The organism is Xanthomonas sp. CFBP 8445 (assembly GCF_025666235.1).
Lineage (GTDB): Bacteria > Pseudomonadota > Gammaproteobacteria > Xanthomonadales > Xanthomonadaceae > Xanthomonas_A > Xanthomonas_A indica.
The window spans coordinates 3,512,269-3,737,557 of sequence record NZ_CP102594.1 but is presented as its reverse complement, the minus strand read 5'-3'; the positions used below and the strand labels follow the sequence as shown (position 1 = coordinate 3,737,557).

199 protein-coding genes, 11 tRNA genes, 1 other RNA gene, 3 pseudogenes and 1 riboswitch are annotated in these 225,289 nt (G+C 69.6%); of the genes and pseudogenes, 124 read left to right on the top strand and 90 right to left on the bottom strand.

Annotated features, from left to right (window positions below):
- Window positions 1–174 precede the first annotated feature (174 nt).
- From NUG21_RS15985 to prpE, 9 genes are all read left to right on the top strand, one after another.
- A complete protein-coding gene (locus NUG21_RS15985) occupies window positions 175–669 on the top strand; it encodes a peptidylprolyl isomerase (protein ID WP_184502556.1) in 495 nt (164 codons plus the stop codon).
- 90 nt (window positions 670–759) lie between these two features.
- The gene (locus NUG21_RS15980) at window positions 760–1,137 is read left to right on the top strand and encodes a glutaredoxin family protein (protein ID WP_184502555.1); all 378 of its coding nucleotides are present in this window, start codon (window positions 760–762) and stop codon (window positions 1,135–1,137) included.
- Between the two features lie 36 nt (window positions 1,138–1,173).
- Window positions 1,174–2,160 carry a malate dehydrogenase gene (locus tag NUG21_RS15975; RefSeq protein WP_263391391.1) on the top strand — a complete coding sequence of 329 codons (987 nt, stop codon included), beginning with the start codon at window positions 1,174–1,176 and terminating at the stop codon, window positions 2,158–2,160.
- Between the two features lie 72 nt (window positions 2,161–2,232).
- On the top strand, window positions 2,233–3,111 hold the full coding sequence (locus NUG21_RS15970; protein ID WP_263391390.1) for a LysR family transcriptional regulator: 879 nt from the start codon (window positions 2,233–2,235) through the stop codon (window positions 3,109–3,111).
- A 79-nt stretch (window positions 3,112–3,190) separates the two neighbouring features.
- Window positions 3,191–3,811: a glutathione transferase GstA gene (gene gstA, locus NUG21_RS15965; RefSeq protein WP_263391389.1), complete on the top strand. Its 621-nt coding sequence runs from the start codon at window positions 3,191–3,193 to the stop codon at window positions 3,809–3,811.
- Between the two features lie 99 nt (window positions 3,812–3,910).
- Entirely contained in the window at window positions 3,911–6,418 is a 2,508-nt protein-coding gene (locus tag NUG21_RS15960; RefSeq protein ID WP_263391388.1) for a S9 family peptidase, read from the top strand.
- Between the two features lie 23 nt (window positions 6,419–6,441).
- Window positions 6,442–6,750, top strand: a complete 309-nt coding sequence (locus NUG21_RS15955) for a hypothetical protein (RefSeq protein WP_263391387.1) — start codon at window positions 6,442–6,444, stop codon at window positions 6,748–6,750.
- Window positions 6,751–6,820: 70 nt separating this feature from the next.
- Window positions 6,821–7,648 (top strand): hypothetical protein, encoded by an 828-nt coding sequence (locus NUG21_RS15950; protein WP_184502550.1) that lies wholly within the window; start codon window positions 6,821–6,823, stop codon window positions 7,646–7,648.
- A 135-nt stretch (window positions 7,649–7,783) separates the two neighbouring features.
- Entirely contained in the window at window positions 7,784–9,655 is a 1,872-nt protein-coding gene (prpE, locus tag NUG21_RS15945; RefSeq protein ID WP_263391386.1) for a propionate--CoA ligase, read from the top strand.
- A 49-nt stretch (window positions 9,656–9,704) separates the two neighbouring features.
- Here the strand turns inward: prpE and NUG21_RS15940 are convergent, their stop codons facing one another.
- The 6 genes from NUG21_RS15940 to NUG21_RS15915 all read right to left on the bottom strand — a co-directional run bounded on the left by NUG21_RS15940 (window position 9,705) and on the right by NUG21_RS15915 (window position 17,559).
- Window positions 9,705–10,313 carry a glutathione S-transferase N-terminal domain-containing protein gene (locus NUG21_RS15940; protein WP_019797715.1) on the bottom strand — a complete coding sequence of 203 codons (609 nt, stop codon included), beginning with the start codon at window positions 10,311–10,313 and terminating at the stop codon, window positions 9,705–9,707.
- A gap of 125 nt (window positions 10,314–10,438) precedes the next feature.
- Window positions 10,439–10,900, bottom strand: coding sequence for a cell wall hydrolase (locus NUG21_RS15935; protein ID WP_019797714.1), 462 nt, complete (start codon window positions 10,898–10,900; stop codon window positions 10,439–10,441).
- A gap of 295 nt (window positions 10,901–11,195) precedes the next feature.
- Window positions 11,196–12,686 carry a hypothetical protein gene (locus NUG21_RS15930; protein ID WP_263391385.1) on the bottom strand — a complete coding sequence of 497 codons (1,491 nt, stop codon included), beginning with the start codon at window positions 12,684–12,686 and terminating at the stop codon, window positions 11,196–11,198.
- Between the two features lie 90 nt (window positions 12,687–12,776).
- Window positions 12,777–13,931, bottom strand: a complete 1,155-nt coding sequence (locus NUG21_RS15925) for a glycerophosphodiester phosphodiesterase family protein (protein ID WP_263391384.1) — start codon at window positions 13,929–13,931, stop codon at window positions 12,777–12,779.
- Window positions 13,932–14,140: 209 nt separating this feature from the next.
- Window positions 14,141–15,037 (bottom strand): glycerophosphodiester phosphodiesterase family protein, encoded by an 897-nt coding sequence (locus NUG21_RS15920; RefSeq protein ID WP_263391383.1) that lies wholly within the window; start codon window positions 15,035–15,037, stop codon window positions 14,141–14,143.
- Between the two features lie 23 nt (window positions 15,038–15,060).
- A complete protein-coding gene (locus NUG21_RS15915) occupies window positions 15,061–17,559 on the bottom strand; it encodes a TonB-dependent receptor (protein ID WP_263391382.1) in 2,499 nt (832 codons plus the stop codon).
- Window positions 17,560–17,668: 109 nt separating this feature from the next.
- On the opposite strand from NUG21_RS15915, the gene NUG21_RS15910 reads away from it, so the two are divergent.
- Complete coding sequence (locus tag NUG21_RS15910; RefSeq protein WP_263391381.1) at window positions 17,669–18,790, top strand: ROK family protein; 1,122 nt, start codon at window positions 17,669–17,671, stop codon at window positions 18,788–18,790.
- Window positions 18,791–18,900: 110 nt separating this feature from the next.
- Here the strand turns inward: NUG21_RS15910 and NUG21_RS15905 are convergent, their stop codons facing one another.
- The 6 genes from NUG21_RS15905 to NUG21_RS15880 all read right to left on the bottom strand — a co-directional run bounded on the left by NUG21_RS15905 (window position 18,901) and on the right by NUG21_RS15880 (window position 27,605).
- Window positions 18,901–20,232 carry an MFS transporter gene (locus NUG21_RS15905; RefSeq protein ID WP_263391380.1) on the bottom strand — a complete coding sequence of 444 codons (1,332 nt, stop codon included), beginning with the start codon at window positions 20,230–20,232 and terminating at the stop codon, window positions 18,901–18,903.
- A gap of 85 nt (window positions 20,233–20,317) precedes the next feature.
- Window positions 20,318–22,366 (bottom strand): NADPH-dependent 2,4-dienoyl-CoA reductase, encoded by a 2,049-nt coding sequence (locus NUG21_RS15900; protein WP_263391379.1) that lies wholly within the window; start codon window positions 22,364–22,366, stop codon window positions 20,318–20,320.
- Window positions 22,367–22,938: 572 nt separating this feature from the next.
- Window positions 22,939–23,961 carry a zinc-binding alcohol dehydrogenase family protein gene (locus tag NUG21_RS15895; protein WP_263391378.1) on the bottom strand — a complete coding sequence of 341 codons (1,023 nt, stop codon included), beginning with the start codon at window positions 23,959–23,961 and terminating at the stop codon, window positions 22,939–22,941.
- A gap of 42 nt (window positions 23,962–24,003) precedes the next feature.
- Window positions 24,004–25,038, bottom strand: a complete 1,035-nt coding sequence (locus NUG21_RS15890) for an aldo/keto reductase (protein ID WP_184502540.1) — start codon at window positions 25,036–25,038, stop codon at window positions 24,004–24,006.
- Between the two features lie 33 nt (window positions 25,039–25,071).
- Entirely contained in the window at window positions 25,072–26,361 is a 1,290-nt protein-coding gene (locus NUG21_RS15885; protein ID WP_263391377.1) for an SGNH/GDSL hydrolase family protein, read from the bottom strand.
- A complete protein-coding gene (locus tag NUG21_RS15880; protein ID WP_263391376.1) occupies window positions 26,358–27,605 on the bottom strand; it encodes an MFS transporter in 1,248 nt (415 codons plus the stop codon). Before NUG21_RS15880 ends, NUG21_RS15885 begins: the two co-directional genes overlap by 4 nt.
- A 99-nt stretch (window positions 27,606–27,704) precedes the next feature.
- Between NUG21_RS15880 and NUG21_RS15875 the strand changes: the two genes are divergently transcribed.
- The 4 genes from NUG21_RS15875 (at window position 27,705) to NUG21_RS15860 (ending at window position 31,683) form a co-directional block, all read left to right on the top strand.
- Entirely contained in the window at window positions 27,705–28,616 is a 912-nt protein-coding gene (locus NUG21_RS15875; protein ID WP_263391375.1) for a LysR family transcriptional regulator, read from the top strand.
- 277 nt (window positions 28,617–28,893) lie between these two features.
- Window positions 28,894–29,991, top strand: coding sequence for an OmpA family protein (locus tag NUG21_RS15870; RefSeq protein ID WP_184502536.1), 1,098 nt, complete (start codon window positions 28,894–28,896; stop codon window positions 29,989–29,991).
- A 315-nt stretch (window positions 29,992–30,306) separates the two neighbouring features.
- Window positions 30,307–30,801, top strand: a complete 495-nt coding sequence (locus NUG21_RS15865) for a hypothetical protein (protein ID WP_152236546.1) — start codon at window positions 30,307–30,309, stop codon at window positions 30,799–30,801.
- A 99-nt stretch (window positions 30,802–30,900) separates the two neighbouring features.
- A complete protein-coding gene (locus NUG21_RS15860) occupies window positions 30,901–31,683 on the top strand; it encodes a pseudouridine synthase (protein ID WP_263391374.1) in 783 nt (260 codons plus the stop codon).
- On the opposite strand, the gene NUG21_RS15855 is transcribed toward NUG21_RS15860, so the two are convergent.
- Both NUG21_RS15855 and kbl read right to left on the bottom strand, forming a co-directional pair.
- Window positions 31,634–32,026, bottom strand: a complete 393-nt coding sequence (locus NUG21_RS15855; RefSeq protein WP_184502534.1) for an HNH endonuclease — start codon at window positions 32,024–32,026, stop codon at window positions 31,634–31,636. The genes NUG21_RS15860 and NUG21_RS15855 overlap by 50 nt on opposite strands.
- A 1-nt stretch (window position 32,027) precedes the next feature.
- Window positions 32,028–33,230 (bottom strand): glycine C-acetyltransferase, encoded by a 1,203-nt coding sequence (kbl, locus tag NUG21_RS15850; RefSeq protein ID WP_263391373.1) that lies wholly within the window; start codon window positions 33,228–33,230, stop codon window positions 32,028–32,030.
- A gap of 193 nt (window positions 33,231–33,423) precedes the next feature.
- Between kbl and NUG21_RS15845 the strand changes: the two genes are divergently transcribed.
- The 5 genes from NUG21_RS15845 to NUG21_RS15825 all read left to right on the top strand — a co-directional run bounded on the left by NUG21_RS15845 (window position 33,424) and on the right by NUG21_RS15825 (window position 38,531).
- The gene (locus NUG21_RS15845; protein WP_263391372.1) at window positions 33,424–34,446 is read left to right on the top strand and encodes a sulfate ABC transporter substrate-binding protein; all 1,023 of its coding nucleotides are present in this window, start codon (window positions 33,424–33,426) and stop codon (window positions 34,444–34,446) included.
- 4 nt (window positions 34,447–34,450) lie between these two features.
- Window positions 34,451–35,551 (top strand): ABC transporter permease subunit, encoded by a 1,101-nt coding sequence (locus NUG21_RS15840; RefSeq protein WP_263391371.1) that lies wholly within the window; start codon window positions 34,451–34,453, stop codon window positions 35,549–35,551.
- Entirely contained in the window at window positions 35,551–36,504 is a 954-nt protein-coding gene (gene cysW, locus NUG21_RS15835) for a sulfate ABC transporter permease subunit CysW (protein ID WP_263391370.1), read from the top strand. Before NUG21_RS15840 ends, cysW begins: the two co-directional genes overlap by 1 nt.
- 7 nt (window positions 36,505–36,511) lie before the next feature.
- Window positions 36,512–37,552, top strand: a complete 1,041-nt coding sequence (locus tag NUG21_RS15830; RefSeq protein ID WP_263391369.1) for a sulfate/molybdate ABC transporter ATP-binding protein — start codon at window positions 36,512–36,514, stop codon at window positions 37,550–37,552.
- A 280-nt stretch (window positions 37,553–37,832) separates the two neighbouring features.
- Window positions 37,833–38,531 carry a TorF family putative porin gene (locus NUG21_RS15825; protein ID WP_019796739.1) on the top strand — a complete coding sequence of 233 codons (699 nt, stop codon included), beginning with the start codon at window positions 37,833–37,835 and terminating at the stop codon, window positions 38,529–38,531.
- Window positions 38,532–38,616: 85 nt separating this feature from the next.
- Here NUG21_RS15825 and tdh read toward each other — a convergent pair whose 3' ends face one another.
- Window positions 38,617–39,648, bottom strand: a complete 1,032-nt coding sequence (tdh, locus tag NUG21_RS15820) for an L-threonine 3-dehydrogenase (RefSeq protein ID WP_184502529.1) — start codon at window positions 39,646–39,648, stop codon at window positions 38,617–38,619.
- Window positions 39,649–39,816: 168 nt separating this feature from the next.
- Between tdh and NUG21_RS15815 the strand changes: the two genes are divergently transcribed.
- The 9 genes from NUG21_RS15815 (at window position 39,817) to NUG21_RS15775 (ending at window position 51,027) form a co-directional block, all read left to right on the top strand.
- Window positions 39,817–41,976 carry a S46 family peptidase gene (locus NUG21_RS15815; RefSeq protein WP_263391368.1) on the top strand — a complete coding sequence of 720 codons (2,160 nt, stop codon included), beginning with the start codon at window positions 39,817–39,819 and terminating at the stop codon, window positions 41,974–41,976.
- A 167-nt stretch (window positions 41,977–42,143) separates the two neighbouring features.
- On the top strand, window positions 42,144–42,788 hold the full coding sequence (locus tag NUG21_RS15810; RefSeq protein ID WP_184502527.1) for a histidine phosphatase family protein: 645 nt from the start codon (window positions 42,144–42,146) through the stop codon (window positions 42,786–42,788).
- Window positions 42,789–43,279: 491 nt separating this feature from the next.
- A complete protein-coding gene (gene folC / locus NUG21_RS15805) occupies window positions 43,280–44,539 on the top strand; it encodes a bifunctional tetrahydrofolate synthase/dihydrofolate synthase (RefSeq protein WP_263391367.1) in 1,260 nt (419 codons plus the stop codon).
- Between the two features lie 68 nt (window positions 44,540–44,607).
- Window positions 44,608–45,693: an SPOR domain-containing protein gene (locus NUG21_RS15800; protein WP_263391366.1), complete on the top strand. Its 1,086-nt coding sequence runs from the start codon at window positions 44,608–44,610 to the stop codon at window positions 45,691–45,693.
- 95 nt (window positions 45,694–45,788) lie between these two features.
- A complete protein-coding gene (locus tag NUG21_RS15795) occupies window positions 45,789–46,550 on the top strand; it encodes a CvpA family protein (RefSeq protein ID WP_019798442.1) in 762 nt (253 codons plus the stop codon).
- 28 nt (window positions 46,551–46,578) lie between these two features.
- Window positions 46,579–48,045, top strand: coding sequence for an amidophosphoribosyltransferase (gene purF, locus NUG21_RS15790; RefSeq protein ID WP_263391365.1), 1,467 nt, complete (start codon window positions 46,579–46,581; stop codon window positions 48,043–48,045).
- Between the two features lie 69 nt (window positions 48,046–48,114).
- Complete coding sequence (locus tag NUG21_RS15785; RefSeq protein WP_263391364.1) at window positions 48,115–48,921, top strand: ferritin-like domain-containing protein; 807 nt, start codon at window positions 48,115–48,117, stop codon at window positions 48,919–48,921.
- Between the two features lie 234 nt (window positions 48,922–49,155).
- Window positions 49,156–50,400, top strand: a complete 1,245-nt coding sequence (locus tag NUG21_RS15780; RefSeq protein ID WP_263391363.1) for a zinc-dependent metalloprotease — start codon at window positions 49,156–49,158, stop codon at window positions 50,398–50,400.
- 141 nt (window positions 50,401–50,541) lie between these two features.
- The gene (locus tag NUG21_RS15775) at window positions 50,542–51,027 is read left to right on the top strand and encodes a hypothetical protein (RefSeq protein WP_263391362.1); all 486 of its coding nucleotides are present in this window, start codon (window positions 50,542–50,544) and stop codon (window positions 51,025–51,027) included.
- 307 nt (window positions 51,028–51,334) lie between these two features.
- Here the strand turns inward: NUG21_RS15775 and lpxH are convergent, their stop codons facing one another.
- The 8 genes from lpxH to NUG21_RS15735 form a co-directional block, all read right to left on the bottom strand.
- Window positions 51,335–52,072, bottom strand: coding sequence for a UDP-2,3-diacylglucosamine diphosphatase (gene lpxH / locus NUG21_RS15770; protein ID WP_263391361.1), 738 nt, complete (start codon window positions 52,070–52,072; stop codon window positions 51,335–51,337).
- Between the two features lie 268 nt (window positions 52,073–52,340).
- The gene (locus NUG21_RS15765) at window positions 52,341–52,865 is read right to left on the bottom strand and encodes a phosphatase PAP2 family protein (protein WP_263391360.1); all 525 of its coding nucleotides are present in this window, start codon (window positions 52,863–52,865) and stop codon (window positions 52,341–52,343) included.
- Window positions 52,849–53,982, bottom strand: coding sequence for a glycosyltransferase family 4 protein (locus NUG21_RS15760; RefSeq protein WP_263391359.1), 1,134 nt, complete (start codon window positions 53,980–53,982; stop codon window positions 52,849–52,851). Before NUG21_RS15760 ends, NUG21_RS15765 begins: the two co-directional genes overlap by 17 nt.
- Window positions 53,983–54,389: 407 nt before the next feature.
- Window positions 54,390–55,916, bottom strand: coding sequence for an exopolyphosphatase (gene ppx, locus NUG21_RS15755; RefSeq protein ID WP_263391358.1), 1,527 nt, complete (start codon window positions 55,914–55,916; stop codon window positions 54,390–54,392).
- Window positions 55,917–55,971: 55 nt separating this feature from the next.
- Window positions 55,972–58,068 (bottom strand): polyphosphate kinase 1, encoded by a 2,097-nt coding sequence (gene ppk1 / locus NUG21_RS15750; RefSeq protein ID WP_242081642.1) that lies wholly within the window; start codon window positions 58,066–58,068, stop codon window positions 55,972–55,974.
- 11 nt (window positions 58,069–58,079) lie between these two features.
- A complete protein-coding gene (phoR, locus tag NUG21_RS15745; protein WP_242081641.1) occupies window positions 58,080–59,405 on the bottom strand; it encodes a phosphate regulon sensor histidine kinase PhoR in 1,326 nt (441 codons plus the stop codon).
- A gap of 64 nt (window positions 59,406–59,469) precedes the next feature.
- Window positions 59,470–60,159, bottom strand: coding sequence for a phosphate regulon transcriptional regulator PhoB (phoB, locus tag NUG21_RS15740; RefSeq protein ID WP_160959358.1), 690 nt, complete (start codon window positions 60,157–60,159; stop codon window positions 59,470–59,472).
- 83 nt (window positions 60,160–60,242) lie between these two features.
- A complete protein-coding gene (locus tag NUG21_RS15735; protein WP_242160364.1) occupies window positions 60,243–61,886 on the bottom strand; it encodes a M48 family metalloprotease in 1,644 nt (547 codons plus the stop codon).
- A 149-nt stretch (window positions 61,887–62,035) separates the two neighbouring features.
- Here NUG21_RS15735 and grxC point away from each other — a divergent pair, with 149 nt between their 5' ends.
- The 3 genes from grxC (at window position 62,036) to NUG21_RS15720 (ending at window position 63,928) form a co-directional block, all read left to right on the top strand.
- Window positions 62,036–62,347, top strand: coding sequence for a glutaredoxin 3 (gene grxC, locus NUG21_RS15730; protein ID WP_019797147.1), 312 nt, complete (start codon window positions 62,036–62,038; stop codon window positions 62,345–62,347).
- Window positions 62,344–62,757, top strand: coding sequence for a carboxymuconolactone decarboxylase family protein (locus tag NUG21_RS15725; RefSeq protein WP_184502513.1), 414 nt, complete (start codon window positions 62,344–62,346; stop codon window positions 62,755–62,757). The genes grxC and NUG21_RS15725 overlap by 4 nt, the downstream gene beginning before the upstream one ends.
- 163 nt (window positions 62,758–62,920) lie before the next feature.
- The gene (locus tag NUG21_RS15720; RefSeq protein WP_019797148.1) at window positions 62,921–63,928 is read left to right on the top strand and encodes an isocitrate dehydrogenase; all 1,008 of its coding nucleotides are present in this window, start codon (window positions 62,921–62,923) and stop codon (window positions 63,926–63,928) included.
- 141 nt (window positions 63,929–64,069) lie between these two features.
- Here the strand turns inward: NUG21_RS15720 and NUG21_RS15715 are convergent, their stop codons facing one another.
- The gene (locus tag NUG21_RS15715; protein WP_019797149.1) at window positions 64,070–64,870 is read right to left on the bottom strand and encodes a Bax inhibitor-1/YccA family protein; all 801 of its coding nucleotides are present in this window, start codon (window positions 64,868–64,870) and stop codon (window positions 64,070–64,072) included.
- 154 nt (window positions 64,871–65,024) lie between these two features.
- Between NUG21_RS15715 and NUG21_RS15710 the strand changes: the two genes are divergently transcribed.
- The 4 genes from NUG21_RS15710 (at window position 65,025) to NUG21_RS15695 (ending at window position 65,487) form a co-directional block, all read left to right on the top strand.
- Window positions 65,025–65,101 (top strand) — tRNA-Pro (locus NUG21_RS15710).
- Between the two features lie 44 nt (window positions 65,102–65,145).
- Window positions 65,146–65,222 (top strand) — tRNA-Arg (locus tag NUG21_RS15705).
- Window positions 65,223–65,258: 36 nt separating this feature from the next.
- Window positions 65,259–65,335, top strand: a tRNA-His gene (locus tag NUG21_RS15700).
- Window positions 65,336–65,411: 76 nt separating this feature from the next.
- Window positions 65,412–65,487: transfer RNA gene (locus NUG21_RS15695), tRNA-Lys, on the top strand.
- 84 nt (window positions 65,488–65,571) lie between these two features.
- Here NUG21_RS15695 and NUG21_RS15690 read toward each other — a convergent pair.
- Together NUG21_RS15690 and NUG21_RS15685 are read right to left on the bottom strand one after the other, a co-directional pair.
- A pseudogene (locus NUG21_RS15690) lies at window positions 65,572–65,862 on the bottom strand (integrase); the annotation flags it as partial.
- A gap of 159 nt (window positions 65,863–66,021) precedes the next feature.
- Window positions 66,022–66,195 carry a hypothetical protein gene (locus tag NUG21_RS15685; RefSeq protein ID WP_263391357.1) on the bottom strand — a complete coding sequence of 58 codons (174 nt, stop codon included), beginning with the start codon at window positions 66,193–66,195 and terminating at the stop codon, window positions 66,022–66,024.
- Window positions 66,196–68,039: 1,844 nt separating this feature from the next.
- Here NUG21_RS15685 and NUG21_RS15680 point away from each other — a divergent pair.
- Window positions 68,040–68,162, top strand: a complete 123-nt coding sequence (locus NUG21_RS15680; protein ID WP_263391356.1) for a hypothetical protein — start codon at window positions 68,040–68,042, stop codon at window positions 68,160–68,162.
- A 46-nt stretch (window positions 68,163–68,208) separates the two neighbouring features.
- Here the strand turns inward: NUG21_RS15680 and NUG21_RS15675 are convergent, their stop codons facing one another.
- Window positions 68,209–68,964 (bottom strand): hypothetical protein, encoded by a 756-nt coding sequence (locus NUG21_RS15675; RefSeq protein ID WP_263391355.1) that lies wholly within the window; start codon window positions 68,962–68,964, stop codon window positions 68,209–68,211.
- Window positions 68,965–69,443: 479 nt separating this feature from the next.
- Here NUG21_RS15675 and NUG21_RS15670 point away from each other — a divergent pair.
- The 10 genes from NUG21_RS15670 to NUG21_RS15625 all read left to right on the top strand — a co-directional run bounded on the left by NUG21_RS15670 (window position 69,444) and on the right by NUG21_RS15625 (window position 78,903).
- Window positions 69,444–69,528 (top strand) — tRNA-Leu (locus NUG21_RS15670).
- Window positions 69,529–69,718: 190 nt separating this feature from the next.
- Window positions 69,719–71,014, top strand: coding sequence for a trigger factor (tig, locus tag NUG21_RS15665; protein WP_263391354.1), 1,296 nt, complete (start codon window positions 69,719–69,721; stop codon window positions 71,012–71,014).
- Between the two features lie 141 nt (window positions 71,015–71,155).
- Entirely contained in the window at window positions 71,156–71,782 is a 627-nt protein-coding gene (gene clpP, locus NUG21_RS15660) for an ATP-dependent Clp endopeptidase proteolytic subunit ClpP (protein WP_017907831.1), read from the top strand.
- Between the two features lie 128 nt (window positions 71,783–71,910).
- Window positions 71,911–73,197 carry an ATP-dependent Clp protease ATP-binding subunit ClpX gene (clpX, locus tag NUG21_RS15655; protein ID WP_184502510.1) on the top strand — a complete coding sequence of 429 codons (1,287 nt, stop codon included), beginning with the start codon at window positions 71,911–71,913 and terminating at the stop codon, window positions 73,195–73,197.
- 177 nt (window positions 73,198–73,374) lie between these two features.
- Window positions 73,375–75,843 carry an endopeptidase La gene (gene lon / locus NUG21_RS15650; RefSeq protein ID WP_263391353.1) on the top strand — a complete coding sequence of 823 codons (2,469 nt, stop codon included), beginning with the start codon at window positions 73,375–73,377 and terminating at the stop codon, window positions 75,841–75,843.
- A 228-nt stretch (window positions 75,844–76,071) separates the two neighbouring features.
- Entirely contained in the window at window positions 76,072–76,344 is a 273-nt protein-coding gene (locus NUG21_RS15645) for an HU family DNA-binding protein (RefSeq protein ID WP_010341124.1), read from the top strand.
- Between the two features lie 11 nt (window positions 76,345–76,355).
- Window positions 76,356–76,430, top strand: a tRNA-Val gene (locus NUG21_RS15640).
- A 27-nt stretch (window positions 76,431–76,457) separates the two neighbouring features.
- Window positions 76,458–76,534: transfer RNA gene (locus tag NUG21_RS15635), tRNA-Asp, on the top strand.
- 117 nt (window positions 76,535–76,651) lie between these two features.
- Window positions 76,652–76,728: transfer RNA gene (locus NUG21_RS15630), tRNA-Asp, on the top strand.
- A gap of 186 nt (window positions 76,729–76,914) precedes the next feature.
- Complete coding sequence (locus NUG21_RS15625) at window positions 76,915–78,903, top strand: peptidylprolyl isomerase (RefSeq protein ID WP_263391352.1); 1,989 nt, start codon at window positions 76,915–76,917, stop codon at window positions 78,901–78,903.
- A gap of 436 nt (window positions 78,904–79,339) precedes the next feature.
- On the opposite strand, the gene NUG21_RS15620 is transcribed toward NUG21_RS15625, so the two are convergent.
- Both NUG21_RS15620 and gloB read right to left on the bottom strand, forming a co-directional pair.
- Window positions 79,340–80,551 (bottom strand): lytic transglycosylase domain-containing protein, encoded by a 1,212-nt coding sequence (locus NUG21_RS15620; RefSeq protein ID WP_263391351.1) that lies wholly within the window; start codon window positions 80,549–80,551, stop codon window positions 79,340–79,342.
- The gene (gene gloB, locus NUG21_RS15615) at window positions 80,548–81,315 is read right to left on the bottom strand and encodes a hydroxyacylglutathione hydrolase (protein WP_184502506.1); all 768 of its coding nucleotides are present in this window, start codon (window positions 81,313–81,315) and stop codon (window positions 80,548–80,550) included. The genes NUG21_RS15620 and gloB overlap by 4 nt, the downstream gene beginning before the upstream one ends.
- Before the next feature lie 12 nt (window positions 81,316–81,327).
- Here gloB and NUG21_RS15610 point away from each other — a divergent pair, with 12 nt between their 5' ends.
- The 3 genes from NUG21_RS15610 to dnaQ are packed head-to-tail and all read left to right on the top strand — an operon-like array spanning window position 81,328 to window position 83,226.
- The gene (locus NUG21_RS15610) at window positions 81,328–81,987 is read left to right on the top strand and encodes a class I SAM-dependent methyltransferase (RefSeq protein WP_263391350.1); all 660 of its coding nucleotides are present in this window, start codon (window positions 81,328–81,330) and stop codon (window positions 81,985–81,987) included.
- Window positions 81,988–82,000: 13 nt separating this feature from the next.
- Window positions 82,001–82,459, top strand: a complete 459-nt coding sequence (gene rnhA / locus NUG21_RS15605; RefSeq protein WP_017907823.1) for a ribonuclease HI — start codon at window positions 82,001–82,003, stop codon at window positions 82,457–82,459.
- A 29-nt stretch (window positions 82,460–82,488) separates the two neighbouring features.
- Complete coding sequence (gene dnaQ / locus NUG21_RS15600) at window positions 82,489–83,226, top strand: DNA polymerase III subunit epsilon (RefSeq protein ID WP_184502504.1); 738 nt, start codon at window positions 82,489–82,491, stop codon at window positions 83,224–83,226.
- A 196-nt stretch (window positions 83,227–83,422) separates the two neighbouring features.
- On the opposite strand, the gene NUG21_RS15595 is transcribed toward dnaQ, so the two are convergent.
- Window positions 83,423–84,127: a PP2C family protein-serine/threonine phosphatase gene (locus tag NUG21_RS15595; RefSeq protein ID WP_048490132.1), complete on the bottom strand. Its 705-nt coding sequence runs from the start codon at window positions 84,125–84,127 to the stop codon at window positions 83,423–83,425.
- A gap of 208 nt (window positions 84,128–84,335) precedes the next feature.
- Between NUG21_RS15595 and NUG21_RS15590 the strand changes: the two genes are divergently transcribed.
- Window positions 84,336–84,426, top strand: a tRNA-Ser gene (locus NUG21_RS15590).
- Between the two features lie 284 nt (window positions 84,427–84,710).
- A complete protein-coding gene (locus NUG21_RS15585; RefSeq protein WP_019798098.1) occupies window positions 84,711–85,115 on the top strand; it encodes a DUF6165 family protein in 405 nt (134 codons plus the stop codon).
- Between the two features lie 46 nt (window positions 85,116–85,161).
- On the opposite strand, the gene NUG21_RS15580 is transcribed toward NUG21_RS15585, so the two are convergent.
- Complete coding sequence (locus NUG21_RS15580; protein WP_019798099.1) at window positions 85,162–85,416, bottom strand: DUF2798 domain-containing protein; 255 nt, start codon at window positions 85,414–85,416, stop codon at window positions 85,162–85,164.
- Between the two features lie 198 nt (window positions 85,417–85,614).
- Window positions 85,615–86,664 (bottom strand): glycosyltransferase family 9 protein, encoded by a 1,050-nt coding sequence (locus NUG21_RS15575; protein ID WP_263391349.1) that lies wholly within the window; start codon window positions 86,662–86,664, stop codon window positions 85,615–85,617.
- 20 nt (window positions 86,665–86,684) lie between these two features.
- On the opposite strand from NUG21_RS15575, the gene NUG21_RS15570 reads away from it, so the two are divergent.
- From NUG21_RS15570 to NUG21_RS15540, 7 genes are read left to right on the top strand one after another with little or no spacing between them, the layout of a single operon-like run.
- Window positions 86,685–87,434 (top strand): 3-deoxy-D-manno-octulosonic acid kinase, encoded by a 750-nt coding sequence (locus NUG21_RS15570; RefSeq protein ID WP_263391348.1) that lies wholly within the window; start codon window positions 86,685–86,687, stop codon window positions 87,432–87,434.
- Window positions 87,434–88,192, top strand: coding sequence for an MBL fold metallo-hydrolase (locus NUG21_RS15565; RefSeq protein WP_263391347.1), 759 nt, complete (start codon window positions 87,434–87,436; stop codon window positions 88,190–88,192). The genes NUG21_RS15570 and NUG21_RS15565 overlap by 1 nt, the downstream gene beginning before the upstream one ends.
- Window positions 88,189–89,223 (top strand): GTP 3',8-cyclase MoaA, encoded by a 1,035-nt coding sequence (moaA, locus tag NUG21_RS15560; RefSeq protein ID WP_263391346.1) that lies wholly within the window; start codon window positions 88,189–88,191, stop codon window positions 89,221–89,223. The genes NUG21_RS15565 and moaA overlap by 4 nt, the downstream gene beginning before the upstream one ends.
- 3 nt (window positions 89,224–89,226) lie before the next feature.
- Window positions 89,227–89,601: a nuclear transport factor 2 family protein gene (locus NUG21_RS15555; protein ID WP_263391345.1), complete on the top strand. Its 375-nt coding sequence runs from the start codon at window positions 89,227–89,229 to the stop codon at window positions 89,599–89,601.
- 31 nt (window positions 89,602–89,632) lie between these two features.
- Window positions 89,633–90,151, top strand: a complete 519-nt coding sequence (gene moaC, locus NUG21_RS15550) for a cyclic pyranopterin monophosphate synthase MoaC (protein WP_242082382.1) — start codon at window positions 89,633–89,635, stop codon at window positions 90,149–90,151.
- Window positions 90,148–90,393 (top strand): MoaD/ThiS family protein, encoded by a 246-nt coding sequence (locus NUG21_RS15545; RefSeq protein ID WP_263391344.1) that lies wholly within the window; start codon window positions 90,148–90,150, stop codon window positions 90,391–90,393. Before moaC ends, NUG21_RS15545 begins: the two co-directional genes overlap by 4 nt.
- A gap of 3 nt (window positions 90,394–90,396) precedes the next feature.
- Complete coding sequence (locus NUG21_RS15540; protein ID WP_263391343.1) at window positions 90,397–90,843, top strand: molybdenum cofactor biosynthesis protein MoaE; 447 nt, start codon at window positions 90,397–90,399, stop codon at window positions 90,841–90,843.
- Between the two features lie 504 nt (window positions 90,844–91,347).
- On the opposite strand, the gene ffs is transcribed toward NUG21_RS15540, so the two are convergent.
- Both ffs and NUG21_RS15530 read right to left on the bottom strand, forming a co-directional pair.
- Window positions 91,348–91,444, bottom strand: an RNA gene (ffs, locus tag NUG21_RS15535) — signal recognition particle sRNA small type.
- Between the two features lie 259 nt (window positions 91,445–91,703).
- Window positions 91,704–91,796, bottom strand: a tRNA-Ser gene (locus NUG21_RS15530).
- Window positions 91,797–92,032: 236 nt separating this feature from the next.
- Here NUG21_RS15530 and dnaX point away from each other — a divergent pair.
- The 4 genes from dnaX (at window position 92,033) to NUG21_RS15510 (ending at window position 95,466) form a co-directional block, all read left to right on the top strand.
- A complete protein-coding gene (gene dnaX, locus NUG21_RS15525; RefSeq protein ID WP_263391342.1) occupies window positions 92,033–93,889 on the top strand; it encodes a DNA polymerase III subunit gamma/tau in 1,857 nt (618 codons plus the stop codon).
- Window positions 93,890–93,895: 6 nt separating this feature from the next.
- Window positions 93,896–94,216, top strand: coding sequence for a YbaB/EbfC family nucleoid-associated protein (locus NUG21_RS15520; RefSeq protein ID WP_017909282.1), 321 nt, complete (start codon window positions 93,896–93,898; stop codon window positions 94,214–94,216).
- Between the two features lie 213 nt (window positions 94,217–94,429).
- Window positions 94,430–95,044, top strand: a complete 615-nt coding sequence (recR, locus tag NUG21_RS15515) for a recombination mediator RecR (protein WP_242161372.1) — start codon at window positions 94,430–94,432, stop codon at window positions 95,042–95,044.
- 74 nt (window positions 95,045–95,118) lie between these two features.
- A complete protein-coding gene (locus NUG21_RS15510) occupies window positions 95,119–95,466 on the top strand; it encodes a histidine triad nucleotide-binding protein (protein ID WP_010342491.1) in 348 nt (115 codons plus the stop codon).
- 83 nt (window positions 95,467–95,549) lie between these two features.
- Here NUG21_RS15510 and NUG21_RS15505 read toward each other — a convergent pair whose 3' ends face one another.
- From NUG21_RS15505 to NUG21_RS15490, 4 genes are read right to left on the bottom strand one after another with little or no spacing between them, the layout of a single operon-like run.
- The gene (locus NUG21_RS15505; protein ID WP_184502493.1) at window positions 95,550–96,068 is read right to left on the bottom strand and encodes a Slp family lipoprotein; all 519 of its coding nucleotides are present in this window, start codon (window positions 96,066–96,068) and stop codon (window positions 95,550–95,552) included.
- A complete protein-coding gene (locus NUG21_RS15500) occupies window positions 96,065–98,014 on the bottom strand; it encodes a transglutaminase TgpA family protein (RefSeq protein WP_263391341.1) in 1,950 nt (649 codons plus the stop codon). The genes NUG21_RS15505 and NUG21_RS15500 overlap by 4 nt, the downstream gene beginning before the upstream one ends.
- On the bottom strand, window positions 98,007–98,963 hold the full coding sequence (locus NUG21_RS15495; protein WP_263391340.1) for a DUF58 domain-containing protein: 957 nt from the start codon (window positions 98,961–98,963) through the stop codon (window positions 98,007–98,009). The genes NUG21_RS15500 and NUG21_RS15495 overlap by 8 nt, the downstream gene beginning before the upstream one ends.
- Before the next feature lie 5 nt (window positions 98,964–98,968).
- Window positions 98,969–99,922, bottom strand: a complete 954-nt coding sequence (locus NUG21_RS15490; RefSeq protein ID WP_242082348.1) for an AAA family ATPase — start codon at window positions 99,920–99,922, stop codon at window positions 98,969–98,971.
- A 36-nt stretch (window positions 99,923–99,958) separates the two neighbouring features.
- Here NUG21_RS15490 and NUG21_RS15485 point away from each other — a divergent pair, with 36 nt between their 5' ends.
- The 3 genes from NUG21_RS15485 to NUG21_RS15475 all read left to right on the top strand — a co-directional run bounded on the left by NUG21_RS15485 (window position 99,959) and on the right by NUG21_RS15475 (window position 104,845).
- Complete coding sequence (locus NUG21_RS15485) at window positions 99,959–101,803, top strand: ArnT family glycosyltransferase (RefSeq protein WP_263391339.1); 1,845 nt, start codon at window positions 99,959–99,961, stop codon at window positions 101,801–101,803.
- A gap of 211 nt (window positions 101,804–102,014) precedes the next feature.
- Complete coding sequence (locus NUG21_RS15480; protein WP_263391338.1) at window positions 102,015–103,001, top strand: glycosyltransferase family 2 protein; 987 nt, start codon at window positions 102,015–102,017, stop codon at window positions 102,999–103,001.
- Window positions 102,998–104,845 (top strand): glycosyltransferase 87 family protein, encoded by a 1,848-nt coding sequence (locus tag NUG21_RS15475; RefSeq protein WP_263391337.1) that lies wholly within the window; start codon window positions 102,998–103,000, stop codon window positions 104,843–104,845. The genes NUG21_RS15480 and NUG21_RS15475 overlap by 4 nt, the downstream gene beginning before the upstream one ends.
- Window position 104,846: 1 nt before the next feature.
- On the opposite strand, the gene NUG21_RS15470 is transcribed toward NUG21_RS15475, so the two are convergent.
- Entirely contained in the window at window positions 104,847–105,419 is a 573-nt protein-coding gene (locus NUG21_RS15470) for a Maf family nucleotide pyrophosphatase (protein WP_263391336.1), read from the bottom strand.
- A 131-nt stretch (window positions 105,420–105,550) separates the two neighbouring features.
- On the opposite strand from NUG21_RS15470, the gene NUG21_RS15465 reads away from it, so the two are divergent.
- The 14 genes from NUG21_RS15465 (at window position 105,551) to NUG21_RS15400 (ending at window position 117,048) form a co-directional block, all read left to right on the top strand.
- On the top strand, window positions 105,551–106,060 hold the full coding sequence (locus tag NUG21_RS15465) for a YceD family protein (protein ID WP_263391335.1): 510 nt from the start codon (window positions 105,551–105,553) through the stop codon (window positions 106,058–106,060).
- 101 nt (window positions 106,061–106,161) lie between these two features.
- Window positions 106,162–106,356, top strand: coding sequence for a 50S ribosomal protein L32 (rpmF, locus tag NUG21_RS15460; RefSeq protein ID WP_010342479.1), 195 nt, complete (start codon window positions 106,162–106,164; stop codon window positions 106,354–106,356).
- Between the two features lie 97 nt (window positions 106,357–106,453).
- The gene (locus tag NUG21_RS15455) at window positions 106,454–107,437 is read left to right on the top strand and encodes a beta-ketoacyl-ACP synthase III (RefSeq protein ID WP_263391334.1); all 984 of its coding nucleotides are present in this window, start codon (window positions 106,454–106,456) and stop codon (window positions 107,435–107,437) included.
- Between the two features lie 88 nt (window positions 107,438–107,525).
- The gene (locus NUG21_RS15450; protein ID WP_263391333.1) at window positions 107,526–108,314 is read left to right on the top strand and encodes a BUD32 family EKC/KEOPS complex subunit; all 789 of its coding nucleotides are present in this window, start codon (window positions 107,526–107,528) and stop codon (window positions 108,312–108,314) included.
- Between the two features lie 345 nt (window positions 108,315–108,659).
- Entirely contained in the window at window positions 108,660–109,604 is a 945-nt protein-coding gene (gene fabD / locus NUG21_RS15445) for an ACP S-malonyltransferase (protein ID WP_043092930.1), read from the top strand.
- Window positions 109,605–109,695: 91 nt separating this feature from the next.
- Window positions 109,696–110,439, top strand: coding sequence for a 3-oxoacyl-ACP reductase FabG (gene fabG / locus NUG21_RS15440; RefSeq protein WP_160946378.1), 744 nt, complete (start codon window positions 109,696–109,698; stop codon window positions 110,437–110,439).
- 201 nt (window positions 110,440–110,640) lie between these two features.
- Entirely contained in the window at window positions 110,641–110,880 is a 240-nt protein-coding gene (acpP, locus tag NUG21_RS15435) for an acyl carrier protein (protein ID WP_010342475.1), read from the top strand.
- A gap of 129 nt (window positions 110,881–111,009) precedes the next feature.
- Window positions 111,010–112,245 (top strand): beta-ketoacyl-ACP synthase II, encoded by a 1,236-nt coding sequence (fabF, locus tag NUG21_RS15430; protein WP_160946377.1) that lies wholly within the window; start codon window positions 111,010–111,012, stop codon window positions 112,243–112,245.
- A 178-nt stretch (window positions 112,246–112,423) separates the two neighbouring features.
- Window positions 112,424–113,773, top strand: a complete 1,350-nt coding sequence (locus NUG21_RS15425; protein WP_263391332.1) for an aminodeoxychorismate synthase component I — start codon at window positions 112,424–112,426, stop codon at window positions 113,771–113,773.
- Window positions 113,774–113,841: 68 nt separating this feature from the next.
- The gene (mltG, locus tag NUG21_RS15420; RefSeq protein ID WP_263391331.1) at window positions 113,842–114,909 is read left to right on the top strand and encodes an endolytic transglycosylase MltG; all 1,068 of its coding nucleotides are present in this window, start codon (window positions 113,842–113,844) and stop codon (window positions 114,907–114,909) included.
- The gene (gene tmk, locus NUG21_RS15415) at window positions 114,906–115,577 is read left to right on the top strand and encodes a dTMP kinase (RefSeq protein ID WP_263391330.1); all 672 of its coding nucleotides are present in this window, start codon (window positions 114,906–114,908) and stop codon (window positions 115,575–115,577) included. The genes mltG and tmk overlap by 4 nt, the downstream gene beginning before the upstream one ends.
- Window positions 115,574–116,536: a DNA polymerase III subunit delta' gene (locus NUG21_RS15410; protein ID WP_160946373.1), complete on the top strand. Its 963-nt coding sequence runs from the start codon at window positions 115,574–115,576 to the stop codon at window positions 116,534–116,536. Before tmk ends, NUG21_RS15410 begins: the two co-directional genes overlap by 4 nt.
- Entirely contained in the window at window positions 116,533–116,886 is a 354-nt protein-coding gene (locus NUG21_RS15405) for a PilZ domain-containing protein (protein ID WP_010342469.1), read from the top strand. Before NUG21_RS15410 ends, NUG21_RS15405 begins: the two co-directional genes overlap by 4 nt.
- Before the next feature lie 87 nt (window positions 116,887–116,973).
- Window positions 116,974–117,048: transfer RNA gene (locus NUG21_RS15400), tRNA-Val, on the top strand.
- Between the two features lie 102 nt (window positions 117,049–117,150).
- Here the strand turns inward: NUG21_RS15400 and NUG21_RS15395 are convergent.
- Together NUG21_RS15395 and NUG21_RS15390 are read right to left on the bottom strand one after the other, a co-directional pair.
- The gene (locus tag NUG21_RS15395) at window positions 117,151–117,408 is read right to left on the bottom strand and encodes a Txe/YoeB family addiction module toxin (protein ID WP_263391329.1); all 258 of its coding nucleotides are present in this window, start codon (window positions 117,406–117,408) and stop codon (window positions 117,151–117,153) included.
- Complete coding sequence (locus tag NUG21_RS15390; protein WP_017907919.1) at window positions 117,405–117,656, bottom strand: type II toxin-antitoxin system Phd/YefM family antitoxin; 252 nt, start codon at window positions 117,654–117,656, stop codon at window positions 117,405–117,407. The genes NUG21_RS15395 and NUG21_RS15390 overlap by 4 nt, the downstream gene beginning before the upstream one ends.
- A gap of 156 nt (window positions 117,657–117,812) precedes the next feature.
- On the opposite strand from NUG21_RS15390, the gene NUG21_RS15385 reads away from it, so the two are divergent.
- Window positions 117,813–118,571 carry a DNA-formamidopyrimidine glycosylase family protein gene (locus NUG21_RS15385; protein WP_263391328.1) on the top strand — a complete coding sequence of 253 codons (759 nt, stop codon included), beginning with the start codon at window positions 117,813–117,815 and terminating at the stop codon, window positions 118,569–118,571.
- 87 nt (window positions 118,572–118,658) lie between these two features.
- Here the strand turns inward: NUG21_RS15385 and NUG21_RS15380 are convergent, their stop codons facing one another.
- A complete protein-coding gene (locus tag NUG21_RS15380) occupies window positions 118,659–119,384 on the bottom strand; it encodes an ArsR/SmtB family transcription factor (protein ID WP_263391327.1) in 726 nt (241 codons plus the stop codon).
- A 121-nt stretch (window positions 119,385–119,505) separates the two neighbouring features.
- Between NUG21_RS15380 and NUG21_RS15375 the strand changes: the two genes are divergently transcribed.
- The gene (locus NUG21_RS15375; protein WP_263391326.1) at window positions 119,506–119,955 is read left to right on the top strand and encodes a nuclear transport factor 2 family protein; all 450 of its coding nucleotides are present in this window, start codon (window positions 119,506–119,508) and stop codon (window positions 119,953–119,955) included.
- An 87-nt stretch (window positions 119,956–120,042) separates the two neighbouring features.
- Here NUG21_RS15375 and NUG21_RS15370 read toward each other — a convergent pair whose 3' ends face one another.
- The 5 genes from NUG21_RS15370 to NUG21_RS15350 all read right to left on the bottom strand — a co-directional run bounded on the left by NUG21_RS15370 (window position 120,043) and on the right by NUG21_RS15350 (window position 127,230).
- On the bottom strand, window positions 120,043–123,255 hold the full coding sequence (locus NUG21_RS15370) for an error-prone DNA polymerase (RefSeq protein WP_263391325.1): 3,213 nt from the start codon (window positions 123,253–123,255) through the stop codon (window positions 120,043–120,045).
- On the bottom strand, window positions 123,252–124,676 hold the full coding sequence (locus NUG21_RS15365) for a Y-family DNA polymerase (RefSeq protein WP_263391324.1): 1,425 nt from the start codon (window positions 124,674–124,676) through the stop codon (window positions 123,252–123,254). Before NUG21_RS15365 ends, NUG21_RS15370 begins: the two co-directional genes overlap by 4 nt.
- Window positions 124,677–124,686: 10 nt before the next feature.
- Window positions 124,687–125,307, bottom strand: coding sequence for a translesion DNA synthesis-associated protein ImuA (gene imuA, locus NUG21_RS15360; RefSeq protein ID WP_160946368.1), 621 nt, complete (start codon window positions 125,305–125,307; stop codon window positions 124,687–124,689).
- Window positions 125,307–125,915 (bottom strand): transcriptional repressor LexA, encoded by a 609-nt coding sequence (gene lexA, locus NUG21_RS15355; RefSeq protein ID WP_263391323.1) that lies wholly within the window; start codon window positions 125,913–125,915, stop codon window positions 125,307–125,309. The genes imuA and lexA overlap by 1 nt, the downstream gene beginning before the upstream one ends.
- Before the next feature lie 73 nt (window positions 125,916–125,988).
- On the bottom strand, window positions 125,989–127,230 hold the full coding sequence (locus tag NUG21_RS15350; protein WP_263391322.1) for a citrate synthase family protein: 1,242 nt from the start codon (window positions 127,228–127,230) through the stop codon (window positions 125,989–125,991).
- Window positions 127,231–127,348: 118 nt separating this feature from the next.
- On the opposite strand from NUG21_RS15350, the gene prpB reads away from it, so the two are divergent.
- The 16 genes and pseudogenes from prpB to pbpC all read left to right on the top strand — a co-directional run bounded on the left by prpB (window position 127,349) and on the right by pbpC (window position 154,728).
- Window positions 127,349–128,236: a methylisocitrate lyase gene (prpB, locus tag NUG21_RS15345; protein ID WP_019796619.1), complete on the top strand. Its 888-nt coding sequence runs from the start codon at window positions 127,349–127,351 to the stop codon at window positions 128,234–128,236.
- Between the two features lie 31 nt (window positions 128,237–128,267).
- Window positions 128,268–128,876 (top strand): DUF1003 domain-containing protein, encoded by a 609-nt coding sequence (locus tag NUG21_RS15340; protein ID WP_263391321.1) that lies wholly within the window; start codon window positions 128,268–128,270, stop codon window positions 128,874–128,876.
- 40 nt (window positions 128,877–128,916) lie between these two features.
- A complete protein-coding gene (gene prpC, locus NUG21_RS15335) occupies window positions 128,917–130,080 on the top strand; it encodes a bifunctional 2-methylcitrate synthase/citrate synthase (protein ID WP_019800603.1) in 1,164 nt (387 codons plus the stop codon).
- Between the two features lie 237 nt (window positions 130,081–130,317).
- Entirely contained in the window at window positions 130,318–132,933 is a 2,616-nt protein-coding gene (gene acnD, locus NUG21_RS15330) for a Fe/S-dependent 2-methylisocitrate dehydratase AcnD (RefSeq protein ID WP_263391320.1), read from the top strand.
- A 66-nt stretch (window positions 132,934–132,999) separates the two neighbouring features.
- Window positions 133,000–133,467, top strand: coding sequence for an SRPBCC family protein (locus tag NUG21_RS15325; protein WP_345780430.1), 468 nt, complete (start codon window positions 133,000–133,002; stop codon window positions 133,465–133,467).
- A gap of 39 nt (window positions 133,468–133,506) precedes the next feature.
- Entirely contained in the window at window positions 133,507–134,700 is a 1,194-nt protein-coding gene (gene prpF, locus NUG21_RS15320) for a 2-methylaconitate cis-trans isomerase PrpF (protein WP_263391319.1), read from the top strand.
- Window positions 134,701–135,730: 1,030 nt separating this feature from the next.
- On the top strand, window positions 135,731–137,950 hold the full coding sequence (locus tag NUG21_RS15315; protein ID WP_242082264.1) for a TonB-dependent receptor: 2,220 nt from the start codon (window positions 135,731–135,733) through the stop codon (window positions 137,948–137,950).
- A 69-nt stretch (window positions 137,951–138,019) separates the two neighbouring features.
- Complete coding sequence (locus NUG21_RS15310) at window positions 138,020–139,018, top strand: nucleoside hydrolase (protein WP_242082263.1); 999 nt, start codon at window positions 138,020–138,022, stop codon at window positions 139,016–139,018.
- Between the two features lie 633 nt (window positions 139,019–139,651).
- Complete coding sequence (locus NUG21_RS15305) at window positions 139,652–144,541, top strand: alpha-2-macroglobulin family protein (protein ID WP_263393100.1); 4,890 nt, start codon at window positions 139,652–139,654, stop codon at window positions 144,539–144,541.
- Window positions 144,542–144,939: 398 nt separating this feature from the next.
- Window positions 144,940–146,100: an MFS transporter gene (locus NUG21_RS15300; RefSeq protein WP_263391318.1), complete on the top strand. Its 1,161-nt coding sequence runs from the start codon at window positions 144,940–144,942 to the stop codon at window positions 146,098–146,100.
- A gap of 28 nt (window positions 146,101–146,128) precedes the next feature.
- Window positions 146,129–146,788 (top strand): HAD family hydrolase, encoded by a 660-nt coding sequence (locus tag NUG21_RS15295; protein WP_263391317.1) that lies wholly within the window; start codon window positions 146,129–146,131, stop codon window positions 146,786–146,788.
- Window positions 146,785–147,597, top strand: coding sequence for a DeoR/GlpR family DNA-binding transcription regulator (locus NUG21_RS15290; RefSeq protein WP_263391316.1), 813 nt, complete (start codon window positions 146,785–146,787; stop codon window positions 147,595–147,597). Before NUG21_RS15295 ends, NUG21_RS15290 begins: the two co-directional genes overlap by 4 nt.
- Before the next feature lie 186 nt (window positions 147,598–147,783).
- On the top strand, window positions 147,784–150,696 hold the full coding sequence (locus tag NUG21_RS15285) for a TonB-dependent receptor (RefSeq protein WP_263391315.1): 2,913 nt from the start codon (window positions 147,784–147,786) through the stop codon (window positions 150,694–150,696).
- Window positions 150,697–150,715: 19 nt separating this feature from the next.
- Entirely contained in the window at window positions 150,716–151,657 is a 942-nt protein-coding gene (locus NUG21_RS15280) for a glycerophosphodiester phosphodiesterase family protein (protein WP_263391314.1), read from the top strand.
- Between the two features lie 188 nt (window positions 151,658–151,845).
- Window positions 151,846–152,028: pseudogene (locus NUG21_RS15275) on the top strand (ATP-binding protein); the annotation flags it as partial.
- A 306-nt stretch (window positions 152,029–152,334) separates the two neighbouring features.
- Window positions 152,335–154,728 carry a penicillin-binding protein 1C gene (gene pbpC / locus NUG21_RS15270; protein WP_263391313.1) on the top strand — a complete coding sequence of 798 codons (2,394 nt, stop codon included), beginning with the start codon at window positions 152,335–152,337 and terminating at the stop codon, window positions 154,726–154,728.
- A 561-nt stretch (window positions 154,729–155,289) separates the two neighbouring features.
- Here the strand turns inward: pbpC and NUG21_RS15265 are convergent.
- Complete coding sequence (locus NUG21_RS15265) at window positions 155,290–155,874, bottom strand: ferritin-like domain-containing protein (protein WP_160946353.1); 585 nt, start codon at window positions 155,872–155,874, stop codon at window positions 155,290–155,292.
- A gap of 33 nt (window positions 155,875–155,907) precedes the next feature.
- Window positions 155,908–156,390 (bottom strand): peroxiredoxin, encoded by a 483-nt coding sequence (locus tag NUG21_RS15260; protein ID WP_160946352.1) that lies wholly within the window; start codon window positions 156,388–156,390, stop codon window positions 155,908–155,910.
- A 169-nt stretch (window positions 156,391–156,559) separates the two neighbouring features.
- Between NUG21_RS15260 and NUG21_RS15255 the strand changes: the two genes are divergently transcribed.
- Window positions 156,560–157,027 carry an Hsp20/alpha crystallin family protein gene (locus NUG21_RS15255; RefSeq protein ID WP_160946351.1) on the top strand — a complete coding sequence of 156 codons (468 nt, stop codon included), beginning with the start codon at window positions 156,560–156,562 and terminating at the stop codon, window positions 157,025–157,027.
- Between the two features lie 136 nt (window positions 157,028–157,163).
- Complete coding sequence (locus NUG21_RS15250) at window positions 157,164–158,051, top strand: DnaJ C-terminal domain-containing protein (protein WP_160946350.1); 888 nt, start codon at window positions 157,164–157,166, stop codon at window positions 158,049–158,051.
- 231 nt (window positions 158,052–158,282) lie between these two features.
- On the opposite strand, the gene pilH is transcribed toward NUG21_RS15250, so the two are convergent.
- Window positions 158,283–158,660, bottom strand: coding sequence for a twitching motility response regulator PilH (gene pilH / locus NUG21_RS15245; protein WP_010340114.1), 378 nt, complete (start codon window positions 158,658–158,660; stop codon window positions 158,283–158,285).
- Window positions 158,661–158,742: 82 nt separating this feature from the next.
- The gene (locus NUG21_RS15240; protein ID WP_263391312.1) at window positions 158,743–159,747 is read right to left on the bottom strand and encodes an acrylyl-CoA reductase family protein; all 1,005 of its coding nucleotides are present in this window, start codon (window positions 159,745–159,747) and stop codon (window positions 158,743–158,745) included.
- A gap of 142 nt (window positions 159,748–159,889) precedes the next feature.
- Between NUG21_RS15240 and hflK the strand changes: the two genes are divergently transcribed.
- The 7 genes from hflK to NUG21_RS15205 all read left to right on the top strand — a co-directional run bounded on the left by hflK (window position 159,890) and on the right by NUG21_RS15205 (window position 168,294).
- The gene (hflK, locus tag NUG21_RS15235; protein ID WP_263391311.1) at window positions 159,890–161,044 is read left to right on the top strand and encodes an FtsH protease activity modulator HflK; all 1,155 of its coding nucleotides are present in this window, start codon (window positions 159,890–159,892) and stop codon (window positions 161,042–161,044) included.
- Window positions 161,041–161,907, top strand: coding sequence for a protease modulator HflC (locus tag NUG21_RS15230; RefSeq protein WP_160946347.1), 867 nt, complete (start codon window positions 161,041–161,043; stop codon window positions 161,905–161,907). The genes hflK and NUG21_RS15230 overlap by 4 nt, the downstream gene beginning before the upstream one ends.
- A 171-nt stretch (window positions 161,908–162,078) precedes the next feature.
- A complete protein-coding gene (locus NUG21_RS15225) occupies window positions 162,079–162,264 on the top strand; it encodes a DUF2065 domain-containing protein (protein ID WP_242156410.1) in 186 nt (61 codons plus the stop codon).
- A 257-nt stretch (window positions 162,265–162,521) separates the two neighbouring features.
- A complete protein-coding gene (locus tag NUG21_RS15220) occupies window positions 162,522–163,814 on the top strand; it encodes an adenylosuccinate synthase (protein ID WP_010340110.1) in 1,293 nt (430 codons plus the stop codon).
- Between the two features lie 307 nt (window positions 163,815–164,121).
- Window positions 164,122–165,357: a DUF1444 domain-containing protein gene (locus NUG21_RS15215; protein ID WP_263391310.1), complete on the top strand. Its 1,236-nt coding sequence runs from the start codon at window positions 164,122–164,124 to the stop codon at window positions 165,355–165,357.
- 299 nt (window positions 165,358–165,656) lie between these two features.
- Window positions 165,657–167,885, top strand: coding sequence for a tetratricopeptide repeat-containing diguanylate cyclase (locus NUG21_RS15210; protein WP_263391309.1), 2,229 nt, complete (start codon window positions 165,657–165,659; stop codon window positions 167,883–167,885).
- 199 nt (window positions 167,886–168,084) lie between these two features.
- Window positions 168,085–168,294: a hypothetical protein gene (locus tag NUG21_RS15205; RefSeq protein ID WP_263391308.1), complete on the top strand. Its 210-nt coding sequence runs from the start codon at window positions 168,085–168,087 to the stop codon at window positions 168,292–168,294.
- A 145-nt stretch (window positions 168,295–168,439) separates the two neighbouring features.
- On the opposite strand, the gene NUG21_RS15200 is transcribed toward NUG21_RS15205, so the two are convergent.
- The 4 genes from NUG21_RS15200 to NUG21_RS15185 all read right to left on the bottom strand — a co-directional run bounded on the left by NUG21_RS15200 (window position 168,440) and on the right by NUG21_RS15185 (window position 170,617).
- Window positions 168,440–169,432: an XVIPCD domain-containing protein gene (locus NUG21_RS15200; RefSeq protein WP_263391307.1), complete on the bottom strand. Its 993-nt coding sequence runs from the start codon at window positions 169,430–169,432 to the stop codon at window positions 168,440–168,442.
- A gap of 68 nt (window positions 169,433–169,500) precedes the next feature.
- Complete coding sequence (locus NUG21_RS15195; RefSeq protein ID WP_263391306.1) at window positions 169,501–169,923, bottom strand: hypothetical protein; 423 nt, start codon at window positions 169,921–169,923, stop codon at window positions 169,501–169,503.
- Window positions 169,924–170,001: 78 nt separating this feature from the next.
- Entirely contained in the window at window positions 170,002–170,262 is a 261-nt protein-coding gene (locus tag NUG21_RS15190; RefSeq protein ID WP_242156421.1) for a hypothetical protein, read from the bottom strand.
- Window positions 170,263–170,404: 142 nt separating this feature from the next.
- Window positions 170,405–170,617, bottom strand: coding sequence for a GNAT family N-acetyltransferase (locus tag NUG21_RS15185; protein WP_263391305.1), 213 nt, complete (start codon window positions 170,615–170,617; stop codon window positions 170,405–170,407).
- A 470-nt stretch (window positions 170,618–171,087) separates the two neighbouring features.
- On the opposite strand from NUG21_RS15185, the gene NUG21_RS15180 reads away from it, so the two are divergent.
- The gene (locus NUG21_RS15180; RefSeq protein WP_263391304.1) at window positions 171,088–171,729 is read left to right on the top strand and encodes an HD domain-containing protein; all 642 of its coding nucleotides are present in this window, start codon (window positions 171,088–171,090) and stop codon (window positions 171,727–171,729) included.
- A 131-nt stretch (window positions 171,730–171,860) separates the two neighbouring features.
- The gene (locus NUG21_RS15175; protein WP_263391303.1) at window positions 171,861–174,377 is read left to right on the top strand and encodes an excinuclease ABC subunit UvrA; all 2,517 of its coding nucleotides are present in this window, start codon (window positions 171,861–171,863) and stop codon (window positions 174,375–174,377) included.
- A gap of 134 nt (window positions 174,378–174,511) precedes the next feature.
- Here NUG21_RS15175 and NUG21_RS15170 read toward each other — a convergent pair whose 3' ends face one another.
- Window positions 174,512–175,390, bottom strand: coding sequence for an SDR family oxidoreductase (locus NUG21_RS15170; protein ID WP_263393099.1), 879 nt, complete (start codon window positions 175,388–175,390; stop codon window positions 174,512–174,514).
- Window positions 175,391–175,945: 555 nt separating this feature from the next.
- Here NUG21_RS15170 and NUG21_RS15165 point away from each other — a divergent pair.
- The 3 genes and pseudogenes from NUG21_RS15165 to NUG21_RS15155 all read left to right on the top strand — a co-directional run.
- Window positions 175,946–177,316, top strand: coding sequence for a DUF763 domain-containing protein (locus NUG21_RS15165; RefSeq protein ID WP_263391302.1), 1,371 nt, complete (start codon window positions 175,946–175,948; stop codon window positions 177,314–177,316).
- A gap of 339 nt (window positions 177,317–177,655) precedes the next feature.
- Window positions 177,656–178,228 (top strand): phosphatase PAP2 family protein, encoded by a 573-nt coding sequence (locus NUG21_RS15160; RefSeq protein WP_263391301.1) that lies wholly within the window; start codon window positions 177,656–177,658, stop codon window positions 178,226–178,228.
- Between the two features lie 124 nt (window positions 178,229–178,352).
- Window positions 178,353–178,868, top strand: a pseudogene (locus NUG21_RS15155) (DUF6496 domain-containing protein); the annotation flags it as partial.
- 336 nt (window positions 178,869–179,204) lie between these two features.
- Here the strand turns inward: NUG21_RS15155 and NUG21_RS15150 are convergent.
- On the bottom strand, window positions 179,205–179,555 hold the full coding sequence (locus tag NUG21_RS15150) for a nucleotide pyrophosphohydrolase (protein WP_263391300.1): 351 nt from the start codon (window positions 179,553–179,555) through the stop codon (window positions 179,205–179,207).
- Between the two features lie 178 nt (window positions 179,556–179,733).
- On the opposite strand from NUG21_RS15150, the gene NUG21_RS15145 reads away from it, so the two are divergent.
- Entirely contained in the window at window positions 179,734–180,897 is a 1,164-nt protein-coding gene (locus tag NUG21_RS15145) for a zinc-dependent alcohol dehydrogenase (RefSeq protein WP_019796056.1), read from the top strand.
- A gap of 608 nt (window positions 180,898–181,505) precedes the next feature.
- Here NUG21_RS15145 and NUG21_RS15140 read toward each other — a convergent pair.
- Window positions 181,506–183,620 (bottom strand): catalase, encoded by a 2,115-nt coding sequence (locus NUG21_RS15140; RefSeq protein WP_263391299.1) that lies wholly within the window; start codon window positions 183,618–183,620, stop codon window positions 181,506–181,508.
- A gap of 230 nt (window positions 183,621–183,850) precedes the next feature.
- A complete protein-coding gene (gcvP, locus tag NUG21_RS15135) occupies window positions 183,851–186,712 on the bottom strand; it encodes an aminomethyl-transferring glycine dehydrogenase (RefSeq protein ID WP_242082242.1) in 2,862 nt (953 codons plus the stop codon).
- Between the two features lie 102 nt (window positions 186,713–186,814).
- Window positions 186,815–186,919: riboswitch (glycine riboswitch) on the bottom strand.
- Between the two features lie 289 nt (window positions 186,920–187,208).
- Between gcvP and NUG21_RS15130 the strand changes: the two genes are divergently transcribed.
- Genes NUG21_RS15130 through NUG21_RS15120 form a run of 3 tightly spaced genes read left to right on the top strand, consistent with a single transcriptional unit; the run spans window position 187,209 to window position 189,458 of the window.
- The gene (locus NUG21_RS15130; protein WP_263391298.1) at window positions 187,209–188,459 is read left to right on the top strand and encodes a multidrug effflux MFS transporter; all 1,251 of its coding nucleotides are present in this window, start codon (window positions 187,209–187,211) and stop codon (window positions 188,457–188,459) included.
- Window positions 188,460–188,509: 50 nt separating this feature from the next.
- Window positions 188,510–188,923 carry a hypothetical protein gene (locus NUG21_RS15125; RefSeq protein ID WP_242082240.1) on the top strand — a complete coding sequence of 138 codons (414 nt, stop codon included), beginning with the start codon at window positions 188,510–188,512 and terminating at the stop codon, window positions 188,921–188,923.
- A 4-nt stretch (window positions 188,924–188,927) separates the two neighbouring features.
- A complete protein-coding gene (locus NUG21_RS15120) occupies window positions 188,928–189,458 on the top strand; it encodes a GNAT family N-acetyltransferase (protein WP_242156448.1) in 531 nt (176 codons plus the stop codon).
- Between the two features lie 24 nt (window positions 189,459–189,482).
- On the opposite strand, the gene NUG21_RS15115 is transcribed toward NUG21_RS15120, so the two are convergent.
- The 3 genes from NUG21_RS15115 to NUG21_RS15105 all read right to left on the bottom strand — a co-directional run bounded on the left by NUG21_RS15115 (window position 189,483) and on the right by NUG21_RS15105 (window position 194,077).
- Window positions 189,483–191,513: a M2 family metallopeptidase gene (locus NUG21_RS15115; protein ID WP_263391297.1), complete on the bottom strand. Its 2,031-nt coding sequence runs from the start codon at window positions 191,511–191,513 to the stop codon at window positions 189,483–189,485.
- A gap of 126 nt (window positions 191,514–191,639) precedes the next feature.
- Entirely contained in the window at window positions 191,640–193,301 is a 1,662-nt protein-coding gene (locus tag NUG21_RS15110; protein WP_263391296.1) for a phosphoethanolamine transferase, read from the bottom strand.
- A complete protein-coding gene (locus NUG21_RS15105) occupies window positions 193,298–194,077 on the bottom strand; it encodes a phosphatase PAP2 family protein (RefSeq protein ID WP_263391295.1) in 780 nt (259 codons plus the stop codon). Before NUG21_RS15105 ends, NUG21_RS15110 begins: the two co-directional genes overlap by 4 nt.
- A 349-nt stretch (window positions 194,078–194,426) precedes the next feature.
- Here NUG21_RS15105 and NUG21_RS15100 point away from each other — a divergent pair, with 349 nt between their 5' ends.
- Together NUG21_RS15100 and NUG21_RS15095 are read left to right on the top strand one after the other, a co-directional pair.
- On the top strand, window positions 194,427–195,128 hold the full coding sequence (locus tag NUG21_RS15100) for a response regulator transcription factor (RefSeq protein ID WP_010340248.1): 702 nt from the start codon (window positions 194,427–194,429) through the stop codon (window positions 195,126–195,128).
- Entirely contained in the window at window positions 195,118–196,431 is a 1,314-nt protein-coding gene (locus tag NUG21_RS15095; protein WP_263391294.1) for a sensor histidine kinase, read from the top strand. The genes NUG21_RS15100 and NUG21_RS15095 overlap by 11 nt, the downstream gene beginning before the upstream one ends.
- A 9-nt stretch (window positions 196,432–196,440) precedes the next feature.
- Here the strand turns inward: NUG21_RS15095 and NUG21_RS15090 are convergent, their stop codons facing one another.
- The 5 genes from NUG21_RS15090 to NUG21_RS15070 all read right to left on the bottom strand — a co-directional run bounded on the left by NUG21_RS15090 (window position 196,441) and on the right by NUG21_RS15070 (window position 199,527).
- Window positions 196,441–196,938, bottom strand: a complete 498-nt coding sequence (locus tag NUG21_RS15090; protein ID WP_017910132.1) for a hypothetical protein — start codon at window positions 196,936–196,938, stop codon at window positions 196,441–196,443.
- A gap of 125 nt (window positions 196,939–197,063) precedes the next feature.
- Entirely contained in the window at window positions 197,064–197,321 is a 258-nt protein-coding gene (gene minE, locus NUG21_RS15085) for a cell division topological specificity factor MinE (RefSeq protein ID WP_017910131.1), read from the bottom strand.
- Between the two features lie 2 nt (window positions 197,322–197,323).
- Window positions 197,324–198,133 (bottom strand): septum site-determining protein MinD, encoded by an 810-nt coding sequence (minD, locus tag NUG21_RS15080; protein ID WP_242082234.1) that lies wholly within the window; start codon window positions 198,131–198,133, stop codon window positions 197,324–197,326.
- A 36-nt stretch (window positions 198,134–198,169) separates the two neighbouring features.
- The gene (gene minC / locus NUG21_RS15075) at window positions 198,170–198,931 is read right to left on the bottom strand and encodes a septum site-determining protein MinC (protein ID WP_263391293.1); all 762 of its coding nucleotides are present in this window, start codon (window positions 198,929–198,931) and stop codon (window positions 198,170–198,172) included.
- Between the two features lie 2 nt (window positions 198,932–198,933).
- A complete protein-coding gene (locus NUG21_RS15070) occupies window positions 198,934–199,527 on the bottom strand; it encodes a GNAT family N-acetyltransferase (RefSeq protein ID WP_160947620.1) in 594 nt (197 codons plus the stop codon).
- A 140-nt stretch (window positions 199,528–199,667) separates the two neighbouring features.
- Between NUG21_RS15070 and NUG21_RS15065 the strand changes: the two genes are divergently transcribed.
- From NUG21_RS15065 to NUG21_RS15050, 4 genes are all read left to right on the top strand, one after another.
- Entirely contained in the window at window positions 199,668–200,858 is a 1,191-nt protein-coding gene (locus NUG21_RS15065; protein ID WP_160947621.1) for a sensor histidine kinase, read from the top strand.
- The gene (locus NUG21_RS15060; RefSeq protein ID WP_010341202.1) at window positions 200,858–201,499 is read left to right on the top strand and encodes a response regulator; all 642 of its coding nucleotides are present in this window, start codon (window positions 200,858–200,860) and stop codon (window positions 201,497–201,499) included. Before NUG21_RS15065 ends, NUG21_RS15060 begins: the two co-directional genes overlap by 1 nt.
- A gap of 455 nt (window positions 201,500–201,954) precedes the next feature.
- Window positions 201,955–203,121: a polyketide cyclase gene (locus NUG21_RS15055; protein WP_019797156.1), complete on the top strand. Its 1,167-nt coding sequence runs from the start codon at window positions 201,955–201,957 to the stop codon at window positions 203,119–203,121.
- Window positions 203,122–203,223: 102 nt separating this feature from the next.
- Window positions 203,224–203,595, top strand: coding sequence for a DUF423 domain-containing protein (locus NUG21_RS15050; protein WP_242082231.1), 372 nt, complete (start codon window positions 203,224–203,226; stop codon window positions 203,593–203,595).
- A gap of 190 nt (window positions 203,596–203,785) precedes the next feature.
- On the opposite strand, the gene NUG21_RS15045 is transcribed toward NUG21_RS15050, so the two are convergent.
- The 11 genes from NUG21_RS15045 to NUG21_RS14995 form a co-directional block, all read right to left on the bottom strand.
- Complete coding sequence (locus tag NUG21_RS15045) at window positions 203,786–204,382, bottom strand: hypothetical protein (RefSeq protein ID WP_263391292.1); 597 nt, start codon at window positions 204,380–204,382, stop codon at window positions 203,786–203,788.
- A complete protein-coding gene (locus NUG21_RS15040; RefSeq protein ID WP_263391291.1) occupies window positions 204,379–205,188 on the bottom strand; it encodes a M15 family metallopeptidase in 810 nt (269 codons plus the stop codon). Before NUG21_RS15040 ends, NUG21_RS15045 begins: the two co-directional genes overlap by 4 nt.
- A gap of 82 nt (window positions 205,189–205,270) precedes the next feature.
- Entirely contained in the window at window positions 205,271–206,089 is an 819-nt protein-coding gene (locus tag NUG21_RS15035) for an APH(3') family aminoglycoside O-phosphotransferase (protein ID WP_263391290.1), read from the bottom strand.
- A 244-nt stretch (window positions 206,090–206,333) separates the two neighbouring features.
- Window positions 206,334–206,927, bottom strand: a complete 594-nt coding sequence (locus NUG21_RS15030; protein ID WP_263391289.1) for a hypothetical protein — start codon at window positions 206,925–206,927, stop codon at window positions 206,334–206,336.
- On the bottom strand, window positions 206,924–207,208 hold the full coding sequence (locus NUG21_RS15025; RefSeq protein ID WP_263391288.1) for a hypothetical protein: 285 nt from the start codon (window positions 207,206–207,208) through the stop codon (window positions 206,924–206,926). Before NUG21_RS15025 ends, NUG21_RS15030 begins: the two co-directional genes overlap by 4 nt.
- A 1-nt stretch (window position 207,209) precedes the next feature.
- A complete protein-coding gene (locus NUG21_RS15020; RefSeq protein ID WP_019798882.1) occupies window positions 207,210–207,386 on the bottom strand; it encodes a DUF4177 domain-containing protein in 177 nt (58 codons plus the stop codon).
- The gene (locus NUG21_RS15015) at window positions 207,383–207,562 is read right to left on the bottom strand and encodes a type II toxin-antitoxin system antitoxin (protein ID WP_148828821.1); all 180 of its coding nucleotides are present in this window, start codon (window positions 207,560–207,562) and stop codon (window positions 207,383–207,385) included. Before NUG21_RS15015 ends, NUG21_RS15020 begins: the two co-directional genes overlap by 4 nt.
- On the bottom strand, window positions 207,559–207,846 hold the full coding sequence (locus NUG21_RS15010) for a hypothetical protein (protein WP_263393098.1): 288 nt from the start codon (window positions 207,844–207,846) through the stop codon (window positions 207,559–207,561). Before NUG21_RS15010 ends, NUG21_RS15015 begins: the two co-directional genes overlap by 4 nt.
- 13 nt (window positions 207,847–207,859) lie before the next feature.
- Window positions 207,860–208,732, bottom strand: a complete 873-nt coding sequence (locus NUG21_RS15005) for an SPFH domain-containing protein (RefSeq protein ID WP_263391287.1) — start codon at window positions 208,730–208,732, stop codon at window positions 207,860–207,862.
- A gap of 337 nt (window positions 208,733–209,069) precedes the next feature.
- Complete coding sequence (locus tag NUG21_RS15000) at window positions 209,070–209,696, bottom strand: DapH/DapD/GlmU-related protein (RefSeq protein WP_160947629.1); 627 nt, start codon at window positions 209,694–209,696, stop codon at window positions 209,070–209,072.
- A complete protein-coding gene (locus NUG21_RS14995) occupies window positions 209,686–210,837 on the bottom strand; it encodes an aromatic ring-hydroxylating oxygenase subunit alpha (protein WP_019796728.1) in 1,152 nt (383 codons plus the stop codon). The genes NUG21_RS15000 and NUG21_RS14995 overlap by 11 nt, the downstream gene beginning before the upstream one ends.
- Window positions 210,838–211,030: 193 nt before the next feature.
- Here NUG21_RS14995 and purT point away from each other — a divergent pair, with 193 nt between their 5' ends.
- Window positions 211,031–212,218, top strand: coding sequence for a formate-dependent phosphoribosylglycinamide formyltransferase (purT, locus tag NUG21_RS14990; protein WP_263391286.1), 1,188 nt, complete (start codon window positions 211,031–211,033; stop codon window positions 212,216–212,218).
- Window positions 212,219–212,297: 79 nt separating this feature from the next.
- Here purT and NUG21_RS14985 read toward each other — a convergent pair whose 3' ends face one another.
- From NUG21_RS14985 to NUG21_RS14955, 7 genes are all read right to left on the bottom strand, one after another.
- Window positions 212,298–212,933 (bottom strand): hypothetical protein, encoded by a 636-nt coding sequence (locus NUG21_RS14985; protein ID WP_263391285.1) that lies wholly within the window; start codon window positions 212,931–212,933, stop codon window positions 212,298–212,300.
- Window positions 212,930–213,571 carry a hypothetical protein gene (locus NUG21_RS14980; protein ID WP_242082222.1) on the bottom strand — a complete coding sequence of 214 codons (642 nt, stop codon included), beginning with the start codon at window positions 213,569–213,571 and terminating at the stop codon, window positions 212,930–212,932. Before NUG21_RS14980 ends, NUG21_RS14985 begins: the two co-directional genes overlap by 4 nt.
- Before the next feature lie 7 nt (window positions 213,572–213,578).
- Window positions 213,579–214,334 carry a PhnD/SsuA/transferrin family substrate-binding protein gene (locus NUG21_RS14975; protein WP_263391284.1) on the bottom strand — a complete coding sequence of 252 codons (756 nt, stop codon included), beginning with the start codon at window positions 214,332–214,334 and terminating at the stop codon, window positions 213,579–213,581.
- Complete coding sequence (locus NUG21_RS14970; RefSeq protein ID WP_160947634.1) at window positions 214,331–214,831, bottom strand: PAS domain-containing protein; 501 nt, start codon at window positions 214,829–214,831, stop codon at window positions 214,331–214,333. The genes NUG21_RS14975 and NUG21_RS14970 overlap by 4 nt, the downstream gene beginning before the upstream one ends.
- Window positions 214,832–214,840: 9 nt before the next feature.
- Window positions 214,841–215,224: a roadblock/LC7 domain-containing protein gene (locus NUG21_RS14965; protein WP_202405153.1), complete on the bottom strand. Its 384-nt coding sequence runs from the start codon at window positions 215,222–215,224 to the stop codon at window positions 214,841–214,843.
- Window positions 215,225–215,515: 291 nt separating this feature from the next.
- The gene (locus tag NUG21_RS14960; protein ID WP_160947635.1) at window positions 215,516–216,748 is read right to left on the bottom strand and encodes an endonuclease/exonuclease/phosphatase family protein; all 1,233 of its coding nucleotides are present in this window, start codon (window positions 216,746–216,748) and stop codon (window positions 215,516–215,518) included.
- A gap of 91 nt (window positions 216,749–216,839) precedes the next feature.
- On the bottom strand, window positions 216,840–217,601 hold the full coding sequence (locus tag NUG21_RS14955) for an arginyltransferase (protein WP_160947636.1): 762 nt from the start codon (window positions 217,599–217,601) through the stop codon (window positions 216,840–216,842).
- Window positions 217,602–217,800: 199 nt separating this feature from the next.
- Between NUG21_RS14955 and NUG21_RS14950 the strand changes: the two genes are divergently transcribed.
- Window positions 217,801–218,406, top strand: coding sequence for an EF-hand domain-containing protein (locus NUG21_RS14950; protein ID WP_160947637.1), 606 nt, complete (start codon window positions 217,801–217,803; stop codon window positions 218,404–218,406).
- 240 nt (window positions 218,407–218,646) lie between these two features.
- Here the strand turns inward: NUG21_RS14950 and NUG21_RS14945 are convergent, their stop codons facing one another.
- The 3 genes from NUG21_RS14945 to NUG21_RS14935 all read right to left on the bottom strand — a co-directional run bounded on the left by NUG21_RS14945 (window position 218,647) and on the right by NUG21_RS14935 (window position 221,032).
- Window positions 218,647–219,168 carry a putative signal transducing protein gene (locus tag NUG21_RS14945; protein ID WP_184502488.1) on the bottom strand — a complete coding sequence of 174 codons (522 nt, stop codon included), beginning with the start codon at window positions 219,166–219,168 and terminating at the stop codon, window positions 218,647–218,649.
- A 10-nt stretch (window positions 219,169–219,178) separates the two neighbouring features.
- On the bottom strand, window positions 219,179–220,087 hold the full coding sequence (tesB, locus tag NUG21_RS14940; RefSeq protein ID WP_010341175.1) for an acyl-CoA thioesterase II: 909 nt from the start codon (window positions 220,085–220,087) through the stop codon (window positions 219,179–219,181).
- 165 nt (window positions 220,088–220,252) lie between these two features.
- On the bottom strand, window positions 220,253–221,032 hold the full coding sequence (locus tag NUG21_RS14935) for an enoyl-CoA hydratase/isomerase family protein (protein WP_160947639.1): 780 nt from the start codon (window positions 221,030–221,032) through the stop codon (window positions 220,253–220,255).
- 34 nt (window positions 221,033–221,066) lie between these two features.
- Between NUG21_RS14935 and NUG21_RS14930 the strand changes: the two genes are divergently transcribed.
- Complete coding sequence (locus NUG21_RS14930) at window positions 221,067–221,513, top strand: copper chaperone PCu(A)C (RefSeq protein ID WP_263393097.1); 447 nt, start codon at window positions 221,067–221,069, stop codon at window positions 221,511–221,513.
- 252 nt (window positions 221,514–221,765) lie between these two features.
- Here NUG21_RS14930 and NUG21_RS14925 read toward each other — a convergent pair whose 3' ends face one another.
- Together NUG21_RS14925 and uvrA are read right to left on the bottom strand one after the other, a co-directional pair.
- A complete protein-coding gene (locus NUG21_RS14925; protein WP_019796968.1) occupies window positions 221,766–222,173 on the bottom strand; it encodes an acyl-CoA thioesterase in 408 nt (135 codons plus the stop codon).
- Window positions 222,173–225,172 (bottom strand): excinuclease ABC subunit UvrA, encoded by a 3,000-nt coding sequence (gene uvrA / locus NUG21_RS14920; RefSeq protein WP_263391283.1) that lies wholly within the window; start codon window positions 225,170–225,172, stop codon window positions 222,173–222,175. Before uvrA ends, NUG21_RS14925 begins: the two co-directional genes overlap by 1 nt.
- Between the last annotated feature and the right edge of the window lie 117 nt (window positions 225,173–225,289).

The following is a 225,289-nucleotide window of genomic DNA, read 5'->3' as shown; positions in this document are numbered from 1 at the left end:
AAGGGAGGAAAGGAAGCCACCTAGTATACCCGGATCCCGTGGCGCCTGCCGGCGCCCGGCGGCGGTGGGCCGGGCGGGCCCGTTCAGGCGCCGGCGGCGGGCACGGGCGAAGCCTGAACGAGGCGCCGTGTATCCTATGCGCCCCTCATGACGCCCCCGTTTCCAAGGAATCCCATGTCCCTGATCGCCCATTTCGACACCGCCCGCGGCCCGATCAAGATCGAGCTGTATCCCGACAAGGCCCCGCTGACCGTGGCCAACTTCGTGAACCTGGCCAAGCGCGGCTTCTACGACGGGCTGAACTTCCACCGCGTGATCGCCGACTTCATGATCCAGGGCGGTTGCCCGGAAGGCTCCGGCCGCGGCGGCCCGGGCTACCGCTTCGAGGACGAGACCAACAACGGCGTGCGCCACGACCGCGGCGTGCTGTCCATGGCCAATGCCGGCCCCAGCACCAACGGCAGCCAGTTCTTCATCACCCACGTCGCCACCCCGTGGCTGGACGGCAAGCACACCGTGTTCGGCAAGGTGCTCGAGGGCCTGGACGTGGTCGACAGCGTCGCCCAGGGCGACGTGATCAACAAGATCACCATCGAAGGCGACGCCGAGGCGGTGCTGGCGGCCAAGGCCGACCGCGTCGCCGAGTGGAACCGCACGCTCGACGCCTGATCCGGCGCTGTCCGCGCGACCGGTCGCAGGGCCGGGCGCGCGGACCCTGCGTGCTACCATTTCCCGGTTGATTGCCGCACCCGACCGCCGATGACGATGCGCCCCCTTGTGTTGTGCCTGCTGCTGCTCGTGATCGGCGGCGGCGTGCACGCGTGGTGGCGCGGTGCGGCCTCGGCGCCGTCGGCCGCGCTGGCCGCCGGCGACCCGCGGCGGCTGACCGGCGACGACGGCATCGTCATGCTCGCCGCCGACTGGTGCGGCTACTGCCGCAGGCAACAGGCCGATTTCGCCCGCGCCCAGGTCCGCTACACGGTCCTGGACGTGGAGCAGGAGGCCGGCCGCCAGGCCGCCGCCGCGCTGGGCCTGGAAGGCGTGCCGATCACCGTGATCGGCCAGCACGTGGTCGAAGGCTACGACACCGCCGCCCTGGACCTGCACCTGCAGCCGCTGGGCTATCGCGTCTACTGATCCACCCCACCCACTTTCTTAGCAGAGGAATCCCCCATGAAAGCACCCGTTCGTGTTGCCGTGACCGGCGCCGCCGGCCAGATCGGTTATGCCCTGCTGTTCCGCATCGCCTCCGGCGAAATGCTGGGCAAGGACCAGCCGGTGATCCTGCAGTTGCTGGAACTGCCGATGGAGAAGGCCCAGGCCGCGCTGAAGGGCGTGATGATGGAGCTGGAAGACTGCGCGTTCCCGCTGCTGGCCGGCATGGTCGGCACCGACGATGCCGAAGTGGCGTTCAAGGACGCCGACGTCGCCCTGCTGGTCGGCGCGCGTCCGCGCGGCCCGGGCATGGAGCGCAAGGACCTGCTGCTGGAGAACGCCAAGATCTTCACCGCGCAGGGCGCGGCGCTGAACAAGGTGGCCAAGCGCGACGTCAAGGTGCTGGTGGTCGGCAACCCGGCCAACACCAATGCCTACATCGCCATGAAGTCGGCGCCGGACCTGAACCCGAAGAACTTCACCGCCATGCTGCGTCTGGACCACAACCGCGCGCTGAGCCAGCTCTCGCTCAAGCTCGGCAAGCCGGTCGGCGGCATCGAGAAGCTGGTGGTGTGGGGCAACCACAGCCCGACCATGTACCCGGACTACCGCTTCGCCACCGCCGATGGCGCGTCCATCGCCGACGCGATCAACGACCAGGAATGGAATGCCGGCACCTTCATCCCGACCGTGGGCAAGCGCGGCGCGGCGATCATCGAAGCGCGCGGCCTGTCCTCGGCCGCCTCGGCCGCCAACGCCGCCATCGACCACGTGCGCGACTGGGTGCTGGGCAGCAACGGCAAGTGGGTGACGATGGGCGTGCCGTCCGACGGTTCCTACGGCATCCCGGAAGGCGTGATCTTCGGTTTCCCGGTCACCACCGAGAACGGCAAGTACACCATCGTCAAGGATCTACCGATCGACGACTTCAGCCAGAAGTACGTCGACAAGACCCTGGCCGAACTGGAAGAAGAGCGCAGCGGCGTGGCGCACCTGCTGGGCTGATCGCCAGCGCGATCGCGTCGTCACGGAACGCCGGGCCCCGCCCGGCGTTTCGCGTTGTGGGAAGTGCGCAACATGATGAATCTGATCCACTGGCGGTTGTACGTCGCCGTCGTCGAATGCGGCAGCATCAGCGCCGGTGCTGCGCGCTGCGGCATCACCCAGTCCGGCGCCAGCCAGGCCATCGCGCAGATGGAGCACGTGCTGGGCGCGGCGCTGCTGCTGCGCGAGCGTGGACGGATCCGGCCGACCCCGTTCGGCGTGCGTGCGCTGGCGCATGCGCGGACGATGCTGGCCGAACTGGGGCAGATCCAGACCCTGGCCAGGGCGCAGCATGCACCGGGTGCGGCCTCGCTGCGGGTCGCCGGGTTCGCCTCGTCGCGGCCGTGGCTGGCGCCGCGCCTGCGCGCGTTCGAGCGGACGCATCCGGACACGCGCGTGGTCTGGCTGGAAGGCAGCGACGAGGAGGTCGAAGCCTGGCTGGTGGCAGGCACGATCGACCTGGGCGTGGTGCTGGACCCGGCGCCGGAGCGCGATGCCATCGTGTTCGGCATGGACGAGTGGCTGGCGGCGCTGCCGCCGGCGCTGGCGCGCCCGCAGGCGCGCGATATCGCCCTGGCGGAGCTGCTGGCGCTGCCGTTCGTGCTGGCCACCGGCGGCTGCTGGCTGCATGCGCAGCGCTTGGCCGAACGCGCCGGACTGGTGATCGCCGACCTGCGCCTGCAGGTGCGCGACTGGTCCAGCGCCTGGACCCTGGTGCGCGACGGCGCGGGCGCCAGCCTGCTGCCGGCGTCGGTGTTGCCGGTCGAGCGCGACGGCGTGCAGGTGTTGCCGTTGCAGCCGCGGCTGCAGCGTCGCTTCGCGCTGGTCGCCGCGGCGCACCCGGCACCGGCTGCGCTGCAATTGCGCGGGTTCTTGGACGAGGCCATCAGCGCAGCTACTGACCCGCCCTGACATTCTTGTTTCTCCGCAAGCGGCCATGCCGCGCACACTGCGCGCGCCGACTGTCCGGTGCTCCTGCGAGACCGTTTCAATGCATCTCTATGCCGCTCCTGGCGCTTGTTCCCTGGCGCCGCACATCGTGCTGCGCGAACTGCAGTTGCCGTTCCGGCTGGTGCACGTGGACAACCGCAGCAAGCGCACCGCCGAGGGCGAGGACTTCCGCGCGATCAATCCCAAGGGCTATGTCGCCGCGCTGCAACTGGACGATGGCCAGGTGCTGACCGAGGGGCCGGCGATCCTGCTGTATCTGGCCGACCGCTGTCCGCAGGCGGCGCTGGCGCCGCCCGCAACCGCAGACGCCTTGCCGCGCTATCGCCTGTACGAGTGGCTGGCCTTCATCAACAGCGAACTGCACGCCGGCAGCGTGCCGCTGTTCGATGCGGGACTGGCGCCGGAGCGGCGCGCCGCGGTCGCCGCCCGCCTGCTGCAGCGCTATGCCCATGTCGAGAGCGCGCTGCATGCGCGGCCATATCTGCTCGGCGACCGCTTCAGCGTGGTTGATGCCTACCTGTTCACCGTGCTCGGCTGGCTGCCGCGGTTCGGCCTGTCGCTGGCCGCGTATCCGGCCTTGGCTGCCTACGCCGCGCGTATCGCCCAGCGTCCCAGCGTGGTGGCGGCGCTGGCCGCCGAGCAGGCGCTGGCCCCTGCCTGAGCGCGCCGCGCGGGCGTGGTCGGGCATGACCTTCGGCGCTCGGCCGCTGCGCGGCGGCCGTGCTACGTTGCCCGCGCCATTCGCAAGGGGACTTCGATCATGCTCATGCCGTTCCGCTGGATCGGCGCGTTGGCGCTCGCCAGTGCGTTGCCCGTCGCCGCCGATGCCGCCGACAGCGGTTACCGGCAACCGCCCGAGCCACTGCTGGGCGTGATGCGCGCGCCGCTCAATCCGTCGCCACGGCTGGACCCGACCGGGCGCACCCTGCTGCTGGTCGAGCGCCAGGCCTACCCGCCGATCGCGCGCGTCGCCGAGCCGTACCTGAAACTGGCCGGGGTGCGCGTGGAGCCGCGCACCCACGCCCGCCACGACATGTCCAACGGCTACGGCATCCGCGCCTGCCTGGATGGCTTCAGCCTGGTCGACGTGGCCAGCGGCAAGCAGACCGCGGTGACCCTGCCGGCCGGCGCCTGCCCGGCGCAGCCGGTGTGGTCGCCGGACGGGCGCCGCTTCGCCTTCAACAACACCGCGGCCGACCGCGTCGAGCTGTGGCTCGGCGACGTCGCCACCGGTACGGTGCGCCGCATCGACGGTGTGCAGCTCAACCCGGTGCTGGGCGGCGAGATCCAGTGGCTGGGCGGCAGCGACACGCTGCTGGTGCGCGCGGTGCCGCAGGACCTGGGCCCGGCACCGGTGAAGGCGGCGGTGCCGCCGGGGCCGGAGGTCAAGGAAGCGATCCGCGGCAAGGGCGAGAGCAGCACCTACGAGGCCCGCGACACTCTGTCCAGCCCCGAGGACGAGGCGCAGTTCGCCTACTACGCCACGTCGCAACTGGTCACCGTGGATGCTGCCAGCGGCAAGCTGCGCACGGTCGGCAAGCCGGCGGTGTACTCGGTGGTCGACGGCGCGCCGGACGGCCGCCACGTGCGCGTGGAGCGCCTGCAGCGCCCGTACTCCTATGTCACCACCTATGGCCGCTTCGCCCACGACGTGGCGGTGCTGGACCTGGCCGACGGCAGCGAGCGGGTGCTGGCGAACCTGCCGGTGGCCGACCGCGTGCCGGTGCACGGCGTGCCGACCGGGCCGCGTGCCTACGGCTGGCGCGCCAACCAGCCGGCCACCCTGGTCTGGGCCGAGGCCCTGGACGGTGGCGACTGGAAGACGAATGTTCCTGCCCGCGACAAGCTGCTGACCCTGTCGGCGCCGTTCACCGGCAAGCCGCGCGAACTGGCCAAGGTGACCCAGCGCTACGCCGGCCTGAGCTGGTTCGCGCAGGGGGGCCAGGTGCTGCTGGACGAGGACGACGAGAACCGCCACTGGCGTCGCACCACGCTGCTCGACGCGGACCGTCCCGGCAGCGCCGGGCGGGTGCTGTTCGACCTGTCCACCGACGACCTCTACGCCGATCCCGGCATGCCCGAGCTGCGGCGCCTGGCCAACGGCGAGTACGTGCTGCGCGAGGACAACGGCGCGCTGTTCCTGAGCGGGAAGGGCGCGACCCCGGCCGGCGACCGGCCGTTCCTGGACCGCTACGACCTGGCGAGCGGCAAGACCCAGCGCCTGTTCCGCAGCGGCACCGACGTCGACGAAGCCTTTGCCGGGTTCGCCGGCGACGACACCACCCGTCTGCTGACCTGGCGGCAGTCGCCGAGCGACCCGCCCAACGTGTACCTGCGCACGCTGGGCCAGCCGCAACCGGCCGCGGCAGCCGGCGAGGCGGTGGTCGCCTCCACCCTGGCGCCGGTGACCCGCTTCCCCGACCCGACCCCGGTGGTGCGGCAGATCAAGAAGCGCCTGGTGACCTACAAGCGCAAGGACGGGGTGGAACTGTCCTTCACCCTGTACACGCCGCCCGGCTACAAGGAAGGCACGCGGGTGCCGGCGATCCTCTACGCCTATCCGCTGGACTACGCCGATGCCTCCAAGGCCGGTCAGGTCAGCGGCGCCAACGACCGCGACTTCACCCGCCTGCATTCCTACCAACTGCTGCTGCTGGCCGGCTACGCGATCATCGACGATGCCGCGTTCCCGATCGTCGGCGACCCCAAGACGGCTTACGACACGTACCTGCAGCAGTTGGTGGACAACGCCCAGGCGGCGGTGGACAAGGCGGTGGAGTTGGGTGTGGTCGACCGCGACCGCATCGGCGTCACCGGCCACAGCCATGGCGCGCTGATGGCGGCCAACCTGCTGGCGCACACCGACCTGTTCCGCGCCGGCGTGGCCACCAGCGGCAGCTACAACAAGACCCTGACCCCGTTCGGTTTCCAGAACGAGCGGCGCTCGTTCTGGGCGGCGCCGGAGGTGTACGCGCAGGCCTCGGCCTTCTTCCACGCCGACAAGATCAACGAGCCGCTGCTGCTGGTGCACGGCATGGACGACGCCAATCCCGGCACCGAGACCACCCAGGCCCCGCGCATGTTCCAGGCGATCCGCGGCCTCGGTGGCACTGCGCGGCTGGTGCTGCTGCCGTTCGAGCCGCACTGGTACACCGCGCGCGAGTCCAACGAGGACGTGGTGGCGGAAATGCTGGAGTGGTTCGATCGCTACGTGAAGCAGGCGCCGCCGCGTGCGGCGTCGGCGACCGCGACGGCACAGAAGCACTAGCGCGATGACCCCGGGGGCGCACGATGAAATTGCTTATTCTTTGCGCGCCAGTGCTGCTGGCGCTCACCGCATGCGGTGCAGTCGACACGGTGAAGAATGCGTACGCGCATTCGCAGGAAGTGGCGGCCGACCTGGAGAAATCGGTCGGCAGCAAGCCGATGGTCGGCTTCAACTGGGCCAACGGCGCGCTGGTCCAGGTCACGGTCAATTTCCAGGGCGTGCCGCACAAGCCGCTGGCGCAGATCGTGCAACTCAGCAAGGATTCGGTGGCCACGCGCTTCGAGCAGGCGCCGGGGAATGTGGTGGTGATGTTTACGGTGCCGGGGAAGTAGCTAGTAATTGATGCCCATGGTCACGAAAGCACTGTGCGCATCTCAGTCAACCGTCTAGGAAGACGTATCCATGGATCCTCTGTCCTTCAGTTTGCCGACCGTCATTTGGTCGGGAATTGTCGCTGCATTTATTTCACTGAGTGGCGTGGTCCTTTCCAATCGTGCCAGCATGAGTAGGCTTAAGGAGCAGTTGCGGCATGATGCAAAAGAGAAGCATCAGGATCGTCTCGCAAGTCTGAGGCGAGATGTGTACTTGCCGCTTATTGCCGAGACAAATAGAGCGAATGGGTATCTTGGAACTCTCTCTGCTCAAGATCCAACTGAGGGCAGTTTTGGAGAGCCTCTGCAAGGTGTGATCGCAATGTTGGCGAAAGTCCAGCTTGTTGGCTCTCAAGAAGCTACCGCAGCCGCGGCCGAGTTGACCGCGTTGTATGGTGAGGTACTTCTAAGGCTTATCGGCCTTGCAAAGCCAATGCATGAGGCAAAGATCGACATTAGGATTTCGGATGAACTGTACCAACAGAGCGCTGCTCAGGTGCAGCGAGTGCTTTCTGAGATCGCAGCGGAAAACGAATCAGGAGCGCCAAATCAGGTTCGGCTCGCTTCTCTGTTTAGCTCCTTGAGCAACTATCGTGAGCAGTCTTCAATTCATTCAGACGCGCGCAATGCTGCTTGGGATGTCTACAACTCTAACCAGCAAGGCTTCGCAAGAGCCGTTCTTGAGGAAATAAAAAGGCTTGGCCCGGCCCAGATCAGCCTAATGTGCGCAATTCGAGGTGAATCAGGTTTGGATGCGGATGCTTCTGAACTGAAGAAGCGTCTAGAGGAAAATAGCAAGAGGGGAAGTCGGGCAATTGATGAGCTGCTAAGCAAGCTCGATTCATCCGTTGATGGCTAAGCAATTGCGTAGATCGGCATGATCGTGTCGGTGCCTCGCACTAAGGTTTCCTCCCCTTCGACCAAGGTCTGAACGACGCCCTCCCTGCCAAAGGTCTATGCTCGGAGCCGGTGCACCGGCCTTGGGAGGGGCGGCATGGACTACGCAACGCTGTACCGACGTTCGATCGAGCGGCCCGAGGAATTCTGGGCCGAGCAGGCCCAGGCGATCCACTGGGAGCGCCCGCCGCAGGCGATCCTGGAATACGACACGCCGCCGTTCCGGCGCTGGTTCGTCGGCGGGCTGACCAACCTGTGCCACAACGCGGTCGACCGGCATCTACCGGCGCGCGCCGCGCAGTTAGCGCTGGTGGCGGTGTCCAGCGAAACCGGGCAGACCCAGGAAATCACCTATGCGCAGCTGCACCGCGAGGTCAACGCCTTCGCCGCGGTGCTGCAGCGGCTGGACGTGCAGCGCGGCGACCGCGTGGTCATCTACATGCCGAACATGGCCGAGGCGGTGTACGCGATGCTGGCCTGCGCGCGCATCGGCGCGGTGCACTCGGTGGTGTTCGGCGGCTTCGCCGCGCACAACCTGGCGCTGCGCATCGACGATGCGCGGCCCAAGCTGCTGATCGCCGCCGACGCCGGCAGCCGTGGTGGCAAGCGCATCCCCTACAAGCCGCTGGTCGACGCCGCCTGCGCCGAGGCCAGCGCGCCGCCGCCGACGGTGCTGATCGTCTCGCGCGGGCTGGATCCGGCGCTGCCGCGCGTGCCCGGGCGCGATGTCGATTATGCCGAGCTGCGTGCCGAAGTCGGCGATGCGCAGGTGCCGGTGGTGTGGCTGGAATCCAACGAACCCAGCTACCTGCTGTACACCTCCGGCACCACCGGCAAGCCCAAGGGTGTGCAGCGCGATGTCGGCGGGCATGCGGTGGCGCTGGCGCTGTCGATGCGCACGGTGTTCGACTGCGGCCCCGGGCAGGCCATGTTCTCCACCTCCGACGTGGGCTGGGCGGTGGGGCATTCGTACAACGTGTACGGCCCGCTGATCGTTGGCGCGACCTCGCTGCTGTACGAAGGCCTGCCGGTGCAACCGGATCCGGGGGTGTGGTGGGCGCTGTGCGAGAAGTACCGGGTACGCACCATGTTCTCCTCGCCGACCGCGATCCGCGTGCTGAAGAAGCATCCGGCGCGCTACCTGCGCGAGCGCGACCTGAGCGCGCTGCGCTATCTGTTCCTGGCCGGCGAGCCGCTGGACGAGCCGACCGCACTGTGGATCGGCGAAGTGCTGGGCAAGCCGGTGATCGACAACTACTGGCAGACCGAAACCGGCTGGCCGGTGCTGACGTTGTTGCCGGGCGTCGAGCTGCGGCCGGTCAAGCCGGGGTCGCCGGGCTTTCCCAATCTCGGCTATCGCATGCGCATCGTCGACGAGCACGGCGTCGAGGTGCCGGCCGGGCGCAAGGGCGTGCTGGTGATCGAGCCGCCATTGCCGCCGGGCTGCATGACCACGGTGTGGAACGACGATGCGCGCTTCCTGCGCAGCTACTTCAGCCACTTCGACACGCTGCTGTACAGCTCGCTGGACTGGGCGATCCGCGACGAGGACGGCTACACCTTCATCCTTGGCCGCACCGACGACGTGATCAACGTCGCCGGACATCGCCTGGGCACGCGCGAGATCGAGGAAGCCATCGCCGGCCACGCCGACGTGGCCGAGGTCGCGGTGATCGGCATGCACGACGAATTGAAGGGGCAGGTGCCGGTGGTGTTCGCGACGCTGAAGCAGGCCGCGCCCGATGCCGCGGCGGTGGTCGAGGAGTTGCGCCAGTGCGTGGTGCAGCGGCTCGGCGCGGTGGCGCGGCCGGCGCAGGTGTATCTGGTGCAGGCACTGCCGAAGACGCGTTCGGGCAAGCTGTTGCGGCGTTCGCTGCAGGCGCTGGCCGAGCAGCGCGATCCGGGCGATCTGTCGACGCTGGACGACCCCGGCGCGCTGGAGGAAATCCGCCGCGCCTTGCGCGGTTGACGCCACAAGGACGACGCCGGCGCGCAGGCGCCGGCGTTCGCAGCGCCGCTCAGCCGAGGCCTTCGGCCTGCAGTGCCGCCTGCACCTGCGGATCGGCGGACATGCGTTCGAAGTGCAATTGCAGATTGGCACCAAGCGCGATCTGCTGCGCGCGCGCCCAGCGCAGGGTGACGAACAGATAAGCGTCGGCGATGGAACGGCGCGCGCCGCCGAGCCAGGTCTGTTGTTCCAGCGCCGACTCCACGCGCGCATACAGCGTGCGCACGCGCTCGCGTGCGTGCTCCTGGGTGCGCGCGATCACCGCGGCATCGTCCAGATAGCGGGTGCTGCCGAACAGCGGATGGAAGGCCGGATGCAGATCGGCGTTGAGGAAGGCCAGCCAACGCTGCACCTCGGCGCGGCTGCGCGGGCTGCCGTCGCCGGCCAGTTGCGCATCGGGCGCGAGGTCGGCGATGTAGTTGAGGATCGCCGAGTTCTGGGTGAGCACCCAGTCGTCCATCTGCAGCGCGGGCACTGCGCCGGCCGGATTGATCGCCAGATACGCAGGCGCCTTCATTGCGGCGGCATCGAGCAGCTTCAGTTCGAACGGCAATCCGGCCCAGCGCAGCGCGATGTGATCGGCCAGCGAACAGGCGCCGGGCTTGGAATAGAGTTTCATGGCAGGCGGCTCCGCATCGAAGTCAGGACGGCAGAGCGTACCTGCTGCGCGGGGCGCTTGGCGATCAGACGCGCCGTGTGCGGAGCGCGGGAGCCTGCGTCAGGACATGCCTGCGCGGCGAGCGACTACGACGCGTTGCGCGGACGCAGCTTCTGCACGCGATAGAACGTGTGGTCGCCGATGGTCGCGACCTGATACGCGTTGCGCCAGCTCGGGCTGGCGATGGCATGCGCGGCGAAGTGGCTGGCGCCGGGCACGATCTCCTTGCGCTGGCCCTGCGGCAGCGCCCAGTTGCGCTCGGCGGCGAAGGCGACCTTGACCGCGTCGGCCCAGGCGTCGTCGTTCTTCAGTTCGGTGCCCGGCTTCACCAGGCCCGGTGCGAACTGTTTGCGCGCGGTGACGACCTGGCACATCGAGTCGCCCCACAGGCCGCTGTCCAGGCGACGCAGCGCGACTTCGGCGACGGCTTGCTGTCCGCGCAGCGTCTGGTCGCGCGCTTCCAGGTACACGGTGGTGCTGAGGCACAGCGAATCGGCAGCGGGTTGCGGCAACAACTGCGACAGCCAGAGGATCCAGGCCAGTTTCATCGTACTCCTTGCTCCGTATGGGCCGTCGTGGCGCTGCGCCGGAATGGCGCGGCAAGCGATGCGGCTTGGCGTCATGGGGAGGCGGCCTGTCACGGGCCGCCCGGGTGCCGGCAATCTGAAGTCCGGCGGGACCCGCCAAGATGGGCGGATCGGAAGAGGGGCGCACAATAGGCGCCGCTTCCCGAATCGCAACTGAACCCCGAGCCTTGACAGGGTTCACATCTCGCGATGTGGCCATGCCGTCGTGCCTGGCCGCACGACGACAGGGGCAGCACCGTGCTGCAGTGCGTCACGCTCAGGGAAACTGCTGGCGTTGCATCATCATTGCGTACACCTTGACCACCGGATCGGCGTGCCCGCTCAGTTGCGCGAGGCGTTGGTCGCGATCGGGCCAGCGTTGTACCTGATCGGCGAGCACGCGCAGGTCGCCGAACCAGGTGTCATGGTCTTTCGCGTAGTACGGTCCGCTCAGCAGCGTGGCGAGCAGGCCCATGCCGCGATCGCGCGCGGCGCCAGCCGGCGCGTACTCCAGATAGCGCAGCAGTTCGCGCAGGCGCGCGCGCTGCACGCGGCCGCTGCCGTCGCCGGCCGCGGTCTGCTGCAGCACGCCATGGTCGAGCTGGTCGAGGAACTCCGTCGATGCTTTTTCCGTGGCGGGATCGCCTGCACTGGCGGTGGGGTCCAGCAATTGCGCGCGGATGTTGTAGCCGGCCTGGCGGATCAGCGAGATCGCATCCGCATCGACCGTCAGCGCGGGCACCGGCGGCGCCGGCATGATGCGGTCGGCCGGCACGTCGGCGACGAAGCGCTGCTCGAGCAGCCAATGCTCGCCGAGCACGCTGGACGCACAGCGGGTCTGCGCCAGATGCGCGGCAACATAGCCACGGTAGGCGCCATGCAGGCGTTCGCGCAGCGCGGGGTCGGCCACCTGCTGCAGCAGCAGCGGCATGTCGCCGGCCACGCTCAGTTCGGTGGCGGTGAAGCCGGCATCGTCGCCGCGAATGCGCTCGAACATGCGCACCAGGCTGTCGGCGAGCTGTGCCTGCCCGGCGCTGTCCAGCGGTGCAGCGGCGAGCGCCATCTTCAGCGCCGGGGCAGTGTCGGTTTCGTGTTGCGCCGCGTCCACGCGTGCGGCGAGTGCGCGGGCGCGCGCCGCCGGTTGTGCCGGCTGCAGTGTGCTGGCCAATGCATAGCTCGGGCTCGGATCGTCGAGATAGTCCGCATCGCAACTGCCCGCGCGCGGTGTCGGCAGCGCGGCGAACAGCGTCTGCGCCTGCGCCAGCGTGGCGTGCTGGGCGGCACGCGTCTGCAGCGTCAGTTGATCCAGGCCGGCGGTGCGCGGCGTGCGCAATTCGTTGTCGCGCTCTTCGTCGATGCTGCCGGCGCGGGCCAGTCCGGGCATGCGCCGTTGCGCGCGCTCGGCCAATGCCACGGCCTGTTGCGTCAATCGTTGTGCGGCAGCGGCGCGATCGCCGTCGGCTGGCAGATCGCCAGATGCAGCCAGACGCAGCAGCACATCGGCCTGGAAGTCGGCCGGCAGCGCCTGCGCCGCGGCCAGCACCGTGCTGGCAGGCGGTCCGGGCATGGCGCTGCCGTTCGCCGAAGCGATGCCGGTGGGCAGCGGGGTCTGCCCGTTTGCCGGGCCGGCATGCGGGTGCGTTGCGAGGGAGGCGGGCGCTGCGGTTTGCGCGCCGTGGGCGGTGGCCGCGCGTTGCAGCAGCGGCACGCATGCGCCGGCGACCAGCAGGGCGAGAAGCAGATGGCGGGGACGTGGGGCGGAACGCATGGGAGCTCCTGAAGGCGGGCGACGGACTGCACGGCGCAGTGGCGCCGTGCAGGACCGGGGAGCACGCTCCCCGGCGCGACCATCCAATGGTCAGTTGTAACGTGCGGTGTTGCGCGGCACGTTGGCGCGGATCACGCCCAGCGGATCGTCGGTGATGATGCTGGTGAAGCCGGCGGTGACCTGTGCGCGGAAGTTCGGACGGTCGTCGGCGGTTTCGTTGCCGAAGTACTTGGTCCGCGTCAGGTAGTCGTCCAGCGACGCGCAGCAGGTGCCGTTGCTGCGCACATAGTGCTGGCCGTCATGGCTGCTGAGGCGGTACTCGGGCACCGGCGAGAACGCACCGATCGCCTGCTTCTGCGCCTGGTTCTCGGCCAGCAGCTCGGCAGTCGGGTCGCCGCGGCGGGGCTGCTTGTTGCCGATTTCCAGCCAGGCGAACCCGCTTTGCTTGCGCACTTCGGTGATCCAGGCATTGACCCGGCACAGCGGCGTGTTGGGCGCGGTGAAGCCGCACAGGCCGACGTAGTTGTCGGCGATGCGGTCCATGTCGCCCGCATAGACGGTCGGTGCGAACGGCACGCCCTTGGTGAAGCGGGTGATGTCGCTGGGCGTCCTCGGCAGCAGCGAGGCGCTGAACTTCAGCACCACCTGGTTCTGCATCTTGAACGCATTGACCTGGTCTGCCGCGCGCGACACCGCGTCCAGCGACTTCAGGTCCAGCACCACCACCATGTGGTTGGCGTAGTGGCTCACCGCGTCCAGTGCGACACCCAGCGAGGCCGGATGGTCGTTGGTCTTGGCGAAGTTCTTGTCGCGCAGGTACATGTTGATCAGGTCATGGCTGCTCAGGGTGCTGATGTCCGGATTCCAGCCCGACGGATTGGTTGCCGGCTGGAAGATGTTGAAGCCGGGGTTGTGGTCGATGACGCGGCCGGCGTTCTGGTCGTGGAACAGCCACAGCACGCCATCGGACGCCTGCTTGACGTCCAGTTCGATCGCTTCGATGTTCTCGTTGTAGGTATCGAGGATCGAGCAGGTGGAGTTCTCGGCGCAGCCGTTGCCGACCAGCCCGCGATGCGAGATCACCACGACGTCGGCGTGATTGCCCTGGTAGGGATTCTTCATCACGTTGAGGATATGCGCCGGGTTCCAGTTGCTGGCGGCCGACGCCATGCCGGACAGTGCGGTCAGCGACGCGCAGGCCAGCGCCAGGGCGAGAACCTTGGCGGGTTTCTTGGGCAGTTTCATGTGCTCTCTTCCGTTCGGGGTTGATGGAATGAAGTGAAGCAGGCGCAGCGCGCTGCAGCCGACGTCCGCAGGGACGTTGTCGTCTGCAGTGCAATGCTCGAAGCGACGGGCATCGTCCTGGCGTTGCGTGCCGCCCGTCTGAAACCGGACTCCTGGCGACGCCGCGCGTGGCCATCGCACCGCGTCGCCGGGATTTGGACCGAGACCGGCTACCGTGGCCTGTCCGTGCCGTGCAGGTAGCGTTGCAGTGCCAACGGTTCGTCGGTTTGGATCATGCTGACGCCGTGCTTGCGCAGCCCGCCCCACACCGCGGCCGGATCGCGCAGCGCACGCTGGTCCGTGTAGCTCGCCGACAGCCGCATCGGCCTGCCGCTGGCGATGTCGTTGGTCATGGTGTTGACGAACAGCCGCGCGCGCGGCGCCAGTTCGCGCTGCGCGATGTCCAGCACCGCCGGGTCGTCGAACATCAGTTGCACCACCGCCGGCTGCAAGCTTGCGGCGCGGCGCAAGGCCTGCTCGGGCGGCAGCGTCGATTCGCGCTGCAGGTACAGCGCCTGCACCGCGATGTCGGCCTTGCGCGCGCGCTGCAGCACCGCCGTGGGCACGTCCAGCGGCACGTTGAGCAGCACGTCGCGTTGCGCGCCGGCGGCTTCCACCGCGTCGATCACCTGGTCCAGCGCCGCGGCCTTGATGTCCAGGTTCACCAGCACCTTGCCGCGCGCCAGGGCCAGCGCCTGCGCCAGCGTCGGCGGATGCCGCGCGGTGAGCGTACTGTCGCGCCCGCCGCCCTGGCTGCGCACGCGCAAGGCGGCGATCTGCGCCGCGTCCAGCTCGGCCACCGCGCCGTGCCCGTCGGTGGTGCGGTCCACGGTGGCGTCGTGCATCAGCACCAGCGCGCCGTCGCGGGTGGTGCGCACATCGATCTCGACCATGTCCACGCCGCGCGCGATGCAGGCGGCAATGCCGTCCAGCGTATTCTCGGACGCGAACGTCCAGCAGGCGCGGTGCGACACCACCAGCGCCGGCCCGTGCGGATCGCGCAGGCGGTCGGGCAGGCTCGGCGTCGCGGCCATGGCCAGCATCGGCAGCGACAGCGCTGCGCTCATCAGCAGTCTCCGGCAGCACATGCTCACCACCGCCAGGTCAGCGACGCGTTGTAGTTGCGGCCGAAGATCGGCCGCGCGTAGATCGCGTCGGCAGTGCCCTGGCCGGACAGCGTGTCCACGCGCGCATTGCCTTCGGTCAGGCCCAGCGTGTTGCCGACGTTGGCCGCGTGCAACTGCAGTTCCAGGTGCTCACTCAACCGCGCGAACAGGCCCAGCTCGTAGGTGGTGTAGGCGGGCAGGGCGGTGGCGTTGGTGTAGTCGACGTAGCGCTGGCCCATGCGATAAGCGGTGGCCGACAGCTCCAGCGGTCGGCCGTCGATGTCGAAGTACAGGGTCGGGCTGATCGAGGCCATGAACTTCGGAATGCGCGAGATCTGCTTGCCGTCCAGGTCGCCGTAGCGGAGGCCGGTGGTCGCGTTGCTCAGGCCGCGCGTCTGCGGATCCTGCAGCGTGGCCGAGCCGGTGATGCCGAACAGCGCCGACGGACGCCAGGTGAACTCCGACTCCAGGCCCAGGGTACGGGTCTTGCCGACCAGCGCCAGGCTCTGCACCGCCCCTGTGCCGTCGAGCACGATGGCGCTGATCGACAGGTCGTTGAAACGGCTCCAGAAGCCGACCGTGGAGAACGAGAAGGTATCGCCGAAGCTGCCACGCAGGCCGGCTTCGGCCTGGTCGATGTCGGTGACGTCCGCGTTCTGGGTCTGGTAGACGTTCTGCAGCCGCGGCAGGCGCTGCGATTGCGTGTAGCGGGCGAAGGTCTGCAGCTGCGGGGTCAGCGCGAATTCGGCGCCGAGCGTCCACTGCGTGGCGTGGCGATGATCGGTGCGCGGGCTGAACGCGCCGCTGAGGCCGCCGACGTTGTCGTCGGCCAGCGTGGTCGGATCGCCGAGATCGCGCGTGGTGGCGGCGTACACGCCGCCGCTTGCGTTGTAGCGGGTGTAGCGCACGCCGGCGTCCAGGCCGAGGCGGCCGAAGCGTACCGAATCCCACAGGTACGGCGACAAGTAGGTGCCGTTGGCGACGCCGCTGGTGACGCCGTTGCCGTAGCGCACGAAGCCGTTCTGCGTCACCGACCCGACCACGTTGCCGGCGCTGTCGTAAGCCAGCACGTCCAGGCGCTGCGCGTGGTTCTGCAGCGTGGTCAGCACGGTGTTCTGCAGCCGGTCCTGGGTGTATTCGAAGTGCTGCACGTCGAGGCCGGCGGTGAGCGTGTGCCGGCCCAGCGCCGTGTCGTCGAACGCCTTGCTCAGGCGCAGGTCGTCGGACAGCGTGCGCAGATGGGTGCGCGCGTTCCACAGGCCGCTCTCCAGCACCAGGCCGTCGGCCGTGGCCGGATCGTAGGCGGCGCCAGTGCGGGTGGTGACGTAGCCGACCCGCGCCACCCGCGCGCCGAAGCCGCTGCGCGCACGGCCGAGCTGGGTGGTGAGGTAGGCGCCGGCGTCGTAGGGCGCAGCGCCGGAGAACAGCGCGGTGTAGTCCACGTCCGCATCGACGAAGCGCATGCGGTTGTTGAGGGTCAGGCCGTCGCCCAGGTCCCATTCCAGGTGCGTGCCGAGTTGCTTGACCTTGCTGTGGATGCCGTCGGCCAGGTCCAGGTTGCGCGCCAGCGGTGTAGTGCCGTCGAAGGTCAGGGCCGTGGTGTGGCGCAGGTCGTTGGACAGCAGCGTGCCGTCCAGCGGGTCGAGCAGCGCCGACAGCGACTGCGACGGATTGCGCGGGTCGGCGAGCGGGATCGGGTTGTAGAAGGCGGTGCGGTCGTCGAGGTACTTGGCGTCGACGTCGAGCACCGCATCGCCCATCAGGAAGGTCAGGTTGCCGCGCAGCTGGCCGCCCTGGTCGGCGGTGTAGCCGGTGTGGCGCAGGCCGTCGTCGCTGCGGTGGTAGCCGCCGATGCTGTACAGCACGTTCTCGCTGAGCGGGCCGGCGCTGTAGGCGTCCTCGCGGCGCAGGCCGTCGCTGCCGACGGTCATGCGCACCGCGCCTTCCGGGGTGGCGGTGCCGTGGCGGGTGATGGCGTTGACCGTGCCGCCCGGCGCGTTGGTCGCGAACAGCGGCGAGGTGCCGCCGCGCACCACTTCCAGGCGCTCGGTCATCATGTCCAGCGCGAACAGGGTGTCGACGTTGAAGAAGCTTTCCTGCGGCTCGTCGAACAGGGTCAGGCCGTCTTCCTGGTACTGCACGTAGTACCAGCCGCCCGCGGGCAGGCCGCGCACGTAGAGGTTCTGGCCGCCGCCCTGGCCGCCGGAGGGTTCGGCGGAGAAGCCGGGAACGGCCCGCAACATGTCCACGCTGCTGGTCGGGGTGCTGCGTTCCAGGCGTTCCCTGGACACCACGCTGATCGCGAACGGCGCGTCCTTCTGCGACTGGCCCTGCGGGGTGCCGGTGACCACGATCTGGTCGAGCGTGGTGGTGGCGTCGGCCGGCGGCGCCGGCGCGTCCTCGGCATGGACGGCGGCGGTGCTGCCGAGGATGGACGCGAGCGCCAGCGCCAGCAGGCTCGGGTGCGGATGAACGGTACGCATGAAGACCCCCATAAAAGAATGTGGGGGTAATACTATTTATCATGTATGAAACTTCTATGTCCACATGGTAGGTTGTGGCGTTCGTGCATCCATCACGCTTTGTCCGCCTATGCCCCATCCCGATTTCCCGCCACGCGTGAGCGCCGGCGGCCGCCAGTTGCTCGACCGCGTGTTCAAGACCGGGGTGCAGACCCAGGCGGCGCTGAGCCGCGACCTGGCTCTGTCGCAGCCCACCGTGGCGCGCCTGCTGCAGGGCTTCGTGCAGGACCGCATGGTCCAGCTCAGCGCCCGCGCCGCCGAAGGCCGCGGCAATCCCAGCGTCGACGTGCGCTTGGCGCCGGACTACGCCTACGCCTTCGGCATCGGCCTGATGGGCGACGTGGTGGCGCTGGCGCTGGTGGATTTCGCCGGCAACGTGCGTGGCCAGCGCCGCATCGGCCTGGCCGACATGCGCCGCGCGCCGGTGCTGGCGCAGTTGCAGCGGTTTCGTGCCGAGCTACTGGCCGAGACCGGGGTGGACCCGGCGCGGGTGGTGGGCGTGGGCGCGGCGATCTCGGCGTTCTTCACCGGCCAGGGCCGGCAGATGGCCGGGCCGCCGGCGCTGGAGGACTGGACCCAGGTGGACCTGGTGCCGATCCTGGAAGAGGCGCTGGGCTGCGCGGTCACGGTGGAGAACGATGGCGCGGCGGCGGCGGTGGCCGAGAGTCTTTACGGGGTCGGCCGCGACTGCCGCGACTTCGTCTACCTGCACCTGACCAACGGCTTCGGCGGCGGCATCATCGCCGATGGCCGGCTGTTCCGCGGCCACCGCGGCAATGCCGGCGAGTTCGGCGGCATCTGGACCGTCGGCGGCATGGCCTATCCGAATCTGGACGCGTTGTTGTCGCTGGTGCGTGCCGCCGGCCAGGACTATGCCGGGGTGGAGCAGATGCTCGGCGCGATCGACGCGCACACCCCGGGCGTGGACGCCTGGCTGGACATGGCCGAAGCGCCGTTCTCGCAGCTGTGCGCCTATCTGGCCTATGCGCTGGATCCGCAGGCGATCGTGATCGGCGGCCGCCTGCCCGCCGCGATCGGCGCGCGCCTGGTCGAGCGCATCCGCATCCCGCGCGCGCCCAACCGGCACGGCCTGGCGCCGCCGCTGCCGCAGTTGTGCATCGCCCGCACCGTCGGCGATGCGGTGACCCTGGGCGCGGCGCTGATGCCGCTGCAGCAGGCGTTCTTCGCCTGAGATGAGCACGGTCGGGCGCGGCGCGTCGCGCTGCGTTCAAGCCAGGGCACGGAGCGCCTTGCATCGCGGCGACGTCGCCCGCGCGAGCGCGCCGGCCGGGCCACGGCGCCTCAAGCGCCGTTGGCGCTCGTCGCCACGCCGACGCCGAGCGGGAGCGGCCGGCGGCGCCCGGTGAGCAGCGCCAGCAGCAGGCACAACGCCCCGCACAGCAGCGGGCCCGCCGCCATGGCCCAGCACAGCAGGGTGCAGTGCCCGTCGCGGTAGGCCAGCGCATCCAGCAGCAGGCCGATCAGCACCACCCCCGCGGCCAGCGCGACCTGCGCGGCGGCGGTCAGTGCGGCGAAGCACAGCGCGTGCTCGGCGACCGCGCGGGTCGCGGTGCACTGCGCATGCCAGGCCCACACCAGTTGTCCGCCGCTGCCGCCGATGGCGCCGATACAGGCCGCCGCCGCCAGGCTCAGCAGCGGCTGCGCCGGCAACGCCAGCGCGAACAGCGGCGCGCACAGCAGCAGGGCACCACCGAGCCAGGCCAGCCGTTGCGCTGGCCTGCGCTGCCGGCCCCAACGCGCGGCGAGCGGCTGCACCAGCACCGTGCCGAGCGCATAGGCGATCAACACCGCACTGCCCCAGCCGGGCGAGAGCAGGCCGTACGCGGCCACGTACGGGGCGAGCTTGGTGAACGCAGGCAGGGTCAGCGACACCGCCGCGATCAGCGCCAGCGGCTGCCAGGGAATCGCGCGCCAGGAGGGCGCTTGCTGGGGTGCGGCCACGGCCGTCGCGCCGGCCGGTGCCGGGTGGGCGGTCGTGGCACGACACAGCACCCGCTGCAACTGCCAGGCGCACAGCATCGCCACGGCCGCCAGCACCGCGCTGGCCTGCAGCGCCAGGCTGCCGCCGTCGGCGCCGCGCGCAAGCACCGCCCCGACCACGCTACTGATCAGCAGCGCTGCGGCGCCGCTGCCGGCCAGGCGCAACGCACTGGCGCCGTCGTGGCCGCGCCACGGCCATTGCGCCAGGCTCAGCAAGGTGTTCTGGGCCACGTCGCAGGCGGCGTAGGCCAGCCGGAACAACAGGCTCACCGCCAGCACGTAGCCCAGCCGCAAGGGCGGCGGCAGCAGCGGCGTGGCGAACACCAGCAGCAGCGCCAGCGCCGCGGCGGCCAGGCCGTGCCATTGCAGGCGCCCGGCGCTGCGCACGTCGCGCAGGCGCCGGCGCAGGCCCCAGCCAGCGCCGAGGCCGATCGCGGCGCTGAGCAGCAGGCCCAGCGCCAGCACCACGCCGGCCGCGATCGCGCGCAGGCCGGCGTGTTCGGTCAGCGAATAGATCAGCAGCAATTCGCCCGCGTACCACAGCAGGCTCTTGCCGAAATGCGCGCCGGCATACGCCGCCAGGGCCGCTTGCGGCAGGCGGGGCAGGGCGGGCAGGGGCGAGGGGCGCGGCATGCCCAGGCTTATAGCTGCGCGATGCGACAGCACCAAGTCCGCTGCCCTGGCCGGCGGCCTCCCGACGGCCAGCGCGAGGCGCGCCCTACAGCTGCGCGGCCAGCCGGCTGCCCTGGGCGATGGCGCGCTTGGCGTCCAGTTCGGCGGCGACGTCGGCGCCGCCGATCAGGTGCGGGCTGCGGCCGGCGGCCAGCAGCGCCGCCTGCAGGTCGCGGCGGGGTTCCTGGCCGGCGCAGATCACCACCGTGCCGACGGGCAACAGTTGCTCGGTACCGTCCACGCGGATGCGCAGGCCGCTGTCGTCCACGCCCAGGTATTCGACGCCGCCGAGCATGGTCACGCCCTTGGCCTTGAGCGTGGCGCGATGGATCCAGCCGGTGGTCTTGCCCAGCCGCGCGCCGGGCCGGCCCGGGCTGCGCTGCAGCAGCCACACGCTGCGCGCCGGCGGCTCCGGGCGCGGCTTGCACAGCGCGCCGCGGCCTTCGAACTGCGGGTCTACGCCCCACTCGGCCATCCACCGCGCCGGGTCCAGCGCGGTCGACGCACCAGCGTGCACCAAAAACTCGCCGACATCGAAGCCGATGCCGCCGGCACCGATGATCGCGACCTTGTCCGCCGCCTGCACCCGGCCCTGCAGCACGTCCAGGTAGCTGACCACGTTGGGATGGTCGGCGCCGGGGAAGTCCACCGCGCGCGGCACGATGCCGGTGGCCAGCACCACCTCGTCGAAGTCGGCCAGCAGCGCCGCATCGGCGGTGGTCTGCAGGCGCAGCTCCACGCCAGTGGCCTCGATGTGGTGGCGGAAGTAGCGCAGCGTCTCGTGGAATTCCTCCTTCCCGGGAATCCGCTTGGCCACGTTGAACTGGCCGCCGATCTCGCTGGCGCTGTCGAACAGGGTGACGCGGTGGCCGCGTTGCGCCGCCACGGTAGCGCAGGCCAGGCCGGCCGGGCCGGCGCCGACCACGGCGATGCGCTTGGGCGCGCGGGTCGGCAGGTAGTTCAGTTCGGTCTCGGCGGCCGCGCGCGGATTGACCAGGCAACTGGCGGTCTTGTTCTCGAACACGTGGTCCAGGCAGGCCTGGTTGCAGGCGATGCAGGTGTTGATCGCCTGGGCCTGGCCGCGCTGCGCCTTGTTCGCCCATTCCGGGTCGGCCAGCAGCGGCCGCGCCAGCGACACCATGTCGGCGCCGCCGCCGGCGAGGATGCGCTCGGCCACGTCGGGCATGTTGATGCGGTTGGTGGCGATCAGCGGCAGCCGCACGTGCGGCTTGAGCTTGGCGGTGACCGCGGCGAAGGCGGCGCGCGGTACCGAGGTGGCGATGGTCGGCACGCGTGCTTCGTGCCAGCCGATGCCGGAGTTGATGAGGGTCGCGCCGGCGGCCTCGATCGCCTGCGCTTGCAGCACGATCTCCTGCCAGTCGCTGCCGTCCTCGACCAGGTCCACCAGCGACAGGCGGTAGACGATGATGAAGTCCGGCCCGCAGGCGGCGCGGATGCGACGCACGATCTCCACCGCGAAGCGCATGCGCCTGGCGGCGTCACCGCCCCAGGCGTCGCTGCGGCGATTGCTGCGCGGGGCGATGAACTCGTTGATCAGATAGCCTTCCGAGCCCATCACCTCGACGCCGTCGTAGCCGGCCTCGCGGGCGAGCCTGGCGGCATGCGCGTAGGCATCGATCTGGCGTTCGACGCCGCGGGCCGACAGCGCGCGCGGGGTGAACGGATTGATCGGCGCCTTCAGCTTCGACGGTGCCACCGACAAGGGGTGATAGGCGTAGCGCCCGGCGTGCAGCAGCTGCAGGCAGATCTTGGCGCCATGCGCGTGCACCGCGGCGGTGACCTGCCGGTGCGGGCGCACCTCCCATGGCCAGGACAGCTTGCCGCCGAACGGCTTCAGCCAGCCGACCACGTTCGGGGCGAAGCCGCCGGTGACGATCAACCCGACGCCGCCGGCGGCGCGCTCGGCGAAGTACGCGGCCAGCTTGGGGAAGTCGCGGGCGCGGTCTTCCAGGCCGGTGTGCATGGAGCCCATCAGGATGCGGTTGCGCAGTTGGGTGAAGCCCAGATCCAGCGGGGCGAACAGGTGCGGGTAGGCGGGGGAGGTGGATTCGGGCTGGCCGGAGGCGGGCGACATGGCGTGGATACGCAGGCGTACGGAAGGGCGCAGGGTGCCGTGAAACTTGGGCTACGGCAAGAGGGACGTTGCCTTGACGTGCCTCCACCCTGACGTTGAGGTTGCCTTGCTATGGCGCTGGGATTTGAAGCATGAAGCTTTGAAGCAAAGGCAACAGCTTCCGCTGGCGCGGGTCACTTTGATCAGCCTTCGGCTGCTGAGGAGCGCTTCTTTGCTTGTGCAAAGAAAAGTAACCAAAAGAAAGCACACCCCGCAGCGCGCCCTCCGCGCTATCGCGCTCCGGGTTCGCAGCCAAGTCGGGCATTTTCCGACGGCACATCATGTGCCGGCGGAAAACGACGCGCATCCTGCGCGTCGCCCTTCGGGTACTCGCCCGCCATGTCTGCCGCGCCGAGGGGGCCCTGTAGATCAAAAGCACAGCAAAGGCCGAGGCAAGAGCTGTAGCAACAGCGACAGCAATAACAACAACAACGGCAACAGCAGAACTACCGGGTCACGGTCATGTACAGCCTACGACCGCCGCGCGCAAAGTGGGGCGATCGCGTTAACGTTTCGATCGCTGCGCTGCCCACTCAGCCCCAGCCGACCAGCGCCAGTTTGCCGATGGTGCTGCCCGACTCCAGGCGGCGGTGCGCCTCGCGCAGGGTGGCGGCGTTGATCGGGCTCAGTGTCTCGGTCAGGGTGGTGCGCAGTTCGCCTGCGTCCACCAGGCTGGCGGTGCGCGCCAGGATGCGGTGCTGTTCGATCATGTCCCCGGTGCGGAAACGGGCGCGCGCGAACATCATTTCCCAGTGGATGCCGATGCACTTGGCCTTGTACGGGTCGCCGATGTGCAGCGGGCCGCTCGGTTCGACGATCAGGCCGACGTGGCCCTGCGGCGCCAGCAGTTCGCCCAGCGCCTGCCAGTAGCGGTCGGTGTCGGCCAGGTTCAGCGCCGCGTCCACCTGGTCGATGCCCAGCGCCTGCAGCTGCGGCGCCAGCGGCTGGCGATGGTCGATCACGTGGTGCGCGCCGAGTTGCAGGCACCAGTCGCGGGTCTGCGGGCGCGAGGCGGTGGCGATCACCTCGAAGCCGGCATGCCGCGCCAGCTGGATCGCGATCGAGCCGACCCCGCCGGCACCGCCGATCACCAGCAGGCGGCGGCCGCGGTTGTGTTCGTCGTCGAAGTCGAACGGCATGCGCTGGAACAGCAGTTCCCAGGCGGTGAGGGTGGTCAGCGGCAGCGCCGCGGCCTGGGCGAAGTCCAGCGTGGAGGGCTTGCGCGCGACGATGCGCGCATCCACCAATTGGTACTGCGCGTTGCTGCCGGCGCGGGTGATGTCGCCGGCGTAGTAGACCTCGTCGCCCGGTTCGAAGCCGTCGACGTCGGGACCGACCGCCTCGACCACGCCGGCGGCGTCATAGCCCAGCACCTTGGGCTGGCCGTCGGGCGCGCCCTTGGCGCGGACCTTGGTGTCCACCGGGTTGACCGAGACCGCCTCCACCCGCACCAGCAGGTCGTGGCCGCCGGGCGCGGGCGGCGTCGGCAGGTCGAGGTCGTGCAGCGACCGGGGATCGTCGATCGGCAGGGGATGGAGGGTGGCGACCGCTTTCATGGAGGCTCCTGGACGTGAGGGAAAGGAGGGCACGGCCGCGGCTCAGACCGGCCGCGGATTGCGCTCGGCGAAGCCGCGCTGGTGCCAGTACGGATACGCCGGTACCGCTGCGCTGGCCGCATCCAGCTGTTGCACGTGGGCGGCATCGAGCGTCCAGCCGACCGCTCCCAGATTCTGCCGCAACTGCTCCTCGGTCCGTGCGCCGATGATCACGCTGCTGACCGTCGGCCGCTGCAGCAGCCAGTTCAGCGCGATCTGCGGCACGCTCTTGCCGGTCTCGGCGGCGATCGCCTCGAGCGCGTCGATCACGCGGTACAGGTGCTCTTCCTGCACCGGCGGGCCGGCCTCGGTGACCGCCTTGTCGTGCAGGCGGCTGCTGTCCGGCAGCGGCTGGCCGCGGCGCAGCTTGCCGGTCAGCCGACCCCAGCCCAGCGGGCTCCACACCAGCGCGCCCACGCCCTGGTCCAGGCCCAGCGGCATCAGTTCCTCTTCGTAGTCGCGGCCGATCAGCGAGTAATAGGCCTGGTGCGCGACATAGCGCGACCAGCCATGGCGGTCGGCTGCCGCCAGCGATTTCATCAGTTGCCAGCCGGAGAAGTTGGACACGCCCAGGTAGCGGATCTTGCCGGCACGCACCAGGTCGTCGAGGGTGGACAGGGTTTCCTCCACCGGCGTGCGCGCGTCGAAGCCGTGCAGCTGGAACAGGTCGAGGTAGTCGGTGCCCAGGCGGGTCAGCGCCGTCTCCACCGCGCGGATCAAATGGAAGCGCGAGGAGCCGACGCTGTTGGGCGCCTCGCGGTCGAAGCGGAAGCCGGCCTTGGTCGAGAGCAGCACCTGGTCGCGGCGGCCCTTGATCGCCGCGCCCAGCACCGATTCGGCGGCGCCGCTGGAGTAGACGTCGGCGCTGTCGAACAGGGTGACGCCGGCCTCCAGGCAGATGTCGATCAGGCGCCGCGCCTGATCCACATCCGAATTGCCCCAGGCGGCGAAGAAGGGGTTGGTGCCGGCGAAGGTGCCGGTGCCGAAGCTGAGCACGGGGACCTTGAAGCCGGACGCGCCGAGATGACGGTATTCCATGGTGAACTCCTGATGGTGGGAAGGGGAGGCAGGTCAGTGCGCGGCGGCGCTGGCGGCCGCGGACGTGGCCGGTGCAGCGGGCGCGTCGGCGCCCAGCAGTTGCGCGGCGGCCTCGGCGATGGCCGCATAGCCGGCGTCGCCGGGATGCAGGTGATCGCCCGAGTCGAAGTCCGCGCGCAGCCGCGTGGGATGCGCGGGGTCGCGCAGCAGCGCATCGAGATCCAGGATCGCGTCGAAGCCGTTATCGGCGCGTAGCCAGGCGTTGACCTGCTGGCGCACGGCGTCCTTCTGCGGGCTGTAGTAGCCGGGGATCGGCGAGTCGGGCAGCGCGCCCTCGAACGGCGTGAGGGTGGCACCGATCACCCGCAGGCCGCGCGCCTGCGCGCGCTGCAGCAGTTGTTGGTAGCCGGCGATCAGTTCCTCGGCCGACACGGGTGCGTCGTCCGGCGCGAACGGCGTGGCGTACCAACTGATGTCGTTGATGCCCAGCAACAGGATCAGGGTCTCCACGCCCGGCTGCGCCAGCACGTCGCGGTCCAGCCGCGCCAGCGCGTTGCGGCCCATGCGGTCGCGCAGCACGCGACCGCCGGAGATGCCCGCGTTGAGGACCGCCACCCGTTGCGCCGCCAGCCGCGTGGCCAACTGGTCCGGCCAGCGCCGGTCCTGTCCCGGCGTCGAGGCGGCGCCGTCGGTGATCGAGTCGCCCAGCGCCACCACCGCGCCGACGGCATCGGCGCGACGCACCTGGATGCCGCTCACGAACAGCCGCACCGGCAGCGCGCTGGCGCCGGCCAACGTGGCGTCGGCGGTGTGCTCGCCGTCGGCCAGCCACGCGCTCTGCAGGCCTTCCCAGTGGAACGTGGACGGCGCGGTGGGCTGCGGCAGGTACAGGCTGATGCTGAGCCGGGCCAGGTCCGGCACGCGCAGCGCCACCGGGTCGCTGAGCACCGGCGCGCCTGGCGGCACGATCACCTCGGTCTTGCCGCCGAAGCGCAGTGGCCGCTGCGAGCCGGGCAGGGTCGCCGCGCCGTCGCCGGCGAGCGCCAGCGACGCGGCGCCGATGTGCAGCGGCGCATCGCCATAGGCGTTGCTCAGTTCCACCCGCACCTCGTTGCCGCCGAGGCTGACCCGCGCCACCTGGCGCACGGTCTGCCGCCACAGGTGGAACGGCGTCTGCGTCGGGAACGGGAAGTCCGCGTCCCACAGCGGCTGCGGGCTGGCCTGCCAGGTCGCGATCCAGTCGCGCGGCGCCGCGCCGGCCGGCAGCGCAAGCGTGCCCAGCAGCGCCGTCGCCAGCGCGGCCTTTGCCATTGCCTGGCTCATGCGGCACCGCCGGCGGCGCAGCCCGCGCCGGTATCGGCCGCGGATGTGGCGGTGGCCGGCGACAACCGCAGCGCGCCCAGCGCCACCGCCAGTCCGGCCAGGGTCAGCAGCGCCGCCACCCATGGCAGCTGCGACAGGCTGCCGCCATGGCCGAGCACCAGGCCGCCGAGCCAGGCACCCAGCGCATTGCCCAGGTTGAACGCACCGATGTTCAGGCTGGAGGCCAGATGCCGGCCGGCCTCGCCGGCCTTGCCCAGTACCCACACCTGCAGCGGCGCCACCGTGGCGAACGCGGCCACGCCCAGCAGGCCGATGCCCAGCGCCATCGCCGGCGCCGAGGGCAGGGCGAGGGTCAGCGCCGCCAGCACCACGGCCAGCACGCCCAGGCTCAGCGGCAGCGCCTGCCGCGGGCGGCGGTCGGCCAGCCGCCCGCCGAGCACGTTGCCGACGATCATGCCCACGCCGAACACCAGCAGCAGCGGCGACACCGCGCTGTCGGCCACCCCGGTGACCTGGGTCAGCAGCGGCTGCACGTAGGTGTACACGGAGAACACGCCGGCATAGCCCAGCACCGTCGTCGCCAGGCCCAGCAGCACCGGGGCGCGACCGACCGCGCGCAGCTCCTCGCGCAGCGGCGGCGCCGGCGTGGCGTCGCGGTCGGCCGGCACCAGCGCCGCGATCACCACGGTGGCCAGCGCGCCGATCGCCGCCACCGCCCAGAACGTGGCGCGCCAGCCGTACTGCAGGCCGAGCCAGGCGCCGGCCGGCACCCCCAGCAGGGTGGCGACGGTGAGGCCGGTGAACATGGTCGAGATCGCCGAGGCCTTGCGCTGCGGCGGCACCAGCGTGGTCGCGACCACCGCGCCGACGCCGAAGAAGGTGCCGTGCGCCAGCGAGGTCACCACCCGCGCCGCCATCAGCGCCGCATAGCTCGGCGCCAGGGCGCAGGCCAGGTTGCCGACAGTGAACACCAGCATCAGTGCCAGCAGCACGCGCTTGCGCGGCCAGCGTCGGCTGGCCACGGTCAGCAGCGGCGCGCCGAGGAACACGCCCAGCGCATAGCCGGAGATCAGCAGTCCGGCGGCGGGGACGCTGACCTGCAGGTCGGCGGCGACCTGCAGCAGCAGGCCCATGATCACGAATTCGGTGGTGCCGATGCCGAAGGCGCCGGCGGTCAGCGCGTACAGCGCGAGCGGCGTGCGCCCGGCAGCGGACGGGGAAGGTGGGGCGAGCGAGGCGGCCATGCGGCGGCTCCGGAGTGGCGGGAGGACGGGCAGCCTAGGCCTGCAGGTTCTCAGTAAAAACAGTAAAAATATTGAACGACTTTCAATGGAATCCATACAATGGACCGGATCGGCGACATCGCCCTGTTCCTGCGCGTGCTCGACCTCGGTTCGATCAGCGCCGCCGCGCGCAGCCTGGACCTGTCGGTGGCGGTGGCCAGCCAGCGGCTGCAGCGGCTGGAACGCGCGCTCGGCGTGCGCCTGCTGCACCGGACCACGCGGCGCCTGCACCCGACCCCGGAAGGCCTGCAGCTGGCCGAGCAGGGGCGGCCGCTGGTCGAGGACCTGGAATCGCTGGCCGGCGGCCTGCGCCAGGCCGGCGAGGTCGCCGCCGGCACCCTGCGGGTGACGATGTCGGCGGCGTTCGGGCGTCTGTACGTGTCGCCGCTGCTGCCGCGGTTCATGGCGCTGCACCCGCAGGTGCGGCTGAGCGTGCACCTGAGCGACAACGTCGTGGACCTGGTCAGCGAAGGCTTCGACCTGGCGATCCGGATCGGCACGCTGCGCGATTCCAGCCTGGTCGCGCGGCGCCTGGCCGGCAACCGGCGCATGCTCTGCGCCTCGCCCGACTACCTGCGCCGCCACGGCACCCCGGCCACGCCGGCCGACCTGGCCGCCCACGCCTGCCTGCTGCTGACCGGCAGCGACGGCCGGCAGGACACCTGGCGGCTGCAGGGGCCCGACGGCGAAATCGCCGTCCGCGTGGCTGGACCGCTGGAGACCAACTTCGGCGAGGTGCTGCGCGATGCCGCGGTCAACGGCCAGGGCATCGCCCTGCATTCGGAATGGCACGTGGCCGAGGACCTGCGGCAGGGGCGGCTGCGCCAGGTGCTGGCCGACTATCCGCTGACCGAGACCGGCATCTACGCGGTGATGCCGCAGCGCCGGCTGGTGCCGCCGCGGGTGCGGGCCTTCGTCGACTTCATGCAGGCCGAGCTGGCCGATCCACCGCCGTGGGCGCGGCCGCGGTGAGACCTGGGTCGCCCTGTGGGTCCTTGTCTACGACCGCAAACGGCCACGGGCCTGCCGCATTGCGCGGCTTCATTAACCTGTATACGGTGTATCCACGGCCTGGCAGGGGCTGGCGTTGACTTTCACATGTTACGTGCTCGTTAACGCCATCTTCACTATGCGGCGCATAATGTGCGCGGCGATGGCGTGCGGAAACGGCCGTCTGGATGTGACGAGACATCTGTACTGAACCATGCCTCTATCGGTTTCTATCTCCCCGAAACAAGGAGCTGTATTAATGAACAAGAAAATTCTCACCGCCGCGTTGCTGGGCGGTCTGGCCGTCGCCCAGGCAGCGTCCGCGCAGGAATTCGACGACCGCTGGTACCTGACCGGTTCGGCTGGCTTCAACTTCCAGGACAAGGACCGCACCACCAACGATGCGCCCTTCGTCACCCTGGGCCTGGGCAAGTTCATCAACCCGAACTGGTCGCTGGACGGTGAACTGAACTATCAGAACCCGAACTTCGACAAGAACCAGGACCTGAACTGGAGCCAGTACGGCATCTCGTTCGACCTGCGTCGCCACTTCATCCAGGAAGGCCGCGGCTGGAACCCGTACCTGCTGTTCGGCCTGGGCTACCAGCGCTCGGAAGAAGAGTTCGACACCGGCGGTCCGGTCTCCCCGGGCCAGCGCAAGGACGGCAACTTCGCCGCCAAGGCCGGCGTCGGTCTGCAGACCACCTTCGACAAGCGCGTTGCCGTGCGTGCCGAAGTGGCCTACCGCGCTGACTTCGACGACCAGAGCGTTGCCGCTCCGTCGGAGAACTGGTTCGGCGACGTGCTGGCTTCGGTCGGCGTCGTGATCCCGCTGGGCCCGCCGCCGGCTGCCCCGGTCGCCCCGCCGCCGCCGCCGGCCGCTGCGCCGAGCTGCGCCGATCTGGACGACGATGGTGACGGCGTCAACAACTGCGACGACAAGTGCCCGAACTCCCAGCCTGGCCAGACCATCGGTCCGGACGGCTGCCCGGTGCCGGTGTCGATCGACCTGAAGGGCGTCAACTTCGACTTCAACAAGGCGAACCTGCGTCCGGACGCCGTGGCGATCCTGGGCGAGGCCACCGAGATCCTGAAGCGCTACCCCGACCTGCGCGTCGAGGTTGCCGGTCACACCGACTCGAAGGGTACCGAAGCCTACAACCAGAAGCTGTCCGAGCGCCGCGCCCGCGTCGTGTACGACTACCTGGTGAAGAACGGCGTCGACGCGTCGCGTCTGGTCGGCCCGATCGGCTACGGCGAGAGCCGCCCGATTGCTCCGAACACCAACCCGGATGGTTCGGACAACCCGGAAGGCCGCGCCAAGAACCGTCGTACCGAGCTGAACGTCCAGAACTAATCGGACGCTTCCAGTCTCAAGCAAAGCCCGGCCTCGTGCCGGGCTTTGTTTTTGTGGGGTGGGGTAATGCGGTGTCTTGGTCGGTGCTGCGTTTCGTAGGAGCGGCTTCAGCCGCGATGAGCTTTGCTGGGAGAGCCTGTCGCGGCTGAAGCCGCTCCTACGCGCGACGCGGACGCTGACGTTTTCCACGCCCGCTCCAAGCTGAACTTTTTCAGCAATCCCAATTATTTAGCGCATGTAGTGCCGGTAACAGTTGAAAGCGTGCCGGGGCCTGCCTACACTCGCTCGTCGACTCGCCTGAATGGAAAAAAACCGATGCTGCGTATCGTGACGGCCAGCCTGCTCGCGCTTGCCCTGATTCCTGCGGCCCACGCCGCACCGGATTGCTCCGGCGATCTGCTGCCCAAGCCGCTGGCGCTGCCGGCCACGGTCGCCGCACCGGTCGCTTCCGAATTGTTCAGCCGCAACGTGCAGCTGGGCATGCCCAGCGGCGTGCTGACCCAGTCCTACAGCAGCGACCAGTCGCTCGACCGCGTGTTGCTGCGGCTGCGCGCCGAAGGCTGCCAGAGCCTGGCCAACGCCACCCCGGGCGCGGTGAAGCCCAACGATCCGGCCGCCTACAAGCCGGCCACCGCCTTCGACAACACGCCCTGGCGGTTCGACATGAGCCAGAACGGCAAGCGCATGACCGCCGAGGAGTTCGACGCCTGGATGAAGGCGCGCGGCGTCCGTGTGGTCAAGGCCCGTCCGGCCCCGGCCCCGGCGGCTGCCGCTGAGGCGCCGGCGCCGGCCGACGCCAACAAGCAGTAAGAGCTCGACGCGCGGCCGCCCGCGGCCGCGCCCGTTCGCGCAGTGCGAGGGGCCAAGCCGCCGCGTTCCCGCCGTCCGGCGTCGTCCCCGACGGCGCCCGTGCGTCCGCGCCTGCCCGCGCGCGACGCCGCACCGGCCACGCCGCGCCACGGCCTGGCCCGCACCTTGTCCAAGCTGGGCCTGTGCTCGCGCACCGAGGCCGCACGCTGGATCGCCGCCGGCCGTGTCGCGGTCGACGGGCGCATCGTCACCGATCCCGAATTCCCGATCGTGCAGGGCCGCCACCGGCTGGCCGTGGACGGTGCGCCGCTGGCCGACACCGCACGCCTGTACCTGATGCTCAACAAACCGCGCGGGCTGGTCACCAGTGCGCAGGACGAACGCGGCCGCGACACCGTGTACCGCTGTTTCGACGGCGCCGGCCTGCCGTGGCTGGCACCGGTCGGGCGCCTGGACAAGGCCAGCGAAGGCTTGCTGCTGTTCAGCAACGACCCGCAATGGGCGGCGCGGGTCACCGATCCGGGCAGCGGCCCGGACAAGACCTACCACGTGCAGGTGGACGCGGTGCCCGACGCGGCGCTGCTGGCGCGGATGTGTGCCGGCGTGGTCGCCGAGGGCGAAGCGCTGCGGGCCAAGCAGGTGCGCCTGCTGCGCCAGGGCGAGCGCCATGCCTGGCTGGAGGTGGTGCTGGACGAGGGCCGCAACCGGCAGATCCGGCGGCTGCTCGCCGCGCTCGGCCTGGACGTGCTGCGGCTGGTGCGGGTGGCGATCGGCGAGCTGGTGCTGGGCGACCTGGGCAAGGGCGCCTGGCGCGCACTCAGCGCCGCTGAAGTCAGGGCGTTGGCGCCGGTGGCGGACGCCAGCGCGCCAGCCGTGCGCTGAGCAACGCGGCGACCACCTCGCGGGCGCGCGCGTCCTGCGGCCCGCGCGCATCGTGGTGGCGGCCCTTGGCGTGATTGCAGCCGGCACAGGCCAGCGCGAGATTGCGCGCGTCGTTCGGATCGTCGCCGACCATGCCGCAGAGCGCCGCTGCCGCGCGGCGGCCGAACCAGGCCTGCGGGACCACGTGTTCGAGCGAGCAGTGGCCCAGCGGTTCGCCGTCGCCGCGCAGATCCAGGCGCCGCCGGCAGTGCAGGCAGCGGCTGCGCCAACCGCCTGCTACGGACTCCGCCTGGGCGTCGGTCTGCGCCGCCAGCAACAGCCGTTGGCGCAGCGCGGCGCGCATCTCAGGCGGCGAGCACGCCCAGTTCGCGGCCGATGCGGGTGAACGCGTCGATCGCCCGGTCCAGGTGTTCGCGGGTGTGCGCGGCGCTGATCTGGGTGCGGATCCGCGCCTGGCCCTTGGGCACCACCGGGAAGAAGAAGCCGATGGCGTAGATGCCTTCTTCCAGCAGCCGCTCGGCGAAGCGCTGCGCCAGCGGCGCGTCGTAGAGCATCACCGGGCAGATCGGGTGGGTGCCGGGCTTGATGTCGAAACCGGCGGCGGCCATGCGCTCCCGGAAGTAGGCGGTGTTCTCGACCAGGCGTGCGCGCAGGTCGTCGGCGGCGTCGAGCATCGCGAAGGCCTTGCTCCCGGCGGCGACCACGTGCGGCGGCAGCGAGTTGGAGAACAGGTAGGGCCGCGAGCGCTGGCGCAGCAGTTCGATCACTTCGCGGCGGCCGGTGGTGAAGCCGCCCAGCGCCCCGCCCATGGCCTTGCCCAGGGTGCCGGTGAAGATGTCGATCTTGTCCAGCACGCCCTTGACCTCGGCCGAGCCGCGGCCGCTGGCGCCGAGGAAGCCGGTGGCATGGCATTCGTCGATGTGCACCAGCGCGTTGTATTTCTTCGCCAGCGCGGTGATCTCGTCCAGCGGAGCGATGAAACCATCCATCGAGAACACGCCGTCGCTGGTGATCAGCTTGGTCTTGCAGCCGGCGGCATCGGCCGCCTGCAGCTGTGCTTCCAGGTCGGCCATGTCGCAGTTGGCGTAGCGGAAGCGCTTGGCCTTGCACAGGCGCACGCCGTCGATGATCGAGGCATGGTTGAGCGCGTCGGAGATGATCGCGTCGTGCTCGCCCAGCAGCGGTTCGAACAGGCCGCCGTTGGCGTCGAAGCAGGCGGCGTAGAGGATGGTGTCCTCGGTGCCGAAGAACGCGGCGATCTGCGCTTCCAGTTGCTTGTGCAGGTCCTGGGTGCCGCAGATGAAGCGCACCGAGGCCATGCCGAAGCCGTGCGTGTCCAGCGCGTCCTTGGCCGCCTGGATCAGGTCCGGATGATCGGCCAGACCCAGGTAGTTGTTGGCGCAGAAGTTGAGCACGCGGCGGCCGTCGGCGAGGACGATTTCCGCCGCCTGCGGGCCGACGATGATGCGTTCGGACTTGAACAGGCCCTGGGCGCGGATCGCGTCCAGTTCCTCGGCGTAGTGCTGGGTGAGGCGGGAGTCGGTCATGACGGGCACGCGCGGCGGAAAGAGGCGGCGATTTTACCGCGGCGCCCGCGAAGGCCGGGGTCGTCATGCGCAAATGGCATGAGCCGCTGCCCGGAAGTCATTTCACCCGCCGCCTGCCGCTGCGCAGCATGCGTCATGGTCCGCGGCGGGCATCGGCCGCGGCGTCGGTCTGTGTGTTTTTGGAGAACCGCCCATGTCCAGCCTTCCGCCGCGCCGCTGGCGCCCGCTGCTCGCGCTCGCCTTGTGCGCGTTCGCCGGGGCCGCGGCCGCCGCCGAGACGCAACTGCTCAACGTGTCCTACGATCCCACCCGCGAGCTTTACCGCGACTACAACGCCGCCTTCGCCAAGCACTGGGCGCAACTGCATCCCGGCGAGCAGGTGACGGTGGAGACCTCGCACGGCGGTTCCGGCAAGCAGGCGCGCGCGGTGATCGACGGGGTCGAGGCTGACGTGGTGACACTGGCGCTGGCCTACGACGTCGACGCGATCGCCGCCAAGAGCAAGCTGATCGATGCGAACTGGGCCACGCGCCTGCCCGACAACAGCGCGCCCTACACCTCGACCATCGTGTTCCTGGTGCGCAAGGGCAATCCGAAAGGCATCAAGGACTGGCCCGACCTGCTGCGCAGCGGCGTGTCGGTGATCACGCCCAATCCCAAGACCTCCGGCGGCGCGCGCTGGAACTACCTGGCCGCCTGGGCCTACGCCGACCATATCTTCAAGGGCGATCGCGAACGCATCCTCAACTACATGCGCGCGCTGTTCCGCAACGTGCCGGTGCTGGATACCGGCGCGCGCGGCGCCACCACCACCTTCGTCCAGCGCGGCATCGGCGATGTGCTGCTGGCCTGGGAGAACGAGGCATTCCTGGCGCAGCAGGAACTGGGCCAGGACAAGTTCGAGATCGTGGTGCCGAAGCTGTCGATCCTGGCCGAGCCGTCGGTGGCGCTGGTCGACAAGAACGTGGACAAGCACGGCACCCGCGCGGTGGCCGAGGAATATCTGAAATACCTGTACTCGCCGGAAGGGCAGAAGATCGCAGCCAGGCACTATTACCGGCCGCGCCATCCCGAGTACGCCGATCGCGCGGATCTGGCGCGGCTGCCGAAGGTGCGGCTGGTCACCATCGAGCAGGCGTTCGGGTCCTGGGCCAAGGCGCAGGCCACCCACTTCGACGACGGCGGCCTGTTCGACCAGATCCAGGCGAGCAAGTGACGCGATGGCCGTGACCGCCGCCGCCGTTCCCCGCGCACCGCGCCAGCGCCGGGTGATGCCGGGCCTGGGGCTGAGCCTGGGCATCACCCTGACCTGGCTGGGGCTGGTGGTGCTGATCCCCTTGCTCGCGGTGCTGCTCAAGACCAGCGGGCTGGGCTGGGAGGGCGTGTGGCGGGTGTGGAGCGAGCCGCGGGTGCTGGCGGCGTTGCGCTTGAGTTTCGGCACCGCGCTGGCTGCGGCCGCGTTCAATGCGGTGATGGGCACCTGGGTGGCCTGGGTGTTCGTGCGCTATCGCTTTCCCGGCAAGCGCCTGTTCGACGCGATGATCGACCTGCCGTTCGCGCTGCCCACCGCAGTGGCCGGCATCGCCCTGACCGCGCTGTACGGCAGCAACGGCTGGATCGGGCGCTGGCTGGAGCAGCCGGCGCAGGCGCTGGCGGCCAGCCTGCCGACGTTGGCCTGGTGGTGGCCGCGGCTGGCGCTGCTGCTGGTGCTGGCCGCCATCGGCCACACGCTGTTGCGACGCAGCCACACGCTGCTGCCGGCGCCGCTGCGCGCGCTGCAGCGCCTGCTCGGCACGCTCGCCGTGCTCAGCCTGGCGGCGCTGGGCGTCGGTGGCCTGCTGTTCGGCTACGCCGCACTGATGCAGGGCAGCGGCGCGGGCGGGGTCAAGGTCGCCTACACGCCGCTGGGCATTGTCGTGGCGCTGGTGTTCGTCGGGCTGCCGTTCGTGGTGCGGATCGTGCAGCCGGTCTTGGCCGAGGCCGAGCGCGAGCTTGAGGAGGCCGCGGCCACGCTCGGGGCCGGACGCTGGCAGACGGTGTGCCGGGTGCTGCTGCCGACCCTGTGGCCGGCGGTGCTGACCGGATTCACGCTGGCCTTCGCGCGCGGGGTCGGCGAGTACGGCTCGGTGATCTTCATCGCCGGCAACCTGCCCAATGCCACCGAGATCGCGCCGTTGCTGATCACCATTCGCCTGGAGGAATTCGATTACGGCGGCGCCAGTGCGATCGCTGCGGCGATGCTGCTGTTGTCGCTGCTGTCGTTGCTGCTGGTCAACGCGGCGCAGGCCTGGTTCGCGCGGCGTGGCAGGGCGGTGACGTGATGGCGTCCGTGGTGTCCGCGCTGGCCGCGCGCGTCCCGGGGCAGGCCGCCGCCACCGTCCCGGTGCAGCTGCCGGCCTCGGTGGTCGACGAGCCGCGCTGGGTGCAGCGGCTGCTGATTGGCGGTGCGTTGCTGTTCCTGCTGGCGTTCCTGCTGCTGCCCTTGTTGCTGGTGTTCGTCGAGGCCTTGCGCAGCGGCGCCGACGTGTTCTGGCGCGCGATCTCCGATCCGGACGCGCTGGCGGCGATTCGCCTGACCCTGCTGGTCGCGGCGATCGTGGTGCCGTTGAACCTGGTGTTCGGCGTGGCCGCGGCCTGGGCGGTCAGCAAGCATCGCTTCCCCGGCAAGCGCCTGCTGGTGAGCCTGATCGATCTGCCGTTCTCGGTGTCGCCGGTGGTCGCCGGGCTGCTGTTCATCCTGATCTTCGGCCGCAACGGCTGGGCCTGGCCGTTGATCGACGAGGGCGTGCGGCTGTCCCTGCCGCTGCTGGGCGAGGTGGTGCTGCGCCTGCCGCGCATCGTGTTCGCGCTGCCGGGCATCGTGCTGGCGACCACCTTCGTCACCTTTCCCTTCATCGCCCGCGAACTGATGCCGCTGATGGAGCAGCAGGGCGACGACGAGGAACTGGCTGCGCTGAGCCTGGGCGCCAGCGGCTGGCAGACCTTCTTCCGGGTGACCTTGCCCAACATCCGCTGGGGCCTGCTGTACGGCGTGCTGCTGTGTAGTGCGCGGGCGATGGGCGAGTTCGGTGCGGTGTCGGTGGTGTCCGGGCACATCCGCGGGCGCACCAACACGCTGCCGCTGCATGTGGAGATCCTCTACAACGAATACGCCTACAGCGCCGCCTTCGCCTGCGCCAGCCTGCTGGCGCTGACCGCGCTGCTGACGCTCGCCGTGAAGTCCTGGCTGCACTGGCGCCACGGCGCGGCGCTGGCCGCCACTCACCGACACTGAGGTTGCCATGAGCATCCGCGTACAGCACCTGGGCAAACACTTCGGCGATTTCGCCGCGCTCGACGACGTCGGCCTGGACATCGGCCAGGGCGAACTGCTGGCGCTGCTGGGGCCGTCCGGCTCCGGCAAGACCACGCTGCTGCGGGTGATCGCCGGGCTGGAACACGCCGATCGCGGGCGCGTGCTGATCCACGGCGAGGACGCCACCGCGCTGTCGGTGCAGGCGCGCCGGGTCGGCTTCGTGTTCCAGCACTACGCCTTGTTCAAGCACATGAGCGTTTACGAGAACATCGCCTTCGGCCTGCGCGTGCGCCGCGAGGCGCGCTGGACCGAGGCGCGCATCCGCGCGCGGGTGCAGGAACTGCTGGCGCTGGTGCAGTTGCACGACCTGGACCGGCGCTACCCGGCGCAGCTGTCCGGCGGCCAGCGTCAGCGCGTGGCGCTGGCGCGCGCGCTGGCGATCGAGCCACGCGTGCTGCTGCTCGACGAACCGTTCGGCGCGCTCGACGCGCAGGTCCGCCGCGACCTGCGCCGCTGGTTGCGCGAGCTGCACGAACGCACCGGGCTGACCACGGTGTTCGTCACCCACGACCAGGAAGAGGCGCTGGAACTGGCCGACCGCGTGGCGATCCTCAACCGCGGGCGGATCGAGCAGGTCGGCAGCCCCGCGCAGGTCTACGAGCAGCCGGCCTCGCCCTTCGTGTACGCCTTCGTCGGCGCGGTGAACCGGCTGCCGGCACGCCTGCATGACGGTGCCGTGCAGGTCGCTGGGCTGGCCTTGCCGGCACCGCCGACGCCGCTGACCAGCGGCCCGGTCGAGCTGTATGTGCGGCCGGAAGATCTGGCGCCGGGCAGCGAAGGCTGGGCGGCGACGGTGCTGTCCATCCAGCGCAGCGGCCCGCGCCTGCGCCTGCGCGCGCAACTGGCGCACGGCCGCGACGAGGTGGAGGTGGAACTGCCGGCGGGCGAGGGGACGCACGACTACGCGCCGGGCCAGCCACTGCATCTGCGCGCGCGCCGGTTCGGGGTGTTCGCCGCACCTGCCTGAGGCCCGATCGGGGCAGGCCACGTCACGTTTGCCACGCATGACCGGGCCGGTCGCTGCGGCGTGGCGGCGTTGTGCGGGCCGGGACCGTGGCTGGCCAGTGCCCGACAATCAGGGCGCGATCAGCATGTCCGCGCTTGGCGCACATCCACGGACGCGGGACACGCCAGGACCTGGAAGGAACGAAAGTTGTTGCGCTGCAAGGTAAAAGCAGTTAAAAAATCGTGAAGGCGCGACGCGCCCCACGCTGCAACCACCCTCGTCAACCGCAGGAGAATGACCGGTGAACAAGACCACTCTCGCCCTGGCCCTCGCACTGGCCGCTTCGCCGCTCACCGTCCTGGCCCAGGACGAGCCCACCTCGCCGATCACCGGCTCCTACGGTGTGGTCAGCGACTACGTGTTCCGTGGCGTCTCCCAGACCGACAAGGGCCCGGCGTTCCAGGCCGGCCTCACCTACACCTCGCCGTTCGGCCTGTACGTAGGCGCCTGGGGCTCCAACGTCGACTTCGGCGCCGGCGATCCGGATTGGGAAACGGACGGCTTCGTCGGCTACAACGTCGATTTCTCCCCGGACTGGAACTTCGACGTGATGGTCAACCGCTACGGCTACCCGGGCGCCGGCCGGTTGAACTACAACGAGCTGATCACCAAGACCAAGTTCCTCAAGACCTACACCCTGACCGTGGCCTACACCGACAACGTGTACAACCTGGACAAGGACAGCTTCTACTACGCGCTGGACGGGAACTGGTCGCTGCCGCAGGGCTTCAGCGTCGGCGCGCACGTCGGCCGCACCACCTACGAAAGCGCGCTGACCGCGTACCAGGACTACACCGACTACAACGTCAGCGTGGGCAAGATGGTCGGCCCGCTGGCGCTGAGCGTGGGTTACTACGACACCGACAACAAGGGCCCGGAGAACTTCACCGAGCGCCTGGCCGGTCACCGCGTCGTGGTCTCGGGCACGATCGCGTTCTGATCGCATCGCCGCCGTGAAACGACGAAGGGCGCCGCAAGGCGCCCTTCGTGTTTTTCCGGCACCGCCGCGCTGCGCGGCGGACGCCTCACCAGCTCAGCACGACCTTGCCGGCCTTGCCTTCTTCCATCAGGTCGAAGCCCTTCTGGAATTCGTCGATGGTCAACTGGTGGGTCAGTACCTTGCCCAGCGGGAAGCCGGACAGCACCAACTGGGTCATCTTGTACCAGGTCTCGTACATCTTGCGGCCGTAGATGCCCTGCACGGTCAGGCCCTTGAAGATGATCTTGTCCCAGTCGGCGCCGGCGCCGCGCGGCATGATGCCGAGCATGGCGATCTTGCCGCCGTGGTACATGCAGTCGAGCATGTCGTTGAAGGCGCGCGGGTTGCCGCTCATCTCCAGGCCAACGTCGAAGCCTTCCATGTGCAGGTCGGCCATGACGTCCTTGAGCGAGGTGTTGGCGACGTTGACCACGCGCGTGGCGCCCATGTCCGCGGCCAGCTTCAGGCGGAAATCGTTGACGTCGGTGACCACCACGTTGCGCGCGCCGATGTGCTTGCAGATGCCGGCGGCGATGATGCCGATCGGGCCGGCGCCGGTGATCAGCACGTCCTCGCCGATCACGTCGAACTCCAGCGCGCAGTGCGCGGCGTTGCCGTAGGGGTCGAAGAACGCGGCCAGCTCGGAGGGGATCTGGTCGGGGATCGGCCACAGGTTCGAGGCCGGCATCACCATGTACTCGGCGAAGGCGCCGTTGATGTTGACGCCGATGCCCACCGTGTTCGGGCACAGGTGCGGGCGCCCGCCGCGGCAGTTGCGGCAGTGGCCGCAGACGATGTGGCCTTCGGCCGACACGCGCTGGCCGACCTCGTAGCCGGTGACCGCCGAGCCGAGCTGGGCGATGCGGCCGACGAATTCGTGGCCGATGGTCAGGCCGGGCTTGATGGTGCGCTGGCTCCACTCGTCCCACAGGTAGATGTGCAGGTCGGTGCCGCAGATCGCGGTCTTTTCCAGCTTGATCAGCACGTCGTTGGGGCCGGGGACCGGCACCGGCACCTGTTCTAGCCAGATGCCTTTGGCGGCGTCGCGCTTGACCAGCGCCTTCATTGTTTGCGCCATGTCGGTGCAGATTCGATGGGAAGAGGGCGCGCAGTATAAGCGCCCGGCCGGCGTGCCCATGTTGCGGCGCGGTCAGGACGTGACAGGTCCCAGGGTGCCATTGGTCACGGTCCGGGCGCTTGGCGACAGCCGTTACACTCTAACGTCTGTCATCAAGGAAACCGCTCGATGCGTTCGAATTCGTTGGCTATCGCCATCGCCGCCGTCGCCGCCCTGTCCGGCGCCTCCGCCGCCCATGCCGGCGAGGGCATGTGGGTCCCGCAGCAATTGCCGGACATCGCCGGACCACTGCAGCAGGCCGGCCTGAAGCTGTCGCCGCAGCAACTGTCCGATCTCACCGGCGACCCGATGGGCGCGGTGGTCTCGCTGGGCGGCTGCACCGCCAGCTTCGTCTCGCCGCAGGGCCTGGTGGTGACCAACCACCACTGCGCCTATGGCGCGATCCAGCTCAACTCGACCGCGCAGAAGAACCTGATCCGCGACGGCTTCAGCGCCGCCAGCCAGGGCGCTGAACTCAGTGCCGGTCCGAACGCGCGCATCTATGTGCTCGACCGCATCACCGACGTCACCGCGCAGGCCAAGGCGGCGATGGCCGCCGCCGGCAACGACGCGCTCAAGCGCACGCAGGCGCTGGAGGATTTCGACAAGGCGCAGGTCGCCGCCTGCGAAGCCGACGCCGGCTACCGCTGCGAGCTGTACAGCTTCTCCGGCGGCAACACCTACCGCCTGTTCCGCACCCTGGAAATCCGCGACGTGCGCCTGGCCTACGCGCCGCCGTCGGGCATCGGCAAGTTCGGCGGCGACGTCGACAACTGGATGTGGCCGCGCCACACCGGCGACTTCTCGTTCTACCGCGCCTACGTCGGCAAGGACGGCAAGCCGGCCGCCTACGCCAAGGACAACGTGCCGTACCAGCCCAAGCACTTCCTGAAGTTCGCCGACCAGCCGCTGGGCGCCGGCGATTTCGTCATGGTGGCCGGCTATCCGGGCCGCACCAACCGCTATGCGCTGGCGTCCGAGTTCGACGCCACCGCCAACTGGGGGTATCCCACCGCCGCGCGCCAGTACCGCGACCTGATCGCCCTGGTCGAGCAGGCCGGCAAGCAGAACCCGGACATCCAGGTGAAGTACGCCGCGACCATGGCCAGCTGGAACAACGTGGCCAAGAACTACGAAGGCCAGCTGGAAGGCTTCAAGCGCATCGACGCGGCAGCCAAGAAGCACGCCGAGGAAGACGCGGTGCTGGCCTGGCTCAAGCGCCAGGGCGGCGAGGGCAAGGCCGCGCTGCAGGCCCACGCGCAACTGCTGGCGCTGGGCGAGCAGGCCAAGGCCAGCCGCGAACGCGACCTGGTGCTGCGGCAGATGCAGCGGACCGGGGCGCTCGGCAGTGCAGTCATGCTGTACCGCCTGTCGATCGAACGCGCCAAGCCGGACGCCGCGCGCGAGCCCGGCTACCAGGAGCGCGACCTGCCCGAGATCGAGGGCGCGATGAAGCAGATGGAGCGCCGCTACGTCGCCTCCATGGACAGCCAGTTGCAGCGCTATTGGTTCGACCAGTACCTGAAGCTGCCGAAGGCGCAGCGCCTGCCGGCGCTGGACCAGTGGCTGGCCGGTGCCGATGCGCAGGCCGCCGCCACGCGCCTGGCCGGCACCCAGCTGGGCAACACCGACGCGCGCCTGAAGTGGCTGCACGCCGATCGCGCCGCGTTCGAAGCCAGCGACGACCCGGCGCTGCGCTATGCGGTGGCGCTGATGCCGACCCTGCTGCAGATCGAGCAGGACCAGAAGCGTCGCGAGGGCGAGGAGCTGCTGGCGCGGCCGCGCTACCTGCAGGCCGTGGCCGACTACAAGAAGAGCCAGGGCGAGTTCGTGTATCCCGACGCCAACTCCTCGCTGCGCATCACCTTCGGCAACGTCAAGGGCTATTCGCCCAAGGACGGTGTGGAATACACCCCGTTCACCACGCTGGAAGGCGTGGTCGCCAAGGACACCGGCGTGGAACCGTTCGATTCGCCCAAGGCGCTGCTGGAGGCGGCCAAGGCCAAGCGCTACGGCGGGCTGGAGGACAAGCGGCTGGGCACGGTGCCGGTCAACTTCCTGTCCGACCTGGACATCACCGGCGGCAACTCCGGCTCGCCGGTGATGGACGCGCACGGCAAGCTGGTCGGCCTGGCCTTCGATGGCAACTGGGAGTCGGTGAGTTCGAACTGGGTGTTCGACCCGGCGATGACCCGCATGATCGCCGTCGACACGCGCTACCTGCACTGGATCATGCAGGAAGTGATGCCGGCGCCGCGGCTGCTGAAGGAGTTGAACCTGGCCAAGTGAGCCAGGCTCGGGCGGGCGGCGGCCATGGCCGCCGTCCGCCTGTCCGCCGCGGCCAACGCCACGGCGGCGCACGGGGATGCAGCGCAGGGTTTCCGGCGACGGAGCGGGTATCATGCCGCTCCGTTTTCGTTTGCGAGACGGGCCCTTCCCCCCAAGGAATCCAGCGCATGCGCATTCTGCTCGCCCGCCATGGCGAAACCCCGTGGAACGCCGAAGGCCGCTACCAGGGCCAGATCGACATCCCGCTGTCGCCGGTCGGCGACGCCCAGGCGCAGGCGCTGGGCGCGCGCCTGCGCGAGGTCCCGCTGACCCGCGCCGTGGCCTCGCCGCTGGCGCGTGCGCAACGCACTGCGCGCTTCGCGCTGGGGCCCGAGCGCGAGGCGCTGCTGCAGACCGATCCGGACTTGCAGGAAATCGCCCATGGCGAGTGGGAGGGCCTGCTGGCCAGCGAGATCCACGAGAAGGATCCGGCACGCCTGCGCGCCTGGCGCGAGGAGCCGGACACGGTGCTGATGCCGGGCGGCGAGTCGCTGCGGCAGGTGCTGGAGCGTTCCTGGCGTGGCCTGACTCGCGCCGCCGAGGGCCTGGGCGAGCACGACACGCTGCTGGTGGTCGCCCACGATGCGGTCAACCGCGTAATTCTGTGCCGGGTGCTCGGCCTGCCGATCGCGCGGCTGTGGAGTTTCCGCCAGGCGCCGACCACGCTGAACCTGCTGGAAGGGCCGGACGTGGAGCATCTGGACGTGGTGCGCTTGAACGATTGCGCGCATCACACACCGTTTTTCGGTGAGGCCAAGCATCGGGCGCTGTAGGACGGACATGATGCGCGTATAGCGTGCGTCGTCTCGTCGACGGGTTGATCCGGCCCACTTCCGATGCGGTTCGCTTGGCCGTTGCCGTTGCCGTTGCCGTAGCGGTGCTTTTGCTGTCGCTTTTGCTTGCTTTCCGGGATCCCGTGAGCCGCGGCACTTGGCCTGGGCGAAAACCCCGAAGGGGCGGCGCGCAGGAAGCGCGCCGTTTTTCGCCGGCACATGGATGTGCCGTCGAAAAATGCCCAGGCCAAGTGCGAACCCGGAGCGCGCAGCGCGGAGGGCGCGGCGCCCGGGTGTGCGTGACCAGCCATTCGGCTGTGATAAAGCGCTTCTTTTGGTTACTTTTCTTTGCACAAGCAAAGAAGTGCTTCTCAGCAGCCGGAGGCTGATCAAAGTGACTCGCGCGTCAGCGCGAAAGCTGTCGCTTCCAAAGCTGTTGCTTCTGACGAAGGCGAGCGAACGCGCTTGCCTGAAAGGCTAGAAATACACAAATGAACACCCTCCCCGAATGGCTCGCCTACATCGAGCGCCAACATCCCCAGGACATCGCCATGGGCCTGGAGCGGGTGCGCACGGTTGCCGCGCGCATGCGCCTGACCAAGCCGGCCAAGCATGTCATCACCGTCGGCGGTACCAACGGCAAAGGCTCGACCGTCGCCTTCATCGAAGCGATTGCGCGTGCCGCCGGCTGGCGCGTGGGCAGCTACACCTCGCCGCACCTGCTGCGCTACAACGAACGCGTGCGCCTCGACGGCGAAGAGGCCAGCGAAGCCGACCTAGTGAGCGCCTTTGCGGCAGTGGAGGCCGCGCGCGGCGACACCGCGCTGACCTATTTCGAATACGGCACGCTGGCGGCGCTGTGGCTGTTCCAGCAGGCCACGTTGGACCTGGCCGTGCTGGAAGTCGGGCTCGGCGGCCGCCTGGACGCGGTGAACCTGGTCGACGCCGACGTCGCGGTGATCACCACCGTGGACATCGACCACACCGATTGGCTTGGCAACGACCGCGAGGCGATTGGCGCGGAAAAGGCCGGCATCGCGCGGCCGTGGAAGCCGCTGGTGCTGGGCGAGATCGATCCGCCGTCCAGCGTGCTGCGCCGCGCCTACGCGATCGGTGCCAATGCGTTGCGCGCCGGCAGCGACTTCTTCCACGAGCCGATCGACGCCGAACGCTGGCGCTGGCGCGACGTCGGCACCGAACTGCAGCTGCCGTTGCCGCAGCTGCGCGCGCCGGTGCAGCGCGCCAATGCCGCCACCGCCATCGCCGCCCTGCGCGCGCTGCGCCGGTCGCTGCCGCGCAGCGCCTACGCCGAGGGCATCGCCGCCGCGCGCCTGCGCGGGCGCTTGCAACCGTGCGTGCGCGATGGCGTGGAGGTGCTGGTCGACGTCGGCCACAACCCGCAGGCCGCCCGCGAGCTGGCCGCCGCGCTGCAGGCGCAGCCGGTCGCCGGCCGCACTTGCGCGGTGTTCGCGGCGCTGGCCGACAAGGACGCCGCCGGCGTGGTGGAGGCGCTGGCCGCGCAGGTCGATGCCTGGCACCTGGCGGGGTTGGGCGGCAACCGCGGCCAGAGCGCTGCGCAGCTGCGCGCGCGGCTGGCGGGCACGGCCGCCGCCGAGGCGGCCGTCGCCGAGAGCGTGGCGCAGGCGCTGCAGGCGACGCTGGCGCAGGCACGACCGGGCGACCGGGTGCTGGTGTTCGGTTCGTTTCACACCGCCGCCGAGGCCTTGCACTGGCTGCATTCAGCCGGCTGATCCCGCCCCCGGGCGGGCCGACCTTATAATCGCGACGGCACTCCGCCACGCCGCCCCTCACCCTTTCCGTGGATACCGTCCTGAAACAGCGATTGATTGGCGCCCTCGTCCTGGTAGCGCTCGCCGTGATCTTCCTGCCGATGCTGGTGAAGGGGCCTGCGCCCGACAGCGGCGTGGCCAACGTGCCGTTGAAGGCGCCCGAGGCGCCGGCCGACGGCCAGTTCGAGACCCGCGAACTGCCGCTGGTGACCCCGGGCGATGCGCCCAGCGGCGGGGCGGTGGGCATGGCCAAGACGCCGGGCGCCACGCCCGCGCCGGCGCCGGTCCAGAACAATCCCGATGCCGCCGACCTGGCCGATCCGGCCGCCGGCAGCGCCGCGCAGCCGCTGCCGCCGAGCGTGGCCGCCGGCAACTACGCGGTGAATTTCGGCGCCTATGCCACCGCCGCCGATGCCGATGCGGTGATCGCGCGGCTCAAGCAGGCGCAGCTGCCGGGCTTCCGCGAGCAGGCCACGATCGGCGGGCGCCAGGCCTGGCGGGTGCGGATCGGGCCGTATGCCGATCGCGCCCAGGCCGAATCGGTGCGCCTGCAGGCGGTCAAGGTCCGCAACGACGTCAATGCCCAGGTGGTGACCCTGGATGCGGCGCCGAGCAACGCGACCCCGACCAGCGCCGCGCCGGCTGCCGCCAGCCATGTCGCCGCCGCCGCGCCCGCCGCCCCGGCCAAGACCGAGGCGCTGCCGCCGGAGCCGGCCAAGCCGGTCGCCACCAGCAAGCCGGCGACGCCGCCGGCGCCCAAGCCGGAACCGGCCAAGCCGGCCACGCCCAAGCCCGAACCCACCAAGCCGGCGGCCCCTGCGGCCACCACGGCAGCGGCCAAGCCGGCGCCGAGCGTGCCGGCCGCGCCTGCGGCGTCCGGCACCGGCTTCGCCGTGCAGTTGGGCGCCTTCGGCAAGGCCGAGGACGCCAATGCCCTGCGCGACAAGGTGCGCGCGGCCGGCTTCAGCGCCTTCGTCGAACAGGTACGCACCGACAAGGGCGCGCTGAACCGGGTGCGGGTGGGGCCGGTCGCCAACCGTGCCGACGCCGAGCAGTTGCGCGCCCAGGTGGCGGCCAAGGTCGGCATCAGCGGTATGGTACGTCCACATCCTTGATCGGGCCGCGGCCCATGGAGTAGCACGATGGTCCAGGGAAGGCAGGCGCGACGCGCGATCGGCGCGATGCAGCGGCTTGGCCGCGGGAGGCGCGCATGATCGACATGGTGCTGTTGACGGTGATCCTGGTCTCGGCCCTGCTCGGGGCCCTGCGCGGGTTCGTCGGCATCGTGGTCGGCACGCTGTCCTGGTTCCTGGCCGGCTGGGCCACGTTCCAGTTCGGCGGCAATACCGGGCGCTGGCTCGCCGATGGGGCGCGGCCGAGCATGAGCTACTACCTGGGCGGCTACGCGCTGACCTTCGTGACGGTGATGGCGGTGGTCGCCATCGTCGGCATGGTGATCCGCACCGCGGTGCGCTCGACCGCGCTGTCGGGCACCGACCGCGCGCTCGGCTTCGGCCTGGGCACGGTGCGCGGCGGTTTCTTCGCCGCGGTGCTGGCCTTCCTGATGAGCTTCACGCCGCTGACCCGCGAGCCGGACTGGCAGCATTCGATGGTGCTGCCGGTGCTCAGCCCGGGGGTGGGTTGGATGCGCGCGCAGATGCCGGACTGGCGCATGCCGCAGATGCCGCAGTTGAACCTGTCGCAGATGCCGCAACTGAACGTGTCGCAGATGGATTTGGGCAACTTGCCCGCGGCAGGCGATAATGCCGCGCTGGGCAACGCCCTGCAGGCCAGCGGGCTGCAGGAGATGATGTCCAAGGCCCTGGGACGTCCCGGGGTACGGTCCGCGCAGCCCGGGGGCGATCCGTCGCACCTGATGCCCGCGAACATCGATCCGGCGCAGGCGCGTCCGGCGCAATTCGACCCGGCACGGGTCGAACCCAACGGCCAGGCACGGCCACCTTCCCAATAGCGGCGTTCCCGCCGCGGAGAGCGTTGACATGTGTGGCATCGTCGGAATCGTCGGCACCCAGAATGTGGCCGGGCAACTCTATGACGGCCTGGCCGTGCTGCAGCACCGCGGCCAGGACGCGGCGGGCATCGCCACCGCCGACGGCACCCGCCTGCGCGTGCAGAAGGCCAACGGCCTGGTCCGCGACGTCTTCGACGAGAAGCGCATGGCGGTGCTGGAAGGGCGCGTCGGCATCGCCCATTGCCGCTATCCGACCGCCGGATCCGAAGGCATGGACGAGGCGCAACCGTTCTACGTGAATTCGCCGTACGGCATCGCGCTGGCCCACAACGGCAATCTGGTCAACACCGAGGCCTTGCGCCAGCAGGTGTTCGAGGCCGACCGCCGCAACATCAACACCGATTCGGACAGCGAAGTGCTGCTGAACGTGTTCGCCTACGAGCTGGACGCGCAGCGCATGCTGACCCCGGAAGCGGCGATCCGCGCGGTGGCCGGCGTGCACCGCCGCTGCAAGGGCGGCTACGCCGTGGTCAGCGTGGTGCTGGGGCTGGGTCTGGTCGCGTTCCGCGATCCGCACGGCATCCGCCCGCTGGTGCTGGGCAAGCGCGAGGGCGTGGAGGGCGACGAGTACATCGTCGCCTCCGAATCCTCGGCGCTGGACATCCTCGGCTTCACCCGTGTGCGCGACGTGCGTCCGGGCGAAGCACTGGTCATCACCGGCCGCGGCGAGCTGTTCTCCGAGGTCTGCGCCTCGCCCACCGACCACACCCCGTGCATCTTCGAGTACGTGTACTTCGCGCGCCCGGACTCGATGATCGACAACGTCTCGGTGCACAAGGCGCGCATGCGCATGGGCATGAAGCTGGGCGAGAAGATCCTGCGCCTGCGCCCGGACCACGACATCGACACCATCATCCCGATCCCGGACACCTCGCGCGACGCCGCGCTGGAGATCTCCAACGTGCTCGGGGTGAAGTACCGCGAGGGCTTCGTCAAGAACCGCTACATCGGCCGCACTTTCATCATGCCGGGGCAGGGCGAGCGGGTGAAGTCGGTGCGCCGCAAGCTCAATCCGATCCACCTGGAATTCCGCAACCGCGTGGTGCTGCTGGTCGACGATTCGATCGTGCGCGGCACCACCAGCCGGCAGATCGTGCAGATGGCGCGCGACGCCGGCGCGCGCAAGGTGTACCTGGCCAGCGCCGCACCGCCGGTGCGCTATCCCAACATCTACGGCATCGACATGCCGGCCGCCGACGAACTGGTCGCGCACGGCCGCAGCGAGCAGGAGATCCAGGAATTCCTCGGCTGCGACTGGCTGATCTACCAGGATCTGGAAGACCTGGAGACCGCGGTGCGCGAGGGCAACCCGGAACTGAAGGCGTTCGACTCCTCGTGCTTCAATGGCCAGTACACCACCGGCATCGAGCCCGGCTATTTCGAGCGGATCATGCAGCTGCGCTCGGACGAGGCCAAGCGCAAGCGCCGTGCCTGAGCCCCGCGGCGCCAGTGCCCGGGCGCAGCGCATGCCTGCATGGGCGGGCCGGCCGCCGCTGGTGGCGCCGTGAACGGCGACCTGTACCAGGCCGCGCGTGCCTGCCTGGACGCGGCCGACCCCGACGAGAAAGTCGCGCTGACCCAGCGCCATGCCGCGGCCTGGCGCGATGGCGCGCTGGCGGTGCCGGCCGCCGCGCCGGCGCCTGAGCCGATCCGCATGCCGGGGCGGCCGCCACGGCCGCTGCTGGTGCACCCGCGCGAGCTGCCGCGGCGCGGCCTCGGCAGCGCCGAGGGCCGCGCTGCCTTCATCCACGCCATCGCCCACATCGAACTCAATGCCATCGACCTGGCCTGGGACGCGGTCTACCGCTTCCGCGGCCTGCCGCCGGCGTTCTATGCCGACTGGGTGGCGGTGGCGGACGACGAGTCGCGCCATTTCGTGCTGCTGCGCGACCGCCTGCGCGCGCTGGGCCACACCTATGGCGATTTCGCCGCGCACAACGGCCTGTGGGAGATGTGCGAGAAGACCGCCCACGACGGCCTGGCGCGGATGGCGCTGGTGCCGCGGGTATTGGAAGCGCGCGGCCTGGACGTGACCCCGGGCATGATCGCCAAGCTGCGCGGGCTCGGCGACGACGCCACCGCCGACATCCTGGAGATCATCCTGCGCGAGGAAGTGGCGCACGTGGCCGCCGGCTCGCGCTGGTACCGCTGGTACTGCGCGCAGGCCGGGATCGAGCCGCGCGCCCGCTTCGCCGCCCTGCTGCGCGAGTACGCCGGTGGCTATCTGCACGGCCCGTTCAACCTGCAGGCGCGCCTGCTGGCCGGGTTCGACGAGGACGAATTGCTGGCCCTGCAGCAGCAGGCCGGCTGAGGCGGCGTTGCCCTTGCGCGGTAGCACGCGTGTTGCGGCAATGCGCTGCGTGGGCGGCATGACCGTCGGGACGCGTGCTTTCTGTGACGCCTATCTCCGAGCTGCGACCCCGCTGCATTTGTTGCTTGCGCTGAACGGTGGCTGAGCGGCTAATCGAACTCCCCGCGCTGCCTCCCCCGATCTGGCCGCGCGCGGGGCGACGTTCGTCCCTACTCACCACCCCAGGAGTCCGACATGAAGTCGATGTGCAGCCTGACCGCGATGCTTGCCCTGTGTGTCGCCGGTTCCGCCTCCGCGGCCGGAACGCCCCTGTTCCAGAGCAGCCAGTACGTGTCCAAGTCCATCGCCGGCGAGCCGGCACTGAGCCGCCTGCTGGCCAATCCCGCCACCGGCGCAGTGCAGCGGGTCGGCGTGAATGCCGCCGCCGTGACCGCCGGGCAGCAGCAACTCGAGTTGGACCTGCTGGGCAAGCGCGTCACCGCCACGCAGTTGAAGACCGAGCAGTTGGAAGGCGGCAACAGCATCTGGTACGGCAACCTCGGCAATGCCGCCGTGGCCAGGACGCGCGCGCCCTCCGGCCTGGATCCGCTGAACTCGGCGATCCTGGTGCGCAGCGGCGACACCATCACCGGCAGCATCCGCAGCAACGGCACGCTGTTCCACCTGCGTCCGGTCGCCGGCGGCGGCCATGTGCTGGTGGAGGTCGACGAACGGCGCATGCCGGCCGAGCATCCGGCCGACTACGCCCTGCTGCCGACGGTGCAGATGCCGCAGTCGGTGATCGACGAGCGCATGACCGCTGCCGGCGCCTCGTCCGGTTCGCCCGCGACCATCCGCGTGCTGGTGGTGGCGACCAACAAGGCGGTGACCAGCTATGGCGGCAACATGCAGTCGCTGGTGCAACTGGCGGTGGCCGAGTCCAACCAGGGCTACAGCAACAGCAACGTCGGCATCACCATGCAACTGGCCGGCTACGAGACCACCAACTACACCGAGTCCGGCGACTTCAACACCGACCTGACCCGCTTCCGCGGCACCAGCGACGGCTACATGGACAGCATCCATACCTCGCGCAACAGCACCGCCGCCGACGTCGGCGTGCTGATCATCGACAACTCCGCCTATTGCGGCCTCGCCTCGGGCATCGGCTCCACCGCCGCCACCGCGTTCGCGGCGGTGTACTGGGATTGCGCCACCGGCTACTACAGCTTCGCCCACGAGATCGGGCACCTGCAGAGCGCGCGCCACGACGTAGCCACCGACTCCAGCACCTCGCCGTACGCCTACGGCCACGGCTATCGCTATGGCAACAGCTGGCGCACGATCATGGCCTACAACTGCAGCAGCAGCTGCCCGCGGCTGAACTACTGGTCCAACCCGAACGTGTCCTACAACGGCGTGCCGATGGGCAATGCCAGCAGCGCCGACAACCAGCGCGTGCTGGTCAACACCAAGGCGACCGTGGCCGGGTTCCGTTGAGCCGGCGCGCACGTGGCGCAGGCTGCATGCCTGCGCCACGTGCGGCGAAGACGGCCGGAGCGGGCGCGGCGGCGTCCGCTTCGGCTATGCTGGGAAGCGGCGCCGGCGCGGCCGGTGCCGACCGACTTCCTGGGAGCGACGATGTTCAAGCGCATGCGACTGCCGGCCGCGCTGTTGCTGGCGATGCTCAGCGCGGGCTGCGGCCCCGCCCCGGATCGGCAGACCGAGACCCCGTCGCCGACCGCCAAGACCGACGCGCCGCGGGCGACCCCGCCGGCCGACACCTTCGACGAAAATCGTGCGATGGACCTGCTGCAGGCGCGCCTGACCGCCGATCGCGCCTATCCCGACCTGCCGTGCCTGGGCTACGCCGTCGAGAACGACGAGGACGAGGCCGCCTCCGCGACTGCGTCTGCAGCGGCCGCTTCCAAGCCCGTCGCGCCGGCGGCGATCGAGATCGCGGTGCGCGAGAAACACGGCGACGGCTGCCCCGGCGACCCGCAGACCGAACCGGTTCGCGACCGCTTCCGCGTCGAGCGCTCCGGCGCGATCCGCTGGTACGACGTGGTCGATGGCGACTTCGTCGATTACGCGCAATGGCGGCAGCAGCAAGCCAGCGGCGGCTAGCGCTGAGCGACGTGGCTTCGCGCCGTGGCCGACGCGTGGTTGCCGCGGGACGCGGCAAGGAAATGCGGATGGATGGAGGCGACGCGCACGCGGACGAGGCGACGTCGCGTCACTGCCACGCCGGTTGCGACGTTCCATGAGGCAGGCCGTGGCCATCTGCTGCGTCCAAGTGGTGGACTCGGCGGCCCCGTGGAATTCCGGGTCGAAGCGTAGTTGGGTATCGTCCTGCGGTCGCGCGTTCGCCGCAGGAGAGTGCTGCGCCGCGCGCGCGTCGCCGCGTTGCGCGCGACGGCGCCGGAAGCGTGCGCTAGAGCTGTTGCAGTTGGCAGCCCTGCGCGTCCACGCGCAGCACCGAGCCCTGCTCGTACCAGTCGCCGAGCACGATACGGGTGCAGGCGCGGCCGTCCACGTCCAGCGCATGCACTGCCGGCCGATGGGTGTGGCCATGGATCATCCGCGCCACGCCGTAGCGGGCGAAGGTGGCGGCGACTTCGGCCGGCGCCACGTCGGTGACGGTCTCGAACTGCGCGCGGTCGCCTTGTTTCAGGTCGGCCTGGCGCGCCTGGCTGGCGGCGCGCGCCTGCTGCGCGTAGGCGATGCGCGCGGCCAGCGGCTGCGCCAGGAACTGCTGCTGGAAGGCCGGGTCGCGGGTCTGCGCGCGGAACGCCTGGTAGGCGGTGTCGTCGGTGCACAGCAGGTCGCCGTGCAGCAGCAGGGTCGGCTCGCCGTACAGGTCGATCACGCAGGGGTCGGGCAGCAGGCGCAGGCCGGCGCGCTGCGCATAGTCGGCGCCGAGCAGGAAGTCGCGGTTGCCGTGCATGAAGAACACCGGCACCCCGGCCTCGTGCAGCGCGTGCAACTCCAACGCCACCGCATCGGCCGCTTCGGACGGCGTGTCGTCGCCGATCCAGGCCTCGAACAGGTCGCCGAGGATGTACAGCGCCTCGGCCTGGCGCGCCTCCCCGCGCAGGAAATCCAGAAACAGCGCGGTGATCGCCGGCCGTGCCGGATCCAGATGCAGGTCGGAGATGAACAGCGTGGTCATTTGGCCATTGTAAGGCCGGGAGTGGGGAATCGGGATTGGGGAATGGTGAGTGTTCGCGAGCGCAGGCGTTGCTGCCCCTTCGAAGGGCTGGGATTTGGATTCGGGTACGGGAACTAGGGATTCGGAGGGCGCTAACGCAGGCGTTGTCGCGCTCTCGTAGGAGTGGCTTCAGCCGCGACCTTGTCCGGAGCCAGGATTGAGGAGAGGGCATGGAGCCGAACGGCGCCGGCTGTTTCCATTCCCTATTCCCGGTTCCCCATTCCCAGCTTCATACCAACCACAACGACACGCCCGCCAGCAGCGCGCCGATGCCAGTGGCCGCGAGCACGTCGCTGGGGTAGTGCAGGCCCAGCACCACCCGCGACAGCGCCACGCAGGCGATGAAGGGCACCAGCAGCGGCGCCAGCCAGGGGTAGTAGGCGAGGGCGACGATGCCGAAGGACACCGCGTGCAGGGTATGGCCGGAGGGGAAGCTGAACTCGTCCAGCGGCGCCACCCAGGCGCGGATGCGCAGGTCGGCGGCGTACGGGCGCGGGCGGCGGGTCCAGCGCTTCAGGCCCTTGTACAGGCTCAGCGCGACCACGCCGGTGGCGGCCATGTGCGCGGAGGCGAACACGCCGTCCATGCCGTCGCACAGCACCAGCAGGGTCATCAGCGCATACCAGAACACGCCGTCGCCGAGCCGGCTGATCGCCGAGAAGAAGCGCCGCACCGAGCGCCGCCGGCACCAATGATTGGCGCGCCGGCACCAGCGGGTCTCGTGCCCGCGCAGGATCTCAAGCCGCGTCGACATGCGTCCTCCGGGTCTGTGCCAGTTGGTTGAGCAGCGCATCGAAATCGGCCACCACCCGCTCCGGGCGCAGTTGCTGCATCGACGCGCAGGCGGCCTCGCCCAGGCGCCGGCGCAGCGCGTCGTCGCTGCCCAGGCGCAGGGCGGCGGCGATGAAGGCGTCGTCGTCGGCCACCGCCGCACCGTTGAGGCCGTCGCGCAGGTATTCGCGTGCCGCGCCGTAGTCGAAGGCGACCGTGGCCACGCCGCTGGCCATCGCCTCCAGGGTCACGTTGCCGAAGGTCTCGCTGCGGCTGGGGAACAGGAACAGGTCGCCGCTGGCGAAATGCCGCGCCAGCGCGTCGCCGCGCTGGATGCCGCAGAAAATGAAGTCCGGGTTCTCCTGCGCCAGGCGCTCGCGCAGCGGGCCGTCGCCGACCCAGACGAAGCGCGCGCGCGGGCGCAGTTGCTGCAACTGGCGGAACGCACGCACCGCCAGCGGCAGGTTCTTCTCCGAGGCGATGCGGCCCACGTACAGCACCGCGCAGTCGTCGTCGTGCAGGCCCCACTGCTGGCGCAACTGCGCATCGCGACGCTGCGGCTCGAACTGCTTGCTGTCCACCGCCCGCGCCAGCAGGCGTACCCGCTCGAAGCCCTGGGTGGCGAGGAAGTCGCGCAACTCGCGGGTCGGCACCAGGGTCGCCTGGGCCTGGTTGTGGAAGCGCCGCATCCAGCGCAGCGCGGTCGACTGCAGCCAGGCGGCGCCGTACTGCGGCAGGTATTCGTCGAAGCGGGTATGGAAGCCGGTGGCGATCGGAATGCCCAGGCGCCGCGCGCTGCGCAGCGCCGACCAGCCCAGCGGGCCCTCGGTGGCGATGTACACGGCATCCGGCGGCGCCGCCTGCCACAGCCGGGTCAGGCGACGCGGCGCCGGCAGGCCGAACTTCAATCCGGGGTAGCGCGGCAGCGCCGCACCGCGCACCAGCCGCAGGTCCGCCGGGTCGGCGTCGCCGGCCTGGCGCGGGCGCACCACGTCGACGGTATGGCCGCGTGCGCGCAGCCCCAGTTCCAGCCCCTGCACGGTCAGCGCGACGCCGTTGACCTCAGGGGGATACGTCTCGGTGACGATCGCGTAGCGCATGCGGGGGCTCCGGTTTGACAAAGCCTCGCGCACCGCAGTGAAGCGAACATGTCCAGCGCATGTAGGAACGATGACGCCAAAAGTCGGGATTCGGGATTCGGGATTTTCGCGAGTGCGTCGCCGTGCCGCTTTTCTGTGGGAGGGGCTTCAGCCCCGACGCGGTATCGGTAAGGCGTCGGGGCTGAAGCCCCTCCCACAAAAAAGCCGCGGTGTCGCGGTTTCAGGGAGGGCGGCTTTTCTTTCAAAAATCGGCACTTTTTTCATGAAATCGCTTGACCGCGATTTGACCGCGGACAGCATGCTGCTATCCCGAATCCCGAATCCCGAATCCCGAATCCCGAATCCCGAATCCCGAATCCCGAATCCCGAATCCCGAATCCCGAATCCCGAATCCCGAATCCCAGCCTTCAAGCCACAAATGGCCGGAAATTGATCCCCAATCCCGCCATGCCCTCGACCTCGCCGATCAGGTCGGCGCGCTGCAGCGGCCGCGATTCGATCCACGGCTGCGACAGGATCAGGTGCAGGTTGGCGCCGTCGGCCTTCAATTCCAGCGCCGGGATCGGGTCGGCCTCGTGCGCGCGGTGCAGCAGCACCGCCAGGCGCAGCAGCGCGGCCTTGCGCTTGGCGCTGAGCAGCAGGCGGTCGGGCAGCGCGTCGAAGGCGGTCTTGGCCACGTTGCGGCGGTGCGTGCGCACCAGCGTGGCCAGCACCTGCTGCTCCTGCCGCGAAAAGCCGGCGATGTCCGAATGCTCCAGCACGTAGGCGCCATGCACGTGGTACTGGCTGTGCGCGATGGCCTGGCCGAGTTCGTGCAGGCGCGCGGCCCAGCTGAGCATGCGGCCGTCGTCGGCATCCAGCGCCCAGTCGCCGGCGACCTGCTCGAACAGCGCCATGGCGGTGTGCTCCACGCGCGCGGCCTGCGCCTCGTCGATGCCGTAACGCCGGGTCAGCGCGGCGATCGCGCTCTCACGCGGATCGTTCTGGCCGGCGCGGCCGAGCATGTCGTAGAGGATGCCTTCGCGCATGGCCGCCTTGCTCACCATCAGCCGTTGCAGGCCCAGCGCCTGGAATGCCGCCTCCAGCACCAGCACGCCACCGGCGATGATCGGCCGGCGGTCGGCGGACAGGCCCGGCAGGTCGATGTCCTCGATGCGCTTGGCCAGCAGCAGGCGATCGCGCAGTTGCGGCAGCGCCTCGGCGGTGATCGCGCCCTTGGTCAGCTTCATCGCCGCGCAGATCTCGCCGATCGCCTTGTGCGTGCCGGACGAGCCCAGCGCCTCGTGCCAGCCCAGCGCCCGGTACTGTCCGGCAAACTGCTGGAACTCGGCGCCGATCTCGGTCAGCGCGTCCTTCCACTTCTTCTTGGACAGCTTGCCGCCGGGGAAGAAGCGCCGCGTGCTGGCGATGCAGCCGGCCTGCAGGCTCTCGCGTTCCAGGGTCTGGAAGCCGCTGCCGATGATGAACTCGGTGGAGCCGCCGCCGATGTCGATCACCAGGCGCCGCTGGTCGGGCTTGGGCGGTTGCGCGTGGGCCACGCCCAGGTAGATCAGGCGCGCTTCCTCGCGGCCGCTGACCACTTCGATCGGATGGCCGAGCGCGGTCTCGCCGGGAATCAGGAAGGTCTGCGGCGAGCGCAGCTGGCGCACGGTGTTGGTGGCCAGCGCGCGCACGCGCAGCGAGGGCAGGTCGCGAATGCGCTGGCCGAACCGCGCCAGGCATTCCAGCGCGCGCTGCCGCGCCTCGGCGGACAGCCCGCCCTTGTTGTCCAGGCCGTCGGCCATGCGCACGGTCTCGCGCAGGCGGTCCACCACCCGCAGCTGTCCGAGCTGATAGCGGGCGATGACCATGTGGAAACTGTTGGAACCCAGGTCGATGGCGGCCAGCAGGTCGCCGTCGCGCAGCGGCGGATGAGTGGGGGAGGTGGCAGGCATGGCGGAATGGTAGCCGATGCGCGGCGCACGCCGTGGAGACGGCGCCGCGCTGTGCTCAGAGCCCGTCGAGCAGGGCCAGTTGCGCCGAATGCGGCGGCTGGTCCTGGCCCGGGGCCAGCTTGCGGTAGTTGCCGTCGGCGTCCAGTTCCCAGGCGTTGAGATTGTCCGCCAGGTAGTTCTGCAGCACCTCGCGGTGGATGCGCTTGACCAGATCCGGATCGAGGATCGGGAAGCCGGTCTCCACGCGCCGCAGCAGGTTGCGCTCCAGCCAGTCGGCGCTGGCGCAGAACAGTTCCGGCGCCCCGTCGTTGCCGAACCAGTAGACCCGGCTGTGCTCGAGGAAACGGCCGACGATCGAGCGCACCCGGATGTTGTCGGACACGCCCGGCACGCCGGGGCGCAGGGTGCAGGCGCCGCGCACGATAAGGTCGATCTTCACGCCGGCCTGCGAGGCCGCGTACAGCGCACGGATCACCTGCGGCTCGTTGAGCGCGTTCATCTTGGCGATGATGCGGCCCGGGCGGCCGGCATGCGCCAGCTTGGTCTCGCGTTCGATCCGGTGCAGCACGCCCGGGTGCAGGGTGAAGGGCGATTGCAGCAGGCGCTTGAGGCGGATCTTCGGCGCCAGACCGGACAACTGCTGGAACAGCAGGTGCACGTCGTTGCCGATGTCCACGTCGGCGGTGATCAGGCTCAGGTCGGTGTAGGCGCGCGCGGTCCCGCTGTGGTAGTTGCCGGTGCCCAGGTGCACGTAGCGGCGCAGCTTGCGGCCCTCGCGGCGCACGATCAGCAGCATCTTGGCGTGGGTCTTGTAGCCGACCACGCCGTACACCACCTGCACGCCGGCTTCCTGCAGGCGATCGGCCAGGCCCAGGTTGGCCTCTTCGTCGAAGCGCGCGCGCAGCTCCACCACCACGGTGACGTCCTTGCCGTTGCGCGCGGCCAGCACCAGCGCATCGACGATCGCCGAGTCCTTGCCGGTGCGGTACAGGGTCTGCTTGATCGCCAGCACGTTGGGGTCGATCGCGGCCTGCTTGATCAGGTCCAGCACCGCGGTGAAGGCGTCGAACGGATGGTGCAGCAGCACGTCGCCGGCGGCGGCGATCTCGAAGATGCCTTCGCTGTCGCGCAGGGTGCGCGGGTTCATCGGCGGATACTTCAGGTCCGGGCGCTGCACCAGGTCGTAGACCTGGTTGACCCGGCTCAGGTTGACCGGGCCGTTGATCCGGTAGACCGCGTTCTCCGGCAGTTCGAAGTTCTGCAGCAGGGTGCGCACGATCGACTTCGGGCAGTCCTCGGCGATCTCCAGCCGCACCGCCGGCCGATAGCCGCGGTTGACCAGTTCGTCGCGCAGCGCCAGCGCCAGGTTCTCCACTTCCTCCTCGTCCACCACCAGTTCCGAGTTGCGGGTGACGCGGAACTGGTAGGAGCCCATCACCTCCATGCCCGGGAACAGCTCGTCGACGAAGGTGGACAGCACCGAGGACAGGAACACGAAGCTCTGGCCGCCCTCGGACAGGCTTTCCGGCAACTGGATGATGCGCGGCAACGAACGCGGCGCGCGCACGATCGCCAGGTGGCCGACGCGGCCGAACGCGTCGGTGCCCTTGAGCACCACCACGATGTTGAGCGACTTGTTGAGGATCTTCGGGAACGGATGCGCCGGATCCAGGCCCAGCGGCGACAGCACCGGCATGATCTCGTTGCGGAAGTAGGCGCGCAGCCAGCGCTTCTGCCGCGCGTTCCAGGAGTGGCGACCGAGCACGCCGATGCCGGCGTCCTTCAGCGCCGGACGCAGCACCTCGTTCCAGCAGCGGTACTGCTGGTCGACCAGTTGCGCGGCGCGGTCGTGGATCGCGTTGAGGATGGCGTTGGGGCTCATGCCGTCCGGCGCCGGCGGCAGCCCGAATTCCTGGGCGTGGCGCACGGTGGCGGCGCGGATCTCGAAGAACTCGTCGAGGTTGGTGCAGGAGATGCACAGGAAGCGCAGCCGCTCCAGCAACGGCACCTGCGGATCCTGCGCCTGCGCCAGCACCCGGAAATTGAAGTCCAGTTGCGACAGTTCGCGGTTGAGGTACAGCGCAGGGTCGCGCAGCGGGTCGCTGGGAACGTCCGGTGGCGGCGTGGGCGGCAGGGCGGCGGCGCGGGGCATGGCGGTACTCGTTAGACGGAGGTCAGGGTGGCATGGTCGTGCCGCGGATGCACGCGCCCGGCACCGAAGTGGCAGGAGAAGGTGCTGCCCTTGCCGACCTCGCTCTCGATCTCCAGCCGCGCCTGGTGCAGGCCGAGCACGTGCTTGACGATCGACAGGCCCAGGCCGGTGCCGCCGCTCTCGCGCGAGCGGCTGCTGGAGACGCGGTAGAAGCGTTCGGTGATCCGCGGCAGGTGATGCGCGGGAATGCCGTAGCCGCTGTCGCGCACCGACAGCACCGCGCCATCGCCTTCGCGGGCGAAGCGGATGCGGATGGTGCCGCCGGCCGCGGTGTAGCGCACCGCGTTGGTGACCAGGTTGGAGAAGGCGCTGTGCAGTTCCTTGTTGGAGCCGACCAGGTCGCAATCGGCCTCGTCGTGGACCTCGATGCGGTGCCGGCCCTGGCTGTGCGCTTCGGCCTCGCGGCGCAGCGTGGCCAGCATCGGCGCCATCGCGATCGACTCCTCGTTGGCGTGCTCCTGCGATTCCAGCCGCGACAAGGTCAGCAGGTCCTCGACCAGTTGGGTCATGCGCTGCGACTGCTTGCGCATCTCGGCGATCATCGGCCCCGAATCCGGAAAGTCCTCCGGGTCCAGCATGTCCAGGTAGCCATGCACCACGGTCAGCGGCGTGCGCAGTTCGTGCGAGACGTTGGCGACGAAATCGCGGCGCACCTGCTCCAGTTGCAGCAGCTTGCTGACGTCGCGCGCGACCAGCAGCCAGTGGTCCTCGGAATAGGGGATCAGGCGCAGGTTCAGGCGCAGGCGCTCATCGACCGGCGAGGGCATGTCCAGCATCGGCTCGGCGTTGCGGCCGGCACTGAGCCAGTGCGCCAGCGGCATCGGCTGCAGGCGCTCCACCACCGGCGCGCCGAGGTCGCCGGGATGGCGCAGGCCGAGCAGGGTGCCGGCCGCCTCGTTGAACCACTGGATGCGCTGGCTGTTGCGGTCCACCACCACCACCGCGTCGGGCAGCGCCGCGGCGGCGGCACGGTAGGCGCGCAGCATGTCCAGCAGGCGCCGCTTGCGCACGCGCATTTCCGCCTGGCTGCGGTACAGCAGCCGGTCCAGCTCGTTCCACACCCCGGTGCCGGCCGGCGGCTCCCAGCGCTGGCGTGCGGTCAGCCGCCGCAGCACGCGCCGCAGCCGCCAGTAGTGCCAGCCCATCACCCCCAGCGACATCAGGGTCAGCGCCATCCACACGTGGCCGCCGATCCAGCCGACCAGCAACGCCAGCAACAGCAGGCCGGCGAGCGTGCCGAGGGTCTTCAACCAGGCGGAGCGGATGTGGCGGGGCATCGGGAACGCACTCTGTCGCAAAGGATCGTGATCCGTCCGCCGTTATAGCAGGCGCAGCCGGCGGTCAGATGGACGCAGAGAAGCGATAGCCGGACCCGCGGACGGTCTGCACCATGTTTTCCACCGCGAACGGCTCCAGCGTCTTGCGCAGGCGACGGATGTGCACGTCGATGGTGCGCTCTTCCACATACACGCTGCCGCCCCAGACGTGGTCGAGCAGCTGCGCGCGGCTGTACACGCGCTCGGGATGGGTCATGAAGAAGTGCAGCAGGCGGTACTCGGTCGGGCCGATCGGCACCGGCGCCTCGCCGGCGAACACCCGGTGCGCGGCGCCGTCGATGCGCAGGCTGCCGACCGAGACGCTGCCGTCCTCGTCGTCCTCGCGGGTGCGGCGCATCACCGCGCGGATCCGCGCCAGCAGCTCGCGCGCGGAGAACGGCTTGACCACGTAGTCGTCGACGCCGGCCTCCAGGCCGCCGACGCGATCGTTCTCCTCGCCGCGGGCGGTGAGCATGATGATCGGCACTTCGCGGGTCATCGCATCCTTGCGCCAGCGCCGGGCCAGCTCCAGGCCGCTGGTGCCGGGCAGCATCCAGTCCAGCAGGATCAGGTCCGGGACCCGGTCGGCGATCGAGGTCTGCGCCTCGCGGGCATCGCCGGCATGCACTGGCTCGAAGTCGCCCTTGCGCAGGGCGAACGCGACCATGTCGCGGATGGCCGGTTCGTCGTCGACGATCAGGATGCGTTTCTGCACAACGGCACCGTGGAACTGGGGAGGAAGGTCGCCAGTAGACTACGGTTTTATTACGTTTAAGTGACGCCTGCCATGGGTGCGTTTCAGCGCCGTTGCATGTCCGGGTCCTGCACGCCCTGGCGGCGCAGTTCCAGCACCGTCGGGGTGATCGCGGCGATGCGCGCGTCGATGCGTGCGCGCGCCACGTAGTCCAGGTCGCTGCGCTTCTTGAGGTTGTTGAGCTGGATCAGGGCCTGCTCCGGATGCCCGTTCAGATAGGCCGCCTCGGCATAGGCCTCGCCGGCGCGGGTGTCGTCGCCGGCCAGTTCGCAGGCGCGGGCGAAGGTGCGCTGGAACACCGGATCCTCCGCGGCCGCGCCAAGTAGCGGCCGCAGCACCGCCTGGGCGCGCTGGCCGGCCTGGCGGCCGCCCTGTTCGTTGAGGGCGCTAGCATAGCTCAGCGCCACCGCCCGGTTGCTGGGCATGCGCTTGACCAGCGCCTCGAAGCGCTGGTCGGCGGCCTGGCTGCGGCCGGCCTTGGCCTCGGCCTCGGCGACCGCCACGGTCAGCCACCAGTTGTCCGGGTGCGCCTGCAGCAGGCCCTCCAGCGTCTGCGCGACGTCCTGCGCGGCGCCGCCGGCGCGCAGCCGCGCCAGCGCCAGGCCGTAGCGCTGGGCATCGCTCAGGCCCTGCTTGCTGCCCTGGCGCAGGCCCTCGTACTCGCGGATCGCATCGGCCGGGGTGTTGGCGCTGAACACGCGCAACCGCTCGCGAGCCCATTCGAACTGGCCGCTGGGACCACGCGCGTAGTTGGCGAACGGCAACTGCAGGCCTCCCGGCAGCAGCGGGTTGCTGGGCGCGCCCAGCGGTTGGCTCAGCGACACGTCGTTCGGATCGACCCGCTCCTGCAGGGTGCCGCCGGGCACGCTGGTGGTCACGGTCAGGGTGTTCTTCTTCATCTGCTCGGCGCGCTCGCGCGCCTCGCTGATGCGGGTGGTGGTGACCGGGTGGGTCATCAGGAAGTCCGGGGTGCTGTAGCCGCCCTGGTTGCCGCGCATCGCCAGCGACATGCGCTCGAAGAAGCCGGCCATCGCATCGACGTCGTAGCCGCTGCGCGCCAGCGTGCGGATGCCGAGGCGGTCGGCTTCGGATTCGTTGGAGCGGGTGTAGTCGATCTGCCGCTGCTGCATCAGCCCCAGGCCGCTGGCGATCGCCGCCTGGGTGGCGTCGCCGCTGGAGCGCCCGCCGGCCTGCTGCGCCGCGACCACCGCGGCGAGCATGCCCAGCAGGATCGGGATCTGGTCGCGCTGCGCCCGCTCCACCCCGCGCAGCACGTGCTGCTGGGTGACGTGGGCGATTTCGTGCGATAGCACCGCGGCCACCTCGTCCTCGCGCTCGGCGGTCAGCACCAGGCCGGCGTTGACCGCGACGTAGCCGCCGAGGGTGGCGAAGGCGTTGATCTGGCGGTCGCGCAGCATGAAGAAGGTGAATTTCTGCTGCGGCTGGTCGCTGTTGGCGCCGAGCCGGGTGCCCATGGTCTGCAGCCAGTCGTCGATCAGCGGGTCCTCGAGCACGTAGCCGTAGCTGCGCAGTTCGGCCAGCATCATCTTGCCGTACTCGGCCTGGCGCGCCGGGGTCAGCAGCTCGCCGGCCGAGGAGCCGATGTCCGGCAGCTTGTTCTCCTGGGCCGGCGCCACGGCGCAGGCGGTGGCCAGGGTGATCGCGAAGGCGAGCGGCAGCAGGCGCAAGACGGGCTCCAAGAGGGCTGGCGGACGCCGGGGAGCGTCCGGGACGACGGTGAATCCGGGATGATTCGCAGTGTTGCGGCAGCGGCCTCGAAAATCCACCCGGCCGCTACCATAGTGGCTTGGACCTTCTACACCGCCCGGAGTTTCCCGTGGACAACCCAACTGCCGACACCGGCCACGCCGGCGGCCCGCCGATCACCCTCTATTCCACCGCGATCTGCCCGTACTGCGTGGCGGCCAAGAACTTCCTCAAGAGCAAGGGGCGGACCTGGAACGAGGTGCGGATCGACCTGGACCCTGCCGAGCGCGAGAAGATGGTGGCTCTGGCGCGGCGCACCAGCGTGCCGCAGATCTTCGTCGGCGACGTCCATGTCGGCGGCTACGACGACATGATGGCGCTGCACCGCGCCGGCAAGCTGGAGCCGCTGCTCGACGGACACGCCCCGGGGGCGCAGGCATGAGCGGCGCCGAGACGGGTGAGGGCGGCGGGGCCGGGCAGGACCGCGTCCGCGCGTTCACCGAGTTCCGCCAGCGCATGAACCAGCGCATCCTGGCCGAGCCGAACCAGGTGGTGCGGCGTTTCTTCGCGCTGGACACCCAGACCTACCAGGCCGGCGCGCTGGACGTGAAGACCAAGGAACTGCTCGGCCTGGTCGCCTCGCTGGTGCTGCGCTGCGACGACTGCATCAGCTACCACGTGGCCCAGTGCAAGGAGGCCGGGGTCAGCCGCGAGGAGTTCTTCGAGACCTTCTCGGTGGGCCTGGTGGTCGGCGGATCGATCGTGATCCCGCACCTGCGCCGCGCCGTGGACTTCCTCGACACGCTGGAGGCCGGCGAGGCCGCCGCCCCGGCGCAGCACGCGCACGACTGAGCCCGCCCCGGTCGGCCGGCGGCCGCCGGCGCCGGTTGCCGAAGGCTGCCCGGTTTTGGGCGCCTTCACCGGCTTCGGGCATAATTACCGCTGAAACCTCCTTGCGCCTGCAGCCCCGGTTCCCGGGCGGCGCTCCCCCCTCTTGTACGGAAACCGCAACCCTATGACGCAGACAATCACGGTCATCCGTGGCGATGGCATCGGCCCGGAGATCATGGACGCCACGCTGTTCGTGCTCGACGCGCTGAACGCCGGCCTCACCTACGAATACGCCGACGCGGGCCTGGTGGCGCTGGAGAAGCACGGCGACCTGCTGCCGGCCGCCACGCTGGAGTCGATCCGCAAGAACAAGGTGGCGCTGAAGAGCCCGCTGACCACGCCGGTGGGCGAGGGCTTCAGCTCGATCAACGTGGCCATGCGCCGCCAGTTCGACCTGTACGCCAACGTGCGTCCGGCCAAGTCGTTCCCGAACACCAAGTCGCGCTTCGGCGCCGGCGTGGACCTGATCACCGTGCGCGAGAACACCGAAGGCGCCTACCTGAGCGAAGGCCAGGAAGTGTCCGCCGACGGCGAGACCGCGCTGTCGATGGCCAAGGTGACCCGCAAGGGTTCCGAGCGCATCGTCCGCTACGCCTTCGACCTGGCCCGCGCGACCGGCCGCAAGAAGGTCACCGCGGTGCACAAGGCCAACATCATCAAGTCCACCTCGGGCCTGTTCCTGAAGGTGGCGCGCGAAGTGGCGGCCAACTACCCGGAGATCGAATTCCAGGAAATGATCGTCGACAACGCCTGCATGCAGCTGGTGATGCGTCCGGAGCAGTTCGACGTCATCGTCACCACCAACCTGTTCGGCGACATCCTGTCGGATCTGTGTGCCGGCCTGGTCGGCGGCCTGGGCCTGGCCCCGGGTGCCAACATCGGCGTGGACGCGGCGATCTTCGAAGCCGTGCACGGCTCGGCCCCGGATATCGCCGGGCAGGGCAAGGCCAACCCGTGCGCGCTGCTACTGGGCGCGGCGCAGCTGCTGGACCACATCGGCCAGCCGCAGAACGCCGAGCGCCTGCGCAACGCCATCGTCGCCACGCTGGAAGCCAAGGACGGGCTGACCCCGGACCTGGGCGGCAGCGGCAACACCATGGGCTTCGCCAAGGCCATCGCCGGCCGCCTCTGAGCCCGCGCAAGATCGCACAAACAGAAAGGGCGCCCCAGGGCGCCCTTTCTTTTGCTTGCAAGTTGTCTGAAGCCACGTCCGCTCATCGAGTGAGGGGAGTCGCTCTTGCGATTCCCCAATCCCGATTTCCGACTCCCGGCCTCAATTCCGCGACTGCAGCTTCGACAGCAGGCGCAGGAACTCCAGGTACAGCCACACCAGGGTCACCATCAGGCCGAACGCGCCGTACCACTCCATGTACTTGGGCGCGCCCTGTTCGACGCCGCTTTCGATGAAGTCGAAGTCCAGCACCAGGTTCAGCGCCGCCACCACCACCACGAACAGGCTGAACAGGATGCCGACCGTGCCGGAGGCGTGGATGTAGGGGATCTGGATGTTGAAGAAGCCCAGCACCATGGTCGCCAGGTACACCAGGGCGATGCCGCCGGTGGCTGCGACCACGCCCAGCTTGAAGTTCTCGGTGGCCTTGATCATGCCGCTGCGGTAGGCGAACAGCATCGCGAACAGGGTACCGAAGGTCAGCATCACTGCCTGCAGCACGATGCCGTTGAAGCGCACTTCGTACATTGCCGAGATCGATCCCAGGAAGAAGCCTTCCACCAGCGCGTACAGCGGGGCGGTGATCGGCGACCATTCCTTCTTGAAGATCGTGATCAGGGCCAGGATGAAGCCGCCGATCAGGCCGCCCAGCGCGTAGCTGGCCACGCCCGGGGCGATCATCGCGTTGCCCGCGGCATCGATCGAAACCGACTGGCTCCAGGCGAATACGGCGGTGAGCGCCGTCAGCATCAGCAGGATGCCGGTCTTGTTGGCGGTACCGTTCAGTGTCATCGCGCCGCTGTCGCGCGCGGCGACCGCGCTGCTCCCGGGCGAGACCACGGTGCCGCTGCGCAGATCGAGGAAGGTGGATTCCTTCAGGGCGGGATTGCCGCTGCGAAGCATGCTGTTTTCTCCTTCAAAAAAGGCGCTCGGCCGATGCCGATGGCAAGGCTTGAGCATAGCGCAGGCGATGTTGCGTGCATGCGACGTTGACAGCAGGCCGCAAGCTTCCCACAATAGCCGACCTTTCCGGCCTTGGCCGCGAGGGATGTTCCGCCGGGGTATAGCGCAGTCTGGTAGCGCGCCTGCTTTGGGAGCAGGATGTCGGGGGTTCGAATCCCTCTACCCCGACCAATCCGATGTCCAACGGCGGAAAGGAATGCGACAATCCAGCCAGGGCGCCCGTAGCTCAACTGGATAGAGCACCGGCCTTCTAAGCCGGCGGTTACAGGTTCGATTCCTGTCGGGCGCGCCAACACCGGCGCCGGGCAGGAGATGCAAGGTTTCAATGGTGGCTGTAGCTCAGTTGGTTAGAGTACTGGATTGTGATTCCAGATGTCGGGGGTTCGAGTCCCCTCAGCCACCCCATTGATCGCGTGACCCGATGCTTCGCGGGGTGTTGCAACGAAGCAAAAAAGCACATAGAATGTGCGACTCAGTTTCAGGGCCGTTAGCTCAGTTGGTAGAGCAGTTGACTCTTAATCAATAGGTCCAAGGTTCGAATCCTTGACGGCCCACCAAATAAAACAGCCACTTAGCGCAAGCCAAGTGGCTGTTTTTCTATGAGCCGGGAAAATTCCCGGGAAAAATACGCCGGGAACGTGCTACTTGCAGGTGCGCGGCGGCACCAGCGGCACGTCGTGGACGTGGCGGTTCGTCGTCTCCGGGTTCGCGTGTCCCGCGGCGTCTTGCTTGTCGCCCCGGTTGCCGGGGGTGTCGGTGATGCGGCGATGCTTCAGGCCATGCAGGCCGAACCGCGTTTCGGCATCGATCACCTTCTCCTTGAGCGCCATGGCAATCATGCGCTGCCAGGCGCTGTCGAGTGAGGATTTCCGCAGGGGCGTCCCGGACTGGCTCACCAGCAGCCGGCGCCGCTCGGGCTTGAGCTGCACCGGCATCAGCTATCCGCGGAGCTTGCGATGCAGGCGCTTTTCTTCCCGGCTCATCGGCGGTGCTGGCGGCGACTTGCGCGCTCCTGTCGCCACTTCGTGGATCAGCCTGGTGGCGTGCTCACATGCCCAGCGTTCAACCGATCGCATGGTGGCACCTCACGATCAAAAATAGGCGTGCGGGTGCCCCACTGTGCGCTCGTCGTGTCGATTGACGTTCGCGATCCATTTCTCCGGGATGGCGGTCATGCTGACGCTGGCCACCATCTGTCTGCCGCAGCGCAGCCAGTCCTTTTCCCATCGGTCAGTTTCCCAGCAGAAGCCGTCAGGTAGAGTCATCCGGGCGTGCTATCGGCGGCTTTCGCGTAGCGTGAGACCCATCTTCTGCCCTGGCTGAGCCGGTCAATGTCCTCGGCGGGCGATTACCGGCCGGGCCTTCGGCGGTAAGTGTGAGTTGTCTACGTAATGCGCCGCCGAGCAAGTGCCACAGGCCTAGTATGCGCGTGTCGAGATAGGTGTCCCAACAAAACGCTCAGAGGATCGAAAAATGGAATTTCCGCGCTGTTTCAAGGGTGCTGCATTCGCGCTGGCCATAGCTGCCGGGAGCGTGGCTGCGACCGCGCAGGCTGACCAACCCGCGGCGTCGACCACGACGACCAGGGTTGTCGAGGCCACATACCTCCCAGGGTCGAAGGAAGCCAAGCAGGTCCAGCAGTGGTTGCTGCTGCACGCGGATCCAACGGGGAGAATGTCTGGCGATCCCTACCACCTGGGAACGGTCACGGTGAAGTACACCGAGGTGATCTCTTCCAAGGCCAACGCCGCGGATGCGGTGTCCGCCCCGCCGCCGCCAGTGCCGCTGCCTGCGTCTGGCGCTCCAGGGGGCACCTTCAACGTGGGTAGCTGCGGTGGTGGCGTAAGCCAGTCTTGGTCCTACATGTGGGTCCCGAATAGCAGCGGTGGAACGTGGGTTGTCACCGATTACCACGCCACCCGCGTGAAGTCGTGTGGTAGCAGCGGCGCCTAGATCTCGCCTCCAGCTGAGACCGTCTCTGAGCTGTCCTACGGGGCGGCTTTTTGTGGGTCGAGGTGACCCCGCCAAGGGCTCCGCAGGCATTACCGCCCTCCTGGGGGCCTGCACAGCCCCGCGAGGCGCACGCCGACGCGGGGCGGAGCGGGAGGGGCCCGGATAGCCGCCAGCAGTTGGCGAGCGCAGTCGTCGCCCCGCCACGCCTGCGGTCTTCATGTACCCGTTTTTCTGCGTCCCTGCGTCCCCCGGTCAGGCTCGCCGCTGCTGACGCTCAGGCCGGTTCCAGATGGGTGTCTGCCCCTGCGGATCCCTGCGCGGGTGACCCCTCCGTAGCGCCCTCCGAGGGGCCGTAGCGGCTACCTGCCAGCCGGCCGAAATTTCCAGATGACCATCGGGAAGAGGTAACTAGGTAATTCGATGGGTTGGGATCAATTTAAGCCATTGATTTTAAAATAAAAGTGCTAGTTACCTCACGGGGTAATTTGAGGTAATTCGCCGAGTCTGGAAAAGTAATGTCATTGAGTTAAAAAGAGATTTGGATGAACGGGTTGCCTCTGCAAAAGGTAATCCCGTTACCTCAACATTACCCCGGCATTACTCTTGAAAATAAATTTATGTATTTGAATGCATTGAACAATTTCGCGTATTTTCTTTCAGGTTACCTAAATTACCTCTCTCCGATGGGCCTGAAAAATTGACATAAGGCCAGCCTGACGGGGCTCGCCAAAGCCGCTGCTATCGCCGGCACTCTCATCGCGGCACCGGCCGATGGCGCCCGTGCTGGCGCAGCTCGACTGCTCCTATGCCGCTGGCCAGGAGGGGCATTCCTTTTGTCCGGGTCGCCATGGCTGCGGCGCCCGGCGCCGGCCGCCGGCCCGGGCGGTGCTGATCCGCGGCGCCGAAGGCGGCCAAGCTCGCCGCCGCTATAGGCTTGACGGTCGCCGCCTGAAGCAAGGTTGCAGGACCAAAGCGCCCTACTGAGTCGTGGGGATTTTTATTGCCTAGTGAGGTGCGTCGGCATATCTTTGTCGCGCCGGCGGGTGGTTGGCAGCGCCCAGTCACCGGCCCATTCGACTGAAGTCTGCCACCGGCCTGGCCTCCCTTTATCTCGCCCATTCAAAGAGTACGGGAGGAAGAACCGAGGAGGGTCTAGATGACCTTTAAGTTCGAAGGCAACTGGGAAAGCTCTGGCGCCGGATGCTCCGTTTCGATCAAGTTTGAAATCTGGCTGAAGGTGTCTGCGATTCTAGCTCTGCTTCATTTCCTGCTGAGCTAAGGCGCGGCGCCTGGGGTAACTGGGGCACCGTCGGGTGACCCTTTTGCTATGCGCCGCCGCCGTCGATGACATCTGCGCGATGCAATTCAATCAGCCTTTTCAAATGACGGTCTCTTGCCTTCGCTCGAAGGCGTATCGCAAACAGGCCGCCGAGGAGAGACAGTATGATCACCGGAATTGAAATCCATAGCTGACGCCGGCCAGATTCGATCTCGATGAAGTTTGCCCAGACGCCGCCATCGATCTTGAGGCTTCCTATCCCGTCGTTATGGGTGAGGGAAATTCGCTTCAAAAGCTGACTTGGTTGAATATCGACGATCCTAGTGGTTGTCCAGCTACTCACGCCAATTGCCTGGCCCGCCCGCAGGGTCCCAAGCGAAACGCGCCTTGGTTCTTGAAGAACATGCTGTCGGCCATCTTCGTCGGTGAACGCCGAGGCGGTGAAGACCGGATCAAGCGTGAGCGTTACCCCGTTCGCCGGCAGGGTTCCCCTGTTCATTACCAATACGAATACCATAGTCTGCGCCTTCGCCTGACGCTCAAGAGCAGCCTGGTTCCATCCTTCGCCTTCGTTTCCCAGCGCATCGACCGCGACCGGAATCGAGGTGCGCGCCGCGCTCGCCGAGAGGACGACATCCGGCGGCAAGTTGGCCATGTTCGCGGACACGAGGCCGACGATTTCTGAAGAAGGCTTCGTCACTCGGTCGTAAAGCTGGACCAACGCGATTGCGATTCCAAGCACTCCGCCAGCTCCCGCGACGAAGACACCGAATCGAGTCCAGCCCTTGGATGCTTCCGCCATGATGTCCTCCACTGTTCAGCGCACTTTAGGCCTGAAGTGGGGACGCCGAAAAGCTTGATAGGTCAGTCGCAGTCTCTTGTGCGACTGCAGGCGTCGTGCGCCTCTCGCGTCCTTGCCGCTGGCCGGTGGTGGCTATCGGGTCGAGCGGCGCAGTTTGGTCGATGCCAAGTGCCGGCGACCGGGCGTTACAAGCTGCGCGATGGACCGGCATAAGTGGACGTGTGCCGCGTTGCCATGAAAGGCTTCTGAGGCCGCGGAAAAATTTGCGAGTTCAAGGTCTTGATAAGGAAGGTTTGGGAAAATTGCTTTAACTAAGGCTTTGATTTGTAAGCTAACAAGTGCTAATTCTTAATCAATAGGTCCAAGGTTCGAATCCTTGACGGCCCACCAAAACGAAAGGCACCTGCTCCGGCAGGTGCCTTTTTCTTTGTCGGCCGGCCTGCAACAATGTGCCGGCAGGCGCCATCCGGCGCCGCAGCGCGAAAGTGGCGGAATTGGTAGACGCCCTGGTTTTAGGTACCAGTGCCGCAAGGCGTAGGGGTTCGAGTCCCCTCTTTCGCACCATCCAACCCCCCACGGCCCCTCGCGGCGATGGCGGGTTCGGCGTCGCCACGGCGGCCGCCCGGCCCTGCGCTGGCAGGCGCCGCGGGAATAGGCGAAACTATCCGGCTGCGGCGGCTGTCCCGTGCCCGCGCCAACCCGTACTTTTCTACATCGTGCCGAGAGCCGTGGGCTCCCGGTGGCAGGAGTCCACATGCAAGCTTCGATCGAAACCACCGGTACCCTGGAACGGCGTCTAACCTTCACCCTGCCGGAGGATCGCCTGGAAACCCATGTCGGCGGCCGCCTGCGCGAAGTCGCGCGTACCGCGCGGATCAAGGGCTTCCGTCCGGGCAAGATTCCGGCCAAGGTGATCGAGCAGCGCTTCGGGCCGCAGATCCGCGCCGAGGCGCTGGACGGCCTGCTGCGCGAGACCTTCGATTCGGCCGTGCGCGAGCACGAACTGCGCCTGGCCGGCAACCCGCGCATCGACCGCGCCGGCGACAACGAGCTGCAGTTCGTGGCCACCTTCGAAGTGGTGCCGGACTTCGGCGACATCGACGTCTCGACGCTGCAGGTGATCCGCCACACCGCCGAGGTCACCGACGCCGACATCGAGCAGATGATCGAGAACCTGCGCCTGCAGCGCCGCACCTGGCAGCCGGCCGCGCGTCCGGCGCAGGACGGCGACCTGGTGACCCTGGAGACCTGGTCGCAGGTCGGCGACGAGCGCCTGCCGGCCGAAGGCGTGGAGAAGGGCAGCAGCGTGATCGGCTCGGGCGTCATGTTCCCGGCGATCGAGCAGGGCCTGATCGGCCTGTCCAAGGACGAAGAGAAGACGCTGACGGTCGACTTCCCGGCCGACTGGCGCGTGCCGCAGTTCGCCGGCAAGCAGGTCCAGGTGCACGTGAAGGCGGTCGATGTGGCCGCGCCGGTGCTGCCGGAAGTGGACAAGGAGTTCATCAAGAGCTTCGGCGTGAAGAGCGGCGATGCCGAGCAGTTCCGCAAGGACATCCGCATCAACCTGGAGCGCGAGCTCAAGGGCGCGCTGATGAATCGCCTGCGTCGCGAAGTCGGCGAGCAGCTGATCGCCGCCTATGCCTCGGTGGAAATGCCGCCGCGCCTGGTCGAGAACGAGGCGCGCGCCATGCTGGCGCAGCAGGTCGAGCAACTGCGCCGTTCCGGCCGCGACCCGGGCCAGGTGCCGGAGGACGCCCACCAGGGCTTCATGGAAGCCGCGCGCAAGCGCGTGCTGGTCGGCCTGCTGGTCGGCGAGGTCGCCCGCCGCAACGAACTGCGCCTGGACCCGAAGCGGGTTTCGGAGACGCTGCGCCTGATCGCCTCGACCTACGAAGAGCCGGAGCAGGTCATTGAGATGTACCGCAACGATCCCCAATTGATGGGAGGACTGCAGAGCCGTGTGATGGAAGAGCAGGTGATCGACTGGATCGCCGAGCGCGCCCAGCACACCGAGCAGGCGATGTCGTTCCAGGACGCGATCCGTCAATAAGACGACGCGTCGCCGCGTTGCGCAGCCGGCCTGCGCGACGCGGATCCCGTTTCACCTCCCCGCGGCGGCGGGGCGCAACACGATGCGAAGCCCTGTACACCCCCGTGCAGGGACGGACCCCGAGCAGCAGGAGATCACCACGTGGACAATGTGACCAAGGCCTTGAATCTGGTTCCGATGGTGGTCGAGCAGACCAGCCGCGGCGAACGCGCCTACGACATCTATTCGCGTCTGTTGAAGGAGCGCCTGATCTTCCTGGTCGGCCCGATCGACGACCACATGGCCAACGTGATCGTGGCCCAGCTGCTGTTCCTGGAAGCGGACAATCCGGAAAAGGACATCAGCATCTACATCAACTCGCCGGGCGGCGTGGTCACTGCCGGCATGGCGATCTACGACACCATGCAGTACATCAAGCCGGACGTGAGCACCATCTGTGTCGGCCAGGCCGCCTCGATGGGCGCGCTGCTGCTGGCGTCGGGCGCGGCCGGCAAGCGTTATGCGCTGCCGAACTCGCGGGTGATGATCCACCAGCCGCTGGGCGGCTTCCAGGGCCAGGCCACCGACATCGACATCCACGCCCGCGAGATCCTGACCCTGCGCGCGCGGCTGAACGAAATCCTGGCCAAGCACACCGGCCAGTCGCTGGAAACCATCGCCCGCGACACCGAGCGCGACAACTTCAAGAGCGCCGTCGACGCGCAGGCCTACGGCCTCGTCGACCAGGTGCTGGAGCGTCGCCCGGACGAGTCCATCCAGCCGGCATAAGGCTTGCATGTACTGCAAAACGCAGCGTATTCCGCAGGGCCGGGGTCGGGCTAGCGTCCTCCCGGCCCTGTGCTATTCTCGAAATCGAACCCCCGTTCATCGGGTGGGGTAACTGGGTAAGCGAAGCAATGAGCGAAGACCGGCAAGGCCGTTCCGGCGACAGCAACAAGATCCTGTACTGCTCGTTCTGCGGCAAGAGTCAACACGAGGTCCGTAAGCTGATCGCCGGGCCCAGCGTGTTCATCTGCGACGAATGCGTCGAGTTGTGCAACGACATCATCCGCGAGGAGCTTGAGGAGAAGGCGCAGTCGGCACGCAGCAGCCTGCCCAAGCCGCGCGAGATCCTCGAGGTGCTCGACCAGTACGTGATCGGCCAGCAGCGCGCCAAGCGCACGCTCGCCGTGGCCGTGTACAACCACTACAAGCGCATCGAGAGCCGGCAGAAGAACGACGAGGTCGAACTGGCCAAGTCCAACATCCTGCTGGTCGGTCCGACCGGCTCGGGCAAGACCCTGCTGGCCGAGACGCTGGCGCGCCTGCTCAACGTGCCGTTCACCATCGCCGATGCGACCACGCTGACCGAAGCCGGCTACGTCGGCGAGGACGTGGAGAACATCATCCAGAAGCTGCTGCAGAAGTGCGACTACGATGTCGACAAGGCGCAGCAGGGCATCGTCTACATCGACGAGATCGACAAGATCTCGCGCAAGAGCGAGAACCCGTCGATCACCCGCGACGTGTCCGGCGAAGGCGTGCAGCAGGCGCTGCTGAAGCTGATCGAAGGCACGGTCGCCTCGGTGCCGCCGCAGGGCGGGCGCAAGCATCCGCAGCAGGAATTCCTGCAGGTGGACACCAAGAACATCCTGTTCATCTGCGGCGGCGCGTTCGCCGGCCTGGACAAGGTGATCCAGCAGCGCTCCAACGACGCCGGCGGCATCGGTTTCGGCGCCAAGGTCAAGAGCGCCGAGCGCAAGCGCGAGGTCGGCAAGATCCTGGCCGACGTCGAGCCGGAAGACCTGATCAAGTTCGGCCTGATCCCCGAGTTCGTCGGCCGCCTGCCGGTGGTCGCCACGCTCGAGGAACTGGACGAGCCGGCGCTGATCAAGATCCTGACCGAGCCCAAGAACGCCATCACCAAGCAGTTCAAGAAGCTGTTCGAGATGGAAGGCGTGGAGTTGGAGTTCCGCCAGGACGCGCTGCTGGCCATCGCCAAGAAGGCGCTCAAGCGCAAGACCGGCGCGCGCGGCCTGCGCACCATCGTCGAGTCGGTGCTGCTGGACACGATGTACGAGCTGCCGTCGCAGGAGAACGTCAGCAAGGTGGTGGTGGACGAGTCGGTGATCGAGCACAAGTCCGAGCCGTACCTGATCTACCAGACCCCGCCGGCGCCGCCCAAGGTCGCCTCCGCGGAGTGACCCGGCCCGGTGCTGCGCGGCGACCCCGTCGCGCGCCCCGGGCCTGCCAGTAAGTCGCTGAAACATAAGGGGGTTCTGCGCTCCCCTTGCATCGTCCAGCCGATGGCCCCATAACGGGGCCATCGGCGTTTTTATGGCCGCCCGCATCGCGTTCCCGCCTCCCAAATCGGAATCCTCATGGCCCAGTCCCAATCCGAAGTCCTCGACCTGCCGGTCCTGCCGTTGCGCGACGTCGTGGTCTTCCCGCACATGGTCATCCCGCTGTTCGTCGGTCGCGACAAATCCATGCGCGCGCTCGAGCACGCGATGGAGGCCGACAAGCGCATCCTGCTGGTCGCGCAGAAATCCGCCGAGACCGACGATCCGGCGGCGGCCGACCTGTACAACGTCGGCACGCTGGCGCAGGTGCTGCAACTGCTGAAGCTGCCCGACGGCACCATCAAGGTGCTGGTCGAGGGCCTGTCGCGGGTCAGCGTCGACAAGGTCGCCGAGCGCGACGGCGCGCTGCAGGGCGAAGGCCGCGAGATCGATGCCGCCGAATCGCGCGAGGAGCGTGAGGTCGAGGCGATCGCGCGCTCGCTGATGTCGCTGTTCGAGCAGTACGTCAAGACCAACCGCAAGCTGCCGCCGGAACTGCTGCAGACCCTGTCCGGTATCGACGAGCCCGGCCGCCTGGCCGACACCATCGCCGCGCACATCGGCGTGCGCTTGGCCGACAAGCAGCGCCTGCTGGAAACGCTGGAAGTGGGCGAGCGGCTGGAGATGCTGGTCGGCTTGGTCGACGGCGAGATCGACGTGCAGCAGCTGGAGAAGCGCATCCGCGGCCGGGTCAAGTCGCAGATGGAGAAGAGCCAGCGCGAGTACTACCTCAACGAGCAGATGAAGGCGATCCAGAAGGAACTGGGCGACCTCGACGACGCGCCGGGCGAGCTGGAGGAGCTGGCGCGCAAGATCGCCGAGGCCGGCATGCCCAAGCCGGTGGAGACCAAGGCCAAGGCCGAACTCAACAAGCTCAAGCAGATGTCGCCGATGTCGGCCGAAGCCGCGGTGGTGCGCAACTACCTCGACTGGCTGCTGGGCGTGCCGTGGAAGAAGCGCAGCAAGGTGCGCAAGGACCTCAAGGTCGCGCAGGAAACCCTCGACGCCGATCACTACGGCCTGGAGAAGGTCAAGGACCGCATCCTCGAGTACCTCGCGGTGCAGTCGCGGGTGAAGCAGATGAAGGGGCCGATCCTGTGCCTGGTCGGACCGCCGGGCGTGGGTAAGACCTCGCTGGGTCAGTCCATCGCCAAGGCGACCAACCGCAAGTTCGTGCGCATGTCGCTGGGCGGCGTGCGCGACGAGGCGGAGATCCGCGGTCACCGCCGTACCTATGTCGGCTCGATGCCGGGCCGCATCGTGCAGAACCTCAACAAGGTCGGCAGCAAGAATCCGCTGTTCGTGCTCGACGAAATCGACAAGATGTCGATGGACTTCCGTGGCGATCCGTCCTCGGCGCTGCTGGAAGTGCTCGACCCCGAGCAGAACAACGCCTTCAACGACCATTACCTGGAAGTGGACCTGGACCTGTCCGAAGTGATGTTCGTGGCGACCTCCAATTCGCTGAACATCCCCGGTCCGCTGCTGGACCGCATGGAAGTGATCCGTATCCCCGGCTACACCGAGGACGAGAAACTCAACATCGCCGCGCGCTACCTGGTGCCCAAGCAGCTCAAGGCCAACGGCCTGAAGCAGGACGAACTGGAGATCGGTGCCGACGCGATCCGCGACGTCGTGCGCTACTACACGCGCGAATCCGGCGTGCGCAACCTCGAGCGTGAAGTCGCCAAGATCTGCCGCAAGGTGGTCAAGGAAATCGCCCTGGCCGGTCCGCAGCCGGCAGCCCCGGCGAAGAAGGCTGCGGCGAAGAAGGGCGTCGCGCGCAAGGACAAGGCGCGGGTCGTCGTCGGCTCGAAGAACCTGGACAAGTACCTGGGCGTGCGCCGCTACGACTTCGGCCGTGCCGAGGAGCAGAACGAGATCGGCCTGGTGACCGGCCTGGCCTGGACCGAGGTCGGTGGCGATCTGCTGCAGATCGAATCGACCCTGGTCCCGGGCAAGGGCGCGGTGATCCTGACCGGCCAGCTCGGCGATGTGATGAAGGAATCGGCGTCGGCGGCGTTGTCGGTGGTGCGTTCGCGCGCCGAGCGGCTCGGCATCGAGGCGGACTTCCTGCAGAAGCACGACGTGCATCTGCACGTGCCCGATGGCGCCACGCCGAAGGACGGCCCCAGTGCCGGCATCGCGATGGTGACCTCGCTGGTGTCGATGCTGACCAAGGTGCCGGTGAAGGCGGACGTGGCGATGACCGGCGAGATCACCCTGCGTGGCCGCGTCTCGGCGATCGGTGGCCTCAAGGAGAAGCTGCTGGCCGCGCTGCGCGGCGGCATCCGCACCGTGCTGATCCCGGAGGAGAACCGCAAGGATCTGGCCGATATCCCGGAGAACGTCACCCGCGATCTGAAGATCGTGCCGGTGAAGTGGATCGACGAAGTGCTGGATCTGGCGCTGGAGCGTCCGCTTGCGCCGAAGACCGCCGCCGATGCCGACCAGGCGCCGTCGCGGCGCAAGCAGAAAGCATCCTCGAACCCGCGCGTCAAGCACTGACGCGCGCTGAACGCACCCGCGCAAACGGCCCAAACCCGCGCCGTTGTTGGCTTTTCGGCTTGCGCGGGTATGGGCCCGCTGGTATAAATGCAGCGCTTGCGAGCACCGCGAACGGGCGTGCTTGGTAGTGCAAAACATATCCATCGGGGTCTCGCTCAGGCGAGGCAGGCCACGCCGACACCCGATCCTCAATCCGCGGTCTTCTGCCGCACATGGAGTCATCAAGAAATGAATAAAGCCGAACTGAACGACGCGATCGCCGCTGCCGCCGATATTTCCAAGGCCGAAGCCGGTCGTGCCATCGACGCCTTCGTGTCGGAAGTGACCAAGGCCCTGAAGAAGGGCGACAGCGTCACGCTCGTGGGCTTCGGCACCTTCCAGGTGCGCGACCGTGCCGAGCGCACCGGCCGCAACCCGAAGACCGGCGACTCCATCAAGATCGCCGCGTCGAAGAATCCGACGTTCAAGGCTGGTAAAGCGCTGAAGGATGCCGTAAACTAATCGACTCGCTAGGGTGCTTAGCTCAGCGGTAGAGCGTCTCCTTTACACGGAGAGGGTCGGGGGTTCGAAACCCTCAGCACCCACCAGAGCACCAAGCGACAAGTTTCAAAAGCGGAGTGGTAGTTCAGTCGGTTAGAATGCTGGCCTGTCACGCCGGAGGTCGCGGGTTCGAGTCCCGTCCACTCCGCCAGTTGTACCGAAGCCCCCGAGCGATCGGGGGTTTCGTTTCTCGCAGTCGCCGCCACGCACCAGCGTTGGCCCGGCCGCTTCGGGAAAGCGGGCCTCGCGCCCGCCTCCGTTCAAACGCGGAGTGGTAGTTCAGTCGGTTAGAATGCTGGCCTGTCACGCCGGAGGTCGCGGGTTCGAGTCCCGTCCACTCCGCCATTTGTACGCGAAACCCCCGAGCGATCGGGGGTTTCTTTTTTCTGCGTCACGCCTGTTTTCGTCCGCTGCCCGCTCCCGATCCGCCGCCGCGGCGCATGACCGGCGCGGGCGGCCGGGCCGGCGGTTCTGCCGCAGGGCGTGAAGCGGGTTAAACTGCGCGGCTCGCCAATAGGCCGTCGGTTCCCAATGCTGCAGAAACTTCGCGAAAAGACCTCGGGCTGGATCGCCACCGCGATCATCGGTCTGTTGATGATTCCGTTCCTGTTCGTCATCGACAACAGCTACCTCGGTGGCGTCGGTGCCAACAATGTCGCCAAGGTGCAGGCACCGCCCTCGTGGTGGTCGTCGGCGCCGTCGTGGTGGCCGGTGTCGCTGCTGTGGCAGCACCACGAAGTGAGCACGGAACAGTTCCGTACCCGCTTCGAGCAGGCGCGCATCCAGGCGCGCGAGCAACAGGGCGAGGATTTCGATCCGCGTGCGTTCGAAAGCATCGACAACAAGCGCAAGCTGCTCGATCAGTTGATCGACGAGCAGGTGGCCAAGCTGTCGGCCGAACGCGCCGGCGTGGTCATCGGCGATGCCGCGGTACGCGATTACATCAGCGCCATGCCTGCGTTCCAGAACGACGGCAAGTTCGATCCGGAGCGCTACCGCCTGGCCCTGGCCTCGGGCACGCCGCCGCGCACGCCGACCATGTTCCAGCAGTTGGTGCGCGATGCGCTGCAGCAGTCGGTGATTCCGTCCGGCCTCGCAGAATCGGCGTTCGCCACCAAGCAGGAGACCGATCGCCTGCTGAAGATGCTGGGCGAGACCCGCGACGTGGAAATGGCGTTGCTGCCGGAGATGCCGGCCGATACCGCGCCGGTGAGCGACGCGCAGGTGCAGCAGTGGTACGACTCGCACAAGTCCGACTTCAAGCAGCCGGAAACCGTGACGATCGAGTACGTCGACCTCAATGCGGCCAACCTGCCGCCGGTCAAGCCGGCCGACGAGGCGACGCTGCGCAAGCGCTACGACGATGAGAAGGCGCGCTTCGTCGAGCCCGACCAGCGACTGGCCTCGCACATCCTGATCAGCGCCGGCAAGGACGCGGCCTCGCAGAAGGCGGCCGAGGCCAAGGCGGCCAAGCTGGCGGCCGAAGCCAAGCAGCCCGGCGCCGATTTCGCCGCGCTGGCCCGCGCCAACTCCGACGACCCGGGCTCCAAGAACGCCGGCGGCGATCTGGGCTGGGTGGAGAAGGGCGTGATGGTGAAGCCGTTCGAGGATGCGCTGTTCGCGATGAAGCCCGGCGAGATCGTCGGCCCGGTGAAGAGCGAATTTGGCTATCACATCATCCAGCTGCGCCAGGTCAAGGGCGGCGAAGGCAAGTCGTTCGAGCAGGTGCGCGACCAGCTCGCCAGCGAGCAGTTGAAGGCCGACAGCGAGAAGGCCTTCAGCGAGTTGAGCGGCAAGCTGGTGGACCTGGTCTACAAGAACCCGACCGCGCTGGCCTCGGCGGCGAAGGAAGTGGGCCTGCCGGTGCAGACGCTGGGGCCGTTCTCGCGCGCCAACGCCAGCGGCATCGCCGCACAGCCGGCGGTGCTGCGCGCCGCGTTCTCCGACACCCTGGTGCAGGACGGCACGGTCAGCGACCCGATCAACCTCGGGCCGAACCACAGCGTGCTGATCCGCGTGACCCAGCACCAGCCGGAGCAGATCCAGCCGCTGGCCAAGGTGCACGAGCAGGTGGTGGCCGCGGTGCATGCCGACCGCACCGCCAAGGCCGCCGCCGCCAAGGCCGACGCGCTGCTGGCGCGCCTGCGCAAGGGCGAGAGCCTGCAGACCCTGGCCGGCGCGGAGAAGCTGCAGATCAACCCGATGCCGGGTTTGCCGCGCAACGTGCCGATGCCGAGCGCGCAGGCCAGCCAGGCGATCTTCAGCGCACCGCAGCCGGTCGACGGCAAGCCGTCGGTGGGCAAGGTCGAACTGCCTGCGGCCCCGGGCACGGTGGGCAAGCGCTATGCGCTGTTCGCGGTCACCAAGGTGACGCCGGGCGACCTGAGCAAGGTACCGGCCGAGCAGCAGACCATGTTCCAGCAGCAGCTGGCGCAGATCGACGGCGCGGCCGATGCCAAGGCCTACGTCGATGCGATGCGCAAGCACTTCAAGATCAGCGTGCAGGAGTCGCAGCTGTAACAGCGGCGCCGCCGACGCGGGAGATGACGCAACAGGCCCGGCATTGCCGGGCCTGTTGCGTTTCAGGGGTGTCCACATGCGCGCGTTGCCGTGGGAAGTGCGCAACGGTGGCGCGCAAGTGCGCAGCGTGCGCCTGCCGATCGCCGGCAGGCGCGAGTGGTGGCGTGAATGGGCGGCAGACGGTACGACCGCCGCCTCGCCTGGCGCGAGGGCCTGCGCGCTAGGCGGTGATCGAGGCCGAACTTGCTCTTCGCGGGTCAGTGCGCGCGGTTGCCGTCGGTGCTGGACCCGGTACTAAGCCTGCATAGCAGACGTGCGTGGTGGTGTCAGGCGCCGTTCGGGTCGGCGGCAATGGGCGGTCGTCCCCGCGGCATGGGGGCACACCCGCCGGCGTTGTCGCGTGTAACGGACGTCGTCCCGCCGTGGCGGGAACGCGTCAGTCCTCGTAGCTCAGCACCATGCCGGGGCGCAGCACGCTGCGCGCGGACAGGCCGTTCTTCATCAACAGCGCCTGCACGGTGATGCCGTAGCGCTTGGCGATGTTCCAGGCGGTGTCGCCGTCGCGCACGGTGTGGGTGTGGCGGGAGCGCGCACCAGCGCGTGCGCCACGGCGCGGCGCAGGGCTGTCGTCGGTGCTGGCCACGGTGGCGACGACCGGGGCGTCGTCCTGCGCCGGCAGTGCGGTGTCCTGGGCCAGCACGGGGCCGCCCAGGCTGCGGGGCGCCAGCACCGGCAGCGCGCGCTTGGCGCTGCGGCCGTTGCCCAGGGCCGGATTCAGCCGCGCGAGTTGGTTGCCCTGCAGCGCCTGGCGCCGTGCCCAGTCGTCTAGCGCCATCCCGGCCGGCAGTGTCTGCGCCTGCAGGATCGGCACGTCGCGATCCAGGGACGCCATCCATTCGTCGCGGGTCTGCGCCTGTTCCAGCACGCAGGCCAGCGCGTGCAGCTTCTCGACGTAGGCATAGGTGACCGAGGACAGCCCGGGCAGCTTGTCCGGCTGGGCGTTCTGCGCATTCATGCCGGCGCGGCGCATCGACTGCAGCACGCGGTACTCGCCGGCGTTGTAGGCCATGATCGCCAGGCGCCAGTCGCCGCCGAACATGCCGTGCAGGGTCTTCAGGTAGCGCACCGCGGCGCGGGTGGAGTCCACCGCGGACAGGCGGCCGTCGTAGCCGTTCTCCAGCGGGACATCGTGGTTGCGCGCGGTGCCGGGGATGAACTGCCACAGGCCGGCAGGGCCGCCGCTGTTGCGCGCGGCCGGGCGGTAGCCGCTCTCCACGAACGGGATCAGCGCAAACTCGGTCGGCAGGTTGGCCGCGCGCAGTTCGTCGACCACGTAGCCGAACAGCGGCAGTACGTCCTCGTCCTCGTCGGCCAGACGCGAGGGCGCGCGCGAGAACTGCTGCTGCCAGCGCGCATCGGTGGCGCCGGCGTCGCAACGCGTGTCGGCCAGGCCGTCGCGGAAGCGGGCGAGGATGTCGTGCCCGTTACGGGTGGTGGGCGGCGGCAGCGCCGCCGCGTCCGTCGGCAAGCCATTCAGACCGGCCACGGTCTGCTCGAGTGCCGCCGCAAGCGGGGTCGCGGCCACCGCGGGGGGCGCCACCGACGCCATCGCCAGCGTCAGCGCCGCCGTCAACGCCAGCGCCCTCATGCTCGGAAATCGTCTTTCCAGCGCCTCAGTTCGGCGAAGACTTCCACCTCGTCGGACACCCCCCGGCCGAGCCGGGCGCCGATCGCCTGCTGGATCGCCGCCGAGGCGGTGCGCAGGAACGGATTGGTCGCCAGTTCGCTGGCGAGTGTGACGGGAACGGTGGGGCGGGCAGCATGACGCATGGCCTGGGCTTCCTGATGGCGCTGCCGCAGGGCAGCGTTGGTGGGATCGACCGTGACGGCGAATGCCGCATTGGCCAAGGTGTATTCGTGTCCGCAGCAGACCAGCGTCTGCCCCGGGAGGGCGGACAGGCGCTGCAGCGAACCCAACATCTGGGAGGGCGTACCTTCGAACATGCGCCCACAGCCCAGGCTGAACAGCGTATCGCCGCTGAACAGGTGGCCCTGGCCGACGTACGCCAGATGCGAGCGGGTGTGGCCGGGGACCGCCAGGGTATCGAACTGCCAGTCCAGCACCTTCACGATGTCGCCGTCGCCGACCCGCTCGCACGGGAATCCAGCGATCCGCGGATCGTCCGGCGCGTACACCGGCAGGTCCGGCCAGCGCTCGCGCAGCGTGGCGACGCCGCCGATGTGGTCGTCGTGGTGGTGGGTGAGCAGGATGGCGGCGGGCTGCAGGCCTTGTGCCGCGGCCTCCAGCACCGGCTCGGCCTGGCCGGGGTCGACCAGCAGCGCACGCCCGTCGTCCGTGGCGATCGCCCAGATGTAGTTATCCTGGAATGCGGGCAGGGCGATCAGTCGCATAGAATTGGCACCATGCCTGCCGTGTCGCTCCCCCGTCAAGCCAACGTCTCATCCTGGTTTGATACGGCCGGGGCGCAGGCGCTGCTCCAGGCCGAACAGCCGCTGATCCTCGACGCCCTGCTCAAGCGCCCCGCGCAGCCCTGGCTGTGGCTGGCGCCGGTGCCGCTGCCACCCCCGGGGCGCGAGTTGCCGGGGCGGGGCGTGCGCCTGCACCGCAGCGCCCGCGGCTATGCCGGCGACCTGGTATGCACCTTGCCGCTGCCGCTGCCCTCGGAGAGCGTCAACGCGATCGTCCTGCAGCACGTGCTCGCCGCCGACGGGGCGGCGCTGCTGGAGGAATGCGAGCGCATCCTGATGCCGGGCGGCCGCCTGTGGCTGTTCGCGCTCAACGCGATGAGCCCGTACCGGCTGCGCTGGCGCCGGCAGGGCCTGGTGGCGCGCCCGCCGGGCAGCTGGCGCGGCCTGCTCGAGCAGACCGGCCTGCCGTGCGTGGAGCAACTGCGCTATCTCGGGCCGGTATGGCCGACCCGCGGCGGCGTTGGCCCGGCCACCTCCGCCGCACCGCTGCGCGCGGTCTGCCTGCTGCAGGCCGAGAAACGCACCGCCGCCGGCATCGGCCCCATCCCGTTGCGCGCGCCGGTCCGCTGGCGCGGCTCGGTCGCTTCCATTTGATTTGCGGAGTTTCATGAAGACTGTCGACATCCATACCGATGGCGCCTGCCTCGGCAATCCCGGCCCCGGCGGCTGGGCCGCGTTGCTGCGCTACAAGGGACTGGAGCGCGAAGTGGCCGGCGCCGAGGCGCACACCACCAACAACCGCATGGAGCTGATGGCCGCGATCATGGCCCTGGAGACGCTCAACGAGCCGTGCCAGATCGTGCTGCACACCGACTCGCAGTACGTGCGCCAGGGCATCACCGAATGGATGCCGGGCTGGGTGCGGCGGCAGTGGAAGACCGCCGGCGGCGATCCGGTCAAGAACCGCGACCTATGGGAACGGCTGCACGCCGCCGCGCAGCGGCATACGATCGACTGGCGCTGGGTCAAGGGCCACAACGGCGACCCGGACAACGAGCGGGTCGACCAGCTGGCGCGCAACCAGGCCCTGCACGTGCGCGCCGGCGGCGCCGCGGTCGCGACCTGATCCTGTCTTCCTTCTCAGCTGCGAGTCCCATGCGTCAGATCATCCTCGATACCGAAACCACCGGCCTGGAATGGAAGAAGGGCAACCGCGTCGTCGAAATCGGCGCGGTGGAACTGCTCGAACGCCGTCCCAGCGGGCGCAACTTCCACCGCTACCTGCGCCCGGACTGCGATTTCGAACCCGGCGCGCAGGAAGTCACCGGCCTGACCCTGGACTTCCTCGCCGACAAGCCGGAATTCCACGAGGTGGTCGATGAATTCCTGGAGTTCATCGATGGCGCCGAGCTGATCATCCACAACGCGTCGTTCGACCTGGGGTTCCTGGACTACGAGCTGTCGCGGCTGGGCGAGTCCTACGGCCGCATCCTCGACCGCGCCACGGTGATCGACACCCTGCTGCTGGCGCGGGAGCGCTTCCCCGGCCAGCGCAATTCGCTGGACGCGCTGTGCAAGCGGCTGGGCGTGGACAACTCGCACCGGCAGCTGCACGGCGCGCTGCTCGATGCGCAGATCCTCAGCGACGTGTACATCGCGCTGACCTCGGGTCAGGAAGAGATCGGTTTCGCCCTGGCCGAGGACGGCGCCGCGCATGCGGCCGCGCAGGGGCCGGCGTTCGACATGACGATGCTGCTGCCGCGGCCGCGGGTGTTGCCGACCGCCTCGGAGCTGGAGGCGCACCAGGCGCGGCTGGAGAAGCTGCGCAAGAAGGCCGGCCGCGCGCTGTGGGACGACGCCGAACCGGTCGTGGCGGAAGCGGTGGCCGGCTGAGGGCGCCTCGAATGACGACGGGACGGATGTTGTAGGAGCGGCTTCAGCCGCGATGGAGCGTTCCCGGTAAAGCCCCGTCGCGGCTGCAGCCGCTCCTGCAGGCCAGCCTGGCCGACTTGAGCGTTAAGACTGCAAGTATCCAGCGGTGCCCTGACGTGGGTTGCGCGGACGGAGCGGCGGCCGCGCCGCACCGAATTCAGTGGCAGCGCACCAGGATCGCGGTGATGTTGTCCGAGCCGCCTTCGTCGAGCGCAGCGGCGACCAGCATGTCCACGCACTCCTGCGCGCTGCAGTCGTCGTGGCCCAACGCGCTGGCCAGGCCGGCATCGTCCACTTCCTCGGTCAGCCCGTCGCTGCACAGCAGCAGGCGCATGCCCGGGCGCAGTTCGCCGGTCATCGTGGCCACGTTCAGGTGCTGCGGGTCGGTGACGCCCAATGCCTGGGTGACCACGTTGCGGTGCGGATGCGCGCGGGCCTGCTCGGCGGTGAGGGCGCCCTGGGCGATCAGTTCCTGCACGTAGCTGTGGTCCTGGCTGAGCTGGGCCAGCTTGCCGTCGCGCCACAGGTAGGCGCGGCTGTCGCCGACCCAGGCCACCTCGAAGCGGTTGCCCTGTACCCGCGCGGCCACCACCGTGGTGCCCATCGGCAGGGTGTCGTTGCGGCGCTGCGAGGCGCGGATGATTTCCTCGTCGGCGATGCGGATGGCCTGCGCCAGCGCGGTGCCGCCGCGCACTTCGCGGACGATGGCCTCGCGCGCCAGGGCGCTGGCGACCTCGCCGCAGGCATGGCCGCCCATGCCATCGGCCACCAGCCACAGCCCCAGTTCGTGGTCGCCGTAGTAGGTGTCCTCGTTGAGGTCGCGGCGCAGGCCGACGTGGGTGAGGTGTCCGAATTCGATCATTGCGCGCCTGCGGCCGGCCGGTGTTTTCTGGGGTCAGGGGCATCATCGCGGTCGCGCGCGGATCAGGCAATCGCCGCGCGCAGCGCCAAGCAGGCGGGGTTCATCGCCCCGCGCCGCCAGGCGCCTGTGGAGGCGCCGGTGCCGGGCCGCTTGTCCGCGCGCGGCGGGAACCGTATGATGCACGCCCCCGGTCCGCCGGGGACCACCCGGGAAGGTGGCAGAGTGGTTGAATGTACCTGACTCGAAATCAGGCAGGCGTTTATAGCGCCTCGGGGGTTCGAATCCCCCCCTTCCCGCCAGTTCTATCGCGCACAGGCCCTTCAGCGGTCGCAGAGCGTGATCAGCGCAGGAGTGGGGGGTGAGAAGCCACGCGGGTTCGACCCATCGGCGACAGCCGATGCGCACGGCGCAGCCGCCCGCAGGGCGAGGTGCAGCATGCACCGAGTGCATCCCCCTCTTGCCGCCAGTTTTGCATGAGGCCCCGTCAGGGGCCTTTTGCTTTTTTGATGCGCGCGACAGCGTGCCGACGCCGCTTTAAGACGCGGCCGTTACACTCTCCCTTCTCCTGTTTGTGGTGTCTGCCATGTCCGAAATCCTGGTGCCCGTGTCCTTCGGCGAACTGCTCGACAAGATCGCCATCCTGCAAATCAAGTCCGAGCGCATCGAGGATCCGGCCAAGCTGGCCAATGTGCACGCCGAACTGTCGGCGCTGGAAAAGACCTGGATGGCGCATCCGGCGGCCGGCGGCGACGTGGCGCGCCTGCGCGCGGAGCTGAAGGCGGTCAACGAGCGCCTGTGGGTGATCGAGGACGAGATCCGGATCAAGGAGAAGGCGCAGGCCTTCGACGAGGAGTTCATCAAGCTCGCGCGCAGCGTGTACTACGAAAACGACGAGCGCGCGCGGCTCAAGAAGGACATCAACCTGGCCCTGGGCTCCAGCTACGTGGAAGAGAAGTCCTACCAGGACTACCGCAACGCCTCGGCCTGAGAGTGGTGGCCGGGAGGCGTTGCGTCTCCCGGCCACCGGGCTGCCTTCAGTCGCGCGCGACCAGCAGGCCGGTCAGGCGCCGCACCAGCGGCAGGACCAGCAGCAGGGTCGGGAAGGCGACCAGCCAGGACAGCGCCCAGGCGCCGAGCCAGAGCGTGCCGACGCCGGGCGCCAAGCCGACGCTGCGCAGGGTGCTGATCATCGAGACGATGCAGGTCATCAGCACCGACAGCAGCAGCGGGGTCACCCAGGCGGCATGGCGCGGGGGCAGCTTGCGGGAAAACAGCGGGGAACGTGACATTGCGGACTCTCCGTAAGCCGGTCGATCGAAGGCGCCACCCGCCATTGGCCTGCCAGGCCTGGACGGGAAACAGCCCCGGACGGATCCGGCGCAGTTGGCGCGTTGATTGACGTAAACGCTTACGGCGGCTCCTGCAGGCCGGGGCGGCGGCAGGACGCGCGGCGATGGTAGAGCGACGCCAGCGCCGCCGCAATGGCTTCAGTGGCCGTGGTCGGCGCGGTAGCGCTCGAACGCGGTGATCGCATCGTCCACCGCGATGAGATCCATCACCCCGTCGAATTCGATCTTGCTGCCCCACTTCAGCTGCGCGGCCGGCTTTCCCAGGTACTTGCGCGCGGCAGCGTCGTACTTGTCCACGCAGTAGCGGATATCGGAATACGGGCCGCTGCGACGCGGGTTGCTGGCCGCGTGCAGGCCCAGCACCTTGGTGCCCATCGCGTTGGCGATGTGCATGGGGCCGGAGTCGGGTGTCATGACCAACGCCGCGCGCTGCAGCAGCGCCGGCAGTTGCTTGAGCGTGTCGCGGCCGACCAGGTCGAGCACCGGCGTGCGCGCCGCGGCGACGATGGCATCGGCGGTACTGCGCTCCAGATCGCTGCGGCCGCCGCACAGCACCACCCGCCAGCCCTGCGCGGCGGCATGGTCGGCCACCGCGGCGTAGCGCTCGGCATACCAGTTGCGGCGCTGGTGGCTGGAGCAGGGCGAGATCAGCAGCGCCGGCCGGCCATCGTCGGGCCATTGCGCGCGCGCCCAGGCATGCGCGTCGTCGGGCACCGGCAGGTCCCAGCGCACCTCGGTCTGGCGCAGGCCCAGCGGCTCGCAGAAGCTGCCGATCGCATCCAGCACGTGGATGCCGGGGCGGTCGGGGATGCGCTCGTTGACGAACAGGCCGTGCAGGTCCTTGGAGCGGCTGCGGTCGTAGCCGATGCGGCGGCGCGCCGGCACGAACGCCGACAGCACGTTGGCGCGCAGCGCCACCTGCATCTGCAGCAGCGCGTCGAAGCCTTGTGCCGGCAGCGCACGGCGCACGGCGCGCATGCCGGCCAGGCCGCTGCGCTTGTCGTAGGTGTGGAACGCGACGCCCGGCAGGCCGTCCAGCAGCTTGTGCCCGGCCTTGTCGATGATCCAGTGCAGTGCCGGCGCCTGCGGCCAGGCGCGCTGCAGGGTCCGCACCAGCGGCACCACGTGGGTCACGTCCCCCAGCGCCGACAGGCGCAACAGGCACAACGAAGGGAGCGTTGCCGGCATGGTGTTGTTAGACTCGCTGGATGGTTGCATTCGACGCCACCGAAGCGCTGACGCCGTACCGCGAGGGCCGCGGTTACGGGGCCATTCTGTTCGACCGCGAACGACTGCGGCAAGCCGAGCCGTCGCTGTTCTCTGCCGTCGCCTGGGGCGAACGCGCCCGCCCGGTGGATGCCGGCGGCCGCGGCGGCGCCTGGTTCGTCGATGCCCCGTTCGGCAGTTGCGTGCTGCGCCAGTACCGCCGCGGCGGGCTGGTCGCCAAGCTAATCCGCGATCGCTACCTGTGGACCGGCGCCGACCGCACCCGCAGCTTCGCCGAGTTCCGGCTGATGCGTGCGTTGATCGCGCGCAAGCTGCCGGTGCCGCGCCCGCTGGCGGCTTGCTACCTGCGCCAGGGATTGCGCTATCGCGCGGCGATCCTGATGGAGCGGCTGGAAGGCGTGCGCTCGCTGGCCGAGCGCGCGCATCTGGCCGGCCGCGGCGCGCCGTGGGAGGAGGCGGGACGGCTGATCGCGCGCTTCCATCGCGCCGGTCTCGACCATGCCGACCTCAATGCGCAGAACATCCTGTTCGACGGCAACGGCCGCGGCTGGCTGATCGATTTCGATCGCGGCGTGCTGCGCATTCCCGCCACCCGCTGGCGCGAGCGCAACCTCAAGCGGCTGCGTCGTTCGCTGCTGAAGCTGCGCGGCGAGCGCAGCGTCGATGCGGTGGAGAAGGATTACGCGCGCCTGCGCCGTGCCTACGACCTGGCCTGGGAGCGCGGCTGCTGATGACGGACTGGGCGCTGCGCTTCCAGGGCGTGGGCAATGCCTCGGCGGTGACGTTGGGTTCGCCGATGGCCACCATCGAGTGCGATGGCCGGCCGTGGCTGACCATCGACTGCGGCGGCGAGGGGTTGACCGCCTACCAGGCGCACTACGGGGCGATGCCGCAGGCGCTGTTCGTCACCCACGTGCATATGGACCATGTGGCCGGCTTCGAACGGCTGTTCGTGGACAGCTATTTCTCTGCGCGTCGCGGCAAGGTGCGGCTGTACGTGCCGGCCACGGTGGTGCCGCTGCTGCACCGGCGGGTGGCCGACTATCCGAACGTGCTGGCCGAGGGTGGCGCCAACTTCTGGGACGCGTTCCAGCTGATCGCGGTGGGCGATGCGTTCTGGCACGAGGGCGTGCGCCTGGAGGTGTTCCCGGTGCGCCACCACTGGCCGGAGACCGCCTACGGCCTGCGTCTGCAGGGCGCGCTGGTGTGGAGCGGGGATACCCGGCCGATCCCGGAAATGCTGAACCGCTATGCCGACGACGGCGAACTGGTGGCGCACGACTGCGGTCTTCACGGCAACCCGTCGCATACTGGGGTCGACGACCTGGAGCGGGAATACCCCGCCGAGCTGCTGCAACGGACCATGCTCTACCACTACGCCAGCGACGAAGATGCCGAGGCCCTGCGCGCGCGCGGCCACCGCGTGGCGCGCCCGGGCCAATGCGTGGCGCTGGCTGCGCCGCGCGCGCCGCAGGTGCCGGCGGGATGAACGCGCTGCCGCGTCTGCCGCTCGCGTCGGCGACGCCGGCGGACCGGCGCGGGCGGCCGTTGCGCGACCTGCGCCTGTCGGTGATCGAGGCCTGCAACTTCCGCTGCGGCTACTGCATGCCCGCCGACAAGGTGCCGGACGACTACGGCTTCGACGCGGCATCGCGGCTGTCGTTCGCGCAACTGGAGACCCTGGCCCGCGCCTTCGTGCGCAACGGCGTCAACAAGCTGCGCCTGACCGGCGGCGAGCCGCTGCTGCGCCGCGATCTGCCCGAGCTGGTGCGGCGGCTGGCGTGCATTCCCGGCGTGGACGATCTGGCCATGACCACCAACGGCGCGCTGCTGGCGCGGCACGCGCAGGCCTTGCGCGAGGCCGGCCTGCGCCGGGTCACGGTCAGCCTGGATGCGATCGAGCCGGCGGTGTTCCGGCAGCTGTCCGGCGGCCGTGGCGAGATCGCGCAGGTGCTGGAGGGCATCGACGCGGCGGTGGCGGCCGGGCTGGGGCCGGTCAAGCTCAACTGCGTGGTCCAGCGCGGCATCAACGACGACCAGGTGTTGCCGTTGCTGGCGCATTTCCGCGGCAGCGGCCATGTGCTGCGCTTCATCGAATACATGGACGTGGGCACCTGCAATGCCTGGCGCCGCGAGCGGGTGGTGCCGGCCGCCGAACTGCGCGACCACATCGCCGCGCGCTGGCCGCTGCAGGCGCTGGCGCCGCATTACCCCGGCGAGGTCGCCGCGCGCTACGCGTTTGCCGATGGCGGCGGCGAGATCGGCTTCGTGACCTCGGTCAGCACGCCGTTCTGCGGCGATTGCCACCGCGCCCGCGTCTCGGCCGATGGCCATCTATACACCTGCCTGTTCGCGGGCGAGGGCACCGACCTGCGGCCGGCGCTGGCCGGTGGCGAAGAGATGCTGGCCGAGCGCGTGCGTGCGCTGTGGGAGCGTCGCGACGATCGCTACAGCGAACTGCGGGGCGCGGCGTCGGCCACGCGCGGCAAGCACGTCGAAATGTTCCTGATCGGCGGTTGAGTCATGGACGCCGCAGTGCAACGTGCGCTCGTCGCGCTGGAGTTGGAATTGCTGGAGCCGGCGGTGCGCGCCTCGGCCGAGCGCGTGGCCGAACTGCTCGACGACGCCTTCGTCGAGTTCGGCGCCTCCGGGCGCTGCTTCGACAGGCCGGCGGTGCTGCAGGCGTTGGCGGTGGAGTCGGGCGACTTCCGCTACCGCGCCGTCGACATCCAGGTGCAGTCGCTGGCGCCGGACCTTGCGCAAGTGCGCTATCGCAGCGAGCGCAGCGGCGGCGGCGAGCCGCCGAGGCAGGCGCTGCGCAGTTCGCTGTGGCAGCGCCGTGACGACCGATGGCGCATGCTGTTCCACCAGGGCACGCCGATTCCCGGCAGTGCCTGAAGATCGCGCCGTGGGAGCGGCAGCGCAGTCCATGACCAAGAAAACCTCCGCCACGTCCGCGCGCGCCGCCGCGCCGGCGCTGACCCACCTGGACCCGCAGGGACTGCCGACCATGGTCGACGTCTCCGCCAAGACCGCCACCGCGCGCGTGGCGGTGGCGCAGGCGCAGGTGCGCTTTCCCGCGGCCGTGGCTGCGCAGTTGCGCGCCGACGCGCTGCGCAGCGCGAAGGGCGGCATCGTCGATACCGCGGTGATCGCCGGCACCATGGCGGTCAAGCGCACCCACGAACTGATCCCGTTCTGCCATCCGCTGCCGATCGACGGCTGCCGCTTCGCCATCGACTGGCGCTCGCCGCAGGTGCTGGGCATCGAATGCACGGTGCGCACCGTGCACCGCACCGGGGTGGAGATGGAGGCGCTGACCGGCGCCAGCGTCGCCGCGCTGACCGTCTACGACATGTGCAAGGCCTTGACCCATGCGATGACCATCGGCCCGGTGCGACTGGTCGGCAAGCGCGGCGGCAAGCGCGATGTCGGGAGCGTGGCATGAGCGCCTCGGTGACCGTGCTGTACTTCGCCAGCCTGCGCGAGGCCGCGGGGCTGGAGCGCGAGCAGGTGCGCACCGATGCGCCCGATCTGCGCGCGCTGTACGCCGAACGCGATGCCCGCCATGGCCTGCGCTGGCCGGCGGAGCGGTTGCGGGTGGCGGTCGACGGCGCCTTCACCGGCTGGGACGAGGCGGTGCGCGACGGCAGCGAAGTGGTGTTCATCCCGCCGGTCTCGGGAGGCTGAGCCATGTCCACCGAACCGCGTTTCCGCCTGGCCGACCATCCGCTCGACATCGCCACGCTGCGCGCCCCGCTGGCGCACGCCCAGGCCGGCGCCTATGCCAGCTTCGAAGGCTGGGTGCGCGACCACAACGACGGCCGTGCGGTCGACGGCCTGCACTACGAGGCCTACGCCGCGCTGGCCGAGGCTGAAGGCCAGCGCATCGTCGACGAGGCGCTGGCCCGCTTCGCCATCCTCGAGCTGCGCTGCGTGCACCGCGTCGGCGAACTGGCGATCGGCGACCTGGCGGTCTGGGTCGGCGTGGTCGCTGCGCACCGTGGCGCCGCGTTCGATGCCTGCCGCTACGTCATCGACGAGGTCAAGGCGCGCGTGCCGATCTGGAAGCGCGAACGCTATCGCGACGGCGACGCGGGATGGCTGCATCCGGAGACGCAGGCGGCGCAACCGGATTAGCGGCGCGCGCGATCAGGTGTTGATTGCTGTCGGCTTATGCGAGGAGCGTGGGTAACCCACTGGCTGCCCTCGGCGCCCGCGTCGATCGATACGCGCCGAAGTAGCGCCGCCGGTGCAGGGATGCCTGCACCGTCGCTACGGCCGGTGCCAACGACTAGCCAGGGGCACGACGCTAGCCGGGCGCGGTGTGTGCAGCAAGGACGCTCATGCTCGGCAGGGCACATCGCACAGGCGAGCATGTGTCCATGCGGCAGGCAGCGTTGCAGAAGGAGGGTGGTAACCCCGCCGGCTGACCTCGGCGCCCGCGTCGATCGATACGCGCCGAAGTGGTTCTGCCGGTTGTAGGGATGCCTGTGCCGTCGCCAAGGCCGGTGCCAACGACTAGCCAGGGGCACGACGCTAGCCGGGCGTGGTGTGTGCCGCAAGGACGCTCATGCTCGGCAGGGCGCATCGCGCAGGCGATGTGTCTCCATGCGGCAGGCAGCGTTGCAGAAGGGGGTGGTAACCCCGCCGGCTGACCTCGGCGCCCGCGTCGATCGATACCGTTGCTGCCTTCCGGCCCTGGCGGGGTTTTCGACCTAGCGTCGCGAGGGGCCGACGGGGCCACCATAGAGACGAAACCGCGCCAGTGGCGCGGTTCTTCCTCTTTCGGATACCGCCACCGGGGTGGGGCATTCTGCGAGAGGACACGCATTCGAATCTGGCGGAGAGAGGGGGATTCACTCGGCATCTTCGATGCCTCGCCCTTCGGGCGGCTTCGCCGTGCAGGTGGCTACGCCACCTGTCGAACCCGGGGGTTCTCACCCCCTCCCAGGCGCCGGCGAAACTCACGCGACTGGGCCATCTCAACACTTTCAATCTGGCGGAGAGAGGGGGATTCGAACCCCCGAAGCGCGGTTTAGACGCTTACACACTTTCCAGGCGTGCTCCTTCAACCACTCGGACACCTCTCCGGGTCTTGCGCAGGCCAATGCGGTCCGGGCAAGGGCGGGAATTCTAGCCGTCATGGCCGCCGTTCACAAGGCGAACGACGCCGGGGCGTGAACTGCGCTCATCTTCACCCTGTTCATCGTGGCAGGCAGCCCTGCAACGACGGCCGGCGCGCGCGTGACGCCGGCTGACCGGGCGGCTGAACGATCGCGCTGGCCCGGCGTGGCACAATGGCGGTTCAGATGAAGACGGTCGCCTGATGTCCTATCTCGTTCTCGCCCGCAAGTGGCGCCCCAAGCGTTTCGCCGAGTTGGTGGGGCAGGAGCATGTGGTCCGCGCGCTCACCAACGCGCTGGACAGCGGCCGGGTGCACCACGCGTTCCTGTTCACCGGTACCCGCGGTGTCGGCAAGACCACCATCGCGCGCATCTTCGCCAAGTCGCTGAACTGCGAGCAGGGCACCAGCGCCGACCCGTGCGGTCAGTGCGCGGCCTGCCTGGACATCGATGCCGGCCGCTACATCGACCTGCTGGAGATCGACGCCGCGTCCAACACCGGCGTGGACGATGTGCGCGAGGTGATCGAGAACGCGCAGTACATGCCCTCGCGCGGCAAGTTCAAGGTCTACCTGATCGACGAAGTGCACATGCTCTCCAAGGCGGCGTTCAACGCGCTGCTGAAGACGCTGGAAGAGCCGCCGGAGCACGTGAAGTTCCTGCTCGCCACCACCGACCCGCAGAAGCTGCCGGTGACGGTGCTGTCGCGCTGCCTGCAGTTCAACCTCAAGCGCCTGGACGAGGAGCAGATCCAGGGGCAGATGACCAAGATCCTGGCCGCCGAGCAGATCGAGGTGGATGCCTCGGCGATCGTGCAGCTGGCCAAGGCCGCCGACGGCAGCCTGCGCGACGGCCTGTCGCTGCTCGACCAGGCCATCGCCTATGCCGGCGGTGCGCTGCGCGACGCGGTGGTGCGGGCGATGCTGGGCACGGTCGATCGCACCCAGGTCGGGGCGATGCTGGACGCGCTGGCCGATGCCGACGGGCAGCGGCTGCTGCAGGTGGTGGCCGGCCTGGCCGAGTTCTCGCCCGACTGGGGCGGGGTGCTGGAGGCGCTGGCCGAGGCCCTGCACCGCATCCAGGTGCGGCAACTGGTGCCGGGCGCGGCCACGCCGGCGCTGGATGGCCTGGACCCGGCACCGCTGGCCGAGCGCCTGCGTCCGGAGATCGTGCAGCTGTGGTACCAGATGGCGCTGAACGGGCGTCGCGACCTGTACCTGGCGCCGAGTCCGCGCGCCGGGTTCGAGATGGCGGTGTTGCGCATGCTGGCGTTCCGCCCGATGGGGGCCGCGGCGCTGCCGGCCGGCACCGCGACCGGTACGGCCACGCAAGGACACGGCCATGCGTCCGCGGCCGCTGCCAGCGCGCCCGCCGCGGCGATGGCGGCCCCTGTCGCGGTGACCACCGCCGCGCCGGCTGCGCCCGTCGCCGCCGCGCCGGCGCCGGTTCCTGCCGCGCCCGTGGCGGCTGCGCCCAGTGCGGCCCCGGCCCCGGTGGATCCGCCCTGGGATCCGCCGGCACCGTCGGCGGCGCCGCGCCCTGCGCCGGTCGCGGCCCCGGCCCCGGCGGTCGTCCCGGCCGCGGCAGCCGAGCCGGAGATGGCGATGGTGCCGCCGCTGGCGCCGACGCCGCGCACCCATGCGCCCGTGTCCGACACGCCGCGCGCGCTGCACAGCGCCGAGGACTGGCTCGAACTGGTCGCCGACTGCGGGCTGAGCGGCCCGTCGCGGCAGCTCGCCGCCAATGCCGCCTTCGTCAGCCATGCCGAAGGCGTGCTGCGGCTGTCGCTGTCGCCGGGCTTCGAATACCTGCAGTCCGAGCGCTCGCTTGGCGAACTGGCCGCGGCCCTGGCTGATGCGCTGGGCCAGCGCCCGAAGATCGTCATCGAAAGCGGCATCGCGGTCGATGCCGAAACCCTGCATGAGCGCTCGCACCGGCAACGCGGCGAGCGCCAGAACGCGGCCGAGACCGCGTTCATGAACGACCCGGCGGTGCAGGCGCTGATCCAGCAGCAAGGCGCGCGGGTCGTTCCCGATTCCATCCGTCCCTACGATGAGTGAACCACGATGCGCGGCAATATCGCCCAACTGATGCAACAGGCGCAGAAGATGCAGGAAAACCTGCAGCGCGCCCAGGAAGAACTGGCCAAGCTGGAAGTCACCGGCAGCGCCGGCGGCGGCATGGTCAACGTGACCCTGACCGGCGCCAAGGAGTGCCGCAAGGTGCGGATCGATCCGAGCATCCTGGCCGACCAGGAAATGGCCGAGGATCTGATCGCCGCCGCCTTCAACGACGCCTCCAACAAGATCGACGCCGAATCCAAGGCGCGCATGGGCGCGGCCACGGCCGGCATGCCGATCCCGCCGGGCATGAAGCTGCCGTTCTGAGTTGCCGGGATTGGGGATTCGGGATTGGGGATTCGCGGTTTTTCGCGAGTGCGCTTCCCTTCCTGCTTCGGTGAATTCCTCTTGTAGGAGCGGCTTCAGCCGCGACCGGTCAGATCAAACCGTCGCGGCTGAAGCCGCTCCTACGAAAACATCGCGTGACAGCGATGTTTCCCTTACGAATCCCCAATCCCCACTCCCGAATCCCCAACCACAATGAGCTCGCCGCTGCTCGAACAACTGATCGATGCGTTCCGCGTGTTGCCTGGCGTCGGCCAGAAGACCGCGCAGCGCATGGCCTACCACGTGCTCGAGCGCGAGCGCGAGGGTGGGCAGCGGCTGGCCGAGCGGTTGCACGAGGCGATCGAGCGCATCGGCCATTGCGCGCAGTGCCGCGATTTCAGCGAAACCGACATCTGCGCGATCTGCGCCAGTCCCGCCCGCGACCGCCAGCAGCTGTGCGCGGTGGAATCGCCGGCCGACCGGTTGGCGATCGAGCACGCCACCGGTTACCGCGGCCTGTACTTCATCCTGCAGGGCCGGCTGTCGCCGCTGGACGGCATCGGCCCGCGCGAACTGGGCCTGGACCGGCTCGGCGCGCGGCTGGCGCAGGGCGAGGTGGCCGAGTTGATCATCGCCACCAATTCCACGGTCGAAGGCGAGGCCACCGCGCATTACCTGGCGCAACTGGCGCGCCAGCACGGCGTGCGGCCGAGCCGGCTGGCGCAGGGCCTGCCGCTGGGCGGTGAACTGGAGTACGTGGATCGCGGCACGCTGTCGCATGCCTTCGGCAGCCGCAGCGAAGTGCCGCGCGCCGGCGCCGGCGAGTGACGCCGCACGCGGCTGCGGCGCGAGGCCGAATTGGGCTATAACGGCGGCCCCTTCTTTCGTTCCGGGCGCGCTCCATGGACACCATCTTCGGCAAGATCATCCGTCGCGAAATTCCGGCCAGCATCGTCTACGAGGACGACGCCGTGCTCGGCTTCAAGGACATCGCGCCGCAGGCGCCGGTGCATGTGCTCTTCATTCCCAAGCAGGTGGAGATTCCGACCCTGGACGACCTGGCGCCGGAGCAGGCGACCCTGGTCGGCCGGCTGGTGCTGGCCGCGGCCAGCTATGCGCGCGAGCAGGGCCTGGCCCAGGACGGCTACCGAGTGGTGATCAACTGCCGCGAGCACGCCGGGCAGACGGTGTTCCATCTGCACCTGCATCTGCTCGCCGGCGCGCCGCTGGGACGCTTCGGCACGCCCTGAGTCGCGTGGCCGGCGCCAACAGGCAGGCATAAAAAAACGCCGCTGGATCAGCGGCGTTTTTCGTTGCGGCGCACGCGGCAGGCTTACCACCAGCCCCAGCGCGGACCCCACGGGCCCCAGCCCGGGCCCCAGGGGCCGTACGGGTAGGCGGGCACCACTTCGACCTGGCGCACCACCGGCCACAGGTAGACCACGTCCGCGTCCATCTTCGGCAGGCGGTAGTCGTACTCGCCGATGCGGGTGTTGTCGTAGCCGGACACGTGGCCGATGAAGGTCACCTCGCGGCCGGGTTCGAACACCGCCGGGTCGTAGAAGCCGGCGCGGCAGGCGATGAAGCGGCCATCGCTGGCGTCGGCCGCATCGCTGTCCGGGCGCCCGCTGGCATTGAGCGGACGCGACAGCATCTGGAAGCAGGTCTGGCCCTGGCCGGGCGTGGTCTTGATGATCTTGCCGCCCCAGCGCACCGGCGCGCCGGCCTGCTGGCCGGCGACCGAATCGCGCGGGCTGACGGGCGCGAACTGGCCCTGCAGCGGCTTGGGGGCGGTGGCGCAGGCGCCGAGCGCCAACGCAGCGATCACGGGGAACAGCAGGCGAATCTTCATCGGGATGCTCCAGTGGGCGGACGGTGCCTGCGCAGGTCGCGCAACAATGAAGCGCTGTCCGAATCAGCGCCAGCGTAGCGCGCATCGGCGAAACGCCGGCTGAGCGGAATCAGGCTCGCATCGCCGGTTTCCCGCTGCACGCGCGCCGCCCATGCCAGTGCCGGTTCGTGCGGTTCGCGGCCCTGGCCGCGCTTGGCGTAGCGCCGGCCCAGGCCGCGCCAGGCACGCAGCAAGGGATCGCGCTCGCGCTCGCCGCGGGCCAGCCACCATGCCATCGCGCCGAGCAGCAGCACAGCGAATCCGGCGAACAGCGCCACCAATTGGCCAGGATCCAGCCGGGCGATGCCGAACTGGCTGAGCAGGCGCTGCTGGCGGTTGGCGTCGAAGGACAGCACCAGGTCGTTCCAGCCGCGCCGCGCCCAGTCGGCGAGGTCGCGCCAGCGCCAGTCGGCGTCACCGCCCTGCGCGCCGGCGCCGTTGCCGAGGCGGTCCTCCAGGGTGTCGTAGATGCGTTCCGGCGCCACCGCCGCGGTCGGGTCCACCCGCACCCAGCCGCGTTGCGGCAGCCACACCTCGGCCCAGGCGTGCGCATCCATGCGCCGCACCACCCAGTAGCCGCCGAACGGGTTGCGGGTGCCGCCGGCATAGCCGGTGACCACCCGCGCGGGAATGCCGGCGCCGCGCATCAGCACCACGAACGCCGAGCTGAAGTGTTCGCAGAACCCGGCCTTCTGCTGGAACAGGAACTCGTCCACGCCGTTGCGGCCGGGCAGCGGCGTCTGCAGGGTGTAGGCGAAGTCGCGGCGGATCCATTGCAGGGCGCGGGCGACGATCGCCGCGTCGTCGGCGCCGGCCTGCTGCCGCCATTGCCGGGCCAGCGCCAGCGTGCGCGGGTTGTAGCCGGGCGGCAGCGCAAGCGCGCGCTGGCGCTGCGCCGCGTCCAGATCGGCCTCGACCCGCTGCGGCGGCGCCGAGCGCAGCCGCCAGCGGGTCAGTGCGCTGAGCGGGCGCTCGGTCTGCAGCACCGCGTCGGCGCTGAGCCGGGTGCCGGCCGGCGCCTGCAGCGGCAGGTCCAGGGCGACCAGTTGCCGGCGGTCGGTCGGTTCCACTTCGAGCTGGTAGTCCCAGCCGCCTGGTGCGAGTTGGATCGGGGGTGCCGGCGCGAAGACGTTGTCGCGGCGCGCACGCCAGGTGCGGCCGTCGAAATCCCACAGCACCGGGCCGCGCCAGTAGCGCTGCGCCGGGGCCGGCACCGGGCCGAAGAACTGCACGCGCAGCGCCGGGGTGTCGTCGGCCATCAGGTCCAGCCATTGCCCCGGACTCATCGTGTCGGACAGGCCGGGGCGGCCCATGGCGCGTTCGGGCACGCCCCACAGCGGCGAGCCCAGCCGCGGGAACAGCCAGAACGCGGCCAGCGCCAGCGGCAGGCCCAGCGCCAGCAGGCGACCCACGCCGCGCAGTTGCCCGCGCAGCGGTCGCCGCGCGCTGTGGCCTTCCTGGTCGGCCAGGCGCTGCATGCACAGCAGCGCCGCGATCACCGCCGCCAGCCCCAGTGCCATCGTCACCGGCCCCTGGTCGAGCAGGAAGGCGGCGAACGGCGCGAACAGGGCGAAGCCGAGCAGGCTGCGCGCATCGCGCAGGCTCTTCAGTTCCGAGGGTTTGATCGCCAGCATCGCCGCCAGCAGCGCGCAGCCGGTGTCGCGGCCGAAGCGCAGGCCGACCTGCCAGTACAGCGCCGCGAGCATCAGCGCGACCAGGGCCAGGCGCAGCAGCGCCGGCATCGGCCGCCACGCCGAACTGGCGCCGATCAGCAGCGCCGACAACGCGATCAGCCAGGCCAGCGTCGCGGGCAACTGCAGCAGCAGCGGCAGCAAGGCCAGCAGCGCCGCGCCCAGCGCCCAGGCGCGGTTGGCGGCATGCAGCGCGGGCGAGCGCGGCTCAGCCATGCGGCAGCAGCGCCAGCGCGCGCAGGCACAGGTGCCGGTGCTGCGGGCCGCGGCCCGGGCCCAGCGCCGGCTGCCCCGGCAACAGCAAACGGTAGCGGCGGCCGTCGCGTTCGGCTTCCTCGACCCAGCGCGCCAGCCGTGAGATGCGGCGTTCGTGCGGCAAGGCCGGCAGCGTGCGCCAGTCCAGCACCACGTCCACCCCGATCGGGCGTTCGTACTCGCGCACCAGTAGGGTGTCGCGGCGTGCCGAGTGCTTCCAGGCGATCGCCCGCGGCGCGTCGCCGGCGCGATAGGGACGCAACTGGTGCAGTTCCTCGCCGAGCGCGTGCAGGCGGGTTTGGGTCGGCGTGCCGGCGCCGGCCGGCAGCGGCGGGCCATCGGCTTCCGGTTGCGGATAGACCAGCAGCGCAGTGTCCGGCCAGAACCAGGCCCAGGCGCGCAGCAGGCCCAGCGGCTGGGTGGTGGAGACCTGCACGCGCTGCAGGTCGAGCCAGCCGCGGCGCTCGGTAGGCAGCTCCAGGTCGGCTTCGTTGCGGTCGTCGCGTTGCAGGTCCAGGTAGGTGTGCGCATCGCCGTGGCGCACGCGCAGGCCGCGTCGGCGGCGGCCGTCGGCGGTGGCCAGCGCCAACCGCAGGCGCAGCGGTTGCCCGGCGGCGACCGGTTCGGCCGACAGCGCCTCCAGCCGCAGTCCGGACAACTGCAGGTGGGCGACGATGGCGCTGGCCATCGCGGCCGCGCCGAGCAGCATCGCCAGCAGCAGCGCCGGGTTATTGTTGTAGTTCAGCGCGCCGAGCAGCATCGCCGCCAGCAGCAGTGCCAGGAAGCCGCCGAACGGCGTCGGCAGGATGTAGATGCGGCGCCGGTCCAACTGCACCGGCAGGGCTTCCGGCGCGCGCGGCGCGGCCAACTGCGCCAGTCGCTGCCGCCAGTCGCGCCGCCCGCCCGGCATCGGCGTCAGTCCACCGCGACGCTGTGCAGGATCGCCTTGGCCAGTGCCTGGCCGGAGGCCGATTCCTGCTCGGCCACCAGGCGGTGCTCGGCGACGGCCACGAACAGCGCCTGCACGTCCTCCGGCAGCACGTGCCCGCGCCCGAGCAGCAGCGCATGCGCCTTGGCCGCGCGCAGCAGGGCGATGCCGGCGCGCGGCGACAGCCCCACGCGCACGCCGGGATGCTGCCGGCTGCGCGCCAGCAGCGCCTGCACGTAGCCGACCAGCGCCTCGCTGGCGTGGATCTGTTCCACACTTTGCCGCAGGGTGGCCATGTCGGCCTCGCCGAGCAGCGGCTGCGCCTGCGCGATCAGGTCGCGGCGGTCGCTGCCGCTGAGCAGCGCGCGTTCGGCCTCGGCGTTGGGATAGCCCAGTGCCAGGCGCAGCAGGAAGCGGTCCAGTTGCGAGTCGGGCAGGGGGAAGGTGCCCGACAGGTCCACCGGGTTCTGCGTGGCGATGACGAAGAACGGCGACGGCAGCGGATGGGTGGTGCCGTCGAGGGTGACCTGCTGCTCGGCCATCGCTTCCAGCAGCGCGCTCTGGGTGCGCGGCGGCGCGCGATTGATCTCGTCGGCGAGCAGTACGTGGGTGAACACCGGGCCCGGATGGAACTGGAACTGGCGCGACTGCGCGTCGTACACCGATACGCCGAGCACGTCGGCCGGCAGCAGGTCGGAGGTGAACTGCACGCGTTGGAAACCCAGTCCTAGACTCGCCGCCAGCGCATGCGCCAGCGTGGTCTTGCCCAGGCCGGGCAGGTCCTCGATCAGCAGATGTCCGCCGGACAGCAGGGCGACAAAGGCCATGCGCACCTGTTGCGGCTTGCCCAGGACCAGCGCGTTGACCTGCTGCTGGGCGCGCGTGAGCGCCTCGCGCAAGGTATCGGTTAGCATTTCCGGCAAGCGGAGCGGAGTAGGCATCGCAGTCTCGCAACGGTTTCAGGGAGTGTACGGGCAATGCAAGGGGAACAACGTGCACGCAGTGTCTTCATCGTGCTGTGGACGCTCGTCACCGCCGCCAAACTGCTGGTCGCCGCGCGCCTGCCGTTGTTCGTCGACGAGGCATTCTATTGGCAGGAAGGCCAGCACCTGGCGCTGGCCTACTCGGATCTGCCCGGGCTGACCGCGTGGCTGGCGCGGCTGGGCGTGGCGCTCGGCGGCGACCATCTACTGGCGCTGCGCGCGCCGTTCCTGCTGCTGGGCGCGGCCCTGCCCTGGCTGATCGCACGCATCGCCACGCGCTGGTTCGGCGCGGTGGCGGGCTGGCGCGCCGGCAGCCTGGTGTTGCTGATGCCGCTGTCCGGCACCCTGGGCATCCTGGCGCTGCCTGACGTGCCGATGGCACTGGCGACGATCCTGTGCATCGACGCCACGGCGCGGCTGCTGCGCCAGACCGAGGCGCTGAGCGCGGTGGAACTGGCGCTGGGTCTGGTCATCGGCGCACTGAGCCATTACCGCTTCGTCGGCGTGATCGGCGTCGGCGCGATCGCCCTGCTGCTGATCCCGCAGGGCCGGCGCATGCTGCGCGATCCGCAGGTGTGGGTGGCGCTGGCGCTGGGCATGGTCGCCTGGCTGCCGCTGCTGGCCTGGAACGCGGACAACGGCGAGGCCGGTCTCAAGTTCCAGTTGGTCGACCGCCACCCCTGGAGTTTCCAGCCCGCCGGCATCGCCTTCCTGCTGATCCAGTTGCTGCTGGTCACGCCGCTGCTGGCGGTGGCGATGACCAAGGTGGCGCTGATGGCCACGCGCGGCGGCAGCAGCGGCTCGCGCGTGCAGTGGCGCTACTTCGGCCTGCTCGGTGGCGTGTCCACGCTGGGCATCTTCCTGCTCGGGTTCTTCACCGACGCCGAGCGGGTCAGTTTCCACTGGCCGCTGCCGGGCTATCTGGCGCTGCTGATCGCCACGCCGGTGATCCTCAACGGCTGGAGCAAGCCGCTGCGCCGCGCCACCTGGCTGCTGGCCGGGCTCGGCCTGGTCGGCGCGTTCGGCTACTACCTGGCGGTGTCGGTGCCGGCGGTGCGCGAGCACACCGCCGGCGACAAGTACTACCCGCGCAACTTCGCCGGCTGGCGGCCGTTGGCCACCGCGGTGCGTCGCGAACTGGCGACCATGCCGCGCGGTACCCAGGTGCTGGCGGACAACTTCAAGGTCGGCGCCGAACTCGGCTTCGAACTGCGCGACCCGGACATCCAAGTGCTGCCGCATCCGTTGAACGACAAGCACGGGCGCAGCGCGCAGTTGCAGCAGTGGGGACTGCTCGGCGACGGCCGCCGCGACGGTCCGCGGCTGCTGGTGCTCTCGCCCAGCGACATGAAGTACCGGCTGCTGCTGCAGCGCTACCACGCGGTTTGCGACCTGGTCGGCCCGCTGCCGCCGCCGCGGGTGGTGTCCAGCGACCACGGCAGCCAGCGCTTCCTGCTGTTCGCGCTGCCGGCGCAGCGGGCGACCGGCCCGTGCACCACGCCGGCGATGGCCTGGTTCAACACGCCGGGCGTGGATGCCAGCGTCGGCCGCCGCTTCGACGTCTCCGGCTGGGCGTTCAAGGACGGGGTGGGGATCGACCGAGTCGAGGTGCTGCTCGACGGCAAGGTCGCGGCGCAGGCGCATTACGGCGACTTCTACGACGTCACCAAGTTCTGGAAGATCTCCACCGATCCGGGCCATCCGAACATCGGCTTCCGTGCCACCGTCGATGCCGGCGGCCTGGCGCCGGGCACGCACTGGCTGGGCCTGCGCCTGCACGGCCGCGACGGCAGCGTCGAGGATTGGTGGGAACAACCGATCGTGCTGCGCCCGCGCTGAGATGGGGCGTCTCGTCGCTCCCCGAGGATCCGCGTTCGGTCTAGTTGCGCGCGCGTAGCCGCGCGCCATCGACCTGACCTGGACCGACGTCCACTTCCTCATGCTTGTCGCCACAGGCGCGCGCAACCGCGGCGCGGCGTGCTCGGGGAGCGATGATCCGCCCTAGAATGGCGCGCCTTTCCACGCCGTCGCGCAGGACCGCACGCCGCCCATGTCCAGTTCCCCTTCCGAACGCCCCGCGGCCGCGCCGCGGATCGCGGTGCTGGTGCCGTGCCACAACGAAGCGGCCACCATCGGCCAGGTCGTGGCCGATTTCGCCGCGCATCTGCCGGGCGCGCGCATCTACGTGTTCGACAACAACTCCAGCGACGCCACCATCGCCCGGGCGCGTGCGGCCGGCGCGGTGGTGCGCGAGGTCGCGCTGCAGGGCAAGGGCAACGTGGTGCGGCGCCTGTTCGCCGACATCGAGGCCGACGTCTACGTACTGGTCGACGGCGATGCGACCTACGATGCGGCGATGGCGCCGGCGCTGGTCGAGCGCCTGTTGCGCGACGGGCTGGACATGGTGGTGGGGGCGCGGCGCAGCGACGCGGCGGCCGCCTACCGCGCCGGTCATCGCACCGGCAACGTGCTGCTGACCCGCTGCGTGGGCTTCCTGTTCGGGCGCAGCTTCGACGACATGCTGTCCGGCTACCGGGTGTTCTCGCGGCGCTACGTGAAGTCGTTTCCCGCGCATGCCGCCGGCTTCGAGACCGAGACCGAACTGGCGGTGCACGCGCTGCAACTGCGCATGCCGGTGGCGGAGGTGGGCACCGCCTATGGGGCGCGTCCGGAAGGGTCGCAGAGCAAGCTGCGCACCTGGCACGACGGCACCCGCATCCTGTTGACCATCCTGCGCCTGTTCAAGACCGAGCGGCCCTTGCTGTTCTTCTCGCTGGGTTTCGGCGCCTGCGTGCTGCTGGCACTGGGGCTGGCGGTGCCGTTGTTGCAGACTTACCTGCAGACCGGCCTGGTGCCGCGCTTCCCCACCGCGATCCTGTGCTCAGCGCTGGTCCTGCTCGGCGTGCTGCTGCTGGCCTGCGGGCTGATCCTGGACACGGTCACGCGCGGTCGCATCGAGGCCAAGCGCCTGGCCTACCTGGCGATCCCGGCCTGGCCGGTGGATGCGCAGGGTGCGCAGCGGAGCGACGCCGCATGAGTGCCACCATTGCTAATGCAGCGACGCCCCGCGCCACGCGCCGCCAGCGCCTGCTGGCCGCGCTGGATCGCCGCTTCGCCTTCCACAGCCGCGGCAACGTGATCGCCGCCGGCGTGGCGGTCGCGCTGCTGGGCGGACTGCTGTCGCTGTGGCTGGGCCAGGACGCCAACTGGGACCTGCGCAACTACCACCTGTACAACGGCTACGCCGCACTGCACGGCCGCCTCGGCATCGACCTGGCGCCGGCGCAGATGCAGAGCTACTTCAATCCGCTGCTGGACGTGCTGCATTACGCGCTGTTCACCGGCCTGCCGGCGCCGCTGGCCGGGTTCGCGATGGGCGTGCTGCACGCGCTGGCCTTCCTGCTGCTGGCCGGCATCGTCTGGCAGGTGCTGGACCCGCGGCTGGATCGCGCGCGGCTGGTGCCGTGGTTGGCGCTGGCCGGCCTGTGCAGCGCCGCGTTCCTGTCCGAATTCGCCGGCACCATGGCCGACAACACCAGTGCGCTGCCGGTGCTGGGCGCGTTGCTCGCCGCATTGCATGCGCAACGCCGCCAGCAGGCCATGGGGCAGGGCGTGGCGCTGGGCTGGTGGACGCTGGCCGGTGCGCTGCTCGGACTGGCGATGGCCTGCAAGTTGACCAATGCCCTGTTCGCGCTGGCCCTGGGCGTGGCCGCGCTGGTCGCCGGCGGTCGCCCGCGGCAGCGGATCGGCGGCGCCGCGGTGCTGACCGCAGCGACCCTGCTCGGCTTCGCGCTGCTGGCCGGGCCGTGGCTGCTGCGGGTGTGGCAGACCTTCGGCAACCCGCTGTTCCCGCAGTTCAACAGCCATTTCCTGGCGCCGCTGGCGCAACCGGTGGCGGTCAGCGACACGCGCTGGCTGCCGAAGACGCTGTGGGAATGGCTGACCTGGCCGCTGCAGTTCTCGCTGGCGCCGAACCGGGTCAGCGAGGTGCGCCTGCGGCAACTGGTGTGGCCGCTGCTGTATCTGCTGGGCCTGGTCGCGCTGCTGCGCTGGGTGCTGCGGCGCCCGCGCACCTCGGCGTCCGTCGAGGTGGTCGCGCCGGCCTGGCGCGCGGTGTTGGTGTTCGTGCTGGTCGCGTTCCTCGCCTGGCAGGCGGTCTTCAGCATCCAGCGCTACCTGGTGGTGCCGGAACTGCTGGCGCCGCTGGTGCTGTGGGTGGGGCTGCGGCGGCTGTTGCCGGCGCGCATCGCCGCTCCGGCGGCGCGCTGGACCCTGATCGCCTGTGCGGCCTTTGCGCTGTACGGCTGGGGCGAGTGGGGGCACGAGCGCTGGGCGCGCGAGGCGTTCCGGGTGCAGGCGCCGCCGATGCCGCGGCCCGAGCGCAGCCTGGTGCTGCTGGTCGGCGATGCGCCGGAGTCCTGGCGCATCCCGTTCCTGCCCGAGCAGGCGGCCTACGCGTCGGTCGCCTCCAATTTCCCGGAAACCCCGGCCTACGCCGCGCGGGTACGCGAGATGCTGGCGGCGCGCGGGCAGGGCTACGCGATGCTGCCGGCGGAAGTGGACCGCAATGTCGAGCGTCTGCAGCGGCTCAATGCGGTGGCCGCGCGCCTGGGCCTGGATCGCGGCCCCGACTGCGCGCTGATGCGGCGGCTGGCGCATCGCCCGGTGCGCGCGGGCGTGGACGTCGATGCCGGCCGCTGCCGCTGGGTGCTGCTGCCGGAGCGTGCCGTGGATGTGGCCGCTGCGGACCGCCAGACCCAGGCGCTGGCCGCGCAGCAACTGGCGCGCTACGGCCTGGCGCTGCAGCCGGGGTCCTGTCAGCTCCACCAATCCTGGGTCGGGCAGGCGCGCTTCCCGTACCAGTGGTGCCGGCTGCAGTGAGCTAGGGAAGGAGGTAGCCGGCCTCGCGCAGCAGCTCGGACAGTGCGATCAGCGGCAGGCCGATCAGCGCGGTCGGGTCCTGGTTGCGGATCGCGTGGAACAGGCTGATGCCCAGGCCTTCGCACTTGAAGCTGCCGGCGCAATCCAGCGGCTGTTCGGCGGCGACGTAGCGGGCGATGGCGTCGGGCTGCAGGTCGCGGAACTGGACCTCGGTGAGGTCGCAGGCCTGCAGCGTGCGCGTGCCGCGTTGCAGGCATACGGCGGTGTGGAAACGCACGCTGCGCCCGGACATGGCCGCCAGCTGCGCATGCGCCGCGGCCACCTCGCCGGGCTTGCCCAGCGGTCGGCCATCCAGTTCGGCGACCTGGTCCGAGCCGATCACCCAGGCCTCCGGCATGCTGGCCGCGACCGCCGCGGCCTTGGCTGCCGCCAGCCGCTGCGCCAGCGCCAGCGGCGCTTCGCCGGGCAACGGGGTCTCGTCGACCTGGGGGCGCACGCACTCGAAGGGCAGGCGCAGCCGCTGCAGCAGTTCGCGGCGGTAGGCGGAGGTGGAAGCCAGGATCAGTAGCGGCATCGGCGGTGGGGCAGGGCGGCGGCGGGCCGGGGCCGGCAGTCTGCGGCGGCCGGCGCGGACCGGCAAGCCAACCCGGGACCGGTTGGGGCGGTTTGACAGGGGCGCCTGTAGTCCTTAACATTCTGCGGCTTATGTCCGCGAACGTGCCCGAACTGTTGGATGCCTGGCGGATGGTCGCAGCGCGCAGGGTCTTCGAAGACCGCCTGCCGCTCTCGGCGATGACCCGTCTGCAAGGCAGCCTGGCCGACACCGAAGGCGAATGCCGCTACACGCTGGAATTCGGCCGCGACGCTGTACTGCAAGTGTCCTATGTCGAACTGAAGATCGAAACCGAGCTGCCGCTGATCTGCCAGCGCAGCCTGCAGCGCTTCCTGCTGCCGGTGTCGAGCGTACAGCGGCTGGGGCTGATCCGCAGCGAGGAAGAAGAAGCCGCGCTGCCGCCGGATCACGAGGCCTTGCCGGTGCCGGAAGACGGCATGCTGCGGCCGGCCGATCTGGTCGAGGACGAGCTGGTGCTGGCGGTGCCGCTGGTGCCGGTGGCGCCCGGAAGCGAGGCGGTCGATCGCGACTGGCCGGCGACCGAGGAAGAAACGAGCAAGGTCAACCCGTTCGCGGCGTTGGCGGCGCTGAAGAAACAGTAGCGGTCGGTCCGCCTGCCGCTGCCTGAGGTTGTTGCCGGACGCGCGCGTCCTGCGCGACGTAATGACGACAGATGTAAACGAACCGAGTTTGGAGCAATCCCATGGCTGTGCAGAAATCCCGTGTCACCCCGTCCCGCCGCGGCCAGCGCCGTTCGCATGACGCCCTCAGCGCCAAGCAGCTGTCGACCGATCCGACCAGCGGCGAGATCCACCTGCGCCACCACGTCACCGCCGACGGTTACTACCGTGGCAAGAAGGTGATCGCCACCAAGACCGCGCAGGTCGAAGAAGATTGATCCGTGCCCGTCCACCGCGCTGCGGCGGACGGAGTCACCCATCTTCACAGGCCGCGCCGCACCGGGGCGGCCTGCGTAACAGGCAACAGGAACCAGCATGAGCAAGCGGATCTATTCCAGGATCGCGGGCACCGGCAGCTATTTGCCTGAAAAGGTGTTGACCAACGACGATCTGTCGCAGATGGTCGACACCAGCGACGAATGGATCCGCAGCCGTACCGGCATCCGCGAGCGGCACATCGCCGCGGCCGGCCAGACCGCCGGCGACCTGGGCTACGAGGCCGCGCTGAAGGCGATCGAAGCGGCCGGCATCGATGCCGCCGAACTCGACATGATCGTGGTCGGCACCACCACCCCGGATCTGATCTTCCCGTCCACCGCCTGCCTGATCCAGGCGCGCCTCGGCGTGGTCGGCTGCCCGGCGCTGGACGTCAACGCGGCCTGCTCCGGCTTCGTCTACGCGCTCAGCGTGGCCGACAAGTTCATCCGCAGCGGCGACGCCAAGGCCGTGCTGGTGATCGGCACCGAAACCCTCAGCCGCATCGTCGACTGGACCGAGCGCACCACCTGCGTGCTGTTCGGCGACGGCGCCGGCGCGGTGGTCCTGCGCGCCGACGAAGACACCGGCATCCTCAGCACCCATCTGCATGCCGACGGCAGCAAGAAGGAACTGCTGTGGAATCCGGTCGGCATCGCCACCGGCCTGGGCGACGGCACCGGCGACCCGGCCGCCGGCGGCATCCAGATGAAGGGCAGCGAGGTGTTCAAGTACGCGGTCAAGGCGCTGGACGCGGTGGTCGACGAGACCCTCGAGGCCAACGGCCTGGACAAGCACGACCTGGACTGGCTGATCCCGCACCAGGCCAACCTGCGCATCATCGAAGCCACCGCCAAGCGTCTGGACCTGCCGATGGAGCAGGTGGTGGTGACGGTGGACATCCACGGCAACACCTCCTCCGCCTCGGTGCCGATGGCGCTGGACGTGGCGGTGCGCTCGGGCCGCGTGCAGCGCGGCCAACTGCTGCTGCTGGAAGCCTTCGGCGGCGGCTTCACCTGGGGCTCGGCGCTGCTGCGCTACTGAGAGGCCCCTGTGCCCGGCGCCGATGGCGCCGCGCACGCGACGGCACACCGATGACGGTGCGCCGTCGCACGATCCAAGGAGCGATGCGATGGCCGAGCCCATCCTCATCGACGGCCAGCGCGTCTGGCTCAAACAGTACGGCATGCAGTCGCGGCGGCTGGCGTTGGCGGCATTGCGCCTGGTCGCGCGTTGCCTGCATCTGCATCCCTTGCGGCCGCCGCCGCACCATGGTGGCGAGCGTGCGCGGCAGGTCGAGGCGCGGCGCCTGGCCGAGTTGCGCGGGCAGGCGGTGCATGTGCCGGACGTGCTCGGTGGCGGGCATGCCGCGCTGGTCATCAGCGACAACGGGCAATCGCTGGCGCACTGCCTGCGCCAGGCGCAGCACGCGCCGCGACGGCTGGACGCCTTGGTCGCCGCCGCCGTGGCGGCGATCGCTGCCGCACACCGCCGGGGTGCCTACCTGGGCCAGCCGTTGCCGCGCAACATGACCTACGACGGCGCCTGCGTGGGCTTCCTGGATTTCGAGGAAGACCCGCTGGAAGTGATGACGCTGGAACAGGCGCAGGCCCGCGATTGGTTGCTGTTCGGCTACGGCGTGGCCAAGTACTACGACACCCGACCGCAGGCGCTGGCCGGCCTGATGCGGGCCGCGTTGTGCGATGCGCGTGCGCCGGTGCGCGACCAGACCCACCAGGTGACCACACGCCTGCAGCGGCTGGCGCGGGCTGCGGCGCGCTGCGGGCGGTCGGCACGCGCGCTGGCGCACGCGATCCTGGTGCTGCATGCGGCCAGCGTGGCGCGCGTGGGGGTGGCCCTGGCAGTGCTGGCGGATTGGTGCAGCGACGGCGATCTCGACCTGCTGCAGTGGCTGCTCTAGCGTGCCGAGCGGCGCGCTGCTTCGTGGCGCAAGGCACGGGCGTGGTGCGCGGGCGTGGTGGCACGTGCGGCGCACGCACCTGACAGTTTGCGGCAACGGCCGCAGCACGTGCGGCAGGTCGCTGCAGGGTGGCCGAGGGCGATGCGGCTGGCCATCGGTGGCAACGCGGTCTGCATGGGGCGACCGTGCCGTCCAAAGCGCGCGCCCGGCATGCGCCGCGCGGGCGACTCCCGGAGCGATCGCCCGCTGGCGTGCAGCGCGGGAGGTCTTCACATACGCCCGGGTACAGACGCCCGGCCGGTTTCGCCCGTATCATCCCCGCTCGATTTTCGCAGGGCCAACCGCGTGACCGATTCCACACTCGCCTTCGTCTTCCCCGGCCAGGGTTCGCAATCGCTGGGCATGCTGGCCGAACTGGCCGAATTGCATCCGCAGCTGCGCGACAGCTTCGCCGAAGCCTCCGAGGGCGCCGGCGTGGATCTGTGGGCGCTGAGCCAGGGCGGCCCGGAAGAGATGCTCAACCGCACCGAGTACACCCAGCCGGCGCTGCTGGCCGCGAGCGTGGCGCTGTGGCGGCTGTGGCTGGCCGAGGGCGGGGCGCGTCCGGCGCAGCTGGCCGGGCACAGCCTGGGCGAGTACAGCGCGCTGGTCGCCGCCGGTGCCTTGTCGCTGCACGACGGCGCGCACCTGGTGCGGCTGCGCGGGCAACTGATGCAGGACGCCGCGCCGGCCGGCGTGGGCGCGATGGCCGCCGTGCTCGGCGCCGAGGACGCGCTGGTCGAAGAGGTCTGCGCGCAGGCCGCGGGCAGCCAGGTGGTGGTGCCGGCCAACTACAACTCGCCGGGGCAGGTGGTGATCGGCGGCGATGCCGCGGCGGTCGACCGCGCGCTGGCGTTGCTGGCCGAGCGTGGCGTGCGCAAGGCGGTGAAGCTGGCGGTCAGCGTGCCTTCGCACACCCCGCTGATGCGCGAGGCGGCCAACCGTCTGGCCGAGGCGATGCGCGGGCTGGCCTGGCAGGCGCCGCAGCTGCCGGTGGTGCAGAACGCCGATGCGCAGGTGCACGAGGGCGTCGAGGCGATCCGCCAGGCGCTGGTCGAGCAGTTGTACCTGCCGGTGCGCTGGACCGGCTGCGTGCAGGCGCTGGCCGCCGGCGGCGCCACCCGCCTGGCCGAGTGCGGCCCGGGCAAGGTGCTGACCGGGCTGGTCAAGCGCATCGACAAGTCGCTCGACGGCCGCGCCCTGGGCACGCCCGCCGAGTTCGCCGGCGCGCGCGAGGCCTGGGCCTCCTGATCGCCGGTCGCAGCGCGGTGCGTGTTTCGCCCGCGCCGGCCTCCTTCTCCTTCCCCGGCGCCATGCGCCGTCCGTCTCCAAGGAAACGCAGATGAGCAAGCCATTGCAGGGCGAGATCGCGCTGGTCACCGGCGCCAGCCGCGGGATCGGCGCCGCCATCGCCGACGAACTGGCCGCGCAGGGCGCCACCGTCATCGGCACCGCCACCTCCGACGCCGGCGCGCAGGCGATCGGCGCGCGCCTGGCCGGCCACGGCGGCCAGGGCCGTGCGCTGGACGTCACCGACGGCGCCGCGGTCGAGGCGCTGATCGAGGCGATCGCCAAGGAATTCGGCCCGGTCTCGATCCTGGTCAACAACGCCGGCATCACCCGCGACAACCTGCTGATGCGGATGAAGGACGACGACTGGCAGGCGATCATCGACACCAACCTGACCAGCGTGTTCCGCACCTCCAAGGCGGTGCTGCGCGGCATGATGAAGGCGCGCAAGGGCCGCATCGTCAACATCGCCTCGGTGGTCGGCGTGACCGGCAACCCGGGCCAGACCAACTACGCCGCGGCCAAGGCCGGCATCATCGCCTTCTCCAAGTCGATGGCCAAGGAGATCGGTTCGCGCGGCATCACCGTCAACGTGGTGGCGCCGGGCTTCATCGATACCGACATGACCAAGGCCTTGCCGGAGGCGCAGCGCGCCGCGCTGATGCAGCAGATCGCACTCGGGCAGTTCGGCCAGCCGTCGGACATCGCCCATGCGGTCGCGTTCCTGGCCGGCCCCGGCGCCGGCTACATCACCGGCGAAACCCTGCACGTGAACGGCGGGATGTACATGCCGTGAGCCTGCGGCGCAGCGGACGCGCCTAAGTGGCTGATCGGCCGGCATTTGTGCAGCGCTGCAAGGGCCAGTCGGTTTCCACTACACTATCCAACGCGGCCATCGCAGCCCGATGGCGTTTTGTGAGTCCCTCAGGAGTACCGCGCATCCATGTGCGGGATCCTCAACTCGAACCACCACTACTCCATCTGGAGCGATATCCCAATGAGCACCATCGAAGAACGCGTCAAGAAAATCGTCGTCGAACAGCTCGGCGTCAAGGAAGAAGAAGTCACCAACAACGCATCGTTCGTCGATGACCTGGGTGCCGACTCGCTGGACACCGTCGAGCTGGTGATGGCCCTGGAAGAAGAGTTCGAGTGCGAAATTCCGGACGAAGAAGCCGAGAAGATCACCTCGGTGCAGCAGGCCATCGACTACGTCAAGGCGCACGTCAAGAGCTGATGCTGCGTCCTCGATCGCCATCGGCGCCTGCGTGGGCCCGATGCGCGTGACAATCCCATGGGGCCGCGCATGCGGCCCTGTGTTTTTACAGCGTCAAGGCCGCGCGCATCGCGGTGAGGAGATTTCGCAATGAGCCGTCGTGTCGTCGTAACCGGCATGGGCCTGGTGTCGCCGTTGGGCAATGACCTGGCCAGCAGTTGGGAAGGGATCGTCAACGGACGCTCCGGCATCGGCCCGATCACCCAGATCGATGCGTCTCAGTTCACCACCAAGATCGCCGGCGAGATCAAGGATTTCGATCCGACCAAATTCATCTCGTCCAAGGACGCGCGCAAGATGGATTCGTTCATCCATTACGGCGTCGGTGCCTCGTTCATGGCACTGGACGATTCCGGTCTGGAGATCACCGAGGCCAATGCCGAGCGCATCGGCGCGATCCTCGGCTCCGGCATCGGTGGGCTGCTCGGCATCGAGGAGCAGACCGTCAAATTCCACGAGGGCGGCGCGCGCAAGATCTCGCCGTTCTACGTGCCCAGCACCATCATCAACATGCTGCCGGGCCAGGTGAGCCTGATCAAAGGGCTGAAGGGGCCGACCTTCTCCGCGGTCTCGGCCTGCGCCACCTCCAACCATTCCATCGGCACCGCGATGCGCATGATCCAGCACGGCGACGCCGACGTGATGCTGGCCGGCGGCGCCGAGCGCGGCTCCTCGCCGACCTCGGTGGGCGGCTTCTGCTCGATGAAGGCGATGTCCACCCGCAACGACGATCCCGCCGCCGCCTCGCGCCCGTGGGACAAGGAGCGCGACGGTTTCGTGCTCGGCGACGGCGCCGGCGTGCTGGTGCTGGAAGAGTACGAACACGCCAAGGCGCGCGGCGCGCGCATCTACGCCGAGCTGGTCGGTTTCGGCGCCAGCTCCGACGCCTTCCACATGACCGCCCCGAGCGAGGACGGCGAAGGCGCCGCGCGCAGCATGGTGGCGGCGATGAAGGACGCCAAGCTCAACCCGGACCAGGTCGACTACCTCAACGCGCACGGCACCTCCACGCCGCTGGGCGACCTGGCCGAGACCCTGGCGATGAAGCGCGCGCTCGGCGATCACGCCTACAAGACCATGGTCAGCTCGACCAAGTCGATGACCGGCCACCTGCTCGGCGCCGCCGGCGGTGCCGAAGCGATCTTCTCGGTGATGGCGATCCATGCCGGCATCATTCCGCCGACCATCAACCTGCACGAGCCGGGCGAAGGCTGCGATCTGGACTACGTGCCGAACGTGGCGCGCGAGAAGAAGATCGACGTGGCGATGTCCAATGGGTTCGGCTTCGGCGGGACCAATGGCACCTTGGTGTTCAAGCGGGTCTGAGGGGGCGTAGCCCCCTTGGGAGTCGGGATTCGGGATTGGGTAAAGCCGGTGCCTGATTGATGTCGCGCTTTTCTCCCTGACACGGATGCGCGGCATGTCCGCGCTGCGATTCTCCGGCGCCGCATCGCCTGGCGGCGCTTCTGCCGCCTCACGTTTTCATTCTTCCAGCGGATCTTCGATGCTGCGTACCGTTCCCTTGCCGGCCGAGGTCGATCTGCTGGCGCTGCATCGCCTGGCGCCGCAGCGGTATCCGGTGCTGCTGGAATCGGCGGCCTCGGGGACAGCGCAAGGGCGCTGGGATCTGTTGCTGGTCGCCGACGGGCAGGGCTTGCGGCTGGATCCCGATGGGGTCACCCGCGCGCTGGGGGGCGCGGTGGTCGCCGGCGATTTCCTCGATGCGCTGGACGCGCGCTGGCGGGCCGAACGCTGCGAACGCGACGAACCGCGCTGGCCGTTCCGCGGCGGCTGGGCGCTGCTGCTGGATTACGAACTGGCCGCGCAGGTGGAGCCGGTGTTGCAACTGCCGCCCTCCGCGGCGACCACGCCTGTGGCGCTGGCCTTGCGCTGTCCTGCCGCACTGCTGCGCGACCATGTAAGCGGCGACTGCGTGGCGCTGGCCGAGCCCGCGCATGCGGCGCTGCTGGAGGCCGTGCTCGCCGATCTGCAGGCGCTGCCCGCGGCGGCGCCGGCGCCGGCCTGGCAGGCGCCGCTGGCCATCGAAGAAGACCCGCCGCAGCGCTTCGTCGACGGCGTGCGCCGCATCCTCGACTACCTGCGCGCCGGCGACGTGTTCCAGGTCAACCTGTCGCGGCGCTGGTCGGCGCGCTTCGCCGCGCCGCTGGCGCCGGACACGCTGTACGCGCAGCTGCGCCGCGCCAACCCGGCGCCGTTCGCCGGCCTGTTCGTCGGCCACGGCCGTGCCGTGGTCAGTTCCTCGCCGGAACGGCTGGTGTCGGTACGCGGCGACGTGGTCGAGACCCGGCCGATCGCCGGCACCCGTGCACGCGCGCCGGGCGATGACGAGGCAGCGCGCATCCGCGAACTGGTGGGGCATCCCAAGGAGCGCGCCGAGCATGTGATGCTGATCGACCTAGAGCGCAACGACCTGGGGCGGATCTGCGCGCCGGGCAGCGTCGAGGTCGACGAACTGATGACCGTGGAGAGCTACGCCCACGTGCACCACATCGTCAGCAACGTGCGCGGCCGGCTGCGCGCGGGCACCACGCCCGGCGAGACGATCCGCGCCACCTTCCCCGGCGGCACCATCACCGGCTGTCCCAAGGTGCGCTGCATGCAGATCATCGCCGAGCTGGAGCAGACCCCGCGTGGCGCCTACACCGGCGCGTTCGGCTGGCTCAACCGCGACGGCGACATGGACCTGAACATCCTGATTCGTACCGCCGAGGTGGACGGCGCGCGCGTGCATTTCCGTACCGGCGCCGGCATCGTGTTCGATTCGGACCCGGCGCGCGAACTCGACGAGACCCGGGCCAAGGCGCGCGGCCTGCTGCGCGCGCTGGAGCCGTGAGCGGGGCGACGCGATACCGGGCGGCGCCGGCCGCGCGGTATCCTGCACGCCATTGACGTCGTTTCGAGGTGGCCGTGGCTTGGGCTAAACGCGGGTGTCTGACCCTGCTGGGAACATTGCTGGTGCTGGCACTGCTGTTGGCCGCGGCCGGCGCCTGGTGGTGGCACAGTTATCGCGCCTTCGCCGAGCAGCCGCTGCGGGCGACCCAGCCCAGCGTGGAAGTGGCGCGCGGCGCCTCGCTCAACGGCGTGCTGCGCAAGCTGCGTGCCGCGGGCGTGACCCAGGGCAGCGACCTGCAATGGCAGGTGCTGGCGCGCGAACTGGGCGTGGCCGGCAAGCTCAAGTTCGGCGAGTACGCGCTGCAGCCGGCGCTGAGCCCGCGCGAGCTGCTGCTGCGCATGCGCAAGGGCCAGGTGATCCAGTACCGCTTCACCATCGTCGAAGGCTGGAACGTGCGCCAACTGCGCAGCGCCTTGAACGCGGCCACGCCGCTGGTGCATACCACCGCCGACCTCAGCGACAGCGAACTGATGGCCAAGCTCGGCCAGCCCGGCCAGCACCCGGAAGGCCGCTTCCTGCCCGAGACCTATCTCTACCAGCGCGGCGACACCGACCTGCAGCTGCTGCGCCGCGCGCATGCGGCGATGGACAAGGCGCTGGCCGACGCCTGGGACGCGCGCACCAAGGACCTGCCGCTGCAGTCGCCGGAGCAGGCGCTGATCCTGGCCTCGATCGTCGAGAAGGAGACCGGCCTGGCCGCCGAGCGCCCGCAGATCGCCGGCGTGTTCGTGCGCCGCCTGCAACTGGGCATGAAACTGCAGACCGACCCGACCGTGATCTACGGCATCGGCAGCGCCTACGACGGCAACATCCGCAAGCGCGACCTGGAGACCGATACGCCGTACAACACCTACACCCGCACCGGCCTGACCCCGACCCCGATCGCCATGCCCGGGCGCGAGGCGCTGCGTGCCGCCACCAACCCGGCGCCCGGCGACAGCCTGTACTTCGTGGCCATCGGCGACGGCAGCGGCGCGCATGCGTTTTCCTCCAACTACGCCGAGCACAACGCGGCGGTGGCGCGCTACCTGCAGCGCCTGCGCCAGGCGCGCAACGACGCGGCGGTGTCGCCATGAGCGAGGCCGTGCTGCGCCACCATCGCTTCGTCAGCCTGGAAGGCGGCGAGGGCGCCGGCAAGACCACCGCGATCAACGCGATCCGCGACTGGCTGCAGGCGCAGGGCCACGAGGTGGTGCTGACCCGCGAACCGGGCGGCACGCCGCTGGCCGAACGCATCCGCGGGCTGCTGCTGGACAAGACGCCCGGCGAGGTCGTCGAGCCGCTGGCCGCCGAGACCGAACTGCTGCTGGTGTTCGCCGCGCGCGCGCAGCACGTGCGCGAGGTGATCCGCCCGGCGCTGCAGCGCGGCGCCTACGTGGTCAGCGACCGCTTCACCGATTCCAGCTATGCCTACCAAGGCGAAGGCCGCGGCCTGGACCGCGCCTGGATCGCCGACCTGGAGCGCCGCGCGGTCGGCCTGCAGCCTGGCCTGACCCTGCTGCTGGACCTGGACGTGCAGATCGGCCGCGCCCGCACCAGCGGCCGCGACCTGTGGCCGGACCGGATCGAGAGCGAGCAGGACGATTTCTTCCAGCGCGTGCGTGCCGGCTTCCGCCAGCGCGCCGCGCAGGACCCGCAACGCTTCCGCGTCGTCGACGCCAGCCAGCCGCCGCAGGCGGTGGCGCATGCGGTGGCCGCCGCGCTGGCGGCGTGGCTGCAGCAGCAACAGGAGCCGACGCCATGAGCGATGTGCCGTTCGCGCCGTGGCAGCAGCGCGCCTACGACCAGACCGTGGCCGCGCTCGACGCCGGCCGCCTCGGCCACGGCCTGCTGATCTGCGGGCCGGAAGGCCTGGGCAAGCGTGCGGTGGCGCTGAAGCTGGCCGCGCACGTGCTGGGCCAGGGCGAGCCGGCCGCGGCCCTGCGCAGCGCGCAGTTGATCGCCGCCGGCACCCATCCCGACCTGCAGCTGATCTCGTTCATTCCCAACCGTACCGGCGACAAGCTGCGCACCGAGATCGTCATCGAACAGGTGCGCGAGATCTCGCAGAAGCTGGCGCTGACCCCGCAGTACGGCGTGGCCCAGGTGGTGGTGGTGGACCCGGCCGACGCGATCAACCGTGCCGCCTGCAACGCGCTGCTGAAGACCCTGGAAGAGCCGCAGCCCGGCCGCTACCTGTGGCTGATCAGCGCGCAGCCCGCGCGCCTGCCGGCGACCATCCGCAGCCGTTGCCAGCGCCTGGAGTTCAAGCTGCCGCCGGCCGAGGAAGCGCTCGCCTGGCTGCTGGCCCAGGACTTCCCGGAGAAGACCGCGCGCGAAGCGCTGGACGCCGCGCGCGGCCATCCCGGCCTGGCCGCGCAGTGGCTGCGCGAGGACGGATTGAAGCTGCGCCGGCAGGTGGCCGCCGACCTGGAACAGGTCGCCGCCGGCAAGCTCGGCACGCTGGAGGCCGCGCAGCGCTGGAGCGGCGACGACCTCGCCGAGCAGCGCCTGGGCCATGCCGCCGACCTGGCGCTGGCGCAGGCCTCGCAGGCCGGCTTGACCGACCCGGCGCGATTGCACAAGCTGGCCGCGTGGTTCGACGCCGCCAATCGCACCCGCGATCTGCTGCGCACCACCGTGCGCGCCGACCTGGCGATCGCGGAACTGTTGCTGGCCTGGCGCGATGGCGATCGCCCGGCCCGGAGAGGGGCACAACGATGAGCGCGATGAGCGGACGCCAGGGCATCCTGTCGCTGGCGGTGAAGGACAAGGCGGCGCTGTACAACGCCTACATGCCGTTCGTGAAGAACGGCGGCATCTTCGTGCCCACCCCCAAGCGCTACTTCCTCGGCGACGAAGTGTTCCTGCTGCTGACCCTGCCCGATTCCAGCGAGCGCCTGCCGGTGGCCGGCAAGGTGATCTGGGTGACCCCGGTCGGCGCCCAGGGCAACCGCGCCGCCGGCATCGGCGTGCAACTGCCCGACAACAGCGAAGGCGAGACCATCCGCACCAAGATCGAGACCCAGCTGGCCGGCATCCTCAACGCCGACAAGCCCACCCAGACCATGTAGCGGCTGCGCGGCGACGCCGCGCCACCGACCTCGACAGGACCCATTGACGCCGCGCGCCACAGCCCTATAATGTGCGGCTCGCGACACGGGCGGTTAGCTCAGCGGTAGAGCATTGCCTTCACACGGCAAGGGTCGCAGGTTCGAACCCTGCACCGCCCACCACGAATTTGAACTTCAACGAAAAAGCCGGCCTCGTGCCGGCTTTTTTCGTAGTTGCGAGATGGAGTTCTATCAGGAATTGCGTGCCTCACACAGGCATTGAAGTTACACGTAGTGATATCGGACCTGTGCAATCAGCAGGACGCCATGCTCGACCTTATAGATGATCCGGTGTTCGTCGTTGATGCGTCGCGACCAGTAGCCTGCAAGTGCATGGCGTAGCGGTTCGGGTTTGCCGATGCCCTGGAAGGGATCGCGTTGAATGGCCTTGATCAGGTCGTTGATGCGCTTGAGCATCTTTTTGTCGGCCTGTTGCCAGTAGAGATAATCCTCCCAGGCGTTGTCCGAGAACTGCAGCGTCACTCGCTCAGTTCCCGTGCCTTGCCGCGACCGGATTCGAGTTGGGCGATGGATTCCAGCAGGCGCTGCGCGTTCTTCGGACTGCGCAGCAGATAGGCGGTTTCCTCCATCGCCTTGTAGTCCTCCAGCGACAGCATGACCACGGCTTGCTCGCGGCTGCGCGTGATGATCACCGGCTCGTGGTTGTTGACCACGCGGTCCATGGTGTCCGCAAGAGCGGCACGTGCGGCGCTGTAGGTGATGGTGTCCATAATGGCTCCGAGTTGTACAATAAATTGTACGCTTGCTCGTTTCCCTGTCAACGGCCCTGGCCGGAGGCCTGGATTCTGGGTGGAGTCAGCGAGCGATGACGCACCAGGATGCGATCGGCTCACGATCCGCTCACGGCATCGCTCGATACTGGGGCCATGCCCGAAGGTCCTTCGATCGTCATCCTCAAGGAAGAAGCCGCTGCGTTCGTTGGGCGCAAGGTGTTGTGGGTCTCCGGCAATAGCAAGCTGGACCTGGAGCGGATGCGCAACCGCAAGATCCTGTCGTTGCGCAGTTGGGGCAAGCATTTCCTGATCGAGTTCGATGCGTTCAGTGTGCGCATCCATTTCCTGCTGTTCGGCAGCTATCGGATCAATGCGCGCAAGGATGCGTCGGCGCGTTTGAGCCTGGGCTTCGCCAAGGGCGAGGAGCTGAACTTCTACGCGTGTTCGATCAAGTTCATCGATGGTCCGCTGGATGCGGCCTACGACTGGACCGCGGACGTGATGAATCCCGATTGGGATGCGGCGCAGGCGCGGCGCAAGTTGCGGCTACGGCCGCGGACGCTTGCCGCCGATGCCTTGCTGGATCAGGACGTGTTCGCCGGGGTCGGCAACATCATCAAGAACGAGGTGCTTCACCGCATCCGCGTGCATCCCGAGAGCGAGATCGGTGCGTTGCCGCCACGCAAGCTGGGCGAACTGGTGACGCAGGCGTGCGAGTACAGCTTCGATTTCTACCGCTGGAAGAAAGCCTACGAGCTGAAGAAGCACTATCAGGTGCACACCAAGACGGTGTGTCCGCGCGACGGCCATTTGCTCACTTATCGCAAGCAACTCGGCAAGGCGCAGCGGCGTGCGTTCTTCTGCGAGTATTGCCAAAAGCGGTATGCGTTGGACGAGGCGGCGGACACCTAGTAGGTCGGTGCGGCCTCCTGGCTCAGATGCGCCAGGCGGCGGGTGAGGCCCTGCCACTCATTACACACCGCACGCTGCTTGTCTTCTTCAGGAGTGCAGTGCCACCGCCTCGTCTTCGTACCGGCGAACACCCAGTTCGGCAAGCAGGCCGGCCCAGCCGAGATCGGTCACGACGCATGCGCGCGAGCCGTCGATGCGGCGCAGCCAGTGTCGGGCGGATAACTGGTCGAGCAGGGCGGCGCCCAACGCGCCAGCGAGGTGGTGGCGGCGTTCGGTCCAGTCCAGGCAGCGCCGGGTCAGGGCGCGGCGGCCTTGGGCAAGCTGTGGCAGATCCACGCCCATGCGCGTGAACCATGCCGCGCCTTCGGGGGAGACGGCGTAGCGGGTGGTGTCGTCGTGGGCGATCAGCCAGGCGCGCTGTTCCAGTGCCTCGGTGACGGCTACGCCGAGGCGCCCGGCGAGGTGGTCGTAGCAGCAGCGCGCCAGGCGCAGCGTCTGGGCGTGGCGGTGCGGGCGGCGGCAGCGCGACGCCTGCGGCGGCGCGAGGGTGGCCAGGGTCTCGAGCACGGCGGCGACGTGCGCGCTGGCCAGCCGGTAGTAGCGGTGGCGGCCCTGGACCTCGACCGCGAGCAGGCCGCCGTCCAGCAGCTTTGCCAGGTGCGCGCTCGCGGTCTGCGGGGTGACGCCGCCGGCGAAGGCCAGTTCACCGGCCGGTAGTGCGCGTCCATCGAGCAGTGCCATCAGCATGGCGGCGCGGGCCGGATCGGCGATCAGAAAGGCGGTCGCCGCCAGCTTGGGGTGTTCCAGATGCATCGCCGCGCTCCCGATGGACGTGGCCATCATAGGACCGCCCCTGCCGCGACGTTTCGCTGCGTATCGAAACGATGTCCCTGGCGGATTCCTAGACTGCGCGGATTCCCACCGGAGCCTGCCGATGCAGACGAACGAAACGCCGCCGAACCCCGCCGAGCGCGATGCCCACGTGGTATTCGAACGCTGGCATCGGCATGTGGTCGCACGCGATCTGCCGGCGTTGATGGCGCTGTATGCGCCGGATGCGCAGTTGGAATCGCCGTTGGCCTATGTGGCGTCGGCGACGCGACAGCACGGGCGGCTGCAGGGCCGCGACGCCATCGCGGCGTTCTTCGCCGCGTCCTTCGCGCAGCCGGAGAACGGCCTGGGACGCTGGTATCGCAGCGGCCGCTGTCATGTCGCGGGGCGGCAATTGGTCTGGGAGTATCCGCGGGAAACCCCGCAGGGCGATCAGGTCGATCTGGTGGAAGTGATGGATCTGGACGCCGCCGGATTGATCGCCTGCCACCGCGTGTACTGGGGCTGGAAAGGCGTGCAGACGCTGCTGGCGGCATTGGGTAAGCCGTCCTGAGCTTGCAGATGGTCCGATCGCGCGGCAGCGCGTGGCTGCGCGTGCACAGGCGTCGCCTCGATCCGGCACGCCGCCTTGGCCGCGACCTCAATGAAAATCCCGGCTACGGATGTCCAGGCCGAGCAGCATGGGCGTCAGGTCCTCGAGGTGGCCGGCGATCAGGTGGCGCACGCCATCGGCGGTTTCCAGGCGACCACGCACCAGCAGCAGCCGCGATTCGAGCAGGGCCTGGCGCTGGCGTTCGGCCAGGCGTCGCCACACCACCACGTTGACCAGGCCGTGCTCGTCCTCGAGAGTGACGAAGGTGACGCCGCTGGCGGTTTGCGGGCGTTGGCGCATGGTGACCAGGCCGGCCATGGCGACGGCGCTGGCATGTGGCAGCGCGCGCAGTTCGCCGGAATGGCGGTAGCGGCGCGCGCGGAGCTGCGCGCGCAGCAGGGTCAGCGGATGCTTGCCCAGGGTGGTGCCGATCGTCGCGTAGTCGGCACGGATGTCGTCGCCCTGGCTGGGCAACGGCAGCGCGACCTGCTGTTCGGGCGTCGCTGCGAGCGTTTCGAACAGCGGGCGCTGCGCCTCGACGCCGGCCACGGCCCAGCGGGCGCGGTGGCGATGGCCGGCCAGCGCTTTCAACGCGCCGGCGTCGGCGAGCGCAGCGCGGGCCTTGTCGTCGAGCGCGGCGCGGTGGCACAGGTCGGCGAGGTCGTGGAACGGCGCCTGCGCGCGCGCCTGCTGCAGGCGCAGTGCGGCCTCCTCGGCCAGGCCGCGGACCAGGCGCAGGCCGAGGCGGATCGCCGGCTGCACCTGCGGATCGCGGCTGTACGCTTCCAGGCTGCAATCCCAGTCGCTGTAACGCACGTCCACCGGCCGCACCTGCAGGCCGTGGCGGCGCGCGTCCTGCAGCAACTGGTCGGGGCTGTAGAACCCCATTGGCCAACTGTTGATCAGCGCGCAGGTGAACGCCGCCGGTTCGTGGCACTTGAGCCAGCAACTGGCGTAGGTGAGCAGGGCGAAGCTCGCAGCGTGGCTTTCGGGGAACCCGTAGCTGCCGAAGCCCTTGATCTGCTCGAAGATGCGTGCGGCGAATTCGGCGCTGTAGCCGCGCTCCAGCATGCCCTGCAGCAACTTGTCGCGATGTGGTTCCAGCCCGCCGTGGCGTTTCCAGGCCGCCATCGAGCGTCGCAGCTGATCGGCCTGGCCCGGCGTGTAGCCGGCGGCGACTACCGCGAGTTGCATCACCTGCTCCTGGAACAGTGGTACGCCAAGCGTGCGCTTGAATACCTCGCGTAGCTCTTCAGGTAGATCGTCGGTGGCTTCCTCGCCGCTGCGCCTGCGTAGATACGGATGCACCATGCCGCCCTGGATCGGGCCGGGGCGCACGATCGCCACCTGGATGACCAGATCATAGAACTCGCGCGGCTGCAGCCGCGGCAGCATCGCCATCTGCGCGCGCGACTCGATCTGGAACACGCCGATGGTGTCGGCGCGCCGGATCATCGCGTAGGTCTGCGGGTCTTCGGCGGGGATGGTGGCGAGCGTGTAGTCGCGGCCGCGGTGCGCGCGCAGCAGGTCCAGGGTGCGCCGCAGCGCGCTGAGCATGCCCAGCGCGAGCACATCGACCTTCATCAGCCCGACCAGTTCCAGGTCGTCCTTGTCCCACTGGATCACCGTGCGATTGACCATGGTCGCGTTCTCCACCGGCACCAGGGTGTGCAGCGCATGCTCGGAGATGACGAAGCCGCCAGGGTGCTGCGACAGGTGCCGCGGGAAGCCGATCAGTTGGCTGGCGAGCACCAGCAGCCGGCGCATCACCGGCGTGTCCGGATCGAAGCCGCGCTCGCGCAGCAGTTCCTGCGCCGACTCCACCGGGTCGCGCTGGCCCAGTGCGGAGGACAGCGCATCGACGGTGTCGCTGGGCAGGCCCAGTGCGCGCGCCACGTCGCGTACCGCGCTGCGCGTGTGGTAGCTGATCGCCACCGCGGCCAGCGCGGCGCGCTCGCGGCCATAGTGGCTGAAGATGTACTGGATCACTTCCTCGCGGCGGTCGTGCTCGAAATCGATGTCGATGTCCGGCCGCTCCTTGCGCTCTTCGGAAATGAAGCGCTCGAACAGCATGCCGATGCGGTCCGGATCGATCGCGGTGATGCCCAGTGCGTAGCACACGGCCGAGTTCGCCGCCGAGCCGCGGCCCTGGCACAGGATGTCCTTCGAGCGTGCGAAGCGCACCAGGTCGTAGACGGTGAGGAAGTAGGACTCGTACTTCAGCCGCTCGATCACGCCGAGTTCGTGTTCGATCAGGCGCCGCGCCTTGTCCGGCACGCCGTGCGGCCAGCGCTCGGCCGCGCCGCGTTCGGTGAGGATGCGTAGCCATTGCGTGGGCGTGTGCCCGGGCGGTACCAGTTCGTGGGGGTATTCGTACTGCAGGTGCCTGAGGTTGAACGTGCAGCGCTGCGCGATGCGTACCGTTTCGGCCAGCAGTTCCGGCGGATACAGCGTCGCCAGCGTGGCGCGCGGGCGTAGGTGGCGTTCGCCGTTGGGATACAGGTGGGCACCGGCTTCGTGCAGCGGCAGGCGCTGGCGGATCGCGGTCAAGGTGTCCTGCAGCGCGCGGCGGCCGCGTGCATGCATGTGCACGTCGCCGCTGGCCACGGCCGGTAGCTGCAGCGCATGCGCCAACTGCAGGCGTGCCTGCAGCAGCGCGGCGTCGTCGGGGCCGCGCAGCAGTTCCACCGCCAGCCATAGCCGCTGCGGGAAACGTGCTTGCAGCCAGGCACCGTCCGCTGCATCGTCGCCGTCGCCGCGCGGCAGCCATAGGCACAGCAGGTCGGCGCCGTCGTCCGCGCTTGCGAGATCCTCGCGCAGCGCGCGGTAGTTGCCCTTGTCGGCGCGACGCCGGGCCAGGGTGATCAGCCGGCACAGGCGCTGGTAACCATGCAGGGTCTCGGCCAGCAGCACCAGCTTGGGCCCGTGTTCGAACTGGATCTCGCTGCCGACGATGAGGTGCAGGCCCATGTCCCGGGCCGCCTGCCACGCACGCACGATGCCGGCCAGGCTGCATTCGTCGGTGATCGCCAGGGCACGGTAGCCGTGGTGCAGCGCGCGTTCGCACAGTTCCCAGGGGTGCGAGGCGCCGCGCTGGAAGCTGAAGTTGGACAGGCAATGCAGTTCGGCGTAGTCGGGCAGGGTGGGGTCGGCTGACGCGTGTGGCGCGCCGGTGGCGGGGGCGCTGGCTTGCGCAGGCGCCGGCGTCGGCAGCAGCCGCAGGCGCGGCGGCATGCGCGGGTGCGGCGGGGTGTGGCTCATGCGAACCAGCCGTGCAGCATCAGCGCGTCCGGCGCGTCGGCCGGAGCAAAGGCCCAGGCGCGCTGGCCCTGGCGGGTGCGCACCACGTAGTAGTCGCGACGCACGTCGCCGTCGTCCCACCAGCCGCTCTCGATGCGTTCCGGTCCGGCCAGGCGCTCGGGCGCGCGTTCGCGCAGTGGGATCGGCCGCGCGAGCAGCCAGCCGGGCCGTGGCGGCGCGTTGGCGGCGGGTGTGGCTGTGCTGCGCGCCGTGCTGGATTCGGCGCGCCAGGCCAGTTCCGGGCGATGGTCGGCGTGCGCGCGCAGGCCATGCACGGCGTCGTCGCCCAGGCGTGCGCGCAGGCGTTCGCGCAGTTGCTCCCACGGCAGCGCCTGCTGCGCGCGTTCGTCGAACAGTTCGCGCGCGGCCGGCACGAACGGCGGCAGTTCGTCGGCGCACAGGCGCAGGGCCTGCACCGGCGCCGGCACGCTGGCCTGCTGCAGGCGTCCGCGCGCCAGTTCGAACAGCATCGCCGCATCGCGTTCGGCGGCGAGCAATCCCACTGGCACCACGCTGGGCTCCAGGTCCTCGTGTTCCAGCAGCAGGCGGAAACGCTGCACGCCGCCGTCGCGTCCGGCCAGGAACGCGGCCAGGTCCTGGGTCAGGCGGCGCAGCGGGAACAGCAGCGCCTGGTTGGATTCGGTCACATAGCCCAGTTCCACACGGGCATCGAAGCGGTCCGGCGGCAGGTAGTACTGCAGCGGCAGCGGCGCCTGCCCGCGCAGCGCGTCCAGATGCTGCAGCAGGGTGGGCGGATAGCGCCGCGCCAGTCCGGTGCGTGGCAGCGCGAACACCTGCTGCAGGCGGCGCAGGCCCATCCGCGCGAAGCCGTCGGCCAAGGCTGGCGGCAGTCCGGCGCGGGCGATCGGCAACTGCCCCAGCGCGCGCTGCAGTGCGGCGTTGTCGAGCAAGGCGATGCCGTCGTGCGCATTGACCAGCGCACGCGCGGCCAGCGGATGCGGTGCGACCACGATGCGGTGGCGGAAGCCCAGCGCGGTCAGCTCCTCGCGCAGCCGCGCCTCGAAGCGCGGCCAGGGCCCGAACAGGCCGAGGCTGGCCTCGATCTCCAGCAGCAGCGCGCCGGGGTAGTCGGTGCTGACCAGCGAACTGAAGCGGTACGCCCACGCCGCGAGAAACTGCTGGCTGCGGCGGCTTTCTTCGGCATCGTGCAGGGCGGTGGCGAAGCGGTCGCACAGCGCCTGCGCGGTCACCAGCGATTGCCCGGGACGCAGGCCGCGGGCGCGCGCGGCGGCGTTGACCGCCTTCAGCGTGCGCCGCTGCGGCGGGCCGTCGAGCAGCGCCAGCGGCTCGTCCGGCGACGGCCAGCGACGCAGGACGGTGTCCAGCGCCAGTTGCGGCAACAGGATGCAGGCCCAGCGCATGATGACGATCTCACCCGGTCGCCAGGATGGACAGGGCGATCGGCTGCGCCGGCGGCAGCCCGCCGCGGCACTTGAGCACGCGCAGTTGCGCCGGCGCGCCATCGATGGCGATGCGCAGCGCGGCCGGCGACGGATTGGCGGCGGCCTTCAGCGGCCGGTAGGCGAAGCCCAGTGTGCGTCCGGTCTCGGCGGCTACCTGCAGCCGGCGCAGGGTCTTGTCGGCGGCCAGCCCCGGCCAGCACAGCACCGCCGCGCAACTGCCGGCGCGCAGGCACTGCTCGGCGGCCCAGGCCGCATCCGCACCGGCGCGGACGATCTGCAGCTGCGCCAGCGCCACCCCGGCCTGGGCCCAGGCGGCGGGGTAGGGCAGGTACGGCGGATCGACCAGCACGATGCGGCCGCCGCCCTGCGACAGCCGCGCCAGCGTCGGCCACAGCAGCTGCAATTCGCCGATGCCGTCGGCGGCGTGCAGCAGTTCGGTCAGCGCCATCTCCGGCCAGCCGCGCGCGGGCAGCACCGCGTCCAGCGCGGCGTGCCCGGTGGGCTGCGCGCTGGGCGGCAGCGCCGTCGGCTGGCCGCGCCAGACCCGGCGCTCGGCCAGCAGGCGGTCGAGGGCGACGACGGCGGCCATCAGCCCGGCCGGATCAGGCCGCAGTAATGCCCTTCGATGGCGAAGTCCTGCCCGGGACCGACCACGATCGGCGCATAGGCGGGATTGCGCGGTAGCAGCGCGATGCCGTCGCCATCGGCGCGGTAGCGCTTGATGGTGAGTTCGCCGTCCAGCCGCGCCACCACGATCTGCCCATTGCGCGCATCGGCGGCGCGGCGCACCCCGACCAAGTCGCCGTCGAGGATGCCGTCGTCGATCATCGAGTCGCCCTGCACCCGCAGCAGGTAGTCCGGGCGCAGCGCGAACACCGAGCGGTCCAGGCGCAGCTGCTGGTCTAGGCCGATGTCGGCGCCGATCGGCGCACCGGCGGCGACCCGGCCCAGCACCGGCAGCTGCAGCAGTTCGCTGCGCGTACCGGCCTGCGCCGGGCGCAGGCTGCGCGCCTGCTGCGGCACCTGCGCCAGCAGCCCGGCCTCGACCAGCGCCTGCACGTGCTTGCGCGCGGCATTGCGCGAGGCGAAGCCGAAGCGTTCGGCGATCTCGGCCAGGCTCGGCGGCCGCCCGTCCTGCTCGGCGCAGGCGTTGACGTAGGCGAGGATGGCGGCGCGCTGCGGGGACAGGGTGGTCATGGTGTACATTTGTACACCGCTGGCGTGACCTTGGCGAGATGGGGCGCTGAATGGGTTGGCGTCTCCCGACGTGTCAGCTGCGCCCGGCGCCATCCTCCGGCATCGCCCCGGCATAGCGGGCGCGGGGGCGGATCAGCTTGCCCAGGGCCTGCTGTTCCAGGGCGTGGGCCAGCCAGCCGGCCTGGCGGGCGGCGGCGAACAGCACCAGCGCGTGCGCGGCGGGCAGGTCGTGGACGAAGCAGAGTGCGGCGAGCAGGCAGTCGATGTTCGGGCGCTGGCCGCTGCAGTCCTGGGCGGCGGCGATCACCGCTTCCACGTGCTGCATGCGCGTGCTGCCGCCGCTGCGTTCGCGCAGCAGGCGCAGCACTTCGGCCGCGCGCGGGTCGCCGTCGGGGTACAGGGCGTGGTGGAAGCCGGGCAGGTCGTCGCCGCGCTGCCAGCGCTCGGCGATCAGGGCGGCGGCGCTGGGGGCGTCCTGGGCGTCGCGCAGCAGGGCGTGGGCGCGCGCGGTGGCGCCGCCGTGGCGCGGGCCGGACAGCGCGGCCAAGCCCGCGCTGACGGTGGCGTGCAGCGGCGCGCCGGTGGAGGCGACCACGCGGGCGGCGAAGGCGGAGACGTTGAGTTCGTGGTCGGCGCACAGCAGCAGGGCGGCGCGCACCAGCTCGGCGAAGCCGGCGTCGCCGGGACGCCAGTGGTCGGCGATCAGGCGATGCACCTGGCGTGCGTCCGGCGTGGTGCCGACCAGCAGTGCGGCGTTCTGCCGCAGCAGGGTGGCGGCGCTCTCGCGGCGCACGCCGGGGGCGGCGTTGAGCGACTGGCGCAGGTCCAGGGCCAGCAGCGGGATGCAGGCCATGGCGCGTTCCAGCGGCGGCAGCGCGGCATGCCCGGCCAGTGGCGCCAGCACCGCCGGCCACGGCGCGACCGGTGCGCTGGCGAACGGGTCTTCGCCGTCCGGGCAGTCCCACAGCAGCCGCGCGACATCCTCCAGGCTGGCGCCGGCGCGCACCATGCCCACCGCCGAGCGTCCGCGGTAGTAGGGGCCGTCGGGGCGGATCAGCGAGATCCGCGTCTCCAGCACCGGCAGGCCGCGGTCCAGGCTCTGCGCGGCGCCACGCGCGGCGCCGCGGCCGGCGCGCTTGCGCTGCGCCAGCCGCTCCACTTCGGCGCGCAGGTAAGCGCGGCTGCGATGGTCGGGACCGGCGCGCGAGCTGAGCAGGCCGCGGCTGACGTAGGCGTACAGGGTGGCGCTGCTGATGCCGAGCAGGGCGCAGGCCTGTGCGGCGGAGATCAGGTTGCGGTCGGGGCTGTCGGACATGAAGGGCTGATAGGTTGATTCATTGAATCAAGATTGATCCGTGCCGGCGAGAGTGCCAGATTGGCGACCATCGCGGAACGCCCGGCGGGGCGCTGCCGCCTCTTCCTCAGGAGCTGTCATGTCCCTCGTTTCCCCTGGCGCCGGTTTCCGCGCCGCCCTGGCCGCCGAAGCGCCGTTGCAGGTGATCGGCGCGATCAACGCCAACCATGCGCTGCTGGCGCAGCGCGCCGGCTACAAGGCGATCTACCTGTCCGGCGGCGGCGTCGCCGCCGGCTCGCTGGGCTTGCCGGACCTGGGCATCAACACCCTGGAGGACGTGCTGATCGATGTGCGCCGCATCACCGACGTGTGCCCGCTGCCGCTGCTGGTGGACATCGACACCGGCTTCGGGCCGAGTGCGTTCAACATCGAGCGCACCATCAAGTCGCTGATCAAGGCCGGCGCGGCCGCCTGCCACATCGAGGACCAGGTCGGCGCCAAGCGCTGCGGCCACCGCCCGGGCAAGGAGATCGTCAGCCAGGGCGAGATGGTGGACCGGGTCAAGGCCGCGGCCGATGCCAAGACCGATCCGGATTTCTTCCTGATCGCGCGCACCGACGCGATCCAGACCGAGGGCGTGGACGCGGCGATCGAACGCGCCATCGCCTGCGTGGAGGCCGGCGCCGACGGCATCTTCGCCGAGGCCGCCTACGACCTGGATACCTACCGCCGTTTCGTCGATGCGGTGAAGGTGCCGGTGCTGGCCAACATCACCGAGTTCGGCAAGACCCCGCTGTTCACCCGCGACGAACTGGCTTCGGCCGGCGTGGCGATCCAGTTGTTCCCGCTGTCGGCGTTCCGCGCCGCCAACAAGGCCGCCGAGGACGTGTACACCGCGATCCGCCGCGACGGCCACCAGCAGGGAGTGCTGGAGCGCATGCAGACCCGCGAGGAACTGTACGAGCGCATCGGCTACCACGCCTTCGAGCAGCGCCTGGATGCGCTGTTCGCCGGCAAGGGCGCATGATCGGCGGCGATTTTCCGGCCCGAGCCTGCCCATGAATACCCAAGCCAGCGCGGCGTCGTTCCTGCGCAGCCGCATCGATCGCCGCCAGACCGCGCGGCACCTGCTGCAGACCGAACTGGACAAACTGTCCGAGGCCGAGCGCGAGGTGGTGGAGCGCTTCATCGCCAAGCGCCACGTGGCCCGCGACATCGTCAAGCAGGCCGACCGCGACCGCTCGCTGGGCGAGCGCGTGGCCGACCGCGTCGCCGCGATCGGCGGCAGCTGGGCTTTCATCATCGGCTTCTGCGTGGTGCTGCTGGGCTGGATCGTGCTCAACAGCCTGGTACTGGCGCACGCCTTCGATCCGTATCCCTACATCCTGCTCAACCTGTGCCTGTCGTGCCTGGCGGCGATCCAGGCGCCGGTGATCATGATGAGCCAGAACCGCCAGGCGGCGGTGGACCGCCTGCATGCGCAGAACGATTACGAAGTGAACATCAAGGCCGAACTGGAAATCCTGCAGGTGCACGAGAAGCTCAACCAGCTGCGCGAGCAGGACTGGGCGACGCTGGTGGAACTGCAGAACCGCCAGATCCTCATGCTGCAGCAACTGCTCGAGCGCGCCGGCGTCCCGCCGCCGCCGCAACCGCAGGCCACCTGATCCACTGCACTCATCCGACCGCAACACCGGGAGATTCGCCATGAACGACACCGCTCCGCAGACCGCCCCTGCCTTCAAGCCGAAGAAATCGGTGGCCCTGTCCGGCACCGCCGCCGGCAACACCGCGCTGTGCACGGTGGGCCGCAGCGGCAACGACCTGCACTACCGCGGCTACGACATCCTGGACCTGGCGCGCAGCAGCCAGTTCGAGGAGATCGCCTACCTGCTGGTGCACGGCAAGCTGCCCAGCAACAGCGAGCTGCGCGGCTACAAGGCCAAGCTGCGCTCGCTGCGCGGCATCCCGGCCGCGGTCAAGGCCGCGCTGGAGCAGTTGCCGCCGTCGGCGCATCCGATGGACGTGATGCGCACCGGCGTGTCGGTGCTGGGCTGCGTGCAGCCGGAGAAGGACGACCACAACCATCCCGGCGCGCGCGACATCGCCGACAAGCTGATGGCCAGCCTCGGTTCGATGCTGCTGTACTGGTACCACTACAGCCACAACGGCCGGCGCATCGAGGTGGAGACCGACGACGATTCGATCGGCGGGCACTTCCTGCGCCTGCTGCACGGCTTCAAGCCGCACGAGGAATGGGTGCAGGCGATGCACACCAGCCTGATCCTGTACGCCGAGCACGAATTCAACGCCTCCACCTTCGCCTGCCGGGTCATCGCCGGCACCGGCAGCGACATGTACAGCGCCATCGCCGGCGGCATCGGCGCGCTGCGCGGGCCCAAGCACGGCGGCGCCAACGAGGTCGCCTTCGAGGTGCAGAAGCGCTACGACACCCCGGACGAAGCCGAGGCCGACATCCGCGCGCGGGTCGAGCGCAAGGAAGTGATCATCGGTTTCGGCCACCCGGTGTACACGGTGTCCGATCCGCGCAACCAGGTCATCAAGGACGTGGCGCGCGAGCTGTCCGAGGCGCAGGGCAGCCGCAAGATGTACGACATCGCCGAGCGCCTGGAGACGGTGATGTGGGACATCAAGAAGATGTTCCCCAACCTGGACTGGTTCAGTGCGGTCAGCTACCACATGATGGGCGTGCCGACGGCGATGTTCACTCCGCTGTTCGTGATCGCCCGCACCGCCGGCTGGAGCGCGCACATCATCGAACAGCGCATCGACGGCAAGATCATCCGCCCCAGCGCGAACTACGTGGGGCCGGAGGATCAGGCGTTCGTGCCGATCGATCAGCGCAAGTGATGCGCCGACACACCCTCGACTCCGAGTGACACTCCCCTCTCCCGTCGGGAGAGGGGGTGAGGGTGCGGGCGCAGCCTCGTGGCGTTCGGTCGCACGAGCTTCGCCTGGACCTTCATCCGGCCGCATGAGGGATCGGATTGCACTAGGTTTCGCCCCGTACCCTCATCCGCCCCTTCGGGGCACCTTCTCCCGGAGGGAGAAGGGATCCGTCTTCGCTTTCTTCTACTGTAGCCAGCCATGAACAGCCACTACCGTAAATCCCTTCCGGGTACCGCGCTGGATTACGTCGACGCGCGTGCCGCGGTCGATGCGATCAGCCCGGGCGCCTATGCCGGCTTGCCCTATGTCTCGCGGGTGTTCGCCGAGAACCTGGTGCGCCGCTGCGATCCGGATCTGCTGCACGACGCCTTGCTGCAGTTGATCGAGCGCCGCCGCGACCTGGATTTCCCGTGGTTTCCGGCGCGGGTGGTGTGCCACGACATCCTCGGCCAGACCGCGCTGGTGGACCTGGCCGGGTTGCGCGATGCCATCGCCGAGCAGGGCGGCGACCCGGCCAAGGTCAACCCGGTGGTGCCGGTGCAGTTGATCGTCGACCACTCGCTGGCGGTGGAGTGCGGCGGCGACGATCCGCAGGCCTTCGCCAAGAACCGCGCGATCGAGGATCGTCGCAACGAGGACCGCTTCCACTTCATCGACTGGAGCAAGCGCGCGTTCCGCAACGTGGACGTGATCCCGCCGGGCAACGGCATCATGCACCAGATCAATCTGGAGAAGATGTCGCCGGTGATCTACGTGCACGACGGCGTCGCCTTCCCCGATACCTGCGTGGGCACCGACAGCCACACCCCGCACGTGGACGCGCTGGGCGTGATCGCGATCGGCGTCGGCGGGCTGGAAGCGGAGAGCGTGATGCTCGGCCGCGCCTCGTGGATGCGCCTGCCGGACATCGTCGGCGTGGAACTGAGCGGTCGGCCGCAACCCGGCATCACCGCCACCGACGTGGTGCTGGCGCTGACCGAGTTCCTGCGCCAGGAGCGCGTGGTCGGCGCGTATCTGGAATTCTTCGGCGAAGGCGCCGCCACGCTGACCATCGGCGACCGCGCCACCATCTCCAACATGTGCCCGGAATACGGCGCCACCGCGGCGATGTTCTACATCGACCAGCAGACCCTGGACTATCTGCGCCTGACCGGGCGCGAGGAAGCGCAGGTGGCCTTGGTGGAGCAGTACGCGCGCACCACCGGGCTGTGGGCCGATGCGCTGGCCACCGCGCAGTACGAGCGCGTGCTGCGCTTCGACCTGTCGCAGGTGGTGCGCAACATGGCCGGCCCGAGCAATCCGCACAAGCGCGTGGCGACCACCGAACTGGCCGCGCGCGGCATCGCCGACGCCGCCAAGCTGGCCGCCGGCCAGGCCGAGCAGGCGCAGGGGCGCATGCCCGACGGTGCGGTGATCATCGCCGCCATCACCAGCTGCACGAACACCTCCAACCCGCGCAACGTCATCGCCGCCGGCCTGCTGGCGCGCAATGCGCGCGCGCGCGGCCTGGCCCGCAAGCCGTGGGTGAAGACTTCGCTGGCGCCGGGCTCCAAGGCGGTGCAGCTGTATCTGGAAGAGGCCGGCCTGCTGCCGGACCTGGAGGCGCTGGGCTTCGGCATCGTCGCCTTCGCCTGCACCACCTGCAACGGCATGAGCGGTGCGCTGGATCCGCGCATCCAGCAGGAGATCGTGGAGCGCGACCTGTACGCCACCGCGGTGCTGTCGGGCAACCGCAACTTCGACGGGCGCATCCATCCCTACGCCAAGCAGGCGTTCCTGGCCTCGCCGCCGCTGGTGATCGCCTACGCCATCGCCGGCAGCGTGCGCTTCGACATCGAGAAGGACGTACTGGGCACCGACGCCGACGGCCGCGAGGTGCGGCTGAAGGACCTCTGGCCCAGCGACGCCGAGATCGATGCGGCGGTGCGCGCCGCGGTGAAGCCGGAGCAGTTCCGCCGCGTCTATGCGCCGATGTTCAACGTGCGCGTGGAGCAGGGCGCGCCGGTGGCGCCGCTGTACGGTTGGCGCCCGCGCAGCACCTACATCCGCCGACCGCCGTACTGGGAAGGCGCGCTGGCCGGCGAGCGCACGCTGCGTGGCATGCGCGCGCTGGCGGTGCTCGGCGACAACATCACCACCGACCACCTGTCGCCGTCCAACGCGATCCTGGCCGACAGCGCCGCCGGCGAATACCTGGCGCACATGGGCGTGCCGGAGGAGGACTTCAATTCCTATGCGACGCATCGCGGCGACCACCTCACCGCGCAGCGCGCCACCTTCGCCAACCCCAAGCTGATCAACGAAATGGCGGTGGTCGACGGCAAGGTGAAGCAGGGCTCGCTGACCCGGCTGGAGCCGGACGGGCAGGTGCTGCGCATGTGGGAGGCGATCGAGACCTACATGGCGCGCAAGCAGCCGCTGATCGTGATCGCCGGCGCCGACTACGGCCAGGGTTCCTCGCGCGACTGGGCGGCCAAGGGTGTGCGCCTGGCCGGGGTCGAGGCGATCGTCGCCGAAGGCTTCGAGCGCATCCATCGCACCAACCTGATCGGCATGGGCGTGCTGCCGCTACAGTTCCTGCCCGGCACCACGCGCACGACCCTGGGCATCGACGGCAGCGAGACCTTCGACGTGGTCGGCGCGCGCACGCCGGGCGCCACGCTGACCCTGCGCATCGTGCGCAAGGACGGTGATGTGGTGGACGTGCCGGTGCTGTGCCGCTTGGACAGCAACGAGGAAGTGTCCATCTACGAGGCCGGCGGCGTGTTGCAGCGCTTTGCCCAGGATTTCCTCGAGGAGGCCCGCAGCGCCTGAGCCGGCTGCCGCTGTCATCGGGCGCGTGCCATGCTGGCTGCGCCCGCCACCGCCCAGGAGACCGCCATGCCCACGTCCGCCACCACCACCGGGACCGTCCACTTGCATCGCGTGCTGCGCGCGCCGGCCGAACGCGTCTACCGTGCCTTCCTGGAGCCGGCGGCGCTGGTCAAATGGCTGCCGCCGCATGGCTTCGTCGCCACCGTGCACGCGCTGGACGCGCGCGTGGGCGGCAGCTACCGGATGAGCTTCACCAACCTCGGCACCGGCACCAGCAGCGCCTTCGGTGGCACCTATCTGGAACTGGTTCCCGGGCAGTTGATCCGCCACACCGACCGCTTCGACAATCCGGACCTGCCCGGCGAGATGATCGTGACCGTGCGGCTGCGGCCGGTGGCCTGCGGCACCGCGCTGGAGATCGTGCAGGAGGGCATCCCGCCGCAGATCCCGGTGGAGTTCTGCCATCTCGGCTGGCAGGAGTCGCTGGCCCTGCTGACGCAACTGGTCGAGCCCGAGATTCCCGATTCGCCCTGATCCACCGTTTCTTCATTTTCGTACGCACCCGGAACCGCCATGGCCCACGCTCCGCAACTCCGCATCCCCGCCACCTACATGCGCGGCGGCACCTCCAAGGGCGTGTTCTTCCGCCTGCAGGACCTGCCCGCGGCGGCGCAGACGCCGGGCCCGGCGCGCGACGCGCTGCTGCAGCGGGTGATCGGCAGCCCCGATCCCTACGCCAAGCAGATCGACGGCATGGGCGGGGCCACCTCCAGCACCAGCAAGACCGTGATCGTGGCGCCGAGCACGCGCCCGGACCACGACGTGGACTACCTGTTCGGCCAGGTGGCGATCGAGCGCGCGTTCGTGGACTGGAGCGGCAACTGCGGCAATCTGTCGGCCGCGGTGGGGCCGTTCGCGATCGCCGCGGGGCTGGTGGATCCGGCGCGGATTCCGCGCGACGGTGTCGCCACGGTGCGGATCTGGCAGGCCAACATCGGCAAGACCATCGTCGCGCAGGTGCCGATGAGCGACGGCGCGGTGCAGGAGACCGGCGATTTCGAACTGGACGGGGTGACCTTCCCGGCAGCGGAAATCGCGCTGGAATTCCTCGACCCGGCCGCCGACGAGGACGGCGCCGGCGGCGCCATGTTCCCCACCGGTCACCTGGTCGACACGCTGGAGGTGCCCGGCGTCGGCAGTTTCCAGGCGACCCTGATCAACGCCGGCATTCCCACCATCTTCCTCGAGGCGCAGGCGCTGGGCTACCGCGGCACCGAGCTGCAGGGCGCGATCAACGGCGATGCGCAGGCGCTGCAGCGCTTCGAAACCATCCGTGCGTACGGCGCGCTGCGCATGGGCCTGATCGCCACCCTGGACGAGGCGGCGACGCGCCAGCACACGCCCAAGGTCGCCTTCGTCGCGCCGCCGGCCGACTACGTCGCCTCCAGCGGCAAGCCGGTGGCCGCCGCCGACATCGACCTGCTGGTGCGGGCGATGTCGATGGGCAAGCTGCACCACGCGATGATGGGCACCGCGGCGGTGGCGATCGGCACCGCCGCGGCGATTCCCGGCACCCTGGTCAACCGCGCCGCCGGCGGCGGCGAACGCACCGCGGTGCGCTTCGGCCACCCCTCCGGCACCTTGCGGGTCGGCGCCGAGGCGCGCCAGGTCGACGGCCAGTGGACCGTCACCAAGGCCTTGATGAGCCGCAGCGCGCGCGTGCTGATGGAAGGCTGGGTGCGGGTGCCGGAGACGGCGGCGGGTTGAGGACGCCGGCCGGCCGAGCCGGTGGCAGCGAGTGCGGCCCCGAGCGTCCTGGAGGCCTGAGGCGTTGCCGCATCGCGCGTCGCGGCTGAAGCCGCTCCTACAGGGGCCATCGCGCCAGCGGACGCGTGACGTGCAAGCAAGCCCTGTGGGAGGACTTCAGTCCCGACGCGATGACCGGTGACTGCCGCAATGCGGGGCGATCGCCGCAGGGAGCCGCGAGTTCATTGCATCGCGCGTCGCGGCTGAAGCCGCTCCCACAAGTGGGGATCGCGCCAGTGGATGTGTCACGTGCAGGCAAGCCCCCGTGGGAGGGACTTCAGTCCCGACGCGATGACCGGTGACTGCCGCAATGCGGGGCGATCGCCGCAGGGAGCCGCGAGTTCATTGCATCGCGCGTCGCGGCTGAAGCCGCTCCCACAAGTGGGGATCGCGCCAGTGGATGTGTCACGTGCAGGCAAGCCCCCGTGGGAGGGACTTCAGTCCCGACGCGATGACCGGTGACTGCCGCAATGCGGGGCGATCGCCGCAGGCAGCCGCGAGTTCATTGCATCGCGCGTCGCGGCTGAAGCCGCTCCTACAAGGGGGCGGCGCGCCAGTGGATGTGCCACGTGCAGGCAAGTCCCCTGTGGGAGGGACTTCAGTCCCGACGCGATGACCGGCGGCTGCCGCAATGCGGGGGCGATCGCCGCAGGGTCCGCGAGTTCATTGCATCGCGCGTCGCGGCTGAAGCCGCTCCTACAAGGGGGCATCGCGCCAGTGGATGTGCCACGTGCAGGCAAGCCCCTGTGGGAGGGACTTCAGTCCCGACGCGATGACCGGTGACTGCCGCAATCAGGGGGAGGGAGGCCCATCTCGGGGCCAAGCGCGCGTCGGCGCCAGCCCCGCCGTCGCCAATCCCGGCTCCCCAATCCCAAATCCCCGCCCCAGCAGGTGACGCCAGCCGCCACAGGATGTATATTTTGTGTTAATCATGCTGCGGCGCGGCAAGGACTCGGCGCGCTCGACTACGTCCACCCACCCCGGAGTTCCCATGTCTGCCAGTTGGTCGCTGCGCGCCAGTGCGCTTGCCGTTGCCGTCGTTTCCGCGCTTTCCTTCCCCGCCGCCGCCCAGCAGGCGGACAGCACCGACGGGGTCGCCCGCCTGGACACGATCAAGGTCACCGCCGAGCGCCGCGCCGAGGACTCCAAGGACGTGCCGGTGTCGGCCAGCGTGCTGCGCCCGGAATACCTGGACGCCATCGCCACCAGCGGTTCGGACGTGCGCGTGCTGGCCGGCAAGGCGCCCAGCCTCAACGTCGAGTCGTCCAACGGCCGCGTGTTCCCGCGCTTCTACATCCGCGGCTACGGCAACACCGACTTCAACACCTACGCCTCGCAGCCCGTCTCGCTGATCTATGACGACGTGGTCGCCGAGAACGCGTTCCTGAAGGGCTTCCCGATCTTCGACCTGCAGAGCCTGGAAGTGCTGCGCGGTCCGCAGGGCACGCTGTTCGGCCGCAACACCCCCGCCGGCGTGGTCAAGTTCAACTCGGTCAAGCCGACCATCGGCGCCAACGACGGCTACGCCAGCCTGTCCTACGGCACCTACGGCACCATGACCATGGAAACCGGCCTGAGCGTGGCCATGGGCGACAAGTGGGCCGCGCGCCTGTCGGCGCTGGGCCAGCGCCGCGGCGACTGGGTCGACAACACCATCGACAACCGCTCCTTCGAAGGCTACATGGACTCGGCGGTGCGCCTGCAGCTGCTGTTCCAGCCGGGCGAGGACTTCAGCGCGCTGTTCAACGCGCACGCGCGCCACCTCGACGGCACCGCGCGGCTGTTCCGCGCCAATATCTTCCAGCCGGGCACCAACCAGCTGGTCGCCGGCTTCGACCCGGACAAGGTGTCCATCGACGGCAAGAACACCCAGGAACTGCAGACCTACGGCGGCAGCGCCAACCTGACCTGGGACCTGGGCGACATCGTGCTGCACTCGATCACCGGCTACGAAGGCATCGGCAAGTACTACAGCCGCGGCGACATCGACGGCGGCTACGGCGCGGTGTTCGCGCCGCCGTCCGGCCCCGGGGTGATCCCGTTCCCGGTGGAGACCGCCGGCGGCATCAAGAACCTGGACCAGTACTCGCAGGAGCTGCGCGCCGAGTCGCAGTACGCCGGTCCGCTGAACTGGCAGGCCGGCCTGTACTACTTCCACGATTCGGTGGAAGGCGAGAACTACACCTACAACACCCTGGCCGGCGGCACCCTGTCCAGCTACCAGCTGACCCGCCAGCGCAACACCTCGTGGGCGGCGTTCGGCTCGCTGAACTACGCGGCCACCGAGCGGCTGAACCTGCGCGCCGGCATCCGCTACACCTACGACAAGAAGACCTTCGACGTGCTCGCGCTGGACCGCGTGACCCTGCAGCAGCCCTCCAGCGGCAGCACCGACAACTCCAAGGTCACCGGCGATCTCAGCGCCACCTACACGATCAACGACAACGTCAACGTCTATGCGCGCGCCGCCCGCGGCTTCCGCGGCGCCAGCTTCGGCGTGCCGTCGGCCACCGCGCCGCTGACCGTGGCCGAACCGGAGACCGTGGACTCCTACGAAATTGGCCTCAAGTCCGACCTGTTCGACAAGCGCGCGCGCCTGAGCTTCGACGTCTACGACTTCAAGGTGAAGAACCAGCAGCTGACCGCGGTCGGCGGCGCCTCCAACGACGTGCGTCTGCTCAACGCCAAGGCCTCCAAGGCGCGCGGCGCCGAGTTCGACTTCGAAGCGCTGCTGACCCAGAACCTGCGCATGACCCTGGGCGGCGCCTACAACTGGACCCGCATCGAAGACCCGACCCTGTCGGTGGGCGTGTGCCGTACCTGCACCGTGACCGATCCGATCAACGCCTCCGGCCGCGCGCTGATCGACGGCAACGTGCTGCCGCAGGCGGCCAAGTGGATGGGTAACGCGACCCTGCGCTACGGCATCCCGGTCGGCGACGACGCCGAGTTCTTCTTCTTCACCGACTGGTCCTACCGCAGCGAGATCAACTTCTTCCTGTACGACTCGCGCGAGTTCGTCGGCCAGCCGCTGCTCGAGGGCGGCGCCAAGATCGGCTACAACTGGGGCGCCGGCGCGTACGAGGTCTCGGTGTTCTGCCGCAACTGCACCAACCAGATCCGCGCCACCGGTGCGATCGATTTCAACAACCTCACCGGCTTCATCAACGATCCGCGCATCGTCGGTGCGCAGTTCCGCGCCAACTTCTGATCGGCGACCTCGCCGTTGCACGACCGACCGCCGGCTATCATGCCGGCGGTTCTTTTTTGGGAGATGCGCATGCGCGCGCTGAAGCAATGGGCGGCGTCGGCACTGTTGATCGTGGCGACCTGGGCGACCGATGTGGTGGCGGCCCCGGCATCGTCGCCAGTGACCGCACCGGTACAGAAGGTAGTGGTGTCCACCGACGTCGGCGACGACATCGACGATGCGTTCGCGCTGGCGTTGCTGTTGCGCAGCCCGGAGCTGCAGGTGCTGGGTATCGCCTCGGCCTGGGGCGATACCGGCCTGCGCGCGCAACTGCTGCAGCGGCTGCTGCAGCAGGCCGGCCGCAGCGAGATTCCGCTGGCGATCGGCCAGCGCACCGACAGCACGATTCCCTTCAGCCAGGCGCGCTGGGCGGCGAAGGGTACGCTGCCGCGCAAGGCGCCGGATGCGGCGCAGTTCATCTTGGACCAGGCGCGTCGTCATCCCGGCGAAGTCACCCTGCTGGTGCTCGGCCCGCTGACCGACGCGGCGCGCGCGTTGCAACGCGACCCGGCCGGCTTCGCCCAGCTCAAGCAGGTGGTGCTGATGGGCGGCTCGGTGCGCGCGGGCTACGGCAAGTCGCGCTACCGTCCGCCCAATCCGCCGGCGGCCGAGTACAACATCGCCGCCGATATACCCGCCGCGCAGCGCGTGTTCGGTGCCGGCGTGCCGATCGTGATGCTGCCGCTGGATGCCACCCAGGTGACCCTGGAGGAGCCGGAGCGGGTGGCGCTGTTCGCCCATGGCGAGCCGCTGACCGACGCGCTGGCGCAGCTCTACTACCAGTGGCGCGACACCGACCAGCCCTGGGCCAGTGCCACCCCGACCCTGTTCGACGTGGTGCCGGTGGCGCAGTTGCTCGACCCGGGCCTGTGCCCCACCGTGCCGCTGCGCATCGTGGTCGACGACAAGGGCTACACCCGCGAGGCACCGGTGGCGGACGCGCCGGGAGCTGCGGCCAACGCGCAGGTGTGCCTGGCGCTGGATCGGCCGCGGCTGATCGCGTTGTACATGCAGCGGTTACTGCGCTGACGTGTAGTCGCGATGACCGGAGCAGCTGGCTGATTCGTTGCTCTGCAGTCGGGACTGAAGTCCCTCCCACATAAGACGCGTGCCGTCGGTGCTGTCGGCATGGCTCGTCGGATTGCCCGCGGTGGGAGCAAGTTCATCGCGGGAAGCGGAGCCACTGGTTGATCCATTGCGCTGCAGTCGGGACTGAAGTCCCTCCCACAGGGGAGCCAATCCGATGGCCCATGCCGACAGCACCCACGGCGCAAGCTTCATGTGGGAGGGACTTCAGTCCCGACGCGTGGAGCCATCTGCGCACCCAGTGCCGTCGCGTCGGGACCGACGTCCGCCTACATGACCTCGAGGCGAGGGCGCGGGTACTCGCTTAGGGGGTAGGAGCGGCTTCAGCCGCGACGGGCGTTCCCGGGAATGCCGGTCGCGGCTGAAGCCGCTCCTACGGAGGCTCCACGGCGACCGGTGGTGCCGTGGCGGGAGGGACATCCGCGCCGACGGCGGCCTGCCGCGCACATGCCGACGGATGGCGCGTCTTCGCCCCTCCAGCCGTCGCGCCGGCGCTTTATACTCGCGCCACATTCAAGGAGCGAACGCATGCATACGGATTCGAAGCGGCGCTGGGCGGGCCTGCGCGCGGGGTTGATGGGGACGTTCCTGGTGCTGGGCCTGGCGCTGGCGCTGGGCGGCTGCAAGCGCAACGAATCCGGGCAGTTGCCCGAGGCCAGCGGCGAACCGGTGAAGGGGCAGAAGGAAGCGATGAAGGGCTTCGGCCTGGTTCGCGCCTATCCCGACCAGAAGGGCGACGGGCTGTCGCTGGCGCTGGAGTTCTCGCGGCCGCTGGTCGGCACCCAGGATTTCGACAAGCTGTTGCGCTTCGAGGAGAAGGTCGGCACCGACGAGAGCGCCTGGTCGCTGTCCGACGACGGCAAGACCCTGCGCTATCCCTACGTGGAGGCGGCCAAGGACTACACGGTGGTGATCTCGGCCGACCTGCTGGCCGCCGACGGCAGCCGCCTGGGCAAGCCGCTCAAGCAGAAGGTCTACACCGGCGAACTGACGCCGGCGGTCGGCTTCGCCTCGCAGGGCAGCGTGCTGCCGGCGCGCGAGAGCCGCGGCCTGCCGGTGGTCTCGCTCAACGTGCCGGAAGTGGACGTGGAGTTCATGCGGGTCAAGGACAGCGCGCTGCCGGCGTTCTTCGCCCAGTACCAGCGCGGTGGCCGCCGCGGCACCTGGGAGCTGGACAGCGACTACGGCGACCATACCCCGATCTCGCAACTGGCCGACTCGGTCTATACCAACCGCTTCGTGCTCGGCGGCGACAAGAACGAGCGTGCGCTGACCTACCTGCCGATCCAGGAGATCAAGGAGCTGCAGGCGCCCGGCCTGTACTTCGCAGTGCTGCGCCGCCCCGGCAAGTTCGACAACGAGTACGACACTGCCTTCTTCACCGTCAGCGACATCGGCCTGCACGCGCGCGCCTACAAGGACAAGCTGTTCGTGCACACCGCCTCGCTGCAGAGCGGCGAGCCGCTGAAGAAGGTGGAGCTGCGCGTGCTCAACGCCGACGGCGAGCTGTTCCTCAAGGGCCAGACCGACGACAACGGCAACGCGCTGCTGAACTACACGCTCGACGCCGGCCAGGTGCTGGTGGCGCGCAGCGGTACCGACCTGTCGATGCTGCCGTTCAACCAGCCGGCGCTGGACCTGAGCGAGTTCGCGGTGGCCGGGCGCGAGAACGCCTGGTTCGACGTGTTCGCCTGGTCCGGCCGCGACCTGTACCGCCCCGGCGAGACCGTGCGGGTCTCGGCACTGCTGCGCGACAACGACGGCAAGCCGGTGCCGACCACCGGCAAGGGCGCGCAGCCGGTGTTCCTGCGGCTGAAGCAGCCCGACGGCAAGATCTTCCGCGAGACCCGGCTGCAGCCGGGCGAGCAGGGCTATTTCAGTTTCGAGCAACTGATCCCCGCCGATGCGCCGACCGGGCGCTGGCAGGTGGAGTTCCGTACCGACCCGACCAGCAAGGAAGCGGTGCAGGGCATGACCCTGCGCATCGAGGAGTTCCTGCCCGAGCGCATGAAGCTGGACCTGGACAGCACGCAGAAGACGCTCAAGCCGGGCGAGCCGTTCAAGCTGCAGGCCACCGCCGCCTACCTGTACGGCGCGCCGGCGGCGGGCAACCGCTTCACCGCCAAGCTGGCGGTGGCGGTCGAGCAGCATCCGGTGGAGGCGCTGCCGGGCTACTTCTTCGGCGACCCGACGCTGCAGTTGCCGCGCGAGGCCAAGGACGTGGTCGACACCGAGTTCGGCGCCGACGGCAAGCTCAGCGAGGACCTGGCGCTGCCCGACGAGGCCAAGCCGACCAGCACCATCGCCGCGCTGGTCTCGGCCAGCGTGTACGAGACCGGCGGCCGCACCGTCACCCGCACGCTCAAGCGCGTGCTGTGGCCGGCGCCGGCGCTGGTCGGCGTGCGCCCGCTGTTCGACGACAAGGACGGCGCCGACGCCAACGCCAACGCGCGCTTCGAACTGATGCGGGTGGATGCGCAGGGCAAGCCGCAGCCGGCCAAGGGCCTGAAGGTCACTCTGGTGCGCGAGCTGCGCGACTACCACTGGGCGTTCACCGACAACCGTTGGGACTACGACTTCACCCGCCGCTTCGAGAACAAGCAGACGCTCACCGTCGATGCCGGCGCCAGCGCGGCCAAATTCGATTTCCCGGTGGAGTGGGGCGAGTACCGGGTGGACGTGTTCGACCCGGCCACCGGCCTGACCACGCGCTATCCGTTCCATGCCGGCTGGAGCTGGAACGACGACAACCGCGGCCTCGACGCGCGCCCGGACAAGGTCAAGCTGGCGCTGGACAAGACCGGCTACAAGGCCGGCGACACGCTCACGGTCACCCTGACCCCGCCGCACGCCGGCCCCGGCCTGCTGATGGTCGAGAGCGACCGCATGCTGTACGTGCAGGACATCGACGTGAAGCCGGGCAGCCGCTTCGAGATCCCGGTGACCAAGGACTGGGAGCGCCACGACGTCTACGTCACCGCGCTGGTGTTCCGCGGCGGCTCGGCGCCGAGCAAGATCACCCCGGCGCGCGCGGTCGGCGTGGCCCACGTGCCGATGGAGCGCAAGGCCCGGCGCGTGGCGGTCGGCCTGGTCGCGCCCAAGCAGATGCGCCCGGAGCAGCCGCTGCCGGTGACGGTGAGCGTGCCGGAGCTGGCCGGCAAGCAGGCGCACGTGACCATCTCCGCGGTGGACGTGGGCATCCTCAACATCACCCGCTTCCCGGTGCCCGACGCCAACGCGCAGTTCTTCGCGCAGCGGCGCCTGGGTGTGGACGCCTACGACATCTACGGCCGGGTCATCGAGAGCTTCGAGGGCGGCACCGGCAAGCTGCGCTTCGGCGGCGACATGGCGCTGGCGGCGTTGCCGCAGGCCAAGCGCCCGACCGCGCGCGTACAGACCGTGGACCTGTTCTCCGGCCCGGTGCGGCTCGACGCCAAGGGCAATGCCCGCGTGCAACTGCCGGTGCCGGACTTCAACGGCACCCTGCGCGTGTCGGCGCTGGTGTATTCGGACGAGCGCTATGGCAACCGCGATGTGGAGACGCTGGTGCGCGCGCCGATCGTGGCCGAGGCCAGCATGCCGCGGGTGATGGCGCCGGGCGACCGCAGCACCGTGACCCTGGACGTGCAGAACTTCACCGGCCAGCCGGGCGAGTTCAAGGTGCGGGTCGACGGCGAGGGCCCGTTGGCGATCGCCGACAATGCGCGCAGTGCCAAGCTGGGCAAGGACGGCAAGGCCACCCTGAGCTTCCCGCTGGTGGCGCAGGAGGGCTACACCGTGGCCAAGGTGCGGGTGCGGGTGGAGGGCAATGGCTATGCCGCCGACCGCCGCTACGACCTGCCGGTGCGCGCGGCGTGGCCGTCGGTGCTGCGCACGCAGACCCGCGTGCTGGACACGCTGGCGCCGGTGACGCTGGGCGCCAGCGACGCCGAGGGCCTGATGGCCGGTTCGGTCAGCGCGCGCATGCTGGTCAGCGCCTTGCCGCCGATCCCGTTCGCCAGCGCCCTGCAGGGCGCGCTGCAGTATCCCTACGGCTGCGCCGAACAGACCACCAGCAAGGGCTACGCCGCGCTGCTGCTCGACGACGCCACCGCGCGCCTGCTCGGGGTCAAGGGCCTGGATGCGGCCACGCGCCGCGCGCGCATGGAAGGCGCGTTCGGGCGGCTGGCCTCGATGCAGGTCTCCAGCGGCCACTTCTCGATGTGGGGCGACGACGGCTACGTCAATCCGGGCCTGACCCCGTACATCGCCGAGTTCCTGCTCGACGCCAAGGACGCCGGCTTCGCGGTGCCCGACACCGTGCTGCAGAAGGCATTGAACCGGCTCAGTGAGGACCTGCTGTCCGGCGGCAACAACTTCTACGGCCAGGACCGCCGCGAGAACCTGAAGTTCGCCAACCAGGCCTGGTCCGGCTACGTGCTGGCGCGGGTCAACCGCGCGCCGCTGGGCACGCTGCGCGCGCTGTACGACAACGACCGTGGCAAGGCGCTGACCGGCCTGTCGCTGGTGCACCTGGGCGTGGCGCTGTCGCTGCAGGGCGACAAGAAGCGTGGCGAGGCGGCGATCGCTGCCGGTTTCGCCAAGGACAGCGCCGACCGGCCGCGCTACTTCGGCGACTACGGCAGCGTGGTCCGCGACGATGCGCTGATGGTCGCGCTGCTGCACGAGCGCGGCCTGGCCAAGCCAGAGTACGACGCGCGGGTAGTGGCGCTGGGCCGCGAGCTGGACGCGCGCCGCCGCGGCGGCTGGCTGTGGCTGAGCACGCAGGAGCAGGTGGCGCTGGCGCGCATGGGCAAGGCCTTGCTCAACAGCCAGACCGCGCAGGTGTCCGGGCAGTTGAGCATCGGCGACAGCAGCGAGGCGATCGCCCCGGCCAAGGCCTTCGGCCGTCAGTTCGACGAGGCCGAGCTGGCGCGCGGCGTGCACTTCGTGCCGCAGGGCCAGCCGCCGCTGTACGCCAGCCTGGAAATCGCCGGCGTGCCGCGCACCCCGCCGGCGGCGGACGACAGCACGCTGAAGGTGGAGCGCAGCTTCTACGGCACCGACGGCAAGCCGTGGACGCCGCGGCCGTTGAAGGAGGGCGAGGCGCTGATCGTGCGCGTCACCATCACCTCCGATACCAGCATGCCCGACGCGCTGTTGACCGACCTGCTGCCGGCCGGCCTGGAGATCGAGAACTTCAACCTGGGCGACGCCAAGCAGTGGGCGGACGTGGTGGTGGACGGCATCGAGATCAGCGACCGCTCCAACGCCGCCGACGTCAAGCACGAGGAGTTCCGCGACGACCGCTACGTGGCCGCGCTGAGCCTGTCGGCGGGCAGCAAGGCGCAGGTGTTCTACCTGGTGCGCGCGGTGACCCCGGGCACCTACACGGTGCCGCCCTCGCTGGTCGAGGACATGTACCGCCCCGACCTGCGCGGCGTGGGGCGCAGCAACCCCGGCACGATCAACGTCGTGCAGCCCTGACTCCTCTCTCCCTCCGCGAGAAGGCCGGAGGGGTGAGGGGATGACCGCCAGCGGAGCCGCCTGACTCCCCTCTCCCCCGGGAGAGGGGCCGGGTCTGAGGGTCCGGCCGCCAGGGAAGCCAGCTGACTCCCCTCTCCCTCCGGGAGAGGGGGCGAGGGTGAGGGTCCGGCGGAGACCGCCGCGCCCGCCGCACCGCAGCTACATTCCCGCGCTTGCAGCACCCAGACAGGGCCCAACAGGGTCCTGTCGTCGTTTCGGTGCCACCGCATGCGTGGATCCCGCCAAGCCCATGCAGTGGTAGCCGCCATTGCTGTCTCTGATGTCGATTAATGCACGTTTTTGCACGATTGTGCACGTTCGTCTAAGCTGGCCTGGCATTCGTTCGCCAGGGTTCCCCCATGCCGTCCGCTTCGCCGTCCGCTCCAGCCCCAGCGCCCACCGTCTCCCGCGCCGTCGCCGCCACCCGCGGCATGTTCCTGCTGTCGGGCATGGCCATGGCCGCCTGGGCGCCGATGGTGCCCTACGTCAAGGCGCGCTTCGCGCTGGACGATGCGCGGCTGGGCATGGTGCTGCTGGCCTTCGGTGCCGGCTCGGTGCTGGCGATGCCGCTGGGCGGGCTGCTCAGCCACCGCCTGGGCGCCCGCACGGTCATCGTCGCCAGCGCGCTGGCGCTGTGCCTGGCGTTGCCGGCATTGGCGCTGGCGCCCAGCGTGCCGCTGCTGGTGGCGGCATTGCTGTACTTCAGCGCGGCGCTGGGCGCGCTCGACGTCTCCATGAACGCGCATGCGGTGGAGGTGGAGCGCCGCCTGCAAAAGGCGGCGATGTCCGGCTTCCACGGCTTGTTCAGCGTCGGCGGGTTGCTCGGCGCGGCCGGCATGAGCGCCTTGCTCGGTGCCGGCCTGCCGCTGCTGGCCGGTGCCGTGCTCGTCGCCACGCTGCTGCTGGGCGTGCTGCTGTGGCAGCGCGGCGGCTTGCTGCGGCACGCGGCGTCCACCAGCGAAGCGGTGCCGCTGCGGCTGCCGCGGGGGCCGGTGCTGCTGCTGGGCGCGCTGTGCTTCGTCTGCCTGCTGGCCGAGGGCGCCATGCTCGACTGGAGCGCGGTGCTGCTGCGCGAGCATCATGGCCTGGCGCCGAGCGTGGCGGGCATGGGCTATGCCGCGTTCTCGGTGGCGATGGCGCTGGGCCGGCTCGGCGGCGACCGCCTGGTGGCCTGGCTGGGGCCGGTGCGCACCGTCGCCATCGGCGCGGTACTGGCCGCCGCCGGGCTGGCGCTGACCAGCCTCGGGACCTTGCCGGGCAGCGGCCTGTTCGGCTGCGTGCTGGTCGGCCTGGGCGCCTCCAACCTGGTGCCGGTGATGTTCGGCGCCGCCGGGCGCCTGCCCGGCACCTCGCCGGCCCTGGCGCTGGCGACCTTGACCACGCTCGGGTATACCGGCCTGCTCGCCGGACCGGCGCTGATCGGGTTCCTGGCCCATGCCATCGGCCTGCCGCTGGCGCTGGCCGCGGTGGCGGCGTTGTTGCTGCTGGTCGCCGCCGGCGCGCGCCTGGTGCGTCGCTGATCCCCACTCTCGTCTGCTGGAGCCTGCCATGCCGTCGTCCGATCCTTCCGCCACACTTCCCCTCGACACCGTGGTGTTCGATCTCGGCGGCGTCCTGATCGACTGGAACCCTCGCCATCTGTATCGCCGCCTGTTCGACGACGAGGCAGCGATGGAGGCCTTCCTGCGCGAGGTGTGCAGCCCGCAGTGGAACGAGCGCCAGGACGCCGGACGGCCGTGGCACGACGCCGTGGCCGAACTGAGCGCGCTGCATCCGGCGCATGCGCCGATGATCGCCGCCTACCACGCGCGCTGGTCGGAGATGCTGGGCGGCGCAATGGACGCCACGGTGGGGGTGCTGGAGGAACTGCGCGGGCAGGGCGTGCGGCTGTACGCGTTGACCAACTGGTCGCACGAAACCTTCCCGATCGCGCGCGAACGCTACCCGTTCCTGCAGTGGTTCGAGGGCGTGCTGGTGTCGGGCGAGGAGCGCCTGGTCAAACCGGATCCGGCGATCTTCGCGCTGCTGTGCGAGCGCTACGCGATCGCGCCGGCGCGGGCGGTGTTCATCGACGACGCGCCGCGCAACGTGCATGCCGCCGCGGCCACCGGCATGCACGCGCTGCAGTTCCGCGATGCCGCCACGCTGCGCGAGGACCTGGTCGCGCTGGGCCTGCTGCCACCGCGCGCCGACGCCGCGGCGCCATGAGCGGCGAGCGCGACACGCTGCCGCAGGAGCGGCAGCAGGCGATCCTGCAGCGCCTGCGCGAGCACGGCCGGGTGGTCGCGGCGGAACTGGCCGAGCGCTTCGCCGTGTCCGAGGATTCGATCCGCCGCGACCTGCGCGAACTCGCCGCGCAGGGACTGTGCCGGCGCGTCTACGGCGGCGCGCTGCTGCCCACCCCGACCTTCGCGCCGTTGCCGCAGCGCCAGGCCGAGCACGCCGAGCGCAAGCGCGCGCTGGCGCTGGCCGCGGTCGCGTTGGTCAAGCCCGGGCAGCGGCTGCTGATCGATGCCGGCTCCACCAACAGCGCCATCGCCGCGGCGCTGCCGGCAGGGCAGGGGCTGAGCGTGGTCACCAATGCGCCGGACATCGCGCACCTCCTGCTGCGCCGCGAAGGCATCGAGATCCTGCTGATCGGCGGACGCCTGGATCCGCGCAGCGGCGCCGCGGTCGGCGCCCAGGCGCTGCAGCAACTGCGGCAGTTGCGCGCCGACCTGTGCTTCCCCGGCGCCTGCGCGATCGACCCCGAACGCGGCCTGTGGGGCGTGGACGACGAGGAGAGCCTGTTCAAGCGGGCGATGGTCGAGGCCAGCGCCGAGACCGTGGCGGTGGTGACCAGCGACAAGCTCGGTACCCTGGCCGCGCACCGCGTGGTCGGCGTGGAGGCGATCGACCGGTTGGTGGTCGAACACGACGCCCCGGCCGGCGTGCTCGCCGCGTTCGCCACGCAGGCGGTGCAGGTGCACCGCGCCGCGCCTCCGCGCGGACTGAGGCGCCCGCCAGACTGTCTCTGATTCGGCCGTGTCCGACACGGCGCACGTGGCTGCAGCGTGCGCGCAACGCCCCTCGCAGCACGGGCGGCCATTCGCCTCTCCGGGATCGCGATGTCTTCGCGCTTTCCGCGCGCCGCCATCAGGTCGTCATATCCCTGGGATTAAATAACGAACTTTAAGTTATTTAATCTACCAGGGGACATTGTCATGCAACCACTCACCCATCGGCGCCGCGTGCTGATCGTCTGCGCGCTCGCCGCCAGCTGCCAGGCCGCGCTGGCGCAGGACGCCGCGTCCACCACGGCGACGGTCGCCACCGACGCCAGCGCCGTCGCTGCGACCAGCGCGCCGGCCGTCGGCGACACCACCCCCACCACCACGCCCCCCGCTGCCACCAGCGACGACGGCACCACCACGCTGTCCAGCGTGAAGGTCACCGGCGTGCGCAAGGCCAATGCCGCCGCGATCGAAAGCAAGCGTGCCGCCACCAACATCACCGACGTGGTCAGCTCCACCGACGTGCGCGCGCTGCCGGACACCACCATCGTCGAGGCGCTGCGCCGCATCCCGGGCCTGTCGGTGCTGCCGGCCACCGACAACGAACATCCGCGCGACGAAGCCGCCACCCCGGTGCTGCGCGGGCTCGGCCCGTCCTACAACAACGTCACCATCGACGGCCTGACCGTCGCCTCGCCGGGCACGCCCAACGGCACGCTCGGCTCGATCACCCGTGGCGTGCGCCTGGACATCCTGCCGGCCTCGATGGTCAGCGAACTGCAGGTCATCAAGACCTTCACCCCGGACCTGGACCCGAACGCCACCGGCGGCGCGATCAACCTCAAGACCCGCAGCGCGTTCGAGAACGGCGGCAAGCCGTTCTTCACCGCCGAAGCCTCGCTGGGCCACGCCAACGACGTGGGCAAGCCGCGCGACCAGGACGACCCGGGCTACCGCCTGCTCGCCACCGGCAGCCGCACCTTCGGCAGCGAAGGCCAGTACGGCCTGACCCTGTCCGGCAACTACCAGACACTGAGCAGCTACACCGAAACCCACATGACCACCGACACGGTGCACTACGGGTTCTACGACAGCACCGGCGCGCTGCAGAGCGGCACCAACCTGGGCAACGGCTGGGCCGTGCCGCAGCAGGACAAGTACTGGTACGTAATGGACAAGCGCGACCGCTACGGCCTCACCGGCAAGTTCGAGGCGCGGCTGAGCGCATCTCTACAGGCCTACGCCATGGCCGGCTACTACTACTTCCGCGACAACATGGAGCGCAACGAGATCATCCTCGATCCGCGCAACCGCAACCACGTCTACAACCAGACCGCCACCAGCGGCACGTACCCGGTCGGCGACGTGGAAGTCGGCTATTCCAACCAGATCACCACCACCCGCACCAAGCTCGGCCAGACCGGCTTCGAGTGGCGACCTGACGACCGGCAGCTGCTGTCGGCGCGCGCGTCCTGGTCCGATGCCACCTATGCCGAGCCGATCAAGATGATCAAGTACGTCACCGGTGCGCAGCGCCCGGCGGCGGTGCCGACAGGACAGACCGGCGCCGGCGTCACCGTGGTGCCGACGGCGGCCTATGGCTTCAACTACGACACCTCCGCGCTCAACCAGCGCTTCCCGATGTCGGCGCAGGCGTACTACGACTACGACAACTACAGCCTGCTGTACTGGCGTCCGGACTACCAGCGCAACGCGCGCGACAAGGTGCTCACCGGGCGCCTGGACTACGCCTTCAACCGCGGCGAGATGGACCGTGGGTTCGGCTTCGGCAGCGGCCTGAGCTACACCCGCGACGAACCCGGCTTCGACATCTACCGCGTGGAATACCAGCCCAACCGCGGCGCGCCGCCGCTGAAGATCGCCGACGTGCTGGCGCCGTCCAATGCGCCGATGAGCTACCTGGGCCTGAACCTGATTGCGATCGATCCGAACAAGGCCAATCAGGTGCTGGAGGCGACGCCGCTGAGCGCGTTCAACCGCACCGACCAGAGCGCCTTCAGCAACCAGGACAACTTCAGCCATCGCGAAGAAATCTTCGGCGCCTACGGCCTGGTCGGCTATCGCGCCGACGATTTCGATGTGGAAGCCGGCCTGCACTACGACCATACCGACCAATCCACGGTCGGCCGCCAGCGGCAACTGGACGTGGCCAGCGGGAACTACGTCTACGTCGATGCGCCCACCGATTCGCGTTATGCCAAGGTACTGCCGTCCGCGGTGATGACCTACCACGTCAACGACCGCCTCGACCTGCGCGCCGGCGCCAGCCGCACGCTCGGCCGCCCGCCCTACGACGCCTATGCCGCGCGCACCTCGATCGGCTTCGTCAACAGCAGCGACATGGGCAATCCCAACGCGCAGGGCGTCACCGTCACCATCGGCAATCCCGACATCAAGCCGCGCGTGTCCACCAACCTGGACCTGTCGCTGGAATGGCGCCTGCCCGACGACGTCGACGGCATGCTGGCCGCGGCGCTGTTCGACAAGCGCATCCAGGACGAGATCTTCACCCTCTCGCGCACCGACCAGTTCAGCTTCAACGGCACCACCTATTCCAACGTGCTGATCAGCACCCCGGCCAACGCCGCCAAGGCGCATGTGCGCGGCTTGGAATTGAGCGCGGTGCTCAACACCCTGTTCCCGGGCGTGCCGGCGCTGTCCGGCCTGGGCGCCAGCGCCAACCTGGCCCTGCTCGACGGCGGCATGGACGTGCCGTTCACCAGCGGCAGCGCGCCCAACCTCGTGCAGCGCCAGCGCACCGTCGATCGCCTGGTCGGGCAGCCGGACTACACCGCCAACGCCTCGCTGTTCTACACCATCGGCGGGGTGGAACTGCGTGCGGCCTACAACCGCCAGGGCAAGGCGCTGCGCGCCATCGTCAGCAACATCGCCTGGCAGGACCTGTACTGGGCGCCGCGCTCGCAGCTGGACCTGTCGGCGACCTGGGCGGTGAGCAAGCAGCTCAGCGTGGTCGGCCAGATCAGCAATGTCACCCACAGCCGTCTCACCAGCTTCACCGGCCCCGGCGAGAACCTGCTGAAGGACAGTTATTCGATGCCGACCACCTACTGGCTCGGCCTGCGCTTCACCCCGTCGCTGTGACCGTTGTCGGAGACCTCTCATGAACCTGCTTTTCTCGCGCGGCGCGGTCATTGCCGCACTGCTGACCGCCACGGCCCCGGCCGTCGCCGCCATCGCCCCAATCCAGGCGCGCCTGGCCCATCCCGACGGCGGCATCTTCGTCGTCGCCCACCGCGGTTGCCACAATCCCGCGCCTGCGCACGGCTTCGCCGGGCACGCGCCGGAGAACTCGCTGCTGGGCCTGGAGCGCTGCGTGGCGCTGGGCGTGGACATGCTGGAAACCGACATCCGCCGTGCGGGCGATGGCACCCTGGTGATGTTCCATGACGCCACCGTCGACCGCACCACCGACGGCAGCGGCAAGGTCGCCGAACTGACCTGGCCGCAATTGGCGCGGCTGCGCCTGCGCGACGACGAGGGCGGCGCCGATGCGCCGCTCACCGACCAGCATCCAGTGACCCTGCAGCAGATGCTGGCCGCGGCCAAGGGCCGGATCATGCTCAACCTCGACGTCAAGGCGCCGATCTACGCCGAGGTGGTCGACGCGGTGCGCCGCGCCGGCATGGAGCGGCAGGTGGTGGTCAAGACCGAGGTCGGTGTCGCCAGCCAGCACCTGGCGTCGATGCCGCCGTTCGATCAGATCAACTTCACCCCGGTGCTGCTGAACCCGCCGGGGACCGACGACCTGGTGCAGACCGTGCGCACCCAGACCGGCGGCAAGGTGCGGCCGGTGGCGATCGAACTGCCGCGGATGCGCCTGGCCCAGTTGCCGGCGGTGGCGGCCCTGGCCAAGCAGCGGCAGGTGCGGCTGCTGGTCAATACGCTCTGGGACGGCTTCGTCGCCGACGTCGGCGGCGATGCCGACGCGGTGCGCGATCCGGAGGCGGTGTGGGGGCGGCTGTACCGCGCCGGCATCGGCGCCTTCCAGACCGACGAACCGGAAGCGCTGCTGCGCTATCGCGCCTCGCTGGAAAAGCCCTGACCCCGCAGCTGGCCGCGCCACTGTCCGTAGTCGGTCGGTGCGCGACTGTTTGAGGACGCGGCGATCGCGCGTGTCGCGGTCGCCGCGCAGCCGAGTCAATGGGTCAACGCGGTTTGTTGTGCATGCTGCTGGTGACCGCGGCGCTAAGGTGCCGGCAGCAGCGCGACGCCCGATAGCGCCTGCGCAACGGCGCCGGCCTGCCGTCCAGCGACAACTTGTTCGTGCCGTTCTTCACCACCAAGCCCGGCGGTTCGGGGATCGGCCTGGTGCTGTCGCGGCAGATCCTGGAGGCGCAGGGCGACAGCCTGCGCCTGGAGGCGCGCACCGATGCACCCGGCAGCGTGGCGACGCTGCGCCTGCCGCTGGCGTAGGGTGGGGGGAGATGCTCGGTGGGATCTGGCCCATGCACCACGTGCTGGCATTGCGCGTCTCCGGGAGACTCCACGCCGTTGTAGGAGCGGCTTCAGCCGCGACGGGTTTCCGATAACGCCCGTCGCGGCTGAAGCCGCTCCTACAACACACCCGCGCGTCCAATCGCGTCGCGGGCAACCGCGAACCGTTGGCGGTATTCGACGCCGGCCCCATGGATCGCCGGTGACGCCCTACGCGCCGGGGCGATCCCGCTCGCCGCGTCGCCGCCGCAGCAGGCAAAATGGCCGCTTCCATCGGGAGCCCGCATGCCACTGGACGACACCGCCGCCTCGCACGCCGCGCGGCGCCCCCAGCGCTGGACGCGCCTGCTGCCGTGGCTGCGCTGGGGCACGGTGGCGCTGCTGTCGAGCCTGTTGTTGCTGGACCTGGCGTTCCCGCTGCCGCTGCCGAAGTCGCGCGACACCTCGACCCTGGTGGTGGCCGCCGACGGTAGCCCGCTGCGCGCCTTCGCCGACGGCAACGGCGTCTGGCGCTATCCGGCCACGCCGGACAGTGTGTCGCCGCTGTACCTGCAGGCACTGCTGAACTACGAGGACCGCTGGTTCTGGCATCACCCCGGGGTCAATCCCTGGGCGCTGCTGCGCGCGGCCAAGCAGTGGCTGTTCTCGCGCCACATCGTTTCCGGTGGCTCCACCCTGACCATGCAGGTGGCGCGCATCCTGATGCCGCCCGAGGTCAGCACGCGCACGCCGTGGGGCAAGGCGCAACAGGCGCTGCGCGCGCTGCAGCTGGAAGCACACCTGAGCAAGCGGCAGATCCTGCAGCTGTACCTGGAGCGCGCGCCCTATGGCGGCACCATCGAAGGTGTGGAAGCGGCGAGCTGGGCCTATCTGGGCAAGCCGGCTGCGCGCCTGTCGCAGGCCGAGGCCGCGTTGCTGGCGGTGCTGCCGCAGGCGCCGAGCCGGCTGCGCCCGGACCGGCATCCGGACGCCGCGCGCGTGGCGCGCGACAAGGTGCTCGAACGCATGGTCGCGCTGCGCGTGTGGCCGCGCGCGCAGGTCGACGACGCGCGCATCGAACCGGTGGTGGCGCGCTCGCTGCAGACGCCGCTGCACGCCGCGCTGCTGGCCGAGCGCCTGCGCCAGCAACACCCGCATGCCGCGCACATCGTCTCCACCCTCGATGCCGACCTGCAACGCACCCTGGAGGACCGGGTCAGCGCCTACTTCTCGCAACTGCCCGAGCGCACCTCCGCGGCCTTGCTGGTGGTGGACAATCGCGACCTGCAGGCGCGCGCCTACATCGGCTCGGTGCAGTTCGGCGACCGCCGCCGGCTCGGCGACGTGGACATGGTGCAGGCCTGGCGCTCGCCCGGCTCCACGCTCAAGCCGTTCCTGTACGGCATGGCCCTGGACGATGGCCTGATCCATTCGGAAAGCCTGCTGGTCGACGCGCCGCAGAGTTTCGGCGACTACCGCCCGGGCAATTTCGACGAAGCCTTCAACGGCCCGATCGGCGCCGCCAGCGCCCTGCGCCTGTCGCTCAACGTACCGGCGGTGGACCTGCTCGACCGGGTGGGGCCGGCGCGCTTCGCCGCGCGCCTGAGCAACGCCGGCATCGGCCTGCGGTTCCCGCGCGGCAGCACGCCCAACCTGGCGCTGATCCTCGGCGGCACCGGCGCGAAGCTGGAGGAACTGGTCGGCGCCTTCGCCGCGCTCAACCGCGACGGCATCGCCGGCCACGTGCGCTACAGCGCCACCGACCAGCGCATCGAGCGGCGGCTGATGTCGCCCGGCGCGGCCTGGATCGTGCGCGAAATGCTCGAGGCCAATCCACGTCCGGGCTACGGCATCGGCACCTTCGACGTCGGCACGCGCCCGCGCGTGGCCTGGAAGACCGGCACCAGCTACGGCTACCGCGATGCCTGGGCGATCGGCAGCACCCGCCGCTACACCGTCGGCGTGTGGGTGGGCCGCCCCGACGGCACGCCGCTGCCCGGCCAGTACGGCGCGGTGACCGCGTTGCCGCTGATGTTCGAGACCATCGACAGCCTGCCGCGCCTGCGCGGGGACAACGCCCCGCTGCCGATGCCGGCGACGGTGCAGCAGGTGGACGTGTGCTGGCCGCTGGGCATCGCCGCCGAGCAGACCCCGCCGTCGTTGTGCCAGCGCCGCTTCTCGGCCTATGCGCTGGACGGCGCGGTGCCGCCGACCTTCGCCGAGCGCGACGCGCGGCTGTGGAGCGCCGGCCGCGAGACCGTGCAGGTGGATGCGCACAGCGGCTTGCGGCTGTCGCCGGACTGCGCGCAAGCGCATGTGGCGGTGACGCGCGAACTGGCGCGCTGGCCGGCGCTGCTGACGCCGTGGCTGCACGCCAGCGAGCGTCAGGCCGGGCAATTGCCGGCGCTGGCGCCGGACTGCCGCGACGACGGCCGCGGCCGCAGCGACGTCTTGCGCATCGAAGGCCTCAACGACCGCGCTACCCTGGCGCGCGCGCCGGGCAGCACCACGGTGCGTTTGCAGGTGCGCGCGCTGGGCACGAGCACCCCGGTGGACTGGCTGCTGGACGGCCGCTGGATCGCCCGCACCGAGGGCGCGCGCACCTTCCAGCGCGACTTTGCCGACGCCGGCGACCACACCCTGACCGCCCTCGCCAGCAACGGCGCCTGGACCCAGGTGCGGTTCCGGGTGTTGCGTTGAGCAGCAGTGGCGCGCGCTCGTAGAAGCCAACTGTCACGCAACGACGACGATCAGAGTAGGCGGGCGATCCGACCTCGGAAGCAGTCGGGACTGAAGTCCCTCCCACATCATTCACGGACACCGATAACCGCGAGTCCTATGGGAGTCGCGGTCGCTGGCTTTGGCTTTTGCTTTGGCTGTTGCTCTAGCTCTTGCTTTTGGCTTGCCGGGTTCCCTTCCGAAGCGGCGGCCATCGCGGGGAAACACCCAAAGGGCGGCGCACATGGATGTGCGCCGTCCGCGGCAGGGGCAGGATGCCCCTTCCGCGGATCCCCGGGATGGACGCGGACCCGGAGAGCGTCAGCGCGGAGGGCGCGAGGCAGGGTGTGCTTTCTTTTGGTTACTTTTCTTTGCACAAGCAAAGAAAAGTAACTCGCCGCAAGGCGAAAGCCTTGGCTTTGGCTTCAACTTTGCGCGTCAGACAACAAAGACCGTAGGAGCGGCTTAAGCTGCGACAGGCGTCATCAGGACGGCCTGTCGCGGCTGAAGCCGCTCCTACGAGAGGGCGTGAGCCTATCCGGCTTACTTGCCGATCCAGCCCTCAAGCATGTCCGAGAACTCGTCGGCATGCTCTTCTTCCTGGGCCAGGATCTCTTCCAGGATGCGCTTGGTGGTGGTGTCCTTGTCGCCGACGAAGTTGATCATCTCGCGGTAGCTGTCGATGGCGATGCGCTCGGCGATCAGGTTTTCCTTGACCATGTCGCGCAGATCCTCGCCTTCCTTGTACTCGGCATGCGAACGCGCGGTCAGCGTGTCCGGATTGAGGTCCGGCTCGCCGCCCAGCTGCACGATGCGCTCGGCCAGCTTGTGCGCGTGCGCCTGTTCCTGCTGCGCATGCTCGAGGAACTCGGCCTTGACCGCATCGGCAAGCATGCCGGCGGCCATGAAGTAGTGGCGGTAGTAGCGCAGCACGCACACGTATTCGGTGGCGAGCGCGTCGTTGAGCATCTTGATCACCGCCTCGCGGTCGGCGCTGTAGCTCTTGGTGATCGCGCCGTCCTCGATGCTCTGGCGGGCGTTGGCGCGCAGCGTGGCGGTGTCGGTGAGGCCGGCGGTGTGCTGCAGCGGCTTGGCGTCGGTGTTCGGGGTGGCTGGCTTGTTGGACATGGCTGGCCGTTTCCTGTGGTGGGTAAGGGGATTTCAGTCGGGAAGGTGCTGCAGCACGTAGTCGGCGGCGGAGACCTTGAACTCGCCCGGCGCCTCGACGAACAGCGCACGCACCACGCCGTCGTCGGCGTACAGCGCGAAGCGCCGCGCACGCACGCCCATGCCGTAGCTGCTGGCGTCCAGTTCCAGGCCCAGCGCCTTGGCGAAGTCGCCGTTGCCGTCGGACAGCATCTGCAGGCCATCCGGCACCAACTGGCTCTTGCCCCAGGCCTGCATCACGAACGGGTCGTTGACCGCCATGCAGTACACCTCGATGCCGCGCTTGCGGAATTCCTCGAAGTGCTCCACGTAGCCGGGCAGGTGCTTCTCCGAACAGGTCGGGGTGAAGGCGCCGGGCACCGCGAACAGCAGGACGCGGCGGTCGTCGAACAGGGTGCGCGTATCCACCGCTTCCACGCCGTCGCGGATGCGCTGCAGCACCACTTCGGGAATGCGTTCGCCGGTCTGGATGGGCATGTCGGGCTCCTTGGATGAACCGAGTCTAGAAACGGAAATGGGAAGGTGGCGTCAACGCCTTGAAAAGCGCTGCGGCACGCCTATCTGACGGGCATGGACGGCGGGCCGGTCCCGCCGCCGCGAACCGCCCCTCCGGGGGTGTACCTCATTCACGTTTCAGGAGACCACGATGAGCATCGTCCGTTATCGCCAGTGGCCGGCCCAGGCCGCATTCCAGAACGAGATCAAGCAGGTGTTCGACCGCTTCTTCGACCCCAACGGCGGCACCGACGAATCGGCCGTCGTCACCGCGCAGTGGGTGCCGCGCGTGGACATCAAGGAGGAGCCGGAGCGCTTCGTGCTGTACGCCGACCTGCCGGGCATCGATCCGTCGGAGATCGAGGTGTCGATGGACAAGGGCATCCTGTCGATCAAGGGCGAGCGCAAGAGCGAATCGGCCGCCGACAGCGAGCGCTTCTCGCGTATCGAACGCCGCTACGGCAGCTTCCACCGCCGCTTCGCGCTGCCCGACAGCGCCGATCCGGACGGCATTTCCGCCACCGGCTACCATGGCGTGCTGGAAGTGCGCATCCCCAAGCGTCCGGCGAGCACGCCGCGTCGCATCCAGGTCGATACCGGGGCCACGATCGTGCAGTAAGCGCCCGCCCGCAGCGGCGTCGCCCTCGCGACGCCGCGCCCTCGCCGCCGGCCGTAGAATGGCCGGGCGATGGCGCAGTGCATGCAACCGGCCCGTTGCCGCAAGGCGGCGGGCCGACTCTTTTTTGAGGTGATGGATGGAATTCAAGGATTACTACGCGACCCTGGGCGTGGAACCCAGCGCCGGCGATGCCGAGATCAAGACCGCGTACCGGCGGCTGGCGCGCAAGTACCATCCCGACGTCAGCAAGGAGCCTGGGGCCGAGGAAAAGTTCAAGGCCGTCAACGAGGCCTACGAGGCCTTGCGCGACCCGCCCAAGCGCGCCGCCTACGACCAGTTGCGCGCGCAGGGCTACCGCCCGGGCGAGGAGTTCCACGCGCCGCCCAACTACGGCGGCGCGCAGGGCTTCGATTTCGAGGAAGTGTTCGGCAACGGCGGCGCCGGCGGCGGCTTCAGCGATTTCTTCGAGAGCCTGTTCGCCCGCCAGCAGCGCGCCCGCCAGGGCGGCGCCGGCCCGGGTCCGGGGCCGGGCGCGCCGCGCGGCGATACCCGCGCCAAGCTGGCGGTGCCGCTGGAAGCGGTGTATGCCGGCGACAGCGTGCGCATCACCATCAACGGCAAGCAACTGGACGTGCGCGTGCCCAAGGGCGTGCGTCCCGGCCAGGTGATCCGGCTGAGCGGGCAGGGCAACGGCGGCAGCAACCTGCTGCTGGAGATCGAGTACGCCGCGCACCCGCAGTTCGAGGTGGACGGCCGCAACATCCTCTACACCCTGCAGGTGACGCCCTGGCAGGCGGCGCTGGGCACCAGCATCAGCGTGCCGACCCTGGGCGGGGCGGTGGAACTGAAGATCCCCCCGGAATCGGATGCCGGCCGCAAGCTGCGCCTGCGCGGCCGCGGCCTGCCGGGCACCCCGCCGGGCGACCAGATTGTCGAACTGGAAGTGCTGGCGCCCGCGCCGGAAACCGAAGCGCAGCGCAAGGCGTATCGCGGGTTGGCCAAGGCGTTTGGCGAAGCCGTATGAAGTGAGGCGGGATTGGGGAGTCGGGAGTGGGGAGTCGCAAGAGCGGTGTCCCCGCGCTGTCGCGTCGTAGGAGCGGCTTCAGCCGCGACAGGCGTTACCGGTAACGCCTGTCGCGGCTGAAGCCGCTCCTACAAGGCGCGCCGATTGCATGCGGCCTTACGCCGCGCACTCAAACGCTGCCCGTAAACCCGCCCTTACGAATCCCCACTCCCCAATCCCCAATCCCGGCTTCTACGGCGCATCCTCGCCGCTGAACACCCGCTCGATCACCTCGTACAACTCGTCCTCGGAGAACGGCTTGGTGATGTAGGCGCGGGCGCCCTGGCGCATGCCCCACATGCGGTCGGTGTCCTGGTCCTTGGTGGTGACCAGGATCACCGGGATGTTCTGCGTGGTCGGCTCGCGGCGCAGGGTGCGGGTGGCCTGGAAGCCGTTGAGGTTGGGCATCACCACGTCCATCAGCACTAGGTCCGGCAAGGCTGCCTTGGCCGCTTCCACGCCGGCGGCGCCGTCGGTGGCGGTGATCGTTTCGTGCCCCAGTTTTTCCACGATGCGCTGGATGCCCAGCAACTGCGACGGCGAATCGTCGACGATCAGAATGCGTGCCATGTGGTTCCCCCTAGGAGGCTCCGAGTGTAGTGGCAGCAACGCGAGGGCGGAAAGCGTTGCGTGTCACAAAGCGTCGGCGTGGCTACGCGCTCGGATCCAGCCGCACCACCGTGCGCCCGAACGACTGCCCGGCCAGCATCGTGGCGAACACCTCCGGCAGCCCGGCCAGGTCCACCTCGCGGGTGCAGATCGTGTCCAGGTGGCGCGGTTTCCAGTCGCTGCCCAGGTGCTGCCAGATGCGGTCGCGCAGGTCGCGGGCGGTGCCGGCCGAGCCGATGCCCAGCAGCGACACCCCGCGCAGGATGAAGGGCATCACCGTCATGTCCAGCTCCGCGGTCGCGGCCAGGCCGGCGCTGGCGACGTTGCCGTACGGCGCCGTCTGCGCCAGCAGGCTGGTCAGCATCGCCCCGCCCACGTTGTCCAGGCCGCCGCCGAAGCGCACCGAGTCCAGCGGCCGCGTGGTCTGCAGGGCCTCGCGGCCCAGCACCTGGGTGGCGCCCCAGGCCTTGAGCTGTGCGGCGCGGTCGGCCTTGCCGCTGACCGCATGCACCTCGAAGCCGGCGCGGCTGAAGATGTCGATCGCCAGCGAGCCGACCCCGCCGGTGGCGCCGGTCACGCACAGCGGGCCGTGCGCCGGGGTCTGGCGGTTGTCGAGCAGGCGCAGCAGCGCCAGCGCCGCGGTGAAGCCGGCGGTGCCCAGCACCATGCTCTCGCGCAGGCTCAGCCCGGCCGGCAGCGGCACCACCCACTTCGACTCCAGGCGCACGTACTCGCTGTAGCCGCCGTCGCGGGTCTCGCTGAGGCCGCAGCCGGTGACCAGCACCGCATCGCCTTCCTTGAACGCCGGGTCGCTGGAGGCCACCACCTGCCCGGCCACGTCGATGCCGCCGACCAGCGGGAAGCGGCGCAGGATCTTGCCCTGGCCGGTGCCGGCCAGCGCGTCCTTGAAGTTCACCGAGGACCAGGCGGCACGGATCACCACCTCGCCGTCGTTGAGCTGGTCCAGCGACAGCGGGGCGATGCCGGCGCGGTAGCCGCTGGTGTCCTGGTGGATGCGGAAGGCGGAGAACTGGGCGGGAACGGACATGGAACACCTTGGTCGGCACGCAGGAATGCACCAAGATACCCTTTCGAAACGGCGGGCCTGCCCCATCTTGTAGAATCGGCGACTCATTATCCGGTGACCGGCGCGTGACCGACGCGTCGCCACCTTCCTTCTTGGAGCATGCATGGCCTGGAACACACCTGGCGGCAAGGGCGGAGACGGCCCGGACAATCACGGGCGCGGTCCCTGGCCGCCGCGTGGCGGCAGTGGGGGAGGAAAGTGGGGCGGCTTGCCCGGTCCGTTGAAGGACCTGTTCGGCGACGGCGGCGGCATCGGCCGCTGGATCCTGGGCGCGGTGGTGCTGCTGCTGCTGCTGTTCAGCAGCTTCCAGCTGATCGGCGAGCAGCAGCGCGGCGTGGTGCTGCGCTTCGGCCAGTTCTCGCGGATCCTGCAGCCCGGCCCGAACTTCAAGCTGCCGTGGCCGATCGAGACCGTGCGCAAGGTCGATGCCACCCGCATCAAGACCTTCGACAGCCAGCTGCCGGTGCTGACCGGTGACGAGAACATCGTCAACGTCTCGCTCAACGTGCAGTACCGGGTCGAGGACCCGCGTACCTACGTGTTCGGCGCGCGTAACGCCGACCTGGTGCTGGAGCAGGCCGCGCAGAGCGCGGTGCGCGAACAGATCGGCCGTTCCGATCTCAACACGGTGCTCAACAACCGCGGCCCGATGGCGGTGGCCGCACGCGAGCGCCTGCAGGCTGCGCTGAAGGCCTATCACACCGGCCTGATCGTGACCGGCCTGACCCTGCCCGACGCACGTCCGCCGGAGGAAGTGAAGTCGGCCTTCGACGAGGTCAACGGTGCCCAGCAGGTCAAGGAGCGGCTGATCAACGAGGCCCAGGCCTACGCCGCCAAGGTGGTGCCGGAGGCGCGCGGCCAGGCGGCACGCACCCGCACCGTCGCCGAAGGCTACAAGGAAGCGGCGATCGCCCGCGCGCAGGGCGACGCCGAGCGCTTCACCCTGCTGCAGCAGCAGTACCAGAACGCGCCGGAGGTCACCCGCAAGCGGCTGTGGCTGGAGACCGTGCAGCAGGTGCTGGCGGAGAACCGCAAGGTCATCGGCGGCGACGGCCGCCAGCTGATCTACGTGCCGATGCCGGCCGAGGGCAAGGCGCCCGCCACGTCGACCCCGCCGACCTCGCCGACCACCGGCGGATCGCTGCCGACGGTGCCGCAGGAGGTGCTGATGCCGTCCTTGAACAGCAGTTCGGCCGAGAGTGTCCGCAACCCGGAGCGCACGCCGCGCCCGACCGGCCGTGAGGAGATCCAGCGATGAAACTGTCATTGTGGGCCGGCATTGCCGTGGTCGCGTTGTTCGCGCTGCTCAGCTCGGTGTTCGTGGTGCCCGAGGACAAGGCGGCGATGGTGCTGAACCTGGGCCGCGTGGTGCGCGCCGACCTCAAGCCGGGCCTGCACTTCAAGGTGCCGCTGGTCGAGTCGGTGCGCATGTTCGACCGCCGCTTCCAGGTGATCGACACCACCCCCGCGCGCTACTTCACCGCCGAACAGAAGGACGTCAGCGTCAGCTTCTTCGCCATCGGCTACATCTCCGACGTGCGCGCCTTCTACCGCGCCACCACTGGCGGCGATGAGAAGGTGGCCAACAGCCTGCTGGCGCCGATCATCACCGACTCGCTGCGCAACCAGATCAACTCGCGCACCCTGCAGCAGCTGGTGTCCGGCGACCGCAGCGAACTGATCGCCAAGCAGCTGGTGGCCATCAACGCGGCCAGCAAGACCCTGGGCATGCAGATCGTCGACCTGCGCATCAAGCAGATCGACCTGCCGACCGACAGCCAGGTGATCACCGACGTGTACGAGCGCATGCGCGCGCAGCGCAAGCAGGAAGCCGCCAAGCTGCGCGCCGAGGGCGAGGAGCAGGCGCTGACCATCCGTGCCCAGGCCGACCGCGAGAGCACCGTACTGGTCGCCGAGGCCGAGCGCGACGCGCAGAAGCTGCGCGGCGAAGGCGATGCCGAGGCCGCCAGCGTCTACGGCAAGGCCGGCTCCGCCGACCCGTCGTTCTACGCCTTCTACCGCAGCCTGGAGGCCTACCGCGGCGCCATGGCCGACGGCAACGGCGTGATCGTGCTCGACAAGAACGATCCGTTCCTTCAGTACCTCAAGAGCGATCGCTGAGGGGTGGGAGTGGGGAGTGGGGATTGGGGATTCGCAAGAGCGGGTTCCCGGTCGCCAGGCATCTGTAGGAGCGGCTTCAGCCGCGACCGGCATTCCCAGTAATGCGTGTCGCGGCTGAAGCCGCTCCTACTTCCATCCTCGGGCTGCGGCCCAGCGTCACCGGAGACCGCCATGCACGATCTCATCGCCGCGGTCTGTCTGATGGTGATCCTCGAAGGCCTGCTGCTGTTCGCCGCGCCGGAGGCATGGCGGCGGATGGTCCAGCAGATGTTGAGCATGCCGCCGCGGCAGTTGCGTGGGGCCGGCGCCATTGCCGTCGGCGTGGGCCTGCTGGCGCTGTGGTGGGTGCGCGGCTGAGCCAGGCGGGTTGCGATCGCCGGGCCTGAACGCAACCAGCCAGGGGGTGGTGACCGCCACCCAAAACCCGGATAATGCACAAAAGCCGGCCGGGCCCGCTCCACGCGAGCGTCTGGACCGGCTTTTTCCGTGTATGGGTCCGCCGCCGCCTGGACGCTCCCCGATGGAGCAACCGCACTGGCGGCAGTCGGTCCCCGCACGGCCACCACATCCGCGTGGCCCCGACGGTCGCGCAGCAAACCAGGAGTTACCCAGCCATGGGTCAGTCAGTTGTCGTGCTCGGCGCCCAGTGGGGCGATGAAGGCAAAGGCAAGATCGTCGATCTGCTCACCGAGGAAATCGGCGCCGTCGTGCGCTTCCAGGGCGGCCACAATGCCGGCCACACCCTCGTCATCAACGGCAAGAAGACCGTCCTGCACCTGATCCCGTCCGGCATCCTGCGCGCCGACGCGCTGTGCCTGATCGGCAATGGCGTGGTGATCTCCCCGGCCGCGCTGCGCAAGGAGATCGAGGAGCTGGAGACCTCCGGCGTGGAAGTACGTTCGCGCCTGAAGATCTCGCCGGCCGCGCCGCTGATCATGCCGTACCACATCGCCCTGGATCAGGCCCGCGAGAAGGCCGCCGGCGGCAAGGCCATCGGCACCACCGGCCGCGGCATCGGCCCGGCCTACGAAGACAAGGTGGCGCGCCGCGGCATCCGCGTCGCCGACCTGCATTACCCGCCGCAGCTGGAAGAGCTGCTGCGCACCGCGCTGGACTACCACAACTTCGTGCTGACCAAGTACCTGGGCGTGGAAGCGGTCGACTTCCAGAAGACCTTCGACGAAGCGCTGGCCTTCGGCGAGTACGTGCAGCCGATGAAGTCCGACGTCGCCGGCATCCTTCACGACCTGCGCAAGCAGGGCAAGCGCGTGCTGTTCGAAGGCGCGCAGGGTGCGCTGCTGGACATCGACCACGGCACCTATCCCTACGTCACCAGCTCCAACACCACCGTCGGCGGCGCGCTGGCCGGCACCGGCGTGGGCGCGCAGGACATCGACTACGTGCTGGGCATCGCCAAGGCCTACGCCACCCGCGTCGGCGGCGGCCCGTTCCCGACCGAACTGGACGACGAGATCGGCCAGGGCATCCGCGACCGTGGCGCCGAGTATGGCGCCTCCACCGGCCGCCCGCGCCGCTGCGGCTGGATGGACATCGTCGCGCTCAAGCGCGCGGTGGCCATCAACGGCATCTCCGGCCTGTGCATCACCAAGCTCGACGTGCTCGACGGCATGGAGAAGCTGAAGGTCTGCATCGCTTACGAATACCGTGGCAAGCGCACCGAATACGCGCCGCTGGACGCGCAGGGCTGGGAAGAGTGCACCCCCGTGTATCTCGAGTTCCCGGGCTGGAGCGAGAACACCCACGGCATCACCGTGTGGGACGAGTTGCCGCCCGCCGCCCGCGCCTACCTGCGCGCGCTGGAGGAGCTGGCCGGCTGCCCGATCTCGATCGTCTCCACCGGCCCGGACCGCGAGCACACCATGGTGCTGCAGGATCCGTTTGCCTGACGCAGGCGGCACGCGGCTCCTTCTCCCGTACGCGGGAGAAGGAGCCGCCGAGTCTCCAAAGAGCCCCGCGACAGCGGGGCTTTTTTATTTGCACGCACCGAGCTGCGTGAGGCATCGCGCCGGGAATGCGTGCGGGCGTGTGGACGGCTGATCGAACAGCGCGCGCGTGCCTGCTGGCGGCTTCGCGCTATCGGAGTTGCCGAGTTGCCTTCACGCAAGCGGCAGTCCATGTCCATCTGTGCGACAGCACAGTTGCGCTAGCATGCCGCGGCACCCGCATGCCGCCATTCGACAAGGACGACCGCCGATGTTCGCTGCACTGTTCGATACGCTGTTCAACCGCACGCCCAGCCCCGATGCCTTCGCCAGGATGTACACCGACGCCCTGCGCGCGCGCGGCTATCGCGAGGAGTTGGTCTATCAGCCCGACGCGTTCCGGCTGGTCGGCGGCAACGGCTACACCATCTATCTGCACAACGCCTATCAGGCCTACAAGACCGCGCCGCGCAAGGGCCGCGCCGAGGCATTGCGCGCCTATGTGACGTCATCGCTCAACGCACAGGAAGAGAGTGGCCGGGAAAAGACATTCGAAGAGGTGCGCGCGACGCTGATGCCGGTGATCCGCAATCGCGGCATGTTCGAGGAGCTGCGGCTGGAGCACGTGCTCGAGAAGGGTCTCGATGCGCCGTTCCCGTATGCGTGGCGCGACATTGCCGAGGATTGCGTCGAGCTGCTGGCGCTGGATCTGCCGGACACGATATCCACGCTGTTCCAGGGGCCGCGCGCGGCATGGGGGATCACCCTGGACGAAGGCCTGGCCATCGCCCGCGACAATCTGCGCGAGGCAACCGCCGACCATTTCGTCGAAGTCGCACCGGGCGTGTTCCGCGGCGCATGGCAGGACGCCTACGACACCAGTCGTGCCTTGCTGCCCGACGTGCTGTACCGCGTTCCGGTGGCGGGCAATCCGCTGTTCATGCTGCCGGCGCGCGATTGCCTGCTGGTGGTGGGGGATCGCGACGCGGCCGCCATCGGCGCGATGCTGGAACTGAGCGTGGAAGCGGCCGCGCACGGTCGCAGCGTGTCGGCGCTGGTGTTCACCTACGACGAAGCGCGCCGCATCGTGCCGTTCGCGCTGGCGTTGCCCGAGCAGCGCCAGCGCCAGGCGGACCTGCGCCGGCTGCTGGACGCGCCTGCCTATGCCGACCAGAAGGCGGCGCTGGACAAGCTGCACGACGCCACCGGCCAGGACATCTTCGTCGCATCGTTCAGCGTCTACCAGGAGCGCGACGACGGTGCACGGCAGTTTTCGCTCTGTACCTGGACCAAGGGCGTCGACACGTTGCTGCCCAGGGCCGACCGGATTGCCTTGATCGTCCCGCGCGACGACGCCGAGGGGGACGAGGTCGTCGTGGTGGCCTGGGACGAGGCGATTACTGCAGTCGGCGACCTGATGCAGCCGCAGCCGCCGCTGTATCCGCCGCGCTACCGCGTGCGGGCGTTTCCCGATGACGCACAGCTCCGGCAGCTGACGCCGCTGTGATGAGGGCGTCGGATCCGAGATATGTGGTGCGCGGCGTGCTCCCGACCCTCACCCCAACCTCTTTCCCGGTGGGAGAGGGGCTAGCTGCGGTCCGAACTGGTGTGCGCCCCTGCTGGCATAGCGTGCGCTACGTCGGTTCCAGCGCGGGATGGGACTCAAGAAATCGCCTTCGCGGCCGATAGCAGCGCACGGGTCGGCGTCGCTGCACATCGGCAGCGACACGCGGGGAACCAGATTGCGCCGGCAGTTGCCGTGCCCAGGGCTCCGGCGTGCGCCGCGGCATCTTGGGGGAGAAGGCAGTGCGCAGTCGCTTGGTTTGGCAGTCGCTCGGGGCGCTGCTGTGGTGGGGCGTGCTGGTGCCGTGCGCGGTGGCACAGACAGCGTCAGCGCCCGTATGCGCGCCGGCGCAGGCCTTGCCGGCCTGCGTGGAGGCCGTGCGCGCCGAAGACCCGGCGGCTGCGCTGCGCATGGGCTTGCCGGCGTGGGAGGCCGCGGCCGACAAGCAAGGTTTGATTCCCCTTGGCCTGGAACTGGTGGACGCGGCGTCCGCGGCGGGTCAGCCGGACACCGTGGTGTCCATCGGCTCGGCGTTGCTCACCCAGCCGTTGTCGCCGCAGCAGCGGCTGCGTTTGCTCAAAAAGCTCAATGGCGACATCTGGCGGCCCCGCGATGCTGCTCGCATCGCCCAGCTTGAGGGCGAGATGCGGCGCCTGGAAAAAGAACTGCCGGACGAACCAAAGATCGCTGAACTGTGGCGAATGCTCGCTGCTTCCTACTACCTGATGGGCGCGCAGGACGACGCCCTGCGCGTCGCCCGTATCGCCTTGTCGAAGGTGCGCACCCATCCCGACTTGGTGGAGTACAACGCCAACCAGATCATCTTCATCGTGTCCTCGCAGCAGGGCCGCATGCCCGATGCCATCGCCGCCGTGCTTGAAGTGGAGCGCGTGGGCAAGGCGCTGGGCAAACCGGACGACGCCGCCATGCTGCACAACGCCACCGGCGTGTTTGTGTATGCCCACGAGTGGGAAAAGGCGATCGAGTACGGCCAGCGTGCCCTGGCCGCCTACGACGCCAAGCCGCGCAAGGGACTGGCGCGCGCGGACGTACTCAACAACCTCGGCTCGGCCTACGAAGGCGCCAACGAACTGCCGCGTGCCGAGGCCATCTACCGGCAGGCGCTGGCGTCGGCGCGCGCCGACGACAAGGCGTCGGTGATCGGGCCGCTGAACAACCTCGCCAACGTGCTGCGTCGCCAGCGTCGCCCGCAGGAGGCGTTGCCGCTGTTGCGCGAAGCCGCCGCGGCGCTGGAGAACGTTGCGCGTGGTGGCGATCACGGCGACAACGGCGAAGCCGCCATCGTCTATTCCAACCTTGGCGTCGCCCTGGCGGACCTCGGCCAGCGCGAGGCCGCGGCCACCGCGTTCGAGCGCTCGCGGCAGTTGTTCGCGCACTCGGACAACGTGCCGCGGCGGCTGGAACTGTACCCACGCATGATCGACAACCTCGACGCGCTCGGCCGCGACCACGAGGCGCTGGTGCTGATGCGCGAATACAAGGCGGTCAACGACGACGCGGTGAACGTCGAATCCAAGACCCGCATCGCCGAGCTCGAATCGGCGGTGGACCTGGCGCGCAAGAAGAGCGAGCTGGCCGCGCTCGGCCGCACCCGCGCCGCCGAACAGGCCGCCTACGCGCAACTGCAGGCGCGCGAACAGCGCCAGCGCAGCGTGCTCTACGGCCTGTTGACCGCGCTGCTGGCGCTGGCCGGCTTCTTCCTGCTCAAGGTGCGTGAAGGCCGCGTGCGCCGGCGCATTAACGCCGAACTGGCGCGCAAGAACGACGAGATCCAGACCCAGCACCGCGAACTGGAACAACTCACCGCCACCATTCGCCGCCAGAGCGAAGAGGATGCGCTCACTGGTCTGCGCAACCGCCGCTACGTCACCGCCTGGCTGCAGGCGCGCGAGGCGGAAGCGACGCCCGAGCGCACCCAGGAACCGCTGCTGATCGCGCTGCTGGACATCGACCACTTCAAGCGCGTCAACGACCTGCACGGCCACGAAGGCGGCGATCACGCCCTGATGCACCTCGGCGACCTGCTGCGCGACTGCGCGCGCAGCTCGGACATCATCGCCCGCTGGGGCGGCGAGGAGTTCCTGTGGATCTGCCCTGGCGGCACCCTGGCCGACGCCCCGCGCCTGTTCCGCCGCCTGCGCGAGCGCCTGCAGGCCGACCCACTGGTGCGCCCGAACGGGCGCATCGCCCTCACCGTGTCGATGGGCGTCAGCCTGTTCCCCGCCCACCCCGGCGGCGACTGGCCGCTGAGCCTGCGCATCGCCGACGCGGCGCTGTACCGCGCCAAGCATGCCGGCCGCGATCGGTGGGTGGGGTTGACGCTGGAAGGTGTGGCGACTGACCTTGGTGCCGATGTGTCGCTGGATGCACTGGAGGTAGAAGGCCGGCTGCGGCAGAGCGGCGGTGGAGGTGACGGGGCGGTGTTTGTGGCAGGGCATGGAGTGGTGTGACAGCGCGATTCACGCGAGTGCAATGGCAGGCACTCGCTCCATTGGCTGTGCGCGTTTTGCCAGAGGCGGCGGGGCGCGAGCGCAGTGATTGCAGTAGTGCTCTGTGGCGGCACATGATCACTGCATCATCCTGACACCATCCAGCAGCCGTGTTCACGGCCCGCGCCGTAGCCTCGAAAGACACACGAGGAGAGGCGAGATGAACACGCGTGACGCTACGAACGGTAAGGGTGTCGACGATACGGCCAAGGTGCCCACGCCGAAGGACGGAGACTTGGGCCGCGAAGCGCCACAGCCCGATCCGCAGGCCGGGATTGCGCGTGAAGTGGGCGATCTTGAAGACGCGGACGCCGTGGACGATGACGGCGCTCTGCCTGGACGCGCTGGCGGCGGGTTGGCCGGGGGGTGAGTGAAACCAGCCCCGACGAGTGCCCTGCGACGCCAGCGTCGAGTGCAGCGAAGGCACTGTCTTGTACGGAAACGCTCCTCGCGTCGCCCGATGCGGTCGGTGACCGCCATGCATGTTGCTGGCGACCGCTTGCATGTTCTTAAAGCTAGAGCGCGTGCACCAGTGGCCGCGGCTGCGCGTCTTGCGTCTGCGCCGGTGACTCCACCTGTTGCGTCTGGGCCTGCGGCTCCGGCTGCTGCGCCTGCGCAATCGCATAGGACTGCTGCACCGGCGTCTGCGCCGCTTCCGCCGTGGACATATGCGCGCGCTGCTTGGCCGGATCGTTGGCTGCGCCCTGCACGATGAAGATGTTTTCGCCCGCGGCGGCGGTTGCGGTCTGCTGGCTGAGCGCGACCTGGTCGACGCTGCTGAAGTGGTGTTGCTTGGCCAGGGCGTACAGGCTTGCGCTGACGCGGTCGTTGTCGGCCGGGTTCAATTGGCCGGGGCCATTGAGCCCGTGGACCTTGTCGCGGATCTGCTGCAGCATCGTGTGATCGGGGTGGTCGGCGCGCGTGGGGTCGGCCGCGGGGGCTGGCGCGCGTTGTTGCTCCCGTTCGTCCGGTGCGTGGTAGCGCAGTTCCTCGGTGCGTTCCGGCGACAGCATGCGGTTGTCGATGCCCGGTTCGAGGCGTCCAGGGAAACCCTGCACGGGCACGTCCATCAGTTCGCCGAAGGTGCGGTAGGCGGAGTTGCTGTTGACCGTTTCGCCGAAGACCTTGAAGCCGTAGTTCGGATAGTCGCGGTCCTGTGCGTTGAGTTCCGGCACGGCGCGTACCGCGGTATTCCAGCGCTCCAGGATCTCGTGCTTGTCGCCGGTGGCCACCGTGCGTGACGGTTGGTCGTCGCGGATGTAGGTGGTGCTGTCGACCTTCGCGCCGATGGAGCGTGCATAGGCAGGATCGTGCGGGTAGTGCCAGGCGCGCAGCGCGTGCCGGGTGGCGTCGGTGCCGATGGGGATGGCCTGGCCGGTCTGGCGGTCGGTGGCCAGGCCGTGCAGTTCCGCCACGGCCTTGCCGTGTTCGTCGCGCAGCACCCAGAAGTCGTGGCCGGCGATGCCGACCACGCCGAGCGAGCGGGCTTCAATTGAGTAATTGGGCATGGTCGTGTCCTTCCTTGGTCGAGATGAATGAAGCGGGGATCAGAACCGCCGTGTTCCGTTCGGCGGACTCAGTGTGGTTGCGTGGCGACGCAGCGATCCAGTGCGGTCTTGAGATCCTGCATCGCCTGGTCGACACCCAGGTCGACGAAATAGGCGCCGGCGCCCTTGAGGGCGAGCTTGGCCTGGTTCGCGCCCGGTGGCCGCTCCAGGCGCAGGCGAAAACCGCTGCGGTTCGTTTCGGGGAAGTCGCCCGATTCCAGGATGCCCTGCGCCGGGTCTTCGCGAGTGACCTTGGGCCAGGAGCTGCTGGTCTCGGACAGGGTGGCGATGCTGGATTCGGTGCAGTCGAACAGGCGCTGGTTGGGCAGGTCGGCCGGGACGCGCAGCACCGCCGAGGCCATGGGCGTCTTGCGGGCGGCGGCGGGCATGCTGCATGCGCTAGCGACCAGCGCCAGGCCGGCGAATTGGGCAATGCGGTGCCATGGCGTCATGAGGACGTTCCTTGCGTGGGCGGTGGCGAGCTTCCTGCTCGGCGCATCATGCCGGATGCGCCAGGTGCTGTTGCGCGGTCAGCGCCGCGCGCGCCGCCAGGCGATCAGGGCCACGGCCGCCAGGGCGGCGACGGTGCCGACCGCGGCCACCTGCGCCGCGCGCTTGGCGCGTTGTTCGCGCAGGCGCAGCGCGGCGTCGCCTGCGTCGTCGGCGGACAGCGGCGAGCGGTACACGCTGTGCGCGGCGGCGCGGCCGGAGATGGCGGCACGGCGCGCGGGCGGGGTCGGGGCGCTGTCGGTGGCGGTATCGTCCACGGCGTGGGCGGTGTCGGTGATCATGGTGGGTTGCATCCTCGGCGCTGCGTTCATGCGTGTGTGGATTTAGCGGTAGGTTAGGGAAGGCCGCTCCATCTTTCCAAGCGCCACGTTAACGCGGCGCGGGGGAAAAGTAATGTGCAGGCGCGGCGACGCGGGCACCCGCTCAGCCGACCGGGCGCACCATCAGCAGCACGCGGCTGCCGTAGGAATCGGCTTCCTGCACGGGCTGCCAGCCGTGGCGGGCATACAGGCCGCCGTCCAGGTGCTCGGTCTGCAGATACAGCGCGCCCAGGCCCAGGGTCGCGGCGTCGGCCAGGGCATGGGCGAGCAGGCGGCCGGCAATGCCACGTCCGCGATAGGCCGCGTCCACGTACACGCCGCCCAGCCAATACGGGTACTGGGGAAGGCGTCCATTTCCCGGTATTTCAGTTGCGCCACGGCGATCGCGTGGGCGCCGTCGAACGCCACCAGCCGCCGCGGCAGGCCGTGCGCATCCGGCGCGCGTTGCAGTTGGCGCAGTTCGTCGTCCAGCGAGAAGCCTGCCTCCTGGCCCCATGCCGCGTGGTACCAGGCGGCGATCTGCGGCAGTTCCGGTGCTTGCTGGTCGAGCTGACGGACGTCCATGTGCGGGCGTTGCGATGATATGGAAGCAGGCAAGTGTAAGCGGGAAGGAGCTTCGGCCAGGGCAGGGCGATGCGGCGGCCTGCGTCGGTGCGCGCTGTCGGCCGATCACGCAGGCGATGCCCGCACGCGCGGTTTGAACGGCGGCCATGGCCACGCGCGTCTCCACGCGCTCACGGCGGCCAGTTTGGCGATAATGCCGGCCTGTTCCGTCAGGATCGCCGCATGACCGCTCTCACCGAACGTTACGCGCGTGCCGTCGACTATGCGCGCATCGCCCACGCCGGCCAGTTCCGCAAGGGCGGCACGGTGCCGTATCTGAGTCATGTGCTGGGCGTGTCGACGCTGGTGCTGGAGGCCGGCGGCGACGAGGACCAGGCGATCGCGGCGCTGCTGCACGACGTGGTGGAGGATTGCGGCGCCGGGCACGAAGCGGTGATCCGCGCGCAGTTCGGCGAGGCGGTGGCGGACATGGTGATGGCCTGTACCGACGCCACGGCCGAACGCAAGGCGGTGCCCGCGGACGTGCCCGCCAAACGCCGCGACTGGCGCATCCGCAAGCAGGCGTATCTGGCGCATCTGGCAGAGGCGCCGGACGCTGTGTTGCTGGTGTCGGCCTGCGACAAGCTCTACAACGCGCGCAGCATCGTCGCCGACCTCGAAGATCCCGAGGTCGGCACGGCGGTGTTCGAGCGCTTCACCGCCGGCCGCGACGGTACGCTGTGGTACTACCAGGCGCTGCATGCGATCTATGCCGAACGCGGTGTGGCGGTGCTGCGCGCTTTCTCCAGCGCGGTGGCGCGGATGCAGGCGCTGGCCGCGCACGCCGAAGATACCGACACGCTGACGGTGCCCGCGTTGAGCTGAGACTTGCGTCACCGGCGACGGTGCGTCTTCGCCGACGGCCGACCGAGCGCGCTGTAGCGCGATGGCCGCGACGCGCCGATGTCGGCCGACCGGCTAAGCTTGCGCGCTCCTTCGCGTTGCCGGTCCAGCCCATGTCCACGCCTCCCGCTTCCGCCGCTTCCGGTTTCGTGCGCGTCCGCGGTGCGCGCGAGCACAACCTCAAGGACGTGGACGTGGAACTGCCGCGCGACGCGCTGGTGGTGTTCACCGGCGTGTCCGGTTCGGGCAAGTCGTCGCTGGCGTTCGGCACGCTGTTCGCCGAGGCGCAGCGGCGTTATCTGGATTCGATCTCGCCCTATGCGCGGCGGCTGATCGACCAGGCCGGCGTGGCCGACGTCGACGCCATCGATGGCCTGCCGCCAGCGGTGGCGCTGCAGCAGCATCGCGGCGCGCCCAGCACGCGCTCGTCGGTGGGCAGCGTCACCACCATCTCCAACTCGCTGCGCATGCTGTATTCGCGTGCCGGCACGTATCCGCCGGGGCAGGGCATCATCCACGCCGACGGTTTCTCGCCGAACACGCCGGCCGGCGCCTGCCCCACCTGCCACGGGCTGGGGCGCATCTACGACGCCACCGAGGCGTCGATGGTGCCGGACCGTTCGCTGAGCATCCGCGAGCGTGCGGTCGCGGCGTGGCCGCCGGCCTGGCACGGGCAGAACCTGCGCGACATCCTCACCACGCTCGGCCACGACGTCGACGTGCCGTGGGCGAAGCTGCCGAAGAAGACCCGCGACTGGATCCTGTACACCGACGCGCAACCGACCGTGCCGGTGTATCCCGGCTTCACCCTGGCCGAGACCCAGCGTGCGCTCAAGCGCAAGCAGGAACCGGCGTACATGGGCACCTTCAGCAGCGCGCGCCGTTACGTGCTGCATACCTTCGCCACCACGCAGAGTGCGCTGATCAAGAAGCGCGTGGCGCAGTACCTCATCAGCACCGCGTGCCCCGGTTGCGACGGCAAGCGGCTGCGCCGCGAGGCGCTGTCGGTGACCTTTGCCGGGCTGGACATCGGCGAGCTGTCGCAGCGCCCGCTCGGCGAGGTGGCTGCCGTGTTGCGGCCCGCGGCCGAGGGCCGCCTGCAGGGCCGCGCGCGCCATCCGGAGCAGGCGCTGGCCGCGCAGCGCATCGCCCAGGACCTGCTGGCGCGGATCCAGGTGGTGGAGGCGCTGGGCCTGGGCTATCTGACGCTGGAGCGCAGCACGCCGACGCTGTCGCCCGGCGAACTGCAGCGGCTGCGCCTGGCCACGCAGATCCGCTCGCAATTGTTCGGCGTGGTCTACGTGATGGACGAGCCGTCGGCGGGCCTGCATCCGGCCGACACGCAGGCGCTGCTGGGCGCGCTGGACCAGCTCAAGGGCGCGGGCAATTCGCTGTTCGTGGTCGAGCACGAGATCGACGTGATCCGCCATGCTGACTGGATCATCGATGTCGGCCCCGGTGCCGGCGAGCATGGCGGGCAGGTGCTGTACAGCGGTCCGCCGGCGGGACTGGCGCAGGTGCAGGCCTCGTCCACGCGCCGCTACCTGTTCGCCGAACCGCAAGCTGCCGCCCATGCGCCGCGCACGCCCGAGGCCTGGCTGCAGTTGCGCGAGGTCAGCCGCAACAACGTGGTCGCGCTCGACGTGGACATTCCGCTGGGCGTGTTCACCACTGTCACCGGCGTGTCCGGCTCGGGCAAGTCCTCGCTGGTCAGCCAGGCGCTGGTGGAGTTGCTGGGCACGCAACTGGGGCAGGCGCCGGCCGAGGCGGAAGAGGAACTGGATCCGCTGGAGCGCGGTGCGCGCGTCGCCACCGACGGCTACATCGCCGACGGCCTGCAGCACGTGCGGCGGCTGGTGCAGGTGGACCAGGCGCCGATCGGGCGCACGCCGCGCTCCAACCTGGCGACCTACACCGGCCTGTTCGATCACGTGCGCAAGCGCTTCGCGGCCACGCCCGCGGCGCGCAAGCGCAAATACGACGCCGGGCGTTTTTCCTTCAACGTGGCCAAGGGCCGTTGCGAAACGTGCGAAGGCGAGGGCGCGGTGAGCGTGGAACTGCTGTTCATGCCCAGCGTGTATGCGCCGTGCCCGACCTGCCAGGGCGCGCGCTACAACGCCAAGACGCTGGAGATCGAACTGCACGGCCGCAACATCGCGCAGGTACTGCGGATGACTGTAGCGGAGGCCTTGGATTTCTTCGCCGACGATGTGCCGATCGCGCGTCCGCTGCAGGTATTGGTGGAGGTGGGTCTGGGCTATCTGCGGCTGGGCCAGCCGGCCACCGAACTGTCCGGCGGCGAGGCGCAGCGCATCAAGTTGGCCACCGAACTGCAGCGTGCGCAGCGCCGCGGCACCGTGTACGTGCTGGACGAACCTACCACCGGCCTGCATCCGGCCGACGTGGACACGCTGCTGCGGCAGTTGCATGGGCTGGTGGAGGCGGGCAACACGGTGGTGGCGGTGGAGCACGACATGCGCGTCGCCGCGGTTAGCGACTGGATCATCGACATGGGGCCGGGTGCGGGCGGCGCGGGTGGCAAGGTGGTGGCGGCCGGTGTGCCGCAGGTGGTGGCAAGGGAGGCGGACAGCCGCACGGCGCCGTTTCTGGCGGCGGAATTGGTGGGGTGATCGGCTGTGGCATCGAACGCGCGTCGCTGGTGTAACCACGTAGGAGCGGCTTCAGCCGCGACAGGCGTTCCCTGGAATGCCTGTCGCGGCTGAAGCCGCTCCTACGACGGCATGGCATGACGCCCTACGGCGTGTCAGCCCACGTTGCCACGGCCGCCGACGCTGCTGAACACGCTGCCGGTGGTGAAGCTGGATTCCTGCGAGGCCAGCAGCACGTAGATCGGTGCGATCTCCGCCGGCTGGCCGGGGCGGCCGGTGGGACCGTCGGCGCCGAAGGTCTTGAGCTTGTCCATGAATTGCCCGCCGCTGGGCTGCAGCGGCGTCCAGTACGGCCCTGGCGCCACCGCGTTGACGCGGATGCCCTTGGGCGCGAGTTGCTTGGCCAGGCTCTTGGTGAAGCTGACGATGCCGCCCTTGGTGGTGGCGTAGTCGAGTAGCGATTCCGGCGGGTCGTCGGCGACGATCGAGGTGGTGTTGATGATCGCCGCGCCCGACGGCAGATGCGGCAGCGCCGCGCGGGTGATCCAGAACAGCGCGTAGAGGTTGGTCTTGAGGGTGTCGTCCAACTGCTGATCGTCGATGTCCAGCAGCGATTTCTGCGCGGTCTGGCGCGCGGCATTGTTGACCAGGATGTCCAGGCCGCCGAGCTGCTGCACCGCCTGTACGACCAGTTGCTTGCAGAACGCGGCATCGCGCAGGTCGCCGGGAATGGCCACGGCCTTGCGCCCGGCCGCGCGGATCAGCGCGACCACCTCGCGTGCGTCCGACTCCTCCTGCGGCAGGTAGTTGATCGCCACGTCCGCGCCTTCGCGGGCAAAGGCGATCGCTGCGGCGCGGCCGATGCCCGAGTCGCCGCCGGTGATCAGCGCCTTGCGCCCGCTCAGGCGGCCGGAGCCGACGTAGCTGCGCTCGCCGTGATCGGGCACCGGCACCATCTTCGAGGCCAGCCCGGGCCATTCCTGTTTCGGCGTGTCGAACGGCGGCCGCGGATACTGCGTGCGCGGGTTCTGCATCGGCGGGCGGGCGGCGCCACCGCCGCTGGCGGCTGCGGGTTGCGCGCTTGCGCCCGCGGACATCGCCAGCGCGCCGCCAGCGGCCAGGCCGCTGCCGAGGGCACCGAGCGCACGACGGCGTCCGGCGGAGTGGTCGGGATCGTGATCGTGCATGGCGCGTCTCCTGCTGGGGGAAGGCGCGGCGACGCGCATCGCGGGCGCCGCCAGCGTGGTGTCGTCTACACGTGTGATGCGAAAAATCTGGCGCACGCGATGCGCGACCCGGCGGCAGACGACGGTTCCCATCTGAGCGCCGCGCGCGGCAGTACCGCGTGAGCGCGCGGTGCCGCCGACGTGAAGCGTGCGCGGTTGCGCCATGTCTTTGTGCCTGTAGGTGCGGCTCAGCGTGGCCTTGGGTCAGCAGCCGCGACCGCCGTAGCGATCGGGTGGAATGCAGCCGATTCGACACGCGTCGTGCATCGGCCCGCACTGAACCGCTCAGCATTCGCTAGCTAGCGGCTCGCGCGCTGAGACCGGCACTGGCTACCCTGGTGCACCGTCATTCCCGGAGCCCCCATGAGCCGACGTTCCGGCAGCGCCGATCTGCCCCTGCACGGTGGCCGCGTGCCGCACTGGCTGGGCGCGCGCATGACCAGGCTCGGCGCGGTGATGTGCCAGGCCATCGTGCACAGCTATGGCCGCGACGAATTGCTGCGGCGGCTGGCGCATCCGTTCTGGTTCCAGTCGCTGGGCGCGGTGATGGGCATGGACTGGCATTCCTCCGGCATCACCACCAGCGTGCTGGGCGCGCTCAAGCGCGGCCTGGCGCCGCTGTCCGGCGAGCTGGGCATCCACGTGTGCGGCGGCCGCGGACGGCATTCGCGGGCCACGCCGGACGAGCTGCAGGCGGTGGGCGAGCGCACCGGCCTGGACGGCGCGGACCTGGCGCGGGTCAGCCGCCTGGTGGCCAAGGTCGACAGCGCCGCGGTGCAGGACGGCTTCGACCTGTACCTGCACGGCTTCATCGTCAGCGACGACGGGCGCTGGGTGGTGGTGCAGCAAGGCATGCATGGCGCGCGCAAGCAGGCGCGCCGCTACCACTGGCTGTCGGAAGGCCTGAGCAGTTTCGTCGACGCGCCGCATGCGGCCATCGACGGTCCGCGCCAGGGCCGTATCGTCAATCTTGCCGATCATCGCGCCGCCGCCGCGCGCGCGGCACAGGTGGACCTGTTGCAGACGCTGGCGCCGGAGCGCATCGCCTGCGAATACGCTGCGCTGGAGGCCGCGCAGGCGCCGGCGCTGGCCGCCGCCGCAGCAGCGCCGGCCCGCACGGAGCCGGCCGCCGATGCGCTGTTCGCCGCCACCGGCGACCTGTTCGCGCCGGCGGCGGTCCCGGTTCCCGAGCGCCGCCCGGCCGACCTGCCGCATCTGTCGCTGCCCGATCACCACGATGTGCGCGGCAGCGACGTCGTGGTACGGCGATTGCACGGCGCGCTGGCCGCCGCCGCCGACTGCGGCCCGCGCGATTTCCAGGATCTGCTGCAGGTGCCGGGCGTCGGCGCGCGCACCGTACGCGCGCTGGCGCTGGTGGCCGAGGTGCTGCATGGCACGCCATGCCGCTTCAGCGATCCGGCGCGCTTCTCGCTGGCCCACGGCGGCAAGGACCGGCATCCGTTCCCGGTGCCGACGCGGGTCTACGACCACACCATCGGCGTGCTCAAGACCGCGGTCGCGCAGGCCAAGCTAGGCCGCGAGGAGAAGCTGGAGGCGATCCGCCGCCTGGACGCGCAGGCGCGCCTGCTCGAGCCGACCGCGCGCGGTCCGTCGGTGGAGGACTACATCGCCGAAGAGCGCGCGCAATCGCATGCCTATGGCGGGCGCAGCGTGTTCGGCTGGGAGCCGGCACCGCGCGAGGTCGCGGAGCGGCGCGCCGCACGCGCGAACTGAGGAACGGATGCGGCCCAGTGCTTGCGCCGCACGCGAACAGATGCAGGGTGTCGTGCAGAAGCGGCGTCGGGGCGCCTTTGATGGCTTCGGGGGCCCGTGCTGTAGGAGCGGCTGCAGCCGCTCCTACGAGGGGCTGGCTGTGGTTCGGGAAGCCCCGGTACGCGCAGGGCAATGCGGCGGATGGATCAAGGGCCGGGCTTGTCGTGGCCGCGCTCGCGCCTTCGTCGCGCGCTGCGTACCACGATCCTCCCGTTCGAGCGATCGCCCGTATCATGGCGGCCACGGCGCACCGCGTCGGCGCCCCAAACGACGCGTACGCCGAAGGACGTTTTTCCCAGCATGTGGTCTGCCATCAGCAACTTCGGCGACGCGGCGATGACCTTGCCGCTGGCGCTGGTCTGCGCCGTTTGGCTGGCGCAGGGCAGTGGCGGGTGGCGCGCCGCCGGCACCTGGCTGGGCCTGGTGGCGACCGCCGCGGCCCTGGTTGGCGCGACCAAGATTCTTTACGCCGGCTGCGGCGTGGAGTTGCGCGCGTTGCAGTTCCGGGTGATCAGCGGACACACCATGCTTGCCGCGTGCGTGTGGCCGATGGCCTGCATGCTGTGCCTGCGCGCCCGCCCGCGGCCGCGGCTGGCGGTGGCCTGCGGGTTCGCCATCGCCAGCGTGATCGCCATTGCTCGCGTCTACGCGCGTGCGCACAGCCTGTCCGAGGTCGCGGTCGGCGTGGTCGTCGGCGCCGCGACCACGGCCTGCTATCTGCAGTGGCACGGGGCGCCGCAGCTGCCTGCTCGCCTGCGGGTGTACGCCATCTTGTCGGTGGGCCTGGTCGCTGTGCTGATGTACGGGCGCCACGCGCCGATCCAGCACGCCATCCAGACCTATTCGCCGGCGCTGTGCGGCCGCGACGGCTGATCGCGCCATCGTCTGCCTGCGGGCGCATGCACGCGCGCTTCGCCTGTCGTATGCCTGCTCTTGACCTGAGCGTTGCTACACCCGAAGCGGATGGCCGTCGTGGCCGCTATCAGGAGACGTATCGATGCCGGAGCAATCCACCACCACCCGTGCGCGCCGCGCCAAGCGCGAAGGCAAGGCTGGCACGACCCAGGCCGGCGAATTCGTGCGTGAGGAGATCGACCGCGTGCGCGAGGGCAAGACCCAGGTGAAGTCGACCAAGCAGGCGATCGCCATCGGCCTGTCCAAGGCGCGCCGCGCCGGGGTCAAGACCGGTGCATCGAAGACCGCGTCGAAGTCCACCAAGAAGAAGATCGCGCAGGAAGAAGCCAAGGGCGGCAAGCAGGGCAAGCCGTCGCCCACGCGCTCGCGCGGCGCCAAGAAGGCGCTCAAGACCGCCAGCAAGGGCACGACGGCGCGCAAGACCGTGGGCAGCGAGGCGCTGTCGACGCAGACCAAGCGCGCGGCGAAGAAGCGCAGCGCCAGCAGCCGCTCGACGGCGGCGAAGAAGGCCGCGCAGACCAAGGGGGCGACGGTGCGCAAGGCCGCGGCCAAGAAGGCGGCGCAGACCCGCGCCAAAAAGTCCGGTACGCGCACGTCCTCCGCGAAAAAGAGCACGGCCAAGTCCACGTCGGCGAGGAAGGCGACGGCCAGAAAGGCTGCGAGCAAGGCGTCTTCGGCAAAGAGGACGGCGACGAAAAAGACGGCCTCGAAGAAGACTGCGTCGAAGAAGACGGCCTCGAAAAAGTCGACCGCCAGGAAGACACCGGCGAAGAAGAGCGCCTCCAGCAAGCGCACGACCAGCAAGCGCGCGGCCAGCAAGACGTCGTCCACACGCAAGCGCAGTTCGCGCACGAGCGCCTAGCCGCTCATGATGCGCGGCGGCGCACGCCGCCGCCGCGCATTGCACTTCCGCCCTGTAAGTCGCCTGGCGTGCTTACAGCTCGGTGTACTTGGTGATGCGGCCCTTGGCCAGCTCCACCGGATACTTGGTAGCGTTGGCCAGCATCTTGCGCTGCGCGGCGTCGATCGGATCGATGTCCAGCTTGTCGCACAGCTGCACCAGATACAGCAGCACGTCGGCGATCTCGCTGCCGACCTGCTGCTTTTTTTCTGTAGACAGTTGCCGGCTCTGCGCATCGTCCAGCCATTGGAAATGTTCCAGCAGTTCCGCCGCTTCCACCGAGAGCGCCGCGGCGAGATTGCGCGGACTGTGGAACTGACCCCAGTCGCGGGCATCGGCGAAGACGCGTTGGGCGGTCTGCAGGTCGTGGAGGCTGTCGGGCATGGCATCGGCTCGCCGTGGGGACGTCGCATGGTAATGCAGCGGCAGCGCGTGCACGCAGGGCACTGCCTGCAAGGCATGCACCGCGGTCGCGACATCGGACTCACGGCATGGTCACCGACGATGCACGGCGCCGGCAGCGACACTGCGCACACGTGTTCGCAGACGAAAGGAACCACCCATGCAAGCTCTGACCTATCACGGCACCCGGGACGTGCGCGTGGAAACCGTTCCCGACCCCGTGCTGGTGGAGACCGACGACATCATTTTGCGCGTCACCGCCACCGCGATCTGCGGCTCGGACCTGCACCTGTACCGCGGCAAGATCCCCGACCTGCACACCGGCGACGTGCTCGGGCACGAATTCATGGGCGTGGTGGAGGAGGTCGGCCCGGACGTGCAGCGGGTGAAGAAGGGCGACCGCGTGGTGATCCCGTTCGTGATCGCCTGCGGCGAGTGCTTCCATTGCCGCCTGACCGAGTACGCCGCCTGCGAGACCACCAACACCGGCAAGGGCGCGGCGCTGAACCAGAAGGGCATCCGCCCACCGGCGGCGCTGTTCGGCTACAGCCATCTGTACGGCGGCGTGGCCGGCGGCCAGGCCGAATACGTGCGCGTGCCCAAGGCCAACGTCGGCCCGCTGGTGGTGCCGGACGTGCTGCACGACGAGCAGGTGCTGTTCCTGTCCGACATCCTGCCCACCGGCTACCAGGCCGCGCTCAATGCCGGCGTACGCCAGGGCAGCACCGTGGCGATCTTCGGCGCGGGTCCGGTCGGCCTGATGACCGCGGCGTGCTGCCGCATGCTCGGCGCCGAGCGTATCTTCATGGTCGACCGCTATCCGTATCGGCTGGACTTCGCCCAACGCACCTATGGCGTGATCCCGCTGAACTTCGAAGAAGTGGACGATCCGGCCGACATCATCGTCGGCCAGACCGACGGCCGCGGCGTGGATGCCAGCATCGACGCGGTGGGCTTCGAAGCCAAGGGCAGCACCGTGGAGACGGTGATGGCCACGTTGAAGCTGGAAGGCAGCAGCGGCACTGCGCTGCGCCAGTGCATCGCTGCGACCCGCCGCGGCGGCACCGTCAGCGTGCCCGGCGTGTATGCCGGTTTCATCCACGGCTTCCTGTTCGGCGATGCCTTCGACAAGGGGCTGAGCTTCAAGATGGGCCAGACCCACGTGCAGCGCTTCATGCCGGAACTGCTGGAGCACATCGGCGAAGGCCGGCTGCGCCCGAACGAGATCATCACCCACCGCCTGAGCCTGGCCGAGGCGGCGCAGGGCTATTCGATCTTCGACAAGAAGGAGCAGGACTGCCGCAAGGTGATCCTGACCCCGTAAGACGGCGGCATGGGTGTCCCCCTGGCCGGCACCCGGCGCCCTGCCGGGGCCGCCATCGGGCTGGAAGTTCGCTGCGCTGCACCATCTTCAGGTTCTGGCTGCGACTGCGGAGGGTCTCTCGCTGGACGCCGTCCGTGGTAGGCGCGGGAGCGCCAACCGTTCGTCGCGAACAGGTGAAGATTTCACGGTCCCTTCACCTCTCCTCGCTGTAGACGCGGCGCTCCCAGGTTCGGGATAAGTTTTTGCCGCACGCCTCGCTCGGCGGCCACCCTGGAGTGGCTTGCGCGCTTCTTGTCAAGTCCGTGACAGGCTTTATGACGACGGATCAACGACTTAGTTGTTATGTCCAGGTGAGGGTGGCAGTGAGCCGTTGTCCACAGGGGGTGTGGATGACTTCTGCATAAGGTTGTGGATAAGGCGGATGCCGGCCCGTGACACAACAGTGTCAAGAGGGGTGGCGAAAAATTGACCAGGTGATGTTCGGGCGGTCGTCAGGCAGGCCCCAGGGTCGGTCTCGGACGCCTCGTCGGGCGGCGGCGGACGGTGGCGGAAATGCGGGTCTTGCCATGGCGCCACCGTGCGGCGCCATGGCGGGAACTACGCATTGATCAGGCCAGCAGGCGCAGCTTCGGCTCGCGGCTCCATTGCCGGGTCTTGGCGGCGGCGACGAAGCCCTTGCTGTCGCTGGCCTCGATCACGCCGGCATCCTTCTGCACGTTGCCGGCCTTCAGCAGCGGCTGCGCGCCGGCGTCGGCGGCGATGGCCTTGAGGTGGGCGAAGGCGTTGCTGACGAAGTCGATGGCTGCCGATTCCTTGCTCAGCCGCTTGCCGGCCTCGGCCGAGAGCACCACTGCCACCGCGTCGAACACGAACGAGGGCGTGCCGGCCAACTGGCCGTCGGCGATCAGGCGCTTGCCGTCGCTGAGCACGGCACCGCCCAGCTTGGGTGCCACGATCTTGACCGCGGCACCGGCGTCGCTGGCCGCCTTGCGCAGCTCGCGCACGGTCTTGGCGTCCGAGCCCTCGTCGATCAGGATGCCGATCGCGCGGCCCTGTAGGGTGGGTTTCATCCGGCCGATCAATTGCAGCGCCGGCGATAGCGGCAGGTCCTGCGGGGCGACCGCGGCCGGCGGCGCCGGTGGCAATCCGTCCATGCCCAGGCCGTCGGCGACGCGCTGCGCCAGCTTGGGATCGATGTGGCGCAGGTGCCCGACCACGGCCTCGCGCACGTGCGCGGTGTCGACCTTGGACAGTTCGAACACCAGCGCAGAGGCCACGTGCGCCTGTTCCGGCGGGGTCTGGCTGCGGTAGAACAGCCGTGCCTGGCTGTAGTGGTCGGCGAAGCTCTCGGCACGCACGCGGCCCTTGGCGCCGTCGTCGGGCTGGGTGCGATGGCTGACGAAGCCGCGCGCGGTCTCGCGCGGGCTGTCGGCCTGCAGCGAGCTGGGTTCGTAGGCGACGCGGCCCTTGGGCACGCCCATCTGCATGTGCCCATCGCGCTGCATGTTCGCGAACGGACACTTCGGCGCGTTGATCGGCAACTGGTGGAAATTGGGCCCGCCCAGGCGGCTGAGCTGGGTGTCCAGGTAGGAGAACAGGCGGCCCTGCAGCAGCGGGTCGTTGGAAAAGTCGATGCCGGGCACGATGTTGGCCGGGCAGTACGCCACCTGCTCGGTCTCGGCGAAGAAGTTGTCCGGCCAGCGGTCCAGCACCATGCGCCCGACGATCTGCAGCGGCACCAGTTCCTCCGGGATCAGCTTGGTGGCGTCCAGGTGGTCGAACGGGAAGCTGTCGGCCTGTTCCTGGGTGAACAGTTGCACGCCCAGTTCCCATTCCGGGAAGTCGCCGCGCTGAATCGCCTCGAACAGGTCGCGGCGGTGGAAGTCCGGATCGGCGCCGGCCAGCTTCACCGCCTCGTCCCAGATCGTGGATTGCAGGCCGAGCTTCGGCCGCCAGTGGAACTTGACGAAGGTGCTGCGGCCTTCGGCGTCGAGCAGGCGGAAGCTGTGGATGCCGAAGCCTTCCATCATGCGCAACGAGCGCGGGATGGTGCGGTCGCTCATCGCCCACATGATCATGTGCAACGACTCGGGCATCAGCGAGACGAAGTCCCAGAACGTGTCGTGCGCGCTGGCTGCCTGCGGGAAGCCGCGGTCCGGCTCCATCTTCACCGCGTGGATCAGGTCGGGGAACTTCAGCGCGTCCTGGATGAAGAACACCGGGATGTTGTTGCCCACCAGGTCCCAGTTGCCTTCCTTGGTGTAGAACTTGACCGCGAAGCCGCGCACGTCGCGCGGCGTGTCCACCGATCCGGCGCCGCCGGCCACGGTGGAGAAGCGGGTGAACACCGGGGTCTTCACCCCGACTTCGGTGAGCAGCGAGGCGGTGATGTACTTGGCCAGCGAGGCGGTCAGCTCGAAGTAGCCGTGCGCGGCGCTGCCGCGCGCGTGCACGATGCGCTCGGGAATGCGCTCGTGGTCGAAGTGGGTGATCTTTTCGCGCAGGATGAAATCTTCCAGCAGGGTCGGCCCGCGCGGGGTGGCGCGCAGCGAATTCTGGTTGTCGGCGACCGGAATGCCCTGGTTGGTGGTCAGCGGCGGATGCGTGCCGCCGGCTTGCTGATGCAACTCATCGCCATGGCCGCGCTGATCGGCAGGCGCAGCGGTGGAAACGAGGGCGGTGGACGATGCGGGATCGCTGGGCGTGCGCTTGCGGCTGGCCATGGAAGGTCGCTCCGGTGCGTGGCGGAAGAAGGCGTCGCGGTGGTGTGCCCGATACGTGAAGGCGCGGGCGTGGCGGAAGTCCCGATCCTGGGCGGCGCGGCGTGAACGAGCCGTACAACGCGCCGTATGACGGCGCACTTGTCTACCGCGGTGCGCGATGCGCACGCATAAAAAAACCCAGCCTCGCGCGCGAGGCTGGGTCTCGGATGCATCGTCGAACGACGTTGCGGTCAGACCACCGCGTCTTCCTTGTACGCCTCCACCGGGATGCACGCGCACATCACGTTCTTGTCGCCGTACACGTTGTCCACGCGCGCCACCGGCGGCCAGTACTTCTGCTGCTTGAGGGTCGGCAGCGGGAACGCGGCCAGTTCGCGCGGGTAGGCGTGGGTCCACTCGCTGGCGGTGACCTGTGCGGCGGTGTGCGGGGCGTGCTTGAGCGGATTGTCCTCGCGGTCCAGGCGGCCGTCCTCGATCGCGGCGATCTCCTCGCGGATCTGGATCATCGCGTCGATGAAGCGGTCCAGCTCGTGCTGCGATTCGCTCTCGGTCGGCTCCACCATCAGCGTGCCGGCAACCGGGAAGCTCAGCGTCGGTGCGTGGAAGCCGAAGTCGATCAGGCGCTTGGCGATGTCCTCGGCGCCGATGCCGCTGGTCTTCTCCAGCGGGCGCACGTCGAGGATGCACTCGTGCGCGACCAGGCCGTTGCGGCCGGTGTACAGCGTCTTGTAGTACGGCGCCAGGCGCTTGGCGATGTAGTTGGCGTTGAGCAGCGCGACCTGGGTGGCCTTGCGCAGCCCGCTGTTGCCCATCATGGTGATGTACATCCAGCTGATCGGCAGGATCGAGGCCGAGCCGAAGCTGGCCGCCGAGACCATGCCGACGTCGCCGTCGCCGCCGAGGGTGCGCGGCAGGTACGGCGCCAGGTGCGCCTTCACCGCGCACGGGCCGACGCCGGGGCCGCCGCCGCCGTGCGGGATGCAGAAGGTCTTGTGCAGGTTCAGGTGCGACACGTCCGAGCCCCACTTGCCGGGCTTGGCCAGGCCGACCAGGGCGTTCATGTTGGCGCCGTCGGTGTAGACCTGGCCGCCGTGCGCGTGCACCGCCTCGCAGATCGCCACCACGTCTTCCTCGAACACGCCGTGGGTGGACGGGTAGGTGATCATCAGCGCGGCCAGGCGGTCGGAATACTTCTCGGCCTTGGCGCGGATGTCGGCGACGTCGACGTTGCCGTTGCCGTCGCACTTGGTCACCACCACGGTCATGCCGCACATCTGCGCCGAGGCCGGGTTGGTGCCGTGCGCCGATTCGGGGATCAGGCAGATGTCGCGATGGCCTTCGCCGCGGGCGCGGTGGTAGGCGCGGATCGCCAGCAGGCCGGCGTACTCGCCCTGCGCGCCGGAGTTGGGCTGCAGGCTGACCGCGTCGTAGCCGGTGCACTCGACCAGCATCGCTTCCAGTTCGTCGATCAGTTGCTTGTAGCCCACGCTCTGTTCGGCCGGGGCCAGCGGATGGATCGCGCCGAACTGCGGCCAGGTCACCGGGATCATCTCGGCGGTGGCGTTGAGCTTCATGGTGCAACTGCCGAGCGGGATCATGGTGCGATCCATCGCCAGGTCCTTGTCGGCCAGCGCGCGCATGTAGCGCAGCAGTTCGTGCTCGCTGTGGTGGGTGTTGAACACCGGATGCTGCAGGAACGCGCTGTGGCGCAGCAACTGCGGCGGCAGCGCGTCGGCGGTCCCAGCATCGAGCGCGTCCACGTCGGCCTGCGCGCCGAACAGCTGCGCCAGCGCCACCACGTCGGCGCGGGTGGCGGTCTCGTCCAGGCTGATGCCCAGCGCGGTGCTGTCGATCGCGCGCAGGTTGATGCCGGCCGCACGCGCCTTGGCATGGATGGCCTCGGCGTCGACGCCGGTGACGTGCAGGGTGTCGAAGAAGCGCTCGCCGACGGCGACGCCGGCGCCGCGCAGCGCCGCGGCCAGGATCGCGGCCAGGCGGTGGGTGCGGCGGGCGATGCGCACCAGGCCCTCGGGGCCGTGGTAGACCGCGTACATCGAGGCCATCACCGCCAGCAGCACCTGCGCGGTGCAGATGTTGGAGGTGGCCTTCTCGCGGCGGATGTGCTGCTCGCGGGTCTGCAGGGTGAGGCGGTAGGCGGGGTTGCCGGCGGCGTCGATCGACACGCCGATCAGGCGGCCCGGCATCGAGCGCTTGTAGGCGTCGCGGCAGGCCATGAACGCGGCGTGCGGGCCGCCGAAGCCGAACGGCACGCCGAAACGCTGCGAGTTGCCGACCACGATGTCCGCGCCCCATTCGCCGGGCGCGGCGATCAGGGTCAGCGCGAGCAGGTCGGTGGCGACCGCGACCAGGCCGCCTTGCGCGTGCACCGCGTCGGCCAGCGCCTTGTGGTCCCCGATGTGGCCGAAGCTATCGGGATACTGCAGCAGCACGCCGAAGCACTCGGCCTGCAGCGCTTCCTCCGGCGTGCCCACGCGCAGCACGATGCCCAGCGGCTCGGCGCGGGTGCGCAGCAGCTCCAGGGTCTGCGGATGCACCGCGTCGTGCACGAAGAAGGTGTCGGACTTGGACTTGGCCGAGCGCTTGGCCAGGGTCATCGCCTCGGCCGCGGCGGTGGCTTCGTCCAGCAGCGAGGCGTTGGCGATCTCCATGCCGGTGAGGTCGGCGCACATGGTCTGGAAGTTGATCAGCGCTTCCATGCGGCCCTGCGAGATCTCCGCCTGGTACGGAGTGTAGGCGGTGTACCAGGCCGGATTCTCGAGGATGTTGCGCAGGATCACCTTCGGCGTGTGGGTGCCGTAGTAGCCCTGGCCGATGAAGCTGCGGAACACGGTGTTCTTGTCGGCGATGGCGCGGATCTTGGCCAGCGCCTCTTCCTCGGTGATGGCGTCGGGCAGCGCCAGCGCGGCCGGCGACTTGATGTTGCCCGGCACGATCGCGTCGGTCATCGCCTCCAGCGAGTCGTGGCCGACGGTGCGCAGCATGTGCGCGATCTCGGCGTCGTTCGGGCCGATGTGGCGCTCGATGAAAGCCGAATGGTGTTCGAGGTCGCGCAGCGAAGAGGTGTGAGACATGGCAGTCGTCCGGCTGAGGAAGGCACGAGGAGGCGGGGACGCGCGCAAGGCCATCGTCGGGCCGCAGCGGCGGGCACGATCGACGGGAAGCACGCGTCTTCCCAATGCCCCTCTGTCCTTTTGCCTGAGAGTTTGGAAGCGGCGGCTGGCGCTGCGCTTCGTGCCCCTTCGGCGCCGGGTTTGACCGGTCTCTCCAGAGTCTTGGTGCGGGTGGTATCGGGCCTGAGCGATTACGGGCGTTTGCGCCTTCGGCAGCGGGTCGCCCCGCTTCTCCCACCTTGCTGCGTCGCGATTATAGCGTGGCCGGCGGCGCCCACGGCGGGCCGTTCGTCCCCACGCCAGGCTGAATGGGGAGGCCGCGGCGGATGCGCGCAGGCTGCCGCCGCGCGTATCATGGCGGCACTCCTTTCTCTCACGCCCGTCCATGCCGGACGGCGTCGTCGCGTGTGCGCCCGCCCCGTGGCCGCCGCGGCCGGCTTTTCAGGATGATGTCCCCATGACGCTCCCGTCCGTGTCCACACGCCGCATGGCCCTGTTGCTGGCCGGGCTGGCGATGTTCGGCCCGTTCTCCATCGATACCATCTTCCCGGCGTTCCCGCAGTTGGCGCAGCGCCTGCACGCCGATCCGGTGGCGATCCAGCAGACGGTGAGCGTGTACCTGCTGGCCTACGCGGTGATGGGCCTGGCGCACGGGCCGCTGTCCGACGCGCTGGGGCGGCGGCGGGTGATCGTCGCCGGGCTGGTCGTGTTCATCCTCGCCTCGGCCGGCTGCGCGCTGTCGCGCGACCTGCCGACCCTGCTGGTCTTCCGCGCGCTGCAGGGCGTCTCGGCCGGGGTCGGCATGATCGTCGGCCGCGCGGTGATCCGCGATCTGTTCCACGGCGACGACGCGCAGCGGCTGATGAGCCAGGTGTCGATGATCTTCGGCATCGCCCCGGCGATCGCGCCGGTCATCGGCGGCTGGATCCTGGGCAGCGGCCGCGGCTGGCCATTGATCTTCTGGTTCCTGGTCGGCTTCTCCTCGCTGCTGTTGCTGGCGACCCTGCGCTGGATGCCGGAGACGCATCCGCCGCAGGCGCGCACGCCGCTGGCGCCGCGCACGCTGCTGCGCGACTACATCGGCATCGCGCTGAATCCGCGCTTCCAGCGCCTGGCCGCGGCCGGTGCGTTCAATTTCGGCGGGGTGTTCCTGTACATCGCCTCGGCGCCGGTGTTCATGATCGACCTGCTGGGCAAGACCGAACGCGACTTCGCCTGGCTGTTCCTGCCCACCATCGGCGGCATGACCCTGGGCGCGTTCCTGTCCGGGCGCATGGCCGGGCGGCTGGGGCCGATGCGCCAGGTGCGCTTCGGCTTCGTCTGCTGCGGCCTGTCGATGGCCGGCAACATCGCCTACACCGCGCTGGTGCCGGCCATCGCGCTGCCGTGGGCGGTGCTGCCGATCTTCTTCGCCGGCCTGGGCACCGCGCTGATCTTCCCGATCCTGGCGCTGGCGGTGCTGGACATGTATCCGCGCCAGCGCGGGCTGGCCTCGTCGCTGCAGGCCTTCACCCAGTTGATGGTCACCGTGCTGGTGGCCGGGGTGCTGTCGCCGCTGCTCAGCGGCCATGCCCTGCACCTGGCGCTGGGCTCGGGCGCGTTCTTCCTGCTGGGCTGGGGCTTCTGGCGCTGGGAGCGGCGCAGCGGCAAGCGCCTGCCGCGGCCGGACGCGCAGGTGCCCCGGCTGGAGCCGGCCGATCCGCTGTGAGCATGGCCGCGGTTGGGCTATCGTCGTCGGGTCATCGTTGAGGAAACCGCATGTCCATCCAGTCCAAGCAGCGCCGCGATCTGCGCAAGAAGCTGGCCGAGCGCCTGCGCCACCGCGCCGAGGGCGCCGCGCCGGCCGCGCCCATCGAACCGCACGCGGAGCTGCGCGACCAGCAGCGCACCCTGCTGGCCGGCATCGTGCGCCGCGACGGCGAGTGGGTGCTGGGCATGGACGGGCGCATTGCCGGGCAGAGCGAGAGCGCCGCGCAGGTGCTGTCGCTGATCATGCAGGCGGCGGAGCTGCACGAGCGCGCCGGCACGCCGGTGCGGCTGATGTACTCGGACGCGCTGAAGGACGCCGCGCAGGCCGATGCGCAGGCGCAGGGCCTGAGCTTCGAAGAGTTCAAGACGCGCCACGCCCAGGTCATGCGCCGCGACGACGGCGGCGCGGCGGCGCCGGCCTGAGGCCATGGGCCAGAGCGCCGCCCAGGCTGCGCAGGAGGCCGTGTCGCTGGCGCGGGTGCGGCGCCGCGACGGCATCGCGCTGGTCCAGGCGCACCGCGCCAGCGTCGCCCTGCATCACCCGTGGACCTATCCGTTCACCGACGTGCCCGGGTTCGAGGCCTGGTACGCGCAGACCCTGGACGGCAGCAACATCGCCCTGCTGGCGCGCGAACGCAGCACGGGCGCGCTCGCCGGCCTGTTCACCTTCAGCCAGGTGGTCGGCGGCTGTTTCCAGAGCGCCTACCTGGGCTACCACGCCATGGCCGGCTGCGAAGGCCGCGGACTGATGACGCACGCGCTGCGCCTGTGCGTGGCCTACGCCTTCGCCGAACTGGGCCTGCACCGGGTGGAAGCCAACATCCAGCCGGACAATACCCGCTCGCTGGCCCTGGCGCAGCGCGCCGGCTTCCGCCGCGAAGGCTATTCGCCACGCTACCTGCGCATCGGCGGGATCTGGCGCGACCACGAGCGCTGGGCGCGGCTGGCCGACGACTGATCCGCTAGCGGGACGCGTGGCTGCTCAGCGCTGGCGCGGTGGCGTCGTCGGCGCCGGCATGGGCGCGGATGCAGCGGGGGTGGCCGGACTGGCCTGCGCCGACGCCTGCGCCGCGGGATCCCATCCGCACATCCGCCCCTGGTTCTGCTGCTTGAGCCATTCCTGCATCGGCGCGAAGTACTCCAGCAGCGGGCCGGCGTCGATGCGCTCGCTGCCGGTCAGTTCCTTGAGCGTGGCCTGCCACGGCTGGCTGGCGCCACGCTGAAGCATCGACCAGAACTTCTGCCCGGCTTCCTTGTTGCCGTAGAAGGTGCACTCGTACAGCGGGCCCTTGTAGCCGGCCGCATCGCACAGGCTCTTGTAGAACTGGAACTGCAGGATGTGCGAGAGGAAGTAGCGGGTGTACGGCGTATTGGCCGGCACGTGGTACTTGGCGCCGGGGTCGAAGAAGTCCTCGCCGCGCGGTGTGGCCGGCGCCACGCCCTGGTACTTGGCCTTCAGTTCCCACCAGGCCTGGTTGTAGCGGTCCGGGGCGATCGAGCCGTCGAACACGCCCCAGCGCCAGCGGTCGATCATCAGCCCGAACGGCAGGAACGCCACCTTGCTCAGGGCCATGCGCATCTGTGCGTTGATCAGCGCCTCGCGGCCGACCTGCGGTGCGTCGACCAGACCGATCGAATGCAGGTACTGCGGGGTCATCGCCAGCACCACGGTGTCGCCGATGGCTTCGTGGAAACCGTCGTTGGCGCCGGCCTGGAACAGGGGCGGCAGCGGGTTGTAGGCCAGGTCGTAATAAAGGTGGCCGAGCTCGTGGTAGATGGTGGTGAAGTCCTCTTCGTTCGGCTTGACGCACATCTTGGTGCGCACGTCGCCGGCCATGTCCATGTCCCAGGCGCTGGCGTGGCAGACCACGTCGCGGTCCAACGGTTTGATGAACTGGCTGCGCGTCCAGTAGCTGTCCGGCAGCTTGGGCATCGCCAGCGAGGTGTAGAAGTCCTGCGCGCGCTCGGTCATCTGCCGCGCGCTGAGCAACTGCGCTTCGCGCTGGGCCATGAACCGCGCCTGCGCCGAGGTGTCGCCGTTGCGCCGCGCCAGCGCCGCGCTCAGGTCGCCCTGGTACTGCCGTTCCAGTGCGTCGGTGATATCCAGGCTGCCGGCGCCGGGATAGGGCTGCAGCAGGTCCCACAGGTTGCTCCAGTCCTGCTGCCACATGTTGCCGAGCAGATGCGCCGGCAGCAGGCCGCCAGCCACCTCGCCCTTGTCCTTGCCGTATTCGGCGTCGAGCTTGCCGCGCGCATAGCAATGCAGCTGTTCGTACAACGGCTTGACCTGGGTCCACAGCCGATCGGTCTCGGCGGCGAACTGCGCGGGCGGCATGTCGTAGCCGCTGCGCCACAGCGCGCCGGTGTCGGCATAGCCCATGTCGCGCGCGCCCTCGTTGACCAGTTCGACGAAGCGCTGGTAGTCCTTGCGCATCGGTTGCACGGCGGCGTGCCAGCCCTGCCAGGCATCCAACTGCTGGTCGTAGTCGCGGCTGCGGCGCAGCACGTCCTCCAGTTCGCCCAACTGCCGGCAGCGCCGCGCATCGCCTTCGCCGGTGCAGTAGGACGCGGCGCCGTAGGCGCCCTCCATCTTCGTCGCCAGCGCGGCCAATTCGGCCAGCCGCGCCGGATCGTGCGGCGCCGGCATCGCGGTCATCTGCTGCAGCAGGCGCAGCGCGCGGGCGCTGTCGGCCGACATCTGCTTGCCGTCGTAGCGCCGCGCCTGCGCGATCCAACCGTTGAGCGTGCTCAGCCAGCGCGCATTGGCCTTGGCCGCCAGCCGCTCGCTGTCGCCGTTGATGTAGGTGGCCGACAGCCACTGCGCCGCGGTCAGCTCCGGCAGCAGCGCGCGGTACTCCTCGTTGATGCGGGCGACGAACTGGTCGGCGCTTTCGCCCTCGGGCTGTGCTGCGGCCGGGGCGGCGGTCTCGGCCGCGGGTTCCTTGCGGCAGGCGGACAGCGTCAGCAGGCTCGCGCCGAGGCACAGCGCGAGCAGCGGAGAGCGGTGGTTCACGGCGAATCCTTGCAGGGCGATTGCCCGGAAGGCTAGTGGGCCGCCCGCACCGCCGCAAGTTCGCGCGGCGCGCCCTTGGCCGCGCCGCCGTGTTCGATCACGCCAGGGCGGCGCGTGGACGCCCGGTCATTGCGGCTTGGCGCACTGCGCGAACAGGTCGCGCGAGCGCTCGTAGACGCCGGTCCTGACCTGCATCAAGCCCAGCACCGACGGGAACAGGTTGTCCTGGTCGGCGTAGCGGCGCGACCGCGCCTGCAGGCAGGCCAGGTCCAGGCCGCGCGCGCTGGCGAAGCCCGGGGAGAACCACATCACCATCGGCACGTGGGTCTGCTCCTGCGGCGCGATCGCGTAGGGCACGCCGTGCAGGTACAGGCCCTTCTCGCCCAGCGACTCGCCGTGGTCGGAGAGGTAGATCATCGCCGTATCGTAGTCGGGCATCGCCTGCAGCGTGTCGATGGTGCGCGCCAGCAGGTGGTCGGTGTACAGCAGGGTGTTGTCGTAGGCGTTGGTGATCAGCTCGCGGCTGCAGTTGCCCAGGTCGGGGGTGTCGCATGTCGGGGTGAAGCGGCGGAACGCGGCCGGGTAGCGCTCGAAGTAGCTGGGGCCGTGGCTGCCGAGCTGGTGCAGTACCACCACGCGGTCGCCAGGCTTGGCGCGCACCTGCGCGGCCAGGTCCTGCAGCAGGATCTCGTCCATGCAACGGCCGTCCTTGCACAGCTGCGGATCCTTGGCGTCGTCCAGGTGCTGGATCTGCAGGCCGTCGCACACACCCTTGCAGCCGGACTGGTTGTCGCGCCACAGCGTGGCGATGCCGGCGTGCTCGAGCACGTGCAGCAGCGACTGGTGCTTGCGGATGTTGCTCTCGTTGTAGTCGTGGCGGCCGAACGGCGAGAACATGCACGGCACCGAGACCTCGGTGCTGGTGCCGCAGGAGTGCATGTCGGGGAAGTTGATCACGTCGCGCTTGGCCAGCTCCGGCGTGGTCTGCCGCGCATAGCCGTTGAGGCCCCAGTTCTGCGCGCGGGCGGTCTCGCCCAGCACCACCACCAGCAGCCGCGGCTTGCTGCCCGGCGCGCGCGCGGTGGCCTTGGCGTCGTGTTCCAGCGGCAGTTTCGGCGCCTTGCGCGTGGGGTTGTCGGACTTGAAGTTCTGCCGCAGCGCGACCAGGTAGTTGATCGGCGTGGCCAGGTAGCGGATCTCGCGATGGTTGCGCATCATCGCCGACAGGTCCTGGAACGAGAGCATCGCGGCGATGCCGCCCAGCGCCAGCATGCCGACCAGGAAACCGGCGCGGATCGCCAGCGCCTTCAGCGGCGAACGCCGGATCAGCCGTACCCGCCACAGCACCAGGATCGGCAGCACCCCGTAGAACAGCAGCGGCGCGATCAGCGCCGGGGTCATCAGCTCGCGCGATTCCTTGTGGTCGGTGGCCAGCACGTTGCGCAGCATGTCCGCGTCCAGGTAGACGCTGTAGCTGTTCATGTAGTGCGCGGCGAACGCGGTGGTGATCAGCAGCACCGTCAGCACCGGCTTGGCGATGCCGCGCCACAGCAGCAGGCCGAGCAGCAGGCCGTGCACCGCCAGCAGCAGCAGGAACAGCGACAGCGCCAGCTTCACGTCGCCGGCGTGGCCACTCATCGCGCTGCGCCAGAACATGCCGTTGCAGGCCAGGGCGAAGAACGCGCTGGCCGCCAGCGCCAGCATCTCGTTGCTCAGCTGCGGGCGCCAGGCCCACCAGCGGGCGCGGGAGGCGGTGGACGGCGAGGGCGGGGCGACGGGATGGCTCATGCGGCGGAATCGTTGGTGATGGAGAGGCGCCGATCGGCCTGCGACGCCATCGCGTCCGGCCACAGCATCGCCCGGTACAGGCCCAGTGCCACGCCCCAGCACAGGGCCAGCGTCCACAGGTCGTGCGACATGAAATGCGCGCCGCGCAGCTGTTGGCCGAGACCGAACAGCAAGCCTCCCCCGAGGCCGATCGCCAGTGCTGGCCAGCGCCAGGCCGGCTTGAGCGCCAGCGCGACGAAGTACAGCCCCACCCAGGCATAGCCGGCACTGGAATGACCGGCGGGGAAGCATACCCCGCGCGGCATGCCCGCCGGGCGGGTCTCGAACAGGCCCACGAAGATCCGCTCGCCGCCGTAGCGGGTCAGGTCCCAGGGGCAGTCCATGTGGGTCACCGACTTCAGCAGCGACACCACTCCGGTGCTGAGTCCCACCACCAGCAACAGGTACAGCAACGGCAGACGGTAGCGGCGGCCATCGGGACGGCGCCACGCCCACACCGCCAGCGCGGCGGTCACCGCCCACGCCGCGGCGCTGAGCATCTTGCCGTCGTGGTGGATCAGGCTACGGGTCAGCGCCGCATCCTTCAGCGCCCATTGCCCGCCTTCCCAGCGATACAGCAGGTCGGCGATCCAGAAATCGCCGCCCAGGCCCATCAGCACGGTGCTGGCCAGCAGCACCAGCGCCAGCGGCACCCACAGGTGGGAGAGATAGAAGTACCGGCGTGCGCCGATAGAGGGCGCCGCCGCAGCGGACAATCGCAGGGGCGTACTGAGCATGGTCGACGAAGGCGGCCAGGGGCGGCGGGAAAGTGGGGGCATGGTCGGGTTGCAGGTGTCGGATAGCTGTCGGAACTGCGGGATGGGAGGGCCGAGGCTTCAGCAAAGGTTGCGCACGGCCGCGGTCATGCAAGCGCCGGGCCAGCGGCGTCCGGGAGGTGAGAAGGAGCTGGGGAACGGGGCGGTCGGGCCTCGGCGGTGGCGTGCGGGGAGGGCAGCCTGAGACCGTCGTGTTGGGATCCTTTCCAGGTTTTGTCGAGATTCGATCAAGACGCGCCGCCGTTCTGACGGCGTTCCGACACGCTTCCGCTAGCATGGGCGGGTCCGTCCCCCGAATTCGAGCGCCCCCATGCGGCTGCTGGTCATAGAAGACAACCGGAACCTGGTCGCCAACCTGTTCGACTACTTCGAGGTGCGCGGCCACACCCTGGATGCGGCGCCGGACGGCGTCACCGGGCTGCACCTGGCCACCACCCAGCGCTACGACGCGCTGATCCTGGACTGGATGCTGCCGCGGCTGGACGGGCAGCAGGTGCTGCGCGCGCTGCGCGAGGAGCACCATGCCGACGTGCCGGTGATCATGTTGACCGCGCGCGACGAACTGCCCGACAAGATCGCTGGTTTTCGCGCCGGCGCCGACGACTACCTGACCAAGCCGTTCGCGCTGCCGGAGCTGGAAGTGCGGCTGGAGGCGTTGCTGGTGCGCGCCAGCGGCCGCGGCCGCAGCAAGCTGCTGCGGGTGGGCGACCTGCAACTGGACCTGTCCACGCTGGAGGTGACCCGCGGCGGGCGCACCCTGCACCTTTACCCGGCTTGCCGCAAGCTGCTGGAGGTGCTGATGCAGGCCAGCCCGGCCGCGGTCACCCGCGACCGCCTGGAGCAGGCGCTGTGGGGCGACGAGCCGCCGGACGGCGACATGCTGCGCTCGCACATCTACGACCTGCGCCGCAGCGTCGACGGCCCGTTCGCGGCCAAGCTGATCCACACCCTGCCGCGCATCGGCTACCGCCTGGCGGTGGTCGGCCCCCACGAGGGCGAGCATGCCGACTAGGGCCGGGCTGCGGCAGCGGCTGACCCTGTGGCTGGTGGGCTACGCGGCGCTGCTGTCGCTGGCGGTGTTCGTGCATGGCTACATCGTCAACGACCAGGCCGAGCAGCTCACCTGGCGCTCGCTGCTGACCTCCGAGCTGGACCACTTCCTGGCGCGCAGCGCCGCCGATCCGGACTACCGGTGGATCGACACCCGTACCGTGAGCCTGTACGGCAACGAGGGCGGCGCGCCGCTGCCACCGGCCGTGGCGGCGCTGGGGCCCGGCCTGCACGACGAAGTGCAGTTGGAAGGCAGCGAGAAGGTGGTGCTGGTGCAGGACGTGCGCGGGCGCCGCCTGGCCCTGGCGCTGGACATCACCGAACTGCACGACCACGAGGACAACCTGGCGCTGTGGATGCTGGTGTCCAACGCGGTGGCGGTGCTGTTGCTCGGCGCGCTGGTGGCCTGGGGCATGGGCCGGGTGGTGCAGCCGCTGATCGACATGGCCCAGCGCATCGGCAGCCTGCGGCCGGACCGGCCCGGGCAGCGCATCGAGGTGCATCCGCGTGCCAGCGCCGAGCAGGTGGTGATCGCCGAGGCGCTGAACGACTACCTGGCGCGCAACGACCTGTTCGTGGAGCGCGAGCGCGCCTTCATCGACAGCACCAGCCACGAACTGCGCACCCCGGTGGCGGTGATCGGCGGCGCCGCCGAGCTGGCGCTGGAGCAGCACGACGTGCCGCCCAGCGTACGCAACCAGTTGCTGCGCATCCGCCGCACCGCCAGCGGCGTGGGCCAGTTGATCTCGCTGCTGCTGGTACTGGCCAAGGATCCGGCGCGGCTGGCGCGCGGCAACGACCTGGTGCGGCTGGACCAGTTGCTGCCGGAGATCGTCGAGGATCACCGCCACCTGTGCGCGGACAAGCGCCTGGAACTGGTGCTGGCGCCGCTGCCGCCGTGCGAGGTGCTGACCCCGCTGGCGATCGTGCAGGTGGCCATCGGCAACCTGCTGCGCAACGCCATCGAGAACAGCGACAAGGGCCGGATCGAGATCACCATGCCGGCGCCGGGCGTGGTCTGCATCGACGACCCCGGCCACGGCATGAGCCCGGAAGAGATCAGCGCGATCTACATGCGCATGGCGCGCGGCGGCGGCAGCCGCGAGGGCAGCGGCATCGGTTTGGACCTGATCGCGCGGCTGTGCGAGCACCTGGGCTGGGCGCTGCACCTGGATTCGCTGGCCGGCAGCGGCACCCACGCGACGCTGGACCTGAGCAGCGCCTTGAAGCCACACGGCGCGGCGTCGTCGTCGCCCGCGCCGTAGGAAAGAACGCTAGGCCTGTGCCGGCAGCAGCCCGCGTTGCGCCAGCCAGGCGCGCGCGTCGTCGGCGTCCTGCTCGAACCAGGCGCGGGTGGAGCCGAGCCGGTAGGTGTAGCCCCAGGCGTCCATGTCCGCCATCAGCCGCGCGCGGCCCACGCCGGGCAGGGCGTCGGCCAGCACGATCTGCAGGTAGCAGGTGGCATCTTCCTCTTCCACCGAGTCGGTGGCGTCGGTATGCACCTGCGCGCGCCGCTGCGGCGGCAGCACGATCAGGTGGCAGGCTTCGTGCAGCAGCGAATGCACCGGCGTATCGTCGCGCACGTAGACGTCGCTGGCGATCACCCCGGCCTCCGGCTCGCCCCAGTAGCTGCCGGGAATGGCGGCACCGTCGGCGACGCGGTGCAGGGCCAGCCCGTAGCCGGCCAGCAGCGCGCGCGGCGCGTCCAGGCCGATCGCGCCCACGGTCAGCACCTGGGCGGCGGCAGCGGGAAGGGCGGCATCGGTCTGCATCGTCTGGACGTCGTTGGGAGGGAAAGGGCGCGGCGGCGCGCCCGATCACCGCAGGCACGGCCCGTCGCGGCGCCGGGCTGGACCGGCGCGTCAGCCGCGGCGCCGGCCACGGTCGACGCGCGGCCTCAGGGCGTCGGCCCTTCCGGCAGGGCCACGGAGATGTCGAGCACGTCGTGCTCGCCGTCCTTGACCAGGTCCACCTTGACCGCGTCGGCGTCGATGTTGACGTACTTCTTGATCACTTCCAGCAGCTCGCGCTGCAGCAGCGGCAGGTAGTCCGGGCCGCCGCGCTGGCTGCGTTCCTGCGCGATGATGATCTGCAGGCGGTTCTTCGCGGTTTCGGCGGTGTTCTTCTTGGTCTTGAGAAAATCGAATAGTCCCATGCTCACCCTCCGAACAACTTGGTGAAGAAGCCCTTCTTCTCCACGGAGATGAAACGCATCGGACGTTCCTCGCCGAGGATGCGCGCCACGGCGTCTTCGTAGGCCTGGCCGGCCGGCGATTCGCCGTCCAGGATCACCGGCTCGCCCTTGTTGGAGGCGTTGAGCACGTCGCCGGATTCGGGGATCACGCCGATCGCCTTCAGGCCGAGCACCTCCTCCACGTCGGCGATGCTGAGCATCTCGCCGGTTTCCACGCGCGCCGGGCTGTAGCGGGTCAGCAGCAGGAACGCGGGCAGGCTCTTGCCGCTCTCGGCCTTGTGGGTCTTGGAGTCGAGCAGGCCGAGGATGCGGTCGGAGTCGCGCACCGAGGACACTTCCGGATTGACCACCACCACCGCGCGGTCGGCGAAGTACATCGCCAGGAACGCGCCCTTCTCGATGCCCGCCGGCGAGTCGCAGACGATGTAGTCGAAGCCGTCGGCGACCAGGTCCTTGAGCACCTTCTCCACGCCTTCCTGGGTCAGCGCGTCCTTGTCGCGGGTCTGCGAGGCGGCCAGCACGAACAGGTTGTCGAAACGCTTGTCCTTGATCAGCGCCTGCTTCAGGGTGGCTTCGTTGTGCACCACGTTGACGAAGTCGTACACCACGCGGCGCTCGCAGCCCATGATCAGGTCGAGGTTGCGCAGGCCCACGTCGAAGTCGATCACGGCGACCTTCTTGCCGCGTCGCGCCAGCCCGCAGGCCAGGCTCGCGCTGGTGGTGGTCTTGCCGACGCCGCCCTTGCCGGAGGTGACAACGATAATTTCAGCCAAAGGACTATCTCCTGATACGTTCGTGGTAGGGCCGCGTCAGTCTTGCGCGGCGATCTTGATCTGGTCCTGCTCCAGCCAGACCTGGACGGCCTTGCCACGCAGTTCCTTGGGAATATCGTCCAGCACCTTGTAGTGGCCGGCAATGGCGACCAGTTCGGCGTGGAAATCGCGGCAGAAGATCCGCGCCTCGGTGTTGCCCTGGGCGCCGGCCAGCGCGCGACCGCGCAAGGTGCCGTAGATGTGGATGCTGCCGTCGGAGATCACCTCGGCGCCGGCGCCGACGGTGGCCATCACGGTCAGGTCGCAATTCTCCGCATACAGCTGCTGCCCGGAGCGCACCGCGTTCTTCTGCATGCGCCCGGGTTGCGGCCGCGCCGCCGGAGCGGGCGGCGGCGGAGGCGGGGGCGGCGGCGAGACCGGCGCTGGCGCGGCGGCGACTGCGCCACCGTCGAAACGCTCGTATTGCGCGCGGAACTTGGCCAGCAGCGGCAGGCCCAGCGCCACCGACAGTTCCTCGATCTCGCGGGTGCCGTAGGCCAGCGCCACCGGCAGCACGCCGGCGTCGCGCAGGCCGTCCAGCAGCGCCTGCGCGGTGGCCGTGTCCGGGGTCTGCGCCAGACCGCCGAAATCGATGATCACCGCGGCACTGCCGAACAGCTTGGGCGCGCGCTGCACGCGCTCGCGCATCTCCTGGCTCAGCCGCGCCACGTCCAGCGTGCGCACGCGCAGGTTGGCGATGCCGACCTGGCCGATCTTCAGTTCGCCGGCCTGCTCGAAATCCAGATTCACCGACGACACGCTCAGGTCCCGGTCGGGCGCTGCGCCCGCTGCAGACGATGGGCATGGCCGGCCCAGGGCAGCTCGGGCAGGGTGTCGCCATAGGTTTCGCGCACCCAGGTGTAACTGCACAGATCCTTCAACAGCATGCTCGCACGCACCTCCACTTCGTTCATCGTGTTCTGGCCCACTTCGCGGAAGCCGAAGCTGCCATGGAACAGCAGCGCCGCATCGGCGCCGTGATCCAGAAAAACCTCGCACGCCAGTTGCGGGTAGCGCAACTCGGCATAGCTCTGCACGTCGGCGTAGAACGCCCGGCCGACGCCACCGCCGCGGCGGCGGCTGGCCACCACGATGCGGTCGATATAGAAGAACTGCGGATAGCGCTCGCGAAACCAGGCGAAATTGCTGCTGTCGTGGTCGCTGTCGCTGCCGAAGCCGACCAGGAAGCCGGCCAGGTTGCCGTCGCGCTCGGCGACGCGGAAGTACTCTGCGGTTTCGTAGAAGCGGTGCAGCTTGGCCGAATCCAGCGGCAGGATCGCCAGTCCGGCGTTGTTGTTCAGGGCCAGGACCGAATCGAGCTCGTGCTCGCGCACGTCGCGGATGACGATCGACATTGAGACTCCATTGCTGATGCGCGCGCGGCCCCGTGCGGGCCGCCGGGCCGGATTATCGCACGCGCGACCCGGGGCGGCGAGCCGCGCCGGCATGACTTCCGTGGGAGTGCAATGCGCGCCGTTCATCCTAAGATGGCCGCATGTTGGGATACCTCAGCCATACCCGCGTTCTGCGCTATGCCGGCCTGTTCACCTGGGCCGTCATCTGCATGCCGTTGCTGTACCTGTACTGGGAGCCGGTCGAGGAATCGGGACGGATGCCCAGCGGCGAGGTGTGGCTGCTGCTGGCCAGCTACCTGGGCTTCGGCGTGGTCTATTTCCTGCTGACCCGGCGCCTGCACAGCGGCGACGGCGTGCGCTGGTACGACCGCGGCATGCTGGTGCTGCTGACCATCTGCGCGTTGGCGGTCGGCTATCTGCACCGCTCGGGGCTGGGCAGCATCCTGATGATGGTGGCGGCGGGGGTGATCCCCTGGCTGCTGCCGGTACGTGCCGGCGTGGCCTGGCTGCTGCTGAGCCAGCTGGCGGTGCTGCCGGTGTACCTGACCATTGGCTTCCCGCCGTTCGAGGCGCTGATGCAGTCGCTGCTGTACGGCGGCTTCTCCATGTTCATCTTCGTCACCAGCCTGGTCGCGCGCCAGCAGACCCAGGCGCGGGAGGAACAGCGCCAGCTCAACGCCGAGCTGCGCGCCACCCGCGCGCTGCTGGCCGAGAGCGCCCGGGTCAACGAGCGCACCCGCATCTCGCGCGAACTGCACGACCTGCTCGGCCACCACCTGACCGCGCTGAGCCTGAACCTGGAAGTGGCCGGCCACATCACCGAGGGCCGTGCCCAGGAGCACGTGCAGCAGGCGCATACCCTGGCCAAGCTGCTGCTGACCGACGTGCGCGAGGCGGTCAGCCAGCTGCGCGACAGCGGCGCGATCGACCTGGCGGCGGCGCTGCGGCCGCTGGCCGAGCGGGTGCCGTCGCTGCAGATCCATCTGCAGGTGGAGGAGCCGCTGACCGTGGAGGATCCCGAGCGCGCACACGTGTTGCTGCGCTGCACCCAGGAGATCATCACCAACGCGGTGCGCCACGCCCAGGCCGACAATCTGTGGATCGAGGTGCGCCGCGACGGCCCGCAGGTGGTGATCCAGGCGCGCGACGACGGCCGCGGTTGCGAGACGCTGGCCCCCGGCAACGGCCTGCGCGGCATGCGCGAGCGCCTGAGCCAGTACGGCGGCAGCCTGGACGTGACCGCCGCGCCCGGCGCGGGTTTCCGCCTGCGCGCCGCGGTTCCCGGCGCCGCCACCCTGTTGCCGCCCGCCGTTCCCCAAGGAGTGTTGTGATGATCCGTGTTTGCCTGGTCGACGATCAAACCCTGGTGCGGCAGGGCATTCGCTCGCTGCTGGCGCTGGACGGCGGCATCGAGGTGGTGGCCGAGGCCAGCGACGGCCGCCAGGCGGTGGAGTTGATTCCGCAGGTGCTGCCCGACGTGGTGCTGATGGACATGCGCATGCCCTCGATGTCCGGGCTGGAGGCGCTGCAGGTGCTGTCGCGCGCCGCGGCGCTGCCGCCGACCATCATCCTGACCACCTTCGACGACGACCAACTGGTGCTGGCCGGGCTCAAGGCCGGGGCCAAGGGCTATCTGCTCAAGGACGTGTCGCTGGAGCAACTGGTGGGCGCGATCCGTACCGTGGCCGCTGGCGGCTCGCTGGTGCAGCCGGCGGTGACCCAGCGCCTGCTCTCGGGCCTGGAGCACATGCGCAACGATTTCGTCAGCCTGGACCGGCCCGACCCGCTGACCGACCGCGAGACCGAGATCCTGCGGCTGATGGCCAGCGGCTTCTCCAACAAGGAGATCGCCAATTCGCTGGGCGTGGCCGAGGGCACGATCAAGAACCACGTCTCCAACATTCTCTCCAAGCTCGGCGTGCGCGACCGCACGCGGGCGGTGCTGAAGGCGTTCGAGCTGCAGCTGGTCTGACGGACCGGAGGCCCGGCCCGGCGCTGCAGGTGGTCTGAACGAGACAGGATGACGGCCCGCGGAGACCGGTAACGCGCATGTCGGGCGGCTGCGGTGCAGCCGGGTGCCTTGCACGAGGTGCCGCCACAGGCGAGGCAGGCTTGTCCCGTGCAGGCAAGTGGTCTGGCCTGGGCCGAGCAGTCTTGCGGTACGCCCGTCGGCCCGATGGTGCCGCCGTTGCTCGCTTCGATGCGGTCGCGGACCGGCCGCGCAGGCCTGTCCGGTGCTGCTGTCAGGACAATGGTCTGGTTGCCCGCGGCGCCGTTCCCGCGGCCGTCGCCGGCACCGCGCAAGCCCGTTGCGGCAGGGGGCGAAGCGGCATTCCGTGATGTGCTGACCACGGACAGCGAAGCCTGCTAGGATGGGCGCTTCGCTTCATCAACCCGGCCGTGGGATCGGCCCCGGAGACCTCCTGAATGACCCGTATTATCGAGTTCCTGATCGCCCTGGGGATCGTGGCTGGCCTGTTCGTCATTGTCGGCGTGGTGCTGCCCTCGGAGCGTCACATGTCCGAAAGCGTCGAGACCAATCGGCGCATGACCATCGTCTATGACACGGTCAACAGCCTGCGTCGGTTCAAGGACTGGAACCCCCTGGTGCTGCGCGACCCGCGCATCGAGCTGAAGCTCTCCGGCCCGGAATCCGGCGTCGGCGCGCGCCTGGACTACAGCTCCAAGGAGGGCTACATCGGCAAGGGTAGCTGGACCATCACCTCGACCGAGAAGAACAAGGACGTGGTCATCGCCATCGAGGACGAGACCAAGGGCAAGGACAAGACCACCACCTTCAAGCTCGAGTCGACCGGCAAGAACGGCCGCAACGTGAAGATCACCCAGGACTACACCGTCAAGTACGGTTGGGACCTGCTGGGTCGCTACGCCGGCCTGTACGTCAGCCGCCATGTCGGCGACGACATCAAGCTGGGCCTGTCGCGCCTGAGCAACGTGCTGGCCACCGTGCCGAACGTGGACTACCGCTCCGACGACACCCCGCTGAAGGACCTGAAGGTCGTCGACGTCCCGGCCGAGGACCTGCTGGTGGTCAACGCCGGCAACATCGACCGCGACAACGACTCCATCAAGAAGTCCATCAAGGACAACCAGGAGTGGATCAAGCGGGTGATGGACGCCAACGGCCTGGAAGCGGCCGGTCCGGTGCGCATCGTCACCACCGACTTCGGCGCCGACAAGTACGCGTTCGACGTCGCCCAGCCGGTGCGCAAGCGTGCCGGTGGCGCGCCGAAGGACGACGCCAAGAAGGATGAGAAGAAGGACGACAAGAAGGACGACGCGGCTGCCGCGCCGGTCGATGCCACCCCGGTTGCCGCCGCTGGCGAGCCGCTGAAGGTGACCATCCCGCAGGGCGCCCCGGTGACCTACGTGCGGACCGAAGCGCACCGTTCCGCCTTCGCCAGCTACACCGGCCACATGGCGGGCCTGGATGCGGCGCGCAACGCGCTGCGTGCCTGGGCCGCGACCAGCGGCTACGACGTGACCGACCGTCCGTACGAAGCCTGGAAGGGCGGGGTGGACAAGTCGTTCTCGCCGGAAGGCACCTACGACATCTACTGGGCGATCAAGTAAGTCCTGCCCTGGTGGACGAGTGAACCGGAACGCGCCGCATCTTGCGGCGCGTTCTGTTTATAGGGGACGGCAAATGCGGCCGTGCTCCCGGAGGGAACGCATATGCTGACGTTCGATCGCCGTACGCGCGGGCCGTTCTGGCTGTGCAGCGCCGGCGCACTGCTCGCGGCCGTGTCCATCGGCCTGTCCGCCTATGCCTCGCACGGCGTGGCCGAGCCCCTGGCGCAATCGCACCTGCAGACCGCGGCGCTGTACGCCTTCGGCCACGGCGTGGCGCTGGCGGCGCTGGGCCGCCGCAGCGAGCGCCTGCTCGGACGTGTTGCGCTGTGCCTGTTGCTGCTGGGGACCTTGCTGTTCTCCGGCAGCCTGGCCGGCAACGCACTGGCGCAGTGGCCGACCCGGCTGGCGCCGATCGGCGGCACCACGCTGATGCTGGGCTGGCTGCTGTGGGCGGGGGATGCGCTGCGGCGCTGAGCTGGAGTCGCTTCGGCACAGTGCGACGCACGCCAAGCGCCGCGGCAGATAAATGCGCAAAGAGTGCCTTGCCCTTGCGAAGTTGACGCGGTGCGGCTCGATGCTGTCGCCGCAGCGGCCCAGGGTGTCGGTGCTATACGCGCGCTAGCCGTCGTGTCCGCTGGTCGGCTCGGCGGTCAACGCGCTGCGCTCAGCGGTCGCCGACCAGCTCCACCGGCGCCTTCAGGCGCACCCACGCGTCCTGGCTGGGATCGTTGACCGTGACCTGCACGGTGTAGGTGCCGAGCGGGTCGCTGTCCTCGAAACGCAGTTGCACCGACAGCGGTGCCAGTTCCAGCAGGCCGGCGGCGGCCGGCGGGCCGCCCATGCCCAGCGGCCGCATCGGATCCTGCAGGGTGGTGCTGCCGTCGGGGCCGAGCACGCGCAGGCTCATCTGCGCATCGCAGGCGCCGCCGTTGTTGGGGCTGGGCGCGCAGCCGGAGTACAGCAGCGCCACGCGCAACAACTGGCCGCGATGCACGCGCGCGATCGTGCGCAGCTGCGGCGCATGCGCGGCCTCGGTCTGCCCCCACTCCTGCGCGAACGTGGCGAAGTCGGCGTCGTCGGCGATCTGCAGCGCGGCGGCGAAGGCCTTGTCGTGCCCGCGCTCGGCGCTGTCGGGCAGGGGCTGGCCCTGCCGGTCGTGCCATTGCGCGGCGGCGCAGCTGGGCAGCGCCAGGGCCAGAAGCGTCAGTGCCCGCCAAGCGGCGATGCCGGCGCGCGGCCGGCGTGTGTGGGAACGGATCATGCGCAAGCGGCCTCCTGCCAGCACCAGTGCCAGGGTTCGTAGACGATGCCATGCGGGTTGTCGTGCGGATAGCTCATCCGGTAGCCGAAGGCGCCGGCGTGCGTGCGCAGCCAGGCGAAGGCGGGCGTGCGTTCGAAGCTTTCCTCCGCTGGCGGCTCGCCGGGCGTGCCGATGTCCAGGGCGTGCCCGCTGTGATGCTCGCTGAAGCCCGGTGCGGCATTGACCGCGAGGATCTGCTCCAGGGTCTGCCCGCGGGCGAATTTGCGCGCGAAGATGCCCAGTTGATACGCGTGACTGCGATAGCCGGAGATTGCCTCCAGCACCACGCCATCGCGCGCGGCGGCACGGCGCAGCGCGTGCCAGGCGCGTGCGGCACCCGCGCTCAGCCACAGCGGGCGCCGGTAGCGGTCGTTGCCGGCCGCGTGCAGGGTGGCCGGCTCCGGCTGCAGCGGCAGGCCGCTGCGCTGCGCGTAGGCGTCGGCGGCCAGGCCCAACTGGTCCAGTTGCGCCTGCAGTGCGTGCAGCGGCAACCAGGCGTCGGCGCCGCCCGGTGCGCCGCGTGCGGGCAGCGCGTCGAGCCGATCCAGTGCCGCCTCGATGCCGGGCTCGTGCATCAGCCGCGGCACCAGCGCGTGCAGCCCGTGTGCGTTCGCGGTCGCCAGGTAGCGCCCGTCGTGCTTGCGCCGCAGCAGCCAGGTCGCCTGCGCGAGTTGGCGCGCGTCGGCATTGCTGCGGGCACGCAGCCGCGCGGCCGGCAGCAGTTCGATGGTCTCGGTGTTGAGCAGCAGGTTGGGAACGGTGCGCATGGGCACAGGGTAGAGCCAAGCACCGCGGGCGGCCAGTCGCCGGGCGCTCCTGCTGCACCGCGCGCGATGCGGCAGGCGCGGCTCAGAAGAACTCGTCGAGCAGTTGGTGGAACTGCAGCCGCTTGCGGTCCGGCGTGGCGATGCCGTACGCGGCGAAGAAGCGGTCGGCGAGCGCCGAGCCGAACTCGTCCAGGCAATTGGCCAGGATCGCCAGGTCCTGGTACGGATCGGCGATGCCGGCGCGGCCGAGATCGATCACCCCGACGACGTGGTCCGCCGCGTCGAGCAGGATATTGTCCAGCGAATAGTCGCCGTGGCACAGCACGCGTTCGTCGGCCAGCGGCAGCAGCGCGGTCATCGCCTGCCACACTGCGTCCGCCGACCAGCCGGCACGCGCCGCGTCGAAGTCCTCGGTGTCGACCAGGCCCGCGTGCAGCCGGCGCTGCGCCGCGGCCAGGCGCAGCGGGTGACGGGCGTCGAACGGACAGGTGTCGATCGGCACGGCATGGAAGCGACGCAGGAACTCGCCCAGCGCCTGCACGATGCGCTCGGCCTGCGCGGGCGCGTCCTGCAGCCACTGGTAGGCGGTCTTGCCCGGCAACGCTTCGCTCAGCAGCCAGGCGCCAGCGGCGTCGGCCTCGAAATGCAGTGCGCGCGGCACGTAGCCTGTCCCGCGCAGCCAGTGCAGCCGTGCGAACTCGGCCACCACCTCGTCGTGCGAGATGCCGGTGCCGCGCTTGAGGTACAGATCCGGCGTGCCGGCACCGTCGAGCCGGTAGACCTGGGCGCCGGCTTCGCCGACCAGATTGCGGTGCCAGTGCAGCCCGTGCAGCCGCGCCGACAGCGTCGGCGGCAGCGCCGGGGCGGTGGCGGGAATCTCGCGGGGCGCTGCGTCGTCCATCGGGCCGATCCTCGAGGCGTCATGTGGAGGGCGACGTCGTCGTCGTCGTGACGCGCGCGGCTGGCGACGAGGACGAGCGCGGCTGGTGTTCCAGCATATCGTCTTGCAGACGCCAGAACGTCCGACTTGGCCTCCTCGACGTACTGGACGCGTGCGAACCGCGAGAGCTTGCCGCACCGCGCGCAGCATGTCGTGCCCTGTGCGGCCGGTCGCAACAGCGACGACCCGGCGACGCGTGTCGGACTCAGGCCAGGCGGCGGGCCGCGCGGGGTGTCCCTTCGCCGCCGGGCGCCTGCGCCGAGAGCGTCTGCCATTCCTGCAGCACCTGCCTGGGCTGTTCGACGCTGAGCAGCAGCCAGCCGCCCTCGTGCAGCGGTACGGCCAGCACGCGATCGCCGGTGATCAGGCAGAACGCCTTGTGCCCGTCGCGGGTCCGGACGTAGCCCGCGTGGAAACCGGGGTAGCCGAAACCGAACAGCTTCAATGCCGGCTTGAAGCCGGTGTGCTCGGACAGCGCGACCACGCGCGCGGCCTCCAGGCGCAGCGCAGCCAGCGGCACGCGCTTGGTCAGGAAGGTCGCCCGTATTTCCACCAGGCCGTCGCGCAACAGCACGCGCTGCCGCGCGAAGGTGGCGGTGCCGGCCACACCGATCAGAGCCAATAACCCGAAATGCCACCAGAGCGCGCCGGGCCGTGCGGCGTGCAGCGCAAAGGCGCCGATCACCGCGGCCACGAGCAGCAGCGGTAGCCACAGCCACACGGCCAGGCCCAGCCGATGCGCCGGTGCCACCGGATACTGTCGTGCCGGCGAGGGCGACGTGGATCGCGGTCGGCTCATGGCGTTGCTCCGTGGGTGGCGGGCAGGGCGCGGACGCAGGCGACGACATCGGCGATCAGGGCCGGGACGACGCGGTCGGGCATCGCGTACGCGGCCGGTCCGGGTGCATCGCGACGGGCGATACGCAGGTGGTTCAGGGCGGGATCGCGGTGCTGGTCGGCTTCGACCGCGGCGAGGCCGCCGGCCTGCAGGCGATCCAGCAGCGCGCCGGCGGCCGCTGCCAGCGCCGAGCGCGGGCGCAGCGCCACCCGTGCAGGCGCGAGAACCCGATGCGGATGCATGTCACACCTCCCGCTTGAACATCATCAGCGGCTTGGTGCCCGGCAGGGTGAGGACGTTGACCAGTTCCCAGCCGAGCTTGCCGTGCTTGTTCAGATCTGCCTGCAGTTCGTCCAGTTTCAGGCCCAGCATCAGCGTGGTCTTGGCCTCGACGGTGAGATATTCCCAGCGCTTGCTCATGATGTGCGTTCCTTGTCGTCGCCGGGCTTGGGCAGCCGGCCCGCCTTGCGCAGCGCGTCGCGCAACACGTACTCGATCTGCGCGTTGAGGCTGCGCAGTTCGTCGTCGGCCCAGCGCTGCGCCGCCGCCAGCACGTCGGCGTTGATGCGCAGCGGGTAGGCCTTCTTCTCGCTCATGACCGCTCCTGCCGCGCGGCGTCGCTGCGCCGCAGGTGCAGCAGCATCGACACGATCAGCGCGTTCACCGTCAGCAGCAGCGCGATCGCCACCGCATAGACGCCGGCGCGCTGGCCGCCGGTCCAGTACAGCGCCGCCGCGCCGATCAGGATCGCAAGGCCGATCAGCACCCAGCGCAGGCCCAGCCCGCGTGCGCGGTCGTCGCCCTTGCCGCCGACCCAGGCGGCGATGACCAGGGCCGGCAGGCCGGAGAGGGCGAGCGCCAGCGGCGCGATGGCGTGCATGCTCATGGACACGTCAGTACAGCGAGCCGGCGTTGACGATCGGCTGGGTGCCGCGGTCCGAGCACAGCACGGTCAGCAGGTTGCTGACCATGTGCGCCTTGCGCTCCTCGTCCAGCTCGACCACGCCGTTCTTCTGCAGTTCGGCCAGGGCCATCTCGACCATGCCCACCGCGCCGGCGACGATGCGGGTGCGCGCGGCGATCACCGCGTTGGCCTGCTGCCGCTGCAGCATCGCCTGGGCGATTTCCGGGGCGTAGGCGAGGTGGCTGATGCGCGCCTCGATGACGTCCACGCCGGCCTGGGTCAGGCGTTCGTCGAGGTGGCGCTTGAGCTGTTCGCTGATCTCGTTGGGGTGGCTGCGCAGCGAGATCTGCCCGTCCTCGTGCTGGTCGTAGGGATAGCTGGTGGCCATCGCACGCAGCGCCGCCTCGGACTGGATATGCACGAAGCTCTCGTAGTCGTCGACGTTGTAGACCGCCTCGGACGCGTCCATCACCTGCCACACGATCACCGCGGCGATCTCGATCGGGCTGCCGTCCAGTTCGTTGACCTTGAGCCGGCCGCTCTCGAAGTTGCGCACGCGCTGGCTGACCTTGCGCTTGCTGAAGAAGGGATTGTTCCAGCGCAGGCCAGGATCCTTGACCGTGCCCACGTAGCGGCCGAACAGGCTCAGCACCGCGGCCTGGTTCGGTTCCAGCGCGTACAGGCCGACCACCAGGAACAGCGCGATGGTCAGCACCGGGATCGCGACCAGCAGGGTCCACGCCATCGCCGACGGCTGCAGCACACCGGTGGCAACGATCGCGCCGGCCCCGGCCACGAACACCAGGACCAGACCCACGATCATCGGAATGCCGGGCAGGGAGGAACGGGGCTGCTCTTTCATGGTGGACGTCCTTGGGTGGTTGGATGAAAAGATATCAAATTGATATCAGGCTGCAAGAGGGCCGGGATTCGGGATTCGGGATTCGGGATTGGTAGACGCTAGGCACGCGACGGGCAAAGGGGTTTGCTTGCGCGAATCCCGGATCTGGTTGTTTCGAAGTGAAAGTCACTGCGAGAGCGAGCCGGTCGCTGCCTGGCCGAGGTCGTCGAATGCAAGTTGGAGGGCAATGTCCCCGGCTGGCAGCGGGCAGTCGGCACGGTGTCAGCCCGTCATTGACCCGCTCTTGCCAATCCCGAATCCCTAATCCCCAATCCCGCCGCCTGCAAGCGGCGACCACTCACCCGCCCAGGATCAGCACCGGCGTGCGGAAACCGCTGAGATGGTGGGTGCCGGTGGCGATGTCGTTGCGGTAGCGGCCGGGGATCTCGATCTGGCAGCGCTTGCCGATGCGTACGCCGGGGCCGATGTCGACCTGCCGGCCGAGGGTGGCCTGGGCGCCGATCTGCGCGTCGGCACCGAGCGTCACGCCGGCCTCGATCCACGCCGAGGCGCCGACCTTGACCGCCGATTCCAGCACCGCCGCCGCGCCGATCCAGGCGTTGAAGCCGATGTCGCAGTGCGCATCGACGATGGCGCCGGCGCCGATCGCGCAGTTCTCGCCGACGCGCGCGCTGGCCGCCACCTGCGCGCCACGGCAGATCAGCGGCGGCATCTTGAAGCCGCGCGCCTTGAGTTCGCCCATCAGCTCCTGGCGGCGGAAGTTGAGGAACTGCGCGCCCCAGGCGACGAAGGCGGTGGCGCCGGTGTCGGCCAGCGCATGCAGGGCATCCAGGTCGAAGCGGTAGTCCTTGCCCTGCGCCACGTCCAGCGGGTGCAGCACGCAGTCCGGCGCCGCCTCGGCCCAGGCCGCGAGCGCCCAGCGCAGCAGCGCACCGCTGCCGACCACGTATTTTTCAGAGGACATGGCGGCCCTCCATGACGTCCATGTACCAGCGTTCGATCTGCATGTTGGCGTGCTCGTAGTCGCCCAGCACGGCGCGCGGGGCGCCGGCGCGCAGTCCCGACTGCACCTGTTCCATGATGTCGATGTCCTCGCGCAGCACCTTCTCGGCGCCGTGCAGATGCCCCAGCAGCACCGCGTCGGAACCCGGATAGCGATGCTTCTTGCGTGCGGTGACGTAGTAGACCAGCAGGTCGGTGCGCTGCGCCGACACCGGCTGGTGGTGCTCGATGATGAAGGAATAGCCACCCGAGCCCGAGGCGATGTGCAGGTTCGGGTACAGCAGCCAGTTCAGATACCAGTCGTCGGTGCCGAAGCGTTCGACGTGCGCGTGCCAGGGGTAGTGCGCCATCGCCAGCAGCGGCTCGTTGAGCCCGCCGCTGCTGAACTCACGCAGGCGCGCCAGGTGCGCCTCGCGCGAGGCGCTGCCCTCGGCGTGGTAGCGGCGCGCCTCGGCGATGCCGGCATCGTCCATCTGCACCTGGAACTTGACCTGCTGCGCCAAGGTGCGTGCATGCACGAAGCGCGGATGCAGCGCGTCGCGCAGGTTCTCGTAGGCCAGCTTCCAGTTGAAGTTGGCCTCGAAGGTCGCCACCAGCACTTCGTCGTCGAACTGCTCGGAGGCGGCGCGCAGCATTTCCAGCGCCTCCAGCGAGAACTGCGCCTCCAGCGGCATCGGCGCGGCCGACAGGTTCACGAACACCAGCTTGCCGATGCAGGCCACCGCGAAGCGGCGCAGCCGCAGGCAGGCGCGCGCCTCCGGGGCCAGGCGGTAGGCATCGTCCTGGAAGGGGATGTTGTCCACGCCGCCGTCGGCGCCGTAGCGCCAGCCGTGGTAGCTGCACACCAGCGGGCGCACGCCCTGCGGTTGTTGCTGCAGCGGGTTCTGCCGGTGCAGGCACAGATTGTCGAAGGCGCGCAGTTCGCCGTCGATGTTCTGCACCACCACATCCACCCCGCACACCGAGCGGCGCACGAAGGCGTTGGGCTTGTCCAGCAGCATGCGCGGCGCCACGAACTGCCACAGCGGCATCATCAGCTGGGTACGTTCGCGGGCGAACCAGGCCTCGTCGATGTACGCCTCGGCCGGCATCAGCGATTGCATGGGCACTCCCCGGCGGTGCGGCAGGGCGTGCCGTGGCGGTTTTCGGCGCTGCGTGCGTGCATGGCGACATCCCCAGTGACGCTGCAGAAGATAGCACTTCGCTGCGTGCCGGCGATGGCACGGCCGCTGCGCTGCCGGCGCGGGGCGCCGGGCCGTTAGAATGGTGCCCCCTCTCCGCGCAGGCGCCGCCGCCATGGTCACTCTGGGAACCCCGTTGTCCGCTTCCGCCACCCGCGTGCTGCTGCTCGGCTCCGGCGAGCTGGGCAAGGAGGTGGCGATCGAACTGCAGCGCTTCGGCGTGGAAGTGATCGCGGTCGACCGTTACGCCGATGCGCCGGCGATGCAGGTCGCGCACCGCAGCCACGTGGTCGACATGCTCGATGCGATGGCGCTGCGCGAGCTGATCGCGCGCGAGCAGCCGCACCTGATCGTGCCGGAGATCGAGGCGATCCATACCGAAACCCTGGTGGCGCTGGAGCGCGACCTCGGCCAGCGGGTGATTCCGACCGCGCGCGCGGCGCGGCTGACCATGGACCGCGAAGGCATCCGCCGCCTGGCCGCCGAGACCCTGGGCCTGCCGACTTCGCCGTATCGCTTCGTCGATACGCCAGAGGAGTACCGCGAAGCGATCGCCGCGGTGGGCCTGCCGTGCGTGGTCAAGCCGGTGATGTCGTCCTCCGGCAAGGGCCAGAGCACCCTGCGCAGCGGCGCCGACATCGATGCGGCCTGGGAGTACGCGCAGACCGGCGGCCGCGCCGGCGCCGGCCGCTGCATCGTCGAGGGCTTCATCGACTTCGACTACGAGATCACCCTGCTGACCGTGCGCCACGCCGGCGGCACCGCGTTCTGCGATCCGATCGGGCACTGGCAGAAGTACGGCGACTACCGCGAGAGCTGGCAGCCGCAGCCGATGTCGGCGCTGGCCCTGCAGCGGGCGCAGGACATCGCCCGCGCGGTCACCGACGATCTCGGCGGCTGGGGCCTGTTCGGCGTGGAGCTGTTCGTCAAGGGCGACGAGGTCTGGTTCAGCGAAGTGTCGCCGCGGCCGCACGACACCGGCCTGGTCACCCTGGTGTCGCAGGAGCTGAGCGAGTTCGCCCTGCATGCGCGCGCGATCCTCGGCCTGCCGATTCCCGCCATCCGCCAGAACGGCCCGTCGGCCTCGTGCGCGTTGCTGGCGCACGGCGAAGGCGTGCCGCGCTTCGGCAACGTCGACGCCGCCCTGCAGGCGCCGGACACCGCGTTGCGCCTGTTCGGCAAGCCCAGCGTGCACGGCCACCGCCGCGTCGGCGTGACCCTGGCCCGCGGCGCCGACATCGAACAGGCGCGCCAGACCGCCCGCGACGCCGCCGCCGCCCTCACCATCGACCTCGACGCCTGAAACTTCGCGCACGGGAAAAGCGGGCCGCAAGACAAGCCCGCTTTTTCATCCCCGATCCCGAATCCCCAATCCCGGCCGCTCAGGCCGGCGGCGCAAACCGTGCCGCCGCCAGCCGGATGCTCCACACCAGTTCCACCATCGCCAGGTTGTTGAGCAGCGCCTCGCCGCCCAGCACCAGCCAGTAGCCGGCGCCGTCGACCCAGAACGGCACGAACGACCAATCCGGCAGCAGCAGTTGCGGCTCGCTGTAGAACGCCACGTAGCGGTGCGCGCCGTGCCAGCCGCGCGCGCTCTGGCGTTGGGCGAAGCCGGAGAAGTCCGCCGCGGCCACGCTCAGCGTCTCGGCCTGCTCCTGGTCCAGGCCGGCATGGCCCAGGCAGAAGCCGCTGTCGGAGGCCAGCACCGCGCGGCGTTCGGCCGACAGCGGCGCGATCACGTGCTGGGCGAAATCGTCCAGGCGGATTTCCGGGCCCGGCACGGCGCGCCGCAGTAACTGCACCCATTGCTGGTCGCGCGCGTCCTGCAGCAGGCGCTGCGCGTCGCCGCCCACGCGCTGGCGCCATTCCTGCAGCGACAACGCACCGTGCGCACCGAGCAGCAGTTGCAGCGCGCGCTGCATGCGGTCGGGCGTGGCGCTGGCGAAGCCGTGCAGCACGCCGTGCGGGGTCGGCATCAGCCAGGTCGGTTCGGAGCTGGTCGGTCCGGGGGCAGTCATCGCGGCGCACTCGCGCTGGAAAAGGACAGGGCGTCGACGCTGCGGCCGCCCAACGGTTCGCGCTGTTGCAGCCAGCGCGCGGTACGGTCCCAGCGGTCGCCCAGGGCCAGTGCGTGGCGGCGCAGTTCGCGCGTGGCGAGCATGAAGGCGAGCTTGTCCTGGCAACTGATGCAGTAGTCCAGGAACTCGCGCTCGCAGCGCGCCGCGGCGATCGGCGCGCCGTCGCACAGCGCGTCCACCACCTCGCGCACCATCCGCCGAGAATGGTCCGGGCTGGCCCGGCGCACCCGCGCCGGCACGTCGGCCGACGGCCGCGCCAGCACACTCCAGCGTGTGGCCAGGGCGTTGATCGGCAGCAGCGCATGCCCCTGGCTGTGGCGCTGGAAGGCCTCGGCCACGTGCGGCGGCAGATGCGCCGCGGCCATCTGCAGCGCCAACTGGCGCAGGGCGACGTCGTGCCGCGGCAGGGCCACGAACAGGTCGGCGAGCACGCCCTGGGTCGGTTCGTTGTCGTGCAACTGCAGCGCGGCGTGCAGCCGCGCCAGGTGCGCGGCGGCGTCGCGCGGATCGCGCAGCAGGGCGCGGGCATGGGTACGCATCACCAGGCGTGCGGGATCGCGAGCGGGAGTGGTGGCCATGGGCGCCTCAGTCCAGCAGGGTGTCGATCAGGTCGATCATGAATTCCGCGTCCTCCGTGGCCATCGCCTCGAAGCCGCGCTCCAGGCCCAGCGCGTCCAGCACCGCCTGGTCGTCGCGGTGCGCGGCATCGCCGAGCGTGAGCAGGGCCTCGCGCAGCACCGGCAGTTGCGGGCCCAGGCGCGGATGCGCCAACAGCACGTGGCCGATGTCGCACAGCGCGCTTTCCACCAGCGGGCGCAGCCGCGCGCGGGTCAGCCGCGACAGGCCGTGGTAGGCAGTGGCCAGGAACAGGCCGGCGTCGGCTTCGCCTTCGAGCAGCAGCCGTGCCACTGCGGCATAGCTGCTGGCCGGACGCCAGGCGATGCGTTCCGGCTCCAGGTCGGCCGGCTCCAGCAGGCGCAGGCCGATCAGGCGCACGTCGTGGTTGGCGGTCAGGGCGATGCGGCACCCGTAGGGCAGGTCTTCCACGCAACGCGCCGGCGCCTCGGCCGCGGTGGCGATCACCACCTCGTCGGCGTGCCCGCGCGGCCGCACCAGCGGCAGATAGCCGCGGTGGCGGATCAGCGCGCTGGCGTCGAAAGGGCTGGCGTACACCAGGTCGACGCCGCCGCCGTCCAGCAGTTGCCGCTGTTCGGTGGCGTCGGCCGGCATCAGCAGGCGCAGGCCGATGCCGGCACGGCGTTGCAACACCGTGCTGAGCAGGTACCAGCCGCCGAAGTATTCGGGCGCGAAGTCCGGCGCGACCAGGAACGTATGGCTCATGCCGGCGTCTCCGCACGCTCGTCCTGCAGCCATTGCGCGTACAGCGGCTGCAGCGCGTCGATGCGTCGCCGCGAAGGCTTGCGCCGCACCGAGGTGAAGCCGACCACGCGGCCGTCGCGCACGTTCGGCAGCGCGGTGGCGTAGACCCAGTAGCAGGCGCCGTCGCGGCGCAGGTTCTTGACGTAGCCGTGCCACTTGTCGCCGGCCAGCACGGTCTCCCACAGTGCGCGGAACGCACGCCGCGGCATCTCCGGGTGGCGCAGGATGCAGTGCGGCGCACCGATCAGCAGTTCGCGCGGCCAGCCGCTGAGTTCGACGAAGGCGTCGTTGGCGTGGGTGATGATGCCGTCCAGGTCGGTGCGGGAAACGATCAGGCGCCCGTCCGGGTAGGCCACCTCGCGTTCGCTCCAGTACACCGTGCGGCGGCTGCCGTCGTGGTAGCGCAGTTCGGTGCTGCGGTGCGGCTCGTGCGGCGGATCCATCGGCGGCAGCGGCATGGCGGCCCCCTACAGGATCTGCTGCAGCGCCTGCGCGGCGCGCTTGATGTCCAGGAACACCAGGCCCAGCCTGGCGCTGGGCTTGGCCAGCACGGTGAGTACCGCCTCGCGGCCGGCCGCACTCATGATCACGTAGCCCGACTCGCCCTGGATCAGCACCCGCTCCAGCGCGCCGCGCGCCAGTTCGCGCGCGCTGCGCTCGCCCAGCGCGAGCAGCGCCGCGGACATCGCGCCGACGCGGTCCTCGTCCATGCCCTGCGGCATCGCCGAGGCGATCATCAGCCCGTCCAGGGAAATCAGCGCCGAGGCCTCGATGTCGGCGGTGGCGCCGTTGAGGCCTTCCAGCGCCTGTTGCAACTGTTGCGTTCGCATGCTCGCCTTCCGCTTGCGCATCCCGACCGGGTGCGGAAGGCATTGGACCGCGTCGGCGCGGTGTTGCCCTTGATCTGGATCAAGGCCGATGCCGGCGCGTGGCGCGGAACGTCTGCGGCGCGGCCCTGGTCCGCCGGTGTTGCCGAAAGGCGGGTAGTTCACATGCCCGTGGCGCCTTCGGCCAGGCGATCGATGCAGTTGCACTGGCGGCAAGCCAGCCCCTGGGGACATGGCGGCTGGTGTGGCAAAAAGAAAAGGCGGCCGATCGGCCGCCTGTGGGGCGCTGCAAGGGCCGCGCGGGGTGCGCCGCGCTTACGGCCCCGCGGCGACGTCGACCCAGACCAGATGGTGGTCGCTGCCGTCGGCGATGGCGGCGGCGGGATCGCTGGACGCCGGCCAGAACACGCCGCTGTCCAGGTAGCGGAAGTTGCGCGACGGCAACACGTAATCCAGGCGCATGGTGCCGGCCTTGGGGCCGAAATCGCCGGTGACCTGCTGCGGCGGGCCGCGATGGTCGATGCCGGTGGCCGCGTAGGCGCGGGTGGTCTCTTCGCCGCCGGCGCTGTGCGGGGTGGGGTATTGCAGCACGCGCGGATGCGTCACCAGGGCGCGGATCGCGTCGTGGCGGCCGTCGCCGTCGATCACGTCGTTGTTGAGGTCGCCGAGCATCACGAACTGCGCATCGGCGGCCAGTCCGCCGCAGCGGCCGGCGTCGTCGCACAGCCAGCGCGCCTTGCCGCTGCCGGCATCGTCCAGGTAGTCGCGCCACAGCCGCAGTTCGTCGTGGTTGCGTGCGGCGTTGCGTTTTTCCGCGCCGTCGAACACCGGCGGGGTCGGATGCGACACCAGCGCATGCAGCACGCCCAGTGGGGTACGCACCGGCACGTCCCAATGCGATTTCGACGACAGCCGCAGTTGCGCCCACACCGCGTCGCTGTGGAAGAAGCGGCCGGTGGCCGGATCGACCGGGCGCAGCGCGTCGGGCATCGCGCTCCACTTGAACAGGCGGAAGCTGCGCACCGCCGCGGTGTCGATCGGGTACCTGGACAGCAGCAGCATGCCGTACTGGCCGGGATGCAGGCCGAAACCCCAGGCGTCGTTGCCGCGCGCACGGCCTTCGCCGCCGACGTGGCCGTCGTTGTCCAGGTCCAGGCCGCTGGGCACGCCGGTATTGACCGGCGCCAGGTAGCGGTAGGGATAGCGCAGCGCCGCACCGCCATGCGGCTGCGGTACCGCCAGGTAGCGCTGTTCGAACAGGTCGGCGGCGCGGTGCGCGTCGTCGTAGTCGAACTCGTTGAGCAGCACGATGTCAGGTCGCACCTGCTGCAGCACCGCGGCGATCTTGCGTGCCTGCGCACTGTCGCCCTGCAGCGCGGCGATCAGGCCGCCGGGTGCGTCGGCATTGAGCGAGGTGTTGTAGGTGGCCAAGCGCAGCGTCGTGGCGGCTGGCGCGGGGGCGTCGGTCATCGCAGGGGCGGTGGGAGCGGTGTGCGCGCAGGCGCCGCACAGCAGGGTCAGGGCGAGCAGGAGGAGGCGTGATGTCATGCGCCAAGTTTCGCATGCGCTGCATGTCCGCACGATGGCGCGGCGACGTGCGGCGGCAGCGGCTGGGCAGCGCGGTATCGGTTGCCGTGGGCTAGCCGCCGAGCTGGCGCAGGTAGTCGTCGAAGTCGCGCCAGTGGCGGCCGTCGTAGGCCTGCAACGGCCGGAAGCGGCGCTTGTAGTCCATCTTCTGGTGGCCGCGGATCCAGTAGCCCAGATACAGATGACGCAGGCCGTCGCGTCGCGCCCAGGCGATCTGCTGCAGGATCGCCAGCGTGCCCAGGCCGCGCGCGCCGGCGTCCGGGTCGTAGAAGGTGTAGACCGCCGACAGCGCCTGTGCGGCGATGTCGGTGACGGCCACCGCCAGCAGCGGCCCACGCCTTCCATCCGGCATGCGTTGCCGCAGTTCCAGGAAGCGCCCGTGCGACCAGCGGCCGATCAGGAACTGGTCGAACTCGTGTGCGCCGTGATCGTCCATGCCGCCGCCGGGATGGCGATGCTGCAGGTAGCGCTGGTACAGCGCCAGCTGTTCCTCGCTGCGTTCGGCGGCGACGATGCGCACCTCGACATCGGCGTTGCGCGCCAGGCAGCGGCGCTGGCTGCGATCGGGTACGAAGTCCTCGACCGGGATGCGCACCGCCACGCAGGCACGGCAGTGGTCGCAGTGCGGGCGATAGACCAGGTCGCCGGAGCGGCGGAAGCCCCAGCTCAACGCCAGCGGATACAGCGCGCCCAGGCGCGGGTCGTGCGGGTCCAGCACCAGGTCGCGGGCTTGCCGCTCGGGCCAGTAGCCGCACGCGTGCTGGCCGGTCTGGAACAGCCGCAGGTCGTCGCTGGCGTCGGAATGGATGGCCATGCCCTGAGCATAGCGCTTCGCCATCGCAGGGGCCGCGACTGTCCCGTCCATGAATACGCCCGGCCGTGGGTCAACCGCGGCGACGGCGGGGCGTTGTCTGCAGGGAAGGCGCCACGGCGCCGGCCCGTTGCGCGGGCCGCCCGCGGCGCCGGACGCCTGCCGTCCTGGCAGGTTCCTCATCATCCTCAGGGAGTGACCCATGAAGTCTCGCAACCCGCTGCTTGCCCTGGCCGTGCTGGCCGTCCTGTCCGGGACCGCCTACGCGGTTCCGCCGCCGCCGGCCGATCCCGCCGCGCCTGCCGCTGCCGGCGGCATCGCCACGCTCGACAAGAACGGCGATGGCGTCATCGATCGCAGCGAAGCTGCCGCCGATCCGCGCCTGGCCGAACATTTCGACGCGCTGGACAAGAACCACGACGGCAAGCTCAGCCGCGACGAGTGGCCGCGGCACGGCCGCCACGGCGGTCCGGGTGGACACGGCGTGCCCGGCGCGATGATGGCCAAGCTGGACACCAACAAGGACGGCCGCATCAGCCGCGCCGAAGCGCAGGCCGATCCCAAGCTCGCCGCGCGCTTCGACAAGATGGACGTGAACAAGGACGGCTACATCGACCGTGCCGACTTCGAACTGCGCGCCAAGCAGCATCGCGATGCCTGGTTCACCGCGGCCGACACCAACAAGGACGGCATGCTCAGCCGCGCCGAGTTCGATGCGGCGCAGGCCAAGCGCTGGGCGCACCGCCCGGCCGGACCGCGCGGTGGCGACACGCCGCCGCCGCCGATGCCGGCGCCGGACAACAACTGAGTCATTCGCCGCAACACGGCTTCACTGCATCAAGGCGCCGATCGACCGCGCCCCTGTACCGCAAGGTGCAGGGGCGTTTTGTTGTGTGGGTGGTGGGGCGTTCGCGTTCGCGTGCGCGACGCGGCGTCGCGCTAGTGCAGGCGTGGGCTGCGCGCGCAGTGCGGCGCAGGCAGACAGGATCCTGCAGCAGTCACGGTACGTCGTCGCCGATGCGCGCAGCACGGCGCCGCGCGCGCTGCCTCAGTTGCCCCGCGGTGCCGGCTGCACGCGCACGCGCACCTCATCGCTGCCGGTGTCTTGCGCCGGTGGCGTGGCCTGCTGCGTCGCGGCGGGCTGGGCCGGTACGGCGGTAGGCGCGCGGTTGTCGCGGTGGCGCAGCACCGTCACCAGCGCCGCCGCGCCGATCGCCAGCAGCAGGGCGATGCGGATGCGCCAGGCCCAGCGCTTGCCGGCGTCCACTTCCACCTGCGAGCGGAACTCGTTCAAGTACGGCGCACGGCCCTGTTCGGGATCGCGGCGGGTGCTGTCGAGCAGCCCGGCGTCGCGCAGCAGTTCGCGCGCACGCGGCTGGTCGTTGGCATGCACCACCCACACCGTGGGCTGGGCCTGCGCCGCCACCGGGTCGAGATAGCTGAACTGGCCGCTGCGGCGGCTGCGGTAGGAGCGGCCGTTGCTCAGCCGCACCTCGATACCGGCATCGCGCAGCAGCGCGGCCACGCCTTCGGCGGTTTCCACGCGCTGGCTGCTGAAGATCTGACGCATGTCGGTGTCCTCAGCGCTTCGCCGGAACCTGCGCCGCGGCATCGGCGTCGGGCACCACGCGGATCAGGCCTTCCTGCGCGGTGCTGGCCACCAGGGTGCCGTCGCGGGTAAAGAACTGCCCGCGCGCCAGGCCGCGCGCACCCTGCGCGCTGGGGCTGTCCAGCGAGTACAGCAGCCAGTCGTCGGCGCGGAACGGGCGATGGAACCACAGCGCGTGGTCGAGCGAGGCCATCTGCACGTTCGGCGTGTAGTAGCTGATGCCATGCGGGAAGGTGGCGGTGCCGAGCAGGTGGAAGTCCGAGGCATAGGCGAGCAGTGCCTGGTGCAGTTCCGGCGCATCGCCGACCGGCTCGCTCAGGCGCAGCCACATCTGCTGGAACGGCGGGCGCTTGGGCGGATTCAGTTCGTCGCGCGGGTACACGTGGCGGAACTCGAACGGGCCGCCGCGCGAGAGCCAGCGCTGCACCTTGGTCGGCAGCGTCGCCAGCACTTCCGGGCGTGCCGCCGGGGTCGGTTCGATGTCTTCCGGCTGCGGCACTTCCGGCATCTTCAGCTGGTGGGTGGCGCCGTCTTCCTGTTCCTGGAACGAGGCCGCGCAGAAGAAGATCACCTTGCCGTGCTGGATCGCGGTGACCCGGCGCACCGAGAAGCTGCCGCCGTCGCGGGTGCGGTCCACGTCGTAGACGATGGGATGCTCGATGTCGCCGGCACGCAGGAAGTAGGCGTGCAGCGAGTGCACGCGGCGCGCGTTCTCCACCGTGGCCTGCGCCGCCGACAGCGCCTGGCCCAGCACCTGGCCGCCGAACACGTACTTGGTGCCGATGTCGCGGCTCTGGCCGCGGAACAGGTTGTCCTCCAGCCGCTCCAACGACAGCAGCTCGATCAGTTCGGACACGACGGGGGCGGGCTTGGCGGACAAGAGGCGGGGCCTGGCGACGGACGTGCGCCGATTATACCGGGCCGTCCGCGCGCGCCCGCGGCCGCGCGATCGCTCGGGCGAGGGCGCATGGCCACTTCCTGCCTGTCCTGCTCACCTGGACGCGCGCAACCGTGGCGCGGCATGCCCGGGGATCGATGGCACGCCCTAGCCCTTGCCCAGCCGCGCCGCCAGCGCGCGCAGCGCGGCCTGGGTGTCCGGCGCCTGCCAGTCGTCGATCAGCCGTTCCAGGCCGATGTGCTCGTCGGCCAGCGCCGCGCGCAGGTCGGCGCGGGCGATGGCCCGGGTCTGCAGCATCGGCTGCCGCGGCCGCTTCAGCAGTTCCAGCAGCCAGGCCAGCGCGCGCGCCACCACCAGGTCGGCGTCGACCAGTTCGTCGACCAGATCGATCTCCAGCGCGCGCTCGGCGCTGACCAGGTCGCCGCCGACCAGCAGGCGTTCGGCGCGGTGCGCGCCCACCACCCGCCGCAGCAGGCGCTGGATGCCTTCCGGGGCGACTAGGCCGACCTGGGTCTCGTTGAGCCCGATGGTGACCGGGCGCGCCGGCTCGGGGCTGCGCGCCATCACCCGGTAGTCGCAGCACAGCGCCAGCACGCAGCCGCCGGCCGGGGCGTGGCCGGTCAGCGCCGCCACCACCGGCATCGGGCTGGCGGCCAGCGCACGCGCCGCACCGAAGAACTGCTGCCAGCTGGCGAGCAGCTTGGCGCGGTCGTCGCCGTGACTGAGCAGGTGCGGCACGTCCATGCCGGCGGAGAACAGCCGCTCGTTGCCCGACAGCACCAGGCCGTGCGCGCCGTCGGCGCCGGCCTGCTCGATCGCCTGGATCAGTTGCTGGCACAGCTCGGTGTCCAGCGCGTTGACCGGCGGCCGCGCCAGGCGCAGCTCGCGGATGGGGCCGTGGTTGATCACGTCGATGAGCGTCGTCATGCTGCGGTCTGCTTTCGAAGAAGGAACCGCGGCGATGATAACCAAACCATTCGCTGGCGTATTGATGGTGCTATGCGCGGTCGCCACCGCGGCGTCGGCCGCAGAACCGGCCTGCCTCACCCTGGAGCAGGGCTGGGTGCGGTTGCCGCCGAATCCGGCCATGCCGATGACCGCCGGCTATGGCGTGCTCCACAACGGCTGCGGCAAGGCGGTCACGGTCACTGGGGCCAGCAGCCCCCGCTTCGGCGATGTGTCGCTGCACGAGACCACGCTGGTGGCCGGCGTCAGCCGGATGCGCGCGGTCGAGCGTGTGCCGCTGGCCCCCGGCGCCCGCGTCGAACTCAAGCCCGGCGGCATGCACCTGATGCTGATGCAGGGCACGGGTGCGCTGACCGAAGACCAGGCCGTGCCGCTGCAATTGCAATTGGAAGATGGTGGCAAGGCCGACGCGACGCTGACCGTGCGCAAGCAGGCGATGTAAGGGGAGTTCCTTGGTACTCGTAGGAGCGGCTTTAGCCGCGACAGGCATTCATTGCAACGCGCGTCGCGGCTGAAGCCGCTCCTACAAGGGCTGCGGCGCTGCAAAAAGCGGGCTGTTAGAGGTGCCTGCAGGTGCTTGACTAGGTACGCCCCGCGGGGCGGTCGCGCGCTGCGCCGGCGAATTCAAGCGCGAATGCCGCCGGTACTGCGATGGTTTGCCTGCGCCGGGCGTGCCCCGGCGCAGGCACAGGCCTCAGCTCGTCGCCTTGCGCACCGCGTCCGGCAGCGATGCGCTCTTGCCGGTCTGGGTGTCCATCCACACCACCACCACGTTGCCGTCGGAATAGAGCCGGCTCTCGTCCTGTTGATCGACGATGCGGTGGCCGATGGTCACGCTGCTGGTGCCCAGGCGCTCGACGAACAGCTCGACCAGGATGTCGTTGGGCCACACGATCGGTGCGCGGTAGTTGACGTTGGTCGCCGCCACCACCGGTGCGATGCGGTCGCTCATCGAGACGCCCTCCACGCCCAGCATCCAGCGCACGCGCGCTTCTTCCAGGTAGGAGATGTACTTGGCGTTGTTGACGTGGCCCATGCTGTCCATGTCGCGCCAGCGCACGCTGATCGGGATGCGCGCCAGGATCTTGTGTTCGCTGCTCATCAAACGTCCTTCTTCTTCTTGGTGCCGGTACTGGTGGTGCTCTTGCTGGCCTTGTCGCTCTTTGCCGCCACGGCCTGCTTCTTCGCCGGCTTTTCCGGCTTGACCTTGCGCGGCGGGCGCGCATCGGGCTTGTTGGCCATCGCCGCCGGCTGCTCCGGTCGCGCGCTGGTGGACGGCAGCATCCGCGCCAGGAACTGGCCGGTGTACGACTGCGGGCAGGCCGCCACGTCTTCCGGCGTGCCGGTGACCAGGATGGTGCCGCCGCGGTGGCCGCCTTCCGGGCCGAGGTCGACGATCCAGTCCGCGGTCTTGATCACGTCCAGGTTGTGTTCGATCACCACCACGGTGTTGCCTTCGTCGCGCAGCTTGTGCAGCACGCCCAGCAGCGCCTCGATGTCGTGGAAGTGCAGGCCGGTGGTCGGCTCGTCGAGGATGTACAGGGTGCGGCCGGTATCGCGCCGCGACAGCTCCTTGGACAGCTTCACGCGCTGCGCCTCGCCGCCGGACAGGGTGGTCGCGCTCTGGCCGAGCTTGATGTAGCTCAGGCCCACGTCGACCAGGGTTTCCAGCTTGCGCGCGATCGACGGCACCGGCTCGAACAGCTTCAGCGCATCCTCGACGGTCATTTCCAGCACGTCGTTGATGTTGAAGCCCTTGTACAGGATCTCCAGCGTCTCGCGGTTGTAGCGCTTGCCGTGGCAGACGTCGCAAGGCACGTACACGTCCGGCAGGAAGTGCATCTCCACCTTGATCAGGCCATCGCCCTGGCAGGCCTCGCAGCGACCGCCGCGCACGTTGAAGCTGAAGCGGCCCGGCGAGTAGCCGCGCGAACGCGCTTCCGGCACCTGCGCGAACAGTTCGCGCAGCGGCGTGAACAGGCCGGTGTAGGTGGCCGGGTTGGAGCGCGGGGTGCGGCCGATCGGCGACTGGTCGATGTCCACCACCTTGTCGAACAGGTCCAGGTGCTCGATCTCGCGGTACGGCGCCACGCTGTGCGAGGCGCCGTTGATCTCGTTCGCCGCCAGGGTGAACAAGGTGTCGTTGATCAGGGTCGACTTGCCCGAGCCGGACACGCCGGTGATGCAGGTCAGCAGGCCGGCCGGGATGTCCAGGTCGACGTTCTTGAGGTTGTTGCCGGTGGCCCCGCGCAGGTGCAGGGTCATCTTCGGATTGGCCTTGTGGCGCTTGGCCGGGATCTCGATGCGGCGCTTGCCCGACAGGTATTGCCCGGTCAGCGAGCGCGGCGCCTTCAGCAGGTCCTGCACGCTGCCGTGGCCGACCACCTCGCCGCCGTGCACGCCGGCGCCGGGGCCGATGTCCAGCACGTAGTCGGCCAGGCGGATCGCGTCCTCGTCGTGCTCGACCACGATCACCGTGTTGCCGAGGTCGCGCAGGCGGGTGAGGGTGCCGAGCAGGCGTTCGTTGTCGCGCTGGTGCAGGCCGATCGAGGGTTCGTCGAGCACGTACATCACGCCGACCAGGCCGGCGCCGATCTGGCTGGCCAGGCGGATGCGCTGCGCCTCGCCGCCGGACAGCGTGTCTGCCTTGCGCTCAAGGGTCAGGTAATCCAGGCCGACGTCGACCAGGAAGCCCAGCCGCTCGGCGATCTCCTTGACGATCTTGCTGGCGATCTCGCCGCGCCAGCCGGGCAGGTCGAGCTGGCGGAAGAAGCTCAGCGCGTCGTCGATCGGCAGCACCACCAGGTCCGGCAGCGGGCGGTCGGCGACGAACACGTTGCGCGCGGCCTTGTTCAGGCGCGCGCCCTTGCAGTCCGGGCACGGCCGTTCGCTGATGTACTTGGCCAGTTCCTCGCGCACCGCCGGCGATTCGGTCTCGCGGTAGCGGCGCTCCAGGTTGGGGATGATGCCTTCGAAGCGATGCTTGCGCTGGGTGCGGCCGCCGGCGTCGGTGAAGTAGGTGAAGGTGATGGTCTCGTCGCCGCTGCCGTACAGCACCGCCTGGCGCACGCTCGCCGGCAGCGACTGCCAGGGCGCGTCGACGTCGAACTTGTAGTGCTTGGCCAGCGAGGCGATCAACTGGAAGTAGTACGCGTTGCGCCGGTCCCAGCCGCGTACCGCGCCGGCCGACAGCGACAGCTCCGGATGCACCACCACCCGATCGGGATCGAAGAACTCGGCCATGCCCAGGCCGTCGCAGCTCGGGCAGGCGCCCATCGGCGCGTTGAACGAGAACAGGCGCGGTTCCAGTTCCGGCAGCGAGTAGTCGCAGACCGGGCAGCTGTACTTGGACGAGAACAGGTGCGGCGCGGCCGCGGTGTCGTCCAGCGACTGCACCGCCACCATGCCGTCGGCCAGCTTCAGCGCGGTCTCGAAACTCTCGGCCAGGCGCTGCTTGATGTCCTCGCGCGGGCGGAAGCGGTCGATCACCGCCTCGATGGTGTGCTTCTGGCGCAGCGCCAGCGCCGGCACCGCGTCGATCTCGTACAGCTCGCCGTCCACGCGCACGCGCACGAAGCCCTGCGCGCGCAGTTGCTCGAACACCTGCGCATGCTCGCCCTTGCGCTCGCGGATCACCGGCGCCAGCAGCATGTAGCGCTGCTCCGGGTCCAGGGTCAGCACCTGGTCGACCATCTGGCTGACCGTCTGCGCCTCCAGCGGGTAGCCGTGGTCGGGGCAGCGCGGCTGGCCGACGCGCGCGTACAGCAGGCGCAGGTAGTCGTAGATCTCGGTGATGGTGCCGACGGTGGAGCGCGGGTTGTGCGAGGTCGACTTCTGCTCGATCGCGATCGCCGGCGACAGGCCTTCGATGTGATCGATGTCGGGCTTCTCCATCACGCTGAGGAACTGCCGCGCGTATGCCGACAGCGACTCCACGTAGCGGCGCTGGCCTTCGGCGTAGATGGTGTCGAACGCCAACGAGGACTTGCCGGACCCGGACAGGCCGGTGATCACGATCAGCTTGTCGCGCGGCAGGTCGAGGTCGAGGTTCTTGAGGTTGTGCGTCCGCGCGCCGCGGATGCGGATGTAATCCATCGCCATGAAAAGATTCCGGAATGTGCCGGCCGTGGCGGTGCCGCTGGCCAGTGAGGGGGCGGAAAGGGGACGGCAATCGATCAGCGTACCCAGCTTGTCAGGTGGGGGCAATTGCCGCGGATC

Bases quoted from the DNA above. Each gene is read 5' to 3' on its own strand.
- NUG21_RS15540 (WP_263391343.1), top strand. From the start codon at position 90,397: ATGTCCACCGAACCGCGTTTCCGCCTGGCCGACCATCCGCTCGACATC.
- kbl (WP_263391373.1), bottom strand. From the start codon at position 33,230: ATGACCGACTCCCGCCTCACCCAGCACTACGCCGAGGAACTGGACGCG.
- NUG21_RS15645 (WP_010341124.1), top strand. From the start codon at position 76,072: ATGAATAAAGCCGAACTGAACGACGCGATCGCCGCTGCCGCCGATATT.
- NUG21_RS15305 (WP_263393100.1), top strand. From the start codon at position 139,652: ATGGGGACGTTCCTGGTGCTGGGCCTGGCGCTGGCGCTGGGCGGCTGC.
- NUG21_RS15030 (WP_263391289.1), bottom strand. From the start codon at position 206,927: ATGAGCCGACCGCGATCCACGTCGCCCTCGCCGGCACGACAGTATCCG.
- gloB (WP_184502506.1), bottom strand. From the start codon at position 81,315: ATGCGACTGATCGCCCTGCCCGCATTCCAGGATAACTACATCTGGGCG.
- NUG21_RS15625 (WP_263391352.1), top strand. From the start codon at position 76,915: ATGCTGCAGAAACTTCGCGAAAAGACCTCGGGCTGGATCGCCACCGCG.
- NUG21_RS15370 (WP_263391325.1), bottom strand. From the start codon at position 123,255: ATGAGCCACACCCCGCCGCACCCGCGCATGCCGCCGCGCCTGCGGCTG.
- NUG21_RS15150 (WP_263391300.1), bottom strand. From the start codon at position 179,555: ATGCCCGACAGCCTCCACGACCTGCAGACCGCCCAACGCGTCTTCGCC.
- NUG21_RS15010 (WP_263393098.1), bottom strand. From the start codon at position 207,846: ATGCACGCCATCGCGCCGCTGGCGCTCGCCCTCTCCGGCCTGCCGGCC.
- NUG21_RS15885 (WP_263391377.1), bottom strand. From the start codon at position 26,361: ATGAGCCAGGCAATGGCAAAGGCCGCGCTGGCGACGGCGCTGCTGGGC.
- NUG21_RS14960 (WP_160947635.1), bottom strand. From the start codon at position 216,748: ATGACATCACGCCTCCTCCTGCTCGCCCTGACCCTGCTGTGCGGCGCC.
- NUG21_RS15815 (WP_263391368.1), top strand. From the start codon at position 39,817: ATGCGTTCGAATTCGTTGGCTATCGCCATCGCCGCCGTCGCCGCCCTG.
- NUG21_RS15960 (WP_263391388.1), top strand. From the start codon at position 3,911: ATGCTCATGCCGTTCCGCTGGATCGGCGCGTTGGCGCTCGCCAGTGCG.
- NUG21_RS14980 (WP_242082222.1), bottom strand. From the start codon at position 213,571: ATGGCCACCACTCCCGCTCGCGATCCCGCACGCCTGGTGATGCGTACC.
- NUG21_RS15255 (WP_160946351.1), top strand. From the start codon at position 156,560: ATGAGCATCGTCCGTTATCGCCAGTGGCCGGCCCAGGCCGCATTCCAG.
- NUG21_RS15280 (WP_263391314.1), top strand. From the start codon at position 150,716: ATGAACCTGCTTTTCTCGCGCGGCGCGGTCATTGCCGCACTGCTGACC.
- NUG21_RS15865 (WP_152236546.1), top strand. From the start codon at position 30,307: ATGCTGCGTATCGTGACGGCCAGCCTGCTCGCGCTTGCCCTGATTCCT.
- NUG21_RS15055 (WP_019797156.1), top strand. From the start codon at position 201,955: ATGACCCGTATTATCGAGTTCCTGATCGCCCTGGGGATCGTGGCTGGC.
- NUG21_RS15925 (WP_263391384.1), bottom strand. From the start codon at position 13,931: ATGAAACTGCCCAAGAAACCCGCCAAGGTTCTCGCCCTGGCGCTGGCC.
- NUG21_RS15290 (WP_263391316.1), top strand. From the start codon at position 146,785: ATGAGCGGCGAGCGCGACACGCTGCCGCAGGAGCGGCAGCAGGCGATC.
- prpC (WP_019800603.1), top strand. From the start codon at position 128,917: ATGAACGACACCGCTCCGCAGACCGCCCCTGCCTTCAAGCCGAAGAAA.
- NUG21_RS15580 (WP_019798099.1), bottom strand. From the start codon at position 85,416: ATGTCACGTTCCCCGCTGTTTTCCCGCAAGCTGCCCCCGCGCCATGCC.
- NUG21_RS15780 (WP_263391363.1), top strand. From the start codon at position 49,156: ATGAAGTCGATGTGCAGCCTGACCGCGATGCTTGCCCTGTGTGTCGCC.
- NUG21_RS15905 (WP_263391380.1), bottom strand. From the start codon at position 20,232: ATGCCGCGCCCCTCGCCCCTGCCCGCCCTGCCCCGCCTGCCGCAAGCG.
- NUG21_RS15595 (WP_048490132.1), bottom strand. From the start codon at position 84,127: ATGATCGAATTCGGACACCTCACCCACGTCGGCCTGCGCCGCGACCTC.
- NUG21_RS15095 (WP_263391294.1), top strand. From the start codon at position 195,118: ATGCCGACTAGGGCCGGGCTGCGGCAGCGGCTGACCCTGTGGCTGGTG.
- NUG21_RS15340 (WP_263391321.1), top strand. From the start codon at position 128,268: ATGAATACCCAAGCCAGCGCGGCGTCGTTCCTGCGCAGCCGCATCGAT.
- NUG21_RS15050 (WP_242082231.1), top strand. From the start codon at position 203,224: ATGCTGACGTTCGATCGCCGTACGCGCGGGCCGTTCTGGCTGTGCAGC.
- NUG21_RS15240 (WP_263391312.1), bottom strand. From the start codon at position 159,747: ATGTCCGTTCCCGCCCAGTTCTCCGCCTTCCGCATCCACCAGGACACC.
- NUG21_RS14985 (WP_263391285.1), bottom strand. From the start codon at position 212,933: ATGACTGCCCCCGGACCGACCAGCTCCGAACCGACCTGGCTGATGCCG.
- recR (WP_242161372.1), top strand. From the start codon at position 94,430: ATGAGCTCGCCGCTGCTCGAACAACTGATCGATGCGTTCCGCGTGTTG.
- NUG21_RS15190 (WP_242156421.1), bottom strand. From the start codon at position 170,262: ATGATCACCGACACCGCCCACGCCGTGGACGATACCGCCACCGACAGC.
- rnhA (WP_017907823.1), top strand. From the start codon at position 82,001: ATGAAGACTGTCGACATCCATACCGATGGCGCCTGCCTCGGCAATCCC.
- NUG21_RS15565 (WP_263391347.1), top strand. From the start codon at position 87,434: ATGACGGACTGGGCGCTGCGCTTCCAGGGCGTGGGCAATGCCTCGGCG.
- NUG21_RS15040 (WP_263391291.1), bottom strand. From the start codon at position 205,188: ATGCGCACCGTTCCCAACCTGCTGCTCAACACCGAGACCATCGAACTG.
- gcvP (WP_242082242.1), bottom strand. From the start codon at position 186,712: ATGTCTCACACCTCTTCGCTGCGCGACCTCGAACACCATTCGGCTTTC.
- NUG21_RS15350 (WP_263391322.1), bottom strand. From the start codon at position 127,230: ATGTCCGACAGCCCCGACCGCAACCTGATCTCCGCCGCACAGGCCTGC.
- NUG21_RS15545 (WP_263391344.1), top strand. From the start codon at position 90,148: ATGAGCGCCTCGGTGACCGTGCTGTACTTCGCCAGCCTGCGCGAGGCC.
- NUG21_RS15140 (WP_263391299.1), bottom strand. From the start codon at position 183,620: ATGGCCAGCCGCAAGCGCACGCCCAGCGATCCCGCATCGTCCACCGCC.
- NUG21_RS15060 (WP_010341202.1), top strand. From the start codon at position 200,858: ATGATCCGTGTTTGCCTGGTCGACGATCAAACCCTGGTGCGGCAGGGC.
- NUG21_RS15980 (WP_184502555.1), top strand. From the start codon at position 760: ATGACGATGCGCCCCCTTGTGTTGTGCCTGCTGCTGCTCGTGATCGGC.
- purT (WP_263391286.1), top strand. From the start codon at position 211,031: ATGGTCACTCTGGGAACCCCGTTGTCCGCTTCCGCCACCCGCGTGCTG.
- NUG21_RS15950 (WP_184502550.1), top strand. From the start codon at position 6,821: ATGGATCCTCTGTCCTTCAGTTTGCCGACCGTCATTTGGTCGGGAATT.
- NUG21_RS15215 (WP_263391310.1), top strand. From the start codon at position 164,122: ATGTTCGCTGCACTGTTCGATACGCTGTTCAACCGCACGCCCAGCCCC.
- NUG21_RS15045 (WP_263391292.1), bottom strand. From the start codon at position 204,382: ATGATCCGTTCCCACACACGCCGGCCGCGCGCCGGCATCGCCGCTTGG.
- NUG21_RS15170 (WP_263393099.1), bottom strand. From the start codon at position 175,390: ATGCAGAACCCGCGCACGCAGTATCCGCGGCCGCCGTTCGACACGCCG.
- NUG21_RS15405 (WP_010342469.1), top strand. From the start codon at position 116,533: ATGAGCGCGATGAGCGGACGCCAGGGCATCCTGTCGCTGGCGGTGAAG.
- NUG21_RS15125 (WP_242082240.1), top strand. From the start codon at position 188,510: ATGTCCATCCAGTCCAAGCAGCGCCGCGATCTGCGCAAGAAGCTGGCC.
- tig (WP_263391354.1), top strand. From the start codon at position 69,719: ATGCAAGCTTCGATCGAAACCACCGGTACCCTGGAACGGCGTCTAACC.
- NUG21_RS15410 (WP_160946373.1), top strand. From the start codon at position 115,574: ATGAGCGATGTGCCGTTCGCGCCGTGGCAGCAGCGCGCCTACGACCAG.
- NUG21_RS15015 (WP_148828821.1), bottom strand. From the start codon at position 207,562: ATGAGCGAGAAGAAGGCCTACCCGCTGCGCATCAACGCCGACGTGCTG.
- NUG21_RS15955 (WP_263391387.1), top strand. From the start codon at position 6,442: ATGAAATTGCTTATTCTTTGCGCGCCAGTGCTGCTGGCGCTCACCGCA.
- NUG21_RS15365 (WP_263391324.1), bottom strand. From the start codon at position 124,676: ATGCGCTGGGCCTGCATCCTGTTGCCGCAACTGGCGCTGGACACCGTC.
- imuA (WP_160946368.1), bottom strand. From the start codon at position 125,307: ATGGCCGCCGTCGTCGCCCTCGACCGCCTGCTGGCCGAGCGCCGGGTC.
- NUG21_RS14935 (WP_160947639.1), bottom strand. From the start codon at position 221,032: ATGACGACGCTCATCGACGTGATCAACCACGGCCCCATCCGCGAGCTG.
- NUG21_RS15225 (WP_242156410.1), top strand. From the start codon at position 162,079: ATGCACGATCTCATCGCCGCGGTCTGTCTGATGGTGATCCTCGAAGGC.
- folC (WP_263391367.1), top strand. From the start codon at position 43,280: ATGAACACCCTCCCCGAATGGCTCGCCTACATCGAGCGCCAACATCCC.
- NUG21_RS15325 (WP_345780430.1), top strand. From the start codon at position 133,000: ATGCCCACGTCCGCCACCACCACCGGGACCGTCCACTTGCATCGCGTG.
- NUG21_RS15810 (WP_184502527.1), top strand. From the start codon at position 42,144: ATGCGCATTCTGCTCGCCCGCCATGGCGAAACCCCGTGGAACGCCGAA.
- prpE (WP_263391386.1), top strand. From the start codon at position 7,784: ATGGACTACGCAACGCTGTACCGACGTTCGATCGAGCGGCCCGAGGAA.
- NUG21_RS15870 (WP_184502536.1), top strand. From the start codon at position 28,894: ATGAACAAGAAAATTCTCACCGCCGCGTTGCTGGGCGGTCTGGCCGTC.
- NUG21_RS14995 (WP_019796728.1), bottom strand. From the start codon at position 210,837: ATGCAATCGCTGATGCCGGCCGAGGCGTACATCGACGAGGCCTGGTTC.
- NUG21_RS15880 (WP_263391376.1), bottom strand. From the start codon at position 27,605: ATGGCCGCCTCGCTCGCCCCACCTTCCCCGTCCGCTGCCGGGCGCACG.
- NUG21_RS15830 (WP_263391369.1), top strand. From the start codon at position 36,512: ATGAGCATCCGCGTACAGCACCTGGGCAAACACTTCGGCGATTTCGCC.
- NUG21_RS15265 (WP_160946353.1), bottom strand. From the start codon at position 155,874: ATGTCCAACAAGCCAGCCACCCCGAACACCGACGCCAAGCCGCTGCAG.
- NUG21_RS15175 (WP_263391303.1), top strand. From the start codon at position 171,861: ATGTCCACGCCTCCCGCTTCCGCCGCTTCCGGTTTCGTGCGCGTCCGC.
- NUG21_RS15000 (WP_160947629.1), bottom strand. From the start codon at position 209,696: ATGTCCTCTGAAAAATACGTGGTCGGCAGCGGTGCGCTGCTGCGCTGG.
- NUG21_RS14965 (WP_202405153.1), bottom strand. From the start codon at position 215,224: ATGCGCAAGCGGAAGGCGAGCATGCGAACGCAACAGTTGCAACAGGCG.
- NUG21_RS15845 (WP_263391372.1), top strand. From the start codon at position 33,424: ATGTCCAGCCTTCCGCCGCGCCGCTGGCGCCCGCTGCTCGCGCTCGCC.
- NUG21_RS15465 (WP_263391335.1), top strand. From the start codon at position 105,551: ATGTCCGCGAACGTGCCCGAACTGTTGGATGCCTGGCGGATGGTCGCA.
- hflK (WP_263391311.1), top strand. From the start codon at position 159,890: ATGGCCTGGAACACACCTGGCGGCAAGGGCGGAGACGGCCCGGACAAT.
- purF (WP_263391365.1), top strand. From the start codon at position 46,579: ATGTGTGGCATCGTCGGAATCGTCGGCACCCAGAATGTGGCCGGGCAA.
- NUG21_RS15425 (WP_263391332.1), top strand. From the start codon at position 112,424: ATGCTGCGTACCGTTCCCTTGCCGGCCGAGGTCGATCTGCTGGCGCTG.
- NUG21_RS15685 (WP_263391357.1), bottom strand. From the start codon at position 66,195: ATGACTCTACCTGACGGCTTCTGCTGGGAAACTGACCGATGGGAAAAG.
- NUG21_RS15910 (WP_263391381.1), top strand. From the start codon at position 17,669: ATGCCCCATCCCGATTTCCCGCCACGCGTGAGCGCCGGCGGCCGCCAG.
- NUG21_RS15675 (WP_263391355.1), bottom strand. From the start codon at position 68,964: ATGGCGGAAGCATCCAAGGGCTGGACTCGATTCGGTGTCTTCGTCGCG.
- minE (WP_017910131.1), bottom strand. From the start codon at position 197,321: ATGGGACTATTCGATTTTCTCAAGACCAAGAAGAACACCGCCGAAACC.
- NUG21_RS15160 (WP_263391301.1), top strand. From the start codon at position 177,656: ATGTGGTCTGCCATCAGCAACTTCGGCGACGCGGCGATGACCTTGCCG.
- NUG21_RS15385 (WP_263391328.1), top strand. From the start codon at position 117,813: ATGCCCGAAGGTCCTTCGATCGTCATCCTCAAGGAAGAAGCCGCTGCG.
- NUG21_RS15020 (WP_019798882.1), bottom strand. From the start codon at position 207,386: ATGAGCAAGCGCTGGGAATATCTCACCGTCGAGGCCAAGACCACGCTG.
- NUG21_RS14950 (WP_160947637.1), top strand. From the start codon at position 217,801: ATGAAGTCTCGCAACCCGCTGCTTGCCCTGGCCGTGCTGGCCGTCCTG.
- NUG21_RS15180 (WP_263391304.1), top strand. From the start codon at position 171,088: ATGACCGCTCTCACCGAACGTTACGCGCGTGCCGTCGACTATGCGCGC.
- acpP (WP_010342475.1), top strand. From the start codon at position 110,641: ATGAGCACCATCGAAGAACGCGTCAAGAAAATCGTCGTCGAACAGCTC.
- NUG21_RS15985 (WP_184502556.1), top strand. From the start codon at position 175: ATGTCCCTGATCGCCCATTTCGACACCGCCCGCGGCCCGATCAAGATC.
- NUG21_RS15840 (WP_263391371.1), top strand. From the start codon at position 34,451: ATGGCCGTGACCGCCGCCGCCGTTCCCCGCGCACCGCGCCAGCGCCGG.
- NUG21_RS15930 (WP_263391385.1), bottom strand. From the start codon at position 12,686: ATGCGTTCCGCCCCACGTCCCCGCCATCTGCTTCTCGCCCTGCTGGTC.
- lexA (WP_263391323.1), bottom strand. From the start codon at position 125,915: ATGACCACCCTGTCCCCGCAGCGCGCCGCCATCCTCGCCTACGTCAAC.
- NUG21_RS15315 (WP_242082264.1), top strand. From the start codon at position 135,731: ATGTCTGCCAGTTGGTCGCTGCGCGCCAGTGCGCTTGCCGTTGCCGTC.
- NUG21_RS15940 (WP_019797715.1), bottom strand. From the start codon at position 10,313: ATGAAACTCTATTCCAAGCCCGGCGCCTGTTCGCTGGCCGATCACATC.
- NUG21_RS15260 (WP_160946352.1), bottom strand. From the start codon at position 156,390: ATGCCCATCCAGACCGGCGAACGCATTCCCGAAGTGGTGCTGCAGCGC.
- NUG21_RS15680 (WP_263391356.1), top strand. From the start codon at position 68,040: ATGACCTTTAAGTTCGAAGGCAACTGGGAAAGCTCTGGCGCCGGATGC.
- NUG21_RS15970 (WP_263391390.1), top strand. From the start codon at position 2,233: ATGATGAATCTGATCCACTGGCGGTTGTACGTCGCCGTCGTCGAATGC.
- NUG21_RS15285 (WP_263391315.1), top strand. From the start codon at position 147,784: ATGCAACCACTCACCCATCGGCGCCGCGTGCTGATCGTCTGCGCGCTC.
- dnaX (WP_263391342.1), top strand. From the start codon at position 92,033: ATGTCCTATCTCGTTCTCGCCCGCAAGTGGCGCCCCAAGCGTTTCGCC.
- ppx (WP_263391358.1), bottom strand. From the start codon at position 55,916: ATGCCTGCCACCTCCCCCACTCATCCGCCGCTGCGCGACGGCGACCTG.
- NUG21_RS15455 (WP_263391334.1), top strand. From the start codon at position 106,454: ATGAGCAAGCGGATCTATTCCAGGATCGCGGGCACCGGCAGCTATTTG.
- fabG (WP_160946378.1), top strand. From the start codon at position 109,696: ATGAGCAAGCCATTGCAGGGCGAGATCGCGCTGGTCACCGGCGCCAGC.
- NUG21_RS15390 (WP_017907919.1), bottom strand. From the start codon at position 117,656: ATGGACACCATCACCTACAGCGCCGCACGTGCCGCTCTTGCGGACACC.
- ppk1 (WP_242081642.1), bottom strand. From the start codon at position 58,068: ATGCCCCGCGCCGCCGCCCTGCCGCCCACGCCGCCACCGGACGTTCCC.
- NUG21_RS15005 (WP_263391287.1), bottom strand. From the start codon at position 208,732: ATGAAAGAGCAGCCCCGTTCCTCCCTGCCCGGCATTCCGATGATCGTG.
- NUG21_RS15470 (WP_263391336.1), bottom strand. From the start codon at position 105,419: ATGCCGCTACTGATCCTGGCTTCCACCTCCGCCTACCGCCGCGAACTG.
- NUG21_RS15070 (WP_160947620.1), bottom strand. From the start codon at position 199,527: ATGTCGATCGTCATCCGCGACGTGCGCGAGCACGAGCTCGATTCGGTC.
- NUG21_RS15895 (WP_263391378.1), bottom strand. From the start codon at position 23,961: ATGAAAGCGGTCGCCACCCTCCATCCCCTGCCGATCGACGATCCCCGG.
- cysW (WP_263391370.1), top strand. From the start codon at position 35,551: ATGGCGTCCGTGGTGTCCGCGCTGGCCGCGCGCGTCCCGGGGCAGGCC.
- NUG21_RS15610 (WP_263391350.1), top strand. From the start codon at position 81,328: ATGCCTGCCGTGTCGCTCCCCCGTCAAGCCAACGTCTCATCCTGGTTT.
- tmk (WP_263391330.1), top strand. From the start codon at position 114,906: ATGAGCGAGGCCGTGCTGCGCCACCATCGCTTCGTCAGCCTGGAAGGC.
- NUG21_RS15505 (WP_184502493.1), bottom strand. From the start codon at position 96,068: ATGAAGATTCGCCTGCTGTTCCCCGTGATCGCTGCGTTGGCGCTCGGC.
- NUG21_RS14925 (WP_019796968.1), bottom strand. From the start codon at position 222,173: ATGAGCAGCGAACACAAGATCCTGGCGCGCATCCCGATCAGCGTGCGC.
- NUG21_RS14975 (WP_263391284.1), bottom strand. From the start codon at position 214,334: ATGAGCCATACGTTCCTGGTCGCGCCGGACTTCGCGCCCGAATACTTC.
- NUG21_RS15855 (WP_184502534.1), bottom strand. From the start codon at position 32,026: ATGCGCGCCGCGCTGCGCCAACGGCTGTTGCTGGCGGCGCAGACCGAC.
- NUG21_RS15570 (WP_263391348.1), top strand. From the start codon at position 86,685: ATGGTTGCATTCGACGCCACCGAAGCGCTGACGCCGTACCGCGAGGGC.
- NUG21_RS15765 (WP_263391360.1), bottom strand. From the start codon at position 52,865: ATGTCGACGCGGCTTGAGATCCTGCGCGGGCACGAGACCCGCTGGTGC.
- NUG21_RS15250 (WP_160946350.1), top strand. From the start codon at position 157,164: ATGGAATTCAAGGATTACTACGCGACCCTGGGCGTGGAACCCAGCGCC.
- NUG21_RS15475 (WP_263391337.1), top strand. From the start codon at position 102,998: ATGAGTGCCACCATTGCTAATGCAGCGACGCCCCGCGCCACGCGCCGC.
- NUG21_RS15230 (WP_160946347.1), top strand. From the start codon at position 161,041: ATGAAACTGTCATTGTGGGCCGGCATTGCCGTGGTCGCGTTGTTCGCG.
- NUG21_RS15920 (WP_263391383.1), bottom strand. From the start codon at position 15,037: ATGAGCGCAGCGCTGTCGCTGCCGATGCTGGCCATGGCCGCGACGCCG.
- fabF (WP_160946377.1), top strand. From the start codon at position 111,010: ATGAGCCGTCGTGTCGTCGTAACCGGCATGGGCCTGGTGTCGCCGTTG.
- NUG21_RS15900 (WP_263391379.1), bottom strand. From the start codon at position 22,366: ATGTCGCCCGCCTCCGGCCAGCCCGAATCCACCTCCCCCGCCTACCCG.
- NUG21_RS15105 (WP_263391295.1), bottom strand. From the start codon at position 194,077: ATGCTCAGTACGCCCCTGCGATTGTCCGCTGCGGCGGCGCCCTCTATC.
- NUG21_RS15915 (WP_263391382.1), bottom strand. From the start codon at position 17,559: ATGCGTACCGTTCATCCGCACCCGAGCCTGCTGGCGCTGGCGCTCGCG.
- NUG21_RS15935 (WP_019797714.1), bottom strand. From the start codon at position 10,900: ATGAAACTGGCCTGGATCCTCTGGCTGTCGCAGTTGTTGCCGCAACCC.
- NUG21_RS15760 (WP_263391359.1), bottom strand. From the start codon at position 53,982: ATGCGCTACGCGATCGTCACCGAGACGTATCCCCCTGAGGTCAACGGC.
- NUG21_RS14945 (WP_184502488.1), bottom strand. From the start codon at position 219,168: ATGCGTCAGATCTTCAGCAGCCAGCGCGTGGAAACCGCCGAAGGCGTG.
- NUG21_RS15310 (WP_242082263.1), top strand. From the start codon at position 138,020: ATGCGCGCGCTGAAGCAATGGGCGGCGTCGGCACTGTTGATCGTGGCG.
- NUG21_RS15220 (WP_010340110.1), top strand. From the start codon at position 162,522: ATGGGTCAGTCAGTTGTCGTGCTCGGCGCCCAGTGGGGCGATGAAGGC.
- NUG21_RS15720 (WP_019797148.1), top strand. From the start codon at position 62,921: ATGACGCAGACAATCACGGTCATCCGTGGCGATGGCATCGGCCCGGAG.
- NUG21_RS15555 (WP_263391345.1), top strand. From the start codon at position 89,227: ATGGACGCCGCAGTGCAACGTGCGCTCGTCGCGCTGGAGTTGGAATTG.
- NUG21_RS15375 (WP_263391326.1), top strand. From the start codon at position 119,506: ATGCAGACGAACGAAACGCCGCCGAACCCCGCCGAGCGCGATGCCCAC.
- prpB (WP_019796619.1), top strand. From the start codon at position 127,349: ATGTCCCTCGTTTCCCCTGGCGCCGGTTTCCGCGCCGCCCTGGCCGCC.
- NUG21_RS15120 (WP_242156448.1), top strand. From the start codon at position 188,928: ATGGGCCAGAGCGCCGCCCAGGCTGCGCAGGAGGCCGTGTCGCTGGCG.
- NUG21_RS15380 (WP_263391327.1), bottom strand. From the start codon at position 119,384: ATGCATCTGGAACACCCCAAGCTGGCGGCGACCGCCTTTCTGATCGCC.
- uvrA (WP_263391283.1), bottom strand. From the start codon at position 225,172: ATGGCGATGGATTACATCCGCATCCGCGGCGCGCGGACGCACAACCTC.
- NUG21_RS15520 (WP_017909282.1), top strand. From the start codon at position 93,896: ATGCGCGGCAATATCGCCCAACTGATGCAACAGGCGCAGAAGATGCAG.
- NUG21_RS15490 (WP_242082348.1), bottom strand. From the start codon at position 99,922: ATGCCTACTCCGCTCCGCTTGCCGGAAATGCTAACCGATACCTTGCGC.
- phoR (WP_242081641.1), bottom strand. From the start codon at position 59,405: ATGCCCCGCCACATCCGCTCCGCCTGGTTGAAGACCCTCGGCACGCTC.
- NUG21_RS15495 (WP_263391340.1), bottom strand. From the start codon at position 98,963: ATGCCGGGCGGGCGGCGCGACTGGCGGCAGCGACTGGCGCAGTTGGCC.
- NUG21_RS14930 (WP_263393097.1), top strand. From the start codon at position 221,067: ATGATAACCAAACCATTCGCTGGCGTATTGATGGTGCTATGCGCGGTC.
- NUG21_RS15145 (WP_019796056.1), top strand. From the start codon at position 179,734: ATGCAAGCTCTGACCTATCACGGCACCCGGGACGTGCGCGTGGAAACC.
- NUG21_RS14970 (WP_160947634.1), bottom strand. From the start codon at position 214,831: ATGCCGCTGCCGCCGATGGATCCGCCGCACGAGCCGCACCGCAGCACC.
- NUG21_RS15585 (WP_019798098.1), top strand. From the start codon at position 84,711: ATGTCCGAAATCCTGGTGCCCGTGTCCTTCGGCGAACTGCTCGACAAG.
- NUG21_RS15065 (WP_160947621.1), top strand. From the start codon at position 199,668: ATGTTGGGATACCTCAGCCATACCCGCGTTCTGCGCTATGCCGGCCTG.
- NUG21_RS15200 (WP_263391307.1), bottom strand. From the start codon at position 169,432: ATGCCCAATTACTCAATTGAAGCCCGCTCGCTCGGCGTGGTCGGCATC.
- moaC (WP_242082382.1), top strand. From the start codon at position 89,633: ATGACCAAGAAAACCTCCGCCACGTCCGCGCGCGCCGCCGCGCCGGCG.
- NUG21_RS15620 (WP_263391351.1), bottom strand. From the start codon at position 80,551: ATGAGGGCGCTGGCGTTGACGGCGGCGCTGACGCTGGCGATGGCGTCG.
- NUG21_RS15775 (WP_263391362.1), top strand. From the start codon at position 50,542: ATGTTCAAGCGCATGCGACTGCCGGCCGCGCTGTTGCTGGCGATGCTC.
- NUG21_RS15450 (WP_263391333.1), top strand. From the start codon at position 107,526: ATGGCCGAGCCCATCCTCATCGACGGCCAGCGCGTCTGGCTCAAACAG.
- rpmF (WP_010342479.1), top strand. From the start codon at position 106,162: ATGGCTGTGCAGAAATCCCGTGTCACCCCGTCCCGCCGCGGCCAGCGC.
- NUG21_RS15205 (WP_263391308.1), top strand. From the start codon at position 168,085: ATGAACACGCGTGACGCTACGAACGGTAAGGGTGTCGACGATACGGCC.
- NUG21_RS15875 (WP_263391375.1), top strand. From the start codon at position 27,705: ATGGACCGGATCGGCGACATCGCCCTGTTCCTGCGCGTGCTCGACCTC.
- dnaQ (WP_184502504.1), top strand. From the start codon at position 82,489: ATGCGTCAGATCATCCTCGATACCGAAACCACCGGCCTGGAATGGAAG.
- NUG21_RS15025 (WP_263391288.1), bottom strand. From the start codon at position 207,208: ATGCATCCGCATCGGGTTCTCGCGCCTGCACGGGTGGCGCTGCGCCCG.
- NUG21_RS15480 (WP_263391338.1), top strand. From the start codon at position 102,015: ATGTCCAGTTCCCCTTCCGAACGCCCCGCGGCCGCGCCGCGGATCGCG.
- moaA (WP_263391346.1), top strand. From the start codon at position 88,189: ATGAACGCGCTGCCGCGTCTGCCGCTCGCGTCGGCGACGCCGGCGGAC.
- lon (WP_263391353.1), top strand. From the start codon at position 73,375: ATGGCCCAGTCCCAATCCGAAGTCCTCGACCTGCCGGTCCTGCCGTTG.
- NUG21_RS15890 (WP_184502540.1), bottom strand. From the start codon at position 25,038: ATGGAATACCGTCATCTCGGCGCGTCCGGCTTCAAGGTCCCCGTGCTC.
- NUG21_RS14955 (WP_160947636.1), bottom strand. From the start codon at position 217,601: ATGGCCATCCATTCCGACGCCAGCGACGACCTGCGGCTGTTCCAGACC.
- NUG21_RS15500 (WP_263391341.1), bottom strand. From the start codon at position 98,014: ATGGCTGAGCCGCGCTCGCCCGCGCTGCATGCCGCCAACCGCGCCTGG.
- pilH (WP_010340114.1), bottom strand. From the start codon at position 158,660: ATGGCACGCATTCTGATCGTCGACGATTCGCCGTCGCAGTTGCTGGGC.
- NUG21_RS15725 (WP_184502513.1), top strand. From the start codon at position 62,344: ATGAGCGGCGCCGAGACGGGTGAGGGCGGCGGGGCCGGGCAGGACCGC.
- NUG21_RS15165 (WP_263391302.1), top strand. From the start codon at position 175,946: ATGAGCCGACGTTCCGGCAGCGCCGATCTGCCCCTGCACGGTGGCCGC.
- NUG21_RS15195 (WP_263391306.1), bottom strand. From the start codon at position 169,923: ATGACGCCATGGCACCGCATTGCCCAATTCGCCGGCCTGGCGCTGGTC.
- prpF (WP_263391319.1), top strand. From the start codon at position 133,507: ATGGCCCACGCTCCGCAACTCCGCATCCCCGCCACCTACATGCGCGGC.
- NUG21_RS15485 (WP_263391339.1), top strand. From the start codon at position 99,959: ATGCAAGGGGAACAACGTGCACGCAGTGTCTTCATCGTGCTGTGGACG.
- NUG21_RS15130 (WP_263391298.1), top strand. From the start codon at position 187,209: ATGACGCTCCCGTCCGTGTCCACACGCCGCATGGCCCTGTTGCTGGCC.
- NUG21_RS15715 (WP_019797149.1), bottom strand. From the start codon at position 64,870: ATGCTTCGCAGCGGCAATCCCGCCCTGAAGGAATCCACCTTCCTCGAT.
- NUG21_RS15295 (WP_263391317.1), top strand. From the start codon at position 146,129: ATGCCGTCGTCCGATCCTTCCGCCACACTTCCCCTCGACACCGTGGTG.
- lpxH (WP_263391361.1), bottom strand. From the start codon at position 52,072: ATGACCACGCTGTTCATCTCCGACCTGCATCTGGATCCGGCACGGCCG.
- pbpC (WP_263391313.1), top strand. From the start codon at position 152,335: ATGCCACTGGACGACACCGCCGCCTCGCACGCCGCGCGGCGCCCCCAG.
- NUG21_RS15035 (WP_263391290.1), bottom strand. From the start codon at position 206,089: ATGGACGACGCAGCGCCCCGCGAGATTCCCGCCACCGCCCCGGCGCTG.
- clpX (WP_184502510.1), top strand. From the start codon at position 71,911: ATGAGCGAAGACCGGCAAGGCCGTTCCGGCGACAGCAACAAGATCCTG.
- NUG21_RS15090 (WP_017910132.1), bottom strand. From the start codon at position 196,938: ATGCAGACCGATGCCGCCCTTCCCGCTGCCGCCGCCCAGGTGCTGACC.
- NUG21_RS15100 (WP_010340248.1), top strand. From the start codon at position 194,427: ATGCGGCTGCTGGTCATAGAAGACAACCGGAACCTGGTCGCCAACCTG.
- NUG21_RS15110 (WP_263391296.1), bottom strand. From the start codon at position 193,301: ATGAGCCATCCCGTCGCCCCGCCCTCGCCGTCCACCGCCTCCCGCGCC.
- NUG21_RS15975 (WP_263391391.1), top strand. From the start codon at position 1,174: ATGAAAGCACCCGTTCGTGTTGCCGTGACCGGCGCCGCCGGCCAGATC.
- gstA (WP_263391389.1), top strand. From the start codon at position 3,191: ATGCATCTCTATGCCGCTCCTGGCGCTTGTTCCCTGGCGCCGCACATC.
- NUG21_RS15575 (WP_263391349.1), bottom strand. From the start codon at position 86,664: ATGCCGGCAACGCTCCCTTCGTTGTGCCTGTTGCGCCTGTCGGCGCTG.
- NUG21_RS15795 (WP_019798442.1), top strand. From the start codon at position 45,789: ATGATCGACATGGTGCTGTTGACGGTGATCCTGGTCTCGGCCCTGCTC.
- acnD (WP_263391320.1), top strand. From the start codon at position 130,318: ATGAACAGCCACTACCGTAAATCCCTTCCGGGTACCGCGCTGGATTAC.
- NUG21_RS15510 (WP_010342491.1), top strand. From the start codon at position 95,119: ATGGACACCATCTTCGGCAAGATCATCCGTCGCGAAATTCCGGCCAGC.
- NUG21_RS15300 (WP_263391318.1), top strand. From the start codon at position 144,940: ATGCCGTCCGCTTCGCCGTCCGCTCCAGCCCCAGCGCCCACCGTCTCC.
- tdh (WP_184502529.1), bottom strand. From the start codon at position 39,648: ATGGCGCAAACAATGAAGGCGCTGGTCAAGCGCGACGCCGCCAAAGGC.